At 59.0% G+C, this 214,361-nt stretch carries 183 protein-coding genes and 5 pseudogenes (1 of these 188 running past the window's edge); 82 read left to right on the plus strand and 106 right to left on the minus strand.

What is annotated here, in order from left to right; translation table 11 throughout:
- Both ACQKIK_RS19125 and ACQKIK_RS19130 read left to right on the plus strand, forming a co-directional pair.
- On the plus strand, positions 1–294 hold the final stretch of the coding sequence (locus ACQKIK_RS19125; protein WP_499137121.1) for a phosphotransferase family protein. The gene continues 774 nt to the left of window position 1, outside the view; the window shows 294 of its 1,068 coding nt (coding positions 775–1,068); the start codon falls outside the window, past its left edge; its stop codon occupies positions 292–294.
- A 27-nt stretch (positions 295–321) separates the two neighbouring features.
- Entirely contained in the window at positions 322–1,089 is a 768-nt protein-coding gene (locus ACQKIK_RS19130) for an SDR family oxidoreductase (RefSeq protein ID WP_045427593.1), read from the plus strand.
- Positions 1,090–1,149: 60 nt separating this feature from the next.
- Here ACQKIK_RS19130 and ACQKIK_RS19135 read toward each other — a convergent pair whose 3' ends face one another.
- Entirely contained in the window at positions 1,150–1,797 is a 648-nt protein-coding gene (locus ACQKIK_RS19135) for a hypothetical protein (RefSeq protein WP_499137122.1), read from the minus strand.
- Between the two features lie 221 nt (positions 1,798–2,018).
- On the opposite strand from ACQKIK_RS19135, the gene ACQKIK_RS19140 reads away from it, so the two are divergent.
- Positions 2,019–2,801: a TSUP family transporter gene (locus ACQKIK_RS19140; RefSeq protein WP_499137123.1), complete on the plus strand. Its 783-nt coding sequence runs from the start codon at positions 2,019–2,021 to the stop codon at positions 2,799–2,801.
- On the opposite strand, the gene nudC is transcribed toward ACQKIK_RS19140, so the two are convergent.
- The 7 genes from nudC to ACQKIK_RS19175 all read right to left on the minus strand — a co-directional run bounded on the left by nudC (position 2,769) and on the right by ACQKIK_RS19175 (position 10,698).
- Positions 2,769–3,602 carry an NAD(+) diphosphatase gene (gene nudC, locus ACQKIK_RS19145; protein ID WP_499137124.1) on the minus strand — a complete coding sequence of 278 codons (834 nt, stop codon included), beginning with the start codon at positions 3,600–3,602 and terminating at the stop codon, positions 2,769–2,771. The two genes, ACQKIK_RS19140 and nudC, sit on opposite strands and share 33 nt — an antisense overlap.
- A complete protein-coding gene (locus ACQKIK_RS19150) occupies positions 3,602–5,284 on the minus strand; it encodes a FimL-related protein (protein WP_499137125.1) in 1,683 nt (560 codons plus the stop codon). The genes nudC and ACQKIK_RS19150 overlap by 1 nt, the downstream gene beginning before the upstream one ends.
- A gap of 37 nt (positions 5,285–5,321) precedes the next feature.
- Positions 5,322–6,134, minus strand: coding sequence for a crotonase/enoyl-CoA hydratase family protein (locus ACQKIK_RS19155; protein ID WP_499137126.1), 813 nt, complete (start codon positions 6,132–6,134; stop codon positions 5,322–5,324).
- A gap of 198 nt (positions 6,135–6,332) precedes the next feature.
- Positions 6,333–8,585 (minus strand): Orn/Lys/Arg family decarboxylase, encoded by a 2,253-nt coding sequence (locus ACQKIK_RS19160; protein WP_499137127.1) that lies wholly within the window; start codon positions 8,583–8,585, stop codon positions 6,333–6,335.
- 113 nt (positions 8,586–8,698) lie between these two features.
- Positions 8,699–9,460: a DNA polymerase III subunit epsilon gene (gene dnaQ, locus ACQKIK_RS19165; protein WP_499137128.1), complete on the minus strand. Its 762-nt coding sequence runs from the start codon at positions 9,458–9,460 to the stop codon at positions 8,699–8,701.
- A 12-nt stretch (positions 9,461–9,472) separates the two neighbouring features.
- Positions 9,473–9,925, minus strand: coding sequence for a ribonuclease HI (rnhA, locus tag ACQKIK_RS19170; RefSeq protein WP_499137129.1), 453 nt, complete (start codon positions 9,923–9,925; stop codon positions 9,473–9,475).
- A 17-nt stretch (positions 9,926–9,942) separates the two neighbouring features.
- A complete protein-coding gene (locus tag ACQKIK_RS19175; RefSeq protein ID WP_499137130.1) occupies positions 9,943–10,698 on the minus strand; it encodes a class I SAM-dependent methyltransferase in 756 nt (251 codons plus the stop codon).
- A gap of 112 nt (positions 10,699–10,810) precedes the next feature.
- Here ACQKIK_RS19175 and gloB point away from each other — a divergent pair, with 112 nt between their 5' ends.
- Together gloB and ACQKIK_RS19185 are read left to right on the plus strand one after the other, a co-directional pair.
- Positions 10,811–11,590, plus strand: a complete 780-nt coding sequence (gloB, locus tag ACQKIK_RS19180) for a hydroxyacylglutathione hydrolase (RefSeq protein ID WP_499137238.1) — start codon at positions 10,811–10,813, stop codon at positions 11,588–11,590.
- A gap of 100 nt (positions 11,591–11,690) precedes the next feature.
- Positions 11,691–13,241 (plus strand): lytic transglycosylase domain-containing protein, encoded by a 1,551-nt coding sequence (locus ACQKIK_RS19185; protein WP_499137131.1) that lies wholly within the window; start codon positions 11,691–11,693, stop codon positions 13,239–13,241.
- Positions 13,242–13,273: 32 nt separating this feature from the next.
- Here ACQKIK_RS19185 and ACQKIK_RS19190 read toward each other — a convergent pair whose 3' ends face one another.
- The gene (locus tag ACQKIK_RS19190) at positions 13,274–14,716 is read right to left on the minus strand and encodes an HDOD domain-containing protein (RefSeq protein WP_241530999.1); all 1,443 of its coding nucleotides are present in this window, start codon (positions 14,714–14,716) and stop codon (positions 13,274–13,276) included.
- Between the two features lie 141 nt (positions 14,717–14,857).
- Between ACQKIK_RS19190 and ACQKIK_RS19195 the strand changes: the two genes are divergently transcribed.
- The 6 genes from ACQKIK_RS19195 to fabI are packed head-to-tail and all read left to right on the plus strand — an operon-like array spanning position 14,858 to position 23,087.
- Positions 14,858–16,690 (plus strand): extracellular solute-binding protein, encoded by a 1,833-nt coding sequence (locus tag ACQKIK_RS19195; RefSeq protein ID WP_499137239.1) that lies wholly within the window; start codon positions 14,858–14,860, stop codon positions 16,688–16,690.
- Positions 16,687–18,564: an extracellular solute-binding protein gene (locus ACQKIK_RS19200; protein ID WP_499137132.1), complete on the plus strand. Its 1,878-nt coding sequence runs from the start codon at positions 16,687–16,689 to the stop codon at positions 18,562–18,564. Before ACQKIK_RS19195 ends, ACQKIK_RS19200 begins: the two co-directional genes overlap by 4 nt.
- A 2-nt stretch (positions 18,565–18,566) precedes the next feature.
- The gene (locus ACQKIK_RS19205; protein WP_499137133.1) at positions 18,567–19,640 is read left to right on the plus strand and encodes a microcin C ABC transporter permease YejB; all 1,074 of its coding nucleotides are present in this window, start codon (positions 18,567–18,569) and stop codon (positions 19,638–19,640) included.
- 1 nt (position 19,641) lies between these two features.
- On the plus strand, positions 19,642–20,661 hold the full coding sequence (locus ACQKIK_RS19210) for an ABC transporter permease (RefSeq protein WP_045427634.1): 1,020 nt from the start codon (positions 19,642–19,644) through the stop codon (positions 20,659–20,661).
- 1 nt (position 20,662) lies between these two features.
- Complete coding sequence (locus ACQKIK_RS19215; protein WP_046161190.1) at positions 20,663–22,312, plus strand: ABC transporter ATP-binding protein; 1,650 nt, start codon at positions 20,663–20,665, stop codon at positions 22,310–22,312.
- Entirely contained in the window at positions 22,293–23,087 is a 795-nt protein-coding gene (gene fabI / locus ACQKIK_RS19220) for an enoyl-ACP reductase FabI (RefSeq protein ID WP_045427639.1), read from the plus strand. Before ACQKIK_RS19215 ends, fabI begins: the two co-directional genes overlap by 20 nt.
- 62 nt (positions 23,088–23,149) lie before the next feature.
- On the opposite strand, the gene ACQKIK_RS19225 is transcribed toward fabI, so the two are convergent.
- The 6 genes from ACQKIK_RS19225 to tig form a co-directional block, all read right to left on the minus strand.
- The gene (locus ACQKIK_RS19225) at positions 23,150–25,003 is read right to left on the minus strand and encodes a SurA N-terminal domain-containing protein (protein WP_499137134.1); all 1,854 of its coding nucleotides are present in this window, start codon (positions 25,001–25,003) and stop codon (positions 23,150–23,152) included.
- Positions 25,004–25,210: 207 nt separating this feature from the next.
- Positions 25,211–25,483 (minus strand): nucleoid-associated protein HU-beta, encoded by a 273-nt coding sequence (gene hupB, locus ACQKIK_RS19230; RefSeq protein ID WP_019339231.1) that lies wholly within the window; start codon positions 25,481–25,483, stop codon positions 25,211–25,213.
- A gap of 134 nt (positions 25,484–25,617) precedes the next feature.
- The gene (gene lon / locus ACQKIK_RS19235; protein WP_045427642.1) at positions 25,618–28,014 is read right to left on the minus strand and encodes an endopeptidase La; all 2,397 of its coding nucleotides are present in this window, start codon (positions 28,012–28,014) and stop codon (positions 25,618–25,620) included.
- A gap of 133 nt (positions 28,015–28,147) precedes the next feature.
- Positions 28,148–29,428, minus strand: a complete 1,281-nt coding sequence (clpX, locus tag ACQKIK_RS19240) for an ATP-dependent Clp protease ATP-binding subunit ClpX (RefSeq protein WP_045427644.1) — start codon at positions 29,426–29,428, stop codon at positions 28,148–28,150.
- Between the two features lie 118 nt (positions 29,429–29,546).
- A complete protein-coding gene (gene clpP, locus ACQKIK_RS19245; RefSeq protein WP_045427645.1) occupies positions 29,547–30,185 on the minus strand; it encodes an ATP-dependent Clp endopeptidase proteolytic subunit ClpP in 639 nt (212 codons plus the stop codon).
- 87 nt (positions 30,186–30,272) lie between these two features.
- Positions 30,273–31,583: a trigger factor gene (gene tig / locus ACQKIK_RS19250; RefSeq protein ID WP_128121342.1), complete on the minus strand. Its 1,311-nt coding sequence runs from the start codon at positions 31,581–31,583 to the stop codon at positions 30,273–30,275.
- Between the two features lie 408 nt (positions 31,584–31,991).
- Between tig and ACQKIK_RS19255 the strand changes: the two genes are divergently transcribed.
- The 5 genes from ACQKIK_RS19255 (at position 31,992) to ACQKIK_RS19275 (ending at position 36,045) form a co-directional block, all read left to right on the plus strand.
- On the plus strand, positions 31,992–32,381 hold the full coding sequence (locus tag ACQKIK_RS19255; RefSeq protein ID WP_499137135.1) for a DoxX family protein: 390 nt from the start codon (positions 31,992–31,994) through the stop codon (positions 32,379–32,381).
- Positions 32,382–32,547: 166 nt separating this feature from the next.
- Positions 32,548–32,952, plus strand: a complete 405-nt coding sequence (locus ACQKIK_RS19260; RefSeq protein ID WP_064482215.1) for a hypothetical protein — start codon at positions 32,548–32,550, stop codon at positions 32,950–32,952.
- Positions 32,953–33,239: 287 nt separating this feature from the next.
- Positions 33,240–34,235, plus strand: coding sequence for a DctP family TRAP transporter solute-binding subunit (locus ACQKIK_RS19265; protein WP_046161186.1), 996 nt, complete (start codon positions 33,240–33,242; stop codon positions 34,233–34,235).
- 48 nt (positions 34,236–34,283) lie between these two features.
- Positions 34,284–34,760, plus strand: a complete 477-nt coding sequence (locus ACQKIK_RS19270) for a TRAP transporter small permease (protein WP_241530992.1) — start codon at positions 34,284–34,286, stop codon at positions 34,758–34,760.
- Positions 34,750–36,045 carry a TRAP transporter large permease gene (locus tag ACQKIK_RS19275; RefSeq protein WP_499137136.1) on the plus strand — a complete coding sequence of 432 codons (1,296 nt, stop codon included), beginning with the start codon at positions 34,750–34,752 and terminating at the stop codon, positions 36,043–36,045. Before ACQKIK_RS19270 ends, ACQKIK_RS19275 begins: the two co-directional genes overlap by 11 nt.
- Before the next feature lie 174 nt (positions 36,046–36,219).
- On the opposite strand, the gene ACQKIK_RS19280 is transcribed toward ACQKIK_RS19275, so the two are convergent.
- The 6 genes from ACQKIK_RS19280 to ACQKIK_RS19305 form a co-directional block, all read right to left on the minus strand.
- Positions 36,220–37,395, minus strand: coding sequence for an NAD(P)-dependent oxidoreductase (locus tag ACQKIK_RS19280; protein ID WP_499137240.1), 1,176 nt, complete (start codon positions 37,393–37,395; stop codon positions 36,220–36,222).
- A gap of 302 nt (positions 37,396–37,697) precedes the next feature.
- The gene (tpx, locus tag ACQKIK_RS19285) at positions 37,698–38,198 is read right to left on the minus strand and encodes a thiol peroxidase (protein WP_499137137.1); all 501 of its coding nucleotides are present in this window, start codon (positions 38,196–38,198) and stop codon (positions 37,698–37,700) included.
- A gap of 48 nt (positions 38,199–38,246) precedes the next feature.
- Positions 38,247–39,599 carry an alanine/glycine:cation symporter family protein gene (locus ACQKIK_RS19290; RefSeq protein WP_499137138.1) on the minus strand — a complete coding sequence of 451 codons (1,353 nt, stop codon included), beginning with the start codon at positions 39,597–39,599 and terminating at the stop codon, positions 38,247–38,249.
- Between the two features lie 399 nt (positions 39,600–39,998).
- Positions 39,999–43,634 (minus strand): translocation/assembly module TamB domain-containing protein, encoded by a 3,636-nt coding sequence (locus ACQKIK_RS19295; protein ID WP_499137139.1) that lies wholly within the window; start codon positions 43,632–43,634, stop codon positions 39,999–40,001.
- A gap of 53 nt (positions 43,635–43,687) precedes the next feature.
- Positions 43,688–45,373, minus strand: coding sequence for an autotransporter assembly complex protein TamA (locus tag ACQKIK_RS19300; RefSeq protein ID WP_499137241.1), 1,686 nt, complete (start codon positions 45,371–45,373; stop codon positions 43,688–43,690).
- A 185-nt stretch (positions 45,374–45,558) separates the two neighbouring features.
- Positions 45,559–46,197, minus strand: coding sequence for a GNAT family N-acetyltransferase (locus tag ACQKIK_RS19305; protein WP_499137140.1), 639 nt, complete (start codon positions 46,195–46,197; stop codon positions 45,559–45,561).
- Positions 46,198–46,342: 145 nt separating this feature from the next.
- On the opposite strand from ACQKIK_RS19305, the gene xthA reads away from it, so the two are divergent.
- The 10 genes from xthA to xylB all read left to right on the plus strand — a co-directional run bounded on the left by xthA (position 46,343) and on the right by xylB (position 58,458).
- Positions 46,343–47,155, plus strand: a complete 813-nt coding sequence (xthA, locus tag ACQKIK_RS19310; protein WP_499137141.1) for an exodeoxyribonuclease III — start codon at positions 46,343–46,345, stop codon at positions 47,153–47,155.
- A gap of 148 nt (positions 47,156–47,303) precedes the next feature.
- Positions 47,304–48,674 (plus strand): substrate-binding domain-containing protein, encoded by a 1,371-nt coding sequence (locus tag ACQKIK_RS19315; RefSeq protein ID WP_499137142.1) that lies wholly within the window; start codon positions 47,304–47,306, stop codon positions 48,672–48,674.
- 107 nt (positions 48,675–48,781) lie between these two features.
- Entirely contained in the window at positions 48,782–49,717 is a 936-nt protein-coding gene (locus ACQKIK_RS19320; protein ID WP_499137143.1) for a carbohydrate kinase family protein, read from the plus strand.
- Positions 49,718–49,782: 65 nt separating this feature from the next.
- Positions 49,783–50,688, plus strand: coding sequence for an AraC family transcriptional regulator (locus ACQKIK_RS19325; RefSeq protein WP_128121355.1), 906 nt, complete (start codon positions 49,783–49,785; stop codon positions 50,686–50,688).
- A gap of 350 nt (positions 50,689–51,038) precedes the next feature.
- The gene (locus ACQKIK_RS19330; protein WP_241531153.1) at positions 51,039–52,307 is read left to right on the plus strand and encodes an ABC transporter substrate-binding protein; all 1,269 of its coding nucleotides are present in this window, start codon (positions 51,039–51,041) and stop codon (positions 52,305–52,307) included.
- Between the two features lie 231 nt (positions 52,308–52,538).
- Entirely contained in the window at positions 52,539–53,348 is an 810-nt protein-coding gene (locus tag ACQKIK_RS19335) for a carbohydrate ABC transporter permease (RefSeq protein WP_486035054.1), read from the plus strand.
- Between the two features lie 10 nt (positions 53,349–53,358).
- Positions 53,359–54,192: a carbohydrate ABC transporter permease gene (locus ACQKIK_RS19340; RefSeq protein ID WP_045427667.1), complete on the plus strand. Its 834-nt coding sequence runs from the start codon at positions 53,359–53,361 to the stop codon at positions 54,190–54,192.
- 49 nt (positions 54,193–54,241) lie between these two features.
- On the plus strand, positions 54,242–55,345 hold the full coding sequence (locus ACQKIK_RS19345) for an ABC transporter ATP-binding protein (RefSeq protein ID WP_499137144.1): 1,104 nt from the start codon (positions 54,242–54,244) through the stop codon (positions 55,343–55,345).
- Between the two features lie 100 nt (positions 55,346–55,445).
- Positions 55,446–56,924, plus strand: coding sequence for a mannitol dehydrogenase family protein (locus tag ACQKIK_RS19350; RefSeq protein ID WP_499137145.1), 1,479 nt, complete (start codon positions 55,446–55,448; stop codon positions 56,922–56,924).
- Positions 56,925–56,934: 10 nt separating this feature from the next.
- On the plus strand, positions 56,935–58,458 hold the full coding sequence (xylB, locus tag ACQKIK_RS19355; RefSeq protein ID WP_499137146.1) for a xylulokinase: 1,524 nt from the start codon (positions 56,935–56,937) through the stop codon (positions 58,456–58,458).
- A gap of 318 nt (positions 58,459–58,776) precedes the next feature.
- On the opposite strand, the gene ACQKIK_RS19360 is transcribed toward xylB, so the two are convergent.
- Positions 58,777–60,003 carry an acyl-CoA dehydrogenase gene (locus ACQKIK_RS19360; RefSeq protein ID WP_499137147.1) on the minus strand — a complete coding sequence of 409 codons (1,227 nt, stop codon included), beginning with the start codon at positions 60,001–60,003 and terminating at the stop codon, positions 58,777–58,779.
- 146 nt (positions 60,004–60,149) lie between these two features.
- On the opposite strand from ACQKIK_RS19360, the gene ACQKIK_RS19365 reads away from it, so the two are divergent.
- Entirely contained in the window at positions 60,150–61,064 is a 915-nt protein-coding gene (locus ACQKIK_RS19365) for a LysR family transcriptional regulator (protein ID WP_019339258.1), read from the plus strand.
- Positions 61,065–61,118: 54 nt separating this feature from the next.
- Here ACQKIK_RS19365 and gntR read toward each other — a convergent pair whose 3' ends face one another.
- The 4 genes from gntR to ACQKIK_RS19385 all read right to left on the minus strand — a co-directional run bounded on the left by gntR (position 61,119) and on the right by ACQKIK_RS19385 (position 65,798).
- Complete coding sequence (gntR, locus tag ACQKIK_RS19370; protein WP_499137148.1) at positions 61,119–62,138, minus strand: HTH-type transcriptional regulator GntR; 1,020 nt, start codon at positions 62,136–62,138, stop codon at positions 61,119–61,121.
- 114 nt (positions 62,139–62,252) lie between these two features.
- A complete protein-coding gene (locus ACQKIK_RS19375) occupies positions 62,253–63,269 on the minus strand; it encodes a TRAP transporter substrate-binding protein (RefSeq protein ID WP_045427681.1) in 1,017 nt (338 codons plus the stop codon).
- Positions 63,270–63,325: 56 nt separating this feature from the next.
- Complete coding sequence (locus ACQKIK_RS19380) at positions 63,326–64,603, minus strand: TRAP transporter large permease (protein WP_045427684.1); 1,278 nt, start codon at positions 64,601–64,603, stop codon at positions 63,326–63,328.
- Between the two features lie 43 nt (positions 64,604–64,646).
- Positions 64,647–65,798, minus strand: coding sequence for a gluconokinase, GntK/IdnK-type (locus ACQKIK_RS19385; protein ID WP_499137242.1), 1,152 nt, complete (start codon positions 65,796–65,798; stop codon positions 64,647–64,649).
- A 241-nt stretch (positions 65,799–66,039) separates the two neighbouring features.
- Between ACQKIK_RS19385 and ACQKIK_RS19390 the strand changes: the two genes are divergently transcribed.
- Positions 66,040–66,318 (plus strand): peptidylprolyl isomerase, encoded by a 279-nt coding sequence (locus ACQKIK_RS19390; protein WP_064482197.1) that lies wholly within the window; start codon positions 66,040–66,042, stop codon positions 66,316–66,318.
- 3 nt (positions 66,319–66,321) lie between these two features.
- Here ACQKIK_RS19390 and zapE read toward each other — a convergent pair whose 3' ends face one another.
- Positions 66,322–67,449 (minus strand): cell division protein ZapE, encoded by a 1,128-nt coding sequence (gene zapE / locus ACQKIK_RS19395; RefSeq protein WP_499137149.1) that lies wholly within the window; start codon positions 67,447–67,449, stop codon positions 66,322–66,324.
- A 145-nt stretch (positions 67,450–67,594) separates the two neighbouring features.
- Here zapE and ACQKIK_RS19400 point away from each other — a divergent pair, with 145 nt between their 5' ends.
- Entirely contained in the window at positions 67,595–69,583 is a 1,989-nt protein-coding gene (locus tag ACQKIK_RS19400) for a PhoX family protein (protein WP_499137150.1), read from the plus strand.
- 32 nt (positions 69,584–69,615) lie between these two features.
- On the opposite strand, the gene ACQKIK_RS19405 is transcribed toward ACQKIK_RS19400, so the two are convergent.
- Positions 69,616–70,674, minus strand: coding sequence for an AI-2E family transporter (locus ACQKIK_RS19405; RefSeq protein WP_241530978.1), 1,059 nt, complete (start codon positions 70,672–70,674; stop codon positions 69,616–69,618).
- Positions 70,675–70,787: 113 nt separating this feature from the next.
- Positions 70,788–72,104, minus strand: coding sequence for a Na+/H+ antiporter family protein (locus ACQKIK_RS19410; RefSeq protein ID WP_045427699.1), 1,317 nt, complete (start codon positions 72,102–72,104; stop codon positions 70,788–70,790).
- A 181-nt stretch (positions 72,105–72,285) separates the two neighbouring features.
- Between ACQKIK_RS19410 and queD the strand changes: the two genes are divergently transcribed.
- A complete protein-coding gene (gene queD, locus ACQKIK_RS19415; RefSeq protein ID WP_241530976.1) occupies positions 72,286–72,642 on the plus strand; it encodes a 6-carboxytetrahydropterin synthase QueD in 357 nt (118 codons plus the stop codon).
- 153 nt (positions 72,643–72,795) lie between these two features.
- Here the strand turns inward: queD and ligA are convergent, their stop codons facing one another.
- The 4 genes from ligA to moaA all read right to left on the minus strand — a co-directional run bounded on the left by ligA (position 72,796) and on the right by moaA (position 81,371).
- A complete protein-coding gene (gene ligA, locus ACQKIK_RS19420; RefSeq protein WP_499137151.1) occupies positions 72,796–75,162 on the minus strand; it encodes an NAD-dependent DNA ligase LigA in 2,367 nt (788 codons plus the stop codon).
- Between the two features lie 333 nt (positions 75,163–75,495).
- Positions 75,496–76,314, minus strand: a complete 819-nt coding sequence (zipA, locus tag ACQKIK_RS19425; RefSeq protein ID WP_046161172.1) for a cell division protein ZipA — start codon at positions 76,312–76,314, stop codon at positions 75,496–75,498.
- Positions 76,315–76,496: 182 nt separating this feature from the next.
- Positions 76,497–79,985, minus strand: a complete 3,489-nt coding sequence (gene smc / locus ACQKIK_RS19430) for a chromosome segregation protein SMC (RefSeq protein WP_499137152.1) — start codon at positions 79,983–79,985, stop codon at positions 76,497–76,499.
- A gap of 390 nt (positions 79,986–80,375) precedes the next feature.
- A complete protein-coding gene (moaA, locus tag ACQKIK_RS19435) occupies positions 80,376–81,371 on the minus strand; it encodes a GTP 3',8-cyclase MoaA (protein ID WP_127839141.1) in 996 nt (331 codons plus the stop codon).
- 254 nt (positions 81,372–81,625) lie between these two features.
- Here moaA and ACQKIK_RS19440 point away from each other — a divergent pair, with 254 nt between their 5' ends.
- Both ACQKIK_RS19440 and ACQKIK_RS19445 read left to right on the plus strand, forming a co-directional pair.
- On the plus strand, positions 81,626–82,507 hold the full coding sequence (locus tag ACQKIK_RS19440; protein WP_046161170.1) for an ion transporter: 882 nt from the start codon (positions 81,626–81,628) through the stop codon (positions 82,505–82,507).
- A 111-nt stretch (positions 82,508–82,618) separates the two neighbouring features.
- Positions 82,619–83,032, plus strand: coding sequence for a CopD family protein (locus ACQKIK_RS19445; protein WP_127839140.1), 414 nt, complete (start codon positions 82,619–82,621; stop codon positions 83,030–83,032).
- Between the two features lie 74 nt (positions 83,033–83,106).
- On the opposite strand, the gene ACQKIK_RS19450 is transcribed toward ACQKIK_RS19445, so the two are convergent.
- Entirely contained in the window at positions 83,107–83,571 is a 465-nt protein-coding gene (locus ACQKIK_RS19450; RefSeq protein WP_019339276.1) for a DUF2231 domain-containing protein, read from the minus strand.
- 144 nt (positions 83,572–83,715) lie between these two features.
- Between ACQKIK_RS19450 and coxB (ACQKIK_RS19455) the strand changes: the two genes are divergently transcribed.
- Genes coxB (ACQKIK_RS19455) through ACQKIK_RS19465 form a run of 3 tightly spaced genes read left to right on the plus strand, consistent with a single transcriptional unit; the run spans position 83,716 to position 87,496 of the window.
- A complete protein-coding gene (coxB, locus tag ACQKIK_RS19455) occupies positions 83,716–84,609 on the plus strand; it encodes a cytochrome c oxidase subunit II (protein WP_127839139.1) in 894 nt (297 codons plus the stop codon).
- Entirely contained in the window at positions 84,606–87,137 is a 2,532-nt protein-coding gene (gene ctaD / locus ACQKIK_RS19460; protein WP_127839138.1) for a cytochrome c oxidase subunit I, read from the plus strand. The genes coxB (ACQKIK_RS19455) and ctaD overlap by 4 nt, the downstream gene beginning before the upstream one ends.
- Positions 87,137–87,496, plus strand: a complete 360-nt coding sequence (locus ACQKIK_RS19465) for a hypothetical protein (protein WP_046161167.1) — start codon at positions 87,137–87,139, stop codon at positions 87,494–87,496. The genes ctaD and ACQKIK_RS19465 overlap by 1 nt, the downstream gene beginning before the upstream one ends.
- A 27-nt stretch (positions 87,497–87,523) precedes the next feature.
- On the opposite strand, the gene tusA is transcribed toward ACQKIK_RS19465, so the two are convergent.
- Positions 87,524–87,775 carry a sulfurtransferase TusA gene (gene tusA, locus ACQKIK_RS19470; protein ID WP_045427723.1) on the minus strand — a complete coding sequence of 84 codons (252 nt, stop codon included), beginning with the start codon at positions 87,773–87,775 and terminating at the stop codon, positions 87,524–87,526.
- 54 nt (positions 87,776–87,829) lie between these two features.
- On the minus strand, positions 87,830–88,879 hold the full coding sequence (rlmM, locus tag ACQKIK_RS19475; RefSeq protein WP_499137153.1) for a 23S rRNA (cytidine(2498)-2'-O)-methyltransferase RlmM: 1,050 nt from the start codon (positions 88,877–88,879) through the stop codon (positions 87,830–87,832).
- A gap of 309 nt (positions 88,880–89,188) precedes the next feature.
- On the opposite strand from rlmM, the gene acnA reads away from it, so the two are divergent.
- From acnA to ACQKIK_RS19490, 3 genes and pseudogenes are all read left to right on the plus strand, one after another.
- Positions 89,189–91,864: an aconitate hydratase AcnA gene (gene acnA / locus ACQKIK_RS19480; protein ID WP_499137154.1), complete on the plus strand. Its 2,676-nt coding sequence runs from the start codon at positions 89,189–89,191 to the stop codon at positions 91,862–91,864.
- A gap of 236 nt (positions 91,865–92,100) precedes the next feature.
- A pseudogene (locus tag ACQKIK_RS19485) lies at positions 92,101–92,433 on the plus strand (PAS domain-containing protein); the annotation flags it as partial.
- Positions 92,434–92,595: 162 nt separating this feature from the next.
- Entirely contained in the window at positions 92,596–93,669 is a 1,074-nt protein-coding gene (locus ACQKIK_RS19490) for a methyl-accepting chemotaxis protein (RefSeq protein ID WP_499137243.1), read from the plus strand.
- A 68-nt stretch (positions 93,670–93,737) separates the two neighbouring features.
- On the opposite strand, the gene ACQKIK_RS19495 is transcribed toward ACQKIK_RS19490, so the two are convergent.
- Positions 93,738–94,427 carry an alpha/beta family hydrolase gene (locus ACQKIK_RS19495; protein ID WP_499137155.1) on the minus strand — a complete coding sequence of 230 codons (690 nt, stop codon included), beginning with the start codon at positions 94,425–94,427 and terminating at the stop codon, positions 93,738–93,740.
- An 82-nt stretch (positions 94,428–94,509) separates the two neighbouring features.
- Here ACQKIK_RS19495 and ccoN (ACQKIK_RS19500) point away from each other — a divergent pair, with 82 nt between their 5' ends.
- From ccoN (ACQKIK_RS19500) to ACQKIK_RS19555, 12 genes are all read left to right on the plus strand, one after another.
- Positions 94,510–95,934: a cytochrome-c oxidase, cbb3-type subunit I gene (ccoN, locus tag ACQKIK_RS19500; protein ID WP_046161162.1), complete on the plus strand. Its 1,425-nt coding sequence runs from the start codon at positions 94,510–94,512 to the stop codon at positions 95,932–95,934.
- An 11-nt stretch (positions 95,935–95,945) separates the two neighbouring features.
- On the plus strand, positions 95,946–96,557 hold the full coding sequence (ccoO, locus tag ACQKIK_RS19505; protein WP_127839132.1) for a cytochrome-c oxidase, cbb3-type subunit II: 612 nt from the start codon (positions 95,946–95,948) through the stop codon (positions 96,555–96,557).
- Between the two features lie 99 nt (positions 96,558–96,656).
- Entirely contained in the window at positions 96,657–97,592 is a 936-nt protein-coding gene (gene ccoP, locus ACQKIK_RS19510; protein ID WP_499137156.1) for a cytochrome-c oxidase, cbb3-type subunit III, read from the plus strand.
- A 345-nt stretch (positions 97,593–97,937) separates the two neighbouring features.
- Positions 97,938–99,365 (plus strand): cytochrome-c oxidase, cbb3-type subunit I, encoded by a 1,428-nt coding sequence (gene ccoN / locus ACQKIK_RS19515; RefSeq protein WP_499137157.1) that lies wholly within the window; start codon positions 97,938–97,940, stop codon positions 99,363–99,365.
- Positions 99,366–99,377: 12 nt separating this feature from the next.
- Positions 99,378–99,989: a cytochrome-c oxidase, cbb3-type subunit II gene (gene ccoO / locus ACQKIK_RS19520; RefSeq protein WP_499137158.1), complete on the plus strand. Its 612-nt coding sequence runs from the start codon at positions 99,378–99,380 to the stop codon at positions 99,987–99,989.
- A gap of 6 nt (positions 99,990–99,995) precedes the next feature.
- Positions 99,996–100,178 (plus strand): CcoQ/FixQ family Cbb3-type cytochrome c oxidase assembly chaperone, encoded by a 183-nt coding sequence (locus ACQKIK_RS19525; protein ID WP_019339290.1) that lies wholly within the window; start codon positions 99,996–99,998, stop codon positions 100,176–100,178.
- Complete coding sequence (gene ccoP / locus ACQKIK_RS19530; RefSeq protein WP_073300111.1) at positions 100,179–101,096, plus strand: cytochrome-c oxidase, cbb3-type subunit III; 918 nt, start codon at positions 100,179–100,181, stop codon at positions 101,094–101,096.
- A gap of 135 nt (positions 101,097–101,231) precedes the next feature.
- Positions 101,232–102,644 carry a cytochrome c oxidase accessory protein CcoG gene (gene ccoG / locus ACQKIK_RS19535; protein ID WP_499137159.1) on the plus strand — a complete coding sequence of 471 codons (1,413 nt, stop codon included), beginning with the start codon at positions 101,232–101,234 and terminating at the stop codon, positions 102,642–102,644.
- 11 nt (positions 102,645–102,655) lie between these two features.
- Entirely contained in the window at positions 102,656–103,159 is a 504-nt protein-coding gene (locus ACQKIK_RS19540) for a FixH family protein (RefSeq protein ID WP_045427756.1), read from the plus strand.
- A 7-nt stretch (positions 103,160–103,166) separates the two neighbouring features.
- Positions 103,167–105,596 (plus strand): heavy metal translocating P-type ATPase, encoded by a 2,430-nt coding sequence (locus ACQKIK_RS19545; RefSeq protein ID WP_499137160.1) that lies wholly within the window; start codon positions 103,167–103,169, stop codon positions 105,594–105,596.
- A gap of 65 nt (positions 105,597–105,661) precedes the next feature.
- A complete protein-coding gene (gene ccoS, locus ACQKIK_RS19550; RefSeq protein ID WP_127839129.1) occupies positions 105,662–105,871 on the plus strand; it encodes a cbb3-type cytochrome oxidase assembly protein CcoS in 210 nt (69 codons plus the stop codon).
- Positions 105,864–106,598 (plus strand): sulfite exporter TauE/SafE family protein, encoded by a 735-nt coding sequence (locus ACQKIK_RS19555; RefSeq protein WP_499137161.1) that lies wholly within the window; start codon positions 105,864–105,866, stop codon positions 106,596–106,598. The genes ccoS and ACQKIK_RS19555 overlap by 8 nt, the downstream gene beginning before the upstream one ends.
- A gap of 61 nt (positions 106,599–106,659) precedes the next feature.
- Here ACQKIK_RS19555 and nadE read toward each other — a convergent pair whose 3' ends face one another.
- Positions 106,660–107,487 (minus strand): NAD(+) synthase, encoded by an 828-nt coding sequence (nadE, locus tag ACQKIK_RS19560; RefSeq protein WP_499137162.1) that lies wholly within the window; start codon positions 107,485–107,487, stop codon positions 106,660–106,662.
- A gap of 194 nt (positions 107,488–107,681) precedes the next feature.
- Here nadE and hemN point away from each other — a divergent pair, with 194 nt between their 5' ends.
- The 4 genes from hemN to ACQKIK_RS19580 all read left to right on the plus strand — a co-directional run bounded on the left by hemN (position 107,682) and on the right by ACQKIK_RS19580 (position 111,082).
- Positions 107,682–109,064: an oxygen-independent coproporphyrinogen III oxidase gene (gene hemN, locus ACQKIK_RS19565; RefSeq protein WP_499137244.1), complete on the plus strand. Its 1,383-nt coding sequence runs from the start codon at positions 107,682–107,684 to the stop codon at positions 109,062–109,064.
- Positions 109,065–109,168: 104 nt separating this feature from the next.
- Positions 109,169–109,903, plus strand: coding sequence for a fumarate/nitrate reduction transcriptional regulator Fnr (gene fnr / locus ACQKIK_RS19570; protein WP_045427770.1), 735 nt, complete (start codon positions 109,169–109,171; stop codon positions 109,901–109,903).
- A gap of 10 nt (positions 109,904–109,913) precedes the next feature.
- Complete coding sequence (locus ACQKIK_RS19575; protein ID WP_045427773.1) at positions 109,914–110,462, plus strand: adenine phosphoribosyltransferase; 549 nt, start codon at positions 109,914–109,916, stop codon at positions 110,460–110,462.
- A gap of 2 nt (positions 110,463–110,464) precedes the next feature.
- Entirely contained in the window at positions 110,465–111,082 is a 618-nt protein-coding gene (locus tag ACQKIK_RS19580; protein ID WP_499137163.1) for an SCO family protein, read from the plus strand.
- 21 nt (positions 111,083–111,103) lie between these two features.
- On the opposite strand, the gene ACQKIK_RS19585 is transcribed toward ACQKIK_RS19580, so the two are convergent.
- The 8 genes from ACQKIK_RS19585 to pdxB all read right to left on the minus strand — a co-directional run bounded on the left by ACQKIK_RS19585 (position 111,104) and on the right by pdxB (position 119,029).
- Positions 111,104–111,811 carry a type 2 periplasmic-binding domain-containing protein gene (locus tag ACQKIK_RS19585; protein WP_499137164.1) on the minus strand — a complete coding sequence of 236 codons (708 nt, stop codon included), beginning with the start codon at positions 111,809–111,811 and terminating at the stop codon, positions 111,104–111,106.
- A 9-nt stretch (positions 111,812–111,820) separates the two neighbouring features.
- On the minus strand, positions 111,821–112,594 hold the full coding sequence (locus tag ACQKIK_RS19590) for an ABC transporter permease (RefSeq protein ID WP_045427779.1): 774 nt from the start codon (positions 112,592–112,594) through the stop codon (positions 111,821–111,823).
- Positions 112,594–113,337, minus strand: a complete 744-nt coding sequence (locus ACQKIK_RS19595; protein WP_045427782.1) for an ABC transporter ATP-binding protein — start codon at positions 113,335–113,337, stop codon at positions 112,594–112,596. The genes ACQKIK_RS19590 and ACQKIK_RS19595 overlap by 1 nt, the downstream gene beginning before the upstream one ends.
- A 93-nt stretch (positions 113,338–113,430) precedes the next feature.
- The gene (locus ACQKIK_RS19600; protein ID WP_046161151.1) at positions 113,431–114,420 is read right to left on the minus strand and encodes an ABC transporter substrate-binding protein; all 990 of its coding nucleotides are present in this window, start codon (positions 114,418–114,420) and stop codon (positions 113,431–113,433) included.
- 205 nt (positions 114,421–114,625) lie between these two features.
- Positions 114,626–115,225, minus strand: coding sequence for a recombination mediator RecR (recR, locus tag ACQKIK_RS19605; protein ID WP_499137165.1), 600 nt, complete (start codon positions 115,223–115,225; stop codon positions 114,626–114,628).
- 134 nt (positions 115,226–115,359) lie between these two features.
- A complete protein-coding gene (locus tag ACQKIK_RS19610) occupies positions 115,360–115,686 on the minus strand; it encodes a YbaB/EbfC family nucleoid-associated protein (protein WP_019339308.1) in 327 nt (108 codons plus the stop codon).
- A 15-nt stretch (positions 115,687–115,701) separates the two neighbouring features.
- A complete protein-coding gene (gene dnaX, locus ACQKIK_RS19615) occupies positions 115,702–117,771 on the minus strand; it encodes a DNA polymerase III subunit gamma/tau (RefSeq protein WP_499137166.1) in 2,070 nt (689 codons plus the stop codon).
- Positions 117,772–117,883: 112 nt separating this feature from the next.
- The gene (gene pdxB / locus ACQKIK_RS19620; protein WP_499137167.1) at positions 117,884–119,029 is read right to left on the minus strand and encodes a 4-phosphoerythronate dehydrogenase PdxB; all 1,146 of its coding nucleotides are present in this window, start codon (positions 119,027–119,029) and stop codon (positions 117,884–117,886) included.
- A 120-nt stretch (positions 119,030–119,149) separates the two neighbouring features.
- On the opposite strand from pdxB, the gene ACQKIK_RS19625 reads away from it, so the two are divergent.
- Positions 119,150–120,535 (plus strand): MATE family efflux transporter, encoded by a 1,386-nt coding sequence (locus ACQKIK_RS19625; RefSeq protein ID WP_499137168.1) that lies wholly within the window; start codon positions 119,150–119,152, stop codon positions 120,533–120,535.
- A gap of 21 nt (positions 120,536–120,556) precedes the next feature.
- Here the strand turns inward: ACQKIK_RS19625 and ACQKIK_RS19630 are convergent, their stop codons facing one another.
- Complete coding sequence (locus ACQKIK_RS19630) at positions 120,557–121,312, minus strand: sulfite exporter TauE/SafE family protein (RefSeq protein ID WP_499137169.1); 756 nt, start codon at positions 121,310–121,312, stop codon at positions 120,557–120,559.
- Between the two features lie 101 nt (positions 121,313–121,413).
- On the opposite strand from ACQKIK_RS19630, the gene ACQKIK_RS19635 reads away from it, so the two are divergent.
- Positions 121,414–122,370 carry a LysR family transcriptional regulator gene (locus tag ACQKIK_RS19635; protein WP_499137170.1) on the plus strand — a complete coding sequence of 319 codons (957 nt, stop codon included), beginning with the start codon at positions 121,414–121,416 and terminating at the stop codon, positions 122,368–122,370.
- 12 nt (positions 122,371–122,382) lie between these two features.
- Here ACQKIK_RS19635 and ACQKIK_RS19640 read toward each other — a convergent pair whose 3' ends face one another.
- Positions 122,383–122,724 (minus strand): ribonuclease E inhibitor RraB, encoded by a 342-nt coding sequence (locus ACQKIK_RS19640; RefSeq protein WP_045427804.1) that lies wholly within the window; start codon positions 122,722–122,724, stop codon positions 122,383–122,385.
- A gap of 373 nt (positions 122,725–123,097) precedes the next feature.
- Positions 123,098–123,958 (minus strand): polyamine aminopropyltransferase, encoded by an 861-nt coding sequence (gene speE, locus ACQKIK_RS19645; protein ID WP_045427808.1) that lies wholly within the window; start codon positions 123,956–123,958, stop codon positions 123,098–123,100.
- Between the two features lie 156 nt (positions 123,959–124,114).
- On the opposite strand from speE, the gene ACQKIK_RS19650 reads away from it, so the two are divergent.
- Complete coding sequence (locus ACQKIK_RS19650; RefSeq protein WP_499137245.1) at positions 124,115–125,047, plus strand: DNA-3-methyladenine glycosylase family protein; 933 nt, start codon at positions 124,115–124,117, stop codon at positions 125,045–125,047.
- Here the strand turns inward: ACQKIK_RS19650 and ACQKIK_RS19655 are convergent.
- The 8 genes and pseudogenes from ACQKIK_RS19655 to aroC all read right to left on the minus strand — a co-directional run bounded on the left by ACQKIK_RS19655 (position 125,004) and on the right by aroC (position 130,293).
- Positions 125,004–125,480 (minus strand): annotated as a pseudogene (locus ACQKIK_RS19655) (histidine phosphatase family protein). The gene ACQKIK_RS19650 and the pseudogene ACQKIK_RS19655 sit on opposite strands and share 44 nt — an antisense overlap.
- 79 nt (positions 125,481–125,559) lie before the next feature.
- Positions 125,560–125,751, minus strand: coding sequence for a PLDc N-terminal domain-containing protein (locus tag ACQKIK_RS19660; RefSeq protein WP_499137171.1), 192 nt, complete (start codon positions 125,749–125,751; stop codon positions 125,560–125,562).
- 3 nt (positions 125,752–125,754) lie between these two features.
- Entirely contained in the window at positions 125,755–125,964 is a 210-nt protein-coding gene (locus ACQKIK_RS19665) for a PLD nuclease N-terminal domain-containing protein (RefSeq protein WP_045427813.1), read from the minus strand.
- A gap of 73 nt (positions 125,965–126,037) precedes the next feature.
- A complete protein-coding gene (mtnC, locus tag ACQKIK_RS19670; RefSeq protein ID WP_499137172.1) occupies positions 126,038–126,721 on the minus strand; it encodes an acireductone synthase in 684 nt (227 codons plus the stop codon).
- The gene (locus tag ACQKIK_RS19675; protein WP_499137173.1) at positions 126,721–127,269 is read right to left on the minus strand and encodes a 1,2-dihydroxy-3-keto-5-methylthiopentene dioxygenase; all 549 of its coding nucleotides are present in this window, start codon (positions 127,267–127,269) and stop codon (positions 126,721–126,723) included. Before ACQKIK_RS19675 ends, mtnC begins: the two co-directional genes overlap by 1 nt.
- A 76-nt stretch (positions 127,270–127,345) precedes the next feature.
- Positions 127,346–127,966: a methylthioribulose 1-phosphate dehydratase gene (locus tag ACQKIK_RS19680; protein WP_499137174.1), complete on the minus strand. Its 621-nt coding sequence runs from the start codon at positions 127,964–127,966 to the stop codon at positions 127,346–127,348.
- The gene (locus ACQKIK_RS19685; protein ID WP_499137175.1) at positions 127,963–129,111 is read right to left on the minus strand and encodes an MFS transporter; all 1,149 of its coding nucleotides are present in this window, start codon (positions 129,109–129,111) and stop codon (positions 127,963–127,965) included. Before ACQKIK_RS19685 ends, ACQKIK_RS19680 begins: the two co-directional genes overlap by 4 nt.
- Positions 129,112–129,201: 90 nt before the next feature.
- The gene (gene aroC / locus ACQKIK_RS19690; protein WP_499137176.1) at positions 129,202–130,293 is read right to left on the minus strand and encodes a chorismate synthase; all 1,092 of its coding nucleotides are present in this window, start codon (positions 130,291–130,293) and stop codon (positions 129,202–129,204) included.
- A gap of 155 nt (positions 130,294–130,448) precedes the next feature.
- On the opposite strand from aroC, the gene ACQKIK_RS19695 reads away from it, so the two are divergent.
- Together ACQKIK_RS19695 and ACQKIK_RS19700 are read left to right on the plus strand one after the other, a co-directional pair.
- The gene (locus ACQKIK_RS19695; RefSeq protein ID WP_499137177.1) at positions 130,449–131,414 is read left to right on the plus strand and encodes an alpha/beta hydrolase family protein; all 966 of its coding nucleotides are present in this window, start codon (positions 130,449–130,451) and stop codon (positions 131,412–131,414) included.
- A 64-nt stretch (positions 131,415–131,478) separates the two neighbouring features.
- Complete coding sequence (locus ACQKIK_RS19700) at positions 131,479–132,267, plus strand: hypothetical protein (RefSeq protein WP_499137178.1); 789 nt, start codon at positions 131,479–131,481, stop codon at positions 132,265–132,267.
- Between the two features lie 24 nt (positions 132,268–132,291).
- Here ACQKIK_RS19700 and prmB read toward each other — a convergent pair whose 3' ends face one another.
- Positions 132,292–133,212: a 50S ribosomal protein L3 N(5)-glutamine methyltransferase gene (prmB, locus tag ACQKIK_RS19705; protein ID WP_499137179.1), complete on the minus strand. Its 921-nt coding sequence runs from the start codon at positions 133,210–133,212 to the stop codon at positions 132,292–132,294.
- A 188-nt stretch (positions 133,213–133,400) separates the two neighbouring features.
- Between prmB and ACQKIK_RS19710 the strand changes: the two genes are divergently transcribed.
- The 4 genes from ACQKIK_RS19710 (at position 133,401) to folE (ending at position 135,699) form a co-directional block, all read left to right on the plus strand.
- A complete protein-coding gene (locus ACQKIK_RS19710) occupies positions 133,401–133,994 on the plus strand; it encodes a cysteine hydrolase family protein (protein WP_045427832.1) in 594 nt (197 codons plus the stop codon).
- Between the two features lie 84 nt (positions 133,995–134,078).
- Complete coding sequence (locus tag ACQKIK_RS19715) at positions 134,079–134,396, plus strand: hypothetical protein (protein ID WP_127839110.1); 318 nt, start codon at positions 134,079–134,081, stop codon at positions 134,394–134,396.
- Positions 134,397–134,488: 92 nt separating this feature from the next.
- On the plus strand, positions 134,489–135,046 hold the full coding sequence (locus ACQKIK_RS19720) for a Smr/MutS family protein (protein WP_499137180.1): 558 nt from the start codon (positions 134,489–134,491) through the stop codon (positions 135,044–135,046).
- A 107-nt stretch (positions 135,047–135,153) separates the two neighbouring features.
- Entirely contained in the window at positions 135,154–135,699 is a 546-nt protein-coding gene (gene folE / locus ACQKIK_RS19725) for a GTP cyclohydrolase I FolE (RefSeq protein ID WP_045427837.1), read from the plus strand.
- Positions 135,700–135,788: 89 nt separating this feature from the next.
- Here folE and ACQKIK_RS19730 read toward each other — a convergent pair whose 3' ends face one another.
- Positions 135,789–136,394: a glutathione S-transferase family protein gene (locus tag ACQKIK_RS19730; RefSeq protein WP_045427839.1), complete on the minus strand. Its 606-nt coding sequence runs from the start codon at positions 136,392–136,394 to the stop codon at positions 135,789–135,791.
- A gap of 34 nt (positions 136,395–136,428) precedes the next feature.
- Entirely contained in the window at positions 136,429–137,595 is a 1,167-nt protein-coding gene (locus tag ACQKIK_RS19735) for an aminotransferase-like domain-containing protein (protein WP_499137181.1), read from the minus strand.
- 79 nt (positions 137,596–137,674) lie between these two features.
- Between ACQKIK_RS19735 and ACQKIK_RS19740 the strand changes: the two genes are divergently transcribed.
- The gene (locus ACQKIK_RS19740) at positions 137,675–138,118 is read left to right on the plus strand and encodes a MarR family winged helix-turn-helix transcriptional regulator (RefSeq protein ID WP_045427844.1); all 444 of its coding nucleotides are present in this window, start codon (positions 137,675–137,677) and stop codon (positions 138,116–138,118) included.
- A 185-nt stretch (positions 138,119–138,303) separates the two neighbouring features.
- On the opposite strand, the gene rpsA is transcribed toward ACQKIK_RS19740, so the two are convergent.
- The 8 genes from rpsA to mtnA form a co-directional block, all read right to left on the minus strand.
- Entirely contained in the window at positions 138,304–139,989 is a 1,686-nt protein-coding gene (gene rpsA, locus ACQKIK_RS19745; RefSeq protein WP_128121106.1) for a 30S ribosomal protein S1, read from the minus strand.
- A 173-nt stretch (positions 139,990–140,162) separates the two neighbouring features.
- Positions 140,163–140,849, minus strand: a complete 687-nt coding sequence (gene cmk / locus ACQKIK_RS19750) for a (d)CMP kinase (protein ID WP_045427849.1) — start codon at positions 140,847–140,849, stop codon at positions 140,163–140,165.
- The gene (locus tag ACQKIK_RS19755) at positions 140,846–143,092 is read right to left on the minus strand and encodes a bifunctional prephenate dehydrogenase/3-phosphoshikimate 1-carboxyvinyltransferase (protein WP_499137182.1); all 2,247 of its coding nucleotides are present in this window, start codon (positions 143,090–143,092) and stop codon (positions 140,846–140,848) included. The genes cmk and ACQKIK_RS19755 overlap by 4 nt, the downstream gene beginning before the upstream one ends.
- Positions 143,089–144,198 (minus strand): histidinol-phosphate transaminase, encoded by a 1,110-nt coding sequence (gene hisC / locus ACQKIK_RS19760; protein WP_499137183.1) that lies wholly within the window; start codon positions 144,196–144,198, stop codon positions 143,089–143,091. Before hisC ends, ACQKIK_RS19755 begins: the two co-directional genes overlap by 4 nt.
- Positions 144,199–144,300: 102 nt before the next feature.
- Positions 144,301–145,398, minus strand: coding sequence for a prephenate dehydratase (gene pheA, locus ACQKIK_RS19765; protein ID WP_499137184.1), 1,098 nt, complete (start codon positions 145,396–145,398; stop codon positions 144,301–144,303).
- Positions 145,398–146,483, minus strand: coding sequence for a 3-phosphoserine/phosphohydroxythreonine transaminase (gene serC, locus ACQKIK_RS19770; protein WP_499137185.1), 1,086 nt, complete (start codon positions 146,481–146,483; stop codon positions 145,398–145,400). Before serC ends, pheA begins: the two co-directional genes overlap by 1 nt.
- Before the next feature lie 139 nt (positions 146,484–146,622).
- Positions 146,623–149,430 carry a DNA gyrase subunit A gene (gene gyrA, locus ACQKIK_RS19775; protein ID WP_499137186.1) on the minus strand — a complete coding sequence of 936 codons (2,808 nt, stop codon included), beginning with the start codon at positions 149,428–149,430 and terminating at the stop codon, positions 146,623–146,625.
- A 125-nt stretch (positions 149,431–149,555) separates the two neighbouring features.
- Complete coding sequence (gene mtnA, locus ACQKIK_RS19780) at positions 149,556–150,632, minus strand: S-methyl-5-thioribose-1-phosphate isomerase (RefSeq protein ID WP_127839103.1); 1,077 nt, start codon at positions 150,630–150,632, stop codon at positions 149,556–149,558.
- 327 nt (positions 150,633–150,959) lie between these two features.
- On the opposite strand from mtnA, the gene ACQKIK_RS19785 reads away from it, so the two are divergent.
- From ACQKIK_RS19785 to ACQKIK_RS19810, 6 genes are all read left to right on the plus strand, one after another.
- Positions 150,960–151,253 (plus strand): DUF3649 domain-containing protein, encoded by a 294-nt coding sequence (locus ACQKIK_RS19785; protein WP_127839102.1) that lies wholly within the window; start codon positions 150,960–150,962, stop codon positions 151,251–151,253.
- A complete protein-coding gene (locus tag ACQKIK_RS19790; protein WP_499137187.1) occupies positions 151,250–152,764 on the plus strand; it encodes a PepSY-associated TM helix domain-containing protein in 1,515 nt (504 codons plus the stop codon). Before ACQKIK_RS19785 ends, ACQKIK_RS19790 begins: the two co-directional genes overlap by 4 nt.
- Positions 152,761–153,084 carry a DUF3325 domain-containing protein gene (locus ACQKIK_RS19795; protein ID WP_499137188.1) on the plus strand — a complete coding sequence of 108 codons (324 nt, stop codon included), beginning with the start codon at positions 152,761–152,763 and terminating at the stop codon, positions 153,082–153,084. Before ACQKIK_RS19790 ends, ACQKIK_RS19795 begins: the two co-directional genes overlap by 4 nt.
- A gap of 111 nt (positions 153,085–153,195) precedes the next feature.
- On the plus strand, positions 153,196–153,813 hold the full coding sequence (imuA, locus tag ACQKIK_RS19800; RefSeq protein WP_499137189.1) for a translesion DNA synthesis-associated protein ImuA: 618 nt from the start codon (positions 153,196–153,198) through the stop codon (positions 153,811–153,813).
- 2 nt (positions 153,814–153,815) lie between these two features.
- Positions 153,816–155,228 carry a Y-family DNA polymerase gene (locus ACQKIK_RS19805; protein WP_499137190.1) on the plus strand — a complete coding sequence of 471 codons (1,413 nt, stop codon included), beginning with the start codon at positions 153,816–153,818 and terminating at the stop codon, positions 155,226–155,228.
- Positions 155,225–158,302, plus strand: coding sequence for an error-prone DNA polymerase (locus ACQKIK_RS19810; protein WP_499137191.1), 3,078 nt, complete (start codon positions 155,225–155,227; stop codon positions 158,300–158,302). Before ACQKIK_RS19805 ends, ACQKIK_RS19810 begins: the two co-directional genes overlap by 4 nt.
- Positions 158,303–158,329: 27 nt before the next feature.
- Here ACQKIK_RS19810 and ACQKIK_RS19815 read toward each other — a convergent pair whose 3' ends face one another.
- Genes ACQKIK_RS19815 through ACQKIK_RS19870 form a run of 12 tightly spaced genes read right to left on the minus strand, consistent with a single transcriptional unit; the run spans position 158,330 to position 170,130 of the window.
- A complete protein-coding gene (locus ACQKIK_RS19815; RefSeq protein WP_064482172.1) occupies positions 158,330–158,590 on the minus strand; it encodes a hypothetical protein in 261 nt (86 codons plus the stop codon).
- Positions 158,587–159,234 carry a cytochrome c oxidase subunit 3 gene (locus tag ACQKIK_RS19820; protein ID WP_499137192.1) on the minus strand — a complete coding sequence of 216 codons (648 nt, stop codon included), beginning with the start codon at positions 159,232–159,234 and terminating at the stop codon, positions 158,587–158,589. Before ACQKIK_RS19820 ends, ACQKIK_RS19815 begins: the two co-directional genes overlap by 4 nt.
- Positions 159,221–160,846, minus strand: coding sequence for a cytochrome c oxidase subunit I (locus ACQKIK_RS19825; protein WP_499137193.1), 1,626 nt, complete (start codon positions 160,844–160,846; stop codon positions 159,221–159,223). The genes ACQKIK_RS19820 and ACQKIK_RS19825 overlap by 14 nt, the downstream gene beginning before the upstream one ends.
- Positions 160,843–161,847: a cytochrome c oxidase subunit II gene (gene coxB, locus ACQKIK_RS19830; protein WP_499137194.1), complete on the minus strand. Its 1,005-nt coding sequence runs from the start codon at positions 161,845–161,847 to the stop codon at positions 160,843–160,845. Before coxB (ACQKIK_RS19830) ends, ACQKIK_RS19825 begins: the two co-directional genes overlap by 4 nt.
- The gene (locus ACQKIK_RS19835) at positions 161,837–162,649 is read right to left on the minus strand and encodes an SCO family protein (RefSeq protein WP_499137195.1); all 813 of its coding nucleotides are present in this window, start codon (positions 162,647–162,649) and stop codon (positions 161,837–161,839) included. Before ACQKIK_RS19835 ends, coxB (ACQKIK_RS19830) begins: the two co-directional genes overlap by 11 nt.
- Positions 162,646–163,080: a hypothetical protein gene (locus tag ACQKIK_RS19840; protein ID WP_499137196.1), complete on the minus strand. Its 435-nt coding sequence runs from the start codon at positions 163,078–163,080 to the stop codon at positions 162,646–162,648. The genes ACQKIK_RS19835 and ACQKIK_RS19840 overlap by 4 nt, the downstream gene beginning before the upstream one ends.
- Entirely contained in the window at positions 163,077–164,087 is a 1,011-nt protein-coding gene (locus ACQKIK_RS19845) for a hypothetical protein (protein WP_499137197.1), read from the minus strand. Before ACQKIK_RS19845 ends, ACQKIK_RS19840 begins: the two co-directional genes overlap by 4 nt.
- Positions 164,084–164,650 (minus strand): c-type cytochrome, encoded by a 567-nt coding sequence (locus tag ACQKIK_RS19850; protein WP_499137198.1) that lies wholly within the window; start codon positions 164,648–164,650, stop codon positions 164,084–164,086. The genes ACQKIK_RS19845 and ACQKIK_RS19850 overlap by 4 nt, the downstream gene beginning before the upstream one ends.
- Positions 164,605–165,132 carry a quinol:electron acceptor oxidoreductase subunit ActD gene (locus ACQKIK_RS19855; RefSeq protein WP_499137199.1) on the minus strand — a complete coding sequence of 176 codons (528 nt, stop codon included), beginning with the start codon at positions 165,130–165,132 and terminating at the stop codon, positions 164,605–164,607. The genes ACQKIK_RS19850 and ACQKIK_RS19855 overlap by 46 nt, the downstream gene beginning before the upstream one ends.
- Positions 165,125–166,513, minus strand: coding sequence for an NrfD/PsrC family molybdoenzyme membrane anchor subunit (gene nrfD, locus ACQKIK_RS19860; RefSeq protein ID WP_499137200.1), 1,389 nt, complete (start codon positions 166,511–166,513; stop codon positions 165,125–165,127). The genes ACQKIK_RS19855 and nrfD overlap by 8 nt, the downstream gene beginning before the upstream one ends.
- Positions 166,510–169,470 carry a TAT-variant-translocated molybdopterin oxidoreductase gene (locus tag ACQKIK_RS19865; RefSeq protein WP_499137201.1) on the minus strand — a complete coding sequence of 987 codons (2,961 nt, stop codon included), beginning with the start codon at positions 169,468–169,470 and terminating at the stop codon, positions 166,510–166,512. Before ACQKIK_RS19865 ends, nrfD begins: the two co-directional genes overlap by 4 nt.
- 3 nt (positions 169,471–169,473) lie before the next feature.
- Positions 169,474–170,130 carry an ammonia-forming cytochrome c nitrite reductase subunit c552 gene (locus ACQKIK_RS19870; protein WP_499137202.1) on the minus strand — a complete coding sequence of 219 codons (657 nt, stop codon included), beginning with the start codon at positions 170,128–170,130 and terminating at the stop codon, positions 169,474–169,476.
- Positions 170,131–170,415: 285 nt separating this feature from the next.
- Here ACQKIK_RS19870 and fdhF point away from each other — a divergent pair, with 285 nt between their 5' ends.
- Together fdhF and ACQKIK_RS19880 are read left to right on the plus strand one after the other, a co-directional pair.
- The gene (fdhF, locus tag ACQKIK_RS19875) at positions 170,416–173,379 is read left to right on the plus strand and encodes a formate dehydrogenase subunit alpha (protein WP_499137203.1); all 2,964 of its coding nucleotides are present in this window, start codon (positions 170,416–170,418) and stop codon (positions 173,377–173,379) included.
- Positions 173,379–173,861, plus strand: a complete 483-nt coding sequence (locus ACQKIK_RS19880) for a hypothetical protein (RefSeq protein WP_045427906.1) — start codon at positions 173,379–173,381, stop codon at positions 173,859–173,861. The genes fdhF and ACQKIK_RS19880 overlap by 1 nt, the downstream gene beginning before the upstream one ends.
- A 19-nt stretch (positions 173,862–173,880) precedes the next feature.
- Here ACQKIK_RS19880 and ACQKIK_RS19885 read toward each other — a convergent pair whose 3' ends face one another.
- The 7 genes from ACQKIK_RS19885 to ACQKIK_RS19915 form a co-directional block, all read right to left on the minus strand.
- Entirely contained in the window at positions 173,881–174,555 is a 675-nt protein-coding gene (locus ACQKIK_RS19885; RefSeq protein ID WP_499137204.1) for a haloacid dehalogenase type II, read from the minus strand.
- Between the two features lie 84 nt (positions 174,556–174,639).
- Positions 174,640–175,143, minus strand: a complete 504-nt coding sequence (locus tag ACQKIK_RS19890; RefSeq protein ID WP_499137205.1) for a DUF6692 family protein — start codon at positions 175,141–175,143, stop codon at positions 174,640–174,642.
- A gap of 41 nt (positions 175,144–175,184) precedes the next feature.
- Entirely contained in the window at positions 175,185–175,640 is a 456-nt protein-coding gene (locus ACQKIK_RS19895; RefSeq protein WP_046161115.1) for a DUF305 domain-containing protein, read from the minus strand.
- 13 nt (positions 175,641–175,653) lie between these two features.
- Positions 175,654–176,199, minus strand: a complete 546-nt coding sequence (locus ACQKIK_RS19900) for a c-type cytochrome (RefSeq protein ID WP_499137206.1) — start codon at positions 176,197–176,199, stop codon at positions 175,654–175,656.
- Between the two features lie 349 nt (positions 176,200–176,548).
- Positions 176,549–177,994 (minus strand): phospholipase D-like domain-containing protein, encoded by a 1,446-nt coding sequence (locus tag ACQKIK_RS19905; protein ID WP_499137207.1) that lies wholly within the window; start codon positions 177,992–177,994, stop codon positions 176,549–176,551.
- A 147-nt stretch (positions 177,995–178,141) separates the two neighbouring features.
- Positions 178,142–179,263 carry an aldo/keto reductase gene (locus tag ACQKIK_RS19910; RefSeq protein WP_499137208.1) on the minus strand — a complete coding sequence of 374 codons (1,122 nt, stop codon included), beginning with the start codon at positions 179,261–179,263 and terminating at the stop codon, positions 178,142–178,144.
- 291 nt (positions 179,264–179,554) lie between these two features.
- Complete coding sequence (locus tag ACQKIK_RS19915; RefSeq protein ID WP_499137209.1) at positions 179,555–180,634, minus strand: endonuclease/exonuclease/phosphatase family protein; 1,080 nt, start codon at positions 180,632–180,634, stop codon at positions 179,555–179,557.
- Positions 180,635–181,085: 451 nt separating this feature from the next.
- On the opposite strand from ACQKIK_RS19915, the gene ACQKIK_RS19920 reads away from it, so the two are divergent.
- From ACQKIK_RS19920 to ACQKIK_RS19945, 6 genes are all read left to right on the plus strand, one after another.
- Positions 181,086–182,561, plus strand: a complete 1,476-nt coding sequence (locus tag ACQKIK_RS19920; RefSeq protein WP_499137210.1) for an FAD-dependent oxidoreductase — start codon at positions 181,086–181,088, stop codon at positions 182,559–182,561.
- 382 nt (positions 182,562–182,943) lie between these two features.
- Positions 182,944–183,921, plus strand: a complete 978-nt coding sequence (arsS, locus tag ACQKIK_RS19925; RefSeq protein ID WP_499137211.1) for an arsenosugar biosynthesis radical SAM (seleno)protein ArsS — start codon at positions 182,944–182,946, stop codon at positions 183,919–183,921.
- A 16-nt stretch (positions 183,922–183,937) separates the two neighbouring features.
- Positions 183,938–185,311: a sodium:solute symporter gene (locus tag ACQKIK_RS19930; protein ID WP_499137246.1), complete on the plus strand. Its 1,374-nt coding sequence runs from the start codon at positions 183,938–183,940 to the stop codon at positions 185,309–185,311.
- A gap of 120 nt (positions 185,312–185,431) precedes the next feature.
- Positions 185,432–187,690, plus strand: a complete 2,259-nt coding sequence (locus tag ACQKIK_RS19935) for a dihydrolipoyl dehydrogenase family protein (protein ID WP_499137212.1) — start codon at positions 185,432–185,434, stop codon at positions 187,688–187,690.
- 148 nt (positions 187,691–187,838) lie between these two features.
- Positions 187,839–188,525 carry a TIGR04282 family arsenosugar biosynthesis glycosyltransferase gene (locus ACQKIK_RS19940; protein ID WP_127839076.1) on the plus strand — a complete coding sequence of 229 codons (687 nt, stop codon included), beginning with the start codon at positions 187,839–187,841 and terminating at the stop codon, positions 188,523–188,525.
- Positions 188,522–189,259, plus strand: coding sequence for a glycosyltransferase (locus ACQKIK_RS19945; RefSeq protein ID WP_499137213.1), 738 nt, complete (start codon positions 188,522–188,524; stop codon positions 189,257–189,259). Before ACQKIK_RS19940 ends, ACQKIK_RS19945 begins: the two co-directional genes overlap by 4 nt.
- Before the next feature lie 320 nt (positions 189,260–189,579).
- Here ACQKIK_RS19945 and ACQKIK_RS19950 read toward each other — a convergent pair whose 3' ends face one another.
- Positions 189,580–189,831, minus strand: a complete 252-nt coding sequence (locus ACQKIK_RS19950) for a YkgJ family cysteine cluster protein (protein WP_081262913.1) — start codon at positions 189,829–189,831, stop codon at positions 189,580–189,582.
- A gap of 143 nt (positions 189,832–189,974) precedes the next feature.
- On the opposite strand from ACQKIK_RS19950, the gene ACQKIK_RS19955 reads away from it, so the two are divergent.
- Together ACQKIK_RS19955 and ppnP are read left to right on the plus strand one after the other, a co-directional pair.
- Complete coding sequence (locus tag ACQKIK_RS19955; protein ID WP_499137214.1) at positions 189,975–190,316, plus strand: DMT family protein; 342 nt, start codon at positions 189,975–189,977, stop codon at positions 190,314–190,316.
- A gap of 115 nt (positions 190,317–190,431) precedes the next feature.
- Positions 190,432–190,713 carry a pyrimidine/purine nucleoside phosphorylase gene (gene ppnP, locus ACQKIK_RS19960; RefSeq protein ID WP_499137247.1) on the plus strand — a complete coding sequence of 94 codons (282 nt, stop codon included), beginning with the start codon at positions 190,432–190,434 and terminating at the stop codon, positions 190,711–190,713.
- A 434-nt stretch (positions 190,714–191,147) separates the two neighbouring features.
- Here the strand turns inward: ppnP and fliS are convergent, their stop codons facing one another.
- The 4 genes from fliS to ACQKIK_RS19980 form a co-directional block, all read right to left on the minus strand.
- Positions 191,148–191,534, minus strand: a complete 387-nt coding sequence (gene fliS, locus ACQKIK_RS19965; RefSeq protein WP_499137215.1) for a flagellar export chaperone FliS — start codon at positions 191,532–191,534, stop codon at positions 191,148–191,150.
- Positions 191,535–191,790: 256 nt separating this feature from the next.
- Positions 191,791–193,200 (minus strand): flagellar filament capping protein FliD, encoded by a 1,410-nt coding sequence (gene fliD / locus ACQKIK_RS19970; protein WP_499137216.1) that lies wholly within the window; start codon positions 193,198–193,200, stop codon positions 191,791–191,793.
- A 66-nt stretch (positions 193,201–193,266) separates the two neighbouring features.
- Positions 193,267–193,629 (minus strand): flagellar protein FlaG, encoded by a 363-nt coding sequence (locus ACQKIK_RS19975; protein WP_499137217.1) that lies wholly within the window; start codon positions 193,627–193,629, stop codon positions 193,267–193,269.
- 82 nt (positions 193,630–193,711) lie between these two features.
- Positions 193,712–194,914: a flagellin gene (locus ACQKIK_RS19980; protein ID WP_499137218.1), complete on the minus strand. Its 1,203-nt coding sequence runs from the start codon at positions 194,912–194,914 to the stop codon at positions 193,712–193,714.
- Between the two features lie 315 nt (positions 194,915–195,229).
- Here ACQKIK_RS19980 and ACQKIK_RS19985 point away from each other — a divergent pair.
- Positions 195,230–195,368 (plus strand): annotated as a pseudogene (locus tag ACQKIK_RS19985) (IS66 family transposase); the annotation flags it as partial.
- Between the two features lie 220 nt (positions 195,369–195,588).
- Here the strand turns inward: ACQKIK_RS19985 and ACQKIK_RS19990 are convergent.
- From ACQKIK_RS19990 to ACQKIK_RS20055, 14 genes and pseudogenes are all read right to left on the minus strand, one after another.
- On the minus strand, positions 195,589–199,071 hold the full coding sequence (locus tag ACQKIK_RS19990; RefSeq protein WP_499137248.1) for a glycosyltransferase: 3,483 nt from the start codon (positions 199,069–199,071) through the stop codon (positions 195,589–195,591).
- Between the two features lie 45 nt (positions 199,072–199,116).
- Entirely contained in the window at positions 199,117–200,397 is a 1,281-nt protein-coding gene (locus tag ACQKIK_RS19995; RefSeq protein WP_499137219.1) for a CDP-glycerol glycerophosphotransferase family protein, read from the minus strand.
- A complete protein-coding gene (locus ACQKIK_RS20000) occupies positions 200,394–201,665 on the minus strand; it encodes an ATP-grasp domain-containing protein (protein ID WP_499137220.1) in 1,272 nt (423 codons plus the stop codon). The genes ACQKIK_RS19995 and ACQKIK_RS20000 overlap by 4 nt, the downstream gene beginning before the upstream one ends.
- Positions 201,662–202,342, minus strand: a complete 681-nt coding sequence (locus ACQKIK_RS20005; RefSeq protein WP_499137221.1) for a WbqC family protein — start codon at positions 202,340–202,342, stop codon at positions 201,662–201,664. Before ACQKIK_RS20005 ends, ACQKIK_RS20000 begins: the two co-directional genes overlap by 4 nt.
- Positions 202,343–202,353: 11 nt before the next feature.
- The gene (locus ACQKIK_RS20010) at positions 202,354–203,466 is read right to left on the minus strand and encodes a DegT/DnrJ/EryC1/StrS family aminotransferase (protein ID WP_499137249.1); all 1,113 of its coding nucleotides are present in this window, start codon (positions 203,464–203,466) and stop codon (positions 202,354–202,356) included.
- 441 nt (positions 203,467–203,907) lie between these two features.
- Positions 203,908–204,600 carry an acylneuraminate cytidylyltransferase family protein gene (locus tag ACQKIK_RS20015; protein ID WP_499137222.1) on the minus strand — a complete coding sequence of 231 codons (693 nt, stop codon included), beginning with the start codon at positions 204,598–204,600 and terminating at the stop codon, positions 203,908–203,910.
- Entirely contained in the window at positions 204,597–206,216 is a 1,620-nt protein-coding gene (locus ACQKIK_RS20020) for an aldolase catalytic domain-containing protein (RefSeq protein ID WP_499137223.1), read from the minus strand. Before ACQKIK_RS20020 ends, ACQKIK_RS20015 begins: the two co-directional genes overlap by 4 nt.
- On the minus strand, positions 206,209–208,137 hold the full coding sequence (locus ACQKIK_RS20025) for a hypothetical protein (RefSeq protein ID WP_499137224.1): 1,929 nt from the start codon (positions 208,135–208,137) through the stop codon (positions 206,209–206,211). Before ACQKIK_RS20025 ends, ACQKIK_RS20020 begins: the two co-directional genes overlap by 8 nt.
- Before the next feature lie 75 nt (positions 208,138–208,212).
- On the minus strand, positions 208,213–209,535 hold the full coding sequence (locus ACQKIK_RS20030) for a glycosyltransferase family 2 protein (RefSeq protein WP_499137225.1): 1,323 nt from the start codon (positions 209,533–209,535) through the stop codon (positions 208,213–208,215).
- 87 nt (positions 209,536–209,622) lie between these two features.
- On the minus strand, positions 209,623–210,021 hold the full coding sequence (locus ACQKIK_RS20035; protein ID WP_499137226.1) for an adenylyltransferase/cytidyltransferase family protein: 399 nt from the start codon (positions 210,019–210,021) through the stop codon (positions 209,623–209,625).
- Positions 210,022–210,642: 621 nt separating this feature from the next.
- The gene (locus ACQKIK_RS20040; RefSeq protein ID WP_499137227.1) at positions 210,643–211,065 is read right to left on the minus strand and encodes a sugar 3,4-ketoisomerase; all 423 of its coding nucleotides are present in this window, start codon (positions 211,063–211,065) and stop codon (positions 210,643–210,645) included.
- 26 nt (positions 211,066–211,091) lie between these two features.
- A complete protein-coding gene (locus ACQKIK_RS20045; protein WP_499137228.1) occupies positions 211,092–212,201 on the minus strand; it encodes a DegT/DnrJ/EryC1/StrS family aminotransferase in 1,110 nt (369 codons plus the stop codon).
- Complete coding sequence (locus ACQKIK_RS20050) at positions 212,198–212,677, minus strand: acyltransferase (RefSeq protein WP_499137229.1); 480 nt, start codon at positions 212,675–212,677, stop codon at positions 212,198–212,200. Before ACQKIK_RS20050 ends, ACQKIK_RS20045 begins: the two co-directional genes overlap by 4 nt.
- An 807-nt stretch (positions 212,678–213,484) precedes the next feature.
- Positions 213,485–213,774 (minus strand): annotated as a pseudogene (locus ACQKIK_RS20055) (DDE-type integrase/transposase/recombinase); the annotation flags it as partial.
- 12 nt (positions 213,775–213,786) lie between these two features.
- On the opposite strand from ACQKIK_RS20055, the pseudogene ACQKIK_RS20060 reads away from it, so the two are divergent.
- A pseudogene (locus tag ACQKIK_RS20060) lies at positions 213,787–214,080 on the plus strand (IS66 family transposase); the annotation flags it as partial.
- Positions 214,081–214,361 lie beyond the last annotated feature (281 nt).

The following is a 214,361-nucleotide window of genomic DNA, read 5'->3' on the forward strand; positions in this document are numbered from 1 at the left end:
GAAGCGACGGACCCGGCGCCGATGCAGCTGATTCGCAAACAGCCCAGCAACGCGCCCGGCATGCTGACTCGTCAGCAATTTGTCGACTACTACGCCGAGCGCGCGGGTATCCGCATCGACAACTTTGACTATTACTACACCTATGGCCTGTTCCGCCTAGCGGCGATTGTTCAACAAATCTACTACCGCTACTTCCACGGTCAGACCCAGGACAAGCGGTTCGCCAAGTTCGTACAAATGAACGCCCTGCTCGAGCAAGTGAGCCTGCAGGTTATTAACAACTCGAAGCTGTAACACAGCTCACCAAGAGGAACCGACTCCATGAGTAAGACCAACCTATTTGACCTGGACGGCAAGATTGCCTTCGTATCCGGCGCCAGCCGTGGCATTGGCGAAGCCATCGCCAAACTGCTGGCTCAGCAAGGCGCCCACGTTATTGTTTCAAGCCGCAAAATTGATGGCTGCCAGGCGGTTGCTGATGCGATCAACGCCGACGGTGGCAAGGCCACAGCCGTCGCGTGCCATATCGGTGAGCTCGAACAGATCCAGGCCGTCTTCGCTCAAATTCGCGAACAGTTCGGTCGGCTGGACATCTTGGTCAACAACGCGGCTACCAATCCACAGTTCTGCCATATTTTGGATACCGACGTGTCAGCCTTTCAGAAAACGGTTGATGTGAATATCCGAGGCTATTTCTTCATGTCCGTTGAGGCCGGCAAATTGATGCGTGAGCATGGGGGCGGCAGCATTATCAACGTAGCCTCGATCAATGGCGTCACGCCGGGCAACTTCCAGGGTATTTACTCGGTCACCAAAGCAGCGGTGATCAACATGACCAAGGCTTTCGCCAAGGAGTGCGCCCCCCAAGGCATTCGCTGCAATGCGCTGCTTCCAGGCCTCACGGACACCAAGTTTGCCTCAGCCCTGGTCAAGAACGACTCGATCCGCGAAGAAGCGCTACGTCACATCCCACTACACCGTGTTGCGGATCCCAGCGAAATGGCGGGTGCTGTGCTCTATCTCGCCAGCGATGCATCGAGCTACACCACCGGTCTGTCGCTCAATGTAGACGGCGGCTACCTCGCCTGATCAAGCGACTTATACAAAAAAGGGAACCATTAGGTTCCCTTTTTTTGCGGAGCTTTCTGGCTACCAGCCCTTCATCGCCTGTTCTGCTGCGACGCTTGCCGGTTTCGCCAACAGCCCAGCAGGGGTCATCTCGACTGTATAAACGGCGTTGTCAGCGATCGGTAGATAGCTAACTCGGCGCAGTTGCGCATCGAGCATTAGCGGAGTGCACTCGCACCGATGCAACCACGCCCAGAAATCCACCCCCGCCCGGCTGTTTCCCAGCTGCACATAGGGACGACGCGCCTGATCCTGTTGCTCGACGGCCAGGTAGCGACCTGAAAGGCGCTCCAGCCGATAGCCAGGCTCCAACCCAATGAGCGCCGCCAGTCCCTTCCAATGAAGTGCTCGCAAGTCGAGCTGCCAGAGATCGCCTTCAAGCGTGACAAAGCGAGTGCTCTGCCCCTCTTGCACTTGCACCCGATAACGCTGATGACCATCGGCCTGAAAGGTCAGCGAAGCCAGCGGCGTGCCATCACTCAACGGCTGATAAGTCGTGACGTCCCAGGCGACTAGGCCAACTAGGCCAGCCAGCGAAAGTACCAGCATTCCGAGGGTGCCACGCAACCAGCCCAGCAACCAGTGCCCTCCCACAAGTAACCGCACCGCGACCAAGCCACTGAGCAGTGCAAGTAACGCGACAACCACCGCAAGCCCTATATATTGCATTGCCCACAAATCCACCGAAATCCGACGGGGCATTATCGATACGGTCCATCAGAGCAACCAGTACCAGAAAGGAACACTGGAGACGAGTCGACATTCTGTTGTTTGCCATTCGCTCAACCAACCCGTACCACGGCATTAGGAGGCGCTTGTCGTTGGCTTTACAGAAGCGCAACCGGCATGATGCGCCATCTCCGTTACCGATTTTGCTATGAGTGTTTCACATGCTGACCTTTGAGCTTGCGACCGACCCACTGGTATTGGTCGCCCTCATGGCCGTCGCCTTTCTTGCCGGCTTTATTGATGCCATAGCCGGCGGAGGTGGCCTATTGACGCTTCCCGCTCTCCTGACCGCCGGCTTACCGCCGCATCTGGTTCTAGGCACCAACAAACTGTGCGCAACCTTTGGCTCAGCTACGGCAAGCTTCACTTTTTATCGCAGAAAACTATTTCATCCACAGCAATGGCGATCAGCGCTCTTAGCGACTGCTATAGGGGCAGCGCTGGGCGCGGGTTTGGCACATATGATCCCGGCACGCTGGCTCAATCAGGCCCTGCCTCTGGTGGTATTTGCCTGCGGGCTGTATCTGCTTTTCGGGCGGGTGCCAACCACACCTCGAACGGGCGCTGAGCCAATAGCCCAACATAGACAATGGCCACAAGGCCTGACTCTGGGCTTTTATGACGGCCTAGCGGGGCCCGGCACGGGAGCATTCTGGACCGTCAGCAACATGTTGCTCTACCCGCTCGACTTGCTAAAAGCCAGCGGCGTGGCTCGCAGCATGAACTTCGTCAGCAACGGTGTTGCACTTGCCGTATTCATTGCTGGCGGGCAAGTCGCCTGGGGGCTAGGCATCGGCATGGGGCTCGCCTTGATGGTCGGCGCATACCTTGGGGCGCGCACTGCAATCCAGGGCGGATCGAAATTCATCCGACCGATCTTTATATCGGTGGTGCTGGTACTGAGTCTGCGGCTAGCCTGGCAGCACTGGTTCGGTGCGGCCTAAGCGCCGAGCCAGATACAGATCAATCAAGTAACGGGCGATGGATTTGTGAGCAGGCAGCGCAGGCAGATCGTGGATAGAAAACCAGTTTGCATCCTCAATCTCTTCAGGCTGCATCACGATCTCTCCCGATGCATACTCGGCGTGAAAGCCAAGCATCAAAGAGTGTGGAAACGGCCATCCCTGACTGCAGATGTACTGGGGCTCATGGATAGACACCCCAACCTCCTCGTGGACTTCCCGCCTGACGCACTGTTCGACTGACTCGCCGGGCTCAACGAACCCTGCAAGCGTGCTGTATACCCCGGGGGCAAAGCGCGGTGAACGAGCCAGTAGCAGCTCGTCGCCTCGCGTTACCAAAACAATCATGCTCGGCGAGATGCGAGGGTAGTGGTGAATGCCACAACTCTCGCACTGCATCGCACGCTCCGTAGCATGCTGGCGCATCGGGTTGCCGCAGCTGCCGCAGAAGCGATGATGGCTCGCCCAAGTGCCAATCTGCGCAGCGAAACCGAGCATACGAAACCTTTCGGTATCGTCATCATGCATCATGAATTGACGCAGCCCCTGCCAGCCAGCGCCGGGCACTTCGACCGGGTGCGCCAACTCCATTAGAAACACTTGGTCGCCATCGAAATAACCCAAGCCTTGCTCGCTGAGCAACGGTAGGTCGAGGCGTTTCAACCAATCTCTGGGAAACAGCACGCCATTTGCATCACAAAGAAACCCCTGCTGGCAATGCACGACGGCCCATCCACCGCCCATAGCCGGATCAAGCAATGCTGGCTGCCACCGTAAACTCATCAGGCAGCCACCGGCAGACCCAGTGCCCGCACACTTTCGGTCGCGAGATCCAACACGCTGACTCGTGATTCGTCGCGCCGTAGTATCGCTCCGCCGTCGAGGTAATATTCGAGGCTGGTCAACGCGTCGGCCAGAGTCTCAAGCATTTGCTCTGGTGGCATTTGCACACCCTCGAGCATCTGCTTCTGAATAAAGTCGGCACAGGCACCGATCAACTCAGCGGCGCGATCCTGTTCTAGAAAACGCAGCCCACCACGAACAGCCATCAAACTGAAAGGGACATTGGCCAAGTGTAACTTTTCCCCGTTTGATTCCAGATAGGCTGTGATGGCGCGCTTGGCCAAGGCCAAACCTGCGGTCGCCTCGCCGATCACCACGATGCAAGCTTCAGTGAGCTGATGGTTGGCGAATGCCTCAGCCTCTTGGCCCGGCTGTGCAATCTGTGGACGCGCATCAAAGCGCTCGCCGCGCTCCAGGCTGGCCACCATGCTCTCGACATAGAGCACCGCATCGGCCAATTTCAACAGCGCCTGGGGCTCGGGCAGTTGTTCGACGCTCCAGCCGGACACCACCGAGAGCTGGGCATGCAAGGTACTCGATGCCGAGGACAAGCCCACCATCCCCAACGTCTTCGCCAGTTTGCCTAGCAGACTATGCAGGTTTGGATACGACTCAGCCGGTGCGGTCTGGCGCTCGATGAGATCGAGTAAATCTTTGAGACTCGCCAGCTCTTCACGGATCGCCGACGACAGGGAGCGCATCACAGCCTGCCCGGGGCCCGCCAACCGCTGGGATTCATCCTCAAGAAGATGGTCGGTGAAGGGTAACGAACCAAGCGAAAATGTCTCCCGCACCTGACTTGCTAACGGCCCATTGCTTTCGGCTAATGCAACGAGATACAGCAGCTCCTTGAGCAGAACCCGAGGTGGTTCATAGGCATCATGACCGCTGAGCTGCCGAAGTTCTCGGTCAAGCCTGGAAAACAATTGCTTGCGTGATTGGCGCGGCAACAGTTGGCCATCCAGCTGGGCCTCCAAAGCTGCGCTCCCCAGCCAACACAGGCGACCACCCGCCGAGTTTGCGAACAGCAGATCCAACCGGCCCAGCGCACGCGCCATAAGCTTAAGGCTGGCGGAGGCATTGTCTTCACGAATGAAGCCGAGCAAGCCTACCTGGTACATTTGACGCAACCGGCGCGCCTCGGCCGCACGCGCAGCGGGCTCGCGCACCGCAGCCTCGATTGGCGGACGCGCATGATCGAGGCGGACGCTGAAGAAGAAACTTTCGGGTAACGGCGACTGGCCACTAACCAACCGCAAAGCATTGATCGGCGGCAGCAGTAGTTCGGGCATTTCCTGCCGGCTGGCGTCGACGCTTTCGAGATAACGTCCAAGCACATACAGCGCGTTACTCAGCGCTGCCAACTGACTGTCTCGATCTTCCCCCGCCCCTACGGGGATGTCTGTCGCCAGCTGGAGTATTTCCTGCGCGAGCAGTTCGGCGCCGGTCAACTCGATGAGCCGCAGCGTGCCGCGAACCTGCTTGAGATTCTCGACAGCCTGCTGCAACAGACCGCTATTGTTTCTGTCGATGATGAAATGCTCGAGGCTCTGCTCGGCTTCTTCCATGGTAGCGAACAACTCATCGCGAACCAGGCTGAGTGAAGTAGCTCCGGTAACCATGCCTAGCGCGCCTCCCGCGCAACGTTTGAATGATGCATCAGTCAGCGAAATCCGGTTTCTGCTTGCTCATATGGGCCGCCATGGCCACCTTCAGGTCAGCCGACTGAAGCATCGCTGCGTTCCAGGTGGCGATGTACTCGAGGCCATCATCGACACGGTGGTCGCGCATATAGCGAATCATCTCCTTGGTCCCGCGAATGGCGACTGGTGACTTCGCGGCGATATCGGCCGCCAGAGCGAAAACCCCAGCCATAAGGGATGGTTGGTCGGTGTAAGTTTGATTGACTAGGCCAATGGCCTTCGCTTCCTGCCCGTCAACGCTACGCCCGGTGTATGCGAGCTCGCGCATCATGCCGTCGCCGATGATTCGCGGTAGTCGCTGCAGCGTACCGACATCCGCCGCCATCCCCATATCGATTTCCTTGATCGAAAACTGCGCATCGAGCGTGCAGTAACGCATATCGCAGGCAGCGATGAGATCGATCGCACCGCCGATGCAGTACCCTTGGATCGCCGCCATGACCGGCTTGCGGCAATTATCCACCGCGTTGAACGAGCTCTGAAGCTTGAGAATCTGGCGACGCAGGTGTTCGGCGTTGCGGCCCACATCGCTGCCCATCTGGGTCGCGGCTTGCGCCAATAGTTGAAGATCAATTCCCGCTGAAAAATGCTTTCCCTCGCCCGACAGTACCACTACCCGAATGTCGTCCGTATCATCGATCCATTGGAAGATATCGACAATTTCGCTCCAGAATGCAGCATTCATGGCGTTGACCTTGTCAGGTCGGTTAATCGCTACATGGGCGATCTTGTTCTTCAACTCCACACGGAAGGCTTGGTAGTCGGTCACGTATCATCCTCGACAGCCGAGGCACTCAGTGCCTGAACGGGTTCGACAGCCCCACACAGGGAGGACTGCTCTCAGCCGAGCAACTATAACAACAGCCGAGTGAAAGTCGATGCGGGACGATGTGAAGCAGCCCACGCCCTCGCACATGATCTTCTTTGACAAGCTGCGATACCGGCTGGATGGGCCGAGTCATACGCTCTACCCCTCTAGGATGCAATCGACTGTATAACCTACCCCGTCCGGATGCTCCTCGTGCTGCAGCCCATGTACATCAGCATCAAATCCAGGAAATTGCGCGGCGAACCTCTGAGCGAAGGCTAGATAGTCGAGAATCGAGCGCGTTTCGGAGGTGAAGCGCTCGCCCGGCATGATCAGGGGAATCCCTGGCGGGTACGGCACCAGCATGACCGCGGCGATGCGACCTTCCAACGCCTCGATGGAGACCGCCTCAACCTCGCCGCGTACCAGCTTGTCGTAAGCCTCGGCCGGCTTCATTGCCAACGCAGGCAGCGCGGTATACATCCGTCTCATGGCTCTTGCGGTGGCGTTCTTGCGGTAACAATCATGGAGCGAGTCGCATAGATCCCTCAGCCCCATCCCCAAGTATTGGCTGCCGCCTGCCTGCACCACAGTCGGCAACGCATCGCATAACGGTACGTTGTCGTCGTAGTGTCTTTTGAACTCCAGTAACTCAGTCAGCAACGTGCTCCATTTACCCTTGGTGATACCCATGGAAAACAGCACCAGGATCGAATAGAGACCGGTTTTCTCGACGACCAGCCCCCGTTCCCAGAGAAACTTGCTGACCACTGCCGCTGGAATGCCCCGCTCGCTCAACTTGCCACCGGCAGTCAGTCCGGGCGTTACCAGGGTGACCTTGATCGGATCGAGCAGCACGTAATCATTGGCAACATCCCCGAAACCATGCCAATCCGCTTCCGGCTGCAGCAGCCAGTCGCTGGTGACCAGTTCGTCCGCCCCATCTGCCGAAGCAGGCTGCCAGATGCTGAACCACCAATCATCTGGCGCCAGATGCTGTCGCAGATTAGCCAATGCGCGGCGAAAGCTCAGCGCCTCGTCGAAGGTTTCCTGGATCAGTGAGCGACCGGCGGGACCCTCCATCATCGCCGAGGCGACATCGAGCGAGGCAAGGATGCCGTACTGCGGGGAAGTGGAGATATGCATCATGAAGGCTTCGTTGAAGCGATCACGATCTAGCTGTCGCTGCTCACTGTCGAGGACATGAATCATGGATGCCTGGCTGAAAGCCGCGAGCACCTTGTGCGTCGAATGGGTGGTGAATACCAGCGGCCCCTGCTCGCGAGTGTCCATCCCGTAGCGCCCGTCGTAGAACTCGTGAAACGCGGCGTAGGCGTACCAGGCCTCGTCAAAATGCAAGACATCTACGCTGTTTCCGAGGGTCCGCTTGATCAGGTTAGCGTTGTAGCAAAGGCCGTCGTAGGTGGAGTTGGTTACGACCGCCAACTTCACTCTTGGCGAGCGCCCACGGGTGAGTGGGTTGGCATCGATTTTGGCCTGAATCGATTCCGGCGAAAACTCCTCGAGCGGAATCGGACCAATGATTCCGAGTTCGTTGCGTGAGGGCGTTAGATAAAGAGGAATTGCGCCGGTCATGATGATCGAATGCAGTATCGACTTGTGGCAGTTACGATCCACCAGCACCAGGTCGTCCCGGGCCACCATTGAGTGCCAAACGATCTTGTTTGCTGTAGAGGTTCCGTTGATTATGAAAAACGTGTGGTCTGCACCGAAGTTTCGGGCCGCTCGGGCCTCGGCCGCTGCCAACGGACCAGTGTGGTCAAGCAGCGAGCCAAGCTCAGGCACCGACACCGACAGGTCGGAGCGCAGCGTGTTCTCGCCAAAGAATTGATGGAATGCCTGCCCGACCGGGCTCTTGCGAAAAGCGACACCACCGCCATGGCCAGGCGTGTGCCACGAGTAGTTCGAGTCCCCCGTATGCTGCACCAGCGCGCGGAAAAACGGCGGCAACAACCCATCCAAATAGCTCCGCGCGGCGCGAGCGACTTGCCGCGCGAGGAACGGGACGGTGTCCTCGAATAGATAGAGCAACCCGCGCAGCTCGTTCAAGTCCGCCATAGCCTCAGCTGGCGCATTCTCGATGGTAATCTGCTCACCAAGCGCAAAAATTGGTAGCTGAGGCGCACGCCGGCGTGCGACTCGTATCAGCCCCACGACATCCTGTAATAACCGTTGGTTTTCGCCAGCGCCTTCTGCAGCAACCAGGATGCAGGCCAGCCCGTGATGGGTTGACGCGACAATTCGACCCTCTGCAGCGCTTCCCGTCGGGAGAATATGAAAGCCGTCCCGCTCAAGCTCGGCTGCTATTTCTCGTACTCGCTCGCCGGCAACGGTATCGGCCTTGATGTCACGGTGAACAATGAGGATGGGGAATTTGAGGTCTTTGTACATGAGGGCGTCCTGGAGGGAGTCCTCTCCAGCGTAGAGGCTCTACCCGCAAGCACCAAGCTAGAATTTATTGCGTGGCGCGCCGAAGCGTCTGTGAGCGCGTCGACGCCAACGCCTCAGACCGGCAATGCTTCCGCCTCGTTGTGGACGGGTTGCTCCAACTGAACCCAGAGGGGCACGGCACCCGCTGCCTTCTCGATCGCCTGCATGCGTGCTGCATGCGCAGCGACTTCTTCGGCACTGGCGCGGATCACCAAGGTACTAGGGCGGTCAGCTGGCAACCGGCGGATAGGCGCAGGCTGCTGACGGCCGCCACTCTCGGAGCCGGCACCGTCACCCGCCAGGGACAGGTTGGTTTGTCCACCCGTCATTGTCAGGTAGACGTCGGCGAGGATCTCCGCATCGAGCAGCGCGCCGTGAAGATCGCGACCCGAGTTGTCGACCCCATAGCGTTTACACAACGCATCAAGGCTGTTGCGCTGGCCAGGATGCCGTTCACGGGCCATCAGCAGGGTATCGAGGATGCTGCAGTGATCGCTTAGCTCGGTACGATCCTGCTGACCAAGCAGGGCGAACTCGTTATTAATGAATCCAACGTCGAACGCTGCGTTATGGATGATTAGCTGGGCGCCCTTTATGAATTCGAAGAACTCATCGGCAACCTCCCTGAACCGAGGCTTATCGGTCAGAAACTCATTAGTTATCCCGTGAACAGCGATGGCGCCCTCGTCTACCTCACGATCCGGCTGCAGATAGACGTGATAATGCCGGCCGGTAAGGCGCCGGCCGATGACCTCAACACAGCCTATCTCGATGATCCGGTGACCATCGGTTACTGGCATACCAGTGGTTTCGGTATCGAGTACTACGCTTCGCATATTTCACATTACTCAGGCAGGTTGTCGTTTGGCTTGTACTACACCGCGATTGGCCAGCAGATCGGCGCGCTCATTTCCCGGGTGGCCGGTATGCCCGCGGACCCACTGCCAACTGACCTGATGACGGCTAACCTGCTCGTCGAGCAGCCGCCACAGATCGGCATTTTTGACTGGCTGCTTGGCGGCCGTCTTCCAACCACGCTTCTTCCAGTTGGGCATCCAGTCGTTGATGCCCTGCATGACATATTGCGAGTCTGTCACCAGCTTGACCTGGCAAGGCCGCTTCAGCTCTTCCAGTGCACGGATGGCAGCCATCAACTCCATGCGGTTGTTGGTGGTTTCCGCCTCGCCACCCCAGAGTTCTCGCTCCACGCCCTTGTAGAGCAGCAGCGCACCCCAGCCGCCCGGGCCAGGATTGCCCTTGCAGGCGCCGTCCGTATAGATCTCGACCGTTTCGTCACTCATGAGAAATTCTTCGCCTTTTACTGTTCGGCATCCCGGCGACTGACTTTCGCTACGGGCATCGGTAGCAGCTGCCCCATGCGCTCACGACGGCTTTGCCGCACTGGTCGCAGGCCTACCATAAGCTTTCGTGCCACTAGCAGGTAGAAACCGCCCATAGGCAATTGCGACCTTTGCCCTGCGGTCTCCAGGCCGGATAACCGCGCCCGCCACTGGCTCGACGAAAGCGGCGGACAATAGCACCCGAACTGACGTTTCTCCAGTGAGAATCCCAGCAGATTCAACCAGTCACCCACTCGCGTCGGACGGATGCAACGTGCATGGCGAAAGGCCTTGCGTGACAGCAGGCGCGTCGCTCCCCAGGCGCTCCACGGGTTGATCCCGACGATCAACAAGTGCCCTCCTGGCCGAACGCTACGGGCGGCTTCGCGCAACAGCGCGTGCGGCGACAAACTGAAATCCAGACCATGCTGAAGCACCACGACGTCAGCAGCGTGCTCGCCTATCGGCCAGGATTGCTCTTCGCAAACGATTTCAACGCCCGCCAGCGGCGGGCCCAGGCGAACGCTGCGCTTGATCTTCTGCGGCTCGATCGGCGTATTGGCGAACGGCCCGTAGTGCACCAAGTAGCTACCGAAACATCGCGACAGCTCCCGGCTGATCACGCGCTGTTCCTGCTCGAGCAATTGCCGCCCTGAGGGGCCATCGAACCAGGCGCTGGCCTCGCTCATCAGCGACAGCCAGCGTTCGTCCGACTTGGTACAAGACTCACTCATGGTTAGCCTCCATTCGTCGGTTTGGCGGACCCGATCAATACGCCCTATCGGTTCAACTCTCCAGTTCGGCTGTTAGGATGCGCTTTTGCTAATGACTTGGCGACCCGTGCATATGTTGAAGATAGACGCTCTGCCCGCCTTCACCGACAACTACATCTGGTTGCTTCAGGATCCTCAAAGGCGTCGCTGCGCAGCGGTAGACCCGGGTGAGGCTAGCCCTGTTCAGCAATGGCTGGACGCTCGCCCCGGCTGGCAATTGACTGACATTCTGATCACTCATCACCACCACGACCATGTAGGCGGCGTCGAGCAGCTCAAGGCCCAATATGGCGCGACGGTCTATGGCCCAGCGAACGAAAATATACCGGCCAGAGATCATGCGCTGGTCGACGGGCAGCGCGTCCGCATTCTCGGCCAGGATTTAGAAGTTTTTGAGGTTCCGGGGCATACCAGCGGTCACATTGCCTATTTTCATGATGACGCCCAAGCGCCCTGGTTATTGAGCGGCGATACGCTGTTTGCCGCAGGTTGTGGCCGCCTGTTCGAGGGCACCGCCACCCAAATGTTCACATCACTGCAACGGCTTGCCGCACTGCCTGCAGCTACCAAGATCTATTGCACCCATGAATACACGCTGAGTAATCTGCGGTTTGCTCAGGCAGTCGAACCGGAAAACCCTGATATCGCTGAACGTCTCGAACAGGTCGTCCGCCTGCGTGAGGCAGAACGCATCACGCTGCCCTCCGACTTGGGTATCGAACAAACCACCAACCCCTTCCTGCGCTGCTGGGAGCCCGGAGTGGTAGCCGCAGCAAGTCGGCATGCCGATCGGCCACTGGAGACAGCGGAAGCCGTGTTCTCGGTACTTCGAGGGTGGAAAGACAGCTTTTAATGAAGATCGACCAGTCGCCAAAAACCGAGGCGTCGGGTTGACCCACCGGAGCGGCATTCCTACACTCCCTCGAATTTGCGCCTAGGGAGCCCATCAGCCAATGCCGTCTGACTCTACGAACAGCCCACAGCCGGACGCCTTGGCAGCCTCCGGCCGGGCCCTGGCGCTAGCAATCTGTCTCGCTATAACCGGCTGCCAGAGCACCTCCCCCCGAGCCCCGACGGACAGCGATGCCCGTACCAGGGCAGTGCCGATGGTGCAGAACACCCTGTGGCTCACGGAGAAAGCGCCGGCAGAGCCGACCCATGCGGACATATGGGATCGCATCAGGCATGGATTCAAGCTACAGGACCATCTGGAAAGCAATCCGCGCATCGAGCAACAGCGCCTCCTTTTTTCCAGCCGACCGAATTCCATCGAGATGGCAAGCGAGCGAGGCAGCCCTTACATCCATTACATCGTGGAACAGCTCGAAGAACGCGACATGCCCCTCGAGCTGGCACTGCTGCCCATTATCGAGAGCGCGTACAACCCGTTTGCTTATTCTCCAGCTCAGGCAGTCGGCCTTTGGCAGTTCATTCCTTCGACAGGCCGCCACTTTAATCTGCAACAGACCAGCTGGTATGACGGCAGACGCGACATCACCGCGTCCACCACCGCAGCGCTGCGCTATCTGACCTATCTACATGGCCTGTTCAGCGACGACTGGTTGCTTGCGCTGGCTGCCTATAATGCTGGCGAGGGAACCGTCAGCCGCGCCATCGAGCGAAACCAGAAGCTCGGCCTGCCGACAGACTACTGGAATCTTCCCCTTCCTCGAGAAACTCGCGATTACGTACCAAAACTGCTGGCGCTTTCGCAGATGGTGCAAAGCCCTGATGCATATGGACTGAATCTGAACCCCATCGCTAACGAGCCTTATTTTGAAGTAGTCGCATTGAAACAGCGCATGGAGCTCGCCAGGGTCGCCGACATGGTGGATCTGGACGAAGACGAGATCTACCAGCTGAACCCCGCGTTTACCCGGCGTATTACGCTGGACGGCCCGCAGCACCTGCTGGTCCCAAGCGACAAGGCAGAGATGTTTGCGGCAAACCTTGCGCTGATGAAACCGCAGGATATGGTTGACTGGCAGCAATACAAGGTACGTCCTGGTGACACGCTGGGCGCAATCGCCAACCGGCATCGCCTATCAGTCAACATCATTCGTGATATCAATCGCCTGCGCAGCGATCACCTGCAGATCGGGCAAGTGCTGAGCATTCCGCAATCAGCCGGCGCGGCGCAGTCTCAGGAATTGCTCCACGCGGTTGCGAGAAGCCAGCCGGCACCGCGCAGCTACCGCGTGCGCCAAGGTGACAATCTCTGGGATATCGCCAAAGCACAGAAGGTTTCGGTCCGTGATCTGCAGCGCTGGAACAACCTGTCAGGCAGCAATCTCAAGGTCGGCCAGGCACTCTTTCTCCAGGCTGCCGGCAATAACCAGCAGACCAAACCCGCGCCGACCTATTACAAGGTTAAGAAAGGTGACTCGCTTTATGTGATCGCCAAACGCTTCAATGTTCAAATCAACAATTTGAAGACCTGGAACCCCAGAGACAGCGCGATGCTCAAACCGGGCCAGACGCTTACGCTGTACATTCCACGCTGAGCTGCGGCGCGCAAAGGTTTACGCGGCCCTGCTCAATTGCGCTTGCTCAGTGCATCGAGACAGCGCCCGGCCAGCTGGGTAAATCGCTGAAAGGCGACAAACTGCTCGTGTTTCAGCGCTCTACCGGATACGCGATTGTCGGCATAGAGCACGCCGATCTCACGCGTGCCTGCCATTAATGGCGCAATAAAAAACATGCCTTTTCCCAACTGCTGGCGAAGCGGCAAGCTCACCAGCTCGTCGAGGTTATAGCTTGCCGGAATGCCCATCCACAGTGGCTGACGCTGGCGCAGTACATAGCTGAAGATGTGCGACTGGCCTGACGGATCAACGGGCAACACGAATTGTTCAAGCCAGGACTGAGTTTGATCACCCACTGCACACTTAGCACGGAACGACCGCTGCTGATCGGCAAGAACGGTGAGCATAACGCGCTCCAGCCCTGCGCCTTGGTGCAGCCCCTTGAGCAGCGTATCGAGTATCAAACCGACGTCACCCCGATTGGTGGCCATCATGCCGAGGTCCTGCATGGCCTGCTGCATCAGTAGCAGGTCAGGCTGCAAGAGGCTCGCGGCGCGCTGTGCCTGCTGCAATTGAACCTGCTCCGGGTCAGTGGACGGTATCAGCTTGCCCAGTCGACTGGCACCAAAAGTAGTCGCAACGTTCACCGCCTCGTCCGCGCTAGCAAGGACTTGCTGCATCGCATCCGCTTCAGAGATGCCGCTGAAATCGGCCAACTCCTTGACCAGCCCTTCCATTTCCGGGCAGCCCCACCCATTCAAGGCCGCTGCGCCAATGCGAACCCCCAGGCTTACGGAGTGCACTGCTGGGTCCCGCAGATTCCCCGCCCCATGAGCGAAGCTGGCCAACTCTCCGATATTCCAGCTCTTAATCAGACCCAGGTTAAGCTGGCGAAAACTGGTACCAAGCACCTGCTCGACAGCTTGATCGTGATCCGTGCCGGCCGCCAAGGCATCACCCAGCTCATCGGCCTGCTGGCCACCGCAGCCCCAGAACGCGAGCTCGCCCACCTCGTGCAGCAACGCGGCGATGAAAACCTCTTCCTCATGCTTGGTCAGAACGTAGCCGGCAATGTTGCGTGCCTGCACCGCCGCATGAAAGGACCGGGCGAGCAATTCCTGCAGCTGTTGTCGCGGCGTACGATCCAGTAAACCGTCGATCAGGCTGACCGAAAGACTGATCAACCGAACGTTATCGAAGCCGATCATGACGATGGCTCGAGAGATGGTCTTGATCGTTTCCTGGGACGGGTTGTAGTAACTGCTATTGCCAACCCGAAGCACCTTCGACGTCAGGGCTGCATCGCGCAGGAGCACGTCCGCCAGCTGCTGAACAGACGCATGCTCTTGCTCGGTAATCCGCTGAAGATCCTGCACGACCGCCGCCAACGCAGGCAGTTCGGATTGGTTCAGGCGGTCTATCCACGCCTGCAGACCGTAACTGGTTTCACTCAAAATTTGAGACCTCACCCAAGGATCGGGCGGCTGAAGGGAAAGGCAGTTTGCCCAGATGGCCGGCCTTTTTCCAGCGGATACAAGCTGTTACTGTAGCCGGCCGAAAAGACCGAAAGCGCCATGGATCGGATTCACCGTTTGATGCGACCCATCCTATTACTGTTGAGCTGTCTGGGACTGAGCTTTCCGTCGTTCGCCACCATCAGCGAAAGCCACGGTTATGCGCAGTTCGGCACCCTTAAATATGCGGAAGACTTTACTCATTTCGATTGGGTGAACCCCGATGCGCCTAAGGGTGGCAACGTGCGGCTGATGGCTTCCGGCACGTTTGACACGCTGAATCCTTACACATTCAAGGGAACCAGCCCAACCGCAACACCTGGCTTTTTCCAGTATGGCGTCTCTGAACTGAACGAGCCGCTGATGGTTGGGACAGGCGTCTATGATCCATCAGGCGACGAACCCGCTTCAGCGTACGGCCTGATCGCCGAGACCATCGAGTACAGCGACAACCATAGTTGGGTGGTTTTCAACCTGCGTGACTCGGCGCGCTTTCACGACGGTCGCCCGATCACGGCTTACGACGTTGCATTTTCTTATCGGCTGTTGATCAAAGATGGTCACCCGCGCTACCGCACCGATCTGCAGGGCGTTGATCGCGTCGACATACTCAATCGCCATCGCATTCGTTTCGTGTTCGACAAACCGGGCCAGCCATTGCTGATTATGCGCCTCGGTGAATTGCCGGTGCTGCCGCAACACTATTGGAAGGACCGGGATTTCCGCGCAACCACATTCGAGCCACCATTGGGCAGTGGCCCTTACAGAATCAGCGATGTTCAGCCAGGACGACGCGTCACCTTCGAGAAAGTGAAGAACTGGTGGGGTAGCGATCTCCCCGCCAATCGCGGTAAGTACAACTTCAACCGGGTCGACGTGGAGTTCTATCGCGACACGACTGTCGCCTTCGAAGCCTTCAAGGTCGGCGAGTTCGACTACTACATCGAGCACCAAGCAAAAAACTGGGCCAATGGCTATCAATTCCCGGCGGTTCTGCGCGGTGACGTGATTCGTGCAGAGATTCCGCACGAAATCCCTACCCAGACCCAGGCAATGTTCATGAACGCGCGTCGTTCGACCTTTGCCGACATCAGGGTGCGGCAGGCTTTGGGCATGATGTTCGACTTCGAGTGGACTAACCGCGCCCTGTTCTATGGGGCCTACCAGCGCAGCGAAAGCTACTATCCGAACAGCGTGTTCTCCGCGACCGGGACACCAGAAGGTGGGGAATGGCTCCTGCTCTCGCCATTCAGGGAGCAACTCCCGGCGCAGCTCTTCACCGAGCCATTCAAATTACCGAAAACGGACGGGCGCGGAATTCCACGCGACACTTTGCGCAAGGCGCTGGCTTTGCTCGGGGATGCCGGCTGGAAGCTGACGCCCGACGGCCTTCGAGACAAGGCGGGGCGCCCATTCAGCTTCGAGATTCTGCTGGTCAATCCGGGGCTCGAGCGGATACTTCAGCCCTATGTGGAAAACCTGTCGCGGATCGGCATATCAGCCCGCCTGCGAACTGTCGATGGCGCGCAGTACAAGCAGCGGCTTGATCAGTATGACTACGACATGATCTTGACCACACTCGGGCAGAGTCTCAGCCCTGGGCTGGAACAGTGGCTGTATTTCCATTCAAGCCAGGTGAACGTAAAGGGCGGTCGCAACTACGCCGGCGTCGCCAACCCCATCGTCGACTCAATGATCGAGAAGCTGCTTGCGGCGAAGACCCGTGACGAGCAGATAGCCGCCACACGCGCTATCGACCGCGTTCTGCTCTGGAATCACTACACCATCCCCAATTGGTACATCAGTTACCACCGTCTGGCATACCGTAATCGGTTTGCCCACGTCACCACACCGCCCTACACGCTGGGATTGCGCGCGTGGTGGTTGAAGGACCTGGAGGAGAAGGCTCAATGACAAGCAAGATACGTCGGGTGTTTCTACAAGCGGGCACCTTCGCCCTACTCTCCCTCACGGGCCTGGCCGAAGCGGCACCGCAGCATGCGCTGACCTTGTATGGTGAGCTGCCCAAATATCCGTCTGACTTTTCTCATTTTGAGTATGTCAATCCGGACGCCCCCAAAGGCGGAACGCTGCGCCAGGCAGGTTTCGGCAGTTTTGATTCGCTCAACCCGTTCATCAACAAAGGCGTAGCTGCGGATGACATAGGCCTTGTCTATGACACGCTGACGACTAACAGCCTTGACGAGCCCTTCACGGTTTATGGCCTGCTCGCAGAAAAGATCGAGAAAGGGCCAAACAATGAGTGGGTGCGTTTCTACCTGCGGCCCGAGGCGAAGTTTCATGACGGCGAGCCGGTTGAAGCTGAGGACGTTGTGTTCACTTTCGAAACGCTGATCAGCAAGGGCGCGCCGCATTACCGTGGCTACTACGCTGACGTCGAAAAAGCCGTGATCGAAGGCCCGCGTCGCGTCCGGTTCGATTTCAAGCACGCTGGGAATCGAGAGCTACCGCTGATCCTCGGCCAGCTGCCCGTCCTGCCGAAGCATTGGTGGACAGACAAAGATTTCGCCACTGGCAGCATGGAAGCCCCGTTGGGCAGCGGGCCCTATCGCATCGAGCGAGCAGAAGCGGGTCGCTCAGTCCGTTATGCCCGCGTCGAAGATTACTGGGGCAAAAACCTCGCGGTGAACCGAGGTTTCTATAACTTTGCTCACGTCAACATCGATTACTACCGCGATAACACCGTAGCGCTCCAGGCTTTCAAGGCAGGACACTTCGATTACTGGCTGGAGACGAGCGCGAAGAACTGGGCCACTGCCTATGATATCGAGGCCGTCAAAGACGGGCGGATCCTCAAGGAGGAGATCGCCAATCACAATCCCCAAGGCATGCAGGGATTCATATTCAACACCCGCAGAGACCGATTGCAGGATCCGAGGGTTCGAGAAGCCCTGGCGCTGCTCTTCGATTTCGAATGGACAAATCGCCAATTATTCAATGGTGCCTACACACGCACCACCAGCTATTTCGATAACTCCGAGCTGGCGTCCTCGGGCCTGCCCAGTGAGCAGGAGTTGAGCATCCTCGAACCACTACGCGGCAAAATTCCGGATCAGGTATTCGAAAAACCTTTCGAACTGCCACAAACCAACGCCGATGGCATCATCCGAGCACAGCAGCGCCGGGCCTACGAGCTGCTTACGGCAGCCGGCTGGAAGATTGAAAACGACCAGATGGTGGACGCCAAGGACAAGCCGGTCAAACTCGAGTTTCTGTTAGTGCAAGCAGACTTCGAGCGCGTGCTGCTGCCCTACAAGCGTAACCTCGCCAGTCTGGGCATCGACCTTGAACTCCGCCGCGTCGACGTATCGCAATACATCAACCGGCTGCGTTCTCGTGACTACGACATGATTGTCAGCGGCTTCGGCCAGTCGAGCTCGCCAGGCAATGAGCAACGTGAATACTGGCATTCGGCGAGTGCCGATAATCCAGGAAGCCGCAATTACATCGGGCTGAAAGACCCCGCCATCGATGTGCTAGTCGAAAAGCTGATTGCCGCTGACTCGCGGGACGAGTTGATTACACGTACTCGTGCGCTGGACCGTGTATTGCTCGCAGGTCACTACGTAATTCCGAACTGGCACATCAAAACCTGGCGTGTCGCGTACTGGAACCATCTCGCACACCCAGAAATAACGCCACGTTACGATGTCGCCCTGATGACCTGGTGGAACAAGCCAGACGTAGACAAGCCCGAGCCGGAACCGCTTGAAGACAAGCCAGCGACCGAAACGGATACCAGCGTCACCCGTGCGACGGAACAATAGGCATGCTCGCGTACATTTTCCGGCGCCTACTACTGATCATCCCAACTCTGTTCGGCATCTTGCTGATCAATTTCATCATCATTCAGGCCGCACCTGGCGGCCCCGTCGAACAGGCGATTGCCAAGCTGGAGGGCTTCGAAGGCGCAACCAGCCGGATCGCCGGCGGAGGATCCGAAGTCGCGACTGGGAGCAACAGCTATCGAGGCGGGCAAGGCCTGGACCCTGACCTGATTGCCGAAATCGAACGCCTGTACGGCTTCGACAAGCCGGCACCAGAACGTTTCTGGATCATGCTCAGCAACTACCTGCGGTTGGACTTCGGTGAAAGCTTTTTCCGCGATGCCAGCGTGACCGATCTGATTATCGAAAAAATGCCGGTGTCGATCTCGCTGGGGCTATGGAGCACGCTCATCATGTACTTGGCATCGATCCCACTGGGGATCGCCAAGGCAACTCGACATGGCAGTGCATTCGACGTCTGGACCAGTTCGGCCATCATCATTGGCTATGCAATACCTGCGTTCCTGTTCGCCATCCTGCTGATCGTGCTGTTCGCCGGCGGCAGTTATTGGAACTGGTTCCCACTGAGGGGGCTGACCTCCGGAAACTTCCAAGAGCTTTCGCTCACCGGCAAGATCATCGATTACTTCTGGCATCTTGCGCTTCCCGTTACGGCATTGGTGATCGGAAATTTCGCGACGCTCACCTTGCTGACGAAAAACAGCTTCCTCGATGAAATAAACAAGCAGTACGTCATCACAGCACGCGCCAAAGGCTTGAGCAAAAATCGCGTGCTGTATGGCCACGTGTTCCGTAACGCAATGCTGATCATCATTGCTGGCTTCCCCTCGGCATTTATCGGCATGTTTTTCACCGGCTCACTGCTGATCGAGGTCATTTTCTCGCTAGACGGACTTGGCCTGCTTAGTTTCGAGGCAGCCATCAATCGTGATTATCCCGTCGTGTTCGGCACGCTTTTTCTCTTCACCTTGCTCGGCCTGGTAGTCAAGCTCATCGGCGACCTAACCTACACGCTCGTCGATCCCCGAATCGACTTCGAAAGCAGGGAGGCTTGAGATGAAGCTGTCGCCGCTGAACCAGCGCCGGTTCGCCCTGTTCAAGGCCCACAAGCGCGGCTGGTGGTCACTGTGGATCTTTCTGACCCTGTTCGTACTCAGCCTAGGCGCCGAGCTGATTGCCAACGACAAGCCGATCGTGGTTCGTTTCGATGGCGACTGGTATGTGCCCGTGTTCAAGCGCTATCCCGAGACCGTCTTCGGGGGCGAGTTTCCACTGCAGGCCAACTACAAAGGACCTTACATTCAGGAACTGATCGAGAAGAAAGGTGGCTGGATGGTCTGGCCGCCGATTCCCTTTCATCATTCCAGTATCAACTACGATCTGCAGGTACCCGCTCCCGCCCCGCCATCCTGGGAGAACTGGCTAGGCACCGATGACCAGGGGCGCGATGTGCTCGCAAGAGTCATCTACGGCTTTCGGATCTCGGTTTTGTTTGCGCTGACCCTGACACTTATCAGCTCGGTGATCGGAGTAATTGCCGGCGCGCTGCAGGGTTTCTACGGCGGCTGGGTCGACCTCGTTGGTCAGCGAGTCCTAGAAATATGGTCCGGCCTGCCGGTGCTCTATCTGCTGATCATCCTTGCAAGCTTTGTGCAGCCGAACTTCTGGTGGCTGCTCGGCATCATGCTGTTGTTCTCCTGGATGAGCCTGGTCGATGTAGTTCGGGCTGAGTTCCTACGCGGCCGTAATCTCGAATACGTACGGGCAGCACGCGCCCTGGGCATGCGCAACGGCGCGATCATGTTCCGCCACATTCTGCCGAACGCGATGGTGTCGACCATGACCTTCATGCCATTCATCCTTACAGGAGCGATCGGCACCCTGACCGCCTTGGATTTCCTCGGCTTCGGCTTGCCGCCTGGCGCCCCTTCGCTGGGTGAGCTAGTCGCACAAGGCAAGGCGAATCTGCAGGCGCCGTGGCTGGGCATCAGCGCATTCATGGTGCTAGCCGTCATGCTGACCCTCCTGGTGTTTATCGGAGAGGCTGCTCGCGATGCTTTCGACCCAAGGAAATAGCATGACCGAGAACCTTATCGAGGTCCGCGATCTGGCCGTCGAGTTCGTCACGAATGGTCAGGCCCAGCGCGTGGTGACGGGCGTGAGCTTCGATATCCGCAAAGGCGAGACGCTGGCGCTGGTTGGCGAAAGCGGATCCGGCAAATCCGTCACGGCGCACTCGATCCTGCGGCTGCTGCCCTACCCCCTGGCACAGCATCCGGTAGGTGAAATTCGCTATGGCGGTGAGGATTTGCTCAAAGCGAGCGAAAAACGCATGCGCGGCATACGCGGCGACCGCATCGCCATGGTGTTCCAGGAACCGATGACCTCGCTGAACCCGCTGCACACCATCGGCAAACAAATCAACGAGGTGCTGCAGATTCACAAGGGGCTCAACGGCAAGGCAGCTACAGCACGTACCCTTGAGCTGCTTGAGCTGGTTGGAATACCCGAACCCACCAAGCGAATCCGAGCCTATCCTCACGAACTTTCGGGCGGCCAGCGCCAGCGCGTCGTAATCGCCATGGCTCTGGCAAACGAACCCGAGTTACTGATCGCCGACGAACCCACCACTGCACTGGACGTCACAGTGCAACTGAAAATACTCGAGCTGCTCAAAGAGCTGCAGGCCCGACTAGGCATGGCTCTGCTGCTGATCAGTCACGACCTGAACCTGGTTCGCCGAATCGCTCACCATGTATGTGTCATGAAGAGCGGTTGTGTCGTCGAACAGGCACCTTGCGAGGAATTGTTCCGATCACCGCAGCATCCCTATACACGAGAACTGCTCGGGGCAGAACCTAGCGGCGGACCGGTGCCGGTTGAGCCCTCGTCGCCAACACTGCTGGAAGTGAATGATCTGCGGGTCTGGTTCCCAATCAAAAAGGGGCTTTTCAGGCACACCGTGGACCATATCAAGGCTGTCGATGGCGTCACGTTCAACCTGCCGAAAGGTCAGACGCTCGGCATTGTCGGCGAAAGCGGCTCGGGGAAATCCACGCTGGGTTTGGCTATTCTGCGTCTGCTTTCGAGCAGTGGCGAAATCCGCTTCCAGGGCCATGCGCTTGAGGCGATGTCACAACGGGCGGTACGTCCATTGCGCCGGCAAATGCAGGTCGTGTTTCAGGATCCTTTCGGCAGTCTGAGCCCTCGCATGTCGGTGGGGCAGATCGTTGGAGAGGGGCTCAGTATCCATGGCTTGGGTTCGGCCGAGGAGCAAGCGCAAGCAATCATTGATGCACTGGTCGAGGTTGGACTCGACCCAGAAAGTCGGCACCGTTACCCCCATGAGTTTTCGGGAGGCCAACGGCAGCGAATCGCCATTGCCAGGGCCTTGGTCCTCAAGCCTGATCTGATCCTGCTTGATGAACCAACCTCGGCATTGGATCGAACCGTACAGCGGCAAGTAGTCGAGCTACTGCGCTCACTTCAGGCCAAGTACAACCTGACCTACCTGTTCATCAGCCACGACTTGGCAGTGGTTCGGGCGCTGAGCCATCAGATGATGGTGGTCAAGCAAGGTAAGGTCGTTGAGCAGGGAATGGCAGAAGCAATCTTCGCCGCTCCCCAACATCCATATACACAACAGTTACTGGAATCAGCGTTCATGGTCCCAGCTACTGATGAACAACCAGAAGAGGGACAAGCACATGGGTTTTCTAACCGGTAAGCGCGTATTGATCGTCGGCGTCGCCAGCAAGCTGTCGATTGCCTCCGGAATCGCCGCGGCCATGCATCGTGAGGGCGCCGAGCTGGCTTTCACCTATCAAAATGAAAAGCTCAAGGGCCGCGTCGAGGAGTTCGCTGCTGGCTGGGGCTCGGGGCCGGAGTTGTGCTTTCCTTGTGATGTCGCCAGCGACGACGAGATCGTCAAGGTATTCGAAGAGCTCGGCAAAAAGTGGGACGGTCTGGACGGTATCGTTCACTCAGTCGGCTTTGCTCCGGGCGATCAGCTCGACGGCGACTTTACCGAGGTCACTACACGTGACGGCTTCCGCATCGCCCATGACATCAGCGCCTACAGCCTCGTCGCGCTGGCCAAGGCTGGACGTCCGATGATGAAGGGGCGCAATGGCAGCATCCTCACGCTCTCCTACCTCGGTGCTGAACGCACCATGCCCAACTACAACGTAATGGGCATGGCCAAGGCCAGTCTCGAGGCAGGTGTTCGCTACCTCGCCGGCAGCCTGGGCCCAGAGGGCACTCGCGTCAACGCTGTGTCCGCTGGCCCAATCCGTACGCTGGCAGCCTCTGGGATCAAGAGCTTCCGCAAGATGCTGGCGGCCAACGAAAAGCAGACGCCGCTACGCCGCAATGTCACCATTGACGAGGTCGGCAATGCGGGTGCCTTCCTCTGTTCAGATCTGGCTTCCGGTATTAGTGGCGAAATTCTCTATGTCGACGGTGGTTTCAACACTACTGCGATGGGCGCAATGGAAGACTGATCCACCCGGCGCTATAAAAAAACCCGCATATGGATGCGGGTTTTTTTTGCGCTAGGACTTGCTCAGAAGGTCTCGATCTCAGCGTCCGCATGGAGCATCTGACGGTAGGCAGCGAAATCTTGCTGGCCACTCCGCGACGCCAGGAAACGACGATAGTTCTGCTTGTCTTCCTGCGAGAGCTCCGCTTTGGGCTCGCTTACACCGCTCAGACGAACCACGACGAGATCTCCGTCGGGCATGCGAACACTGCTGTAGCTCGGCTTGTCGCTTTCATCCGGTTTCGGCATCCGAAACACTTGTTGAAGTACTGCCGGCTCAACCCCTTCCTGGTTGCGCGAGGCGGCTTCGACAGGCTGCCACTGCTGCTGAACCTGCCCGCCATCACGCAACGTAGCGATAAGCTGCTCACCGGCTTCAATCGCTTGTTCTGCCGCCTTACTGCGCTTGAGTTGAGTGATGATGTCGTCCTTCACTGTATCGAAAGGCAGCACTTCGGGTTTCAGGTGTTCCTTCACTCGCACAGCAACGACGGTGTCCGGATCCAGCTCGATCACACCGCTATTAGCACCGTCGATCAGAACCTCATCACTGAACGCAGCCTGGATGACCTGCCGATTCGATGCGACATCAGCTCCACCTTCACGGCCGAACGGCTCGGTCGTTTGTACCGAAAGACCCAATTCCTGTGCCGGCTGGACAAGATCGGCAGATTCGAATGCGGTGTCCTCGAGCTGCTTGCTGGCCTCGACGAAGCGCTGCTCAACCTGTTGAGCTTTGAGTTCCCGCACCAGTTCAGGTTTCAGGCTTTCCAGTGTTGGGATCTCTGGCGACTGAACATCCAGAAGCTTGATCAAGTGCCAGCCGAAATCGGAGCGAACCGGCGCAGAGACCTGGCCCTCCTCCAAAGCGTAGAGCGCCTCCTCGAAAGCAGGGTCGTAAACGCCTGGACCAGCAAAGCCGAGGTCGCCCCCTTCACTCGCGGATCCCGGATCTTCGGAAACCTCCTTAGCCAACGCTGAGAAGTCCTCGCCTGAGGCCAAACGCTTAGCGACCTCGTCGATCTTCTCCCTGGCGCTTGCATCGCCAGCCTCATCGGTCTCGATCAAGATATGCGCCGCACGGCGTTGTTCTGCCAGGTTAGCGATACGCTGCTGATACAGATCCTGCACCTCCTCCTCCGACACTTCGACCTGGTCAAAGAAGGACTCCTTGTTCAGCTCGACATACTCGACGATGACCTGCTCAGGCGAGCGAAAGCGGTCGGTATTTTGTTCGTAATACTCGCGCGCCTCGTCACTGCTCACTTCAACGGCGTCGGTATCAGCCGGCACGGTGATGGTTGCGAAATCACGTGTCTGCTGCTCAAGCCGAGCGAAGGCTTCGATCTGGTCATCTGTGACGAAACCGGAACCGGAAATGCCGGCGCGAAGTTGGCCAATCAACATTTCCTGTTTCAACAGCTCGCGGAACTGCAGCCGGGTATAACCCATTTGCTGAATTACCTGATCGAAACGCGCTGCATTAAATGCGCCGTCCACGGCAAACTCAGGAGTTTGCAGGATCAGCTGATCAAGCGCCGTTTCGGAGAAGGCGAAATCCGCATCGCGGGCACCTTGCAGCAAAAGCGCACGGTCGATGAGCGCGCGTAGTGATGACTCGCGTACCAGCTTGTCGTCCAGCATCGACGGGTCGAAGTTGCCTCCTAGCTGCTGAGCCAGTTGGCGACGCTGCATGTTCATGGCCTGGTTGAGCTCGTCCAGTGAGATCTCCTCACCGTTGACCTCAGCGGCATTTCGGCTATTGCTGGCGGCATTGAAAATGGCGTCAAAGCCGGTCAAAGCCAGCAGCATCACGATGATGCCTATGATGGTTTTGGCAATCCAGCCTTGTGAATTGTCCCTGATATTCTGAAGCATGCGTCCCCCAGGAGTCAGCTGCGCAGTCGTCGCTGCAGCGCGGGAATCCGGATAAAAAGAAAGGCGCATCCAGGGATGCGCCTTCTCGGAGCTTTTGGAGCAGCTGGGCCTAATCCCCCAAGCCCGAACGCAACAAGCAGTGCCTGTTCGAATAACCGCCCCAAGCCAGGGCCAGCGCTAACTGGCAACTGGCCGGATCGAAAACGCTTAGTTGACAGCGTCTTTCAGAGCCTTACCTGCCTTGAATCCCGGGATCTTAGCCGCGGCGATGTCGATCGGCTTGCCAGTCTGGGGATTGCGGCCAGTGCGAGCAGCGCGCTCCTTGACAGCGAAAGTACCGAAACCAACCAGCACCACGGAATCACCAGCCTTCAGAGCGCCTGTAACGGATTCAATTACTGCATCCAGCGCGCGGCCAGCAACAGCTTTCGGGATATCAGCAGATGCGGCGATAGCATCGATCAGTTCCGACTTGTTCACTCTAAGTCCCCTTATTTCTGTTGAGTCGTATCTATAATTTTTTAGGTGTAAGCAAAGCGGTGCCGAAATAGCAACTACACAAAAGGCCGGCTTATATCAAGGCCACCGAAAATGTGTCAACCAAGCCTCTCGGACTAATGCGTGCTGATTCGCTCCTTGGAATCAGACTCGCGCTTGTCATCCTTTGCAACGATATCTGGAGCCGCATCGGGCAAGGGCTCCGGCGCGTATTGCAGCGCAATTTGGAGGACTTCGTCAATCCACTTGACCGGTTTAATCTGCAGGTCCTGCTTAATATTCTCAGGAATCTCTTTCAGATCACGCTGGTTTTCTTCAGGAATGATCACTGTCTTGATACCGCCGCGGTGTGCCGCGAGCAGTTTCTCTTTCAAACCGCCAATCGCCAGCACCTGCCCGCGCAGGGTAATCTCGCCGGTCATGGCAACTTCGGCCCTAACAGGAATCTGGGTCATTGCCGAAACCAGCGCCGTGCACATGCCGATGCCTGCGCTAGGACCATCCTTCGGCGTAGCGCCTTCCGGGACATGGATATGAATATCCTGTTTTTCGTGGAAATCGACAGGGATACCGAGACTCTTCGCGCGGCTACGCACCACGGTTAACGCTGCTGTGATGGACTCACCCATCACATCGCCCAGCGACCCAGTTTTGGTCAGCCGCCCCTTCCCTGGAACGACGGCTGCTTCGATGGTGAGCAACTCGCCACCAACCTGAGTCCATGCCAAGCCGGTGACCTGACCGACCTGATCTTGCAGCTCGGCAAGCCCGTAGCGGAATTTGCGAACCCCCAGGAAGTGCTCCAGCGATTCGGCTGTAACACTGACTTCAAAGCGCTTCTCTGCGGCATGCTCCTTCACCACCTTGCGGCATACCTTGGCTATCTGACGCTCCAGTCCGCGAACGCCGGCCTCGCGAGTGTAGTAACGAATGATGTCGCGAATAGCTTCATCATCGAACAGCAACTCAGTCTTTTTAAGGCCATTGGCCTGAACCTGCTTCGGGACCAGATAGCGGGTGGCAATATTGATCTTCTCGTCTTCCGTATAGCCGGGCAGACGAATGATCTCCATACGATCAAGCAGTGGCGCCGGGATGTTCATGGAGTTGGCTGTGCAAAGGAACATCACGTCTGACAGGTCGTAGTCGACCTCGAGATAGTGATCGTTGAAGTTGTGGTTCTGCTCAGGGTCTAGCACCTCAAGCAGAGCAGACGCAGGGTCTCCGCGCATGTCGTTACCCATCTTGTCGATCTCGTCGAGCAGGAACAGCGGATTGCGCACACCGACCTTGCTCATCTTCTGGATCAACCGACCCGGCATGGAGCCGATGTAGGTACGACGATGTCCACGGATCTCGGCTTCGTCCCGCACCCCACCCAGCGCCATGCGCACGAACTTGCGATTCGTCGAGCGCGCAATGGACTCGGCCAGCGAGGTCTTACCCACGCCTGGTGGACCGACCAGGCACAAAACCGGACCTTTTAGTTTTTTCACACGTTTCTGCACCGCGAGGTATTCAAGAATCCGATCCTTGACTTCTTCGAGGCCGTAGTGATCGGCATCAAGCACTTCCTCAGCCTTGGCGAGATCAAGGCGAACCTTGCTGGCAGCTTTCCACGGTACGTTGACCAGCCAATCGATGTAGGTCCTGACCACGGTAGCCTCAGCCGACATCGGTGACATCTGCTTGAGTTTGTTCAGCTCGGTGGTCGCCTTGGCATAGGCGTCCTTGCTCAGGCCGGCATTCTCGATGCGCTTCTTGAGATCATCGATTTCATTGTGGCCTTCGTCGATATCGCCCAGCTCTTTTTGAATGGCCTTCATCTGCTCATTCAAATAGTACTCACGCTGGCTGCGCTCCATCTGCTTCTTGACTCGGCCACGAATGCGTTTTTCCACCTGTAGCAGATCGATTTCAGCATCAAGTAAGGCCAACACATGTTCGACTCGCGCCGGCAAATCGGTGATTTCGAGAATTGCCTGCTTTTGTTCGATTTTTAGCGCCATGTGCGCAGCCATGGTATCGACCAGACGCGCCGGCTCGTCGATGCTGGCAAGCGAGGACAGTACCTCGGAGGGCACTTTTTTGCCCAACTGAACATATTGCTCGAACTGGCTCAAAAGGCTGCGGGTGAAGACTTCGGCTTCACGCTCTTCGATCTCCGATTCGTCGATCAGTGAGACCTCGGCCCGGCAATGGTCTTCAACGTCGAAAAACCGGTCTATGACGCCACGCTGTTCGCCTTCGACAAGCACTTTTACTGTGCCATCCGGCAGCTTCAGCAGCTGCAGCACAGTTGCGACCGTACCCACACGATAGAGCCCCTCTTCGCTCGGGTCGTCATCGGCTGGGTTCTTCTGGGCCAAGAGCAATATCTGCTTATCGCCAGCCATTGCTGCTTCAAGGGCCTCAATGGATTTTTCCCGCCCAACGAACAGCGGAATCACCATATGCGGGTAGACCACTACGTCGCGCAGCGGCAAAAGGGGCAATTCGATGGTTGTCTTCATAAATTCAGCTCTACGACGGCCATACGGCGGTAAACGGGAAATTCATACCCTTGGCAATCAAGATGAGGGCGCGCAACGCAAAAAACAAGGAGACTGTAGAAAAGCAAAGGGGCCCGGAGGCCCCCTTGTTCTATCACGCGTCCGGCGCGGCCTTGGCAGGCGGCTCGCTGTTCTCGTATATGAGCAGCGGCTGAGAAGTCCCTTCGATGACGCTCTCGTCGATGACTACCTTGCTGACATCCTTCTGAGAAGGAATCTCATACATGGTATCCAGCAATACGCCTTCGAGGATTGAACGTAGTCCTCGTGCACCTGTTTTGCGCTCCAGCGCACGAGCCGCTACTGCTTTCAGTGCGTCGGCGCGGAACTCCAGATCGACACCTTCAAGCTCGAAAAGCTTGCCGTATTGCTTGGTGAGCGCGTTCTTCGGCTCGGTGAGGATCTGAATCAGCGCCGCCTCGTCAAGTTCGTCGAGCGTAGCGATTACCGGCAGACGACCGACGAACTCGGGAATCAAACCAAACTTCACTAGATCGTCCGGCTCAACCGAACGCAGCGACTCGCCGATTTTTTTGCCCGGCTCCGTACTACGGACCTCTGCATTGAAGCCGATGCCGCCTTTGGTTGCACGACCCTGAATAACCTTCTCGAGTCCGGCAAACGCACCGCCGCAAATAAACAGAATGTTACGCGTGTCCACCTGCAGGAATTCCTGCTGCGGATGCTTACGTCCACCTTGCGGTGGTACGGAGGCAACCGTGCCTTCGATCAGCTTCAGCAACGCCTGCTGCACACCTTCGCCAGAGACGTCACGGGTGATCGAGGGATTGTCAGACTTACGCGAAATCTTATCGATCTCGTCGATATAGACAATGCCCATCTGGGCCTTCTCCACATCGTAATCACACTTTTGCAGCAGTTTCTGAATGATGTTTTCAACGTCTTCGCCCACGTAACCGGCTTCAGTCAGCGTGGTAGCGTCAGCGATAGTGAAGGGAACATTCAACAAACGGGCCAGCGTTTCCGCAAGCAACGTCTTACCAGAACCGGTCGGTCCGATGAGCAGTATGTTGCTCTTGCCCAACTCGACTTCTTCCTTCTTATCGCGCTGGTTGAGTCGCTTGTAATGGTTGTACACAGCCACAGCCAGGATCTTCTTGGCTCGCTCCTGACCAATTACGTACTGGTCAAGGATGCCGCTGATTTCCTTGGGTGCGGGCAGCTTTTGCGATGTACTCTCAGCCTGTGCCTCTTGCACCTCCTCACGGATGATGTCATTGCACAGGTCGACGCACTCGTCGCAGATAAAAACCGAGGGCCCGGCAATCAATTTGCGTACTTCATGCTGGCTTTTGCCGCAGAAAGAGCAATAGAGCAGCTTGCCGGAATCCTCGCCGTTGCGGGTGTCAGTCATTCGATCGATCCAATCGGGGAAGGCTTGTAATACAAGATGAAGGCAAATGCAGGCATTTTCAAGGGCGCGCAAAGCGCACATGACGGATGCCCGCTAACTACGCCCTCCTAGACCAACGTTAGACCGGCAGCTGCCGCTTCTCATGAACTGCATCGACAACGCCATATTCCAGCGCTCGTGTAGCACTCATGAAGTAGTCACGATTGGTATCGCGCTCGATCGTTTCCAAATCCTGGCCGGTATGGTGGGCCAGCAACTGGTTCAACCTCTCGCGAATGTAGAGGATTTCGCGGGCATGAATATCGATATCCGACGCCTGCCCCTGAAAACCACCCAATGGCTGGTGGATCATCACTCGGGCGTTTGGCAGGCAGAAACGCTTGCCTTTGGCCCCGCCAGCGAGAAGAAACGCACCCATGCTGCACGCCTGACCGATACAGGTAGTAGAAACGTCAGCCTTGATAAACTGCATGGTGTCGTAGATAGCCATACCAGCAGTCACCGACCCACCAGGGGAGTTGATGTACAGGTGAATGTCCTTCTCAGGGTTTTCCGCCTCAAGGAATAGCATCTGCGCGACAATCAGGTTGGCCATATAGTCTTCAACCTGGCCAACCATGAAAATCACCCGCTCCTTAAGGAGACGGGAATAAATGTCATACGCCCGCTCGCCACGAGCGGACTGCTCGACGACCATCGGCACGAGGCCGCCAGCGGCCTGAATGTCTGGTGCTTGCATAAACGGATTGCCGGACATGTCCAACGATACTCCCTATGTTACGCCGCAAAGACATAAGCCAGCTCGAGGCTGGCTTATGAATGTGCATTAAACGATTAAAGAAACTCAGGCAGCTTGCGGGGCTTCCGCAGGCTTCACTGCTTCTTCGTAGGAGACCGATTTGTCGGTCACTTTAGCCTGCTGCAGGACAGTATCTACAACTTGCTCTTCGAGCACAACAGACCGGACTTCGTTCAACTGCTCGTCGTTCTTGTAGTACCAGGACACGACCTGTTCCGGCTCTTGATAGGCGGAGGCCATTTCCTCGATCAGCTCGCGAACGCGCGCATCATCAGGCTTGAGCTCGTACTGCTTGACCACTTCGGCAACGATCAGACCCAGCACAACACGACGCTTGGCCTGCTCCTCGAACAACTCGGCAGGCAGCTGATCAGGCTTGATATTACCGCCGAACTGTTGAACAGCCTGAACGCGCAGACGGTTCACTTCGTTATCGATCAGGGCCTTTGGCACTTCGATCGGGTTGGCGCTAACCAGACCGTCCATAACCTGGTTCTTGACCTTGGTCTTGATGGCCTGGCGCAGCTCGCGCTCCATGTTCTTTTTAACTTCGGCACGGAAGCCTTCCAGACCACCTTCCTGAACGCCGAACTGGGCGAAGAACTCATCATTCAGCTCTGGCAGTTGCGGAGCTTCTACGCCGTTCACGGTAACAGTGAACTCAGCTGTTTTGCCTGCCAGGTCGAGGTTCTGATAGTCCTCAGGGAATGTCGGGTTGATAACCCGCTCTTCACCAGCCTTGGCGCCAACGAGAGCGGACTCAAAGCCGGGAATCATGCGACCGGAACCCAAGACCAGCTGCGTGCCCTGAGCGGACCCGCCAGCGAAGGCCTCGCCATCGATTTTGCCAACGAAATCGATGTTCAGCTGATCGCCGTCTTCGGCAGCACGGTCAACTTTTTCGAAACGTGTGTTCTGCTTGCGCAGAATCTCAAGCATGTTGTCGACATCGGAATCCGCCACTTCGGCCTGCAGACGCTCGACTTCGATGGCGTCCAGACCAGCCACCTTGAACTCTGGGAACACTTCGAATGTGGCTACGTACTCGAGATCCTTACCCTTTTCGAACACCTTAGGCTCGACCGCTGGCGCGCCGGCAGGGTTCAGCTTTTCCGCAACGACAGCTTCATAGAAGGTCGCTTGAATCAGGTCGCCTAATGCTTCCTGGCGGGCAGCCGCTTCGTAACGCTGGCGAATGACGCTCATCGGCACCTTGCCGGGGCGGAAGCCTGGAATCTTTGCACGACTGGCGGTCTGTTGCAGACGCTTGTTGACTTCGGTCTCGATGCGCTCGACCGGCACGCCAATGGTCATGCGGCGCTCAAGAGCGGAGGTGCTTTCAACAGAAACTTGCATGGATTTTCCTCGTTGCACAGACATAAGCCGGCGTTCCGGCCCCAGAATGGGCAAGCATTCTAGTGGCTCGTACCAGAGAAGTCACCCTGCCTATCAGGCCGCAACCAAACACAGCAGCGAGTGGTTCAGTTGCAGCGGCCGGAACGCAACCTGAGCGCTGGCAGCTGTACACAAAATTGCTGTAGCTGATAGGAGATTGATCTGATCTCAAACGCACACGGGGCACTGCGGCCGATGACGATTCGCCATGCACGCAGCATTCACCGACGTACCTCGTAGCTGGAACGAGCAACGGGGCCTCCCTATGACGCCTAGCTCTTAGGAACTTGCCGGAGCATCCACCCTCTCAGTGGTCTATCTTTCGAGTAGCGTTACGACCGATCCTGAGCGCGAAGGATGAAACGAACCATGACCGATGATCTGGGCAAACTGGTATTAAGGGTTTCGGTGGGTGTACTGATTCTCTTGCATGGCATCTTCAAGTTGCAAAACGGAGTCGCCGGCATGCTCGGTAATCAAGGCCTACCCGCTTTTTTGGCTTATGGCGTTTATATAGGCGAAGTAGTCGGACCAGCCCTGGTCATTCTGGGTGTGTTTACCCGGATTGGCGCATTACTCATAGCGGGCAACATGCTCGTCGCGTTTCTACTCGCCCACATGCAGGAGCTTTTCTCGCTCGGCAAAATGGGTGGCTGGGCACTCGAGCTACAAGGCATGTTTTTGCTTGGCGCGATTGCGATAGCCCTGCTTGGCGCCGGCAGATTCAGCGTTGGGGGCATTGCGGGGCGCTACAACTAATGAACGTGTATCGATAGCCCGCTTCGGCAACAAGAATCGGACGTCGATCGCTATAGGGCATAAGCCTTCTTGCAAACACTGACGCGCTTCGCCCTTATCAACGCTCACATGGTCTCCGATCGCTTCGTCGGCGCAGCAAACACATGATCGTAGCTATTATCAGCCCATGACCGCCTCCGTGCCGATCCGTCAACCCTGCCCGCCTGCCGCCTGCATCTGCGGGCGCGAGCAGTTGCTGGAAGACCCAAGCAAAGCCGACCTGCGCATTCTGCGGCTGACCCGCCAAGAGGAGAATCGCCTGCTAGCGCGCCTGGAGAACATTGAAAATCTGGCTGACCTTGAGCGCATCCAGCAACGAATCTACGAACAACTGGGGATTCGCCTGCATATTGCGCCGGGCATCAACGAAGTGCGCAGCATGCGCGGCATTCGCATCGATATGTCCGAGCTGCCTGGCTTGTGTCGCAAAACCCGGCAATCTATTCCCGCTGCGATCCGTCGCGGTTTGGAAAAGCGTCCGGAAATCGCCTTCAGCCTGCTCAACGCGCACGACCTTTTGCGCGATGCCTGACTAGCGATCGCACTCCGACGAAAGATGAGCTATCCGCAATGGCACTCACTGTTGCCATCTGCGATAGTTGTCCGACCTGTCGAATCCGGCCGGTATGCCACCTGCCCATAAGGCCGGCGGCACCTGTGACGCCTTGCGAGTCTCGCTGCTTCCTATCCGCACGCAGCCTACCGCGTCCTTCGCGCAACCCGCGCGTTTCGATGGTTTACCAGCCATCGTCGAGCCGAGCACTATGCTCAGTGCCGGCCGTTCGCCAATAAAAATTCCGATCCGAACAAGGACGCCCCATGAAACTGACCCGCTGCTTGACCGCGCTGGCTGCCGCTGCTGCGCTTTCTGTCACTTTTGCCGCTTCGGCTCGTGAGTATTCCGTTTCCACTGTGCTTTCCGACGCCTTCCCCTGGGGACAAGCCGCCCAGAAGTGGGCTGACCTGGTCGAGGAGCGGTCGAATGGCGAGATAACCCTGCGCGTATACCCCAACGCGCAATTGGTTGCCGGCGACCAGACCAAGGAATTTTCCGCCATGCGCTCCGGCTTGATCGACATGGCTGTCGGTTCGACCATCAACTGGTCACCACAAGTACCAGAGCTGAATCTTTTTTCCCTGCCCTTTTTAATGGCCGACAGCGCCGATCTCGACGCCATCACTCAGGGTGAGGCTGGCAAGCAGACGTTCGCTGCTATCGAGAAACGAGGCATTGTCCCGCTTGCGTGGGGTGAGAACGGATTTCGTGAGATTTCCAACTCGGTCAAGCCTGTGAAGACGCCCGCCGACCTGAAGGGGTTGAAGATTCGCGTAGTCGGTTCGCCGCTTTTTCAGGACACCTTTACCGCCCTGGGCGCCAACCCGACGCAGATGAGCTGGGCCGATGCCAAACCAGCGCTGACCACCGGCGCAGTTGATGGACAGGAAAACCCGCTGTCGGTGTTTGACGTGGCACGGGTCGATCAGGTCGGGCAAAAGTACCTGACGCTCTGGCATTACATGGCCGACCCGCTGATCTTCGCGGTCAACCAGCGTGTCTGGAAGGAACTGCCGGAAGCCGACCGCGAGCTGCTGCGCCAGGCCGCCATCGACGCTGGCAAGTGGGAAATCGAGCTATCGCGCAACGCCGAAGCCAAGCGATTGGAAGACATCCGCGCTCGCGGCGTCGAAGTCACCGAACTGAGCGAGGCCGAGCATCAAGCGTTCGTCGAGGCGACTCGCAGCGTGCAAGAGAAGTGGACATCTAAAATCGGCGCCGATCTGGTCGAAGCAGCCCGCACGGCCGTAGCAAAGTAAAAACCGTTCTACCCGGCGGCGCGATGCCGTCGGGATTCGAGGAAACCCATGAACAATCGACAGGACGCGCGCCTTGAGCGCGTGCTGGCTACCCTAGCGCTGGTGATCATCAGCCTGATCAGCCTGGCCAACGTGGTGGTGCGCTATTTCACCGATGCCTCCTTCGCCTTTACCGAAGAAATTTCCGTTTTTCTCCTTGTAATTCTCACCTTCGCCGGCGCCTCGGTGGCCATGCGCAGTAACCGCCACATCCGCATAGGCTTTGCCGAGCGGATGTTTCCGCGCCTGCGTACGCCGCTGATCCTGTTGCAGTGGCTGGCCAGCGTTTTGGTGCTCGGCATGGTCCTCTGGTACGGCGGGCAGTTCGCGCTGGAGGAATACCAGTGGGAATCCGAGTCTCCCGGCCTGGGGCTGCCGAATTGGTGGTATGTGGTCTGGCTGCCACTGCTGGCGCTGATGATGCTTGTACGCCTGACCCAGATGACAATCGACAGGCTGCGCGGGAGGCTCACCGATGAGCCCTGATCTCTGGATGCTCGCTAGCTTTCTAGTGTTGTTGCTAATTGGCGTACCGGTTGCGTTTTCCCTGGCGCTCTCCGGCGCCATTGGCATCCTTGCTGGTCTATCACCGGACATGCTCGCCACGCTCGGCACCAACACCTACAACGGCGTAGCCAAATACCCCCTGATTGCCATTCCGCTGTTCATCCTCACCGGCCTGGTGTTCGAGAAATCCGGTGTGGCGCTACGTCTGGTGCGCTTCGCCCAGGCCCTGATCGGCCCGCGCCACGGCGGCCTGGCGATGGTCGCCATCCTGGTCTGCCTGATCATGGGTGGCATGAGCGGCTCCGGTCCCGCCGATGCTGCCGCGGTGGCCATGGTGATGTTGCCGAGCATGACCCGCGCCGGCTACCCCAAGCCATTCTCAGCCACGCTGATCGCCGCATCCGCCTCGACAGCGATCCTGATTCCGCCTTCCATTGCGCTGATCCTCTATTCCATCGTGGTTCCCGGCGTCGACCTGAGGGCCTTGTTTGCAGCCGGACTTTTCCCCGGAATACTTGCAGGCCTTGTGTTGCTGCTACCTGCCTGGCTGTTGGCGCGCCGCTACGGTTGGGAGAATCCAGAAGGTGCTGAACGTCCACCGCTGGGTGAGAGTTTCCGCCAGGCATTGCCAGCGCTCTTTGCCCCTTTACTGATTCTGGGCGGTCTTCGCAGCGGCCTGTTCACGCCGACCGAGGCAGCGGTTGCCGGCGTGACCTATGGCGTGGTCATCGGCTTGTTCGTTACGCGCGAATTGGACTGGCGCAACCTCTGGCGGCTCTGTGGCGAGGCAGCGGTGATCTCTGGCGTAGTGATGCTGATTATCGCGTTGGCGGGCATCTTCGCCTGGGCTGGCACGATGCTCGGCACCTTCCGCCACCTCGCCGAATGGCTGATTTCGCTGTCAGATAGCGGAGCGGTACTGCTCATCCTGGTGATGGTCGCAGTGTTGCTGGCCGGCATGCTGCTAGATGCAATTTCCATCTACCTGATTCTGATGCCGATCCTGATTCCCGTGATGCAGCACTTCGGCTGGAACCCGGTGTGGTTCGGTATTTTGCTGGCGATGAATATTGCCATCGGCCAATTCACCCCACCGGTCGCGATTAATCTTATGGTGACCGCGGAAGTTGCCAAGATCCGCCTGGAGCAAACGGTTGGTTGGGCCTTGCTGTTCGTTCTGGTGATGGGCAGTGCACTGATCCTAGTGGCGGTTTTTCCGGAAATCGCCCTGTGGCTGCCTAGGATGCTTGGCTATGCGGTCTAGTTGAGCTGGAGCTCCTACCCGAGCGCACGAGTCAGTCGTCGGAACGGCTGCAACAACAGCCGATCCCGGTCACCGAGATCGGCTGTTCTCGACGCGTGAAAGTAGGGTGGTGCTCCGAACGCTTGAACTAACAGAAAAACAGTCGGCTGGCTTTCGCTCAGTACTGGTCAGCTGTCAGCTGCCCATCACCGCCAAAGCGGCGCGCCCATGGTCGGCCGGCGGTTTCTGCAGAACGCTTGCCCCAGATGCAGCGCGCTGTTGCATGACGATTTCCAGAGCACGACTGGGCAGGATATCGACGTCATCGAAGGTGATGAGCTGACCCGGCTCGACCGCCCTCCTCAATGCAGTCTTGCGCAACAGGCCGATCGGGACATGATCGGGATGCTGATCGAGCTTCAGGGCCTCGCCGCGAAACTGGAATCCGCCGATGCCTCGCTCGATCAGCTCACCTGGGCGCATGGCTCGCTTGGCAATTGCGCCCACACCCAGAGTCGGTGCGACTGAGTTGTTCAGCAGCACATCACCACCACTGAGCACTCGCCGCACGGTTTTACCGACTTCCAGCGAACAGAGATGGAATGGGCGTACCAGCGTGTAATACGGGCCGGGGCCGAGCTTGAAATACTCGATGGCAGCCCGCTGATCGTCATCATGGCGACAGACCAGGAAAACACCGCCCGCGGGATAACCGGAAGGAATCAGATAATCCACAAAGGGTTGCCCCAGCCGCTCGGACATCATGCCTAGCAGGTTGCCCGATTCCGTCAAATTGGTCGAAGCCAGGCCTTCCAGCCCCTGCTTGGTGATCGTTGCGCCCAGGCCGTTGCCGACAATTGCCTGTTCGATCTGCACTTTGGTGCCGTCGGTGAACGAAGTGGTCTGGTCTACGCTTATGCCTTGGCGCTTTGCCCAGTACCGCATGTCTTCAACCGAGGGATCGTGGTTCAGGTAGCCTTTCATGTTGCCGTAGACCAACGGTTTGAAGCCCATCATCAAGGCTTCTTCATGAAGTGCCGCTAATGACCCCGGCTGGTCGCCCTCGGCCTCGGTAATGAAGCCCTTGCCAGCCAAGTACGAACCCGTGGTGACCTGAAGCTCAGCATTGATTGTCACAACCGGCAAGCCAGCCTCGAACGCACGCTCGATGACCTCGGTGCCATGAAAGACATCACCGCTGCACTCGACGATCAGATCAGCATCAGCGATCAGATGATCAATCGAATTGGTAAGGCGTTCAGACAGCGGGAAATCAGTGATGGAATTCAACGGACGGCGAGTCAGTACTCGCGAGATTTCCAGATCGTGATAGTGCTGCTTGATCAGCCGGATGAAGCAGTGCGCGATCATCCCTGTGCCGGATACACCGATCTTCTTCTTGATGTGCGAGCTAGACATAAGCGAATCCATTCAATAGGCAACGAATGCTCTGACCGCAGCGACAGAAAAAAATTTTACGGTGCTGCAAATCAGCGCCTGTCGCCGTTGCCTGGCACGGCTGCGTTTGGAAAACCACGTACTGAAGCTAAGCGTCAGCCGGGTTATTCAGCCAATTGATTAACGGCAGAGAAGAGGCGCGGCGAGGGTGTATTTTTGTCGTCAGATTTCAGAGGCAAAGGAAGCGGCGTTGCACCGCTTCCTATTGGCAGCGCTTATTTAAGCGCCGCAATCGCAGCGTCGTAGTCCGGCTCGGAACCGATCTCGGCAACCAGCTCGCTGTGAAGCACCTGGTCCTGTTCATCCAGCACGACGACAGCGCGAGCCGACACACCGGCAAGCGGACCGCTCGCGATCAGTACACCGTAGTTCTCGAGGAACTCGCGCCCACGCATGGTGGATAGGTTGATGACATTATCCAGGCCTTCAGCGCCGCAGAAGCGCTTCTGCGCGAAAGGCAAATCGGCAGAGATACACAGCACCACCGTATTAGCCAGTTCGTTGGCCTGTGCATTGAACTTGCGCACCGAGGTGGCGCAGGTCGGCGTATCGATGCTTGGGAAGATGTTCAAGATCTTTCGCTTACCCGCGAAGCTCGCAAGCGTCACGTCGGACAGATCTCCACCTACCAGGCTGAACGGCGGCGCCTTCTGGCCAGCCTGCGGAAAGTTGCCGGCAACCTGGATCGGATTGCCTTTATGGGTTACTTCAGTCATGTGAACTCCTCTCAGTCATGGGCCGCGGGCGTACCCGCGGCGCGGGTTTTAAGCGGCGTGTGTGCGGGCAAAGTATTCCTTGGTCAACTTGACCACCACCGGGCTCAGCAGCAGCAGCGCGACGAGGTTAGGAATTGCCATCAGGCCATTCAGGGTGTCCGCCAACAGCCAGGCGAAATCGAGCTGAGCGATCGCACCGAACGGAACAGCCAGGACCCAGATGACCCGGAACGGCCAGATCGCCTTGGTACCGACCAAGAACTCCCAGCACTTTTCGCCGAAATAGCTCCAGCCCAGGATCGTGGTGAACGCGAACACCACCAGTGCAATGGTTAACAGCGCCGCACCAACACCAGGCATTGCCGACTCGAAGGCTGCTGCAGACAGCGCCGCACCGCTTTCGCCGCCGGTCCAGACACCGGAGCAGATGATCGCCAGGCCGGTGATCGAGCAGATGATGATGGTGTCGATAAAGGTACCCATCATGCCGATAAGACCCGAGCGTACCGAGCTTTTAGTGGTGCCGGCGGCCTGCGCGATACCTGCAGTGCCCAGCCCCGCTTCGTTGGAGAAAATGCCACGCGCCACGCCGAAGCGAATCGCAGCCATCACAGCCGCACCGGCAAAGCCGCCGGTCGCAGCGATTGGCGAGAAGGCGTGCGCGAAGATCAAGGCGAACGCAGCCGGCAGCTCAGCAGCATGCACCACCAGCACCACGATGCCGGCGATGACATAGGCCACGCACATGAACGGCACCAACGCGGCGGCTACCGCACCGATGCGCTTGATGCCGCCAAGAATGACCAGCCCAACGAACAGCATGGTGACCAGACCGGTGACCCACAGCGGTACTGAGAACGTGGCTTCCAGCGCCAGCGCCATGCTGTTGACCTGCACCATATTGCCGATACCGAACCCAGCCAAGCCGCCAAATATGGCAAAGGCGCCGCCCAGCCATAACCAGCGCTTGTGCAAGCCGTTCTTGATGGCGTACATCGGTCCGCCGACATGCTCGCCGCGGTCATCCTTTTCCCGGTAATGCACCGCCAGCACGACTTCGCAGTACTTGGTCGCCATTCCCACCAGCGCCGTGCACCACATCCAGAACAGCGCGCCAGGCCCGCCGAGAAAAATTGCAGTGGCGACACCGGCAATGTTGCCGGTGCCCACGGTTGCGGCCAGACACGTCATCAGCGCTTGAAACGGGCTGATTTCCCCTGTGTCGTCGTCGCCTTTTGTACGTCCGCGCCAGATCAGTGCGAAACCAGTACCTATGCGCACCAGCGGCATGAACTTGAGCATGACCATAAGGAAAAGACCGGTACCGAGAATCAGCACCAGCATGGGCGGTCCCCAGACGAGACCGTTGACGCTATTAACCAGGTTTTGCAGGAATTCCATTCAAGGCACCCTTATTGATTATGTTAGACATCCTTGCCCGAGCGGGCCGAGTCGGTACGAACACTGAACGGCGCGTGGAGAATGCGACTTCAACTGCTGCCCGAACGACCCGGTAATACTCCGACTTCAATGTCCGGAGCGTTACCGACAACCTGCAAGACTCATGCTAGAGCCTCGCATCAGCCGCCATGCAAGGAGCGACCGAGCGATCCTACCACCACCTTTAGCCCTTGGCGCCACACCCTTTGTGTGGGATCTGCAGCGTATGAGCGGGACGAGCGAGCGACCGGTTAGTCAGCCTGCGAACCCGCGCCAGGTTGCCGCATACGGAAGCCTGTGACCGTAGCCTAGCGCAGCGCCAATGCCAGTCGAACCGCGGCATTATTTTGGGGGAAATGATCAGAAATCCCGCCTGTAAAAGACGTCCAATGAACTGGCGAGCCCGCTGGCCGCTTCGAGGAAAATCCGCTTGGTCAGCTGATAGCGCAACGCAACCGTATTGGCGGGCTCGAACACCCCAACGCCATAACGTAAGGTCAGCCGGTCCGTTAGCTTCCCGCTCGCGACTACGCTGGTGTCTGCACCGCTGCCTTCAGTGTCCAGCTGAAAATCCTCGATACCCAGGCGTTGCGCGACGTTGCCGGTGATCGAGGCGCTGCCGGCCAAGCCGAGTCCAAGGGTCGCTTGGGCCAACAGATTGCTGTCACCCGTCTCGGCGCCAAGGGGCCGGCCAAGCACCAAGTAGGACAATGCCTGCTCCTGACTCATGGCGGGCTCGGCAAATACATCGACGCGTGGCTGCTCTGCACTGCCGGTAATACGCAGGCCAGCAATGACATTCTCGTCTTCGATACGCCGAATGGCTTCGATATCCAGATAGGGTTGCGACAGCACACCCGTGAACAACAACCGGGCGCGACGGATCGTTAGACGCTGACCGTAAGCGCGGTAACGTCCCTTGTTGAGGCTGAGCTCACCACGTGCATCGAAGTCGTCGCCTATGTGCAGGTAGCCGGCAAGATCCGCCGTTAGACCGAAGCCGGAAAAGCGCAACCTGTCCTGCCCGACTTCAACGTCGACATCCATGCGAATGGCCAAGGGTGGCTTGTTCTCTTCCGCTTCGGCGCCGACGATGACCGCATCCTCAGACACCTTCACCGTCGAGGGCGGCAGCTCGCGGACGGTAATTTCGCCGCGTGGCACACGAAGCTTCCCGCTTACGGCCAGCTGCTCGTCAGCCAACTGAATGCGTAGATCGGGCGCGATTTCTAGCTCAGCATAGGGTTCGACTATCACAGGCAACTGACTGCCGCTGATTCGCAGATCGAGGTCGAGCGCCTGTGCCCAATCGATCGTTCCTCCAATCTGCCCCTGGCCCTGCTCGCCGCTGCGCCAGTCACCGTCGACACGAACCCGCTCGCCGTCGATGATGGCCGTGACCTGTAGCTGCTCGAAGCTGACCGGCAGCTCAGCGCCCGCAATTTCGCCTTCAGTAAGCCTCAGCTCTCCGTTGATCTGCGGCTGTTGCAGCGTGCCAGAGATCTGGCCATTGCCGTTCAGTTGTCCGTCGAGTCGCTCGACCTGCGCAACAAAAGGCTTGATAACAGACAGATCGAAATTGCTTAGCTGAAAATTGCCAGAGATTGGCTTGACCTCACCACTGGGGTCTACCTGCAGTCGGACATCCAGATCGCCAAGATCGCCTCCCTCGAATCGCAGCCTGCTATCGACCTGTTTCGGGGCTAGCTGGCTAGTCAATGACAAGGTCTGGTACGGGAAATCGAGCCACTGCTCACCGTCGCGCATGCGCAACATGCCAGGGCCGGCGTCGACACGGATAGACCCGCTTGGACCCGCGCTCGGCAGATCCAGCGCTAGATCCGCATTGACTTCGCCCTGCCAGATCAGATTGTCCGGCAGGTATTCAGCAAGCGACTCGAGCGGAAAGTCGCGCAGGCGGTAGCGCAACTGTGGGTCAGGTTGCAGCCGCTGATCGTCGGCGCACAGCGTGGCTTGCCCTGAGAGCCAGCAGTGCGCGCCGAACGTAATCCGGCCGTTCTCCAGGCGCTGCAGGGTCGCTGGGTCCCGCAAGGCCCACTGCTGCCCTTGAGCATCCAGTTCGGCTTCTACCAACCGGCCCCGCCAATCGCCACCTTTGAGCCCACCGGTCAACGCCAACGACAAGTCGAGCAATGGCCCTTGCAGCAGCAGGCTCGCCTGGTGGTCGGTTTGCGTGCCTTCGGCGCTCAGTTGCAACTGACCCACTTCGGTCGCTCCGGCCTGTAAGCCTGTTGCGTCCAGGCTGAGCTGGCCGCGCTCGCCCTCCGAGAGACTGGCGGCAAGTTGCAAGCGCCGAATTCGATTGTTCTGGAACGCAACATCAGCGCCGCTCAGCGCCAGCTTTCCCTGAGGTGCGTCTGGCGTGCCTGCCAGGTCGAGGTTACCCGTCAGTTTGCCGCTCAGGTCAGGCCAAAGCTGGCCCAGACGCGAGAGATCGAGCGCCAGGTTCGCCTCAAGCGTCTCAGCCCAGCGGCCACTGCCCTGGATGCGGTTGTCGCCAAGACGCAGATCGACCGTCGGCAGGTTCCAGGTGGCGTTTTCGCCGCTCGCCTGTAGCTGAAGCTTGAGCGGCTGTTTGCGCAACGTGCCATTCAAGTCAAGAGCGGCCTCAGCCTGCAGATTTTCATTTCGCAAGGCTCCGCTACTGCTCAACGTGCCGCCGATCTGCCCCGGCAGCTCCGCGACCCAATAAGACGGATCGAATTCGCTCAGCTTAAGCCGAGTCGTCCAATCGAGGCCGTCCGCGAACCCGACGCTGAGGTTTCCTTCGGCCCTGCCCTGTCCAGCGCGCAGTTCCAGCTGCGGCAGGTGCACCACTTCAAGGTTGCCGCTGACAGGGCTCCGCAGCGTGAAGTCACCGGAAGGGCCTGTCAGCGCAGCATTGAAATTCCCGAGGTAGTTACCGTCGTCATACTGGATCTGCGCATCAAGGGTTCGCAGCGCAACAGGTGGTTCCTCAATATCGGGATAGAGGCGGCGCCATGGGAAATTACGCCAAGCCAACTGGGCTTCTGCATCCAGACCGTCCTGCCAGCTAACGGCACCGCTTAAGTCGACGCCCTGCTGCTCGCCCGCATCCAGACTAAAGGTCTCGATCTCTGCATGCACCTTGTCCACCAGGCCGTTCAGCGCAACAGCCACCGCACCGCCCTCGCCTTGCAGGCTCCCGTTACCGTCCAGGCGATAGCCCTGTTCCATATCGCCTTTGACGGTCAGCTCCAGCGCCTCCAGACGCAAGGCATCTGGCAGCTCCGGTGCGGCCTTGAAATCCTCCAACGCCAACAGCAGATTTGCTGGCACGTCCGGTTCAAGCGGGCGCACCCAGCCGCTGAGTTTGGCGTCCAGGTAGCCCTGGCTTTGCACGTCGACCATCAAATGTTCGCGCAGCTCGCCATCAACCTCGAACTTCAACGCCCAGGGCTGCGCGTTTGGCGAGCGGATCGCCGCGGTCCCCTCCAGCGCCAGCGGCCAGTCGGCTTTGGTCAGCAGGCGGCCCGCAAGTTCGAGCACAACGTCATCACGGCGAACCGTCAAAGACCTGATGGCGAGCCCCTGCTCGTCCCAGTCTGCCTGCAGTTCGGCCCCCTGCAACTGTTGAACGCCGTTGAGATTGACCGCACCGATGTCGACGCGCTCGATGCGAAGCTCGAGCGGCAGATCAAGCTCAGGCAATTGGAAGGGCTCGCTTGCTGTCTCTTCTTCGTCAGCAGGAGGAAACTGCAGATCGATATCGCCAGTGGCCAGCTCTTCAATGCAAAGGGTCTTACGCAGCAAGCAACTGGGCGACCAGCTCATCTGCGGCGACGCCACCTCGACCCGGCGACTATCTTGTTCCCAGACCAGACCGTCCGCCTGCCAACGGCCGCCTAGACGCCCGCTGAATGCTTCGACCTGCAGCCCAGGGACTTTGCCCAACACCCAACGACTGCCGGCTTCGGTACCGACCAGCAGGCCAACCGCCAGAACGATGGCCATGAGCAAGGCCAACGGAAAAAGCAGTACCCAGCAGACTATCTTCGCACTACGCCTCAAAGCTCCGGCCCCATGGAAAAATGCAACCGAACACCACCTTCCCCATCCAACGGATGAGCCAAGTCCACGCGAATCGGCCCAACCGGCGAGACCCAGCGCACGCCGACACCTACGCTGCTTTTGAGACTGGGCAGCTCTAACGAGTTGAACGAATTACCCTGATCGACAAAGGTCGCCAGGCGCCATTTCTCGGTCAGTGAATACTGGTACTCGGCGCTGACCGCGAGCTGGTAACGCCCGCCGATTCGGTCGCCATCGGAGTTGGTCGGTGACAGGCTCTGGTAGTCGTAGCCCCGCACGCTTTGGTCACCACCGGCGAAATAGCGCAGCGATGGCGGCACGTTGGTGTATTCGTCCGTCCAGTTGCCGCCCACTTCCACCCGCCCGAGAAAGCGATGCCGAGCGCCCAGCGTGGTCAGGCCCTTGACCGTCGCGTTGGCATGCACCAGATCAGCGTCCGAGAACACGCCTTCCTTCGCCGCGCCCAGCTCGAACCTCAAGCGATAGCCATGACTGGGATCGAGGCGGTTGTCGCTGCGCAAAAAGCTGTAGGCCACACCAGGCATCAGCAAGGTGCTGACCCCCGAATCATCGCCCAGCTCGTACTGCTCATGGCGCCACTTCAATGCCCAAACGCGCTGCCAGCCGCTGGGCAACCTGCGGTGCCACTCGGGGCCAACCGTCAGCAGTCGACTCAGGCTGTCTTTGTCGCTCAGCTCTTCGTACTGATAGCCAGCCGCATAGCGCAGTTTGTCGGTCAAAGGTGGGTCCAGCGGCACGTCATAGAAAAAGCCGACGTTCTGCCGCGGCGCGGACAGTTCGGACTCGATGCCGTAGCTGTGGCCCTGCGGGTTGACCCAATGACGGGTGAAATCGAAGCGTATACGCGGACCGACGTCGGTCGAATAGCCCAAGCCAAGTCCGAGCGTGCGCGGCTCTCGCGTGGTCAACTGCACCGCGACGGGAATGCGCTGTTGGTTGGCGTTGGCCGGATTGGCATCGACCCGCACACCTTCAAAATAGCCGCTGGACTGCATTGCCTGGTTGAGCTCGGCAATCAGCTCCGAGTCATACGGCGTGCCGGGTTCGAAAGGCACCATGCGTGCCAGCAGATCCGGGTCAAACGGCGAGTCACCCTCGAACCCAACATCGCCGAGCACATAGCGCGGCCCGCTGTTGAAGACCAACTCGACGTCAGCGGCATTCGTGTCGGGGTTGATCTCCAGACGTTGGCGCTCGAAACGTCCGTCGAAAAACCCATAACGCGAGGCCTGGTTGAGAATCCGTTGTTTGACCGCTTCGTACTGCCCGTGATTGAGCACAGCGCCTGGTTTCAAGGTGTTGCGCGGCACCCGAAACGTCTGCAGTTCGGCGGCCGGTCCGTTGACCTGCACCTTGATATCTCGCAGACGAACCGGCTCACCGGGCTTGATTCGCAGCGCCAAATGGGGATTTTCCCCATCGGTGACCCTGGTTTCGATTTCAGCATGGTAATAGCCCAACGCCTGGAGGGCTTTGTTCGCCTGCTCCTGGGCGATACGGCTGTAGCGCAGCAGTTCTTCTTCGTTGCGATCGCCTAGCTCGCCGATGTAGTTCTCGACATTTTCCCGCAGCGCATCGTTTGATGGCGTGAGCTTGACGTCGAGTTCAGCTGCGTACACCGCTGATGCACAGCACAACATGAGGCCTGTCGGAACGACACGGCGAAGGAGACAAATAGGCATGGCCAAGGATGCTAGCACGCTGCGCACTGGGCTTTGGCGAAGTGTCGATGCGTGTAGCTCGGCATTTACAGCGTCAGACGAGAGCATGGGAGCACTTCTTGGGACAACATCAGTACGACTGTCGCCCCGGCGCAAAATTCGCTCTATGCAGTAGATGATTCGACCTGTCGCGGCGCCGGATGGAAGAACACATGCTCGACCACCGGACCGATGGCTACCTGGCCAATGTCTTCGTACCCCTGACGTGCGTAGAAGTTGAGGTAGCGTGAGTTGCCGGTGTCGATCACCAGGCCCTCCGATGCAGCGTCCGCGGCACACCAGTTGTGCAACGCTTCAAGCAGCTGTTCGCCATAGTGCTGCCCCTGGCACTTGGGATGGACCGCCATCAGCGGCAACACATGATAGGAGCCCGGCGGCAGACAACCCAGCACCGCGGCGTGGTAATCAAGGTAACGCCGCGTGCAGCGGAAGCCCGCTGTGAGCAGCATGCGCATTCGCCAGGCCCAGCTTTCAGTAATGTCCAGCCGACGCTGCGGTGGCGCAATCAGCGCGGCAGCGATCAGCCGATCATCGAGCAACAGCCCAAGCGCGGGCTGATCCTGCAGCAGGTGCTGATTGACCAGCTCGCGGACGGTTGCGCGGACACGCTGCTCGTAGCCGGGGCGATCAGCTTCGAATAGATAGCCGAAGGTCGGTTCGTGTCGGTAAGCGTTGTACAGAAGCGAGCGTATTTCCCTGGCGTAACCACTGTCGAGCATTCGTACTTCTGCAGTCATCGGCATGGCGGTTCTCTTGTTATGTCCTCGGAGCTTGTTTCACGTTAGCACCCGTATCGGAGTCCTGCCGGACGAGAACCGGATTGATGATTACGGCTCGCCGTAGCGCCGCCATACCAGTAGAATCGCGGTTTTGCCGGAGCCGCTGCCGATGAAGCTTGTTTCTTTCAATATCAATGGCTTAAGAGCTAGACCTCATCAGCTTTCTGCCGTTATTGAGAAGCATCAGCCCGACGTGATCGGTCTGCAGGAAACCAAAGTAGCGGACGAGCAGTTTCCTCAAGCCGAAATCGAAGCCCTTGGCTATCACGTTCATTTTCATGGCCAAAAAGGGCACTACGGTGTCGCGCTGTTATCCCGACAGGCTCCACTTGAGATCCACAAAGGCTTTCCCGGCGACGGCGAAGAATCGCAGAAGCGTTTCATCTGGGGCCGCTTTGCCGATGCCAACGGCGAGCCGGTTACCGTCATGAACGGTTATTTCCCACAAGGCGAAAGCCGCATTCATCCCACCAAGTTTCCCGCCAAAACCAAGTTCTACGCAGATCTTCAGGCGCTGCTCGAAGAGCGCTTTACTCCGGAGCAATCCGTAGCCGTGATGGGCGACTTCAACATCTCGCCCGAAGACTGTGACATCGGCATTGGGGAGGTGAACGCCAAGCGCTGGCTGCGCACCGGCAAATGCAGCTTTCTGCCGGAAGAACGCGAATGGTTGGCTCGCCTGAAGAACTGGGGATTGCAAGACAGCTTCCGTACGCTCAACCCTGAAGTCGTCGATCGTTTCAGCTGGTTCGATTACCGCAGCCGCGGATTCGAAGATGACCCACGCCGAGGGCTGCGCATCGACCTGATCCTGACCACTGCGGGCCTGCATGAGCGCGTCACGGATTGCGGTGTCGACTATGACATCCGCAGCATGGAAAAACCCTCGGACCACTGCCCCGTGTGGATCGCGCTGCGCTGATCATCATGCTGCTGATGCCGCAGGTTGGGCGAGCCTGCACTTAGTTTTGCGATCTGATCGACAACCTCGATCCGCCGCGGTCGACTGTCACATAACGGTAAGCAAAGCGTCTTAATCTCCCCGCTTCTTTGAAAGGGAGAGTCATCGCATGACAGCTTCAGCGTCCGTAAGCGGCAAGGGAAAACGGGCGCTGCGCCTGTGGGCCTTCGGCCTACTTTGCGCCAGCCCGCTCGCGCTAGGCGCGCCATTGGCTACCCCCGTCAACAACAGTCCGGTCCTGCGAATTCAGGGATCAAACACGGTCGGAGCGAAGCTCGCACCGATGCTGCTGGCCGGCCTCTTCGAAGCGCAGGGCCTGAGTTCGGTGCGAATCAGCCCGGCCGGCAAGGAGAACGAACAGCGCATCAGTGCCATCGACAGCTCCGGCCGAGCGGTTCATGCCCTCGTTGCAGCACACGGCACCGGCACCGGTTTCGCCGGGCTTAAAGACGGCTCCTCCGATCTCGCGGCTGCTTCGCGCCCCATCAAGGACAGCGAGTATGCAAGTCTCTCCGCCCTCGGCGATTTGCGCAGCGCAGCAGCCGAGCAGGTGATTGCGATCGACGGACTGGCAATCATCGTCAACCCCGACAACCCAGTCTCCTCACTCAGCGTTGAGCAGGTCGCCAACCTGTTTGCCGGTGAAATCCGCAACTGGAAAGCGCTCGGCGGCAAAGACATACCTGTGGAGCTGCACGCGCGGGATGACCAGTCCGGCACCTTCGACACCTTCAAGGAGCTGGTGCTCGGAGCACAGGGGAAGACATTGGCCGCCGATGCCTCCCGCTATGAATCCAATGACCAACTCTCACAGATCGTCAGTGGTCGACCCGGCGCGATCGGTTTCGTCGGCCTCGCATCGGTGGGTAAAGCCCGCGCACTGGCAATAGCAGATGGTGATTCACAGCCCATGCTACCCAGCACAGCGCTGGTGGCGACCGAGGACTATCCATTGTCGCGGCGGTTGTTTTTCTATGCGAACCCGACTCAGCAGTCGGAGTGGACCCGAACCTTTCTAGGCTTCGTGCACAGTGCTGCTGGCCAAGCCATCGTCGCCAAGTCGGGCTACATCGGGCAAGCCATCAACGCGATCACCCTCTCTCCATCGCCTGGCATGCCGCAGCCGTACCAAAACCTCGCCAGCCAGGCGCAGCGTCTGACGGTTAACTTCCGCTTCGACGAAGGTAGCGCGCGCTTGGACAACAAGGCGCAACGTGACGTCGAGCGGCTGATCGATTACCTGCAGAGCACCAACAAAACGATGAGCGCGGCGGTCCTGGTTGGATTCGGGGACGCTCGGGGCGACCCGGCGCGTACCGCTTTGCTCTCCAAACTTCGCGCCATGGCGGTACGTAGAGAACTCGCCCGTGGCGGCATACTCGTAAGAGAAATCAACGGCTTAGGCGACGAACTTCCGGTAGCCTCGAACACGCATAGCGGTCGCGTAAAGAACCGCCGTGTCGAGGTATGGGTGTATTGAGCGGCGTCGGACCTGTGCAAAATCGTATCGATCGATAGCCTGCGGCGTACTGTTACGTCGCGACGGGCACGATTAAGCTCAGACGATTTCCAGCAGCGGAAATAATCATGTATCTGGTTTGTGGCGAAGCCCTGTTCGACGTTTTTGTAGCGCCCGGGGGCACCCTGCGCAATCGCTTAAGTCTCGACGCGGTGGCTGGCGGCTCGCCCTTTAACGTAGCGGTCGGCCTCTCCCGCCTCGGGACGCCGTCGGCTCTGCTCACGGGCATGTCCCGAGACCACTTGGGCCAGCAATTGCGGCAAGTGCTTGAGGACGAAGGAGTCGATACGCGCTATCTGATCGACTTCGATGCACCCACCACACTGGCGATGGTCGCCCTGGGAGCCAACGGTTCACCCGTCTACAGCTTTCGCGGCGAAGGCTGTGCCGATCGACTCCCACGCGACGAGCATCTCGCCTCGCTCAGCGATGAGATCCGCGGCATTCACGTCGGTTCCTACTCCATCGTCACCGCCCCGATCGCCGACACCCTGCTGTCGCTGGTCCGCCGCGAAAGCGAGCGCCGGCTCATTTCCTTCGATCCCAACATCCGCCTAAACGTCGAACCGGACCTGGCCCGCTGGCGCGAGCGTGTCGAGGCGATCGCTGCGCTTGCGCATCTCATCAAGGCCAGCGATGAGGATCTGGCGCTGCTTTATCCTGGCGAAACCCCCGAATCCATCGCCCGGCGCTGGTTGCAAGGAGGCTGCGAACTGGTGGTGTTGACCCGAGGCAGAGAAGGCGCACAGTTGTTCAGCCGCCGCCAGGGCGAGTTTTATGTGGAGGCAAAACCTGTGAACGTGCGCGATACGGTGGGTGCTGGCGATACCTTCCAGGCCGCGCTGCTCAGCTACCTGCACGAACACAAGCTGGATACAGCCGCAGCCCTGGCTCAGATTCAGCGCGACCAGTTGCAGGCCATGCTGGCGTTTGCCGTTCAGGCAGCGGCAATCACCTGTTCCCGTCGCGGCCCGGACCTGCCCTACCGATACGAAATTGTCTGACGGTTGGCCACAACAGCGCGAACGTCTATAACCCCAAGGGGACAACAATAAGGACGGAACCGGGCATGAAAGCGTTAAAGATCTCCGACCCATCCTACGAACTGATGGACGATCACCACGGCAACTCGCTGATCTACCGTGAGCATGGTTTTCCGTGCCCGCTGGTGCGCTGGCACAACCACAAGGAATACGAACTGCATTTGATCGTCGCCAGTTCGGGCAAGGTCTTCGTTGGGGATTATGTCGGCAATTTCGGTCCCAACAGCCTGTTCCTGACCGGCCCGAATCTGCCACACAACTGGATCAGCCAGGTCGATGAGGGTGAAGTGGTCGCCAAGCGCGACATGCTCGTCAATTTCACCGACGAACTGTTCGAAGCGGGCCACAACGTGTTTTCCGAACTACGCAGTTTGACGCCGATGCTCGAGCGTTCACGCTATGGGATCGAGTACCGCTGTCCGCAGACCATTGCCGAGGCCAGCAGGCTGATGCATCGGGTCGCCGGCAGCGGCGGGGCCACCCGCCTCGGCTATTTCCTGATCATGCTAGAGCTGCTGGCCAGCTGCGACGACTACCAGCTGCTCTCCGGCGCCACCTCGTCGCAGCTGGGAGATGAGCACCACGCCGACCGCACCAACATGGCGGTCAACTACATCTTCGACCATTACATGCGCGAACTGCCGCTCGAAGAAGTCGCGAGTCACCTGGGCATGAAGCCCACCTATTTTTCACGCTTTTTCAAACGCGCCACTGGCCGCTGTTATGTCGAGTTCGTCAACAGCCTGCGCATCAGCAAGTCCTGCGAGCTGCTGCTGGACAACGACAAGCCGGTCACCGACGTCTGTTTTGAGTCAGGCTTCAATAACCTGTCCAATTTCAATCGTCGCTTTCAGCAGCTCAAGGGCATGACCCCCTCCTGCTACCGCCGTCTGGTTGAGCAGCGGTTGACTGAGCAGAACCTCGCCAGCTGATACGCTTCGTCGCTGCGTGTCACATCAGAATCTCCCGCCGTCATGACCGGTCAAAGGCCGGTCGCACCGCTTTTCCCCGAGGTTTCAGAGCGCTAGCCCCCACTAAGCGAGCGTTTGCACAGGTACCGAATCAACCTCATCGATCAACCGTAACGGTGCAAAAAAGTACCAGATGATGTGCAGTCAGGGCTTTGTGAGCCTGACACTCCCGGCGTTGTAATGCTCGCGAGCCGCTCGTACGGCAGTAAGCGAGCCACAACAAAAACAATAAGTGCTTCCGCCCTCCGGCCGCGGAAGAGGAGCCCTCGATGAAATATGCGAAGTTGCTGATCGGAACCACCTATTTTGCCATGATCGGCGCGACTCAGGCTGTCGCCGAGACGCTAACCGTTGCGACCGTCAACAACGCTGACATGATCCGCATGCAGCGTCTTTCCAAGACCTTCGAAGAGCAACACCCCGACATCGACCTCAACTGGGTCGTGCTCGAAGAAAATGTCCTGCGCCAGCGCCTGACCACCGACATCGCCACCCAAGGCGGTCAATTCGACGTACTTACCATCGGTATGTACGAGGCTTCACTCTGGGGCGATAAAGGCTGGTTGGCGCCCATGACCAACCTGCCTGATGACTACAACCTCGATGACGTCTTCCCCTCGGTGCGTGAGGGCCTGTCGGTCGATGGCACTCTGTATGCGCTGCCGTTCTATGCCGAAAGCTCGATGACCTACTACCGCAAGGACCTGTTCGAGCAGGCCGGGCTGGAGATGCCGGAGCATCCGACCTGGACGCAGATGGCCGAATTCGCTGAGAAGCTGCACAAGCCCAGCGAAGAGCAATACGGCATCTGCCTGCGCGGAAAGGCCGGCTGGGGCGAGAACATGGCGCTGGTCACCACCGTTGCCAATTCCTTCGGCGCGCGCTGGTTCGATGAGAAATGGCAGCCGGAATTCAACGGACCCGAATGGACCAAAGCAGCCAACTTTTACGTGGACCTGCTGAGCAAGTACGGCCCGCCAGGTGCTTCCAGCAACGGCTTCAACGAAAACCTGGCGCTGTTCAACAGTGGCAAATGCGCCATGTGGGTCGATGCTACCGTAGCCGGTTCATTCGTCACCGATGCCTCACAGAGCAAGGTGGCGGACAAAGTCGGCTTCACCTTCGCGCCTCAACAAACGACCGATAAAGGCTCCGCCTGGCTTTACTCCTGGGCGCTGGCCATTCCTGCTAGCTCGAACAAGCAGGAAGCCGCCAAGACCTTCGCAGCCTGGGCCACCTCGCAGGACTATGCCGAACTGGTTGCCGAGACCGACGGCGTCGCTAACGTACCGCCGGGTACTCGCGAGTCCACCTACAGCGATGAATACATGGCCGCCGCGCCGTTCGCGAAGATCACGCTGGAGTCGCTGAAACAGGCTGATCCCGCCTCGCCGTCCGCCAAGCCTGTGCCCTATGTCGGCATCCAGCTGGTGACCATTCCCGAATTCCAGGCCATTGGCACTCAGGTTGGCAAAATGTTCGCAGCCGCCCTCACCGGCCAGATGCCAGTCGAGCAAATGCTCACGGCCGTGCAGCAGTCGACCACGCGGGAAATGAAGCGCGCCGGCTACCCCAAATAGGCACCGCAAGCAGGCAACGTCCCTTCCTCACCGAAGGTGAACACCAGGCAGGGCTCGACCGAGCCCTCATGGCCTTCTTTCAGCCGGAGCACAGCCATGGCTACCACCTCAACAGCCTTGCCCAAGGCGCCCCTTACCGATACGGCAAGCGAGCCGAGCGAGCGCAAGCCGCGCCGGTTCGGCCCCAGCTGGTTTCTCGTCAGCCCGTCCGTTGCACTGTTGCTGCTGTGGATGCTGGTTCCACTGTCGATGACCGTTTACTTCTCGGTGATTCGCTACAACCTGCTTTACCCCGGCGAGAATGATTTCGTCGGGCTGGAGAATTTTCACTACTTTCTAACCGACGCTGGCTTCATGCCCGGCATGACCAACACCTTGTTGTTGGTTGGCAGCGTGCTGCTGATCAGCGTCGTGCTCGGTGTGCTGATCTCGGCACTATTGGAAGCTGCGGATTTCACCGGCCGCGGCATCGTCCGCGTCATGTTGATCTCGCCGTTCTTCATCATGCCGACCGTCAGTGCGCTGGTCTGGAAGAACCTGATCTACCACCCCGTCTCGGGAATCCTAGCGGCCGTCTGGAAGTTCTTTGGTGCACAACCGGTGGACTGGCTGGCTCAACATCCGCTGCTCTCGATCATCATCATCGTGTCCTGGCAATGGCTGCCCTTCGCGATCCTGATCCTGATGACCGCCATGCAGTCGCTCGACCAAGAGCAAAAGGAAGCCGCCCGCCTCGATGGCGCCGGCCCAATCGCCATTTTCTGGCACCTGACCCTTCCCCACCTGGCGCGGCCCATCGCCGTAGTGGTGATGATCGAAACCATCTTTCTGCTTTCCGTCTTCGCCGAGATCTTCACCACCACCAGCGGTGGTCCCGGATACGCCTCGACCAACCTTGCCTATCTGATCTACACCCAGGCGCTGCTGCAATTCGACGTCGGCATGGCATCGGCCGGTGGCCTGATCGCGGTGGTGATCGCCAACATCGCGGCGATCATCCTGGTGCGGATGCTCGGCAAGAATCTCACCGAAAAGTACTGAGGACAGACGGATGCTGACGCTCAAACAAAGTCGCCGCCTCAATACGCTAGTGGTCGGGCTGTTCGCCTGGGCAATCGCGCTACTGTTGTTCTTCCCGATCTTCTGGATGCTGCTGACCAGCCTGAAGACGGAGATCGACGCCTTCGCCACGCCGCCGCAGTTCATCTTCACGCCGACACTGGAAAACTACCTGCAGATCCAGGACCGCAGCGGCTACTTCAAGTACGCCTGGAACTCGGTGACCATCTCCTTCGGCGCCACAGCACTGGGCATGCTGATCGCAATCCCGGCGGCCTATTCGATGGCTTTCTACGAGACCAAGCGGACCAAGGGCACGCTGCTGTGGATGCTTTCCACCAAGATGCTGCCGCCCGTGGGCGTGCTGGTGCCGATCTATCTGTTGGCCAAGCAATTCGGCCTGCTCGACAGCCGCACGGTGCTGATCATCATCTACACGCTGATCAACCTGCCGATCCTCGTCTGGATGATCTACACCTACTTCAAGGACATCCCCCGCGACATCCTCGAAGCGGCCCGCATGGACGGCGCCACCCTGATGCAGGAAATGGTTCGCGTACTGCTGCCGATCAGCAAGGGCGGCCTCGCCTCCACCATGCTGCTGTCGCTGATCCTGTGTTGGAACGAGGCCTTCTGGTCGCTGAACCTCACATCGTCCAGCGCGGCTCCGCTGACCGCGCTGATCGCCTCCTACTCCAGTCCCGAAGGGCTGTTCTGGGCCAAGCTCTCGGCCGTCTCCACCCTCGCCTGCGCGCCCATCCTGATATTCGGCTGGATCAGCCAGAAGCAGCTGGTCCGCGGCCTGTCGTTCGGCGCCGTGAAATAGCCCGCCGCCGCGGTATTAACAAGATCGATAAGAATAAAAGGATTCGAACATGGCAGACCTTAAAGTCCACAACCTGAAGAAAAGTTTCGATGGCAACGACATCATCAAGGGCATCGACCTAGACATTCGCGACCGTGAGTTCGTCGTCTTCGTAGGCCCTTCCGGCTGCGGCAAGTCAACCCTGCTGCGACTGATCGCGGGGTTGGAAGAAGTCAGCAGCGGCAAGATCGAACTCGACGGCCGGGACATCACCGATCTCAGCCCGGCCAAGCGTGACCTGGCCATGGTGTTCCAGACCTATGCGTTGTATCCGCACATGACGGTGCGCAAGAACATGTCCTTTGCCCTCGATCTTGCTGGCGCAGATAAGAAAGAGGTCGCCAGTAAGATCGAAGCGGCAGCACGCACGCTTGAATTGGAGCCATTGCTGGAGCGCAAACCACGTCAGCTCTCCGGTGGACAGCGCCAGCGCGTCGCGATCGGCCGCGCCATCGTGCGTAACCCCAAGGTATTTCTCTTCGACGAACCCCTGTCGAACCTCGACGCGGCGCTGCGCGTGCAGATGCGCCTTGAGCTGTCACGCCTGCATCAGGAGTTGCAGGCGACCATGATCTACGTGACCCACGACCAGGTCGAAGCCATGACCCTGGCCGACAAAGTGGTGGTGCTCAACGGTGGTCGCATCGAGCAGGTGGGTTCACCCATGGAGCTCTACCACCATCCAGCCAATCTGTTCGTGGCCGGCTTTCTCGGCACGCCGAAGATGGGCTTTCTCAAAGGGCGAATCAACCGCGTCGACACCGTAGGCTGCGAAGTCGACCTGGAAGCCGGCTGCCAGTTATATCTCCCACTGGGAGGAAGCGCGCTCGCGGTGGGCGACCCGGTGACTCTGGGTATTCGTCCGGAGCACCTCAACCGCGGCAGCGAAGGCAGCTGCCAACTAAACGTCAAGGCAGACGTCAGCGAGCGGCTGGGCAGCGACACCTATTGCCATGTGAATACCCAGACCGGCGAGCCGCTGACCATGCGGATCCGCGGCGACTTCACGCCGCGTTATGGCGAGGCACTGTATCTCACGCTCGACGCTTCCCACTGCCACCTGTTCGACAGCGGTGGCCTGGCGGTCGGCCAGCCGCTGCAACAGGTCGCCTGATACCCCGACCTGCAGGAATCAATTCTTTTGTAAATCGCTGCCTATCCAGGCAGCGATCGCGCCGCCGGCTTATCCATTCTCATGCCCAGCGAGGCCTGACATGAAGTTGAAAGAACAGAATCTGCCGCAACTTCCAGCACACATTGCCCAGCCGACCTATGCGCTGAAAGAGGTTACGGCCGGCATCGCCCACATTGGCGTGGGTGGTTTTCACCGTGCTCACCAGGCGGCCTACACCAATGCGCTGATGAACACTGGTGAAGGGCTCGAGTGGGGCATCTGCGGGATCGGCACGCGTATCGATGAGCTGTCCATGCGCGATGCCCTCGCCTCGCAGGACTATCTCTACACGTTGGTCGAGCTCGACGATCGACCCGATACCGAAGTCCGCGTGATTGGCAGCATTCGCGACATGCTGCTGGTCGGGGCGGATGGTTCAGAAGCCGTCGTTGCCCGGCTGGCCGACCCGGCGATTCGCATCGTCTCGCTGACCATCACCGAAGGCGGCTATTGTCTGGACGATAGCACCGGCCAGTTCAACGCCACGCTGCCGCACATCAAGCACGACCTGGAAAATCCGCGCACCCCGATCAGCGTATTCGGCCTGCTTTGCGCAGCACTTGCCAGGCGCCGCGGCGAAGGTCACGGCCCTTTCACGATCATGTCCTGCGATAACCTTCCGCACAACGGCGACGTCACCCGCAAGGCCACACTGGCCTTCGCCAATCTGGTTGATGCGGACTTGGCTAGCTGGATCTCCCATAACGTCAGCTTCCCCAATGCCATGGTCGACCGCATTACGCCGATGACCAGCGCCGCGCACCGCAAGGATCTGCGGCAAAAACACGGTATCGATGACGCCTGGCCCGTGGTCTGCGAGCCCTTCGTCCAATGGGTGCTAGAAGACACGTTCGTCGCCGGGCGGCCTGCCTGGGAAAAGGTCGGCGTGCAGTTCACCGATGACGTCTCGCCTTATGAAGAGATGAAGATCAAACTGCTCAACGGCAGCCACCTTGCCCTGACCTACCTGGGCTTTCTGCGCGGCTACCGCTTCGTTCACGAAACCATGGCCGATCCGCTGTTCGTCGAGTACATCCGCCAATATATGGACGAAGATGTGACGCCGCAGTTGGCGCCTGTGCCGGGCATTGATCTGACGCAGTACAAGCAGACGCTGATCGACCGCTTCTCCAATTGCGCCATCGCCGATCAGCTGGAGCGCGTCTGCTCCGACGGCTCGTCGAAGTTTCCCAAGTTCAGCGTACCAACGATCAACCGCCTGATCGCAGACAGTGCCCAGCTTGAACGGGCTGCACTGGTTGTGGCGGCGTGGGCGCTGTATTTGCGCGGCGTCGATGAAAACGGCGACACCTACCGGATTCCAGACCCGCGCGCGGAGTTCTGCCAGTCGCTGGTTGAGGAAGACGAAGGTCTCACCGAACGGTTACTTGGCCGGGAGGAGATCTTTGGTGCTCAAATCCCTCGCTCGCCGGCGTTTCGCGACGCCTTCGAGAGCAACCTGCTCCGGTTGAAGACACTCGGTGTCAGCGGCACGCTCGAACTGCTGTTAACCCGCTGACGGAGGCCCCATGTTCTTAGGTATCGATTGCGGCACCCAGGGTACCAAGGCACTGCTGCTCGACGCCGCCAGCGGTCGAGTACTGGGCCAGGGCTCGGCCAGTCATGTGCTCATCAGTGGCCCAAACGGTCGTCGCGAACAGGATACCGAACAGTGGACCTCTGCCTTCGCGACCGCCACTGCAGCAGCGCTGACCGAGGCGGGGGTGGACGGCAGCGCCGTGCTGGGCATCGGTGTTTCGGGGCAGCAGCATGGCCTTGTGACGCTCGATGCAGACGGTCAGGTGTTGCGCCCGGCCAAGCTCTGGTGCGACACGGAGTCTGCCAAGGAGAACCAGCGGCTACTCGATTGGCTGGGCGGCGAACAAGGCTCGCTGCAACGCCTCGGGGTCGTCATTGCCCCTGGCTACACCGTGTCCAAACTCTTGTGGATGAAGGAGCAGCATGCCGAACTGTTCGAACGCGTCGCCCATATCCTGCTGCCCCACGACTACCTCAACTACTGGCTGACCGGACGCTGTACCAGCGAATACGGCGACGCGTCAGGGACGGGTTATTTCAATGTCCGCTCCCGGCAATGGGATTACCCCATTCTGCGCCAGATCGATCCCACGGGCCGGCTCGAAGCCGCACTGCCCGAGCTGATCGAGCCCTTCCAGCCGGCCGGGCGAATACGCCCTGAACTGGCCGCCCAGCTGGGACTGAATCCTCAGGCGCTCGTGGCCAGCGGCGGCGGCGACAACATGATGGGCGCTATCGGCACCGGCAATATCAGCCCAGGCGCGATCACCATGAGCCTCGGCACCTCCGGCACCTTGTACGCATTCGCAGAAGAACCCCGGATCAGCCCGCAGCCCTCAGTCGCCACCTTCTGCTCGTCCAGCGGCGGCTGGTTGCCACTGATCTGCACCATGAACCTGACCAACGCGAACGGCGCCATTCGCGATCTGCTCCAGCTCGACCTCGATCAATTCAATGTCCTGGTGGCGCAGGCGCCGATTGGAGCCGAAGGCGTCACCCTGCTGCCATTCCTGAATGGCGAGCGCGTGCCTGCCTTGCCCCAGGCCACAGCCAGCCTGCACGGCCTGACTGCAGACAACCTGACTCGGGCCAATCTCTGTCGTGCCGTGGTCGAGGGCGTAACCTTTGGCCTGCGCTATGGGTTGGATCTGTTGCGGGAAAGCGGGATTCGCAGCGAACGTATCCAACTTATCGGCGGCGGCGCTAAGAGTCCGCAGTGGCGGCAGATGGTTGCCGACATGATGGCGACACCGGTGGTCTGTACCACCCATAGCGAGGCCGCCGCGCTCGGCGGTGCAATTCAGGCTGCATGGTGCCATGCGAGACAGAACGATTCGCATGCCAGCCTCGCAGCCCTTTGCGAGCGCTGCGTCAGTATTGACGAGGCATCCGCGGTCGAGCCTGAACCCAGCGCAGTTCAGAGCTATGAACGGGCCTACCGGCGGTATCGAGGACTGGTTAGCAGCACCTACGGTCAGAACACACCGCCGGATCTGACGACGGTTGCGTCGTGATGAATTAAGGGTGGTCTTTACCGTGAGAAGCGAAGCTCGTAGGTCCGGGGCTGACGTCTGCGATTTTTCGCCCCCTGATCGCGAGCAAGCTCGCTCCTACAAAAGCGACTCAGTTGTTCACCTGTAGGAGCCAGCTTGCTGGCGATCCGAGCCGTCTGCTGCTGGGCCGAATGTGCTCGCGAACCAACGCCACCGCACCGCAGGTGCCGGCAGACGCAAGCTAATACTCTCCATATCCCGCTTGCAGCGCAAAAAAAAACACAAAAAAGGCAGAGCCATGTTCTACGGCCCTGCCTTCTTGGTAACGCCAGCTAACCGTCAGCGGCTACGCAACATTTCCCGCGGGAAGTACTTACCCAGTTCATGCTTGGCGATCGAAGCGCGGTGTACCTCGTCCGGGCCGTCCGCCAGACGCAGGGTGCGCTGCATGGCCCACCAGTGGGCCAGCGGGAAGTCTTCGGACACACCGGCACCACCATGAATCTGAATAGCGCGGTCGATCACCTTCAGCGCAACGTTTGGCGCCACAACCTTGATCTGCGCAATCTCGCTCGCCGCGATCTTGTTGCCCACCGTGTCCATCATGTACGCGGCATTGAGCGTCAGCAGGCGCGCCATGTTGATCTCGATGCGGCACTCAGCGATGTGGTCAAGGTTGGCCCCCAGTCGCGCCAGCGGCTTGCCGAACGCCGTGCGGTTCACCGAGCGCTCGCACATCAGCTTCAATGCGCGCTCGGCTACACCGACGGAGCGCATGCAGTGGTGAATACGGCCCGGGCCGAGGCGGCCCTGAGCAATCTCGAATCCACGGCCCTCCCCCAGCAGCACGTTCTCGTATGGCACGCGAACGTTTTCCAGCAGCACTTCAGCGTGGCCGTGCGGGGCATCGTCGTAGCCGAACACCGGCAGCGGACGCAGCACTTTCAGACCCGGCGCATCCATCGGTACTAGGATCATCGAATGCTGCTGGTGGCGCGGCGCGTCCGGGTTGGTCAGTCCCATGAAGATCATGACCTTGCAGCGCGGATCGCAAGCACCGGAGGTCCACCATTTGCGGCCGTTGATGACCCACTCGTCCCCTTCACGTACCGCGCGCGCTTCCATGTTGGTGGCGTCCGATGAGGCCACGCCCGGCTCGGTCATGCCGAAGGCCGAACGGATCTCGCCGCGCAGCAACGGCTCCAGCCACTGCTTCTTGTGCGCTTCGCTGCCGTAGCGAACCAGCACCTCCATGTTGCCGGTGTCCGGCGCCGAGCAGTTGAATGCCTCCGGTCCAAGGCCCGAGCTGCCCATGATTTCTGCCAGCGGCGCGTATTCGGTGTTGGTCAGGCCGGCGCCCAGCTCGGAATCTGGCAGAAACAGGTTCCATAGACCCTGGGCTTTTGCCTTGGCCTTAAGCTCCTCGACGATGGCGGTCGGCTGCCAGCGGTCACCCTCTGCAACCTGCTGATAGAAGACCTTTTCGGCGGGATAGACGTGAGCATCCATGAACGCTTGCACGCGCTCTCTCAGCTCTTGAACCTTCGGGGAGTAGGCGAAATCCATGGGCGACAACCTTCTGGCAGGTAATGTTTTGTAGTTTTGAATGCTAGAGGAGGCCTGGTGATTTATCTAAGCTATTTTCCTCGTGTATAAACATTCATCACCGATATATGATCGGCGAATTCCGATACACGCCGGAGAGCACAACAATGAACCTGAACAAGGTCGATCTGAATCTTTTCATCGTCTTCGATGCCATTTACACCGAAGCGAACCTGACCCGCGCCGGGCAGATCGTCGGCATCACCCAGCCAGCCGTTTCCAACGCCCTGGCCCGCCTGCGGGAAACCTTCAACGACCCGCTATTTGTGCGCACCGCGCAAGGCATGGTGCCAACGCCGATGGCGCAGAACATCATCGGCCCTGTGCGCAACGCGCTGCAGTTGCTGCGCGTCTCGGTGCAGGAAAGCCGCACCTTCAATCCGCTGCAGGCAAACAAGACCTTTCGAATCAGCATGACCGACCTAACCGAGGCCGTGGTCCTGCCGCCGCTGTTCCAGCGCCTGCGTCGACTGGCGCCAAACGTGAAAATCGAAAGCATGCTCGCCAAGCGCCGCGAAACCACGAAGGAATTGGCGGCCGGACGCCTGGATTTCGCCATGGACGCACCGCTGAACACCGATCCGCAGGTGCGCCACGTCAAGCTGCTGGAGGACCGCTACGTCTGTGCCATGCGCCGCGGCCACCCCCTGGCTAAGGACAAGCTCAGCGTCGAGGAATACCTGTCGTTGTCGCATATCCATATTTCCAGCCGTCGCAGCGGGCTGGGCATGGTTGATCTGGCACTCGGCAAGATGGGCCAACAGCGCAAAATCGCCTTGCGCTCGCAGCACTACATGATGGCCACCCAGGTGATTCAACAGACCGATATGGCGGTGACCGTTCCCGAGCGTTTCGCCCGGCGTCATGACCTGTATCAGGTGCCACTGCCGGTGGATATCCCGCCGCTGGAAACACACATCTACTGGCACGAGAGCACCGATCAGGACCCGGCCAACCGCTGGATGCGCGAACAGATGATCGAGATCGCTCAGCAGGTTACGGCGGCGCAGCAGGCCGACTGATTTGCCCGCTTAAATGCCAGATCGGCCGGCACGTGCAATGCGTGCCGGTTTGACTCATGCGCTTTCGCGCATCACCACTTCAAAACCTACATCGATACGCCGCTGCGGTGGCGACTCGCCGCGCATCAGGCTCAGCAACATTTGCCCAGCCAGCTTGCCAATCTCGCCGCGAATGGTGCGGACCGTGGTCAGCGCCGGATGCATCCACGCGGCGGCCGGCAAGTCGTTGAACCCGGCAACCGCTAGCCGCTCCGGCACGGCCAAGTTCAGCTGGCGAGCACGAAACAGTGCGCCCAACGCCAAGTCATCGTTGTTGAAGAAAATCGCATCGATTTCTGGATGCTGCGCCAGTAACCGATCGAGCAACTCGGCGCCCAGCCCGATGGATGAAACCTGCGGTGTGAGCACCTCAAGTGCAGCATCGTAACGCGAGGCCCCGCGCATGACCTGCCGATAACCTTCAGCACGTTGCAGGGTTCGGGGGTCAAGTTGCGCGGCCGCAAACGCGATGTTGCGATAGCCGCGTTCGAGCAGCTTGCGGGTCATGGCCGCACCGGCTTCCAACTGGGAGAAACCGACGCAATACTCTTCCTCGCCATCGCTCAGTTCCATCAAAGTCACGATCGGGCTGGTGTAGCTGCCGAGCACTTCGCGCGCGGCATCGCTGCGCTCGAAGCCGGTGACCAGCAGCCCCGCCGGTTGATGCGCGAGGTAGGCACGCAACAGGCGTTCGTCTTCTTCGGGATGGTAATGGCTGACGCCGATCATCAGCTCGTAACCCGCCGGCATTAGCACACGCTGAATGGCTTCGACGGTGTCAACAAACACTGCGTTCGACAATGAAGGAATGATCACCGCGACAAGATTCGAACGTGCGCTCGCCAGGTTTCGCGCCGCCGTATGCGGGACGTAACCCAAGGTTTTGACCGCAGCCATCACCCGCTCGCGCAAGGCGTCCGACACCCGTTCGGGTTGCGATAGCGCACGCGAGGCGGACATCAGCGAACAACCGGCAGTGCGAGCCACATCGGATAATGTGGCGCGCTCCAGCGAACGGCGACGGCGAGAGCTCATAGCGGGATCCAGCAGCGAGGGGGCGGAGATTCTATACGGGAAGGCGCCCCGAAGCAGGCCATGCGAACGCTATTGCTCGCTGGGTTTTACATGGCCTGCATGGGACGCGTCCGATTACTTCGGGGCTTTCTCGACCGCAGCCTGTACTTCGTTGAACAGAGGCTCGCCAACCGTATCGATGACGGTCTGGATTGCCGGTTTAGCCTGTTCCCGCATGCGCTGGATCTCTTCCGGGCTGACCTTGTTCACCTCCATACCCTGCTCCTTGATCTTGGCCAGGGCCTCGCGGGCTTCGGCGCGAGTGTCCTCACGTTCGAAATCACGAGCCGTCTGCGCCGCCTTCATGATGATGTCCTGCTCAGTTTTCGACAGGCCATCCCACCAGCGCTTGGATGCCGTGACGATCCATGGGCTGTACACGTGATTGGTCACGCTCAGGTACTTCTGTACCTCGTAGAACTTGGACGAGAGGATGGTGTTATAGGGATTCTCCTGACCGTCGACTGCCTTGGTTTCCAGTGCCGTGAACAGCTCGGAGAACGGCAGCGGGACAGCGTTGGCGCCCATCAGCTTGAAGGTATCGATGAACACGGGGTTTGGCATCACGCGCAACTTGATGCCGTCGAAGTCTTCCAGCTTCTCGACAGGACGCACGTTGTTGGTCAGGTTACGGAAGCCGTTTTCCCAATACGCCAAGCCAACGAGGCCCTTTTCTTCCAGCGCATCCATGACCTTCTGACCGACCGGGCCATCCAGCACGTGGTCGGCCTGCTTCTCGCTCTCGAACAGGAACGGCGTGTCCCAGACCGCCATTTCTTCGGCAACACCGACCAGGGTAGCCGTCGAACCAACCATCATTTCCTGAGCGCCGCCCATCAATGCGTTCTGCATCTGATCATCAGAACCCAGGCTGGCAGAACCGAAGGTACGAACCTTGAGCTTGCCATCGGAGGCCTTGGCGATCTCCTCGGCCAGCAGCTTCGCGGCGCGCCCCTGATTGCTGTCTTCGTTGAGCCCGTAGCCAAAGCGAATCATCCGTGGCCGGATATCGTCGGCTGCCTGAGCGGTCACTGCGGTGATAGCACTGCTAAGCGTAGTGGCGGCCAGGGCCGCGATGAGAAATCGTTTCATATTCACTTACCTTTTGTTGTTGTGGATGAAGGGTTGATGCTCAAGCCTCGTGTCCGTCACCGCAGCCATTCCAACGGCACGGTGATGATCGACGGCACTGCTATCAGCAGAACAACGATGGCCAGATAGATGAGGAAGAACGGGATGACACCGCGCACCAGCGTTTCCATGCGCAGCCGCCCTATTCCGCCGACAACGTTGAGTACCGTGCCAACGGGCGGCGTGATCAGACCAATCGAGCCGATCAGCACGAACATCACGCCGAAGTACACCGGGTTGATCCCGGCCTTCACTGCAATCGGCGCCAACACCGGCCCGAGAATCAGGATGGTCGGGGTCAGGTCGAGCACCATGCCAATCGCGATCATCAACACCATGATGGCGACCATCAGCAGCTTGGGATCTTCTGCCAACGGGCCGAGCATCGAAGCGATCTCGTCCGGCAACTGGGCCAGCGTAATCATGTAGGCGGAGACGATTGCCGCTGCGCAAAGGAACATGACCGACGCCGTGGTGCGGCTGGCGCGGGTCAACACCTCAATCACACCGTTCCAGCTCAGTTCGCGGTACAGCAGCGTCGACACCAGCAATGCATAGACAGCAGCCACCACAGCCGCCTCGGTCGGCGTGAACAGACCGAAACGCAAGCCGCCCACGATGATCACCGGCAGCATCAGCGCAGCCGCGCCATCGACCAGTGCCTTACGGCGTTCAGCTCCGCTGGCTTTTTCCTGTGGGGGTTCATCGATCCGGCGGGCGATCATCGTCCAGGCCACCACCAGTCCTACGCCCATGATCAGGCCCGGAACCATACCGGCAAGGAACAGCTGGCTGATGGAGGTGTTGGTGACAACGCCGTAGATGACGAACGGCATCGACGGCGGAATGATCGGCGCGATGATGCCGCCGGCGGCCACCAAGCCCGAAGACGAGCTCAGCGGGTAACCGCGCTCACGCATCATTGGGAGCAACAGTGTCGCCAGCGCGGCGGTATCGGCCAGGGCCGAGCCGGACATGCTTGCCAGCAGGACCGACGCCGCAATGGCCACATAGCCAAGGCCACCGCGCTTATGGCCGAAGTAGGCCTGCGCCATGTTGATGATCCGGCGCGAGATGCCGCCCGCATTCATCAGCTCGCCAGCCAGGATGAAGAACGGCACAGCCAACAGCGGAAAGCTGTCGGCACCGGCCTGAAGGTTCTGCGCCAGCAGCTGCACATCCCAGAAATCCAGGTACCACATCAGCACCGCGCCGGTAAGAATCAGCGCGAAGGCAATCGGCATACCGAAGGCCATGAAGCCAAACAATGACGATAAGAAGACGACGACAGTCATGTACGGACCTCGGGTGGGCGCATGCCCTTGTTGTTATCGGGGATCAATCGGCCGTTACGTTGGCTTCGGCGATGGGTAACGGCGGCTGTCGGCGCCAGACATTCACCAGCTGGATCAGCGCCAGGATGGCGAGAGCGACCATGCTGGCCGCAACCGGAACCATGGCCACGGCCAGCGGATACCCCACCACCGGGCTGTTGATGGTCCAGCCGAACTGCATCTGATTCCATCCGCCCATCGCGGCCAACGCACTGGCCACTGCGACCATGATCCAGCTGACCGAGTCCACCAAGCGGCGGAGCAGATGCGGAAACCGGTCACGAATCATGCTGAAGGCCATCAGCTCGCCTCGGCGCATGCTCGAAGCCACACCGACGAACACCAGCCAAACGAAGGCCAGCCTCGAGAGCTCTTCTGCGCCCGTCCAACCAGTACCGAAGGCATAGCGCAAGACCACACTGCTGAACACCACGATGACCATGAAGGCCAATAACGCCGCCATCAGCCAGTCCGTAATCCGGTCGAAGCCCTGAGCAAACTTGCCGCCGTAGATCGGCTGAGTAGTCAGCTCGGCGCCCTTGGGCTCGACGTCCTGACTATCCACCATGTTGGCAGGCTCGCTACTGCGCTGACCGCCGTGCTCGCCGCCGCGCTTGTTAGCGCTATCAAGCGGAGCCGCGGAAAGGTCTTCCTTGGCATTAATAGCCAAGCCGCCGTCCTGATTCATCCAGCGGGTGATCTCGTTCAGGACCTGCTCTCGCGGCTGGCTGGCATCGACCACAAGCACGTGGGGCTCGCCTGCCGGTGACTCGAGCGTCGCGAACTGGCTGTCCACCAGCGAAATCGGCATGAAATGACCGGCCCGCCCACCAACGCGCTGGATAGCCGTGTCGTAATCGATGGAAAGGTGCGCAAAGCACAGGCCAGGCACGGCGTCGCGCAACAGGTCGCGGTAACGGCGCTTCAGGGCTGAACAGGCGAGAACGAAGCCAACGTCGTCGTCGATGGCACGCTGCATTTCGATGACGAGCTTTTGCAGCCACTCGACCCGGTCGGCATCCGACAAAGGCGTGCCGGCACGCATGCGCGCAACGTTTTCTTCGGGATGGAAATGATCGGCTTCGATGTGTCGAAAGCCCAAGGCATCGGCTACGGCATGGCTGGTTTCGGTCTTGCCCGAACCACTGACGCCCATGACCACCAATGCGCGGCGATTTGCGGGAAATTCGCTGTGGGAGTGGTAATCCACTGTCGGTCTCCGGCGGCATCGTTGTGCCACATTATGTTTGTGGACCGAATGGTAGCGCTAACATATAGCAACCATAAACACCGTTCGTCGGGTTTATTTGAAGACCAAAGGTCGATCCCATTCGATTCCCGCTTCGGTTTCCCGGGCTGTATGACTACAATCGCCGCCGCATCCGAGGAGATTCACAATGCCGAAAGCCATGGCCCGCCACATCCTGGTCAAGACCGAAGCTGAAGCCGCGCAGCTGAAAAAGCGCATCGCCAACGGCGAAGCCTTCGATGTGTTAGCAAGGAAGTTTTCGACCTGCCCGTCGGGCAAGAAAGGCGGTGATCTAGGCGAAGTTCGACCGGGGCAAATGGTGCGCAGCATCGATCAGGTGATTTTCAAAAAGCCGCTGCGTGAAGTGCATGGTCCAATCAAAAGCCAGTTCGGCTATCACCTTGTGCAGGTGTTCTACCGCGACTGAGGCTCAATCGGCCCTACCGAAACGCTGCAACTGCATCTCGCGCAATCGGCTCAGCGTGCGGCGAAAGGCAAACGACAGATAGCCCTCGGTATAAAGCTCGTCCATGGCAACCCGGGCTTCGAGATACAGCGGCACCCCCCGGTCATAGCATTCATCCACTAGAGCGATGAATCGCCTGACACTATCATCGTGAGCAGCCAACTTAGGTAGCTCACGATCCCCCGCCTCCACCCGCGCCGCACCATCCTCGGTTCCACGAGCGATGCGCCCTTCACGCTGTTCGCTGCCCAACCGCGGCACGTCGCCAATCAGGATCGCCTGGTAGCGATCGCATAGCTCGATGAAATCCCGCGCCGAGAATGGCTGTGCGCACAGGTCTGCAAAGCGACACCAAAGGACGGAGTCGCTGCTGCACACAACTTGAAGCGGCCGGCGTCCGATGAGGACCGCCTCGGTCGTAGCGGTCGTCCCGCCGTCCAACCTGTCGAAGACCGAACGTAGCACCCCGTCTTCGTGGGGATCACGCACCCAGTAACGCTGCTCGCCCACACCTGGACGCAAGCGATGATCAGCACCGCCGTCCACGTTTACTACATGCATGTGGCGCTCGATCGCATCGATAGCAGGCAGGAAGCGCTCGCGGTTGAAACCGTCAGCATAGAGCTGATGAGGTGGCTGGTTGGACGTCGCAACGATGACCACGCCCTGCTCGAACATCACCTGAAACAGGCGGCCCAGGATGATCGCATCGCCGATATCCGCCACGAACAGCTCGTCGAAACACAGCACCCGCACGTCTTCGCTCAGCTCCGTCGCTAACGCCTGTAGCGGATCTGACGTGCCGTTGAGCTGAAACAGACGAATGTGTACCCAGCGCATGAAGTGGTGAAAATGCTGACGCCTCGCCGGCACTTTGAGGCTGCGATGGAACATGTCCATCAGCCAGGTCTTGCCGCGCCCGACCGGTCCCCACAGATAGACACCGCAGCGCAATTCACGGGCCACGTTGCCATGCAGCGTCTCGTAGCAGTGCTGCAGCCGTTCCACCGTGCGCAGCTGAGCTGCATCACTGACGTAGCCCTCACGGGCGATGGCTTGCCGATACATGGCAAGCGGAGCGCTGGTGTTCATTTAAGCGGCCGTTCCGAAACAGGGCTGTGATGGTACCGCAGAGATAAAACACGTACCGCTCGTCGACCGCGAAAACCTGTGTCATAAAGCTGTCGCACGCCGCACATAACGTCACAGTCCCGTCGATTACCTATGGAGCTGCACCGTGACTGACGATAGTCAAAACATACTGTTCGGCAACGGCGATGAACTGCCAAGTAACCATTCCGCCAACCCTCACATCCAGGATGTCATCAACCAAGGCCGTCGCAAGGTCGTGGCGAGCGGAGCAGCGTTCGGTGCGCTTGCCTTTCTGGGCGGCCTGCCTTCGATAGCAGGAGCAGCCGAGCCGGCCAAGATCGGCAGTGGTCAGCCCTTCCAGCTGCGTAATCGCCTCCCCTTTGGTGCAGTGCCGGTAACCCGCGCCGACACCATCACCGTGCCCGCCGGTTTTTCCGCCAAGACGTTCATTCCGTGGGGCACGCCAATCTGCGGTAGCTACCCCGCTTTTCTGGAAGACGCCAGCAACAGTGCAGAAGACCAGGCTCAGCAGACCGGCATGCATCACGACGGCATGCATTTCTTCCCGATGGACGCGCGCTTCAAGGGCCGTAAAAGTGATCACGGTCTGCTCGTACTGAATCATGAGTACATTGATGCGCCGCTGCTTCATCCCAACGGCCCAACGGTGGTCAATGGCAAACGCGCGGATGCCGATGAAGTGCGCAAGGAGATCAACGCGCACGGTGTTTCGGTCGTCGAGGTACGCCGTGGCCCTCAGGGAGACTGGTCGGTACTGCCATCCGCACGCAACCGCCGCATAACCGGCGCGACGCCGATGCATATCGAAGGTCCGGCTCGTGGCCATGAGCTGATGCAAACCCGCTACAGCCCGAGCGGTACGTCGACCCGCGGTACGCTGAACAACTGCTCGAATGGCTACACGCCATGGGGCACCTACCTGACGTGCGAAGAAAACTGGGCGGGCTATTTCGCAGTGCGCGACGCTGAATTGCCTCGCCACCTGGAGCGCTACGGCCTTCGTTCGAGCGGGCGTTACGGCTGGGAGACGGTTCGCGGCGACGAATTCGAGCGTTTCGATGCGACCACGACAGCCGCAGACGCGCGAGCCGACTATCGTAACGAGCCGAATACGTTTGGCTGGATTGTCGAAATCGATCCCTTCGACCCGGATTCAACTCCGGTCAAGCACACTGCGCTGGGCCGCTTTGGCCACGAGGGCTTGGTGTTTGCACCTACCAAACCGGGCTGGCCGCTCGTCTGCTACTCCGGCGACGATTCGCAGAACGAATACATCTACAAGTACATCAGTCGCGACAAGTACCGCCCGCAGCGCAGCGACGGCCGGCTACTCGACGATGGCACTCTATACGTCGCGCGCTTCAACCCGGACGGCAGCGGCGACTGGCTAGCGTTGGATATCGAAGACGCGGCCTTCCAGCAGGCATGCGCTGCAGCAAACGTCAGCTTTGCCGATCAGGGCGAAGTACTGATCAATACTCGTCTGGCAGCGGACGTCGTTGGCGCGACTAAAATGGACCGCCCTGAGTGGGGCGCCGTTCATCCGGACACCGGTGAGGTGTATTTCACGCTCACCAACAACAGCTCGCGGGAGGAAGCCGACGCAGCCAACCCTCGCGCGCCGAACCCCACCGGACACATCATCCGTTGGCGTGAGCTGGGCAAGAATCAGATTGGCACGCAGTTCCAGTGGGATCTGTATTTGCTCGCCGGGCCACAGAGTGACAGCCGAGATCCGCGCGGTCGGCCACTGACTGACGAAAACATCATGGCGAGCCCGGACGGGCTTTGGTTCGACGAGGAAGGACGACTCTGGATCCAGACCGACATGAGCGGAAGTCAGCTCAGAAGCGGCCCCTTCGGCAACAACCAGATGCTGATATCGGACCCGAAGAGCGGCGAGACCAAACGCTTCCTGGTCGGCCCCCTGGGAGCCGAAGTGACCGGTATCACCGCTACTCCTGACTTCCGCACGCTGTTTGTGAACATCCAGCACCCAGGGGAAGGATCAACGCCAACGGAATACACCAGCACCTGGCCCGACGGCCCTGGTCGCAGGCCGCGTTCGGCGACGGTGATCATCACGCGTGACGATGGCGGGCGTATTCTCTAGCCCAAGAGCGGCGTCCGGCTCCGCCCGGACGCCTACTCGGGTGTAGGTTTTGCGTCAGGGGTGATGAACAAGGCCCACGACGACATGAACAAGGCAGCAATCAGCGGACCGATGACGAAGCCATTCAGGCCAAACAGGGCGAGACCGCCCAACGTCGAGATCAGCACCAGATAGTCAGGCATCTTGGTGTCCTTACCCACCAGGACCGGCCTGAGGAAATTGTCTACCAGGCCAATCACCAGAATCCCGTAGAGCGTCAGGATCACGCTCTGGATGACCATGCCTTGCACCAGAAAGTAGATCGCAACCGGCGTCCAGATCAGGCCGGCGCCAATTGCTGGCAGCAAGGATAGAAACGCCATCAGCACGCCCCAGAGCAACGATGCCGGTATCCCAAGAATCGCAAAGATCACCCCGCCGAGAAATCCCTGAGTAGCTGCCACCACGATGTTGCCTTTGACAGTGGCGCGAACCACCCGGGTGAACTTGCTGAACAGCCTGCGTTTCTGGTTATCGCTTAGCGGCAGCGCGCGGCGGATTTTCAGAACCAGCTCGCGCCCGTCCCGGATGAAGAAGAACAGCAAATACAGCATCACAAAAAAGCTGACGAGGAACTGGAAGGTGCCCTGTCCGAAACTGAACGCCTTGGTCGCGAGGTACTGGCTGCCCTGCAACGCGCCACTGGCAAGGCGTTCACGCATCTGATCCAGATTGCCAAAACCGAAGCGTTGCAGCTGCTGCTGCAGCGAGTCCGGCAGCAGCTCCTTCATCCCACCCACGAACTGGCCGACGTCAAGCTCACCACTTTCCATCTGTTGGTAGAGTGACGAACCTTCCTGGACCAGAAGACCGGTAATTAGAATCACCGGCAGCACCGCAACGATCAGGCAAACCAATAAGGTAATGATCGCTGTCAGGTTTCGCCGGTACCCCATATGGCGTTGCAAGCGGCGTTGCAGCGGCGAAAAGATGATTGCCAGAATGACGGCCCAAAATACCGCCCCGTAGAACGGATAGAGTATCCAGCCGAAGGCAATGCTTACGACGAGCAACAGAGCAAGAAAGACTTTCTGCTCAAGGGTTGATTTCACGGATGCATCCTATCGCTGCGGTTGTATCCGTTAGTCAGCGATTGTTGTCAGGAGTGCTGATAGAGATGGAGTGAACGCGCCGTTGCAACGACGCGTATGGCACCTGGGAAGCGTTAGAGCGTCATTGCGGCAATCCAGCCGAATGCGAGTAGCGGCAGGTTGTAGTGCAGGAAGGTCGGCACCACGGTGTCCCAGATATGGTTGTGCTGGCCATCAGCATTCAAGCCGGCGGTTGGGCCAAGTGTCGAGTCCGATGCTGGCGAACCGGCGTCTCCGAGCGCACCAGCCGTACCCACCAGGCTGACGATTGCCAGCGGACTGAAGCCGAGTTCCAACCCGAGCGGAACGAAGATCGCTGCGATGATTGGCACAGTCGAGAAAGAGGAACCGATGCCGATGGTGACCAGCAACCCCACCAGTAGCATCAGCAGCGCGCCGACGGCTTTGCTGTTGCCAATCCAGGCTGCAGACGCATCGACAAGGGTTTTTACCTCGCCGGTCTCGCGCATCACTTCAGCAAATCCCGCTGCAGCAATCATGATGAAGCCAATCATGGCCATCATCTTCATGCCCTCGGTAAACAGGTCATCGGCCTCCTTCCAGCGCACCACGCCGGATACGGAAAACGTCACGAAACCGACCAGCGCACCGATGATCATCGAGTCCAACCACAGCTGAACAACAAAAGCGGCTGCGACCGCTAGCCCTGCAACCAACAAGGTCAGCGGGCTGTAGCTGACACTGATTGCCTTTGACTGGTCGACTTTGGTCAGGTCGTACGTTCGCGACTTGCGATAGCTGAACATGGCGATCAGCAGTCCGGTCAGCATGCCGATAGCTGGAATCAACATGGCCTGGCTTACGTTGATCCCGGCGATGTCAGCACCGCTCTTGGCTACGTTCGCCAGCAGAATCTCGTGCAGAAAGATGCTGCCGAAGCCCACCGGCAGGAACATGTAGGGTGTGACCAGACCGAACGCCAGCACGCAAGCAATCAGACGTCTGTCGATCTGCAGTTTGCTCAGCACGTAAAGCAACGGCGGCACCAGCAGCGGGATGAAGGCGATATGGATCGGCAGGATATTCTGCGACGACACGGCAACCGCCAGCAGCAGCCCGATCATCAACCACTTCACGGCTCCTGCCGACTCCGATTCGCGTTTGCCTACCATGGCCAGTGCACGATCAGCCAACGCGTGGGCCAACCCGCTCTTGCCGATCGCAACAGCGAACGCACCCAGCAAAGCGTAGGAAAGCGCTACCGTCGCGCCGCCACCCAGCCCCTTGTTGAACGCGGCGAGGGTCCCTTCCAGCCCCAACCCACCCAAAACGCCGCCAGCTAGAGCGCCCGCAATCAGCGCCACCACCACATGGACCCTGCACAGGCTAAGAATCAGCATGATGCCGACTGCCGCTACCACTGCATTCATTTCAACTCCCCGAAAGCGGCGAACGCCGATAAAAAGCCGGGCACTTTGCCCCAAGCTCGAGGGAGTGTCAAAAGCACCGCGCAAGCAGTGGTGAAGTTGCACCTTGCAGGCTGCTGTCCAGCAACGACAGCTGAGTACAAACCAGTAGAATGCCGCCTTTCGCCCTTATCCGGATGCATCAGTGGAAATATTCAAAGAGTTCACCTTCGAGTCCGCCCACCGCTTGCCCCACGTACCCGATGGGCACAAGTGTGGCCGTTTGCACGGGCACTCGTTCCGAGTCGCGATTTATCTTGAGGGCGAGGTGAACGCCCAGACAGGCTGGATCCGCGATTTCAGCGAAATCAAGCAGATCTTCAAGCCCATCTACGAACGGCTCGACCACCACTATCTGAACGATCTGCCGGGCCTCGACAACCCGACCAGCGAAAATCTCGCGATATGGATCTGGAACGAGCTGAAGCCGTTATTACCGGAGCTCTCGCGGATACGCATCCATGAAACCTGCACCAGTGGCTGCGAATACCGCGGCCAGTAATAGCGCAAGGCCAAGTCAGCGCTGTTTTACCCGCTTCATCGGGCGCGTAAATCAGTCAACAAATGGCGCCCCGTTAGCAGCCTGAGCGACCTAGCTTCCATGGCCACGTAGCGGGACCTGCCATGCAGGCCCCAGCCGCGCACCGATTGACGACTAGCTTTCGAGGCTGGCAAGGCGCTTTAGAAAGGACGCTTCGTCATCCACTTCCAGCCCCAGTTCGTTGGCTTTAGCTAACTTGGACCCGGCGCCCGGCCCAGCCACCACGACACTTGTCTTCGCCGAAACAGAGCCAGAAACTTTTGCGCCCAAGGCTTCCAGCCTTGCCTTGGCGTCGTCCCGGCTCATGCTTTCCAGCGTGCCCGTCAGCACCCAAGTCTGACCGGCAAGCGGCAAGCCTTCCGCGGCCTTTCTTTCGCTCTCCCAATGCATGCCGAATTCCTTCAGCTGGGCTTCGATGGCACGAGCGCGCGCAGCATTTGCCGGGTCGTCGAAATAGTCGCGCAGTGCGCGGGCCGCTTTTTCGTTGAGCCGTTCAACCTGACGCAGATCCAGCCAGTCGGCTTCGATAATGTTCTGCAGACTGCCGAAACGATCAGCGAGACGTTGGGCGCCGGTGGTGGCTATAAAGGGGATATTCAGCTTGTCGAGCAATCCGGCGAGCGTCGCACATGCTGCGAACTCAGGATGCACGTCACCTTCCTCCTGCAGCTGCACACCGCGCGTGCGTAACTGCGCGATGACGGATTGGTTATGGTCATCGTCGAAGAAGCTGTGAATTTCGTGTGCGACCTCCAGGCCGATGTCCGGCAGATAAACCAGCACATCGGGCAATGCTCGACTGATGCGATCCAGCGACCCCAAGGCACGCGCCAGCAATTTTGCAGTGCCTTCGCCAACATCCGGGATACCCAGGGCAAAGACGAAGCGCGCCAAGGACGGCTTGCGGCTGGCGTCGATCGACTTGAGCAGATTGCGGCTCGAAACCTCGGCGAAGCCCTCCAATGCCAAAACTTGCTCGAAGCTCAGGGAATAGAGATCCGCGGGCGAACTGACCAGCCCTGCATCGACCAACTGCTCGACAATCTTGTCACCCAGGCCATCAATGTCCATGGCACGGCGGGAGACGAAATGGATGATTGCCTGCTTGAGCTGAGCCTGACAGGCCAGCCGGCCAACGCAACGATAGATCGAACCTTCACTTACCGATTCCCGCCCCTTGCTGCGCTTGATCAGCTGGGTGCGTTCGACGGCTGAGCCGCAAACAGGACAGTGCTCCGGCACATGCACGGCACGCGCGCCGTCGGGCCGGCGCTCCGGAATGACCCCGAGGATCTGCGGAATGACATCACCGGCGCGACGCACGATCACCGTATCGCCGATCATGACACCCAGCCGGGCGACCTCATCCATGTTGTGCAGTGTGGCATTGGATACCGTCACACCGGCGACCTGTACCGGCTGCAGCCGCGCAACCGGCGTGATGGCGCCCGTGCGGCCGACCTGGAACTCCACATCGAGCAGTTCGGTCACTTCTTCTCGTGCTGGGAATTTGTGCGCGATCGCCCAACGTGGCTCGCGAGCACGAAAGCCCAGCTCGCGTTGCTGAGCCGTCGAGTTGACCTTGAACACCACGCCGTCGATTTCATAAGGCAGCGCGTCGCGCTTCGCCCCAATGGCCTGGTAGTAGTCGCGACATTGCTGCACGCCTTTGGCCAACTTGAGCTCACGGCTGATCGGCAAGCCCCAGCCCTTGAGCGCCTCGAGGATGCCGATATGGGTATCAGGCAAATCACCGTCGCTGCGGCCGATGCCATAGGCACAGAGCTCCAGAGGGCGGTTGGCAGTAATCTTTGAATCAAGCTGGCGCAGGCTGCCCGCGGCGGCGTTTCGCGGGTTGGCAAACGGCTTGTTACCCGCCTCCAGCTGACGTGCATTCAACGCCTCGAAGCCTGCCTTGGGCATGTAGATCTCGCCACGGACTTCCAACACCGCAGGCCAGCCGTCGCCGTGGAGCTTCAGCGGAATATTGCGCACTGTGCGTACGTTCGCGCTGATGTCCTCTCCGGTACTGCCGTCACCGCGAGTCGCACCTCGCACCAGCTTGCCGTTTTCGTAGAGCAGGCTTACGGCCAGACCGTCGAGCTTGGGCTCGCAGCTGTATTCCAGCTCGACGCCACCACCGAACAGGTCGCCTGAAGGTAGATCCAGGCCTTCCCGGGCGCGACGATCGAAGTCGATCAGGTCCTGTTCTTCGAATGCATTGCCCAGGCTGAGCATTGGCATTTCATGGCGGACCTGGCCGAAAGCCGCCAACGCCGCGCCGCCGACGCGCTGGGTAGGCGAGTCCGGGCTGACCAGCTCAGGATGCTCGGCTTCGAGTGCTTTGAGTTCATTGAACAGGCGGTCATATTCAGCGTCAGGAACGCTGGGCTCGTCGAGCACGTAATACCGGTAGTTGTGGGCGTCGATTTCGCTGCGCAGTTCGGCAATGCGTTCTGCGGCGGTCTGGGCGGACGTCATGGTATTGGGGCCATAGCTGCAGGCCGGACCGAGCACAGAAGCAGCGCGCCGGTCGACCTTAAGTGGATGTTCTACGCAGGATTTTAGCCTGTTTGCGTGATGGCATGGAGCGTCGGGCGGGAGGGGGTCGGAGGCTTGACCGCTATCTGCAGATCAGTTTGTCTTCGAAGACACTTAGAGGCGAAATCAGAGTCATCGTTGGCCGGGATGGCTTCGGCCACCATCAGAGCTAAGCGAAAAGGCTTCGGTGGGCTGAAGCCCACCCTACGAGGCTCGATGAGGCCAGACGGATCAATACCCTAAAAAAACCGCTCCTGGGAGCGGTTTTCTGGATCAACGCTTGGCCGTCATTTGCCTGCGTTCGTAATCGACGATGCGCTGGCGATAGTGCTCGATGGTCTGAGCTGTCAGCACGCTGCGCTGATCATCCTTGAGTTCGCCGTTCAGCTCCTGCGACAACTTCCGAGCGGCGGCGACCATGACATCGAAAGCCTGTTTCGGATGGCGCGGACCGGGCAGACCTAGGAAGAAGCTCACGGCTGGCGTAGTGAAATGGTCAATGTCGTCCAGATCGAAGGTTCCAGGCTTGACCGCATTGGCCATGGAGAAGAGCACTTCACCGTTACCCGCCATGCTCTCGTGGCGATGGAAGATGTCCATCTCGCCAAAGCGCAAACCGCTTTCGAGAATGTTCTGCAGCAGAGCGGGACCACGGAAGCCATGCGAGTCGCGGGAGATCACATTGATAACCAGCACTTCCTCTACCGGAGGCAGGTCCTCATTGGACTCGCTGAGTTTGTTTTCATCATCCGCTACCGGGTCAAGCAGCGTAGGGACTGGAGCATCATCGCTGGAAAAATGCAGGTCGCCTTGGCGTGGTTCTGCGGTGCGACGCTTACCGGTCTCACGTGCGCTCATCGAGGGAAGATCGGTTTCGTCCAGTGAGGGCTCGTTGTTACGACTGACGACACGCGGCGGGCCCAACAGCTCGTTCGGCTCGTCTTCATCAGGAAGATTGCTCGCGATATTGCTGTCCAGCTTGAATTTCAACTTGCCCTTGCTACCACGCATCCGCCGCCAGCCGTCAAAAAGAATGCCGGCGATGACAATGATGCCGATGACGATCAGCCACTCGCGCAGACCGATATCCATTAATGCTTGAACCCCTGAAATCGATGATAAAGACGCAGATTCACAGCCGCTGAACAGGCTCATCTGCGCATCGTAAAAATTGCGCTCTAAACTATCACGACGAACGGTAGATTTGCACCGCCCGGCGCGGCTCTTTTATTGGTCGATGAACACCTTCCACTGCGCTTTAAACCGAGCGCCCCTCAAGCTTCCACGAGCGCCACCGCCTGCTCTACGTCAACCGCGACCAGCCGTGAACAACCCGGCTCGTGCATGGTGACTCCCATCAGCTGGTCGGCCATTTCCATCGCAATCTTGTTGTGCGTGATGTAAATGAACTGCACCTTTTCCGACATCTCCTTGACCAGACGCGCATAGCGCCCGACGTTAGCGTCGTCCAAAGGCGCGTCCACTTCGTCCAGCATGCAAAACGGTGCCGGGTTGAGCTGAAAGATCGCAAACACCAATGCCAGCGCGGTCAGTGCCTTCTCACCGCCAGACAGCAGGTGGATGGTGCTGTTCTTCTTCCCGGGTGGTCGCGCCATGATCGCCACCCCGGTATCGAGTAAATCTTCCCCGGTAAGTTCCAGATAAGCGTTGCCGCCGCCGAAAACCTTTGGGAAAAGCGCCTGCAGACCACTGTTGATCTGATCAAACGTCTCCTTGAAGCGATTTCGCGTTTCCTTGTCGATCTTACGGATAACGTTTTCCAGCGTATCGAGCGCTTCGGCAAGGTCGTCGTTCTGTGCGTCGAGGTAGCGTTTACGTTCCGATTGCTGCTGATATTCATCGATCGCCGCGAGGTTGATCGGCCCGAGACGCTGGATGCGGGCACCCAGACGCTCGAGTTCGACTTCCCACTCGGCCTCGCCGGCCTCGGCGGGCAGCGTCGCCAGTACGCCATGCAGATCGAAGCCCTCCTCATGCAACTGGTCCTGCACCGTCTTACGCCGAACGCTAAGGGCCTGCCAGTCCATGCGCTGCTGCTCCAGCTGGCCACGCAGCAACTGCGCCTGCTGCTCGGCCTGGGTTCGGCGCTTCTCGGCATCTCGCAATTCGCGATCAGCATCTTCGAGGGCCAAGCGTGCCAGCTTGAGCTCGTCTTCAACGCCCATGCGCCGCTCCAGCAGCTCCTCGAGTTTCATGCGCAGCTCTTCGAGTGGCGCCTCGCCCTCCTCCAGATTCAAGTTCAGTTGTTCGCGGCGTTCGACCGCACGCTCGAATTGCTGCTCAAGACGCTCAAGCGCTTGGCGGATCGAATCATGCTGGGCTCTTAGCGAACCGATTCGGACGGCCAGTTGATGCGCGTGATCCTTGTGCTGTCGCGCTTCCTGGCGAACCCGGTCCAACTGCTCGCGAATGCCGTCACGGCTAGCCAACAGTGACTCGCGCTGCTCGGTATCGGCGGCCATCGCGTCGAGCGCATCTTGCAGATGCAGGCGCGACTCGCCCAGTTGATCGGTTTCCAACGCGCGCTGCTCGGAAAGCTCGACGAGCTCTTCGTCCAGCCGGCGGCAACGCAAGCTCAACTGTTCCAGCCTGGCCTGGCTGGCCGACAGGCGAGCGTTCAATTCGCCATGCTGACGAGACAGATCCTGATGCTGACGGCGCTGCTGTTCCCGGCACTCCTCCTGTTCGCGTTGTGCCTCGCGCAGCTGGCCGAGTTGCTCCGTCAACTGCTCAAGACTCGCCTCGCACTCATCACGTTCGGCTTGCAACCGCGTCAGTTCCTGGCCGCGCGCCAGCACTCCGGACTCGGCCTCTCCAGCCCGTCTGATTCTTAGAAAATGTCGACCGACCCAGTAGCCATCACGACTGATCAGACTGTCGCCATCACCAAGCGAGCCTCGCGCAGCCAACGCCTGATCGAGGTCGTCCACAGTGCGCACCCGGCCGAGCCAAGGCGAGAGGTCCATGGCGGACTCGACTTTATCCAACAGGCTTCCGCTGATCACGCCGGCACGCTGCGTGGCGCTGACCAGACGCAGATCGCCCTGCTCGAAGCCGTTCAGGTCCAATTCGTCGAAGCTGTCCAGCAGCACGGCTTGCAGATCTGCGCCCAGCACGGTCTCGACCGCAAGCTCCCATCCCGGCTCTACGCGAAGCCCTTCGGCCAGACGCGGTCGCTGGTCGAGCCCTCGCACATGCAGCCAATCGGAAACGCCTTTGCCCGGGTCCATGGCAGCCTGCTGCAAAGCCTCAAGCGAAGCGATACGGCCACCCATACGCTGCAACTGGCCTAGCGCTTCCTGCTCGGTGCGACTTGCCTGCTGCAGTTGCTCGCGGAGCAGCTCAAGCTGTTGCTCGGTTTGTTCTTGCGCCGCGGATAGCTCTTCCAGACTCAGCTCGCCAATGGCCAGCTGCTCACTTATCTCGGCCACCGCGGCGTCCTCTGGATCGCCGGCGAGCGAGGCGCGCTCGTCCTCAAGGCGTCGCTGACGTTCTGCCAAGCGCTCTAGGCTTTGTTCCAGTTGCTGGATGCGCGACTGCTGGACTTCCGCCGCCCGGCGCGGCTCGGCGCTCTGCTGGTTGAACCGCTCCCACTGTTCTTGCCAGAGCTGCATTGCCGCCTCGGCTTCTTCGAGCTGGGCGGCAGATTCTTCGGCCGTCGCGCCTGCAATTTCCTGCTCCGGCTCGAGCATGGCCAACTCTTCGCCAAGCGTGGCGAGCACGGTGCGGTCATGCCCCAGGTGGGATTCAGTTTCCAGCCGGGCTCGCTCGGCTTCGCGCAGATCATCTTGCAGCTGGCGCAAGCGCTGTTGACCATGCTGAATGCTCTGCTCGACCCGGGCGATATCGCCGCCGACAGAATAGAAGCGGCCCTGGACCAGATTGAAGCGCTCCGACAGGTCATGGTGGCCGTCGCGCAAGCGCTCAATGCTGGCGTCGGCGTTGCGCTGTTCGGCTATCAACGCCTCGAAACTGACCTCCTGATCGCCGATCACTTGCTCGCGTTGGCCGACCTGTTCGTTCAAAGCCTGCCAGCGCAACGCCGAAAGCTGGGCCTTCAGCTGGCGCTCCTCGGCTTTGTACTCCTGATATTTCTCCGCCGACTGCGCCTGACGATGCAAGCGCTCCAGCTGACGTTCCAGCTCTTCCCGCAGATCGGTCAGGCGAGCCAGGTTTTCATGTGTGCGGCGGATACGAGTTTCGGTTTCGCGGCGGCGCTCCTTGTATTTGGAGATGCCGGCCGCCTCTTCGATGAAGTTACGCAGGTCTTCCGGCTTGGCCTCGATCAGCTTGGAGATCATGCCTTGCTCGATGATCGAATAGCTGCGTGGCCCCAGACCGGTACCCAGGAAGATGTCGGTGATGTCGCGCCGACGACACTTCACACCGTTGAGAAAATAAGTGTTCTGAGCGTCACGCGTGACCCGCCGGCGGATAGAGATTTCTGTGAACGCCGCGTATTCGCCCAGCAACGTACCGTCCGAGTTATCGAAGATCAGTTCGATGCTGGCCTGGGTCACTGGCTTGCGGGTGTTCGAGCCGTTGAAGATGACATCGGTCATCGACTCGCCGCGCAGGTTCTTCGCCGAGCTTTCGCCCATCACCCAGCGCACGGCATCGATGATGTTGGACTTTCCGCAACCATTGGGGCCGACCACCGCCGCCATGTTGCTGGGAAAGCTGACCGTGGTGGGATCGACGAAAGATTTGAAGCCGGCAAGCTTGATGCTTTTCAGACGCATTGAGGCCTATCCGTGGCAGTCGGCGTAGGGATGAACAAGCAGAGTCGCCGTGAACATCGGAAGAAGCCCTGAAGTCGAGTGGATGCTGGCATAAAGCCGCGGAGTCTATCACGCCGCTTTTACCGCATCCTGCGCAGCAGTGCAGCAATCTCAACCTTGCAGGCTGGACGTAGGGTGGGCTTCAGCCCACCAGTGATCACATATCAGGCGGCCTGAAGCGGAGCGTTGCTCCACCCGCCATACAGCCAATTCAATGCGGGTCGGCAGGAATGAGTGATGGACCACGGTGGATGAAAAAAGCGTCATCCACCCTACGAGCAGTCCGGGCATCAAGCGCGGCGTGGGGTGGGCTGAAGCCCACCCTACTGTCGGTCTGCGATGCCGGCTGCCTCAACCGCCCGTCATGCTCATGAAGCGCACCACCTGGACCTGCTCGTCCGTGCGGAATTCATGTTTCTCAGGCTTGAGCTGCAGCGCATCGACCAACGCCTGGCGCAGCCGCTCACTGTCGCCGGGGTAGCGACGCATCAAGGTCTTGAGATCCAGCGCGCCTTCGTGACCGAGGCAGAGCACCAGCTTGCCTTCGGCGGTGACGCGTACCCGGTTGCAACTGCCACAGAAGTTATTGCTATGAGGCGAAATGAAGCCCACCTGGGTATCGCTTCCGGCGACTTGCCAATAGCGTGACGGGCCTCCGGTGGTGTGGCTGCTTCGTACCAGCTGGTGGCCGGCTTCGATACGCTCGCGCACTTCCTCGCTGGAGCAGAAAGTAATCTCGCGCTCATGGCTGGATACGTTGCCCAGCGGCATTTCCTCGATAAAGCTGATATCCAGCCCGCGCTCGATGGCGAAATTCACCAGATCCAGGACTTCGTCGTCGTTACGGCCTTTCTGGATCACGCTGTTGAGCTTGATTCGGTCGAATCCGGCACTGCGAGCAGCATCGATGCCAGCGATCACCTGCGCAAGCATGTCGCGGCGCGTGAGTTCAGCGAAACGTTCACGCTTGAGCGAATCCAGACTGATATTCAGACGCTTGACGCCAGCATCACGAAGCACGAGCGCGAGGGTCGACAGTTGCGAGCCGTTAGTCGTGATCGACAGATCTTCCAGCTCTTCACGGGCACCCAGACGACTCAGCAGGCTCGGCAATCCCTTGCGCACCAGCGGCTCGCCACCGGTCACACGGATACGCTTGACGCCCAGACTGATAAACGCATCAGCCACCGCATAGAGCTCTTCTAGCGTGAGGATCTGAGCGCGCGGTGCGAAGACCATGTCCTCGCTCATGCAATAGGTGCAACGAAAATCGCACCGGTCGGTCACCGACAATCTCAGGTAGGTGATGCGTCGGCCGAACGGATCGACCAACTTCGAATCTGGCATTTCGCACTCCAGCGGATTGATGCGCTTGGCGCAAGACTATGCCTGAAAGTGATCCGAGGCAAAGCCAGCTGACCAGACGGTGGGCTTTGGCCAGTGCAAAGCAGAGCCGATCATCACTGAGGAAGCGTACTCTGCAATAGCGCCTGCAAACCGTTTCGATGGCGCCCCTGGCGATACGTTCGCAACGATGCTTTGAATGCGCGAGTCTTAGTCGACAATAATCCAAGTCTTTGCCGAACCGGGAGCCTGAGCAGATGGATAACGAAGCCCTCCGATCGATGGGCTGGCGCGAGCGCCTCTACGTCATCATTTTTTTTACCAACACGTCGGCCGGCAAGCGATTCGACACCTGGCTGCTGATATTCATCATGGCCAGCCTTCTGGTTGTAATGTTCGACAGCATTGCGGCCTACCGAGAAGCGCACGGGACGCTGCTGGCGGGTCTCGAGTGGTTCTTCACGGCCGTATTCGCCATCGAATATCTGCTGCGCATCTATACCCACCCAGAGCCACGCAAGTACATCTTCAGTTTCTACGGTGCGATCGACCTGCTCTCCGTACTGCCAGCATTCATCGCTTTGCTGCTTCCTGATGCCCAATACCTGCTTGTGATTCGCGCGATCCGGATGCTTCGGGTGTTCCGCGTGCTCAAGCTGACGCAATACCTGAGCCAAGCCAATTTCCTGCTGGTAGCGCTTAGGGGCAGCAAGCAGAAAATTATCGTGTTCCTGCTTAGCGTCACCACCATGGTGTTGATCTACGGCACGCTGATGTACGTGATAGAAGGGCCTGCCAACGGCTTTACCAGCATCCCGATGAGTATCTACTGGGCGGTAGTGACCCTCACGACCGTCGGCTTCGGCGACATCGTGCCCCTCACCCCTCTGGGAAAGGCGCTGGCTACATTGGTGATGATCACCGGTTACTCGATCATCGCCGTCCCAACGGGCATTTTCACTGCGGAACTGGCGACCGCTATGCGTGAGGACAGTCTTCACTATCGCTGCCCGAGCTGCGAAAAGCTTAGCCATGAACCCAACGCGTCGTTCTGTAGCCGCTGCGGTACACAACTATTCAGTCGTAAGTCACTGCAGGACGAGAACGTCCAGACCGCGCATGACCCCGAAGCCGACTGAAGCGGGTAGTTCCGACTAAACCTCAAACCAGACGCTACGCATTGGCCCCGAACCGCTCCGGCACGAGGTTGTCACAACCTCTGACTTGCCGCGGGCTGGACGGAGACATGCATGCCCTTGCTCAAACTGGTGCACTTCGCGGGCTTGCTCTGCTGGTGCGGCACCCTGCTCTACCTGCCGGCGCTAATTGCCGCGGGCACTCGACGCAGCGACCCACTCTTCTACCGTGACCATGCCCACCTGACGCGCATGGTGTTCAACCTGATCGGAACGCCGGCCGCCCTGGTCGCCATCGGCTCGGGTACGGCGCTGTTTCTGAGCCAGGGCCTGGTCGCCGGCTGGCTGATCGTCAAGCTCAGCACCGTGGCTGGAATGGTGCTCTGCCACGCCCTGTGCGGCGTTTTGGTGCTGCATGTTGAGCGGGCGCCTGAGCAGAGCGTCAGCATTCGTTGTCGTTTTCTCGGTGTAGTCGCCGCAACGTTTGTCACCGCGACGCTTTGGCTAGTGCTGGCGAAGCCTTTTTAGCCCATGCCCCGAACCGCTCGATCAACTCGAAGATGCCCATGACCGAACGATCCCAAGCCCCGTCTTATTCTGGATCAGACCTTATCCAGATCGACCCCGACAGCATGCTCGTAGACCAGCCGGCCGCCGAGATACGCCGCGAGGGAAATCAGTACGGCAGTGATCGCCGACAGGTACAGCGCCCAGAGCTGCATGCTTTGGGCATCGTTCTGGTAGCGCAGCAGCCAGTTCAGCGAAGCCAGCGACAACATCATCACGGCGAGGATCGCATGACACCACGCCGTGATCTTCTGACGGATCTCACGCACGGTCACCAGATCGATCAAACCGAAAATGCTGGCGACCCAGCCACCCAGTGCACCCACACCGGACAGCCACAAGCCGGCACGCCACCAGAAATCGTCAAGGGTCCAGAGGTGAGCGAGATCGACCGGCAGCAAGCCGGTCAGAGCGGCAACTGGAAAGTGGATCAGCATCGGGTGCAGCGGGTGGCCGGCTATCGCAGCGCGGCTGTGGATGGAGTCTCTGTATCGGGCCATTCGACGCTCCGGCAGCATTTTTCGGGAGTAGGCAGCCGAGCCAGACGAGCCGGCAACCTCTTGAAATGGACCACGCTGGCGCTATCAGTTCCTTTTTTGACCGCCTGCGGCGGTCCGCTGTCATCGCTCAACCCAGCCAGTCATATGGCACGCCAGATCGCTCATGTCTGGTGGGGCATGTTTGCCTTCGCCACGCTGGTATTGGTAGCAGTCAGCGCCATCTGGATCTATGCACTGGCACGCAAGCCGCGGGAGACCAGCAAAGAACAGGCAGTGAGAATCAACCGACGCTGGGTCATTGGTGGTGGCATCGTGCTGCCCAGCCTGAGCATCGTCGTCCTGCTGGTTTTCGGCATCCCCACCGGGCGCAGCATGATGCCATTGCCGGTCGAGGGTCAGCAGCCGTTGAAGGTTGAGGTCACCGGGCACCAGTGGTGGTGGGAAGTGCACTACCCGGACAGCGGCGTCACGACCGCGAACCAGCTGATCATCCCGGCTGGACGGCTGATAGACGTAAACGTCACCAGCGCCGACGTCATCCATTCGTTCTGGATTCCGCGACTCGGCGGCAAAATGGACATGATCCCAGGACGCACCAACGTCATTCGCCTGCAGGCGGGCCATACCGGCGTCTTCCACGGTCAGTGTTCGGAATTCTGCGGTTTACAACACGCGCACATGAAGCTTCATGTCGAAGCGCTGGACGATGCCGGTTTCGACAACTGGATCGCAGCGCGGGAGAACCTCAGTTTCACCCAGCGCGCACCGGGCGAAGCCGGCAAGGTATTCGATGAGCGCTGCGGTCAATGCCATCGTGTCGCGGGGATCACCAACGGCAGTCGCGCACCGGACCTCTCGGACCTTGCCACACGACCGAGCCTCGGCGCTGGCGTGATCGACAACGACCATGACGGATTGCGTCAGTGGCTCCGTGAACACAAGACGCTCAAATTCGGCAACGGTATGCCCGCGCATGACGACGTTCCGCCGCAAACCCTCGATCAGATTGCCGACTGGCTGGAGACGCTCGCTCCATGACTCAACTCGACCAAAGCAGCAAACCCAGCACGGATCCGGATCAACTGCACGACCAGTTCAACGAAGTCTGGGGCAATCCGCGCGGCTGGCGCGCGCTGACCATTGTCAACCACACCACGATTGGCCTGCGTTTTCTGGTCACCGGCGCCGTGTTCTTTTTGATTGGCGGGCTGATGGCCATGCTCATCCGCACACAACTGGCCCTGCCCGGGTATGTGCTGATGGAGCCGGAGGTTTACAACCAGGTCTTCACCATGCACGGCTCGGTGATGATGTTCCTCTTCGCCGTGCCAATGATGGAAGGCCTGGCGGTCTACCTGATTCCGAAGATGATCGGCGCACGGGACTTGATCTTCCCGCGTCTTTCGTCACTCGGCTACTTCTGCTACCTGTTCGGCGGCATCATCCTGTTGTCCAGCGTGTTTCTCGGCGTCGCGCCAAAAGCGGGCTGGTTCATGTATACGCCGCTGTCGAGCTCGGCACACATGCCGGGCGTCAACTCGGACTTCTGGCTCCTCGGCATCACCTTCGTGGAGATCTCTGCGGTCAGTGCCGGCGTCGAGCTGGTGGTCTCGATCCTGCGCACGCGCACCAACGGCATGGCGCTGCACAAGATGCCGCTGTACGCCTGGTACATCCTGGTCATGGCATTGATGATCGTGTTCGGTTTCCCGCCACTGATCCTGGGCAGCATTCTGCTGGAGCTGGAGCGCGCTGCCGGAATGCCGTTTTTCGATCCAGCCAAGGGCGGCGATCCGGTGCTTTGGCAGCACCTGTTCTGGCTGTTCGGCCACCCAGAGGTGTACATCATCTTCCTGCCCGGGGCCGGCATCGTCTCGACCTTGCTACCCGTGTTCTGTCAGCGACCACTGGTGGGGTATCGCTGGGTGGTGCTTGGCGTGCTGACCACCGGGTTCCTGAGTTTTGGGTTGTGGGTGCATCACATGTTCACCGTCGGCATTCCGGCATTGGCGCTGGGGTTCTTCTCCGCGGCGAGCATGCTCGTGGCAATACCCACTGGCGTGCAGATCTTTGCCTGGATCGCGACGTTATGGCTGGGTAAACCGGTCTATCACGTACCGATGCTCTGGCTGGTCGGATTCCTGATCGTATTCGTCTGTGGCGGCCTCACCGGGGTGATGGTGGCGCTAGTGCCCTTCGACTGGCAGGTGCATGACACCCACTTCATCGTCGCGCACATGCATTACGTGCTGGTGGGCGGGATGTTCTTTCCGTTGATGGCCGGGCTCTACTATTGGCTGCCGCACTTCTCTGGCCGTATGCCGTCTGTGCGTCTGGGCCGTTGGGGCTTCTGGCTGGTGTTCATCGGCTTCAACACCACGTTCCTGATCATGCACTGGACTGGCCTGCTCGGCATGCCGCGACGGGTCTACACCTACGACACCGGTCTGGGCTGGGACCTGCCCAACCTGGTTTCCTCGATCGGCAGCTTCATCATGGCCATCGGCATCGGCACAATTTTGCTGGATATCGTGCTGCACTTCCGCTTCGGTCAACCGGCAAAAACCAACCCCTGGAATGCCGACACCCTGGAGTGGGCCACGTGCCTGCCGCCGAGCCCGTACAACTTCGTCAGCTTGCCAGACATCACCGACCGTCATCCGCTATGGAAAGACCCCGACCTGCCCCACAGCATCGCCCGCGGCGAGCATTCCTTGAAGGCTATCGACCATGGCCGTCGTGAAACCTGGGGCTCGGACCCGCTGAGCGGCAAAGTCCGCGAAATCATTCATTTGCCCGGCAACAGTTGGTGGCCATTCGTGGCTTCGGTGTTCCTGGCGGTGCTCTGTCTGAGCCTGCTGAACAAGTTCTATTGGGTCGCGTTGATCGCTACGGTCGCCACGTTGATCGTGCTGTTCCGCTGGTCCTGGGAGAACGGTGCCCACCCCGCCGCCGCGCCCGATGCGCAAACACAACCTGGCGAGCCACCGCTGCACTCGCGGACCTTTGACGGACCCGGCCTCTGGGGAATGGGCGTCACCCTACTGGCCAATGGCACCCTTTACTTGTCGTTGCTGTTCGGCTGGTTCTACCTATGGACAGTCTCACCCGAATGGATGGTGCCGGAGCATTCCGACCTGAACGGCTGGCTGATGCTTGCAAGTGCCGTGCTGCTGACGATTGGGACAATGTGGATGCGACTCGTGCCCGGCCGGTTGCGTCGGGGAAGCGGCGGACAGTTGATGCTCAACCTTGGCGCCATCACGGCGATAGGCGCCGTGCAGTGGGCCATGTTGCTGTGGCTGCTGCTGACGGCGAACCTGAAGGTGACTGAGACGGCGCACGACGCGGTGGTCTTCGTGATTCTGGCGTACGGCCTGATTCATTGCGGGCTGGCGACGATTCTCACGCTGCTGCAGACCCTGCGGGTGATGTACGGTTACGTCGGCGACAAAGCGCCCTATGAAGTAGTGGTCGTTGAGCAGCTCTGGTACTACAACCTCGGCGTGATATGGAGCGCGTACGCCGCGATTGTCCTGTTCCCGAATGCGTGGGGAGGTGCCTGATGAAGTACAACCGCACGTCCGTCTTTCATCCCATTCAGATTCCGTTTGGGCTAACCATCTGGAGCCTCTGGTTCGCCGCCATGTACGGATCGCACGCGGTGGTCTGCGGCATCGCGCCACCGGACCCCAGCCAGGGAGTATTCAACTGGCTGAACGCAAGCTTCGGCCTGTTCACGGTGCTGGTGATTGTGCTGCTGCTGTGGCTAGGGCGCCGGACCTGGAAGCTGGCACACGAACCCAACGATCTAAATGATCGGCAGGTTTTTGTGCTCAAGGTGTCGTCCGGGATTCACTTCATCGCGGCGTTGGCGACGGTCTTCGTCGGCATGCAGCTGGTGTTTCTGCCTCCCTGCGTCTGAACGAGGCGCCCGTATGTTGCGAGGCGTTCAGTCGAGCTTCTTGCGGATCCAGTACAGATAAGTGCCGTCGTCAGCCTGCTGGTCGACCAGCTCGTGGCCCAGAAACACGCAAAACTTGGGTATATCGCGCTGGGTCGATGGATCGGTCGCAATGACTTTCAAGACGTCGCCCGCAGGCAGATCGCGCACCTTGTTGTGCAGCATCATGACCGGCTCAGGGCAGTTGAGGCCGCTGGCATCGAGCAGCGCATCAGCGGACAGTTCGGTAGTTCGAGACATCAGGGGCTCCAGAAAACAGGACGGTATTGTCGCGCCAGCAGCAGGCGGCAGTGGTTACAACCGACGCAGATGGCAAGTCACTTCCTCGCGATCATGGTATAGCTGCTTGCAGCCGATGCTCGCCTTCACTCCTCGTTCGGCAAGCCCGTCGGCGATGCGTTCCAAGAGCCGCTTCACCTCGGCGTAGCGCTGTTTCATTGGAAGCTTCAGGTTGACCACAGCCTCACGGCACAAACCCTCGCCGATCCAGGTTTCGAGCAGCGCGGCATTCTTTGCGGGCTTCTCGACGATGTCGCAAACCATCCAATTCACAGGGCGCTTGGGGCGGAAGGCAAAGCCATCCGCACGGTAATGGCCGACCAGACCGGACTCGAGGAGTTCTTCGTTCATTGGCCCGTTGTCCACCGCCATTACCTCGATTTCCCGGTTGACCAGCTGCCACGTCCAGCCGCCCGGGGAGGCGCCGAGGTCAACGGCTGTCATGCCTGGGGCCAAGCGCTCATCCCACTGATCGCGAGGAATAAAATGGTGCCACGCCTCCTCGAGTTTCAAAGTCGAACGACTCGGCGCCTGGCGGGGGAATTTCAGCCGAGGGATACCCATCGGCCACATAGCGCTGTTGTCCGCCTCGGCCAGGCCAACAAAGACCTCACGACCACTCTTGAACGTAAGCAACAGGCGCAGCCCCTGACCGCCCTCCTTCAATCTGCCGGCCTTTTCCAACGCCTTACGCAACGGACCCTCGAATTTCCGACAGAAGTTGGAAAGTTCCTTGCCATCGTTGGTGTCCACCACTTCCAGCCACAGGCTGCTGCACACCGGCATTGATTTGAGGCGTTCGAGCAACACACCGATCCGGTCGGTTTCCGGCAACGCCAGCCATTCGCCGCGCGCCCACTGCCGGGGAAATATGAGCCGAGCGAACCGCGCACCACGCATCATGCGCTCTGCTCCTGCTGCGTCGTTGCAGATGAACTCGGCACAGGCACTGTCGGCTTTGGCCTTGGCGTAGCCGGCCACATCGAGGCGAGCGGCCTGGTCGCTGATTTCGGCGCACACCTCGTTCTCGAAACCGGGGCGGCAATGCAGCAGCAATGTATTCATGATACGAACCCTATAAGCGGCGCAAAGCGCATCGGCGCCAGCACCCCCTACGACAAAAGGCGCACATGATAGCCGAGTGGGGAACCACGGGCTTACTGGTTCGGTCCAGTGAACAGTTGCAGGAGTCGTTTGCACCCCGGCAAGCAGCGCCTTTAGGCGGCTGCAAACACGCTGTCGCGGCCCGACTCCCGCACTCTTCGCCATTTCGATTGGCGGCCAGTTTCGTGGCGAACCCTTTCGCCAGGCGCTAGGTTCTAAAGAACGCTCCCGACTCAATCAGCCCGGCCGTGCGGGCACAAGGAGAGACCAATGCCATCCCTGGACAGCCTGAATTGCCGTGGCAGCCTCGACGTTAACGGCAAAACCTACCACTACTACAGCCTCCCCGAAGCGGCGAAGCAGCTCGGCGACATCAGCCGTTTGCCGACCTCGCTCAAGGTGCTGCTGGAAAACCTGCTGCGCTGGGAAGATGACGTGACGGTTCGCGCCGATGACTTCAACTCGCTGGCGGTGTGGCTTCAGACGCATACCTCCGAACGAGAGATCCAGTACCGCCCGGCACGTGTATTGATGCAGGACTTTACCGGCGTGCCCGCCGTGGTCGATCTGACTGCCATGCGAGATGCGGTTTCCCGTGCCGGTGCCGACCCACAGCGGATCAACCCGTTGTCGCCGGTGGATCTGGTAATCGACCACTCGGTGATGGTCGACCGCTTCGGTACCGACAAGGCGTTCGAGCAGAACGTCGATATCGAGATGCAGCGCAACGGTGAACGTTACGAGTTCCTACGCTGGGGCCAGCAGGCCTTCGACAATTTTCGCGTGGTACCGCCGGGCACCGGCATCTGTCATCAGGTGAATTTGGAATATCTAGGCCAGGTCGTCTGGACCAAGGAAGAGAACGGCGAAACCATCGCCTACCCTGACACGCTGGTGGGCACTGACTCACACACCACCATGATTAACGGCCTTGGCGTCCTGGGCTGGGGCGTGGGCGGCATCGAGGCGGAAGCGGCGATGCTCGGCCAGCCGGTCTCGATGCTGATCCCGGAAGTGATCGGCATGCGCCTGACCGGCAAGCTCAACGAAGGCGTGACGGCCACCGATCTGGTGCTGACCGTGACGCAGATCCTGCGCAAGCACGGTGTCGTGGGCAAGTTCGTCGAGTTCTTCGGTCCAGGCCTGGATCACCTCCCCCTCGCCGACCGCGCGACGATCGGCAACATGGCGCCGGAATATGGTGCGACCTGCGGCTTCTTCCCCGTCGACCAGATCACCATCGATTACCTGCGTCTGACCGGTCGTGACGAAGACCGCATTGCGCTGGTCGAGGCTTATAGCAAGGCTCAGGGCATGTGGCGCGACACCAATTCGCCGGATCCGGTGTTTACCGCCACGCTGGAACTGGATCTGGCCGAAGTCAAACCATCGCTCGCCGGCCCGAAGCGTCCGCAGGACAGGGTAACGCTAGGCGATATCGGTGCAAATTTCGATCTGCTGCTGGAAACCAGCGGCAAGACGCAGCAGATCGACGCATCGTTCCCGGTTACCGGCGAAGAATACGGCCTCAAGCATGGCGCTGTGGTCATTGCAGCCATCACCTCTTGCACCAACACCTCCAACCCGAACGTGCTGATGGCCGCAGGCCTGGTGGCGAAGAAAGCGCTGGAGCGTGGCTTGCAGCGAGCGCCATGGGTGAAGTCCTCGCTCGCCCCCGGCTCCAAGGTAGTCACCGATTACCTTGAACGCGCTGGGTTGACCACCTACCTCGACCAGCTGGGCTTCAATTTGGTCGGCTATGGTTGCACCACTTGCATTGGCAACTCCGGCCCACTGCCTGACGCCATTGGCCAGGCCATCACCGACAACGATCTGGTGGTGTCTTCGGTGTTGTCCGGCAACCGCAACTTCGAAGGCCGCGTGCATCCGCTGGTCAAAGCCAATTGGCTGGCTTCGCCGCCACTGGTAGTGGCTTTCGCCCTGGCCGGCACCACGCGGATCAATATGGACAAGGATCCGATCGGCTACGACAAACAGAACCAGCCGGTCTATCTCAAGGACATCTGGCCGACCAGCGCGGAGGTGGACGAAGCGGTCAGCAAGATCGACGGACAGATGTTCCGCACGCGCTACGCCGATGTGTTCAGCGGCGACGAGCACTGGCAGTCCATCGAGTTCACCGAAGGCGACACCTACACCTGGAACAACAACTCCAGCTACGTGCAGAACCCGCCGTTCTTCGAGGACATCGGGCAACCCCTGACGCCGCCCGCGGACGTCGAGAATGCGCGGATTTTAGCCCTGTTCGGCGATTCCATCACCACTGACCACATTTCCCCGGCAGGCAATATCAAGGCCAGCTCTCCGGCCGGTGTTTATCTCCAGGAGCTGGGCGTGCAACCGGAGGACTTCAACTCCTATGGTTCCCGCCGCGGTAACCATGAAGTGATGATGCGTGGCACCTTCGCCAACATCCGCATCAAGAACGAGATGCTCGGCGGCGAGGAAGGCGGAAACACGCTGTACCAGCCAAACGGGGATCGCATGTCAATTTATGACGCCGCCATGCGCTACCAGGCTGAAGGCGTGCCGCTGGTGGTCATTGCCGGCAAGGAGTACGGCACCGGCTCCAGCCGCGACTGGGCCGCCAAAGGCACTAACCTGCTAGGCGTGAAAGCGGTGATCGCCGAAAGCTTCGAGCGCATCCACCGCTCGAACCTGATCGGCATGGGTGTATTGGCGTTGCAGTTCATAGGTGACCAGACTCGGCAAACGCTGGGTCTGACCGGTAACGAGAAGCTGTCGATCCGCGGTTTGAGCGCGGACATCAAGCCTCGCGAATTGCTAACCGTCGACATCGAGCGCGCCGACGGCACGCGCGACAGCTTCCAGGTCCTGTGCCGTATCGACACGCTCAACGAAGTGGAGTACTTCAAGGCCGGCGGCATTCTGCACTTTGTGCTTCGCCAATTGATCGAAGGTTGATCGGCGAGCCGCTACTGCGCCACACGAAACCCGCTGCAGAGCCTGCAGCGGGTTTTTTTATTTCAGCCGATTGTCGGGTTGACGCTTAAGTCCTTGGTAAATCAGCCGTTACGATGCTCAGCACACTGGTCACAGATTTGACGTCAAATTGACATCACTCTGAAGACGCCGATCAAACGGCCGGACCAGGACGATACATGTGGCTACGGCCACCTCGACTGCCAGGCGTACCCCTCATGCGAAACAACCAGCCCGTCACCCAGCGCGAGTATGCATTTCCCGATCAGCAACGGCTGATCTCAACCACCGATCTCACCGGCACCATCACCTACTGCAACGATATCTTTGCGGAAGTTAGCGGTTTTGAACGTGGCGATCTGATCGGCGCGCCGCACAACCTGATTCGCCATCCTGACGTCCCTTCGGCCGTATTCGCGCACATGTGGGCCACGCTCAAGGATGGCAAGCCGTGGATGGGGATCGTCAAGAATCGACGCAATAACGGTGACCACTACTGGGTCAACGCTTATGTCACGCCGGTGCTGGATGTTCAGCGCAAGGTCATAGGGTATGAGTCGGTCCGCACCAAGCCAACCCGTGAGCAAGTCGGGCGCGCCGAAGCGCTCTATGCACGACTCAACGCAGGGAAAAGTGGCGTTCCGCAGCGCGACAAGTGGCTGCCCATCGTAGTTAATTGGCTGCCTTTTATCGTCGTTAGCCAGATCGGTTTCATGATCGGCGCCTGGCACGATCATGGCTGGGGTTTCGCGCTTGCTGCTTTGCTATCGATACCACTCGGTCTCGCCGGCCGTCATTGGCAGATGCGCGGAATAAGGCGGCTGTTGCGTCTGGCCGAACAGTCGAACAGCGATCCGCTGATTGCGCAGATGTACACCGACAGCCAGGGTGACGAAGCACGGCTGGAGATGGCTCTGCTCAGCGAGCATGCACGCCTGAAGACCTGTCTGACCCGCCTGCAAGACAGCGCCGTACAACTGCAACAGCAAGCCAAGCGCGCAGAACAACTTGCCCACAGCTGTTCCGAAGGGCTGTCGCGCCAGCATCACGAGACCGAACAGGTCGCTGCGGCGATTACCCAGATGGCGGCTACAACACAAGAAGTCGCCAGCAACGTAGCACTGGCCGCAGAGGCAACCGAGCAAGCCAACCAGCTCACCGCGCATGGCCAGAAAATTGGCTCGGATACCCGCAAAGCCATCGAGCTGTTGGCCGCGGCCGTCACCGAAACCGGTGATGCCGTCTCCGCACTGGCACAGAACAGCAACGAGATCGGCACCGTCGTCGACGTGATCAAGAGCATCGCCGACCAGACCAACCTGCTCGCACTGAACGCAGCCATCGAAGCGGCACGGGCAGGTGAAAGCGGCCGTGGCTTTGCGGTGGTGGCGGATGAAGTACGTCAACTGGCCCAACGTACCGCAGCGGCCACCGGACAGATCCATCAGTTGATCGAAAAACTGCAACAGCAGGCACGTCAGGCGGTTGAGACGACAGAGCAAGGGCGCAGCCAGGCTAACCAAGGGGTCAAGCGGGTAGTCGACGCCGACAAAGCGCTGGTCGGCATCAGCGAGGCGGTGGGTCGCATCATCGACATGACCTCACAGATCGCCTCCGCTACCGAACAGCAAAGCGCGGTGGCCGACGAGATCAGCCAGAACGTCGGCAACATCGCCCGGCTCGCCGATCAGACCTCAGGCGACGCCCAGAGCTCAGCGCTGCTGTCAGAAGACCTCGCGGCCACTGCGCAGTCACAATACAGCCTGGTGGAACGGTTCAACCGGTAACTGAAGCGAGCGCCGGTGCGACATCATCATTGCCCGCCTACAGCATCGCTGTAGCGGGCATTCGGTGTTTACCGAGAAGGACAACCAAGGAATGCCGCAACGGCATCGGCGGCACTGTCCAGGTGTTGTCCGTGCGTGATTCCGGACCGCTTAAGCGGCTTGAGATCGTGGTCGGCCTCAGCCAGCCAATCAAGACGAATCGCCGCCGATAGGGCGTAGCCGGCCACGGTACTGCGGCAGCCCAGGGCGTCGCGTTCGCCCTGAATGATCAAGGTGGGCGTTTTCAGCTCCGCCAGGTGCGCCACGCGCGGCTTTTCCGGCTTGCCCACGGCATAGAACGGATAGCCCAGGCATACCAGCGCTTCAGCCGCGAGCTCATCGGCCAGCAAGCTCGCCATCCGACCACCCATCGACTTGCCGCCAACGGCCAATCGCCCTGCGGCCTGCTGTCGCACCGTTCGATAAACCGCACGCCATTGCTGCAGCAGTTGCGCCTGAGGATTGGGCGGCCGCTTGCGCCCGCTCTGACGTCGCTCAGCCATATAAGCGAACTCGAAGCGATAGACCGCGACGCCCCGCGCGACCAGCCGTTCAGTCATCTGGTCCATGAAAGGACTGTCCATCGGAGCGCCCGCTCCATGCGCCAGAATCAAGCTGGCACAAACCTCCCCTTCCGGTTGATCACGCCGGACGAATGGAATTTCGTCGCTCTGTGAGTATTGACCGGCGTCAATACCGGCCATTTGCCCAGTGCCCATCCTTGCCCCCGCTTTCTATTGAAAGAAATCTCTGCTCAGCGCAACAAAAAACATGCTCATTACCGTGGATGGAAGCCCATACATGAACACAGCAACCAGTACCGCCTATGACTACAAGGTGGTCCGCCAATTCGCCATCATGACGGTGGTGTGGGGAATCGTCGGGATGGGGCTCGGCGTTTTCATCGCAGCACAATTGGCCTGGCCGTTTCTCAACTTCGACCTCCCATGGACCAGTTTCGGTCGTCTACGCCCATTGCACACCAACGCGGTGATCTTCGCCTTCGGCGGCTGTGCATTGTTCGCGACCTCCTACTACTCGGTCCAGCGCACCTGTCAGACCACACTGTTCGCGCCGAAACTGGCCGCGTTCACGTTCTGGGGTTGGCAGCTGGTCATCCTGCTCGCCGCGATCTCCCTACCGCTGGGTTTCACCAGCTCCAAGGAATACGCGGAGCTGGAGTGGCCGATCGACATTCTGATCACCATCGTCTGGGTGTCCTACGCGGTCGTGTTCTTCGGCACCCTGGCCACGCGTAAGGTCAAGCACATCTACGTCGGCAATTGGTTCTTCGGCGCATTCATCCTGACTGTGGCGATTCTGCATCTCGTCAACAACCTGGAAATCCCGGTCACGGCGATGAAGTCCTACTCGGTGTATGCCGGTGCGACCGATGCGATGGTGCAGTGGTGGTACGGCCATAACGCCGTTGGCTTCTTTCTCACCGCTGGCTTCCTCGGAATCATGTATTACTTCGTGCCGAAGCAGGCCGAACGTCCGGTGTATTCCTATCGCTTGTCGATCGTCCACTTCTGGGCACTGATCACCGTCTACATCTGGGCCGGCCCACACCACCTGCACTACACCGCGCTGCCTGATTGGGCGCAGTCGCTGGGCATGGTGATGTCGCTGATTCTGTTGGCACCGAGCTGGGGCGGCATGATCAACGGCATGATGACCCTGTCCGGCGCCTGGCATAAGCTGCGCAGCGACCCGATCCTGCGGTTCCTGGTGGTGTCGCTGGCGTTCTACGGCATGTCGACCTTCGAAGGTCCGATGATGGCAATCAAGACCGTCAACGCTCTGTCCCACTACACCGACTGGACCATCGGCCACGTTCATGCCGGTGCGCTCGGCTGGGTTGCCATGGTGTCCATCGGTGCGCTCTATCACCTGATCCCGAAAGTGTTCGGCCGCACCCAGATGCACAGCATTGGCCTGATCAACGCGCACTTCTGGCTCGCCACCATCGGCACCGTGCTCTACATCGCCTCGATGTGGGTGAACGGTATCGCTCAGGGTCTGATGTGGCGTGCAATCAACGAAGACGGCACGCTCACCTACTCCTTCGTCGAAGCGCTTGAAGCCAGCCATCCGGGCTTTGTGGTGCGCATGATCGGTGGTGCGATCTTCTTCACCGGCATGTTGCTGATGGCCTACAACACCTGGCGCACCGTGCAGGCCTCCAAGCCGGCCGAATACGAAGCCGCCGCGCAGATCGCCTGAGGAGCTGACTGATGAAGAAGCACGAAATACTCGAAAAGAACGTCGGCCTGTTGACTCTGTTCATGATTCTGGCAGTGAGCATCGGCGGTCTGACGCAGATCGTTCCGCTGTTCTTTCAGGACGTGGTCAACGAGCCGGTAGAAGGCATGAAGCCCTACACCGCGCTGCAGCTGGAAGGCCGTGACATTTACATTCGCGAAGGCTGCGTCGGCTGTCACTCGCAGATGATCCGTCCGTTCCGCGCCGAAACCGAGCGCTACGGTCATTATTCGGTCGCCGGTGAAAGCGTTTACGACCACCCGTTCCTGTGGGGCTCCAAGCGTACCGGTCCGGACCTGGCCCGCGTCGGCGGCCGCTACTCCGATGACTGGCACCGTGCGCACCTCTACAACCCGCGCAACGTCGTGCCTGAGTCGAAGATGCCGTCCTATCCGTGGCTGGTAGAGGACACCCTTAGCGGACAGGACACCGCGGCGAAGATGAAAGCGCTGCGCACCGTTGGCGTGCCTTATAGCGAAGAGGACATCGCCGCTGCAGGAGACGCCGTCAAGGGCAAGACTGAGATGGACGCTCTGGTGGCCTACCTGCAGGTGCTCGGTACCGCGCTGCAGAACAAGCGCTGAGATCGACTGCCAGCTTTCGAGAACGACGCGCTGCAGGGCAGCCGTCAGGGAATCAACATCGCGGGCAGTTCGAGCGTTCGGGCTGCCCAGGAGTAACAGATGAACGCATTCTGGAGTGGATACATCGCCCTGCTGACGCTGGGCACTATTGTCGCTCTGTTCTGGCTGATCTTCGCCACCCGTAAGGGCGAATCCGAAGGCACGACCGACAAGACCATGGGACATTCCTTCGACGGAATCGAGGAATATGACAACCCGCTACCCCGGTGGTGGTTCATGCTGTTCATCGGCACTCTGGTGTTCGGCATTTTCTATCTGGTGCTCTACCCGGGCCTGGGTAACTGGAAAGGGGTCATGCCGGGCTATGAAGACGGCTGGACGCAGGACAAGCAGTGGCAGCGTGAAGTTGATCAGGCTGACGCGAAATTCGGTCCGATCTTTGCCAAATATTCCGCGATGTCTGTGGCGCAGGTCGCTCAGGACGAGCGGGCGCTGAAGATCGGTGGCCGGCTCTTCGCCAACTATTGCTCGGTTTGCCACGGATCGGACGCCAAAGGCGCGGTCGGTTTCCCGAACCTGGCGGATAGCGACTGGCGCTGGGGCGGCGACGCCGAGACCATCAAGGCGACTATCCTCCACGGTCGGGTTGCAGCGATGCCGGCCTGGGGCCAGGTCATCGGTGAAGAAGGCGTGAAGAACGTCGCAGCCTATGTACGCACTGGTCTGGCCGGTCTTCCCCTGCCAGAAGGCAGCGACGCAGACGCCGTAGCGGGTGGTCAGGTCTATGCTCAGACCTGCTCGGTCTGCCACGGTGCAAATGGGGAAGGCATGGCCGCCCTGGGCGCACCGAAACTGACCAACCCTGCCGGCTGGATCTACGGTTCCAGTCTGCCGCAGCTGCAGCAGACCATTCGTCACGGCCGCAACGGACAGATGCCTGCGCAGGAACAATACCTGGGCAACGACAAAGTGCACCTCCTGGCCGCCTACGTTTACAGCCTTTCGCAACAGCCGGAACGCGTAGCCAAGCAGTAACGCTTTACAGGGCGATACCCGGTATCGCCCTGTTCCCGATCAACTTTCTGGTATATGCGACGCTCTGTCGCAGACCGTCCACTCCCTCCTCCGTTTGCCCTTCCCTCCCGCTGCTCTAATATCCTTTCCTACTCGCCGAAGTTGCGCAGAACTATAAGGCGAAGCCCTCGATTCAACACATCGGCATGATGTGCTAAACGACCCTGCAAAAAGCATGGAAACCGCTTGAAGCCAGGGTCCGAACGGCATGAGACGGCCTGGGCCTTGATTGCATTGCCCCCCTCCTTTCTCCATACTTGCCGCCGTTTTTGCCCCCTTGAAATGCCATTAGCGTGGAAGCCTTGCATGAGCACAGCAATAAGTGAGACTGCATATAACTATAAGGTGGTTCGCCAATTCGCCATCATGACGGTGGTGTGGGGAATTATCGGAATGGGCCTGGGTGTGTTTATCGCCGCACAGCTGGTATGGCCTCAACTCAACTTCGACCTGCCTTGGACCAGTTTTGGTCGTTTGCGCCCTCTTCACACCAACGCGGTGATTTTCGCCTTCGGTGGTTGTGCCCTGATGGCCACGTCCTTTTACGTGGTACAGCGCACCTCTCAGGCCCGCCTGTTCTCGGATGGCCTCGCGTCATTCGTCTTCTGGGGCTGGCAGGCGGTGATCGTTCTCGCTGTCATCACGTTGCCGCAAGGCTTCACCAGCTCGAAGGAATATGCCGAGCTCGAGTGGCCAATCGACATCCTGATCACCCTCGTATGGGTCAGCTATGCCGTGGTGTTCTTCGGCACGATCATGAAGCGCAAGGCTGCTCATATCTATGTAGGTAACTGGTTCTACGGTGCCTTCATCCTGGTCACGGCGATGTTGCATATCGTCAACAACCTGGAAGTACCGGTGAGCTGGTTCAAGTCCTACTCGATCTATTCGGGTGCAACCGATGCGATGGTTCAGTGGTGGTATGGCCACAACGCCGTGGGCTTCTTCCTGACCACCGGCTTCCTGGGGATGATGTATTACTTCGTACCCAAGCAGGCTGGCCGTCCGGTTTATTCCTACCGCCTCTCTATCGTGCATTTCTGGGCATTGATCACCCTCTACATCTGGGCGGGTCCGCACCACTTGCACTACACCGCGCTGCCGGAATGGGCGCAGAGCCTGGGTATGGTGATGTCGATCATCCTGCTGGCACCGAGCTGGGGCGGCATGATCAACGGCATGATGACCCTGTCCGGCGCCTGGCATAAGCTGCGCACCGATCCGATCTTGCGCTTCCTGGTGGTTTCCCTGGCGTTCTACGGCATGTCGACCTTTGAAGGTCCGATGATGGCCATCAAGACCGTCAATGCGCTGTCTCACTACACCGACTGGACCATCGGCCACGTTCACGCTGGTGCACTTGGCTGGGTCGCGATGATCTCCATCGGCTCCCTGTACCACCTGATTCCGAAGGTCTTCGCTCGCGAACAGATGTACAGCATCGGCCTGATCAACGCTCACTTCTGGCTGGCCACTATCGGCACCGTTCTCTACATCGCTTCGATGTGGGTCAACGGCATCACTCAGGGCCTGATGTGGCGCGCAATCAACGAAGACGGCACGCTGACCTATTCCTTCGTCGAGGCACTGGAAGCCAGTCATCCGGGGTTCATCGTGCGGGCATTGGGCGGCGCTTTCTTCCTCGCCGGCATGCTGCTGATGGCTTACAACACCTGGCGCACTGTGCGTGTCGCCAAGTCGGCTGAAATCGAAGCCGCTGCGCAGATCGCCTGAGGGAACCGATAAATGAAGAATCACGAAATACTCGAAAAGAACATCGGTCTGCTGACCCTGTTCATGGTCCTGGCAGTAAGCATCGGTGGTCTGACCCAGATCGTTCCGCTGTTCTTTCAGGACGTGGTCAACGAGCCCGTGGAAGGAATGAAACCCTACACAGCGTTGCAGCTCGAGGGTCGCGACATCTATATCCGCGAAGGCTGTGTTGGCTGTCATTCGCAGATGATCCGTCCGTTCCGCGCTGAAACCGAGCGCTACGGCCACTACTCCGTTGCAGGTGAAAGCGTCTACGACCATCCGTTCCTATGGGGCTCCAAGCGTACCGGTCCAGACCTGGCCCGCGTCGGCGGCCGTTATTCGGATGACTGGCACCGTGCGCACCTCTACAACCCGCGCAACGTAGTCCCGGAATCGAAAATGCCGTCCTACCCTTGGCTGGTCGAGCATAGCCTCGACGGCAAGGACACCGCCGACAAGATGGTTGCACTGCGCAGCGTTGGCGTGCCTTACACCGAAGAAGACATCGCCGGTGCCAAGGATGCGGTCAAGGGCAAATCCGAAATGGATGCCCTCGTCGCCTATTTGCAAGTACTTGGCACCGCACTCACCAACAAACGGTAACGCACCATGGATATCGGGACTCTTCGCGGCCTGGGCACCATTCTTGTTTTCGTCGCATTTATTGGCGTCGTGCTCTGGGCTTATAGCAGCAAGCGCAAGAAAAGCTTCGACGAAGCAGCGAATCTGCCTTTCGCAGACGAGCCCGACGCCAAGAAGCGTGATGAAGAAGCTTCCAGGAGTAAGAAATAAATGACCTCGTTTTGGAGTTGGTACATCACCCTGCTGAGCCTGGGGACCATTGCCGCCCTGGTCTGGCTGCTGCTCGCAACTCGCAAGGGACAACGCCACGACAGCACCGAAGAAACCGTCGGCCATTCGTATGACGGTATCGAGGAATACGACAACCCGCTTCCGCGCTGGTGGTTCATGCTGTTCGTTGCCACAGTGATCTTTGCCCTTGGCTATCTCGTGCTGTACCCCGGCCTGGGCAACTGGAAAGGCGTGATGCCAGGTTACGAAGGCGGCTGGACGCAGGTGAAGGAATGGCAGCGCGAAATGGACAAGGCTAGTGAGCAGTATGGTCCGCTCTATGCCAAGTTCGCGGCGTTGCCCGTTGAGCAGGTTGCCCAGGATCCGCAAGCGCTGAAAATGGGCGGCCGCCTGTTCGCCTCCAACTGCTCGGTTTGCCATGGTTCGGATGCCAAGGGTGCCTACGGCTTCCCTAACCTGACTGACGACGACTGGCTATGGGGCGGCGCGCCTGAAACCATCAAAACCACCATCATGGGAGGCCGGCAGGCAGCCATGCCCGCATGGCGTGACGTGATTGGCGAAGACGGCATTCGCAATGTAGCCGGCTACGTTCGCAGCCTGTCCGGCCGCGATACCCCAGAGGGTATCAACGTCGACATTGAGCAGGGTCAAAAAATCTTCGCAGCCAACTGTGTAGCTTGTCATGGGCCTGCAGGCAAAGGCACTCAGGCGATGGGCGCCCCTGATCTGACCGACAACGTCTGGCTGTACGGCTCGAGTTTTGGACAGATTCAGCAGACCCTGCGCTACGGTCGGAATGGCCGGATGCCTGCCCAGGAACACATTCTTGGCAACGATAAGGTGCACCTGCTGGCAGCGTATGTGTATAGCCTCTCGCAAAAGTCGGAGGACTGATTCATCAGGCCTGGCGCGACCCAAGGTCGCACCTTTGTCCGACTGACGGGGCGTACCATTCGCAGCAGGTAAGCAAAAGATCCCGGCCGACATGTATCGGCCGGGACACTCACCCTCCGCCGTGGTACGCACTAGATGACTGAGCAGATCCCCGTTCGCAACGTAACACCTCCCTCCAAGTCCGAAGCATCGGGCGACCTCTACGCAGCGCGCGAAAAGATCTACACCCGATCCTTCAGCGGCCTGTTTCGCAACTTGCGACTCGTCGGTGGGGCACTGCTGTTCGTACTCTACTTTGGCACCGTGTGGCTGACCTGGAACGGTCGGCAAGCGGTTTGGTGGGACTTGCCAGAGCGCAAGTTCTACATCTTCGGCGCGACCTTCTGGCCGCAGGATTTCATCCTGCTATCGGCACTGCTGATCATCTGCGCATTCGGCCTGTTCTTTATCACTGTTTTCGCCGGGCGCGTCTGGTGTGGCTATACCTGCCCCCAAAGCGTGTTTACCTGGGTCTTCATGTGGGCGGAGAAGGTTACCGAGGGCGACCGGAACCAGCGCATGAAGCTCGACAAAGCTCCCATGAGCGCCGACAAATTTTTGCGTAAAGCGGCCAAGCATTCGATCTGGTTGGCGGTTTCCCTGGCGATCGGCATTACCTTTGTCGGTTATTTCACCCCGATCAGGGATTTGGTGCCTGATCTCGTGACGCTACAGGTGGGCGGCTGGGCGTTGTTCTGGGTGGGCTTCTTTACCCTCGCCACCTACGGTAATGCCGGCTATCTGCGCGAGCAGGTCTGCATCTACATGTGCCCGTACGCTCGTTTCCAGAGTGTGATGTTCGACAAGGACACCCTAATCGTCTCTTACGACCCGCGTCGCGGCGAGCGTCGTGGCCCGCGGAAAAAGGACGCCGACTACAAAGCGATGGGCCTGGGAGATTGCATCGATTGCACCATGTGTGTGCAGGTCTGCCCCACCGGCATCGACATCCGCGACGGCCTGCAGATTGAATGCATTGGGTGCGCCGCGTGTATCGATGCTTGCGACACCATCATGGACAAGATGAACTACCCGCGTGGCCTGATCAGCTATACCACCGAGCACAATCTGTCCGGACAGAAGACCCATCTGGTGCGGCCGCGGCTGATCGGTTATGCCGTTGCGCTGACAGCAATGATGGGCGTGTTCGCCTATGCCGTCTCGGATCGCGCGCTGGTCAAGCTCGACGTCCTAAAGGATCGCGTGCTCTACCGAGAGAATGAGCAAGGACGGATCGAGAACGTTTATACGCTCAAGGTAATGAACAAGGCTCAAACCGAGCAGACCTTCATCATTGAAGCCGTTGGCCTGGAAGGCTTGAAATACGAGGGGCGCAACGAGATTCGTGCTGAGGCAGGCGAGCTGGTTACCGTTCCAGTGGAGCTGTCAATGGCACCGGAGCAGCTACCATCGAGCACTAACGAAGTCGTCTTCCACATCAGGTCGGTGGATGATTCCTCTATTGAAGATGAAGCGGAAAGCCGCTTCATTGGCCCAAGCATCCGCTAAACAGGTAGTTCATGAGCAATTCCGAGCACGAAAGCACACGTTGGTATAAGCAGTTCTGGGCCTGGTTCGTGATCGGCATTCTGTTGATGTCGGTCATCCTCGGCACCTCAATGCTGACCATTGCGATCCGCAATGCCGATACGTTGGTCTCCGACAACTATTACGATGCTGGCAAGGGTATAAACCAGTCACTGGAACGCGAGAAGCTCGCTGAGCGCCTGCAAATGCAGGCGCAACTCAACCTCAACGACGAACGTGGACTCGCCGAGCTCCAACTGAGCGGTGCGAGCCGCCCGCAACAGGTAATACTCAACCTGCTCTCCCCTACGCAGCCAGAACGCGACCGTCGTATCGTTCTCCAGCCCCAGGGCGATGGCTTCTATCAGGGACAGATGCAGGAGCCAGTCACCGGCAGGCGTTTCGTTGAGCTGCTCGGCAGAGAGGGCGACCAGGATTGGCGCCTGTTCGAGGAAGAGGAAATCGCAAGCGGTCAGACGATTGATCTGAGCTACTGACCGAACGATGGCAAGCCCCATTCCCTGCTACCACTGCGGGCTGCCAGTACCTGCTGGCAGTGCATATCACGCCCGCGTGCTGAACGAGCAGCGGGCGCTATGCTGTCCTGGCTGCCAGGCGGTCGCAGAGGCGATCGTCAAGGGCGGCCTGGAAAGCTACTACTCGCATCGCAGCGATGCATCTATCAATCCAGATACCCTGCCGCAAGCGCTTAGCGAAGAGCTGGAGCTGTACGATCGCAAGGACGTGCAAGCGCCATTCGTTCGCCATGAAGGTGAGCTGGCCGACGCCTCACTGATGATCGAAGGCATCAGCTGCGCCGCTTGCGGTTGGTTGATCGAAAAACACCTGCGCCGGCTCGACGGGATTTCCGAAGCCAGCTTGAATCTCTCCAACCATCGCCTGCGTGTGCGCTGGGATGACGCCGCCTTGCCGCTCAGCGAATTGCTCGCCGAGCTTCGCCGTATCGGGTATGCCGCTCATCCCTATCAAGCGGACCAGGCGGCGGAGCGGCTTGCCCAGGACAACCGTCGCAGCATGCGCCAACTGGGCGTAGCCGGTTTGCTTTGGATGCAGGTGATGATGGCGACCATGGCGACTTGGCCCGAATTCAACATCGACCTCTCGCCAGGCATGGACAGCATTCTTCGCTGGACCGCTTTGCTGCTGACCACGCCGATCGTCTTCTATTGCTGCACCGATTTCTTCAAAGGTGCACTGCGTGATCTACGCACCCGCCATCTGACCATGGACGTTTCTGTTTCGCTGGCGATTGGTGGCGCCTATGTCGCCGGTATCTGGTCGACGGTCACCGGTCAGGGCGAGCTGTATTTCGATGCGGTGGGTATGTTCGCCCTGTTTCTTCTGGCCGGACGCTTTCTCGAGCGACGCGCGCGGGAACGCACCGCCGCGGCGACCGCACAGCTGGTAAATCTGCTGCCGGCTTCTTGTCTGAAATTGGCTGCCAATGGCCAGACTGCACGGATTCTGCTTCGAGAGTTGCAACTCGGCGATCGAGTGCTGGTTCAACCCGGCGCGCTAATCCCGGCTGATGGTCGTATCCTCAGTGGACAATCGAGCGTCGATGAATCGGTCCTTACCGGCGAATATCTGCCGCAGGCTCGAGTCGTTGGCGATGCCGTCACTGCGGGAACCCTTAACGTCGAAGGCGCCCTGACCGTCGAGGTGCAGGCGCTGGGCGACAATACTCGGCTTTCCGCGATTGTCGGCCTGCTGGAACGCGCCCAGTCGGACAAACCGCGCCTGGCCGAGCTGGCCGACCGGGTTTCGCAGTGGTTCCTGGTGATCGTCCTGCTGACCGCCGCTGTGGTTGGCATTGTATGGTGGCAGATCGACCCGCAACGCGCGTTCTGGATCGTTCTTGCCTTGCTGGTAGCCACCTGCCCCTGTGCCTTGTCGCTGGCGACACCGACCGCCTTGACCACCGCCACTGGCACGCTGCACAAGCTTGGCTTGTTGCTCACCCGGGGGCATGTGCTGGAAGGCCTCACTCACATCGACACGGTGATTTTCGACAAGACCGGAACCTTGACCGAAGGTCGCCTGACCCTGAGTGAGGTGCGGCCACTGGCTGAGCTGGATGCCAACGTTTGTCTGGAGTTGGCCGCTGCCCTGGAAAACCGCTCCGAGCACCCAATTGCCCGGGCGTTCGGCCGAGCGCCCCAGGCAGCCGAAGCCGTAAACAGCGTTCCCGGCCTGGGTCTACAAGGTTCGGTCGGGGAACGTACGCTACGTATCGGTCAGCCCGATTTCGTAGCGGCTGGTTATGCCGGCGCAGCGCCCGAGATTCCCAGCAAAGAGGGCCAATGGTTGCTGTTGGGCGACACTCTGGGGCCTCTGGCGTGGCTGGTGCTCAACGACCGCTTGCGTGATGACGCCCCGGCTCTGCTCCAAGCGTGCAAGTCCCGTGGCTGGAAAACGGTTCTGTTGTCCGGCGACAGTTCACCGATGGTAGGCGAAATCGCTCAGCGGCTCGGCATCGAAGATGCACACGGCGGAATGACGCCAACCGACAAGCTAACTCACCTGCAGCGACTGCAAGCCAAAGGTCATCGCGTGCTGATGCTCGGCGATGGCGTTAATGATGCACCGGTCCTCGCGGCAGCCGACATCAGCGTGGCCATGGGTTCAGCGACCGATCTTGCCAAGACAAGCGCTGACGCTGTCCTGCTTAGCAACCGTCTCGACAGCCTGGTGCAGGCATTTAGCGTGGCGCGCCGCAGCCGCCACATCATCATCGAAAATCTGACCTGGGCGAGCCTGTACAACGGTTTGATCTTGCCATTCGCGGCTATCGGCTGGGTAACACCGCTGTGGGCGGCACTGGGCATGTCTGCCAGTTCGCTGCTGGTGGTGCTGAACGCGTTGCGGCTGAGCCGACTGCCGAGTCAGAGACGCCCCGACAGTCTGCCCTGACTGGCGTACGATAGGTAACGCGCCTACTTGGGCTTGCCTTGACCCACCGTTACTGGAGGCATTTTTTGGCCGCACTTTACATTTTGATTCCCGTCGCCGTGGTACTGGTCGCATTGGCTATTTGGGTCTTTTTCTGGGCCGTCGACAGCGGCCAGTACGATGACCTGGACGGCCCGGCCCATAGCATCCTTTTCGACGAGGAGGACCCCAAGCACCGGGCAGGCATTGAGCAGGCAGACAAGGGTCGCGATGAAGGGAATCCTGATCATGAATGACTTGTTGCCACTGCTGATATCGGCTCTGGTGCTCGGCCTGCTCGGTGGAGGCCACTGTTTAGGTATGTGTGGTGGTTTGATGGGTGCTCTGACCATGGCTATCCCTGCTGAGCAGCGCGGCAAACGACTGCGCCTGCTCGTGGCTTATAACCTGGGGAGAGTACTGAGCTACGCTTTTGCCGGTCTGCTGATTGGACTGGCTGGTTGGGCCGTGGCCAACAGCCCTGCCGCGATGGCATTGCGGATTCTAGCCGCACTGCTGCTGATCAGTATGGGCTTGTATCTAGCCGGCTGGTGGGCGGGCCTGACCCGTGTCGAAGCGATTGGACGAGGCCTTTGGCGCCATATCCAACCATTTGCCAGCCGGCTGATGCCAGTTAAGAGTGTTCCACGAGCGTTGCTGCTCGGCGCTCTTTGGGGTTGGCTGCCGTGCGGACTTGTCTACAGCACCTTGCTATGGGCGGCGAGCCAGGGCGATGCGATGGACAGCGCCTTGTTGATGCTGGCATTCGGCATCGGTACCTGGCCCGTGCTTCTGGCAACCGGCCTGGCTGCCGAGCGACTTACCGCAGTGCTTCGTAAACGCGGCGTGCGAATGCTCGGCGGTGTCACCGTGATTCTTTTTGGCCTTTGGGCGCTTCCAGGCCCTCATCAGCAATGGCTGATGGGCCATGGCCATGTAGGTGGTGCGTCCCTGCAGCAAGCGCCATCGCACGTTCATCAGTGAAACGCCACTGACCCAAGAGAGCCCACCGAAATGCCGGCTTCCGTTCACGCCTGCATTTCGCTCAGGGCTCTTTCGGTAGCTGGCGCTTGTGCGCCGACTTATCGTAGGTATCGATGATGATGCGAGCCGCCTCGTCGGGTACTGCTCGGCCTTGCAGAAAGGCATCGATATTTTGATAGCTCACCCCATGAGCATCTTCGTCCGGCTTGCCGGGTGAAAGCTCTTCGAGATCGGCAGTAGGGACTTTTTTTACCAGCTGTTCAGGTGCACCCAATGCAGCCGCCAGCTCACGGACCTGATGCTTGACCAAACCGGCCAGCGGCGTCAGGTCGCAAGCCCCATCGCCAAACTTGGTGAAGAATCCCATCACTGCTTCTGCCGCATGATCGGTCCCGATAACCAGTCCTTGTCGCGCGTTGGCAATGGTGTACTGAGCCACCATGCGCATCCGCGCCTTAGTATTGCCAATCACGAAGTCGCGCTTTTCCGGAGTCAAGTCATCAAGCGCCTCGGTAGCTCGCGTCAAGCCTTGCACGGCGGCTCCGATGTTGACCGTATGGCACTCATCCGGCTTGATCGAATCGACAGCAAGCTGCGCTTCGTCTTCGTCATGCTGAACTTGATAAGGCAGCCGGACAGCAATGAATCGGTAGTCATCACCCTCGCCCGCTTCACGCATTCCTTCGACTGCACGCTGCGCGAGCAACCCGGCGGTGGTCGAGTCGACACCCCCACTGATTCCCAGCACCAGGGTCTTGAGACCGGAATCGCGCAGACATTGCTGGATGAAGGCGACTCGCCGATCAATCTCGGCCTGTATTGCTGCTGCCCCATCGAAAGGGGCGCAAACGTTAAGCGCAGCAGCGATTTCTTGCTGACGACGATGCATGGGTTTCTCCTTGCAGTTGATAAGGTTGGGAACGACCGTAGCTAATCCGACCATAATTCAGCGAATAAATCTCCTTCTGCGTACCGTCGGTCTCGAGCGCCGCAGCAGGGTCTGGACTCGCTTGATACAGGTCAAGTCTAAGCAGCGACACCCGCCCTAGAATCCGGCCACCGCAGTCAACCCGAGACCGTATGATGCTCGACGCCATTCGCTGGGATGCCGACCTGATTCATCGTTACGATCAGGATGGGCCGCGCTATACCGCTTATCCAACGCCCCTTCAGTTCAACTGCAAACTGGGCTCATTCGACCTATTGCATGCACTGCGTAGCAGTCGCCAAGCGGTCAGGCCGCTGTCGCTGTACGTCCACCTGCCATTCTGTGCGGACATCTGCTATCACTGCCAGCGCAACAAGGTCATCGCCAAAGATCGTGCGCGGGCATTGCCGTACCTTACGCGGCTGGAAAAAGAAATCGAGCTGATCGGCTGCCACCTCAGCCCGGAACAGGTTGTGGAGCAACTGCATTTCGGCGGTGGCACGCCGACCTTTCTCGGCCATGCCGAGCTGCGCAGATTGATGAGTCATTTGCGTAAGCACTTCAATCTGCAAAACGACGATCATGGCGATTTCAGCATCGATATCGATCCACGCGCAGCGGACTGGCCAACGATGGGGCTATTGCGGGAGCTTGGATTCAATCGCATCAATATCGGCCTGCAGGATCTTGACCCTGATGTGCAACGAGCCATCAACCGCATGCAGACGTTGAAACAGACACAGACGGTTATCGAGGCTGCCCGAACCCTGCAGTTCCGTTCAATACAGATCGATTTAATCTACGGTTTACCACTGCAAACGCCCGAGCGGTTTGCTCACACAATGGCCGCCGTGATTGCCCTGCAGCCGGAGCGTGTGTCAGTTGCCAGCTATGTGCATCTACCCGAACGGTACATGGCGCAGAGAAAGATCAACCCCGCAGAGCTACCAACCCAGCCGAACAAGCTGACGATGCTGCAACACAGCGTGGAGCAGCTGACTCGCGCCGGCTATCGCTATATCGGTATGGATCTTTTCGCCCTGCCTGACGATGAGCTGGCAATGGCCCAGGAGGATGGGGCACTTCAACGCAGCTTCCATGGCTATACAACTCATGGGCATTGCGATCTGGTTGGCCTGGGCGTTTCAGCGATCAGCCAGGTCGGCGATTTGTACTGCCAGAACAACAGCGACATTACTCTCTACCAGCAGTCGCTGGGACAAGGTCAGCTCGCCACTACCCGTGGCCTGCGATGCAATGAGGACGATCAGATCCGGCGCTACACGATCCAGGCGTTATTCTGTGATTTCGAGCTGCGTTTCGACGAGATTGAAAGCATCTTCGGCGTCAGCTTCAAGAGCTATTTCGCGCAAACCTGGCCAGCCTTGGAGCAGATGGCTGCCGACGGGCTGATCCAACTGAATGCGGAGGCGATGACCATTCTGCCGGCCGGACGGCTGCTTGCGCATGCAGTGTGCATGCAGTTCGACCACTGCTTGCCGCCCCGCCCTGCCTCGCGGTTTTCCCACGCTATGTGAGTAACGACCCGAGCCGCCGACCGCACTGCGACCCTTGTACCGATTGGCCTAAGGTGCCTGCGTGAGTTAGTCTTGCGCACCGTAAGGTTTATCAGGATCCCGCAATGTCCGAGCCCATCAAGGTCCGCAAGCAGCCGCAGGCTAATTGCAAGGATTGCAGCCTCTCTGGCCTCTGCCTGCCGCTTTCGTTGAATATGCAGGACATGGAATCGCTGGACGAAATCGTCAAGCGCGGACGTCCCCTGAAGAAAGGCGAAACACTGTTTCGTCAGGGTGACGCGTTCAGTTCCGTGTTCGCCATCCGCGCCGGTGCCCTACGCACCTTCAGTGTCACGGATGCCGGCGAGGAGCAGATCACCGGTTTCCACCTGCCGAGCGAGCTGGTTGGACTGTCCGGCATGGACACCGAAACTTACCCGGTATCCGCACAAGCCCTTGAAACCACTTCGGTGTGCGAAATCCCCTTCGAACGCCTCGATGAGCTTAGCGTGCTGTTACCGCAGCTGCGCCGCCAGCTGATGCGCATCATGAGCCGCGAGATTCGCGATGATCAGCAGATGATGATGCTGCTATCGAAGAAGACCGCTGACGAACGCATCGCGACCTTTCTGATCAATCTGTCGGCCCGGTTCAGTGCGCGCGGCTTTTCCGCCAATCAGTTCCGCCTGCCCATGTCACGCAATGAAATAGGCAACTACCTCGGTCTCGCGGTAGAGACGGTTTCACGCGTATTTACCCGCTGCCAGGCGAGTGGCCTGTTGGAAGCGGAAGGCAAGGAAGTCCGAATTCTTGATTCCATCCGGTTGTGCGCCCTGGCGGGCGGAAACATGGACGCCTAACGGAGCTCGTATGATCTTTGATGAATTCGCCATCAAAACCCTGATTAGACCGGTCCCGGACTTCCCCAAGCCTGGCGTAGTGTTCCGTGACATCACGCCGCTGTTGCAATCGCCGAAAGCGCTACGCATGGTGGCGGACAGCCTGATCCAGCGCTACGTCGAAAGTGATTTTAGCCATGTCGGTGCGCTGGATGCCCGCGGCTTTATCATCGGCTCGATCATTGCCTACGAGCTGAACCGGCCACTGATTCTGTTCCGCAAAAAGGGCAAGCTCCCTGCCGACGTACTGGCGGCGTCCTATCGCACCGAGTACGGAGACGCCTACCTTGAAGTGCACGCCGACAGCCTCTGCGAAGGGGATTCGGTTTTGCTGTTGGATGACCTGATCGCCACGGGCGGCACATTGGTCGCCGCTGCTCAACTGGTCCGCCGCATGGGCGCTCAGATTCACGAAGCCGCAGCGATCATCGACCTGCCGGAGCTCGGGGGTTCTCGCAAATTGCAGGACATGGGCATTCCTACGTTTACCCTGACTGCATTCGAGCTGAACGAGCGCTAGTCTTGACCCGCAGAAGGACCTCGGCGATACGCTGCGCAGCACTGCTCGGCTTGCTGGCGTTCTGCTCATCTTCGCTTGCGGTCGACCGCGAAACCATGCTGGAAGAGGCCAACCTGCTGATCCTTCCGCGCGAGCGGCAATTACCTAACGTCGAACTCATAGACGAGCAGGGACAGACTGTTACAACCGACGCACTACGCGACCACTGGTATCTGTTGTTTTTCGGTTTCACGGCCTGCCCAGACGTCTGCCCTACAACCTTGAGCGACATGCGCCGCCTGCTCGGCCAGCTACCGCCTGACGTACGTGAACAGGTGCAGGTGGTTTTGATCAGCGCTGATCCTGCGCGCGATACGCCCGAAGCACTGCGTACCTACCTCGGTTACTACCGGGCAAATTTCAAAGGACTGACAGGCGAAATCCCAGAGCTGCAGAAAATGTCCAAAGCACTAGGGCTTCCTTTCGTTGCAGCAACGAGCATGGAGGGCGACTACAACGTCAGCCATAGTAGCAACCTGGCCATTGTCGGCCCGAATGGGACCCTGCGGGGGCATATCCGAGCGCCTTTGAAACTGGACGGGCTGCTTCAGTTCTTGCCACAGCTAATCGAGGCCAAGTGACTCCTAAGCCTGATGCAGGCCTCAGTGGCAATCAAGCGTGTCGGCTAGCACGTAGGCTTGAAAGGCAACCTCGTCGATCCAGTGTTGCGTAACCTCGGCCAACACCCCCTCCCCTTGCTTGCTGGCGGTGAACTGTTCGATTCGCTTCTGCAGCGCTGTATCAGCTGCTTCGATTCGCAATGTCAGAGGTTTGGTCTCTAACTTTGGCAGCAATCGATCAAAGCGACGCCATTCGGGTAGTTCCGCAATCTGCTGGAGCAACACCCTGTCTCCCACTACCGCCTGACATTCTCCGAGTTTCAGTCCGATTAACGCTTGGGCCGCGCTGGGATAGGTTCGTGCGACACCCCCAAAGCGGGACACCACCAGGTCGGTGTGGGGGCTTTCTTCTGTTACGCAAAAAGGCTCGCCGGCAAGATCAGGCCAATCGGCAGGCCCTGCTTCGTTTGCCGCCAGCGCCGCGATTTCACTGGAATAGTAGGCCGCACCGGAATCCAGCTTACCGAAGCGAAGGTAGCCTTTTGTGGAGGCATCGATCAGGGCAACCTCGCTGCCCAAGGCTTCGCCCAAACGCACAAGCCAAGCGGCCTCGAATCCTTCCCCGACCGACTCGGCCTCCGCCGCCTTGAGCGGGCGGTAAGCATCAACCGGGGCAGCTTCGATGACTCCAGCCTGGGTGCCAACCGGCACCACCAGCATGAGCATGAGCCATAACAGGCGTATCTTCACGGTGCCCTCTCAGACGTACTGGTAGCGCAGCATCCGTTGCTTGAATTTCTCCAGGACAACCTGATCGATCAAGGTCGCGAGAATAGCGATGACCAGAATATTCATCATCACCCCGGCCATGTCGGCAATTTCCCCGGAGTACGCAAGCGAGCGTCCCAGCCCCTGGCCGAAGCCGATCAGCATTTCCGCCGAGATCAGTGCCCGCCAGGCATTGCCGAAGGCCAGCTGCGCGCCGGTGATCAGCTCGGGCATCACGGCCGGTAGATAAACACGTCGCACCAGTTGCCAACGCGATGCGCCCATTACCCGAGCCGCGGCAACCTGGACCGGCTGCACGCTTTCGGTGGCATTCATGACGGACAACGCCATCGGGAAGAACGCCGCAAGTGCGACCACGACGATGATCGGCAGGTTGCCGAAGCCCATCACGATCAAGAACAGCGGTACCCAGGCGATCGATGGTATTGACTGCAGTATGACGATGGCCGAACGCAGGATCTCGCGAAAGAAGAACAGTACGCCCCCCAGCAACCCAAAGCCGATACCAAAAAGCATTGCGAAGCTATAACCACTCCCCAACCGACTCATGCTGCCGTAAAGCCCTTCGCGAAAATCTGGCTCGTAAACCGTGGTCAGCAGCCTTTCGAACACAACGGGAATGCCGGGCATCAAGAACGCAGGAAGGCTCCATGCAGCGATTTGCCAGATCAGCAGAATGAACAGAATCGCCAACACCACGGCGAGGTACTTCTTCGGACCGGTCAGACGACGTCCCTGACTCATCAGTGTCCTACCTCCGTCTTAATGCCTAACAACCGAAGGATCTCGCGCCGCTCAGCGGCGAACTCGGAAAGATCGTGGCTCTTCTCGCAATGGATGAAGTTGAATGTTTTCAGCACTTTGGCTGGGCGGGCGCTGAACACCAGCACGTGATCCGCCAGATACAACGCCTCATCAACGTCATGGGTGACCAGCAATACAGTAGGCTGATGCTCGTCGATCAGCTCTCGCAGAACGTCCTGCAACGCCATGCGTGTAAGCGCATCAAGCGCACCGAAAGGCTCATCGAGTAGCAACACTTCCGGCTTGGCAATAAACGCGCGAGCCAGTGCCGTGCGCTGACGCATGCCGCCGGACACCTGATGCGGGTAGTAGTGTTCGAAGCCATCCAGGCTGACCCGAGCGAGCCAGACCTTTGCCTGATCGAACGCATCAGCCTTGGCGACTCCTTGAAGCTCAAGCGCCATGGCCACATTGGCCTGTAACGAAAGCCAGGGATACAGCGCATGCTCTTGGAAAACCAGCGTACGGCGAGGGCTTGGGCCAGGAATCTTCTCGCCATCGGCGAGCACGCGCCCTGCGGTTGGCTCTTCAAGTCCGGCAACCAGGTGCAGTAAGGTTGATTTCCCACAACCAGAAGGCCCAACGAGGGCGACCAGCTCACCCTGGGCGAACTCGCCGCTGAAGCCCTTGATGACTTCTAGCTGGCCAAAACGCTTATCTACTTCTTCAAACCTGAGTTGCATATCGCTTTGAAGACCTCAAGAACTGCCCGATCAGCGGGCGGAATGACACTGCCCGGCACGGTGGCCGGGCAGTGTGGAACAATCTGCAGCGGTTTACAGCTCGCGTGCTTCTTGCCAGGACAAGTCGAGAATGGCGCTGGTATCGAATGGCTTGCCATCGCGAGTCTTGAGCGAGCCGAGCTCCTGAAGAATATCGGCCAGTTCCTGAATACGCGCCAAATCATCAGTGCCAAGCTTGGCGCCGAAGGTCTGGGTTGCGATGGCCTCTTCGATCACGACCTCACGGGGCAGCTCACCGCGATTGAGCGTCTTCAACGTCGGCTCGGCGATAAAGTAATCAGCAATCAATTTGGCCGCTTCTGCCGGCTGATTCTCTAACAATTCAATCGCGTCACGTTGGGCGTCCAACGACTGCCAGACCGCCTCCTTGCGCTTTTCCAGGGTTTCCCCAGCGGTAATCACCACCATGCAGGGAAATGGCCAAACCTCGCCGATCTCGTAGATCTGTTTGACGGGCGCCACTAGCTGGGCGATCCGATCATAGGGCTCGAAGAGAAATGCCGCATCGGTACGACCTGAGACGAGGGACTGGACCGCAACGGCCGGGCTGGTACCCATGATGTTCACATCACTGGGTGCCAACCCCGCCGCCTTCAAGGTGACACCGCGCAATACCGCATCGGCAGTACTGCCTTCTTTCTGCGACGCCAGAATCTTCCCTTTCAGGTCAGCGATCGTCTCGATGCCAGTTCCTTCGCGGGCCACGATAGAGTGATAGCCCTGCTGGGCACCGCCGACCACCTTCAGATCAGCGCCCTTCGACGCCCACGCCACCGCGTTGGTGAACCCAAGAACACCGGTGTCCAACTGGCCGCCGATAATGGCCTTGATCAGATCGGTACCGGAACTGAACTCAACCAGCTCGACGTCCAGGCCGTGCTTTTTGTAGAAACCGCCCTCGTAGGCAACCATCGCCTGGGCATCATCCATCACCCGGATATATCCGACTTTGAATTTTTCCTGGGCCTGCGCAAAAGCGCTCAGCAACAGCAGTGCGGGAACCAACCAGTGTTTTGCCTTCATTATCGACCTCAAGTAGATAGGCAGCGCCATGCATATAACCAAACGAGCAAATCTCTATTCATTTTGGTTATTAGCGAATCATGGCTTAGAACTTTACATGAAGTTCGGCTTGCTAGGCACTACCTAGGGGCGATAACCGGTAAACCAGAAGTTATAAAGCAGAAGGTTGCCGCCAGAATTGCTTTCGGTCCAGATTGCCAACAAGTCAGAGGTTGATCGTCTTCCGGCCGGCCAGCGCATGTGCAAGCGTGCCCCCATCGACGAGATCAAGCTCACCGCCAAGCGGCACACCGTGCGCGATGCGGCTGAGGGTCAACCCTTTTGGTATCAAAAGCTGAGCAATGTAATGCGCAGTAGCCTCGCCTTCAACGGTGGGGTTGGTGGCTAATATCGCCTCGCTGAAATTGCCCTCCGCCACTCGTCCGAGCAGTTCGGGGATGCCTATTGCCTCTGGGCCTAGACCATCGAGCGGGGAAAGATGCCCCTTGAGTACGAAATAGCGGCCACGAAAGCCGGTCTGCTCCACTGCGAACACATCGACAGGACTTTGCACGATGCACAGCAAGGCATCGTCCCGTCGCGGATCAGCGCACTGCGGGCAGAGCTCTTCCTCACTCAATGTGCGGCATTGGCGGCAGTAGCCCACCTCCTCCATCGCACGTGCAAGCGCCTGAGCCAACCTCAGCCCGCCGCTGCGGTCGCGCTCAAGCATCTGCAACGCCATGCGCTGAGCCGTTTTTTGCCCTACGCCAGGGAGAATGCGCAATGCGTCAATGAGTTGGCGAATAAGCGGGCTGAAAGACATGGGTCACCAGGTTGGGGAGCAGTGGGCTGTAAATTGAAGCGGTACTAGAGACCGTGCCGTGAATAACGCGATAGGTCATTCACGGCGCCGATCGGCCGCGCTGGCTGAGTGCCTAGAACGGCACTCGGAAGCCATCAGAAGGGCATCTTGAAGCCGGGCGGCAACTGCATTCCGTCGGTCATGCCGGACATCTTTTCTTTGCTGTTCTGCTCGATCTTGCGCACGGCATCGTTCACTGCCGCGGCGATCAGGTCTTCTAGAATTTCCTTGTCCTCCTGCATGAGGCTGTCGTCCAGGCTGACGCGTTTGACGTCGTGTCGACCGTTCATCACAACGCTCACCAGGCCGGCGCCGGACTGGCCGGTCACCTCGGCGTTGGCCAACTCTTCCTGCATTTTCTGCATCTTTTCTTGCATCTGCTGCGCCTGCTTCATCAGGCCGGCCATGCCACCTTTCATCATGGGGTCTACCTCGGATCAGGGTTCGGAATGTTCTACGGGTTCGATGGTACCGTCGCGAATGACGGCGGCGAACTGTTGCATCAGCTGTTGCACCACGGGATCGGTTTGAATCGACTGCTCAGCGGCCCGTTGACGCTCGCCCCGTCGGCGGGCCGCGGCCTGGGCCGGAGTTTCCTGCTGCGGGGTCTGCAACTCGATGTCCAGCTGCAAGGTGCGCCCATGGTACTGATTCAGCGCATCGTTCAGACGTCGATGTTGAGTCGTATTGAACAGTGCACTCTGCGCCGGGTCCAGGTGCATCAACCAGCGATCACCTTCAACGGAAATCAAAGTGCAATTGGCCGCGATACTGCCGGTCAGTCCTGCCAACCCGAGTTTCAGATAAATATCCTGCCACTCGGCGGCCAGTCCGGTCGCCGGTTCGACCGCAGGAGCCGGTTCTACAGACTGCTGCTCCGACGCTGGATCATCCAGCCCGTCCAGGTAGGCTTCAGCCTGCGTTTCGACCTCGAAGTAATCCTCGTCAGTCAACGGGGGTTCTTCATCGTCAGGCTCGCTCACCTCGACGACCGCAGCGAAATGTTCAGCGGTTTCAATCGAAGCGGTCCGTTGCTCTACCGCGTCACTTTCCACCGCAACCGGTGACGATGCCGGCGGCTCATTCCACGGCACGTCGACCACCGAAGGTACCGGCTCCGACGCCACAGGTTGAGGCGTCGGAGCCGGCGTGACCTCCACAGCAGCGGCCGGCGGCTCGGGAACTTGGACATGAGCCGGGGCTGTTAGCGAGGGTGCGGGTGCGGGTGCAGGTAACGGGTCCGGCTGCGGCGGCACCGGAGAGCTGACCGCAGCGACCGGCGCTGGCACTACGGGCTTTGCAGCCAGATCATGAACCGGTGCAGCCGATGCCGCAGTACCGGCCACCTCGGTTGATCTGGAATCAGTCGTGGCCGGACTGACTCCCAATGTCTTTAACGGTGTTCGTGGTGCGTTATCGCTGTCAGCAGGTCGAAACGCGAGCATGCGCAGCATGACCATTTCGAATCCGCTTCGCGGATCGGGTGCCAACGGCAGATCGCGCCGGCCAATCAGACCCATCTGGTAATAGAACTGTACGTCCTCGGCCGGCAATGCCTGCGCCAGTGCAAGCACTCGGTCTCGGTCGCCCTGACCATTATCTACCGCGTCCGGCAACGCCTGGGCGACAGCCACACGGTGCAAGACGTTGAGCATTTCCGCGAGTACGCCGGCCCAATCAGGGCCTTGCTCGGCAAGGTGACGAACCGCTTCCAGCAGCGCCCTGGCATCGCCTTCAAGCAGCGCCTGCAGCACGCCATAGACCTGCCCGTGATCAAGGGTGCCCAGCATGCTGCGGACGTCGGCCGCGAGCACCTTGCCCTCTCCAAACGCGATCGCCTGGTCGGTCAGGCTCATCGCATCGCGCATCGATCCATCCGCGGCACGGCCGAGCAACCAGAGCGCATCTTCCTCGAACGGGACCTGCTCGACGCCAAGCACGTGCGTCAGATGCTCCACTACGCGTTCGGGCGGCATGTTTTTCAGAGAGAACTGCAGGCAGCGCGACAGGATAGTCACCGGCAGCTTTTGCGGGTCCGTCGTGGCTAGCAGAAACTTGACGTGGGGCGGTGGCTCTTCAAGCGTTTTAAGCAATGCGTTGAACGAGTGCGACGAGAGCATGTGCACCTCGTCGATTAGATAAACCTTGTAGCGCCCACGACTAGGCGCGTACTGCACGTTATCCAGCAACTCTCGAGTGTCTTCAACCTTGGTGCGGCTCGCGGCGTCCACCTCAATCAGGTCGACGAAACGCCCTTCGTCGATTTCGCGGCAGACGGAGCACTCCCCGCAAGGCGTGGAGCTGATACCCGTCTCGCAATTGAGGCATTTCGCGATAATCCGCGCGATGGTGGTCTTGCCAACCCCACGCGTACCTGTGAACAGATAGGCATGGTGCAGGCGCTGGCTGTCCAGTGCGTTGATCAGAGCCTTGAGCACGTGCGTTTGGCCGACCATTTCGCGGAACGAGCGCGGACGCCATTTACGGGCTAGTACCTGATAACTCATAACACCATCGCGGGATAAAGCAGAGGACGGGTAATGCTAGCGGAGCAGGCTGCAAATTGCATCCAGCCTGACGCCTGCATGGTGGATGCAGCTTATTATTGCAAACGCCCAGTCAACGCTTAACAGTTGCGCCCAGAGCTCGCACGATCTGTTCCAGCTGCGGCTGGCCGCCGGTGATTTCGATCTGCAAGCTGTCTATTTCCCGACGGGGTGGGTATTGCTTTCGCAACTGGTCGAAGGCGACCCGGCGCTGGGCCTCGTCATTGCCCAGGTTGCGACGAAATGCAGCGTCGTCACGTCGCGGGTCATACACGGCCCGACACGTTATCTCCAATAAGTCTCTAGGCTTAGTCGAAGCATCGAAGGCAAGCACTCGCAGCGGCGCTGGCGGCATCAGCTCCGCCAGCTCAACCGTTGGCTCCAAACCTCTGCTCGCACAAAACGCCAGATAGATTTGCTCCGTTCCGCGCAACTTTCCATCCAGGCTATAACCGGCGATATGGGGGGTTGCGATCCAACACAGCTCGGCCAATTCGACATCGACCTGAGGTTCTCCCTCCCAGACATCGAGCACCGCCTGGATGTCTGTCCGCCTGGCCAGCTGTTCGCGCAAGGCGGCATTGTCGACAACCGCCCCACGGGAGGCATTGATCAGCCAGGCGCCTGGGCGCAGCTGCTCCAGGCGAGACTGATCCAACAAGTGAAACGTCGAATGTTCACCGTCCAGCGTTAACGGCGTGTGCACGCTGATGACATCGCACTCAGTGAGTATTTCATCCAGGGTGACGAACTCGCCCACTTCACGTGCCTGGCACGGCGGATCGCAGACACGCACGTCCCAACCCAGCCCGCGCAGAACCTCTACCAGCCTGCCGCCCACTTCCCCGGCGCCGATCACGCCATAACGGCGGCCTTCCAGCTCGGCGCCCTCACCTTCGGCCAAGGCCAGAAGACTGCCGAGCACGTAATCAACGACGCCGCGAGCATTGCAGCCCGGTGCACTAGCCCAACTGATCCCCGCCTCCTCGAAGTAATCAATGTCGAGGTGGTCGGTTCCGATCGTACAAGTGCCCACGAAACGCACAGCGCTCCCCTCGAGCAACTCGCGATCGACCCGGGTGACAGATCGAACCAAAAGCACGTCGGCCTGCTCGAGCGCAGCCCGGTTGATACTTCTCCCAGGCATACGGCGTATCTCGCCGAACTCAGCGAAGAAAGCGTCAACCAGAGGAATGTTTTCATCGGCAAGGATGCGCATTGTGGGGCTCCGTCATTGATTTCCCATTCTAGACCGCGCCGGGGCGATCTGCCGCCTTCCCGTGCGTGCGACTCGCGGCGTAGACTAGGCGGCTTCTGTATACAATCCGGATAATCTGTAATGCCCACTGAGCTGAGACTCAGACGGGTTCGCGTTGAACTGCGCACCCTCTTCGCCCTAGCCCTGCCTATGATGATTGCTCAACTGGCGAACACCGCCATGGGCTTTGTCGACACCTTGATGGCCGGCCGCGTCAGCCCGGCAGACCTCGCAGCGGTGGCGCTAGGGAATTCCATCTGGGTGCCGGTTTTCCTTCTCGTGACGGGAGTTATCCTGGCGACCACGCCCAATGTTGCTCAATACTTTGGCCGTGACCAACACGAACGAATTGGACCGCTGGTGCGCCAGGCCTTGTGGATGGGTCTCGGTGTGGGCTCGCTGTTCGCCGTGCTGATGTGGAACGCCGAACCGGTGCTGCATCTGATGGAAGTCGAACCGGCACTGATCGGCCCGACAATGGCCTATTTACGAGCGGTTGCCTGCGGCTTTCCCGCGGTGGCGCTGTATCAAGTGCTGCGTTGTTACAGCGATGGGCTCGGCCACACGCGGCCCAGCATGGTGGTGGGCATTCTCGCGCTGATGCTGAACATTCCGCTGAATTACATTTTCATCTACGGCAAGTTGGGTCTGCCAGCCATGGGCGGGGTCGGCTGTGGTTGGGCTACCGCGCTGGTCATGGCTTTCATGCTACTGGCAATGCTGTTCTGGGTACGCCGCGCTGATTACTACCAACCAAGCCAGCTGTTTACCCATTTCGATTGGCCGAAATGGTCGGTGCTAAGCCGCCTGCTTTCGGTCGGCGTGCCGATCGGGGTTGCGGTGTTTGCCGAAGCCAGCATCTTTTCGGTCATCGCCCTTCTGATCGGCGGCCTCGGGGCGACCGTGGTCGCCGGACACCAGATCGCGCTCAATTTTACGTCGCTGATTTTCATGATTCCGCTTTCGCTGGGCATGGCCATCACCATCCGCATCGGTCAGGCGCTGGGACGAGGCGCTCCACGGGATGCACGCTTCGTTGCCGGCTTGGGCGTCATATCGAGTCTGGTCTATGCCTGCTTTTCGGCGGGTAGCATGCTGTTGTTCAGCGAGCAGATCGCACGTATCTACACGCCGGATCCGGCTGTGATTGCAGTGGCCGCCAGCCTGTTCTTCTACGCTGCACTGTTTCAGTTTTCGGACGTGGTGCAAGTAACGGCGGCAGGCGCGCTGCGCGGCTACCAGGACACGCGCATGACGATGATCTTCACGCTTTTCGCCTACTGGGGCATCGGCCTGCCGGTGGGCTATGTGCTCGGCCTGACCGACAGATTCGGTGAACCCAGCGGGCCGGCAGGGCTCTGGCAGGGCTTGATTGCGGGCCTGAGCTGCGCCGCGATCCTGCTGACTATACGACTGGTGCGCAGTGCACGACGTGAAATACGCCGAGCGAGACCAGTGGCAGCCTAGGGCTGGCTCGGTGCGGGCTGTTCAGACTTCGAAGGCCAGCAGGACGGCACTCAACAGCAGAAACCCGCTGAACATAAGGCGCAATAGCCGCTCCGGTAGCGCGTGCGCCAACTTCACGCCGAGGCTGATGCTCAATAGCCCTCCTATGGCAAGCGGTAAACCAAGCATCCAGTTCACCTGGTCATGTGTGGCATAAGTGACCAGCGTAACAGCGGTGCTTGGTGCCGCCAGTGACAACGATAGGCCCTGCGCCACGACCTGCGATGTACCGAACACTGCGGTGAGCACCGGCGTGGCAAGCACTGCGCCACCTACGCCAAACAAACCGCCCAGCGCACCCGCGCCAGCACCCAGCACGCCTAACCACGGCCAAGGATGGCGCAACTCGGTCCCACCGGACGGTGGCCGGAAGAACACACGCGACAAGGTGTAGACAGCCAAAGCGACGAGAAAACCGACAAAAGCGATACGCATGCGCCCAGCGTCGAGCGATACGGCAACTGCTGCACCGACGATGGCGAAGCAGAAGCTGGCGATGCCCAATGCTGCCGCGTGGCGCAGATCGATGCGGTTGCGTTGGTGGTAACGCCAGATCGCAAGCAGCACATTGGGCACTACCATGACCAGGGCAGTGCCCTGAGCGACTTGCTGGTCCAGACCGAACATCACACCCAGTACCGGAATCGCGATCAACCCGCCGCCGATACCAAACAGGCCACCCAGCGTTCCCAGCGCCAAACCCAGAACCACATTCAACACGAATCCGACCAGGTCCATAACGCCTCCAGCGAAAGCTGCAATGCTACTCAGCGGTCTCTGGTAGGGATATGCACAAGCATGCACAATGGTTTTGCGTAATCTGCAAAGCAAAGCGAACCATGGACACCAACGCGCTTACCGATCAGTTCAAGCTTTTTATCGATGTCATCGATACCGGCAGCTTCTCAGCGGCGGGTCGCCTGCGCGCACTCGCGCCCTCATCCGTTGCACGACGCATAGACGCTTTGGAGCGTTCGCTGGGTTGCCAGCTGGTCAGCCGCAGCAGCCATGCAGTCAAGCCCACAGCTGCCGGTCAGGCATTTGCCGAACGTGCCAGACGCATCGTTCAGGAATTAAACCTCGCACGGGCCGAGATGACTTCGCTGCAAAGCGCACCGGAAGGCCGTATCCGTATCGATGCGCCCGCACCCTTCGGACGCAGACATTTAGCGCCCGCATTGGCTGATTTTCTTTTGGCCTACCCGGGGGTCGATATCCAGCTGCGCCTGATAGACAGCTTTATCGATATGCAAGGCGAGCATCTCGGTGATGTCGATCTGGTGCTACGTATCGGGCCGCTGGCCGATACGCGCCTCGTTGCAACGCCGCTAGCCCCGATGATGCGCATCGCATGCGCCAGCCCTGCCTACCTGAAACGCCGAGGCGTACCGCAAACAGTCGCAGAACTGCCGGAGCACGATGGGGTGGACTGGGACGCCCTGGCTCCACCCCATGCATGGCGATTTGAACATGAGGGCAAACGAAAGCTGTTGAAGCCGAAGCGGCTGCGGATGGTCGCGAATAATGCGGAAGCCTTGCTTACCGCCACTCTGGCGGGACTGGGCATCGCCCACCTACCGACCTGGCTGATCAGCGACCAGCTACTGCGAGGCGATCTGCTGCCCTTGTTCTGTGAGCGCGGACTGCCGGAACCAGAACCTAGCGGGATCTATGCATTGCGCCTGACACGGGAAGCGGATTCTAGGAGCCGTTTGCTGCTGGAGTTTTTAAAGAGCCGCTTTGGCCCGATCCCACCCTGGGACCAGGCACTGCAAAGCGGACTCGTCTTTGCTTGAAAGCAATGGCAATCAGACAGCGCAGCCAGAAAGTTCCTGGGTCACGCCCCAACCATCGAGCACACCACCCAGCGGCTCGACCAGGTCTTCCAGATCCTGCTCGAAGTCACCGATACCATCGAAGGTGGCATACATCACTTTGCTGACCTGCAGGTCCCAGGCCCCATCGTCGCGGGGCGCTATCTGGGTATTGACGCATTCGCCGCGGAAATTGCTGGCGGCCGCGCAGGCACGTTCACGATCGGGAAACACAGCGTAGAACTCGATCGGATGAACGCGGGCAAAGTCGAAGCCGCCCTCCTTCATCCTAAGAAGTACGTTGCTGCTTACATCCTCATGGAAGGTGGCACTCATAAAACAACCTCCTCTCACTCATGGATGACGATTTCAGGAATGGAAAAGCCTTTCTCTACCTCGTTGCGGATGCGACCGGACAATGCCGGCGGTAAGTTGCCTGGTTGTCGGATAAGAGAAACCGTGCGGTGTTTCCAATAGGCCTCAGCGACGCCTCGGAGTTCGACCGATCATCGATCGGACGCCTGTGACCGTAACATCAGCCAGACACACGGCAGCAGCCGATGCTCTGAACACTTCAGTGCATGCAGCTGCCCTTGGAACATACGACGTATAAACCGCGTCCGCAACGGGGACGGTGAAACGAAGCGATCACGACGGGATTGACTAGACCGATCCGCACGCTGCAACGCGTCGCAGCGCGCGGATAGAACTAGCCGTTGCTGGGCTTGCTGATCGCCTGCAACACGTACTGAGGCAGCGCGAACGCGCCGATATGAATGTGCGGGTTGTAATAGCGAGTCACGATTCCGCTGCCAGCGAAACGTTGACACAAGGTCTCCAGCGTCAGCTTGCGGCTGTCGGAATCACAGGCACCCCAGGCGAATGTCATGGCCCCACCGATATAGGTCGGGACAGCCGCCTGGTAGAAATGCCAGTCAGGAAACAGTCCGGTCATCCGCTTGGCAGTGGTCTGGACTTCGGCCAGTTGCATGAAGGGTGTGCCATTCTGTGCGACCAGAATGCCGCCATCGTTGAGGCAGCGACGGCACGCCTGATAGAAGTTTTCCGAGAACAGAGCCTCGCCCGGCCCAATGGGATCGGTCGAGTCGGAGATGATCACGTCAAACTTCTCGTCAGTGGTTGCCACGAAACGCATGCCGTCGTCGATCACCAGATTCAGCCGCGGATCGGCGAACGCCCCCTTCGAATGCTCCGGTAGAAATTCCTTGCATGTCTCCACCACGGTGCGGTCGATTTCGACCATGGTGATGCTCTCGACATCGCGGTGCTTGCTCACTTCACGCAGCATGCCACCGTCACCGCCCCCGATGATCAGGACTCGCCGCGCCAGGCCATGAGCCAGAATCGGGACATGCGTGAGCATTTCGTGGTAGATGAATTCGTCTGCCTCGGTGGTCTGAATAACCCCGTCAAGTGCCATCACGCGCCCCATACGGGCATTCTCGAATATGACCAGGTGCTGATGCTCGGTGTGCACCTCATGCAGCATCTCGTCGATCCTGAAGCGCTGGCCGTAGCCCTCGTAGAGAGTTTCCTGATAGTCACTCATGGGTGTCTCCCTGATGGATGGCGTAACAGACAGGCCCGAAGGCTGTCCAGCTGACAAAGAGCAGCATTCTACTTTGGTCTTATGACAGGAGGAACCATCCGCTCCCAAAGCCCGTTTGGTGAAGACAACGCCATCAGCGCTGGCTATCGTCTACCGATGATCGCAATCGACCTTCCTTACGTTGCCCCATGGAGCTGGCCCCAGTTCCACCAGCATTTTGCGCTGCGCTTGCTACCTGGCCTCGAGGCGCTGGAGCCCGAGCGCTACTCCCGTACCGTACGTGTCGGTGACGATGTCGGATGGATCAGTGTGCAGCCGCTCGCCACACATCCCGCTCTTGAATTGACCCTCAGCGATTCACTAGCCGAACACACCGTGGCGTTGGTGATGCGTGTTAGGAAGATGTTCGACCTCGACACCGATCCGACAGTCATAGCTCGGCATTTTGCTGCAGACCCTCACATCGGACCTCTGGTCGCTGCCACTCCAGGGCTGCGCTTGCCGAGCGCCTTCGATCCGTTCGAGCAAGCCGTGCGGGCGATCGTAGGCCAGCAGGTCAGCGTGAAGGCGGCGGTAACCATTACGCGGCGGCTGGTCGAACGGCTTGGGGAACAATGGCTTTGCCTGTCCGCAAGCAGAACGGATAGCTTAACCAAGCTGTTTCCCCGCCCAGAAACTCTAGCCAGCGCGGCACTGGACAGCATTGGTATGCCCGGCAAGCGGGTGGCAGCACTGCAACGATTGTCCGCCTCTGTAGCTAACGGCGCGCTTGAGTTGCATACCGATGATGGTTCGGACGCACTGGTCCGGCGTCTTTGCGAGCTTCCTGGCATTGGCCCATGGACTGCCGAGTACATAGCGTTACGAGGCTTCGGCGAGGCAGATGCCTTTCCAGCCGCCGACCTAGGGCTGCTGAAGGCTCCGTTATGGGGCCGCAACGGCCTCACTACGCGGGAGTTACTTGCCCGATCACAAACGTGGCGCCCCTGGCGAGCCTACGCTGCCGTGTACATCTGGGATAACTACGGGATTTCCTCATTGCAGGCTAAGGCGGGGAAATCCTCGCCAGCACCTGCGGTCGGTCCTTGAGGGGCAACGCCAAGATCAAAGCCTCTCCGGACCGTGGAAATATCCCAGTTAATGCGGTGATGTTGACTTGATGACTGATGAGCACGACGGGGGGTGTCGCTGGCAATGTGCCGAGGAATTCTCGCAAAGCTTCGGTCTGCTGGCTTTTCCTGTCGGCCTGGACAAAGAACGAGTCCAGCATTGGCAAAGGTTCTACCGGAGCAAGCCCCAGCAGCTCCGCCGTTTCCAAGGCCCGGCATCAGCGACTGCTGAGCAGTCTCGGCTCATCAATACCCTTCTTGCGGAGCAACGCGCCCCATCGCTGTGCCTGCAATCGTCCGGCTTCGTCAAGATTACGTTGAGTCGTGCAGTCCTCCAGCACGAAGCCCGGCGGATCGCCTGTTCCGGGAGCAGAAGCGTGACGCATGAGCAATACAGCGCGCCCCTCACGCATTGCCGCCCAAGCCTCCTCTTCACCAGCCCAGGCGCTGACGGTTGAAAGCAGCAACGCTACCAGAATCGCTATGCGCAATTCACAACCTGACCTTGGCGAAATGTCCAGCGGCAACAAACCACATGATTAGCCCGACCACCGGCAACAGCACGACGACAAGGCTCCAGATGGTCTTGCGACCAACCTCGATCCGACTTCGCCAGATTTGCACGATGGCCACAATATCGGCCACCAGCACGATCAAGGCCAGCAGTGCGCTCCAGGCTTCCACGCGTTAGGGCCTCAGGTTGCGCTCATCTGGCCGATTGCCACGCGGCCCCATGATGCCCCAGATGATCAGGCCCAACACCGGCAGGATGACGATCAGCAATACCCAGAGAGCCTTTTTGCCAGTGCTGCTGTCGCTACGCACCACACTGATGATTGCCCAGATATCCAGTGCCAGGATAAGCAGGCCAAAAATACCGCCGAAGGCATCGGTCATGACAAGACTCCAAATTACGGTGAGTTCGTAATTAGGATGCCTGGCTGGTTTGAGGGTTCAGTATGCGATCAGCTCAGTAACGGCGCGGATCAATCGCGTCGAAGCTGGCGACGGCCGGATGACCAGCCAGCTCGCCACCCTCGCGCACCAGGCCGCAGGTGTGCATGCCCGCCTGTTGCGCGGCGTCCAGCTCTTCCACGACATCGGAAAGAAAGAGAATCTCGTCGGGTGGCAAGCCGATCGACCCGGCAATTCGCACGTAGGAATCTAGCTCGCGCTTATGCCCGCTACCGGTATCGAAATAGCCGGAAAACAACGGTGTCAGGTCGCCCACCTCAGCGCACCCGAAAATCAGCTTCTGTGCCTGTACCGACCCGGAGGAATAGACGTAGAGCGCGTAGCCCTGATCATGCCAACGACGCAGGCTGTTCACCGCATCCGCATAGACGTGTCCCTTGAGCTGTCCAGCGCGGTAGCCATCGGCCCAGACCATGCCCTGAAGTGTCTTTAGGGGCGTAGCCTTTCGATCATCGGCCATCCAACCCAGCAGAATCTCGACAATGCGCTCGATATTCGCATCCAGCTCACCGCTCTCACCGCGTACCGCCTCGATCTGTTCCGCCACCGCCGGCTCTGTCGCACGGTTGCGCACGAAATCGGGCAAGTGTTCGCGGGCATAAGGAAACAGTACGTCGAAGACAAAACTCACTGCGCTGGTGGTGCCTTCGATATCGGTAAGGATGGCTTTGACCGGCATCAGAAATCTTCCAGGCGAGGGAAACGGCCGGCGATATCTGCCCCGGTGAATTGCGCGACCCAGCCTTCTGGATTGTTGAACAGGCGAATGGCAACGAAGTGAGGGTCCTCACCCATATCGAACCAATGCCGGGTTCCGGCAGGCACCGAGATCAGGTCGTTCTTTTCGCACAGCACGGCATACACCCTGTCCTCGATATGTAGCGTGAACAACCCGCGGCCGACAACGAAAAAACGCACCTCGTCCTCGGCGTGCTGGTGTTCTTCAAGAAACTTGGCGCGAAGCTCTGCCTTCTGTGGATGGTCGCGGGTCAAGCTGATGACGTCGACCGTGACGTAACCGCGTTCGCTCATCAGTCGATCGATCTGCGGACGGTAGGCGGCAATCGCCTCCTCTGAACTTGCGCCAGCGCGAATGGGCGCGCTCGCTTCCCAGCGTTCCAGGCGCACACCGACGTCGGCCAGCGTGGCGGCAATGTCTTCTATATGAGTGAGCACTTTGAGTGGCTGCTCGGGCGCAGTGTCCTGATAAACGCTGAGAATGCTCATACTGTATGTCTCCGACCGGGATAGCTGCCCCGGGGTTGTAATAATGCCGGCAAGGTGGCGCGGCAAAGTGTTCCCGCTACAGGCTTTGCAGCATCCGCAGCTTCAGCTCGCACTCGAAAAGGAACTCGAACGCCTCGATCTGGCGCAGTGCATCCTTCATGTGGCCGCCCCAGGTGTAGAGTCCATGCCCACGTATCAGGTAGCCGACGCAATCAGGGTGTTCGTTCAGCCAAGGCTGAACCCGCGCGGCGAGTCGCCGGATATCCTGGTCGTTTTCAAACACGGGTACCAGCACTTGCGATTCATGCGATGAAACCCCACTGAACGCCTTCTGCAGCTCGTAATCGACCAACACCAGCGAATCACTGTGGCATATGCGCGAGAGGACCGTCGCATTGACCGAGTGGGTGTGCAGCACCGCGCCGATCTCGGACTTCCAGCGGTACAACTGAGTGTGCAGCAGGGTCTCGGCGGAAGGATTCTTGCCCACCTCCAGGCTAAGACCATTGATATCCACAGCCAGCAGATCATCCGCCGTCAGTTGTCCCTTGTGCTTGCCGGAGGCCGTCAGTAGCACTTCAGCACTCGTCAGGCGAGCCGAATAGTTGCTGCTGGTGGCCGGCGACCAACCTTTGCTATAGAGAAACTGGCCAGCTTCGATAATGGCCTGCGCCAGGTCGTCACGGATAGCAGTCATGCCGAGTTCCTGCTTGGGATAGCGATGATAACGGCTGCGACCAGCGAGGCCAGGCTGGCGATGGCGAACGTCCATAAAGGGCCGAGACTGGCCCAGCTGTAGCCGGAGTAAAGCGCACCCAACGCTCCGCCAACCCCTGCAAGGGTCGCATAGAGCGCCTGCCCCTGCCCTTGCTGGCGGTGGCCGAAGCTGCGCTGGACGAAATGAATCGCCGCTGCGTGAAAGCTGCCGAACGTGGCCGCGTGCATCAGTTGCGCAATCAACAGCACGCCCAAATGATCGGCCAGCGTACCCAGTAGCAACCAGCGTAGCGCGGCTAGTAGAAAGCTAGCGGCAAGAACCTGGCGCAACGAAAAGCGCGCCAGCAGCGAAGCCATCACCAGGAAGATCAGGATTTCCGCTACTACCCCGAGCGCCCAAAGCAGGCCGATGGTGCCACGGCCATAGCCGAGCGTTTCGAGATGAATGGTGAAAAAGGTGTAGTACGGGCCATGACTGACTTGCATCAGACCGACACACACGAAGAATGCCAATACACCCGGACGGCATAGCTGACGAAAAAAACCACCCTGCCCCTCCGGCTCAGGACGCTCCGCCGGCGCCGCGTTGGGCACCCATACACTGCTGATCACGATCCCGACCATGACTGTCAGCACCGCCACCGGATAAATGTCGAGACTCAGATGCTCGAACAGCGCCCCAAGTCCCACCACCGCCGCGATGAAACCGATGCTGCCCCATAGGCGAACCTGACTATAGCGAGACGCTTGTTCGTGCAGGTGCGCCAGGGTGATGACCTCGAACTGCGGTAACACCGCATGCCAGAAGAACGCATGCAGCGCCATCACCAATGCCAGCCAGGCGTAACTTTTACTGTAGAAGATCAAACTGAACGAAATCAGCGTACAGACTGCACCAATACGAACAATCGTCAGACGCCGGCCTGTAACATCGCCCAGCCAACCCCACAGGTTCGGTGCCAGGCAGCGCATCAGCATGGAAATGGCCACCAGCTCGCCAATGCGCTCGGCAGTATAGCCAAGATGGTCGAAATAGAGGCCGAGAAACGGCGCCGCCGAACCGAGCAGCGCAAAGTAGAAAAAGTAGAAACCGGACAGGCGCCAGTAGGGAATCAAAGCTGCCATAAGCGAAAAGCCAGTAGCTGGAAGCAAAGCGACTAGAGGCAGGAACGAGCGGTTTGCTCGATTTCCGGCTTCAGGCTCCCAGCCGCAGGCTTAGAGCTGCCCCAACACCGGCGTACCCACCAGCACATCGGCATTCTGCCCCCGATGGCGCAGTAGATGATCCAGCAAAACGATGGCCATCATCGCTTCAGCGATGGGCGTCGCACGGATACCCACGCAGGGGTCGTGACGACCTTTGGTGATGACATCCACGGGATTGCCGTCGACGTCGATCGAGCGGCCCGGCGTGGTGATACTGGAGGTCGGCTTGAGCGCCAGATGCGCGATGATCGGTTGGCCGGACGATACGCCGCCCAGAACACCACCTGCATTGTTGAAAAGGAACCCGTCCGGCGTCATCTCGTCACGGTGCTCGGTGCCACGCTGGGCGACGCTGGCGAAGCCGGCACCGATTTCAACGCCCTTCACCGCATTGATGCTCATCAGGGCATGGGCCAGTTCAGCATCGAGACGGTCAAAAATCGGCTCGCCAAGCCCTGGAGGTACGCCTTCGGCGACGACACTGATTTTGGCACCAACCGAATCCTGATCACGACGCAACTGATCCATATACGCTTCCAGCTCCGGCACCTTGTCCGGGTCCGGACTGAAAAATGCGTTCTGCTCAACGCTTTCCCAGGTCTTGAATGGAATTTCGATCGGCCCCAGCTGGCTCATGTAGCCGCGCACCTGGATGCCCAACGTTGCCAGGTATTTCTTGGCGATGGCGCCGGCAGCGACGCGCATGGCGGTTTCGCGGGCTGAGCTGCGACCACCGCCGCGGTAGTCACGCAGACCGTACTTGTGGTGATAGCTGTAGTCGGCATGAGCGGGACGGAACTGGTCCTTGATTGCCGAATAGTCCTTGGATTTCTGGTCCGTGTTACGGATCAGCAAACCAATGGGGCAGCCGGTCGTACGGCCTTCGAATACGCCGGAAAGGATTTCAACCTCATCCGCTTCCTGGCGCTGGGTGGTGTGCCGGCTGGTGCCAGGCTTGCGTCGATCGAGGTCGCGCTGCAGGTCAGCGGCGCTCAGCTCCAGGCCCGGCGGACAGCCGTCGACGATCGCGACCAATGCCGGACCATGGCTTTCGCCAGCCGTGGTAACGGTGAACAGCTTGCCGTAAGTATTGCCGGACATGCAGGGCGCTCCGCGATCGACCTAAAGAGGGGGGCGGAAGTATACCCGAGCCGCCACCGGTTTCGCTGCCTACAGCGGTGGCGCATACTGCCAACCCGCCCAACCGTCAGCTCGCTCTGTATCCGCCCCGCTTCGCCAATGGTTTATTGCTGCCCATGCGTTTCCTTTTAGTGTTCACGTTGCTCACCATGCTCGCTCCCTTAGTCCAAGCCCAGACGTTGCTGAATCAGAGGATGACCGTGCAGGTGCCGGTCGGGCATCTTCATGGCAGCCTGCTGCTTCCGAAGTCGGATACCACCCTGCCAGTCGCGTTGTTGATAGCCGGCTCAGGCCCGACCGACCGCGACGGCAACAATCCATTGGGCCACAACGATAGTCTCAAGCGGCTGGCACAGGCATTGGCCAAGCGCGGCATCGCCAGCGTGCGTTATGACAAGCGCGGCGTCGGCCAGAGCCGCGCGCTGGCACCTGACGAAAGCCAACTGGATGTGAAGGATTACGTGGCCGATGCAGTAGCCTGGACGCGCCTGTTGCAAGCCGATCCGCGATTTTCGGCGGTCGTGCTGGTCGGCCACAGCGAAGGTGCATTGATTGCCAGCCTGGCTGAGCCTACCGTTAAACCCGCTGCACTGATCAGCCTTGCAGGCAGCGGTCGCCCCATCGACACGCTGCTGCGCGAGCAACTCCAGGGCCGCTTGTCGCCGCCGCTGCTGGCAACCGCGTACTACCTGATCGATGAGCTCAAGGCAGGAAGAATCCATGATCAGGTGCCCGACCCATTGCGGATTCTGTTCCGCCCGAGCGTACAGCCTTATCTCGTCTCGCTGTTCCGCCAGGACCCAACCAATGCATTTGCGGGCACCAAAGCACCGGCGTTAATAATCCAGGGCACTCATGACATTCAGGTCGGGCGCGAAGATGCCCAGGCCCTGAAGCGAGCCAGAGCCGACGCGGAGTTGGCCCTGATATCAGGGATGGGGCACGTATTGCGCATTACGCCGCCGGAGCGCGCCGGACAAATGGCATCCTATAACAGCCCCGAATTGCCTATCGCTCATGAACTGACGGAACAGATCAGCCGATTCTTGTCCGAGCACGGCATATTGCCAGCCTCCAGTTAGCCCGCTATCGGCCGATACGCTCCTTGCCTGCCGCAACGACCCGCACAGGCCCATGGACGCCGAGATGACAGACAGCACAACAGCACCTAACGACAACGAGGCCCTGACGCCCGCTGTGCCCCAGCCGCACCCCTGGGTCGAACTCGTCCCGGATCGCTTCCGACTGCTTCGCCTGTCGCCATTGCCCACTGACCGAGACACCGGGGCGCGCCCGCTACGGTTCGTGGAGTTGGCCCAGGTCGAGCGACATACGCCTCAGCAGAGCCTTTTGAAGCTCTTCATACGGATACCAGGACAAGTGCTGTCTAAACAGCACAATCTGTTGGAAATCTGGGCCGACCACCGAGCCAAAGAAGTGCGCTTCGGCCCAGACTCTGGTCTGCATATAGAACCGGCAAACCGTGGCCTTGGACGCTTCCTGCTTGCGCAGGGGGCAGCCTGGGCTCAGAAGCGCTGGGCACATTATCTGGTCGAAGGCGGCGCGTTGCCGGTCAAAGATATAACCGGCGAGGACACACGCTTGCGGCGCGATCATTGCCTGCTCAGCCAGGGTTTCGATGTGCTGTATGCCGAGCCCCAGCAGCTCAAGGCGACCTACAGTGCAAGTCGTGTCAGTGCGTTGCGGCCTGATTGGAATATCGAAAAGGTGCAAATAATCGAACTGCAAGAGGCCGCGGCGATGCTCGAGCAGGCGGATCGCAATCTGCTCGAGCAGGAAAATCAAATTCGCGATATCCACGAACGCTTGAGCAAGCTTCGCCGGGAGGATGGCACCCTCCGATTCACCATTGCCTGCCTGATCGTCTTCGCCCTGTTTCAGGCCGGGCTACTGATCTGGATCGCAACCCGCTGACGCTCCCGGGCCGTTCGACCTCGCCTACCGCACAAGCCGTTCACGAAACAGCGCCTGATGATCCCGGCACTGACTGGCCGCGAGCAGAAAAACACCATGCCCGCCGTCCGTGAACTCGAGCCAGGTAAAGTCGACTTCCGGATAAAGCGCTTCGACATGCACCTGACTGTTGCCGACTTCGACGACCAGGGTGCCGGTCTCGGTCAGGTGATCGGCCGCCTCCGCCAGTATTCTTCGCACCAGATTCAACCCGTCGTCACCACAGGCTAAACCCAGTGCGGGCTCATGCTGAAACTCGGCAGGCATATCGGCGAAATCTTCAGCGTCCACATAGGGTGGATTGGAGACAATGAGGTCGAAGCGCTGCTTGGGCAACCCATCGAACCCATCGCCCTGTACGGTGTAAACCCGATCGTCCAGGCCATGCTGTTCAATGTTGCGGTTGGCGACTTCCAGCGCTTCGAAAGACAAGTCGGCCAGCAGCACCTCTGCATCGAGGAATTCATAGGCGCAGGCAATGCCGATGCAACCGGAACCGGTACACAGGTCGAGAATCCGAGCGGGCTCCTTCGCCAGCCATGGCTCGAAGCGACGCTCGATCAATTGGCCAATCGGCGAGCGCGGAATCAGTACGTGGTCGTTAACGATGAACGGAAGCCCGCAAAACCAGGCCTGCCCGAGCAGATAGGCGGTTGGCACGCGTTGCTCGATTCGGCGGCGCAGCAAACCCTGTAGGTGCTCACGCTCATCGTCTTCCAGCCGACAATCGAGGTAGCTGTCGGCCATCTCCCACGGCAAGTGCAAGGCACCAAGCACCAACTGGCGAGCTTCATCCCAAGCGTTGTCCGTGCCGTGGCCGAAGAACAACTGTTCGGCGTGGAAGCGGCTGACAGCCCAGCGAATATGGTCACGCAAGGTGCGCAAACGGGAAGACGAAGCAGTCACAGGGCATCTCCTTTAAAAAGGGCGAAAGTCTAGCTGATGGCCCAGCTCGTTTCGCGAACTTTGAGGCTCCGCGTGATGGCATAACGCCCATAACGCCGATATATATGACCAAATCATCGCCTATTGGCTGTTCACATCTCGCGCTACTGGCGCCACAATCATGCCCCTCTCAGAACAAGGAGTCAGTCATGTCCAAGCCACAGACCATGCTTCAGCTCAGTGGCCGCAGTTATGCACCGGCGACTTTGGCCAACGCGACCCTTGTCATCATTGACGTTCAGGAAGAATACCGGACGGGAACGCTGGCATTACCAAATCTGGATTCGTCGCTGGAGCAGATCAGCAAGCTGCTGGCCGCCGCCCGCGCGGCTGGCGCACCCATCGTGCATGTTCATCACCTGGGCATCCCAGGCGGGCTGTTCGACCCTCAAGGATTACGTGGCCAGATCATGCCGGAAGCGGCACCGCTTCCAGGCGAAACCGTGATCGGCAAGACACTGCCTAATGCGTTCGCCGGCACAAAACTACACGAGCTGCTGCAGCAGCATGGCCGCCTCGACCTCATTGTTTGCGGATTCATGACTCACTCGAGCGTGAGCACCACGGTCCGCGCGGCAAAGGACTATGGCTACCGCTGTACACTGGTTGACAAGGCCTGCGCCACACGTGACCTGCCGATGGGAGACGGCGCGATCGCCGCGGCAGAGGTGCATCGCATGGAAATGACCATTCTCGCCGATAACTTCGCTGTTTGCGTGACTGATGCCGAAGCACTGGCATAAGGCGCAACCGCACCGAAAAGCGTCTAGCCTGCCTCGTCTACGCTTTCCAACGGCCTGATAGCCGCTCCCGAGGAGCTAACCGGAATGAAACGAACCGATGGATTCGATGCTCGCCGTCTCCGCCCTCGCCAACATCGCAGCTGGGGCTCACGCCTTGGCGCAGCACTTGGTCTGCTGCTGATCGTCGCGGGCGCGCTCTTCATTGGCACCGGTGTTGCGTCACTGTTTAGCGGTATCGGAGCCCTGGCCAGCATGCCTCTGGACAAGGAAGCCGCGGTGACGCTATTGACCTTGGGTCTGATCCTATTGCTGCTTGGCGCATTCGTGCGGCGTCGTGTGCGCCGCCGCATGCATACACCGAGCGGGTTGAGTCTTTCGCCACGCCTGAAAAAACGCCGTTAGTCTGTCCGCGCTTGCCCAGCATGGCATTCGAGGGGGAAGTCAGCCCTGGACAAAAGCTTTGAGATAAAATGGCCGACTTAAGCGGAGGCCTCATGCAAGAAGATGATTTTTCCCTGTTCAGATCAGCTGTGCGTGGCGTCAAGCCTATCGAACACGAACGGGCTGAAATTGGTAAACCACGCAGCAACAAAGCACAGATAGCCACTCTACGTGCCAATGCCTCGATCAGCGACGGCGATACCAGGATCGATGGGCTTTCCGATCAGTTCGTAATTGATGTTGCGGCTGAAGATGAACTGTACTGGGTGCGCGACGGTGTCCAGGACAGCCAGATGCGCAAACTGAAAGCCGGTCAAATTCCATTCGAGGGCAGCCTGGACCTGCATGGGCTGAGCGTTGAGAAAGCCCGCGTGCTGCTCTGGGACTTTCTCGCCGAAGCGTGCAAATTCGAGATTCGCTGCGTGCGTGTGACGCATGGCAAGGCCGCAAGAAAAGACGGTAAGCGCCCCTTGATCAAAAGCCATGTCAATACCTGGTTACGCCAGCACGCCCAGGTATTGGGCTTCACCTCTTGCCTACCAAGACATGGCGGCACCGGCGGGGTATATGTAATCCTCAAACGGACCATGCTCGAAGGCCGCGACGAATAATCCAAGCGCCGCAATCAAGCCGGTCAGCGCGACGCATGCTTGCAGCCCAGCCGTCGACCCCCTAACCTTCGCACTCGCGCTTTTTTGCAAGCCTGACAGGTAGTCACATGTCCCTGGAAACACATTACACAGCGATCCTTGGCCAACTCGGCGAGGACGTCAACCGCGAGGGCCTGCTCGATACGCCCAAGCGCGCCGCTAAAGCCATGCAGTACCTGTGCAAGGGTTACCAGCAGACGCTCGAGGACGTCACGAACGGCGCGCTGTTCAGCTCCGATAACAGCGAAATGGTACTGGTCAAGAACATCGAGCTCTATTCGTTGTGCGAACACCACATGCTGCCCTTCATCGGCAAGGCGCATGTCGCTTATTTGCCCAACGGCAAGGTGCTCGGCCTGTCGAAAGTCGCTCGCATTGTTGATATGTATGCCCGCCGACTGCAGATCCAGGAAAACCTCACCCGCGAGATTGCAGAAGCGATTCAGCAGGTTACGGGGGCATGGGGTGTCGCAGTCGTGATCGAAGCGCAGCACATGTGCATGATGATGCGCGGCGTCGAGAAACAGAACTCATCGATGGTCACCTCGGTCATGCTCGGCCAATTCCGCGAAAATGCCGCCACCCGTAGTGAATTTCTCGGCCTGGTCAAATAAGGTTCAGCTATTAGCCGCTAAGCCTTTGCAGACCAAGCCTGTCAGTTTATGGCTGACCATTCAAAAAGCTAGCGGCTACGCGCTTCCTTTCAATCGAACATGCCGACATGGCGCGGATGACTGGCCACACGCTGCAGCCAGGCACTGATGGCCGGGTACCGCGCCAGGCTGAAACCGCCCTCCCCAGCCACGTGGGTATAGGCGTAGAGCGCAACATCAGCGATCGAGTAGTGCTCGCCAACCAGATAGGGCGTGCGTAGCAGCTGCTGCTCCATGACATCAAGCGCGTGATAACCGTCCAGTTGCTTGGCTGCATATTCATCAAGGCGATCGTCCGGCAAGCCCAGATAAACCTTGATGAACCGCGCCACAGCGATGAAGGGTTCATGGCTGTATTGCTCGAAGAACTGCCACTGCAGAACCTGGGTCCGCAACCGGGCATCGGCCGGCAGGAATTCACTTCCTTCAGCGAGGAAGTTGAGGATTGCGTTCGATTCCCACAGGCAGCTACCGTCTTCCAGCTCGAGCACCGGTATCTTGCCGTTGGGATTCTTTTTCAGAAATGCTGCCTCACGGCTTTCACCGCGCAGGATATCCACCGGAACCCACTCATACGATCGCCCCAGCAAGTGCAGCATCAGCTTCACCTTGTAGCAATTACCGGACCGATAGTCGCCGTACACCTTGTATGTCATTTTGCCCTCCAGCGGTGCATCCACCGCATCTGAATTATGCCGCTTCGACCACCAGCGCCTCGCGAATCACACTCGCTAGGCGGCGAATACCCTCATCAAGACGCTCTGGCGCGACATGACTGAAGTTGAGCCGCAGATAACCGAGATTTTGCTCGGGGTCGACAAAGAACGGCTCGCCAGGCATGAACACCACATCCTGCGCCAACGCGGAATCAAGCAGCGTTCGGGTGTCAATCGGTTGTTTCAGCTGCAGCCAGAAGAACAGCCCCCCCTGCGGCACCTGCCAATCGGCGAGGTCGGCGAAATGATCATCCAACGCAGCCTGCATCGCATCACGGCGCAGGCGGTAGAAACTGCGCAGCTCACCCAGATGCAACCGATACTGCTCGCTTCCGAGCCACTGAAGCGCCTGCCACTGACCAACGCGATTGGTATGTAGGTCGGCTGACTGTTTCAGACGTAACAGATAAGGGAACAGGTCCGGTGTTGCGATCAGATACCCGACACGTAGCCCTGGAAGCAGGGTCTTGGAAACTGTCCCGGTGTAGATCCAGCTTGCGTTGCGCAAGCGGCTAACGATTGGGTGAGCACGCCCTTCGTCGAATACCAGTTCGCGGTAGGGTTCATCTTCGATCAGGGTCACGCCGAACTCGTCAAGCAGCGCGGCTACCGCATCACGCTTTTCCTCGCTATAACGGACCGCCGAGGGATTCTGGAACGTTGGGATAAGGTAAGCAAAGGCCGGCTTGTGCTGTTCCAGCCGCCGACGCAGCGCGACCAGCGATGGCCCATCGGACTCCTGCGGCACCGCCAGACAGTCGGCGCCGAACAATTGAAAAGCCTGCAGGGCGGCTAGATAAGTCGGCGCCTCGAGCAGCACCTCGGTGCCCCGATCGATGAACAGCTTGGATGCGAGGTCCAGGGTCTGCTGGGAACCGCTGACGATCAGCACTTGACTGGCCGAGCAAGAAACACCGATTGCTCGGGCTTCCTCCGCGATGGCCTCGCGCAGTGCGGGCTCCCCTTCGCTCATCCCGTACTGACCCAGGCTCGCCGGCATGGGCGCCCAGTCGACCTTCGGCAGCATGGATTCAGCAGGCAGTCCACCAGCGAAAGACATCACCTCAGGACGCTGTGCAGCGGCAAGAATTTCACGGATCAGCGAGCTTTTCAGGCGGTCAATGCGTTCGGAGAAGACCATGGGGCACCAGATGCAGGAATAAGAAAAATGAGTCAAACTACTTGACTCAAATTACGCCCTCAACTGTGAATACGTCAATATGCCTGACCTAAAAAAAAGCACTGTTCAGCGCCAGATCATGGAGAGCTTCTTCCTAGGCTATCAGGCGTTTACAGCCAAGCCGGACGAGATGCTTGCCCGACGCGGACTGTCCCGAGTGCATCATAGAATCCTGTTTTTTATCGCAAGCTACCCCGACCTCAGCGTTAAAGAGCTACTCAGCTACCTGGGGGTCAGTAAGCAGGCCTTGAATACGCCATTGCGTCAGCTGATTGAGATGCATCTGGTGGAGAGCAGGACGGCCGATGAAGACAAGCGCAAGCGCATGCTGCGCTTCACTGCCGAGGGTGCAAAGCTAGAGCAGGCATTGCGACGAGAACAGGTGCGTCTTCTCGAACGGGCCTTCCAGCATGCTGGCGAAGAAGCGGTGAATGGCTGGCTGGCGGTTAACCAGGCATTGGCAACCGGCACGGTACGAACTTGAAAAATTGAAAAGCTCGACCTCGACTGGTGGCCGCTTTGCTACTGGAGATCCATAATAGATCGAAGCCCTACACCTTCCTCAGGACGGGTTAACTAAGGTCAAGGCGAATATGTAACTCTTGATCAGGACGGGACAGACACAAAAAAGGGCGACCGAAGTCGCCCTTTTTTAATGGATCGCAGAACTTAGTTCTGGTTTTCCATCTGCGCGCGGATCAGATCACCAATGGTGGTCGGACCGGCAGTTGGCTCTACGTCCTGCTTGGTACGCAGTTCCTTCATCGCGTCCTTCTCGTCCTCAACGTCTTTCGACTTGATGGACAGGCTGATGACGCGGCTCTTACGGTCGATGCTGATGATCTTGGCTTCGACTTCTTCGCCTTCTTTCAGGACGTTACGCGCATCTTCAACGCGGTCACGGCTGATTTCAGAGGCTTTCAGTGTGGCTTCGATATCGTTGCCCAGATCGATGATGGCGCCTTTGGCGTCAACTTCTTTCACGATGCCGCGAACGATGCTGCCCTTGTCATTGACGGCGGCGTAGTTGGAGAACGGATCGTCTTCCAGCTGCTTGATGCCCAGGGAGATGCGCTCGCGCTCCGGATCAACCGACAGGATGACGGTGTCCAGCTCGTCGCCCTTCTTGAAGCGACGCACGGCTTCTTCGCCAGCTTCGTTCCAGGAAATGTCGGAGAGGTGAACCAGACCGTCGATGCCGCCGTCCAGACCAATGAAGATACCGAAATCGGTGATCGACTTGATGGTGCCGGAGATGCGGTCGCCCTTGTTGAACTGGCCAGAGAAGTCTTCCCATGGGTTGGACTTGCACTGCTTGATGCCCAGGGAGATACGACGACGCTCTTCGTCGATGTCCAGCACCATGACTTCCACTTCGTCGCCGACCTGTACGACCTTCGACGGGTGGATGTTCTTGTTGGTCCAATCCATTTCGGAAACGTGTACCAGACCTTCAACGCCTTCTTCCAGCTCAGCGAAGCAGCCGTAGTCAGTCAGGTTGGTAACACGGGCCACAACGCGGGTGTTCTCTGGGTAACGAGCCTTGATAGCAACCCATGGGTCTTCACCCAGCTGCTTCAGACCCAGGGAAACACGGTTACGCTCGCGGTCGAACTTCAGCACCTTGACGTCGATCTCATCGCCAACATTGACGATTTCCGACGGATGCTTGATGCGCTTCCAGGCCATGTCGGTAATGTGCAGCAGACCGTCCACGCCGCCCAGATCGACGAACGCGCCGTAATCTGTGAGGTTCTTGACGATACCTTTGACCTGCTGGCCTTCCTGCAGCGATTCCAGCAGAGCTTCACGCTCGGCGCTGTTTTCGGCTTCCAGGACGCTACGACGGGAAACGACAACGTTGTTGCGCTTCTGGTCGAGCTTGATGACCTTGAATTCGAGTTCCTTGCCTTCCAGGTGAGTGGTATCACGCACTGGACGGACATCAACCAGGGAACCTGGCAGGAACGCACGGATGCCGTTAACGTCGACAGTGAAGCCGCCCTTAACCTTACCGTTGATAACGCCCTTGACCACTTCCTCAGCTGCGAAAGCCGCTTCCAGAACAATCCAGCACTCAGCACGCTTGGCTTTTTCGCGGGACAGCTTGGTTTCACCGAAGCCATCTTCAACCGCGTCCAGCGCAACGTGAACTTCGTCACCCACGCTGATGGTCAGCTCGCCCTGCTCGTTGTAGAACTGCTCGACCGGGATGACGCCCTCAGACTTCAGACCGGCATGAACAGTGACCCAGTCACCGTCGATGTCGACCACGATGCCGGTGATGATCGCACCCGGCTGCATGTCGAGGGTTTTTAGGCTTTCTTCAAAAAGTTCTGCAAAGCTTTCGCTCATGTTTATTCCTGCTGTTTTCGGACGAGGATCCGCCCAATCTCCACATCCCAGATAGAAGTGGGTTCATTCATATAAAAAAAGGCGTGCGGGACTAGATCTGGTCTCCCACATGCCTCCTTGTTAACAGCTCTCGTTATCGAGAAACCGTCAGGCCACCTCTCGGCGGTCGCTCTTCAGGCGAAATCGCGATTGGCGACTTCACTCAGAATCTGTCCTAACACCTGCTCGATGGAAAGATCTGTGGAATCCAGCTGCACCGCATCATCTGCTGGCCTGAGCGGCGCCACGTCACGTTGGGTATCGCGCTCGTCACGCGCCCGTATCTCATCGAGAAGACTCGCGAGATTAACATCATCACCTTTGCTATTCAACTGAAGGTAACGACGCCTGGCCCGTTCTTCTGCACTGGCCGTGAGGTAAATCTTCAACGGCGCGTCCGGAAACACCACCGTGCCCATGTCTCGACCATCTGCAACAAGCCCAGGTGGTTCACGAAACGCTTTCTGACGCTGCAGCAGTGCCTCACGTACGACCGGTAGTGCAGCGACCTGTGACGCGCCGGCGCCAACTTGTTCGTTACGAATCGCCTGAGTAACGTCTTCGCCTTCGAGGATGATCTGCATCCCCTCGCCACCTTTGGCAGCACCGAACTGGACATCCAGATGGGCCGCCAATAGCTTCAGCGCCTCTTCATTGGTCAGATCAACCCCATGATTGCGCGCTGCGAAGGCAAGCAGACGGTACAGCGCACCGGAATCGAGAAAATTCCACCCCAGCTTGGCCGCCAGCAACGCCGCAACCGTGCCTTTTCCAGAACCGCTCGGACCGTCGATGGTGATGACCGGGACCTGCCTGATCATGAGTTACCCTCCACACCTACCCGCATCCCAGCCCGCTCGGCCAGTGCAAGGAAGTTCGGGAACGAAGTGGCCACGTTGGCACAGTCGTGAATTCGGATCGGCGCGCTGGCGCGAAGCGCGGCCACGCTGAAGGACATGGCGATACGATGATCGCCGTGCGCCCAGACTTCGCCTCCGCCTAGGCCCCCACTGCCTTCGATGATAATCCCATCCGTTGTAGGCGTGGCACTCACGCCCAGCGCTTGCAGACCATCGGCCATCACCTGAATGCGATCAGACTCCTTGACTCGCAACTCCTCAGCTCCGCGCAGCGTGGTTCGCCCTTCGGCGCAAGATGCCGCAACGAACAGCACCGGGAATTCATCGATCGCCAACGGCACGAGGTTTTCCGGAATATCGATCCCCTTGAGCTGTGCAGCACGCACTCGGATATCCGCAACCGGCTCACCACCCACTTCGCGAAGGTTGCTCAACTCGATGTTGGCGCCCATCAGCCGGAGAATGTCGATGACGCCAGTACGGGTCGGATTGACCCCTACGTGCTCAAGGGTGATATCGGAGCCAGGCGCGATGCTGGCTGCAACCATGAAGAAAGCCGAGGACGAAATATCGGCAGGCACTTCGATCTGAGTCGAACGCAGCGTATGACCAGATTCGACCGTAGCGGTGTTGCCCTCGACCTGCACCGGATAACCGAAGCCTTGCAGCATCCGCTCGGTGTGGTCTCGTGTCGGCGCAGGCTCCGTGACCGATGTTTTGTCGGCCGCATATAGGCCCGCGAGCAGCAGACAGGATTTGACCTGAGCACTGGCCATCGGCATGTCGTAGTGCATACCAGAGAGCTTCTGACCACCGCGAATAGTCATTGGCGGGCGGCCGTCGGCGGCCGTTTCGATCACCGCACCCATTTCGAGTAAGGGTTTGGCGACACGGTTCATTGGGCGCTTGGACAGCGAAGCGTCACCGGTGAGCGTCGTGTCGAATGGCTGCGCCGCCAGCAGACCAGACAGCAGGCGCATCGAGGTGCCGGAATTACCGAGGTAGATCGGTCCTGGCGGCGGCTTCAAGCCGTGCAAGCCAACACCGTGAACCGTCACGCGCCCCTGATTCGGACCCTCGATGACCACGCCCATGTCGCGGAATGCCTGGATGGTTGCAAGCGCATCCTCGCCCTCGAGAAAGCCTTCAACCTCAGTGGTGCCTTCGGCAAGCGAGCCAAGCATGATCGAACGATGGGAAATGGATTTGTCGCCTGGCACACGAAGTTGGCCGCTGAGGCTGCCGCCAGGATTGGCAAGGAAGATCAGATCTTTGGAATGCATAACGTCCACATAGGCTCTGCGAGCCAGTATTTTGCTGAAATGTTCTCGGGCAGCCTTGGCGCGCGTGAACACGCCCAACAATGTATGCCCGTCTCCTTCATCGACCGCGGCGCGCAGGGCGTCGAGGTCGGTACGAAAATCGTCCAGGGTATGGAGCACCGCCTCGCGATTGGCGAGAAATATGTCGTGCCACATCACCGGATCGCTGCCCGCAATACGCGTGAAATCTCGAAATCCACCCGCGGCGTAGCGAAATATTTCCAGGTTCTCGTTGCGCTTTGCCAGCGAATCCACCAGACCAAACGCCAGAAGATGTGGCAGATGACTGGTAGCAGCCAGCACTTCGTCATGATGCCGAACGTCCATATGCTCGACATCGGCGCCCAGCGCACGCCACAGCCCGTCTACAAGCGCCAGTGCAGCCGGATCTGTATCTTCCAAAGGCGTCAGGATCACTTTGTGTCGGCGGAAAAGCGGGCTTTGGGCAGCAGTGACGCCACTCTGTTCCGAGCCGGCTATCGGATGCCCAGGCACGAAACGCGGCGGCATCCGACCGAAGTGCTCCCTGGCACAGCGCACCACGTTGCCCTTGGCACTACCGACGTCGGTCAGCACGGCATTCCCAAGGTCGAGTGTTGCGAGTTCTGCCAACAGGCGCTCCATGGCCAGGATCGGGACGGCCAGCTGAATGACGTCCGCATCCCGGCAGGCTTCCTCAAGGCTGTCAGCGCAGCGATCCACCACGCCAAGATCGACGGCAAGCTCACGAGATCTTGGATCCAGATCGAATCCGATGACCTCGGTGCAGCACCCGCCTTCACGCAGCCCTTTGGCGAACGAACCACCAATCAGGCCCAGGCCGACAACGACCAGGCGACCAATCTTCGGCGTGCCCGCCGCCAACGTATGCGTTCGGCTCAATGCCCGAGCGCCTTTTGCAACGCTTCGAGGAAGCGAGCATTCTCCGCTTCGGTGCCAATGGACACCCGAAGAAAGGTTGGCATCCCATAGCTAGCGACCGGCCGCACGATGACACCGTCACGCAGCAGGGATTGATTGATGGGGGCAGCATCGCGACCAAAATCAACGGCAATGAAATTTGCGCGCGAAGGGATCCAATCGAGCCCCATCGCCTTGAACTCGGCTTCGAGCTGACGCATGCCAGCGGAGTTACATGCCCGGCTCTCAATGAGATAAGCCTGATCATCAAGCGCGGCACAAGCCGCCGCTAGCGCGAGGCTGTTGACATTGAAGGGCTGGCGCACTCGATTCAGCACATCGGCAATGACCGAAGAACTGATCGCATAACCCACACGCAACGCAGCCAAACCGTACGCCTTGGAAAATGTCCGAGACACCAGCAGATTCGGATGAGTGCTCAGGAACGCCAGGCCATCCGGCAATTCACCGTCAGCCGCGTACTCGATATAGGCTTCATCGAGGACCACCAGAACGTGCTCGGGCACAGCAACCAGGAACCGCTCCAGCGCTTCAGCGCCGAACCAGGTACCAGTAGGATTATTGGGGTTGGCGATGAACACGACCCGAGTGTTCGTATCGATAGCGACCAGCATGGCATCCAGGTCATGTCCCCATTGTTTGGCCGGAACAGCCTTAGCCTGCGCGCCGACCGCCTGTGTAGCGATGGGATAGACCGCGAACGCATGCTCGCTAAAGACTGCATTGAGACCCGGTGCAAGATAGGCCCGAGCGACCAGCTCGAGGATATCGTTGGAGCCATTGCCGAGGGTGACCTGCTCGATGCCAACGCCGTAGCGCTGCGCCAGCTTCTGCTTAAGCAAGAAACCGTTACCGTCGGGATAGCGGGTCAGCTCGCCGAGCTGCGCCCGGATCGCTTCGATGACTCTCGGGCTGGGGCCCAGCGGGTTTTCGTTGCTGGCCAGTTTGACGATGGTCTGTGGGTCGAGATCGAGTTCTCTGGCCAGCTCGTCGACCGGCTTACCGGGCACATAGGGCGAAAGCTTCTGCACGCCTGGCTGAGCCAGCGCAAGGAAATCACACGACATATTCAGCTCCGCTGGAGCTGCAAGCTAGGACCTGAAGCCTGAAGCCTGTAGCAACGGCGTTGCTCTCGACTTCCGGCTCTGCTCCGGCTTTCAGCTACATTTTTAGAGTACCGCTTTCGGATAGGACCCCAGCACCTTCAGCGCCACGGCTTCGCGGCCGATTTTCTCCAGGACATCCTTGATCAACGGATCCTGATGATGGCCGATGCAGTCGATGAAAAACACATAAGTCCATTTGCCGCTGCGTGAAGGTCGGGTCTCGATTCGCGTTAGATCGATGCCGTTGGAGTGGAATGGCAACAACAGCTCATGCAGCGCGCCCGGCTTGTTACGCATGGAGACGATAATCGAGGTCTTGTCGTCACCGGTAGGCGGTACTTCCTGACTGCCGATGATAAGGAAACGCGTGGAGTTGTCCGGGCGGTCCTCGATCTTCTCGGCAATCTTGCTCAGGCCGTACAACTGAGCCGCCATGTCACCTGCTATGGCTGCGGAATTCCACTCGCTTTTGACCCGCTTGGCGGCGTCGGCATTGCTGGAAACCGCCACGCGCTCGACGTTCGGGTAGTGCGCATCGAGCCATTTGCGACACTGCGCCAGCGACTGTGCGTGGGAATAGATACGGGTGATGCGATCCGTCTTAGTCGTTTCGCCAACCAGCAAATGATGATGGATGCGCAGCTCGACTTCGCCGCAGATGACGATGTCGTGTTCGAGAAAACTGTCGAGGGTGTGGTTGACCGCGCCCTCGGTGGAGTTCTCCACCGGCACTACGCCAAAGTTGACCGCGCCGGCAACCACTTCCCGAAATACTTCGTCGATCGCGGCCATGGGTTTGCTGATCACAGCCTGACCAAAATGCTTGAGCGCCGCGGCTTGAGAAAAGGTGCCCTCCGGCCCGAGGTAGGCGACCCGCAGCGGTTGCTCGAGCGCCAGACAGGACGACATGATTTCGCGGAACAAACGCGCCATTTCCTCGTTGTCCAGCGGCCCCTTGTTCAACTCCATGATGTGCTTGAGCACCCAGGCTTCACGCTCGGGGCGATAGAACACCGCCTCCTCACCTTCTGCCAGCGCAGCGGTCTTAACCCGAGCCACATCCTGAGCGCAGCGAGCCCGCTCGCTGATCAGCTCGAGAATCTTCTCGTCGAGACTGTCGATGCGTACACGCAGCGCCTTCAGCCGGTCGACATCGCTCATCAGCCGTGCTCCTTCTCGAACTCGCGCATGTAGGCGACCAGTGCCTCGACCGCATCCAGGCCGACTGCGTTATAGATGGAGGCACGCATGCCGCCCACCGAACGGTGACCTTTGAGGTTGAGCAGGCCGCGCGCATCGGCACCGGCGAGGAACGTCTTGTCCAGCTGCTCGTCGGCGAGCCTGAACGGTACGTTCATCCAAGAGCGAGCGTTGGTGGCGATCGGATTCGAATAGAAATCGCTGGAATCGATAACGCCGTAGAGCAGATCCTTCTTGGCGCGGTTGCGCTGCTCCATGGCCTCGACGCCGCCCTGCTCCTTCAGCCACTCAAACACCAGGCCCGAGAGATACCAGGAAAAAGTTGCAGGCGTGTTGTACATGGATCCGTTATCGGCAGCGACTTTGTAGTTGAGCATCGTCGGACAGCTTGAGCGCGCACGACCTAGCAAGTCCTCCCGAACGATAACCACCACAAGTCCCGACGGGCCGATGTTCTTTTGCGCGCCGGCATAGATCAGGCCGAAGCGGGATACGTCCAGTTTGCGAGAAAGAATGTCCGATGACATATCGACAACAAGCGGGGAATCGCCGACCTCAGGCACCCAGTCGAATTGCAAACCGCCAATGGTTTCGTTACTGGCGTAATGCAGGTATGCCGCATCAGCGCTGAGCTTCCACTCATTCTGGCCGGGGATCGCGAAATAGTCGTATGGCTTGGCGCTCGCGGCTACGTTGACGTGGCCGTAACGCTTGGCTTCTTCGATGCTCTTGCGCGACCAAATGCCGGTATCGATGTAATCGGCGACGCCGTCTTCTGGCAGCAAATTCAACGGAATCTCAGCAAACTGCTGGCTGGCGCCACCCTGCAGGAACAGCACCTTGTAGTTCGAGGGAATGCTCAGTAGGTCGCGTAGATCCTGCTCAGCCTTCTCGGCGATCGCCGTGTACTCGTCACTGCGATGGCTCATCTCCATCACCGACAGGCCTCGACCTTGCCAGTCAAGGAGTTCGGCCTGGGCGCGTTGCAATACGGCCTCAGGGAGCGCGGCCGGGCCAGCGCAGAAATTGAACGCGCGTTTGCTCATCTTCGTTCTCTCAAAAACGGTCGATACCTTGCTCGCTCCATGCGGACCCGAGGGCCCGCATGGGTGCTCGCTATTCCTTAACTGCAGAGAGGCATACAACGAAACGACGGCGAGCCTAAGAGGCTACGCCGTCGTTTGATTAGCCCTCGTCGTCGGTGGGCACTACATCTGGCGGAACGTCACCTCCGCCACCTAGCAAATCATCTTCACCTGGCTCAGTGCTGATTACCGGCATTTCCTTGTCCAGCGCATCCTCATCGATTACTGCCTCGATGTCGTCCAGGACGTCTTCCTCGGAGGGCTCTTGTACTCGTTCAAGACCGACCAGGTGTTCATTCTTGCCCAACTTGATCAAGGTGACACCCTGCGTATTACGCCCCAGTGACGACACCTCGTCGACACGGGTACGCACCAGAGTGCCCTGATCGGAAATCAACATGATTTCCTCGCCTGGCTGCACCTGAACGGCACCGACCAGCGGCCCGTTACGCTCGTTCGATACCATGGCGATAACGCCCTGGCCACCACGACCACGCCGCGGGAACTCAGCAAGGGTGGTGCGCTTGCCGTAGCCGTTGAGGCTGGCAGTCAGTATCTGCGCGTCCGGCTCGGGGATCAGCATGGAGATCAAGCGCTGCCCTTCTGGCAGGCGCATGCCACGTACACCACGAGCGGTACGACCCATCATGCGGACGTTCTTTTCCTTGAAACGGATGACCTTGCCGCCATCGGAGAACAACATCACTTCACGCGCACCATCGGTTACAGCGGCTGCGATAAGAGTGTCACCCTCCTCCAGGCCCAGTGCGATGAGACCCACACTGCGCGGACGGCTGAACTGGGACAGAGGCGTTTTCTTCACAGTGCCCTTGGCGGTCGCCATGAAGATATAGGTGCCCGTCGGCTCATCGACCGACTCGTCGTTCTCGTCGCCCTCGATTGCCTCTTCGACATCATCGCTTTCGCTGATGATTTCGGCGTCCTCGATATCCTCGTCACCGTTCAGCTGTTGCTGACGTACCGCCTCGATATCGACCTGCAGCATCGCGGTTATATGCTCGCCCTCGGTCAGCGGCAGCAAGTTCACCAGCGGACGACCGCGCGATGTGCGTGACGCCTCAGGAATCTCATAGGTCTTGAGCCAGTACACCTTGCCCTTGCTGGAGAACAGCAGCAGCGTGGTGTGGCTGTTGGCGACCAGCAGATGCTCGACGTAGTCCTCTTCCTTGACCCCGGTCGCGGCCTTGCCACGACCACCGCGACGCTGCGCCTGGTAGGCAGCCAGCGGCTGTGATTTGGCATAGCCACCATGGGAGATAGTGACGACACGCTCTTCTTCGGTGATCAGGTCGGCCAGCGTCAGGTCCAGGCGCACATCGAGGATCTCGGTGCGGCGCTTGTCGCCAAAGTCCCGCTTGACGCCTTCGAGCTCCTCGCGGATGACCTCCATCAGACGTACCGGGTTGGTCAGGATGCGGATCAGCTCGCCAATCTGAGTCAGAATCTCCTGGTACTCGCTGAGCAGCTTTTCATGCTCAAGGCCAGTCAGGCGATGCAAGCGCAGATCAAGAATGGCCTGCGCCTGTTCTGGTGACAGGTAGTACTTGCCGTCGCGTAGACCGTACTGCGGATCGAGGCCTTCCGGGCGGCAGGAGTCGGCACCGGCGCGCTCGACCATCGATTCGACAGCACTGGACTCCCAGGCTTCGGCAATCAGCGCTTCCTTGGCTTCGGCTGGCGTCGGTGAGGCCTTGATCAGCGCAATCACGGGATCGATGTTGGACAGCGCTACAGCCTGCCCCTCGAGAATATGCCCACGCTCACGCGCTTTACGCAGCTCGTAAACGGTCCGACGGGTGACGACTTCGCGGCGATGGCGAACGAAGGCTTCAAGCAGCTCCTTGAGGTTCAAGGTACGTGGCTGGCCGTCGATGAGGGCCACCACGTTGATGCCGAACACGCTCTGCAGCTGGGTCTGGGCGTAGAGGTTGTTAAGAACGACCTCAGGCACCTCACCACGGCGCAGTTCGATGACCACGCGCATGCCGTCCTTGTCGGACTCGTCGCGTAGCTCGGTGATGCCTTCGAGCTTCTTTTCCTTGACCAGCTCGGCGATCTTCTCGATCAGTCGTGCCTTGTTCAGCTGATAAGGCAACTCGGTGATGACGATCTGCTGACGGCCGCCAACCTTGTCGATGTCTTCGATGATTGAGCGGGCACGCATATAGATGCGCCCGCGACCCGTGCGGTAGGCCTCGACGATGCCGGCACGACCGTTGATGATACCTGCGGTTGGGAAGTCCGGCCCCGGGATGAACTGCATGAGTTCATCGATGGTGATGTCGGCGTTTTCGATCAGTGCCAGGCAACCATCGATGACTTCACTGAGGTTGTGCGGCGGGATATTGGTCGCCATACCGACGGCAATACCGCTGGAACCGTTGACCAGCAGGTTCGGAATCTTGGTCGGCATGACTGCCGGGATCTGCTCGGTGCCGTCGTAGTTGGGCACCCAGTCGACGGTTTCCTTGTCCAGGTCCGCCAGCAGTTCATGTGCCAGCTTGGCCATCCGCACTTCGGTGTAACGCATGGCGGCAGCATTATCGCCGTCCACCGAACCGAAGTTGCCCTGGCCATCGACCAGCATGTAACGCAGCGAGAAAGGCTGCGCCATCCGCACGATGGTGTCGTAAACCGCCGAGTCACCGTGGGGGTGGTATTTACCGATCACGTCACCGACCACACGGGCGGATTTCTTGTACGGCTTGTTCCAGTCGTTGCCCAGCTCGCTCATGGCAAAAAGCACACGGCGATGCACAGGCTTCAATCCGTCGCGCGCATCCGGCAGCGCACGACCGACGATCACGCTCATGGCGTAGTCGAGGTAGGACTGCTTGAGTTCGTCTTCGATATTGACCGGGAGGATTTCTTTGGCCAGTTCGCCCATGGAAGCCTGGTTCCTTGTAGTCAGCAGGGTCCTGCGATTAAGCGCGGAATGGTATCACAGCTGGGGAGCCACAGGCTCCAGGATGCACATCCTGGAAGATATGTCCGGGATATGCATTGCCAAATTCAGTGGAGCCGCTTTCGGCTCATCAGCGCGGCGAGCTTGGCTGCATTGGGCCGTTCGACGATGCCTTTCTCCGTGACGATGGCATCGATCAGGTCGGCAGGGGTGACATCGAACACTGGATTAAAGACGTCGACATCCGCCGCAAACCGCTGACCGTTGACTTCCAGCAGCTCATGGCCGGCGCGCTCCTCGATGGGAATGTCATCACCTGACTCCAACTCCATATCGATAGTCGAACTGGACGCCACCACCATGAACCGTACGCCATGGTGCATGGCCAGCACGGCAAGCTGATAGGTCCCGATCTTGTTGGCGACGTCACCATTGGCGGTGATCCGATCGGCACCGACAATGACCCAGGTGATGCCGCGCGTCTTCATCAGGTGCGCCGCCGCCGAGTCAGCGTTCAGCATGACCGGCACGCCCTCGCCGGCCAGCTCCCAGGCCGTCAGCCGAGAGCCTTGCAGCCAGGGACGGGTTTCATCGGCGTAGACGCACTCGACAAGCCCTTCCAGATGCGCGCCACGAATCACGCCAAGTGCAGTACCGAAGCCACCGGTCGCGAGCGCACCGGTATTGCAATGAGTCAGCAGGTTCTGCGGATTGCCCTGATGCTTGCGGATCAGGTCGACGCCGAACTGCGCCATGGTCAGATTGGCTTCACGATCACTGGCATGAATGGACGCCGCCTGAGCCTCGGCAGCGGTCAATGGATCCTCGCCAGGCTTCAAGCGGTCGAGGCGCTCACGCATTTGATTCAGCGCCCAGAACAAATTGACGGCGGTCGGACGCGAGGCAGCCAGTATTTCGAAATCGGATTCGAGTGCCGCGCGCCAGTCCCCACCTTCGGCGAGTCGGGCTCTGAGCCCCATGGCCAGCCCGTATGCAGCACTGATGCCGATGGCGGGCGCGCCACGCACGACCATCTCGCGGATCGCCGTAGCGACTGCCGCAGCAGAATCATAGGTATGCCACAGCTCTTCCAGTGGCAGCTTGCGCTGGTCAAGCAAACGCAGCTGTCCGCCCTGCCATTCGATGGCCTTTACCTTTTCCGCGGCCAACAAACGTTCGCGCATGGCATACCTCTTTTGATTAGCAGCGACCTGGACGAGCGATCTAGCGCTGGATCAAGGTCGAAAAACAAAGAAGCCCGGTCGCTTTCAGGCCGGGCTTCTTCGCTTCAATAGATTGGGACGGCGAACCGAGTACTCGCCTTGCACCGTTTACCCGGCGCGAATCCTAATCGACTGATTTTGCTAGCACAAGCAAAGACGGATAGCGGCCATTGACCGGACACGATGCTCCAACCAGATCGCAGCATCAGGCTGCTTTCCCCATAGTTATTACAAATCAAACGGATTCGCATTAACATGCACGTCTACCATCCGCGGATAGACCATGTCATGAAGCGTTACCCCCCCCTCCCATTGGATCTGGCCGGACGCATCACGGCCGCTTTGTTCGGCGGCTATGCGCTGGCATTCGGCTTTACCGCCTTCCTGTCCGTCTACCTGCCCTTGGCGCGAGCGGATCGAGTGGTTACGGCCAGTCTGCTGTGTTTTGCCGTCTGGGTAGCTGCCGTCATCTATACCTTTGCGGCCCGCAGCGCCTTGCGGGCCTGGCTGTGGCTGGGGGGGCTGACAGTCCTGCTCTGCCTGGCTGCCTATCTGCCTGTTGAATGGAGGAGCCGACCGTGACCTTACGTCAATCGATGGCGGGGCTGCATACTTGGGGCGGACTGCTGCCCAGCTGGTTATTGTTCGTGATTCTGTTCGCGGGCACGCTGGCCTGTTTCGACAAGGAGCTCGAACGCTGGATGCGCCCGGCCCTGCACGTGCCCGCAACCAGCAGCATCGAGGCGGATAACGTCAGGCAGTGGCTGAATGCCAATGTCGAAGGTCCCCTGCATGCTTACTGGCTCCATGGTCCTACCGAGCGCGAGCCTTATTGGAAGCTGGGCTGGGAGAAAGATGGCACGGGCGAACGTGGGCGTGCCGTCTTCGATCCCGCCACTGGCAAACCCATGCCGGACACCCTGGGTGGTGAGTTCTTCTTCACCCTGCATTACAACCTGCAGGCGGGCACGATCGGCATGTATATCGTCGGCCTGGCCGGCATGTTCATGCTGGTCGCGCTGGTGTCCGGGATCATTGTCCACAGGCGGATATTCAAGGATTTCTTTACCCTCAGGCCGCAAGCCAACGGTCAACGAGCCTGGCTCGACGCGCACAATCTGTTTGGAGTGATCGGCCTGCCCTTCCATTTGGTGCTGGCCTACACGGGCGTCGCCATTTTTGTCGCGACCTACATGCCGGCCGGAGCAATGGTGGCCTATGACAGTGATCCGCTGGTCTTCTTCGAGGAGGTCCAGGGCGGCTATCACCGTAATGAGATGGACAAGCCTGCAGGTGAACTCACCTCCCTGGACGGTTTGATCAACGATGCCCGTCAGCGCTGGAATGGCGGCGAGCCGGGCTGGTTGATCGTCGAGCACCCTTTCGACGCCTCAGCAGTGGTCAGCATTCGTCGGCTTGACCCTTCACGCATCGGCTCGCCACAGGACACTTTGAATTACGACGCGACCACTGGCGAGATGCTCCACCAGCAACAGGCACCTACCACTTACGAAGCCTATATGTGGCTGGTCGGTTTGCACATGGCTCAATTTGGCGGGCAGATCGTTCGGCTGTTCTATGGCCTGATGGGGCTGGCCGGCTGCGCAATGCTGGTCGCAGGTTCAGCAGTCTGGCTACGCAAGCGTGAAGCTCGGCAGTCGAAGGGGATACAGGTGGTACGCGCGCTCAACGGCGCGGTCTTTTTCGGACTGCCCATCGCATCGCTGACACTGCTCTGGGCCAATCGTCTGTTGCCAGACACCCTGCCCGACCGAGCGGCAATCGAAGGCTGGTGCTTCGCTTTGAGCTGGTTGGCGGTGGCAGTTTTCGCCTGCATCGGACACGGCCAGCCGGCACGATTGAGCCGTCAGTTGTTCGCCGCGCTAGCGATTCTCGCCCTCGGTCTGCCCGCGCTGAATGCCATCGTGGCTCCGCAAGGACACCTTGTTGCGAGCCTGACGCGGGGCGATATGACGCTCTTCGGCATCGACCTGGTATTGCTTGCCGTCGGGTTGGTGTGCGCCTGGCGGGCCCTCGCCCAGCCAGAGACGCGACCGGCACGTGAGCGGCGCATGCAGGAGGTTTCGCCATGACGCTACTTGCTTTTGCCTTGGCTTACATCGGCATGCTTGCGCTGTGCCTGGCGATGCCTCGCCACCATCGTCAACTGTTCAATCGCGCGCCGAGCCTCCCTCAGCAACGTGGGCTGCGCCTGTTGGCAGGCGGATTGCTAATTGCCATCGTCCTGCTGGATGTGGCAGCGCTGGGATGGGCCATCGGCCTGGTGGTCTGCCTGGGGCAACTGATGTGCGCCGGGGTGTTGGTAGGCCTGATGCTCGCCTGGCGTGAGCGCATGGCAGTGCCCATGGGCGCTGCACTGGGTTTGATAGGGGCGTTGAACGCTCTGATGTGAGCTGGGCCGTATAGACCCTGAGGCGATGACGCTCATCACATCGACTTGACCCGCGCTCGGGCAAAGCAGAATACTGTATCCATATACAGTATTCTGGATTTGCTGTTCATCATGTCCTCCGTTGTCTCCCTTGATCGATTGCTCGATGCGCGCCAGCTATGGCGCGGCCAGCCAAGCATCGTCTCGACCAGTAACCAGCCGACCGGCCATCCCACCCTGGACGCCGCCTTGCCCGGAAGAGGTTGGCCGAACTCGGCACTGAGCGAGCTGCTGATCGCCACCACTGGCATCGGCGAACTGCGTCTGCTCTGGCCCACCCTGGCACGGTTGACCAGTGCCGGCGAACGGATAGTACTGGTCGCCCCGCCTCACCTGCCCTTCCCTCATGCCTGGCTCGCTGCCGGGGTCGACCTGCGCCAACTCAGTCTCGTTCAGGCGCACGGACGCGACGCCTTATGGGCGGCGGAACAGTGTTTGCGTTCAGGCAGTTGCGGTGCGGTGCTGTGCTGGCCACAGCAGGCCGATGACCGCGCCTTGCGTCGCCTGCAGGTGGCCGCCGAAACCGGGCAGACACTGGCCTTCGCCTATCGCTCTTTACGCGAAGCGGTAAATCCCTCGCCAGCGGCATTGCGGTTGGCAGTCGAAGCTCGCCCGGCTCAAGTGCGTATTCTCAAGTGCCGCGGCGGACTGGCGCCCGTCCAGCCAATTTCTGCCGTGGGATGGCAGTGAGTATGCTCTGGGCTTGCATCCTGCTGCCGCAACTGGCCATGGACGGTGTGCTGCGTAGCCGCCCCGATGCCGAAGCGCCACTGGCACTATTGAGCGGTACGCCACAGCGTCGCGTGCTACAGGCGGTCAATCCGGCGGCGCGGGCACTCGGGTTAAAGGCAGGGCAATCATTGGTTGCCGCCCAGGCGCTGACCCGAGGATTCGAGACGGCCGAATACGACCTGGCCTCGATCGAACGCTGGCAGCAGTTCCTCGCCGCCTGGGCTTACGGCTTCAGTTCGCAGGTCAGTCTGCACTACCCGCGCTGCCTGCTTATGGAAGTGCAGTCCAGCCTCGGCCTGTTCGGCCCCTGGCCTCTTCTCGAGGCGCGCCTGCGCACGGAGCTGAGCGCACTGGGCTTCGGACATCGCATCACGCTGGCACCCAATCCGGCCGCCGCGCGGGTACTGGCCAACGTGCATGACGGCTTGGCCGTGACGGACACCCAGACGCTGCATCAGGTACTGGCTGACCTGCCGGTAGATCGCCTCGGCTTGCCACGTGATGTGTCCAACGCTCTGGCGCGCATGGGCTTGCGCACCTTCAGACAACTGCTGGCGCTGCCTCGGAACGGTCTGGCAAAGCGCTTTCCGGCAGAAGCCCTGAGACACCTCGACACCCTGCTGGAGCATCGCCCGCTGGCTCTGAGTTTCTACCGCCCGCCCGACCGCTTCGATGCGCGTATCGAGCTGAACTTCGAAGTCGAGTCGCACCAGGCCCTGCTTTTCCCGCTGCGCCGTCTGACGGCCGACCTCGCCGCTTACCTGGCAGGCCGCGACAGCGGGGTCCAACGATTCACGTTGCATCTGGAGCACCGCAGCCTCCCCGAGAGCCAGCTACCGATCGGCCTGCTCAGTGCCGAGCGCGACCCGGCCATGTTGTTCGAGCTGACCCGCGGCCGCCTGGAGCACCTGCAGCTTCCAGCACCGGTGCTGGCCATACGACTGCTCGCAGACCAGCTGCCAGCCTTCGTCCCCGAGCATCGCGAGCTTTTCGATGAGCGACCGCAACAATCATTGCCCTGGGAGCAATTGCGCGAGCGGTTGCGAGCCCGACTGGGCGACGACGCCGTACAGGGGCTTGCTGCTCGCGCCGACCATCGCCCTGAATGCGCCTGGCGACCAGAGCCTGCGGCCCACCTGGAAACACCTTCGACCGGAGCACCCCGCCCCGGCTGGCTGCTGAGCGAAACTAAACCGCTGCATGAAGCTTCACTGCGCATCCTCTCTGGCCCCGAGCGTATCGAATCGGGCTGGTGGGACGGTGGCGATGTGCGCCGCGACTATTACCTGGTGGAAACCCGCACGGGCCAACGCGGCTGGGCCTTTCGCTCAGTCACCGGAGGACCGTTGATGTTGCACGGCTGGTTCGCATGACGCCCGAATACGCCGAACTGCACTGCCTCTCCAACTTCAGTTTCCAACGGGGCGCCTCCAGCGCCAAAGAGTTGTTCGAGCGCGCCGCACTGCAGGGCTATCGGGCCCTGGCAATTACTGATGAATGCACCCTGGCCGGCATCGTCCGCGCCTGGCAGGCATCCAAGGAAACAGGCCTGCCGCTGATTGTTGGCAGCGAAATGCAGATCGAGAACGGCCCGAAGCTGCTCATGTTGGTCGAAAACCTGCTTGGGTATCAGCGTTTGTGCCGGCTGATTACCTGCGCAAGACGTCGCGCCGAGAAAGGCCAGTACCAGCTGCTGGCCGATGACCTGAGCGAGCCCTTGGATGGGCTGTTAGCCATCTGGATCACTCCCCACTTCGATGCTGACGCGGAAGGTCTCTGGCTGCGCGAACGCTTTCCAGCACGCCTCTGGCTGGGCATCGGACTGCATCGCGGGCCGGATGATGAAACGCACCGGTGTCAGTTGCAGGCACTGGCCAAGCGCGTGGGCATACCCGCGGTGGCCTGTGGTGATGTGCATATGCACGCCCGTGGCCGGCGCGCCCTGCAGGATTGCATGACCGCGATCCGCCATCACCTGCCTGTAGCTGAGGCCGGGCGCCACCTGTTCCCCAACGGTGAACGCCACCTGCGCCGGCGCGAGGAACTGGCCCAGCTGTATCCACCCGAGCTGCTTGCCGAGACATTACGTATCGCCGAGCGCTGCCAGTTCAGCCTCAAAGAGCTGAAGTATCAGTACCCACACGAGCTGGTACCCGCTGACCACAATGCCAGTTCATGGCTGCGCAAACTGGTCGAAGACGGCATGAGATGGCGCTGGCCAGCAGGCGTGACGGACAAATCGCGTGCGCTGGTTGAGCACGAACTGCAGCTGATCACCGAACTGCATTACGAAAGCTACTTTCTCACCGTTCACGACATCGTCCGTTTCGCCCGCGAACGCCACATTCTGTGTCAGGGTCGCGGTTCGGCAGCCAACTCGACGGTGTGTTTCGTACTGGGCATCACCGAACTCGACCCCTCGCACAGCCGGCTTTTGTTCGAGCGTTTCCTCTCGCGCGAGCGCAACGAGCCGCCGGATATCGATGTCGACTTCGAGCACGAACGCCGCGAAGAAGTGATCCAGTATGTATTTCGTCGCTACGGCCGTAATCGCGCCGCACTGACGGCAGTGGCGAGTTCCTACCGCGCCACCGGCGCAGTGCGAGACGTAGCCAAAGCGCTTGGCCTGCCGCCGGATCAGATCAATGCCCTGGCCGAATGCTGCGGGCGCTGGAGTGAGCACGTACCTGATGACGCCCGACTTCAGGAAGCCGGCTTCGACCCCAGCAGCCCGGTGTTGCGTCGGGTAATGGTGCTGACCAATGAGTTGATCGGCTTTCCTCGCCACCTTTCACAGCATCCGGGCGGGTTCGTCATTTCCGAATATCCGTTGGATACCCTGGTGCCGGTCGAGAACGCCAGCATGGCCGACCGTACCGTGATCCAGTGGGACAAGGACGATCTCGACGTGGTCGGCCTGCTCAAGGTCGATGTACTGGCGCTCGGCATGCTCAGCGCGCTGCGCCGTTGTTTCGATCTGATCGCCCGCTATCGCGGCACGCAGTGGACCATTGCCACACTGCCCAAGGAAGACCGGCCGACCTACGAGATGATCAGCCGCGCCGACACCGTGGGCGTTTTCCAGATCGAATCGCGAGCGCAAATGGCCATGCTGCCGCGGCTGCGTCCTCAGACGTTCTACGATCTGGTGATTCAGGTCGCCATCGTGCGACCCGGTCCGATTCAGGGCGACATGGTTCACCCCTACCTGCGCCGGCGCAATAAAGAAGAGCCGGTGGAGTATCCCTCTGATGAACTGAAACCCGTATTCGAGCGCACCCTTGGTGTGCCCCTGTTTCAGGAGCAGGTGATGGAGCTGGCAATCGTCGCCGCTGAATATACCGCCGACGAAGCCGACAAGTTGCGCCGCGCCATGGCCGCCTGGAAACGACACGGCAGCCTCGAGCCGCACCGTGTGAGGTTGAGCGAACGCATGCTCGCCCGTGGCTACAGCGCAGAATTCGTTGCACGGATCTTTGAGCAGATCAAAGGCTTCAGCAGCTACGGCTTCCCCGAATCCCATGCGGCCAGCTTCGCCCTGCTCACCTATGCCAGTTGCTGGCTCAAATGTCATGAACCAGCCGCCTTCGCCTGTGCCCTGATCAACAGCTGGCCGATGGGCTTCTACAATCCCGATCAGATTCTCCAGGACGCCCGTCGCCATCAACTCGAGATCCGCCCACTGGACGTTCGTCACAGCGGCTGGGATTGCAGCCTTGAGCCGACCGACACCCATCAGCCAGCAATCCGTCTGGGGCTGCGCCTGGTACGAGGCTTTCGCCAGGAGGATGCCCGTCGAATCGAGGCGGCACGTCAGCAACAAGCCTTTGTCGGTATCGATGACCTGTGCCTGCGAGCCCGACTGGATGCCCGTGCGCGGGAACAGCTGGCCGACGCCGGGGCGCTGAAAGGGCTTGTCGGGCATCGTCATCAGGCTCGCTGGGCGGTGGCCGGCTTCGAGCCGCAGCTGCCGCTGTTCGCTGATCAGGTCCAGACCCCGGAGGCAGCGGTGCCTCTGCCCTTGCCCTCGGTCGGTGAAGAGTTGATGACCGATTACGCCACCCTGGGTACCACGCTTGGCCCACACCCGTTGGCCTTGCTGCGTGACCAGCTGCGAAGCCGACGCTGCCGCAGCTCGCGCGAGCTGGTCGAAGTCGAACATGGTCGGCTGGTCAGCGTGGCCGGTCTGGTTATTGGTCGCCAACGCCCGCAGACCGCCAGCGGCGTCATCTTCGTCACTCTTGAAGACGAGTTCGGCATGATCAACGTGGTGGTCTGGCACGACCTGGCCGAGCGGCAGCGACGGGTATTGATACAGTCCCAAATGCTTCGAATCGATGGGCATCTTGAATCGGCAAACGGCGTGCGTCACGTCATCGCCGGACGCCTAAGCGACCTCACCCCGATGCTGACCGGCCTCGACGTGCGCAGCCGGGATTTTCAATGACCCCGAGTATCACCATCGATCAGCAGACTAGCCCCCGCGCGTCAGTAGATCGGCCAGCGAAAGGGTGAACATGAACACCAGCCAGAAGCCTGCTCCCAAGGCGAAGAAGCGAACCAGTGGGGAATGCGCACCCAGCTGGGCCAGGCCGAACAGCACCAACAGCGCCTGCCCCGCCGCACAGATCAACGCGACCATCGCCCATTGTGGGAACTGAATGGCTATCGTGGCGCTGATCGCCAGTAGCGCCAGCAGCCCGGCATAGATCAACACCAGCTTGCCTGCCTTCATGCTGCCCTCCCGACCAGATAAAGCGAGGGATACAGAAAGATCCAGATCACATCGACCAGGTGCCAGTACAGGCCGACCATTTCCAGTGTGATTGCCCGCTCCGGCAGTTTCATATGGGCGAAGTGAATGCGCCCGACCATGCCCAGCACGATCACCACTGCAATGGTCACGTGCACCGCATGCAGGGCGGTAGCGAAGAAATAGATGTTCATGAACAGCCGCGCGGCGGGGTCCTTGAGCGGAGACTCGCGGCCTATGCCGGGCAGCAACCCTTCATGGTATTCCCAGCCGTATTCGAAGAACTTCACCGCCAGAAACGCCAGACCGAAGAATGCGCTGAGCAACAGAAACTGCTGCACCCGACGGTAGTTACCCAAGCGCGAAGCCTGCACCATCAGGCTCATGCACAGGCTGCCGCTGAGCAGCAGCGCGCTGTTGAAACCCGCCAGAATCGAGTGCAGATGATGCACCGCTTCACTGACTGCAGCCGGGTGCTGCAGACGGTAGTAGTAGATGACCAGGAACAGTGCGCCGAACATCATGATTTCGGTGGCGAGAAACAGCCACATGCCCAGAAAGCTCGCTTCGCGCTGCTGGGCGGCAGTCTGGTATGGCTCGGCCAAGTACCCGTCACGATCGGCCATGGGTTGCCTCAGGTGGGTAGTCGTACGCTTCGAAGTCGACGATCGGGGTCTCGAGAAAATTGTGCTTGGGCGGCGGCGACGAGGTGCGCCATTCAAGCCCGGCTGCGTCCCAGGGGTCGTCATCCGCCAGCGGCCCGTAGCGCAGCGACCAGAGCAGGTAACAGAACGGCATGACGTAACCCACCGCCAGCACCCCAGCCCCAGCGGACGACAGCACATGGAGGAACTGAAAATCCTCCGGATAACTGTGGTAACGCCGCGGCATCCCGAGATAGCCGAGCAGGAACTGCGGGAAAAACGTCAGGTTGAAGCCGCAGAAGATCATCACTGCCGCAATCTTTCCCCACAGCTGCGAGTACATCCGCCCGGTCATCTTCGGCCACCAGAAGTGCAGCGCGCCGAAGAACCCGGCCACCGCTGCGCCGACCATGATGTAGTGGAAGTGCGCGACCACGAAGTAGGTGTCGTGCACATGGACGTCCGCGGCCAGCAGCGCGAGGAAAAGCCCGGTAACACCGCCGATGACAAACAGACCGATAAACGTCAGCGCATAAAGGAAGTGCGCGTCGATGGTCAGATTGCTTTTGTAGAGTGTGGCGGTCCAGTTGTAGACCTTGATCGCCGAGGGGATCGCCACCAGGAAGCTGAGCAGTGAAAAAACCATGCTGGCGTACATCGACTGCCCGGCGACGAACATGTGGTGGCCCCATACCATGAAGCCGATCACCGCGATGGCCAGGCTGGAATAAGCGACGAACGAATAGCCGAAAATGCGCTTATGCGCCGCGGCCGTGATCAGCTCGCTCATCACACCCATCGCCGGCAGAATCATGATGTACACCGCCGGGTGGCTGTAAAACCAGAACAGGTGCTGAAACAGCAGCGGGTCGCCGCCCAGGCTGGGGTCGAACACACCAATGCCGAACAGGTACTCCGCCGCCACCAGCAGCAGCGTGATGGCCAGCACCGGCGTAGCCAGCACCAGAATGACCGAGGTGGCATAGAGCGACCAGCAGAACAGCGGCATGCGGAACCAGGTCATGCCCGGCGCGCGCAGCGTATGAATGGTGACGATGATGTTCAGCCCCGTCAGGATCGACGAGAAGCCGACGATGAAGACCCCAAGAATCACCGCCACCACATGCCCATTGCTGAACATCGTCGACAGCGGCGTGTAAAAGGTCCAGCCGGTATCTACCCCCCCGATCAGCAGTGCATACAGCGTGAAGAGGCCACCCCCCACCAGCAGGTACCAGCTGAACAGGTTGAGCTTGGGGAAGGCCATGTCCTTGGCGCCGATCATGATCGGAATGAGGAAATTGCCGAAGACCGCCGGGATCGACGGAATCAGGAAGAACCACACCATGACCACGCCGTGCAGGGTGAAGGTGCGGTTGTAGCCGTCGGGACTCAACAGGTCGCCATCGGGTGTCACCAGCTCGATGCGCACCAGAGCGGCAGCCAGGCTACCGAGAAAGAAGAACGCCGTGACACCGATCAGGTAGAGGATCGCGATGCGCTTGTGGTCCGTGGTCAGCAGCCAGGTGCGTAAGCCATGCTCATCGGCCAGGTAACTGGGCGTATGGTCGGCGGCCGGGTTTTTCTGGCTCAAGGTATCGTCTCCTCTGGCGTCGGGCTGCGCGGGCTGTCGGCATGCGGTTCGCCCTGCCCGCCTTCGCCAACCTTACCCAGTGACTTGATGTAGGCAGTCAGGCGCAGCACGCCTTCCTCATCGATCACATTGGCGAAGCTCGGCATGATCGATTCGTAGCCGGCTACGATCTGCTTGTGCGGCAGCAGGATGCTGTCGCGGATATAGGCCTGATCGGCCACGACAAAACCGCCGTCTTCCAATGCCACCCGGCGGCCATAGAGTCCCTCGAGTTTCGGCGCTTTGGCCACGGCGGCCGGGCCATGACATCCGCTGCATCCGAACTGACGAAACAGCGCCTCGCCCTGTTCGGCCAGGGACTCGCTAGCACCAGCCTGTGACAGCCAGCGCTCGTATTCCTGTGGCGGCTGTACGATCAGCGTGGCGAGCATCTTCGAATGGTCGGTGCCGCAGTATTCGGCACAGAACACCTCGTAGCGACCGGCTTCAGTGGCGTTGAACCAGAGTTCGGTATAGCGCCCTGGCAACAGATCCTGCTTGATGCGCAGGGCCGGGAAATAGAGGCTGTGAATGACGTCTTGAGAGATCATGTTCAGCCGTACCGGGCGCCCTACCGGCACGTGCAAGGTATTGATCTCGCGCTGGCCGCCGGGATGCTGGAATTTCCACATCCATTGCTTGGCAACGACCTGAATTTCCATCGCATCTACCGGCGGCGTGCGCACTTCGTAGTAGAGCTTCGCCGAGACCAGGTAGATGATCATCGAGCCGATGAAAGGCAGCACGATCCAGGTCATTTCGACCTTCATGCTGCCGCGCGGGCGGTGATCGCGAGGCACTTTAGTGCCCTTTCGATAACGTATCGCGAACAGAATCGTGAGCACGAACACCGGGACGACGAAGATCGTCATCATTCCGGTGAACGACCAGATCAGCCAGTCGATGCTGCTCGCGTGCTCGGAGGCGGTTTGCGGCCACAGGCGCAAAAAGTCATCGTTCATCGCCGCCCTCCCGCTTGCGTCGCTCGCGCCACAGCGACAGCCCGATGAAACCCAGCAGTGCCAACGCCGTGCCGGTGCCGCCCACCTGCAGCGCACCGATGACCCAATTGTCGTAACCGCCGGTCCGCGGGTTGTAGTGGTAACAGAGCAGCAGTAACTGATCGCTGAAATCGCCGACCCGCCCTTCGCCGGCATCGGTCAATGCCAGACGCAGATCGTTGGGTTGATAACCGAGCCCGTACAGCCACTGCACCAGCTTGCCAGACGAACTCAGCGTGGCGATGGCCGAGGCATGCGCGTATTCCTGAATCTCGGCATCCCAGCGGTAACGAAAACCCAGCGCATCGCTGACCCGGCGACTCGCCGATTCAGGCCCCGTGAGCAGATGCACGGCCTGCGAACCGGCCAGCGCTGGCCAGCGTCGGACCAGCTTGTCGCGCTCGGCTCGGGCATCGGCTGGTGTCTCGTGCGGATTGAAGCTATAGGCGATCACCACATAATCCTTACCGAGTTCGAAGGGCACCGAGCCGAGCAGGTTGAACAGGCTCGCCAACTGCGACCCGCACACATTTGGGCAGCGGAAGTACACCGGCACCAGCACTGCTGGCCGGCCATCAAGCAGTTCAGCAAGGGTGACCGTCTCGCCACTATCGTCAGTGAAACGCGCATCCAGCGGCACCTGCGCACCGGGCCGCGAATCGATGCCGGCGGCGACGAAAGGATCGAACGGCTCGGCGGCGCGCACCGCGGCTGCCAGCACGAACGACAAGGTCGCGGCGAGGATCAGCAGCAGGCGACTCATCGGGGTTCCGTCCTTTGTTTGGCCTGTTGCAGGCGCACCGCCTGTTCACCACTGGCCTCAACCGGCGCCGGCCAACCGCGTTCGAGCAACAGGACACGAGCCCGCTGGAGCGGAATCCGCGCGACGCCAGCCTCACGGTCGACCCATGCATAGCGGCTCAGGCGCTGCTGGGCCTCAAGGATCACCTCTGGGCCATTGCCTAGTGCTTGGGTTTCCAGCTGTGGCTCCGGAGGAATGATCCTGTCGCGTTCTAGCCCCGACACCGGCGGTTCGGGTGTCGTGTGGTAATAGCTGAGCAACAACCCAACAGCAGCCAGCGATACCGCCAGGGCGATAACCAGGCCGAAGCCAGTCATCAGCAATACCCTGACCTTGGCGTCGTGGTGCTCGAAGCCGTCTTCCTTCGAGCGCGGATCGACCGGCACGCTCATGCGGACCTCCTGGGCAAGATCAGCAGCGTCATCATCCCGGCGCCCGCAGCCGCCGCGGCGAACAGCGCCATCGTGCTCGCCAGCCCACTCAAGCCTGACAAGCTGGCCATGCTCAGCCAGGCGCCTTCAGCCAGGCCCAGCAGCAGTGTGCTACCAGCCAGTATCGCCAGCGGTACCCGACGCCCTGAGAGCGGCCACCAGGTCGCGATGAAGACCAGGCTCTGCAGCGCCACAAGCCAGGTCAGCAACGGCCAATCGCGGGCACGAATCTCATACCAGCGAACCTCCTCGGGCAGGTTGCCGTACCAAACGATCAGGTACTGCATGAAGTGCAGATAGATCCAGGCCAGCGCTGCAGCCGACAGCAAACCGCGCAGCACACCCGGGCGGGAGGCGCCGGCAAACAAGCTGAACAGAATGCAGGCAGCGATCCCGGACAGCATCAGCCGGCCGAGCCACAGCAGCCCGAAGATGCTGGACGCGAAGTGCGGCTCCATTGATTGCGCCCAGTCAAAGGCCGCCAGCGACACACTCAACACCACGGCGATCAGCCCCAACCCGGCCCCGGCCGGGTTGCGCAGCGTCGTCGGCAACAGCCAGCGCGCCAGCGCCCACCACAGCCCGACATAGAGCAGCCCACGTATGACGAAACTAGGCCACCAGAGCCAAAACCCACGAAAGCCGTCGCTGTACTGGTGCATCCACTCATAAATCAGCCCGGCGCCAAGCAGCCCCGGCAACACCAGCACCAGCAGCGCAGGCATTGCCCGGCTGGCGACCAGCGTCCAGGGCCAAAGCTGATCGCGAACGCTGCCGCTGACTGATGCCAAAGCGAGGCCCAGTGTCAGCGCCCCGAGCGGAATCCCCGCCAACCCCAACAGGCTCGCCACACAAGCGGCCAGGGTGTCGCGCGGCGCCAGCAGCAGCCCGATGCCAAGGCCGACGCCGCCGATGACCAACGCCGCCCAGGCGATGGTGCGTGCGCTCACAGATTTAACGGCGCTCATGGCAAAGCCTCCAGCGCGCGACGATCAGGCTCGGGGAGCTGGTTGACCTCGGCCGTGCGCGCCAACTGCAAGGCGCGTATGTGCGCAACGATTGCCCAGCGATCTGCCGGCCGTACCCGCGCGGCGTAGCTGTACATCACGCCGTAGCCATCGGCGATGACCTGGAGGAAATGGCGATCAGGTGCCTGCATCAGGCGCGGCTTGGCAAAGTCCGGGGGTTGTGGAAAGCCGCGCTTGACCACCGTTCCCAGACCATCACCGGCCAAGCCGTGACAAGGCACGCAGTTGATGCGGTAGCGCTCTTCCCCGCGCGCCAGCAGTTCTTCGGTCAACCGTGGACGCTCAGCCAGAACCGCCTCCCATGACAGCTCGCCACGGGCTACCGTCCCTAACGGTGGCGCCTGGTTGACCTTGCCGTCCGGAAAAAACAGGCTGGACTCCTGGGCGTCGGCACGCGGCTGTTGTGCCATCTGATCGCAGCCGCTGAGCAGCACGATGAAAACGATCAGCCAACGCATCAGGCAGGCACCTTGCTGACCGACACGGCCCGTTCCGCCAGCCATAGCGCGGTCTCCGTCTCACTGAACAGCGGATCGTCCGCGCGAATACAAAGTAGAAAGCGGTCGTCCGTGGCCCGTTGGAACGCCTCGGTTTCGAACAGCGGATGATGCAGCAGCGGCAGCCGGCACAGAAACAGCAGGCCGAACAGCGCACCCAGCGCGCCACCGGTGATGGTCAGCAGAAAGGTGATGACGGCGAAGCCCTGCAAGGCAATCAGAGGCCGGCCGCCAATATCCAGCGGGTAACTCAGATTGGCGTATATCTGCATGCCTAACCCCAAACCGCCACCGATCAGCGCACCGAGGATGCCGGCCCAGTAGGCACGGTTGCTGCGCTGGCCGAGCACCGGTTCCAACTCCGGCAGCATGAACGGGCTGTAGGCCTCCATCCGTGTGTAGCCTGCCTCTCGCGCCGCGCGGGCTGCCTCGATCAGCGGCTCAGGATGGGCGAAATCGGCCAGAAATCCGTAACAGCGCTCAGTCATCGGCTCCTCCCCGATAGCGGTGCAAGGACTCTTTGACTTCGAAGGTGGACACCATCGGCAGCAGGCGCATGAACAGGCTGAACGGCACGAGGAACAGCCCGAAGGTACCGATGAACAACGACCAGTCCCAGAACGTCGGGCTGTAGCCTTGCCAAGTGGCTGTCAGGTAATCACGGGTGGCCGGCACGATGATCAGCATCCAGCGCTCGCACCACATGCCGATCAGGACGCCGACCGCAATCGCCAACAATGCCTTGCCGTTGCGTCGCACCTGCGGCCACCAGAGCGCTTGCAGGCAGATCAGGTTGAAGAAGATCGCCGTCCACCAGCTCCAGGCCATTGGCCCGGCCAGGCGCGCCATGGTCACGGTGATCTCGTGCTCCTTGCCCGAATAGAAGGCAATGAAGATGTCCGCAAAATAGCCATAGGCGGTCATCCAGCCGCTGGCGAGCAGCAGGATGCCGAGCACATCCAGATGCTTGACGGTAATCAGCAACTGCCAGCCGAAGAATCGGCGCAGCCCCAACGCGATGACGATCACCAGCGCAAAACCGGAAAAGATCGCGCCGGCGACGAAGTACGGCGGGAACACTGTCGAGTGCCAGCCGGTTTCCGGCGACAGATCGAGCAGAAACGAATAGCCGCTGGAGACTGCAAACACCAGCGGAATCGCCAGCAGCGCAATGAATCGGTAGGCCCGCCGCCAATGTGCCCAGTGCGAAGAAGCGCCCCGCCAGCCAAGCGCCAGCAGCCCGTAGAAGATCTTGTAGCGCCGCTTGCGGGCGTGATCGCGGGCCGAGGCGAAGTCCGGAATTGCGCCGATGTAGATGAATATCAGCGAGACGAACAGGTAGCCAAGCACGGCAAAGAAGTCCCACGACGTCGGGCTCTTGAACTGCGGCCACAGCTCCATGGTGTTGGGGTACGGAGCGCTCCAATAGAACAGCCAGGGCCGACCCAGATGCAGGATCGGGTAGATACCGGCGCACACCACCGCCAGCAGCGTCATCAGCTCGGCCATGCGGTTGAGCGAGTTGCGCCACGGCCGGTTGAGCAGCAACAGCATGGCCGAGATGAAGGTTCCGGCATGACCAATGCCCAGCCACCACATGTAATTGAGGATGGGCAAGCCCCAATTGACCAGGTTGTTGTTGCCATAGACGCCGACGCCCTTCCAGACCACCACGACCGCCGAGGCGACGAACAGCCCCAGCAGCGAACATCCGAAGACGAACAGCGCCCACCAAGCACGGCGATACGGGGCAAAGTCGACCGGAACGGTAAGTACCCGGTCCGAGACCTCGCCGAGCGGCATCTGCCTCGGCAAGAAGTGCGGTGTATCGGCGCCCTGGTAGCGCGGCTCGGCGTCGGCGGGGCTCATGGCTCGCCCTCGACGATCTTCGGCAATTCAACCACGCCCAGGTAGGTGGTCTTGGGTCGCGTGCCCAGCTCCTCCAGCAGCGCATAGTGGCGCTTGGTATCGCGCCCTTCACGGACTCGAGCGCCCGGATCGGACAGATCGCCGAAGACGATCGCCTGGGTCGGGCAACTCTGCTGGCAAGCGGTCTGTACCTCTCCGTCGGCGACCGGACGATCCTCGATCCGTGCAGCGATGCGCGCCTCGCTGATGCGCTGGACGCAGTAGGTGCACTTCTCCATGACGCCGCGCGAGCGCACCGTGACGTTGGGGTTGCGCTGATGCTGGATCGAGGGCTCATCGTCGGCAGTCCAGTCGAACCAGTTGAAACGGCGCACCTTGTAGGGGCAATACGACGCACAAGTGCGGGTGCCGATGCAGCGGTTGTAGATCTGTTCGTTGAGCCCATCCGGCCCGTGCACCGTGGCGTTGACCGGGCAACCGACCTCGCAGGGTGCCTGCTCGCAGTGCATGCAGGGCACCGGCTGGAATGCCGATGACTCGGGTTCGGCTGGATCGCCCTTGTAATAGTGATCGACCCGCAGCCAATGCATGTTGCGGCCCATCGCGACCTGTTCCTTTCCGACCACCGGAATGTTGTTCTCGGCTTGGCAGGCGACGATGCAGGCGTTGCAGCCAATGCACTGATCGAGGTCGATGGTCATGCCCCACACCGGCTCGCTAGCCGGGGTCGGCGGGTAGAGGGTTTTCGCTCGCTCAAAGCGGTAAAGCGGCTCCGTCGGCACCTTGCGGTAAGCCTCATCACGCGGCTCGCTCTTGATGGCTTCCTTCCCATGCGGGATGTGATGCGACTGGGTGGTGGCCAGCGGCAGAAATTCGCCGGTTTTCTCCAACCTTGCGCCGCGACGCAGCCAGGGATCGCCGGCCGTGCGCAACGGGGCGATGTCATAGCCCAGACGGTCGGCGACACGCCCGGCGCGGGTGCGGCCATAACCGGCGTAAAGACTGAGCGTGCGTTCGGCATGACCGGGCATGATCCAGGCCGGGCCAATCACCACGCCGCGACCGAGCGTGACCCGGACCAGATCACCATTCGACAGCCCCTGCTCTTCGGCCAGCTTTGGCGCCACGCCGATGACGTTGTCCCAGGTGAGCTTGGTGATCGGCTTGGGCAGTTCCTGTAACCAGCCGAGGTTCGCCAGTCGCCCGTCCCACACACTGGGGTCCGGCAGAAAGCGCAGGGTCAGCCCCTCCTCTGCGGCAGGCTCGGCGTCCCAGGTGGCGGGCGCTGCCTCGATGGTCAGCGGAGGTAGCGCAGTGTTTTCGATAAAGCCACGCTCCAGAGCCTGTCGCCAGGCGCGCTCGTCGAGCGACTGCCAGGTCTTGCGCAGTTCAGCGCGGCCATCGGGGTTGAGATCGCCCTGCATCAGCGCCAGCACCTCGGACAAGGTGCGGCTGCTATAGAACGTGCGCACCAGTGGCTGACCGAGGCAGACGCTGCCATCGGCGGCGCGCGCGTCTTGCCAGCCATCGAGGTCGTGGTTCAGCGGCAGATGCCAGTGGCAGTAGGCCGCCGTTTCGTCGTAGTAGAGCCCGGCATGAATGCGCAGCGGAACCTCATCCAGCACCTTCTCCAGCTCGAGATCTGCCGGAGCGGTGTCGACGGGGTTGCATTCGAGCATCAGCAAGGCCTCGACTTGATCGTCGCGAATCGCCTCGACCAATCCCGGCAGGTCGCCCAGACGTTGATTACCCGCCTCGAGCCAGACCACCGGCTCGCTGTACGTCAGGGTCTTGCCGACGTTGCCCAGCCGCTGGTTGAGCCGGTGAACAGCTGCCTGCACCGCCACTGGCGCGCGTTCGCCAGCGGTAATCAGACAGCGTCCGGCGCGGGCTTTGAGCTCGTTCGCCACGGCCTCGATCCAGCGCTGACGTTCGACCGGCAGCGGCTGGGCCGGCCCGTCGCCCTCGCCCAGCGCGGCCGACAACGCCTGCACGTACGCTTGCAGCGTCTCCGGCTCGATGCGTTTGCGCTCGCTGGCCTTGGCACCGGTAAGCGTCGGCACCGATTCGACGACGAGCAGACGTGCTTCGCCGTCGCCCCTCGCCGCCAGCCGCTTGCGCTCGCCCCAGCGGACCGCGTGCGGCAGCTCGCGAGGTCCGAGGCCGAGCCAGTCGTGTTCGAAACTCAACACCCATTCGGCCGCGTCGAAACGATAGTGCGTCTCGAGGGCACGGCCGAAGGTGCGCTCTGCCGTTCGATAGTGATCGCCCTCGAAGGGTTCGTGTCGATAAAGCCTCGCCTCGGGCCAGCGCTGCAGTATTTCGCTGAACTGGCGCTGCAATGTCGGTGAGCTGGTGGCACCGATAAGCACGTGCAGGCCGCGACCAGCCTTCCCGTCGAGCCGTTCGGCCAGGCGGCTGGCTTCGAGCTGGAAGCTGTCCCAGGTCGCAACGCCCCCCTTGAAGCGCGGCGCTTGTGAGCGATCAGGGTCATACAGTTGCAGGATGGCCGCCTGGATAGTGGCCGTGCTGGCACCCCGGCTGACCGGATGATCGGGATTGCCTTCGAGTTTGGTCGGCCGGCCTACATGCGTGCGGCCAAGCACTGGCTGGGCGTAGCCGGCGAAGGTCACCGTAGTGGCATACCACTGCGCTTCGCCGGGAATGATTTTTTCCGGTTGAAGCACATAAGGCACGCCCTTCTCTGGCTCGCTGCAGCCGGCCAGCCCGGCCATTGCCATAGACGCACCCATCACCTGCAGAAAGCGCCGACGGTCCATCTGCGGGGCAATCGATGGAAACTCGGCCTCAACGAATGCGGCAAATGCCGGTTCGTCGGCCAGTTGTTCAAGACTGCGCCAGTACCCGGCCCCGCGCTCGCCTTCCAGACGCTCGCGAATCGCTGTCCAGTCGAGGGGCGCAGGGTGTTGTGGGTCGGTTTCGTCTCGAATATGCATGGCCTACCTATGGCATGTGTAGCAATGGGTCAGGTTGCCTTCGCCGATGTGATACTTGCGCATCAGCGCCTCGCCCAGCTCCCGGCGGTCGCCCTTGTATTGCCAGCTCATGTCAGTCACCGCTTCCCGTGGGCGCAGGCGCGGCGCAGGGTCCTGATGACAATCGAGACACCAGCTCATGGTGAATGGCTCCGCCTTGTGCATGAGCGGCATGCGGTCGACCGGTCCGTGGCATTCGGCACACCCCACGCCTGCGTTGACGTGTACCCCGTGGTGGAAGAACACGTAATCAGGCAGCTCGGTCACGCGATTCCAGCGCAACGGCTCGCCCTGCACCAGGCTCTGACGAACCGGTGCGAGCATTTCCGCGCCGGTCCATATCTGTGAATGGCAGCTCATGCAGGTGTGGGTTGGCGGCAGACCCGCCACCGCGCTGGTCTCGACATTGTCGTGGCAGTAGCGACAGTCGATCTGCAGCGCACCCGCGTGATGCTCATGGCTGAAAGGCACTGGCTGATGAACCGTCCACCCCTGATCGGTGACGTAGGACGAGCGCGAGAGGATGACGAACGCGGCGAACACCCCGACAAGCCCTAATGGCAAAAGGAGCAATGCCAGACGTAACCACATGTCGGCGGTGCGGGGGAAAAGCTGGGCCATGCGGTAAGACGCGTCCTGACTGAGCCGTTTGTGACTGTATGTTTCTGGCCGCTCATAGCCGGATGAGTTCAATCGAAACGGTAAAGCCATCGGTGCGGGCAGGAGTCCACACAAATCGGAAGGGAACGTTTGCGCAAGCCGATCAGTCAGCTATGGACAATCATTTCCGGACCCACCCTTGCACCTATGCGCTCGAGGGCAGGCGTTCGGCAGGAGTCGCCGGGCCGTGCCGGCGCCAGGCCAGGATGCCATCCGCACCGATCCGACAACAAAAACGGAGGCCTGATGAGCAACTGCACGATTCACTTCGACGGCAAGCCACTGAACGGTGATGCCGACACCCCGTTGATTGATTTCCTGGCGAACCATGACATCGATCTACCCCACGTCTGCTATCACCGTGCTCTCGGCTCGCCGCAGACCTGTGATGTCTGCTGGGTGCAGGTCGATGGGGAACTGGTGCGCGGCTGCACGCTAAAGGCGCACGACGGGCTGGAGATCACCAGTCAGGTCGCCGAAGCCAAGGCGGCGCGCGAAGAAGGCATGGATCGGCTGGTCGCCAAGCACGAGCTGTATTGCACGCTGTGCGAGCACAACACCGGCGACTGCACGCTGCACAACACCTATGCGCAAATGGATATCCCAATCCAGCGCTACGAATTCAAGCGCAAGCCTTATGAGAAGGACCACTCCAACCCCTTCTACACCTACGATCCGGATCAGTGCATCCTCTGCGGCCGCTGTGTCGAGGCCTGCCAGAATGTCGAGGTCAACGAGACGCTGTCCATCGACTTCAACATGGAGCACCCGCGCGTGCTCTGGGACGGCGGCAAACCGATCGACGATTCGAGCTGCGTAAGCTGCGGCCATTGCGTGACGGTCTGCCCATGTAACGCCCTGCTGGAAAAGACCATGCAGCCCGACGCTGGCCCGTTCACCGCCCTGCCGCAGGACGTCAAGCGGCCCATGATCGACATGGTCAAAAAGCTCGAAGAAACCATCGGCGCACGGCCGATCACTGGCGTGTCGATGCTCGACATGCACTGGCGTCAGCCGGAGATCAAGCGCACCAAGACCGTGTGCACCTATTGCGGGGTCGGCTGCTCCTTCGAGATGTGGACTCGCGATCGGCATATTCTCAAGGTGCAGCCGGTGGTCGATGCGCCGGCCAACGGCATCTCCACCTGCATCAAGGGCAAGTTCGCCTGGGATTTCGTCAACGACCCGAAGCGTCTGACCACTCCGCTGATCCGCGACAACGGCAAGTTTCGCGAGGCCAGCTGGGACGAGGCGCTTGATCTAGTCGCCCAGCGCCTGCTGCAGATCCGCGATACCCATGGCCCGGACAGCATCGGCTTCATTGGCTCGAGCAAGGCCAGCAATGAAGAGGCCTACCTAACGCAGAAAATCGCCCGCGCGATCATCGGCACCAACAGCGTCGACAACTCCTCGCGCTACTGCCAGAACCCGGCGACCAAGGGGCTGTTCCGCACCGTCGGCTATGGCGGCGATGCCGGCACCATCGCGGATATGGAAAAGGCCGAGCTGATCGTGATGGTTGGCAGCAATCTGTCCGAAAACCACCCGGTGATCGCCTCCAAACTGAAGGCGCAGAAGAAGCACCGCGGCCAGAAGTGGGTGGTGTTCGATCCACGCAAACACGAGATGGCCGAGCGCGCCGATATCCACCTGCGACCCAACGCCAGCACCGACATGGTCTGGGCCTCGGCGTTGTCGCGCTACATGTTCGAGCACGGCTATGCCGACACCGAATTCCTCAACGCGCGAGTCAATCAGATCGAGGAATACAAGCAGTCGCTCGAGCCCTTCACGATGGACTTTGCCGCCCAGGTCACCGGTATCGCGAAAGAGAAACTGATCGAGGCCGCCGAGCTGATCGGCCAGGCGAAGAGCGTCTGCCTGCTCTGGGCCATGGGCATCACCCAGCACAGCCACGGCTCGGACACCAGTACGGCGCTGTCGAACCTGTTGCTGGTCACCGGCAACTATGGCCGTCCCGGCACCGGCGGCTACCCGATGCGTGGCCATAACAACGTCCAGGGCGCCAGCGACTTCGGCTGCCTGAAGAACATGTACCCCGGCTACGAGAAGGTCACCGAGGAAAAGAACCGCGACAAGTGGGCCGAGGCCTGGGGCGTGCCGAAGGAGAAACTGTCGCTGGAAAAAGGCAACGACAACTTCACCATGGTCAAAGGTGCGGACGAAGGCTCGGTCAAGGCGATGTTCATCATCGGCGAGGAAACCGCCTTCTCCGACGCCGACAGCCGCAACGTGCACAGCGGCTTCGAGAGCCTCGACTTCATGGTGGTTCAGGACATCTTCATGAGCCGCACCGCCGAGTTCGCCGACGTGGTGCTGCCGGCCTCCCCCTCGGTGGAAAAGGACGGCACCTTCACCAATACCGAACGGCGTATCCAGCGCTTCTATCAGGTGCTACCGCCGCTCGGTGATAGCCGTCCGGACTGGCAGATTCTTACCGATCTGGCCAAGCGTATGGGCTACGACTGGGGCTACACCCACCCGAGCCAGATCATGGATGAGGTCGCCGGCATTGCCACCATGTTCCAAGGCATCAGCTATGAGCGCCTGGAAGGCTGGCAGTCGTTGTTCTGGCCCATGCAGACTGACGGCAGCACCACGCCGCTGCTCTATACCGAACGCTTCCACACCGACGACGGCAAGGCCGTGCTCTTCCCGCTGGAATGGAAGCAGCCAGCCGAGGCGGCCGACAGCGAGTACGACATCATGCTCGACAACGGCCGCATGCTTGAGCAATTCCAGGGCACCAACCAGACCGGCCGCGGGCCACGCATCTGGTCCCAGGCGCCGAACTGGTTCGTCGAAGTCAGCCCCGAGCTGGCCGCCGAACGCGGCATCGAAGACGGCACATGGGTGCGCGTGACCTCGCGTCGCGGCTCGGTGGAAGTTCGCGCCACTGTGACCGACCGGGTCCCCGGCAAGACGCTGTTCATGCCCATCCACCAGGGCAAGCCAGGCCTCAACCTGCTCACCGGCGAGCATCACGACCCTGACGTGAACACGCCGGCCTACAAGGAAACTGCGGTGAAGCTTGAGGTATTGCCGAAAAAAGGTGAGCCGCCGCTGCCGTCGAATAACTTCCGCAACGCCACCCGCACGCCGAACGATGGCGTGCCCGTAGAGGTGAAGTGGTACCGCGACGACTACGTCGCGCCGCCCGCCCGAGCCACGCACCCGGAGAGATTCTGATGGCCGAACGATTAGACTACGACGTTAAACCTACCCCGATTGGTCCCGATGCCAGGGAAGAGCTCGATACCCTCCTAGAAACCTTGCACCAGCGCGGCGTGCTGCGCTTTGCCAACGACCTGGCCGGTTCGCACGACCGCCTGCTGAAAGTCCTGGTAGACGGCATGAGCAAGGAAGGTTCGCTCAACGCGATACAGAACCTGTCTATTCTCGGCATGGCGCTGTCCCGCATCGAGCCGGCGCAGTTCTACAAGATTGTGTTTGCCTTCCAGTCCGCTTTCGGTGCCGTTAGCCGTTACAAGCCGGACGACAAGCACGACGAAGCGCCGGGTGTAACCGGCGCCTACAAGATGCTGCATGACGACGAGCTATGGGCGGCGTTGATGCCCATCATCGAAGGTTTGAAGACCTTCGCCAGCGGTCTCGACAAGGAGGCGGAAAAGCCGATCACCGCCTTCAGCGGCAAGCAGACGGAGCAATGAGGCGAAGCGGTCTCGACCGTTACCGCTCACGCCAGGCAAGCAGTTGCCTGGCGAAGTCCTGCAGATCGTTACCCTGAATATCCGGCTGGCTACCGGCCGGATTGAGCACTTTGCCCGGTCGCGCAATGAATGCGGTGCGGCAGCCTACCGCCGCCGCGCCAGTGATATCCCAGGCATGAGCGGCGACCATCATCATCTGTTCCTGCTCTATGCCGTTGCGCTCGGCGACCATGCGGTATGGCTCCGGAGCCGGCTTGTAGCGCTGCGTCTCCTCGACCGACAGGATCGCGTCGAAGCTATCGCCCAGCCCCGCCGACTCCAGCTGTTGGCGCAGCGCCTGTAGGCTTCCGTTACTCAAGGCGGCAAGATGAAACCCCGCGCCGCGTAGCTGTTCCAACGCTGGCCGTACGTCCAGGTGCGATGGCAGCCGCTTCATCCCTTCAACCAGCTCCTCGCACTGGGCTTCGCTGACGTCGATTCCCCGCCGTTGCCCGACCATGACCAGTGCCGCCTGGGCCAGGTTGGCGAAGGGTTGGAAGCGTTCAACAATGGTCGCGGTCATCCAGCCCTCCTCCAAGGTCAGAAACCACTCGACACGGGCACTGGCATCGCCGAACAGGCGCTCGAAGAGCGGGTCAAGCGCGGCGACGTCCAGCAACGTCTCGTTTACATCGAATACCAGGTGGCGAAGCATGCGCTTGTCTCCTGCACGGATCGGTCAAAGGACACGCGGGCTCATGGGATGGCTATGGTGCGGATCGATGCATTCACGTGAGAATCACGGTGTGGTGCAGCGATACCAGCCGCGGTAGCCAACCCGTAGCCCCTGTTCCAGTTCGAATAGCATATCGGCTTCCGTGAGTTTGGCTGGCATGGCGTCGCCGGCTATCTCAGCGGGTTTGATACTGACCGACATGCCATCAGTGCTCAGCGCGAAACCACCGGCCTCGGCACGCTGCGCCGCGAGCTTCACCAGCCGTCCATGAACCTTCATCACGCCTTGGCCTGCTTTATCACCCTTTAACTCAAGAGCAACAACAGGCGAGCTTTCGGCGGTGTAGGCAAAAATGCAGCGCGGCCCCGCGCCCAGCACCTTGTCAATTTCGGCAGGGTCGAGCGTCTGCGGATCTATCGTCGGAATGTCAGGCGTGCCCACCGCTTCGCGCGCACTGACAACCTCTGGTGTCGGTCCGCTCATCAGCGGCTTTTTAACACCTTCCCCAGGCGCAGGGTCGCCACAGGCGGTCAGCAGCAGTGCGGCGAGCGGCGTGAGCCATTTCAAGGCGAGCGACCTCGGGCCGCTCCGGTGCATATGAAGACGCATCAGTCGACCCTCTCGAGTTCATTGATCAGGTATTTCATTTCCGCTATTTCGCGACGCTGCGCCGCGATGATCTCATCGGCCAGTTTGCGAACTCGCGGGTCGGTGATCTGCGCGCGCTCGCTCGTCATGATTGCAATCGAATGATGGGGAATCATGGCCTTCATATATTCCGCATCACCAACCGTGGCCTGACTTCGAATTATCCAGAGGGTCAATGCAAATACGACGAGGCTGCCAATATATATAGCGATATTGACCCGCTTTTTCTTATACATATTGAGCATAAAACTCAGCATGATCACGGCCATAACTGCGCCCATCAAAAGCGCCATCCACGCCCGGGTCTCGCTCCATAAAATATGTTCGAAAGCGTAAGTATTGAGGTACATCAGGCCGAACATCACGACCGTGGAAGTTGCGATCATCGCGGCGAAACGCCAATAAGACATCTGCATCATGTTTTTCCTTCTAGTGCTTATGCGTGCCGGTTTGCTGACCCAGCGCGGCGTACTCGCTGGCGGTCATGCCGGGTAGCTGCTTCACGAACGCGGCAATGTCCCAGAGCTCGGCATCCTTGTGCGTTTCGCCGAAAGCCGGCATGGCCGACATGCGAACGCCATGCTTGACGAGCCAGAACACCTCGTTCGGCTGCCAATGCGCGGCCTCCTCGACCAGGTGCGGCGGTTGCGGTAGCAGCCCCTGTGCCCACTCGGCTCTTTCCACGCCTGGACCAGCGTGGCAGTGCTGACACATCGCCTTATAGTGCTCTGCACCGGCGGCAATTTGCGCCTCGGAGAACTCAGTGGGCGCGTCCAATTCATCTGCTCTGGCTGCCACCGAGTTTTGCATGGTGGTCGAGAACAACCAGCGAACGAAGGGCGAATGATCCTGAGAAGCGGCTATGTTGTAAGCGCCGGTATAAGCAACGAACAATGCCAGCAGCAAACCTAACAACGCGGCTAATACAGCGCCGCCTAATACGCCTTTTAGAAAAATACCTCTATCTTTTTGCATGTGATGGCCTCCACTAAACGATTGCCGTCCGTAGTGGCGTAGACACGACAACACGGGCCATAGTTGCCCGCCACTCACCAACTTACTGAAATGTAATGTTGGGGATTAAGCGAAGCACGTGACAACTTCGCTGGCGTGCGCCATATCGGACAGTCAAGGAGCTAATCCGGTCGAAACGAGGTGAACAGCACTAAGCCGCAGTGAACGCCAATACTGAACTGCGGCGGTCTTTGACGCTCTCGACAGCTCGGAAAGCATGTCCTCCGGCATCGTCCAGATAGTGCCCACAGGAATCCCCTGCCTGTGTCCCGTCTGTTGCGCCTGTGCCTGGGTCAGCCTGCGTTAGGGACTAGAGAAATGGCTCAACTCTCAACAGGCGCGCCAACCAGGCGTTGAAACGTCGCCATGGATTGGCCGGTTCACGTTTGAGTTTGAGCGCGCGACCCTGGTCATCTTCATAGTTCCAGACAAGCCCGGCGCTTCGGGCACTACCGTCGACTTCGACTTCGTAGCTCACGGCTCCTGATTGCCCCTCGGCCAGCAGCTGGCGCACAGCATTGGCCAACGTCGGGCTGTCAACCAGAACGCCCACCTCGGAATTCCACAGTACCGAGCGTGGGTCCAGGTTCAGTGGGCCGATGAAAATCTGCCGATTGTCGAACACCGCCGCCTTGCTATGCAGACTCACCGGCGTATCGGCGAGCCTGTAGCGCGAGTGCGTCGCCGGTTTTTTTCGCATTTCAAACAGCCGCACGCCCGCATTCAACAGAGCTGTGCGATAGGGCTGATAGCCGCCGTGTACCAGCGGGACGTCCGTCGCCTCGAGCGAATTGGTCAGTACCCGAACCGACACGCCCCTACCCGCGCAGTCGCTTAAATAAGCCAGCCCTGCCCAGGTAGGCACGAAGTAAGCGGACACCATCATCAGCTCTCGGCGTACGCCCTGTGCCACGGGAAGTAGCGGCGCGATCATCATCTGACCTTCGTCGGGCACCGAGGCTGTCGCAAGCTTACCGGGCGGATCCCACAGTGCTGTGCCCGTCGCCCATACCAACTGGTCCAGCCATGTGCCGAGCTGTGGCGCTCGACGGTAAGCGGTCAGCAGCGCGCATTGGTCTGGATCCTTGTTACACGCATCGTCGATTTCCTGCGCCAAGGGCCGGGGCTGGTGCTTTCGTCCGAACCGCTTGATGGATTTACGTAGACTTTGATCGATGGGCACGGCCAGTGAATGCTGCCAATAAGCCTCGAAACTGGCGGAAAAATCACTGGCCACAGGGCCGATACACAGCAGGTCGATGTCGACGAAATTGCGCTCCGGGTCGGCGTCGTAATATTCATCCCCGAGGTTGCGCCCGCCCATGACGACCAGATTGCGATCAGCCAACAGCAGCTTGTTGTGCATCCGTCGATGCTGATGGGGGAGCTCAAACAGGCGACCCAATGGCCGTGTAGTGGCTCGTTTGCGTCCTTTCTTCGGCGGATTGAAGACTTTCATCTCGATGTTGGGATGGGCAGCGCTGAGCAGAATGCGGTGATCTCGCGCATCGCTTGCGAAGTCATCGAGCAACAGCCGGATACGCACACCGCGGTTGGCCGCCTGTAGCAGTTCACCCAGTAGTAGGCGGGTGCTGATGCCGTCGTGGGTAATGTAGTACTGCAGGTCGAGCGACTCGGTGGCCTGAGCGATGGCTTCGGCGCGAGCATTGAACGCATCCTGGCCGGACAGCAACAGACGAAATCCCGACTGACCAGGCGTGGCGGCCTGGACCAGCGAGTCGATGCGCGATTTCAAGCCCGAGACAGGTGCCTCGGCACGCCCCGGCGATCGGTGCGCCGAGGCGGACCGATCGCCTGTGGTTCGTTCGACTCCGCCCAGCCGAGTCACGCGGCCGGTTCCGCCATCAGCGAAAGTCAAAGTAGCACCCGGAGCGCAGGTCGATTAGCGCGGCGTTGGCGCGTCTGCATGCAGCAACCCCTGATTCTTGGCCGCCGCCCAGAAGGCAGCCGGCACATGCGCATCGACTATTGACGCCACGTTCTCGCGGACCTGTTCTGGGCTGCTTGCTCCGGGGATCACCGCCGCAACCACATCCGGCGCGTTGCAAAATTGCAGGGCCGCCGTGCGCAAATCGACGCCATGCTCGCGAGCCAGTGCCCGATAGCGCTCGCGCTTTTCGGCTATATCGGCCGGCGCGCCGCGGTCATAGTTGTAATACTCGCCACCGGCCAGATAACCGGAATTGAGCGGCGCACCGAGCACCAGCGAGACGTTGCGTTTTTCACAAGCCGGGAACGCACGCGTAAGCGCATCTTCATGTTTGAGCAGCGAGTACTGAGTGGCCAACAGGCTGATGTCCGGATCGGAGACCTCCAGCGTGTCGAGCAGCGGCTCGAGCGTATTGACGCCCAGCCCCCAACCTTTGATAAGCCCCTCCTCGCGCATCTTCACCAGTTCTGGCATGGCGCCTTTGCGCGCGACCTCGAAATGTTCGCGCCATTGCGCGCCCATATGGTCAGGCGACAGGTCGTGTATGAACACCATGTCCAGGCGCGGGACACCCAGGCGCTGCAGGCTGTCCTCGATAGAACGGCGGGTTGCGGTGGCGGAGAAATCCCAGTTTGGCCGGAAGTTGTCGACGCCTTCCCAGCCAGGATGGTCGTAGCCGGGGTCGGGTTCAAGCAGCCGTCCAGTCTTGGATGACAAGACGTAGCCATCGCGGTCACGCGGATAGAGCAACTGCCCGACCCGCCGTTCGCTCAGTCCCAACCCGTACCAGGGCGACGTGTCGTAATAGCGAATGCCTTGCTCCCACGCGGCCTTGAGAATGGCGCGGGCCTGTTCTTCAGTGATCTGCCGGCGCATATCGCCCAGGGCAATGGCGCCACCGAGCCCGAAACGCTGTGGCGGTCGATAGTGTGGGTGCTCGCCCTCGTTGCGCGGCAGCGCCTCGGGAGAGCGGCTTGTGGACGGAGCGGTGCTCGTTTGCGCCAATAGGTGCGGCGTGGTCAGCGCCAGCGCACTGCCAGCGGCCAGGGTCGAGAGAAAAATACGACGCTGCATGCAGCCTCCTGTAGGTGTGCGGTCCCGAGCTCAACGCGTCGCGCTCTGCGGCGCCCCGGGGTGGGCCGATACAAAGAGGACTGCCGGCCGATCGAGGCATTCCCTCTGTAGGATGGGCGGTCACAAGGGCGTCTGCTCCGCGCCGGGGTGGCATGGGTCTCGCTGCCACCCGTTGCGGCAACCGCTCAGCAACGCCCTCCTGGCGCAGAGTTTCCAACGCGGACCTAACGCCAGGCATTACGAGCCGTCCCTTTTGGCATCGAATCGCAACTGACGGTCCGAGTTGTAAGCTCAAGGACGCGGCACATCGTCTTTGCTGGCTGGCTCCTGCCCGACCTTCTGCTGCATCCGGGCGCGATCAGCGGCATCGGCTTCCAAACTGTGCTGTTCGCTCGCGTGGCGACGGTCGTATTGCAGTTCGATGAACATGGGAAAGTGGTCTGAGCCGATATCCGCGAGGCGCTCGATGCGTGCCACGCGAAAGTGGGCACTGTGAAAGAAGTGATCCAGCGGCCAGCGTAGGAAGCGGTACTGCGCGTGAAAGGTGTTGAACATGCCGCGACCGATGCGTGGATCGAGCAGGCCGCTGATCTTGCGGAACAATCGAGTGGTTGGCGACCAGGCGACGTCATTCAAGTCACCGCTGACGATTACCGGTTCATCGGTCTGCTTGACGCTGCGCCCGACGATCAGCAGCTCGACGTCACGCTCGGTGGACTCGTCGTTTTCCGTCGGGCTCGGCGGCGCCGGGTGCAGGAAGTGCATGCGCACGCCCAGCTCGTCATTGACCCGCAGCCGGGCATGCATCGACGGAATATTGTCCTGCACCAGGAAGCTCAGCCGCTGATGCTCCAACGGCAACCGCGAAAACACGTGCATGCCGTAGAGGTTGTCCAACGGACAGCGGATGCAATAGGGGTAGTCGTCGCTGAGTACTTGCAGCTGTTCGTCCCACCACTGGTCGGTTTCGAGGGCTACCAGTACATCCGGCTGGTAACGCCTGACCAGCGCAATCAAGCGATCAGCGTGGCGATTAGGCGTGAGGACATTGGAGGACAGGATACGAATCCGCGGGCCGTCGTCATTCGGGTCGGCCCAGTCGACCTCGCAGCGTACCAGCGGTGTGTAGGGCCGTATCCACCACCACTGGTAGGCCAGGCAACCCAGCGTCACGGGCGGCAGCAGCAGGTTCCAGCGGATGGAAAAATCCAGCAATAGCAACTGAACCAGCAGCAGTACCAGCAACAGCGCGCCCACCTGCAACTTGGGGAAATCCCAGCCGCGCACCCACCAGCTTGGCTGGCTCCAGTATTGAATGAGAGTGATCGCCACGAAAACCACAGTCACCCCAACCAGGATGCCCTCGGTCATGGCTGGCCCTCCCCAGCTTTCATTTTGCTCGTAGCTAGTTCGGATCGGCCACCAGGCTGATTGTTCCGCCTTCATCGGTACCTTCTGTTGCGATGCAACAGAGGCAGCGAACTGCTGATTCAGAGCAGCGTCGACATCGGAGTTTCTTGACGCCTCTGTCATACCTCCGATGCGGTGAGCGGGTGCGGCAGGTCGACACAAGGCGGTCAGCATGCGCGAGGAAGTGACGGGTACGGCGGGCTCCGTTTGTTGTTTCGCGCACAACCGACGCGAGTAAGGCCGGATGGGCGTCGATTGGCGCGTCCTGCCCGGTGGTCAGGAACCTGCCCGAACCGGACCGCTCTACTCCCTAGTGCCCGACGTTTCGTGAACCTCCGGCCATGCCGTTAACGCTGTGGCGGGTGATGAGATGTCGACAGACCATGCGACTCAGCCGATGAGGACCCTACCCATGCCCGCGCTATCCGCCCTACCCGACTGCTGCTGGAATGCCAGTGCCCCCCGTAGCGACTTCCCGCCGGCGACCGGCCACAGCGAATGCGACGTTGTAGTGGTCGGCGCCGGCATCGTCGGACTGAGCGCCGCCATGACGCTCTGCGAAGCCGGCAAGAAGGTCGTGGTACTCGAAGCGCGCGATATCGGCCGACAGGTCACCGGACGCTCGACCGCCAAGGTCACCACTCAGCATGCCCTCATCTACCGACACCTGATTGATACCTTCGGCCAGGACCTGGCGCAGTGCTACGCCGACGTCAACCGTGAAGCGGTGAACCGCATTCGCCATTGGGTCGAAGACCTGCAAATCGACTGCGATTACCAGCGCCAGTCCGCCTTCGCTTATGCCTGTTCCGCGCAAGGCCGCGAGGCCATCGAGCGTGAAGCTGAGGCGGCTCGCTGCCTGGGCTTTGCCGCGCGGGTGCTCGACCGCGCGCCGCTGCCCTTCGAGACCACGGGTGCGCTCGAGTTTCCCGACCAGGCGCAATTCAACCCAGCCAGCTACCTGGTCGGCCTGGCGGCGGCGGTACAGGCTTGCGGGGGGCAGATCCATCAGCAAACCCGCGCGCAGAAATTCGAGCGCAACGACCGCTGGCAGGTGAGTTTCGATGGCGGCACGGTCAGCGCCGACCAGGTGACTCTCGCCACGCACATGCCGGTAGAGACGCCAATCGACCTGGTCAGCCCGACCCAGCCACGCTGCCATGTGGCAATCGCCTTCCGCCCCCAGGACGAAGCCCACCTTGAGGGCATGTTCATCGCCGCCGAAGACCCGACCCATTCGATTCGCATGGGTCGCGACGATCAAGGCCCGCTGATGCTCGTACTCGGCCCGCGCTTCAACACCGGGCAGGACGGAGACGTGGCGCAGCGCTTCGTCGATCTCGAACAGTGGGCGCGCAGCAACCTGCCGGTTGGCGAGGCGGTGTGGCAATGGTGCAACGAGGACTACGACACCGCCGATCGCATGGCCTATGTTGGCGAGGCCGATCCCGAGGAGGCGCCCGGGCTGTTCGTCGCCACCGGTTTCAATGCGTGGGGCATCAGTAACGGCACCGCCGCCGGCCTTGGTATCGCTCGCCAGATCATCACCGGGCGGCGCCCTTGGAAGACACTTTACGACCCCAGGCGGCCTTCACCGGACGACTTCAACCAGAGCGGCGAGAGCCAGTCACAGGTCGATGAGCTGGACGCTATCGGCCCCGGCGAAGGTGGCGTGATTACCCGCGGCGACGAGCAGATCGCGGTCTGGCGAGACGATTCCGGCGTGCTGCACGGCGTCTCTGCGGCCTGCACGCACATGGGTTGCAGCGTGACCTGGAACAATGCCGATCGCACCTGGGACTGCCCCTGCCACGGCTCGATCTTCCAGGCTGATGGTGAGGTGATTCACGGCCCGGCCATCCAGCCGCTCGCAGCCAGGTCACTTTGAGTGTCAGCGACTCGCGCCTGAGCGGGTCGCTTGATATGCCAACCGTTCCTCGGATGCCGGTAGGCAAATTGGGGTCGTTCCAGTAGGGCTCGGCATCAAGCTGTTGGTCGATGCGCTACTTGGCGTCGACGGCTCTGCGGCCGGTGGCTGAGCGTACCGGGAACACCCCTGATACATATCAGCCGAACACAGCGGCCTGGTTTCCGGGCATCCTTTCGTTCAATGGTGCGATCCGAAACGTGGCTTTCGAGCTACAGGCCATAAAGGCTGTCACCCTTGGCGATCTTGAACGAACCGATCCACTGTGTGCGTTTGAAAAACCTGTAACGCTGGGCCACGTAATGACGCCAATGGACATCTCTCCACACGAGCAGCCATCACCATGCATGCCACGCTTCCCCTCCTGAACGCTCTGGCGTTCCCGCCGCTGCGTCGCGGGTCGCTGGAGGCCTTGCAGGTCAATCTCACCTACCAGTGCAATCAGCGCTGTCTGCACTGCCATGTGAACGCCGGGCCGACTCGCACGGAGGCGATGACCGATGAGAGCCTCGGCCTGCTGCATGAGGTGATCGATGCGCATCCTGTGCATACGCTCGACCTCACCGGCGGCGCACCGGAAATGCACCCGCGCTTTCGTGAGATCGTCGCCCACGCACGCAGGGAGGGTCTGCGGGTCAACGACCGCTGCAATCTGACGATCCTGAGCGAGCCTGGCTACGAGGACCTGGCGAATTTTCTGGCCGAGCAAGGTGTCGAGGTGACGGCATCCCTGCCCTGCTACTCACGCGAGAACGTCGACCGGCAGCGCGGCGATGGCGTGTTCGAGGCCAGCATCGCCGGGCTGCGCAAGCTCAACCGACTTGGCTACGGCGAACCCGGTAGCGACCTGACGCTCAACTTGGTCTACAACCCACAAGGGCCGAGCCTGCCACCGCCACAAGCGGCGCTCGAAGCGGATTACAAAGCGCACCTTGCACAATACTTCGGTATCCACTTTGACCATCTGCTGACCATCACCAACCAACCGATCGCCCGCTTCGGCAGCACGCTAATCAGCAAAGGGCAATTCGCTGATTACATGCAGTTACTGCGCGACAGTTATCGGCCAGCCAATCTGGAAGCAGTGATGTGCCGCAGCCTGATCAGCGTGGATTGGCAAGGTTATCTGTATGACTGCGACTTCAATCAGATGCTCGACCTGCCGGCCGCCATGCCCGGCCTGATTGGCCGAGACCGGCCGCACCTGCGCAACCTGCTCCAGACGACGAGCCTCGAAGGCAACGCCATCGCGACGCGCGATCACTGCTATGCCTGTACTGCGGGGCAAGGCTCAAGCTGCGGTGGCAGCCTGATCGAATAAGGACGCTGTAATGGATATGAGCAGCTGGACGGGGCTGTTTTTCTGGGGCTTTCTGATCTTTTATGGCGCTGCGATGCTGGCCTTGTCCCCGCGCTCGGTGACGTTGGGTGGCTTCTTCGAAGGCCAGGACAAACACGGCCGCAGCGTCGCGCCCTGGTTGCTGACTTCGAGCATCTTCATCAGCTGGATCTTCGCCAAGTCAGTGACCAATGCGGCGAACCTGGGTGCCAGCTATGGACTGGTCGGCGGACTGGCTTACGCCATGTACTGGCTCTCGATCCCCCTGACAGGCTTCGTCATCTATCGCTTGCGCCGGCGCTTTGCGGCTACCGGCCTGGTGAGTTTTCTCTCCAGCCATTACGGTCACGCGGCGGCCCTGGCGTTCACTGCGGCGATCCTCATCCGTTTGTTCAACGAGGTGTGGAGCAATACCGCGGTGGTCGGCGGCTACTACGGAGCGTCTGGCAGCCCCGAGTTCATTGCGGCTGCCTTGCTGTTCACCGCTGTCACGCTGGGCTACAGCCTGCGCGGTGGGCTTCGCAGCTCGATACTGACCGACGCGGCGCAGATGGCGATCTTCATCGTTGCGCTGATTTGGGTCCTGGGCCTGGTACTGCCGCAACACACGGTAGAGGAGCTGAGCAGTACCAGTCACTGGTCACTCAATGCGGGCGTCGATCTGCTGCTGGTTGCGGGGCTGCAGGCACTCAGTTATGGCTTTCACGATCCGGTGCTTACCGACCGCGGTTTCATCAGCGAAGAACGCACCATGCGCCGTGCTTTTTTGCTGGCGGGCATCCTGGGTTTCGTCGCGATCCTCGCCTTCTGTCTGATTGGGGTACATGCACAATTGACCGGCTTGCCGGCGTCCGACAACGTCCCGGCGGCCCTGGCCAAGACTATGGGCATCGGCGCGCTATTGGTGATGACGGTGGTGATGGTATCGGCCGCGGGCTCGACGCTGGACTCGACATTTTCCAGTCTCGCCAAGCTGGTTGGGCGAGAACTGCCATTGCTGGCCGGGCGTGATCTGGGAGCACGGGCCATCGGTCTGGGCATGGCAGCGATGGTGTTGTTCGCCCTGCTGGGCAACCTGCCGATGATCGCGGGGACCGATATCCTCAAGGCCACGACAATCAGCGGGACCATGGTCATTGGGCTCGCCCCGGTGTTTATCCTGCACGGTCTGACGAACCCGACTCGCCTGGGGTTCCACCTGAGTTTCTGGACTGGCCTTTGCCTGGGCATCGCTCTGACGCTTGATTGGATTCCGCCAAACTGGGCCATTGGCGATGGCAAATATGCCTTGCTGCTCGGCACCAACCTCTATGGTTTGTTGCTGTGCACCCTGGGATACCTGCTGCCGGGCTGGCTGCGAGGACGCCAATGATGCGTCCGGGCGACGCTGTTCGCCACGTGATCGTTTCGCGTCCCGCTCGCGCAGCCATAGTTGCCAGCATCAGGCGCGACCCAGCCCATGCGGTCGAGCATCAATGACGGAGAGGCAGGGATGAATAGCCGAAAAATCGCGGTACTGGCGCTGATTCTGGTGCTGCTGGCCGGCTTCTTCGTGTTCGATATGGGCCAATACCTCAGTCTCGACGCGATCAAGGCGCAGCAAGCGGCGCTCGACGCACAGGTGGAGGTTCACCCATGGCTCGCGGGTGGCGTTTTCTTCCTTGGCTATGTATTGGTCACGGCGTTGTCACTGCCTGGTGCCGCATTGATGACGCTTGTCGGCGGAGCGCTTTTCGGTTTGTTTGGCGGCACGCTGCTGGTGTCCTTCGCATCGACGCTCGGCGCGACCCTCGCGATGTTGCTCAGCCGCTACTTGCTTCGCAGCTGGGTGCAGGCACGCTTTCGGCAACGACTGGCCAAGATCGACCAGGGCGTGAACCGCGAAGGCGCCAGTTACCTGTTTGCCTTGCGTCTGGTCCCGGTATTTCCCTTCTTCCTGATCAATCTGGCGATGGGTCTTACGCAATTACCCGTCCGTACATTTTGGTGGGTCAGTCAACTGGGCATGCTGCCCGGAACGCTGGTGTACGTGAATGCCGGGCGCGAGCTAGGTCAGCTGGAGTCTTTGGGCGGCATTCTCTCACCGGGGCTGATTGGCGCCTTCGTGCTGCTGGGGCTGTTGCCGGTGTTGTCGCGTAAGGCGCTGGACGTGTTCAAGGCACGCAAGGTTTACGCGGGCTGGGAAAAACCACGTCGGTTCGACCGTAACCTGGTGGTCATTGGCGCCGGTTCCGGTGGGCTGGTCAGCGCCTATATCGCAGCGGCGGTAAAGGCCAAGGTCACTCTGATCGAAAAACACCGGATGGGCGGCGATTGCCTGAACACAGGCTGTGTCCCGTCGAAGGCGCTGATCCGCTCGGCCAGACTGGCCAATGAGCTCAAGAAGGCCGAGCAGCTGGGCTTCAAGCCAATCGAGGGCGAGGTGGACTTCGCCGCCGTCATGCAACGCATCCAGCGCGTGATCGCCACGATCGCGCCACATGACTCGGTTCAGCGGTACACCGAACTCGGCGTCGAGGTAATCGAAGGCACAGCACGGATCACCTCGCCGTGGACCGTCGAGGTCAACGGCCAGCGCCTCAACACCCGCGCCATCGTCATCGCCACTGGCGCAGGTCCGAAGGTGCCCGATATTCCCGGTATCGACCAGGTCGCACCGCTTACCTCGGACACGGTCTGGGCCTTGCGTGAGCAACCCAAACGGCTGCTGGTATTAGGCGGTGGGCCGATCGGTTGCGAGTTGGCGCAGGCCTTTCAACGGCTCGGATGCCAGGTCATCCTGGTTCAGCGCAACGAGCGCCTGCTGCCCCGTGAGGACTCCGACGCCAGCGCGGCCGTACTGGCGGGGTTGCGCAAAGACGGTGTGGATGTACGTCTGCAGCACCGCGCCGAGCGTTTCGACGCGATCGATGGCGAGCGGCAGGTCGTCTGCCGTGATCTCTCACTCGACGGTGAAGTGGTCATCGAGTTCGACCAGCTACTGGTCGCGCTGGGCCGAGCCGCCAATATTCAGGGTTTCGGTGTCGAGGAACTGCAACTACAAGTGCGGGAAAACGGCACTCTCGCCACTAACGAGTACTTGGCTACCCGCTTTCCAAACATCTATGCGGTCGGTGACGTAACCGGCCCCTTCCAGTTCACCCATGTCTCCTCGCATCAAGCGTGGTACGGCGCGGTGAACGGGCTGTTCGGCGGATTCAAGCGCTTCAAAGTGGACTACCGCGTGATCCCCTGGGCCACCTTTACCGACCCGGAGGTCGCCCATGTCGGGCTCAACGAACAGCAGGCCAAGGCTCAAGGCATCGCCTATGAAGTCACCCGCTTCGGCATGGATGACCTTGACCGCGCCATCGCCGATGAAGCCGCCTATGGCTACATCAAGGTGCTGACAGTGCCGGGCAAGGACCGCATTCTCGGCGCTACCATCGTCGGCAAGCATGCCGGTGATCTGATCACCGAGTACGTCTCGGCAATGAAGCATGGGCTGGGGCTGAACAAGATTTCTCGGCACCATCCACATTTACCCGACCCTGGCCGAAGCCAACAAATCTGTGGCCGGCGAATGGAAACGCACCCATGCCCCGGCCACGGTATTGCGCTGGCTGGCGCGCTTCCACCGCTGGCGACTTGGCGGCAGCGCGGATTCGCAATAACCAGGGCACAGCCCTCAGCAGGTCGGCGCAAACGGAAACGGAACCGTCACTTTGATCAACCTGTAAAGGTGAAGCAACGGGTGAAACTCAACTGTTAGCAGCTGGACCTTGCATCGAATGCCCGACAGGACAGATCCAAAGACACCTTCAACGCCTCGCTGCAAACAATAAGCAGAGCGGCTTATCCGACGGAACATAACCGCAGCGCCGAGATGTGCCACCCGCCATCCCCAACGAGCCAGCTTGATGACTACGAAGCAAACCCCTCCTGACGACGCAGCGCTGGTCCTCATCTGCAAGCGACCTGCCCTTGGCCACGGCAAACAGCGCCTGGCCGTGCACATCGGTGTCGAGCGAGCCTTGAATATCGCCGAGCATCTGCTTGATTGCGCACTGGAAGACCTGCGCAGCTGGCACGGGCCGGTCGTCATTGCCCCCGATCAGAGGGATGCGTGTGACTGGGCCGCACAGCTGATGCCGCAGGCTCTGTGTCTGGCGCAAACTGCCGGCAACCTGGGCGAACGAATCAACAACCTGGACCACAGCTTGCGCGGCCTCGGCCATCGGCAGCTTCTGTACATCGGAAGCGACGCCCCAGCGCTCACACCGGATGACTATCAGCGGGTACACGCTGCGTTGGGGACACACGATACGGTGCTCGTGGCTGCGCGAGACGGTGGGGTGGTGCTGATGGCGTCGAAACTTCCCTGGCCGGATCTAGCTGCCTTGCCGTGGAGCACCCCTGAACTGGGTCACGCACTGGCGGACGCATGCCGTCGGGTGGGTCATTCGGTTGCGCTCAGCGGGGAATCGTTCGATATCGACGAACAAGCGGACCTGCCTCTTGCAGCCCAAGCGCTCGCCGACGACCCCAGAGCAGCGAGGCGAAGACTGCTACAAACGCTGAACAATCTTGAGGGACTGCGACGGTGAGCTCATCAGGGATCAGCGTGATCATCCCGTGCCTGCACGACGAAGAGCACCTTGATCGGCTGCTTCTGCAATTGCGTCTGGCTGAGTCAGAAACCGGGACACCGCTGCAAATCGTCGTAGTGGATGCGGCTGTCAGTGAGCGATGCCAAGCGCTGTGCCGGAACCACGATGCGCTGTGGTCATCGGCAACGCCATCGAGGGGCGAGCAGTTACGCCAGGGAGCCGCGCTCTCGGCGCATGAGACGCTCTGGTTTCTGCATGCCGACGCCGATCTGGACCGGCAGGCATTGATGGCCGTGAGCGAGGCCATAGAGAAAGGCGCTACGGGAGGCTACTTCGCGTTTCGCTTCAGCGACACGAACAGCTGGCAAGGCCGCTTGATCGAACGCCTGGTGGCTTGGCGAAACCGGGTCGGCGTGCCCTATGGCGATCAAGGCATCTTCGCTCGCCGGACAACCTATTTCGCCGTACGGCAACATGCGCCCTGGCCGCTTTTCGAGGAAGTTCCGCTGGTCAAGGGATTGCGCAGCCAAGGGTATTTTCGCCGCCTGGAGCATGGGCTCGGGGTCAGCTCACGCCGTTGGCAACGCGATGGCTGGTGGCGCCGCGCCGGCCGCAATCGCCTGCTGGCCCTGGGTTTCATGCTAGGGCTGTCGCCCTTTACGCTTGCACGGCTCTACGCTGGAAGAAACGTAACGGGCTCAAAGCCACGCGATACTTCCCGCCTGGGATAGTGGTTACCTGTCAGGCATAAAAAGCTGTTTAAAGACCTGACGTGGCAGCGATTGGACTAACAGCGCCAGCGCTCGCCCCGTCTGCTTGGGCTGGGGCGGCGACGGCTCGAGCACTGAGCCTAGTGATTCGACTTCGAGCGAGCCTGCGCAGCCTTCAACCCGTGCGGCTGTAACCCAGGATTAGCCAGCTGCCGGCAAGCGATGCTTACGGTCCCGATCCTCAACGCCTTCACCGTAAGCCGACGCATACCAAGTTGGGTCTGATGAAAACATCGGGTTAGCTGTTCAGCGCGCCCTAATCGGGGGCGGTATCTCGATCATCATGCGGTCGCTTGCTCCAACCAGCCGAGCAGTCGGATGGCCTCCTGTCGGCTATCACCACAGACCATATGATCCGCTTGAAACTGGCTGCAAACCGCAGGCCTGGAAGGCAAGCCGAACAATCTGCAGAGGTTTTGCTCGGAAAGATGCAGGCAACGCTCGCCAGCCGGTTTTCCTGAAGGCAGACCGGGCATCGGCGAGCTGATCGAAGGGGCAACGCAACAGGCACCGCAACCGGGACGGCAGTTCATTCCAACGATCCGAAATGAAAATAACGGGGCGGCGATAATAGTCGCAGGCTTAGCAAAAGACACTAGCGCGACGCGACACTCATTCGATACTTGCGAGGCCGTGCCGACAGCCAATAGGATTCGCCACCGCCCCGGAGTGACCTATGCCTATCTGGATTCAGACTGCCGCCCTGCTCTGCGTTTCCAACCTGTTCATGACCTTTGCCTGGTACGGTCATCTCAAGACACTCAACGGGAAGCCGTGGCTCATAGCCGCGTTGATCAGCTGGGGCATCGCGCTGTTCGAGTATCTGATGATGGTGCCGGCGAATCGAATCGGCTACACCGAACTATCGATCGGTCAGCTGAAGATCATGCAGGAAGTGATCACCCTCGCCATCTTCGTGCCGTTCAGTGTGCTGTACATGCAGCAACCGTTGAAGCTCGATTACCTCTGGGCCGGGTTGTGCTTGTTGGGCGCTGTGTACTTCATCTTTCGCTCATAGCAGTCGGTTCGACGGGCTTTTTAGGCAGCGTAGCTTGCCGCAATGCGACCTGATGACGGCGTCCAGCGGCTTCGGCATACTGGCCGCCCTTTCCCCACCCTTAGAGATTTTTCGAATGTTCAAAGTCAACGAGTACTTCGACGGCACCGTCAAATCCATCGCCTTCGACATGGCAGCGGGCCCCGCCACCATCGGCGTCATGGCGCCTGGCGAATATGAGTTCGGCACGAATCAGTTGGAAGTTATGCAAGTTGTCGCTGGCAGCCTCGACGTGAAACTGCCGGGTAGCGAAAACTACGAAACTTTCGGCGCTGGCACCCAGTTCACTGTGCCGGCGAACAGCAAGTTTCAGCTGAAGGTGGCGGAGGCGACTGCCTACTTGTGTGAGTACCGCTAAGCGGACACTTTTGCTTTGGGGCAGTCCGGAACGTCGTTGCGGTGGATGGATAAGACCATCTACCCTGCGACATTTGTTGGGTGGACTTCGGCCCACCAAAGCGCACCAAGGATGACCGCTTTGCTTAGGCGGGAGTCACCCGGCGGCGCTTTCGTCACTTACTACGCATCGGCCACGTTTCTCGGCGCAACATAACCACCGGTCCAGTCCATCCGACAGTCGAAGTATGCCTTCTGGTAAACCAACCTACGTCAAGTTCAGGCTAGCTCCGTAGGGTGGAAACCGCGAAGAGTTTTCCACCAATACGCCGTGGGGCCCAGGGCAAAAAATGCATCTAGCTATTGCTCTGAAGAACTACAGCACAACGTAAATCAGAGACGACAACTGTTTGCAGAATGGTCACCAGCGCGAGCGAAAAACCTTCACCGAGGCGGCTAAGACTCTTGCGGGATTTCATCCCAACCAGACTTAACTTCCCGCAGCAACCCAGCGACCTCATCAAGGATCACCAGATCGCTCTTAAGGTTTGCTTCTATCAGTCGCGTGGCCATGTATACATAGAGGTTGTTGAGATTAGCTGCGACTTCTCCCCCTGCCTCAAGATTCAAGCCCTGACGCAATCCGCCAACGATGTCTATGGCCTTACCGATCAAGGTGCCTTTCAAGGCGACATCGTTACGCTCCATTGCACCCTTCGCTTGCGCAAGGCGGGAGAGACCGCCTTCCATCAACATCTGGATCAAACGATGCGGCGTTGCATCGATGAGCTGAGCGTTGGTATTGACCGATTGGTACTGTTTCATCGCGGACATGGCGTACATGAGGTTAGCTGCTCCAGTGATGCGGGACTAACCTATTTATCGGCAACCGCTCGTACAGCTTTAATCAGTTAAGGACAAAGCGACGGCTTGATTTTCATTTATTCGTGGCGTGAAGCTAGGTATTTTCTTCAGGGCGTTTAGAGCGGTCGGCGCTCTCGTCTGATCGTGCTCTGCAAAATATGACAGCCGGGATGATAACGACGAGAACCGCGGCTAGACCCATCATCCCATCTACCGGACCAAGCGAACGATGTGCTTATTTATTGCTCTTGACGACACCGGGTAAGCTGGAAAGCGTGTTCTCCAACCAACTGCTCGTGTTGGAAAGCTGTGCGACCATTGTGTCCATAGCATTGAATTGGGCATAAAGACGGCTAGTCATCGACTCAATTCGCAGCGCGAGCTTCTCACGCTGCGCCTTTACATCAGCGCTAGTGCCTTCAAGGCCGGAAACCCGTTGCGCTAAAACCCCCCCGGTCTGATTGAACCCATCGACTCGGTTGTTGAGCCTACTCATCAGCCCTGCATCACCGGTAAAGAAACTTCCGACAGCATCGAACTTACTCTCGAGCGCCGTCTTCAGCTTCTTGTCATCAATACCCAGAGTGCCATCCTTCTGAGTTGTGATACCCAAATCTGACAACAGTCGTACGCCCTCACCGCCGCCGATTTTAGTAAGTTCATTCTGGATGCCAGAAAGAATGTTGCGAACACTGGAGTCACCCACAAGGCCACCGGTCAATGGTTCTCCATTCTCACCAACCTTAGTCACCTTGGTCAGCGTGTTCGTCGTGCCGATCAGGTTGTTATAAGCAGCAATGAATTTTTTGACGTTGGAGGTAACGCCTTCAAAATCCTGCGCAACCGTAACCGTAACCGTTTTGTCCTTTTCCGCCGCGGTCAGATTGAGCGTGACCTCGGCAATAGCGCCCTCTACCCTATTGGACGCGCTTTGTAATGCAAGACCATCAATACTGAACTTGGCGTTTTGCGCCCGCTCCAACACACCATTCATGCCTTCGACGGCGTCACCTTCGGCAGAAATAGTATTTGTGGTATCGATCGCAAGCGCTTCCAGTCCTGCAGTAGCAGTGATCGAAACGTCCTTCCCTGCCCCCGTATTGCTTGAAGACATCACCAGCCGCGTCTTGCCAGTACTCGGGTCGGTAAGCAGATTCGCAGTGACGCCTGAATCCTTGAGCGCCGCATTCAGCGAGTTCCGCACCTGCTCGAGCGACGCACCTTCGCTTATATCCACGCTGATGCCTTGGCCGTCTCCTAGATCGACGGCCAAGGTACCGGCGGCGCCTGTCTTGAAACTACTCTCCAGCGCAGCAGTAGCCGTCTTGCTGCCTGTAGCCAGCTGCTCGATTTTGATACTGTAAATGCCCGCCTGAGCGGTCTTGCTTGCGGTAGCGGTCAGCAGACCGGTACTACTGGATTTAGCGGAGCGGTTCTCATACAGCTTGGGGTCGTTCAAATCTTTGAGCGCGGTCTGGAAGCCGCTCAAGGCCGTGCGTAATGAACCCAGGGCGGAAATCTTGGTGGTGGTCGCACTTTCCAGGCGGTTCAGTTGCGCCTCTTTCGGTGCCTTTTCTGCCGAAACCATGGCGCTAACCATAGAATCGATATCCATGCCTGAACCAATACCTGTGATACCTGCCATGTCCATCACCTCGCCAAGGGGTTGACGCTTATAAAGCAAAATTCGATATCAGCAAGAACCCCGCCGCTAGGCCTGGGCCTTGAATAATAGACTGCGTGCCTCTTCCAGGTTTTCGGCCAGGCGCAACGCTTCTTCAGTCGGGATCTGCCGAACCACCTCTCCCGTCGCACGGTCCGTCACTTTAACAATCATCTTGCCACTCGCATCGTCCAGATCGAAATCCAAATCCCGGCGAATGCTTTGCACAAAATCCTTGATGCTGGAAACCGCCTCCCCGAGCGACTCGGCGATAACAGTCTGCTGCTGCTCGGCTGGAGCCGAACCGGCAACGACCGCTGAATCAGCCTGTTTGCCGGCAACGCTACGCGCTCCCTCTTGCTGCGCCTGCGCCGTATTAGCAAGCAGCCGGGTTGAAATCGCAATATCCATTTTTCATCACCTCGCAACGGCGAAACGGGGGGAAGCGCTCAAGCACTTCCCCCCGCAGTTATCGCAGACCTGCCTGTTCAGCTTACTGCAAAAGGCTAAGAACCGCCTGCGGCAACTGGTTGGCCTGGGCTAGGATCGCGGTACCTGCCTGCTGCAGGATCTGATTCTTGCTCAGTGCAGCAGTTTCAGCGGCGTAGTCGGTATCTTGGATACGGCCTCGCGCTGCCGAGACGTTCTCGCCAATGTTCTGCAAGTTGGCAATCGTATTCTCGAAGCGGTTCTGCACCGCACCAAGTTCGGCTCGCTGAGAGTCGATCGACTTGATCGCCTCGTCAATTGCCTGGACGGCAACCTGCGCACCCTTGGCGGTAGTCAAGTCAATCTTAGCGATGGTTGTGGAAGTAGCCGTACCCGCGGTAGCCGCAACCGTTGCAGCACCAGCTGTGAAACCGGTACCGCTAGTCTGAGCCATGCTAGTAAGGGCGAATGCTGACTGCCCAGTGGTGGTAGCGTCCTCTTTGGCGACAACAGTTATTGCACCAGAGGTTTCGTCTACGAAGGCACCCACGCCCGAGTTGGTATCGTTAATGGCGGCAGCCAGTTTCTGGTTGATTTGTACGTTGGTATCGCCTTTGGCGAACTTAGCATCAACCGAATACGACTTGGAACCGACCGAGAAACCTACCGTAACGCCACCACTGGCCGCAGCGCCGGTCGCCGGAGAAGCGGCCGCGGTTGCGCTCGAAGCAGCGATAGTGGACTCGTAGTGCGTAGCATCAAGCGACTTGGAGCTCATCTCGCCAATGGAAACACTGATGATCTCGTTAGCCGCTGCACCCACCTGGAAGCTGGCAGTGCCGAAGTCGCCGTTGAGCAACTGACGACCACCGAAGGTAGTGGTATTGCTGATACGGTCCAGTTCTTTCTTCAGCTGGGTGACTTCGTCGTTTAGTGCACCACGCTCAGAATCACTGTTGGAACCGTTTGCAGCCTGCAGGGACAGGTCACGCATACGCTGCAGGATATTCGTGGACTGCTGCAGGGCGCCTTCAGCAGTCTGCGCCATGGAGATGCCGTCGTTCGAGTTTTTAACCGCAACATTCAGACCACTGATCTGGCTTCCCAGACGGTTGGAAATCTGCAGGCCGGCGGCATCGTCCTTGGCGCTGTTGATGCGGCTACCTGTTGACAGGCGCTGCATTGTGGTCTGCAGGGAGTTGGCGGAGTTGCTGAGGTTGCGCTGAGTGTTCAGGGAAGCAACGTTAGTGTTGACGGTCAAAGCCATGATGTGTGTCCTCCATCGGACCTAGCTTGTTTGCCTGAGTGTGCGACCTTAGGGAGGGACATTACCCAGGCACCCATAAAGTTCGCATTCATGATCTATTTCGGCGGTACTCTCAAAAGCTTTAGGGGAGAAAGAGAAAATCCTTTGTCACCCTTGACTTCTTCGATCGCTCTAACCGCCGCATGGTCACTACATCGGCAAGTCGGCGGAGAATCTTAGGAACTAACTCATCATGGCGGTGTAACAGCCGCACAAACGCCCAAGCGAGATCGAAGCCGTGCGTAAGCGTTCACGAACCCATAAAGAGAGGATGGAGATGGCATTGAACGCCTGGCCTGCTGGACACATGCGCGGCGTACATTTATCGAAGCACAGAAGGCGCAGCCCAAAGGGCAAGGCCGAACGCTCCGACATGGGGCCGCCCCTGGTCAGCAAGCTGTACGGCGTCGAGCGTATTGAAAGAGGTCGGCGACACCCCACGTTTCGATGCGAAGCTGAACAATGAGCCGGCGCTGACGGTGAAGCCCACCTCACCCAGTGGCAACGCTACCCGAATAGGGGAGTCGATCCTTGCCAAGGCCAAACGACCTTATAGCGAGGCACCCCGGGCAGGGGCACCGTCGATCTCACAGCCGAGTCGGGCCGCATCGTCTCATTGGTGCAAATCAGCCAGCCTAGGGAAGCCAAGCCTTGCGCCAGGATTCCAGATTCGCACCCTCAAGCATCCATTTGCTCAATACGACGTTCCGTAAGTCATCACCTGCTCTGGAGGCGGCATCAAGATCGTTGATGTGAGCCCTGATCGCATCAACCCAGTCTCGGAAGCGGTTCTTAACCAGCATAACTGGAAGGTCACCTCGATAGCACCTGACATCACTGGCTATGACAGGGAAGCCGCAGGCGCCGTACTCAAGCAGGCGCAAATTGCTCTTGCATTCATTGAAAAGGTTTTGCTCGAGCGGAGCCAGAGCAAGATCCAGGTTCATGCTGGCTAGAACCGACGGATACTGATGAATCGACACGCCCCCATGAAATTCATGAACGTAAGGCCTCAGCTTATCGGGGCACATCCCGAAGAACACCCATTCGACCTCATCGGCGAGCGCTTTGACCACGTCGACAATCAGCTCCAAATCGCCCGTATGACCAACCCCTCCAGCCCAGCCAACCCTTGGCTTTCGGCCAACCCGTCGTTCACTTTGCTTTCCCTTCCACCAGGCAGGCAAGCGGTTCTCGATGACCCTGATATCGTCGTGCAGCCCTGCATAGGCTTCTGCCAACGGCTGGGTGGAAACTACAAAACGATCAACGTATCCCAGTGCGCGCCGCAACGTGCGAACGATGTCCTTAGGCATATGCAGTCGGTGAATACTCTTGATCGGCAGGTTCGGCAGATAGTCGTCCAGCTCGTATATCTTGAATGCGCTAGAAAATTCCCGCATCCGCCGCATCTGCTCCAACTGCTCTTCACCCACCTGACGTTGCAGCAACACGACATCCGGCGCGTAACGGGCCAGCTCAACCGGGGAAAGCAGGCCGACAGTTAACGCCCCCTCGATGAGACCGGCATCGCGCATCGCGTTGAACGGTTGGATCACACGATAGTGGCCGCAACCCTCGCGATCCGCGTAATGCCCTAGTACAACCGGCAATGGTCGCCAGGATTGCAAGGGACGCCAGGACAACTGAGGGTCGGCCAGCTTGAAACCTTGCTCAACCTGCAAGCTGAACCCGCCATTATAGGCAGGGTCATGAGCCAAGACCGGCAACCAACGCCGGTAAAACTCATCCTCCTCCGCAGCATTGGTGGCAGCCTCAGGAGGAGGATCCATCAACAACTGTACCCGAGGAGTCCAGACGTTTAGATATCCCGCCTGCTGCAAACGAAGGCAAAGATCCACATCAGCCCAGCGCGCGAGCAGAGGGGATTCATCAAAACCGCCGAGCTGCTGAAACAGCTCTCGATGGACCATCAGACACTCACCACTGAGGGCAGAATAGTTCTGGTCGATCTGCAGGCGCTGCATATAGCCTGCATCATCAAACGAGGCCCCTTCAAAGGCGCGCCCGACGGGACCGCAGAGACCGAGCAACAAGCCAGCGTGGCGGATAATGCCATCTGCCGACAACAATTTCCCGCCCACTGCCCCGACTTCCGATCGCTGGCCATGGTTGAGTAGTTGCTGCAACCAGCCCTCTGCCATGACACCGGCGCCATCGCCCAACCATAGCAAGAAGTCACCTCTCGCTTGCTCGACCGCTTGGTTGCACAAAGCCTCGCGCGACAATGCAGAATCGAAGCGCAACACCCTTAATTGATCCACACCCATTGCCTCGACGCCGGCGAGCCACTCACGCATCGGTGTTGACTGATTACCATGGTCGAGCAACAGCACTTCGTAATTTGCGTAGTCGGTATGCTCCAGCAGCGTTTCAATGCATCGCTGAATTTGTGGCAAGCGATCCTTGACCACTATCAGAATACTTACAGAGCCCAGCTGCGCGTGGCCATAATCGAGTTCATAGCGCCCTGGCAGCCGGCTATCCACTTTAGCCTGCACGTATCCTCTGGCATGCAAATGCCGCTCGATCACAGCGTGCTCCTGAGCACTGTCTCGGAGTGCAAATGCAACGCTCGTAAGGAGCGGCTCACTTATATGGCCTATACAGGCTAGGCCGTAGCGCTCGACCAGGCGCAGCTGGTAGTCCAACTCGAACGCCTCTTCATATTCAGCAGCAAAACCGCCCAGCTCCACCAACGTTTCACGTCTTAACAGCCAATGTTTGCAAAGCCCAGCGGGAAAGCTAAGCAGTAAATCCAGGTTGAAGTCCGGACGCAACGCTACCCCACTTCCGCCATCCTCCAGGCGCATCAGTTCATCGGCATACACGGCCAGACAGCCCTCGGGCGCGCCCAGCAGATCTAACGCCGCGATTAGCAAGCCGCTGGAGGTAAATTCAACGCCGGCCTCTGCCACCAACATCCACTCGGCTTGGCTGGAGGTAGCGATGACATTGAGTACGGCCATTGGGGAGCTGCCAGCCAGCGGAAACAGCTTCGCCCGACCGTCGAGGCCTGAGAAGGCCATAGACGAAACCACTTGGATATCAATGTTTCGGTAGCAGTTAGTGCTTTCCAGACTCCGTAGCGTCCTTTCTACAGCCTCTCGGTCCGCCTTTGCATCAAGGACTGCCACAGCTATACGCGGTCCGTCATTGCTGCAAGCCAAGCGTTCCTCTATGAGTCGTCGCTGAACATCCTTCGGCCAGCGCTCCCCGTGCCAAGCCTGCAACGGGACAGTTCCCAAACCGATAGCCCGCATTAATGCTGCAAGCACGTTTACCGGCTTGAATACCCTTGCTTTGAGCTGGGTGATAGGTGCCACGCGCACAAACCGACTGTCCTCGTTAGTGCGGTACCAGCCCAGATCGCGAATCATCTGCCGGAAATTCTCGTGTCCTTTTTCGCCTATACCTGGCTGGTCGCGACCTAATTGACTGAATTGCTCCTCTGAGACCCTAAAATCAGACAGCGCCTCGCAACGCATCGCCAAGCTTCCCGAACGCAATAACTTGGCATAGATGGCAAGATCCCCAACCCAATGGATCCTCACACCATTTAATGTGCTCAGCTGATTGCCCATTGCCAATACATCGGCGCGCCGACACATAACGGAACTGGGCTCACCTATGAAATTAATTGTATGGTCGGCTAAAAATGAAACAAGCTGTTCGCCATCAATTAACGCATCAGTTTCGAAAGGAAACGCCGTGGCATATATATCAGGCAGTCGATCGCCTGAAGGTCCTATACGACGCCGCCGTGAACTGGCTAGTGAAACACTGGCGTCGCCCTGCATGAGTTCCAACAACGATGCTACGCATTCGGGGTGAAGCACATCATCATCATAAAGGAATTTAACATACTCCCCGCTCGCCAACTCGATACAACGCGCCAGATTATTTATTTCATTTAAACGCTTCGGGTTATGCTGGTATATGACCTTGAAGTCGGCACGCTCAATGAACCGTTCCACGATCTCGCGTACCTCACCTCCCCGACAGTCGTCACAAATTACTAGCTCCAAAGGCCGGTAAGTTTGCCGAAGCACGCTGTCAAGAGCAGTTTCCAAATAAGCAGATTTGTAAGCCGGCATGGCCACGCTAACCAAGGGCTTGGCATCATTCGCATCAGTCACCGGTCACTCCTCAATACTTAGTGCGCGCAGCCTTTCGACGACTCGCCGGGAATTCTGATCATCTTGATAATTAAAAAAGAATTTCTTGCAGGTCCGGTAGGCTTCGGAAGGTCGTTGGTTAGCCTCGACCAACTCATCCTGTAATTTCAACAACAAGGCGTCAAAATCGGTCACTACCGGTCCGGGAAAAACTATATCCATGTCATACAACAAGCCATTCTGGCTGCTTTTATAGTGTTCTAAATCATAGGCAAAGCTAATCACTGGCTTATCCAGATAAAGCGCATCAATATACAGCGATGAATAATCTGTCACTACCAAGTCAGACTCACGCAATATCGGCGCTATTTCACTAACAACCGCATGCCCTAAGTCGACGATCAACTCTCCGTCGGCATAATGCTCGAGATTAAATAATTGATCACCCTTGCGGAAGTAGTGCATCCGAAAACCTAAAACGGCGTCGTTCTGCCGTAACAAATTCTTGAGCCGCAGCACCTGCTCTTCGTCAAACTGGTAACATCCAGCACCATTAAAATCAGCCTCACGAAAAGTCGGCGCATAAACCACCAAACGCCTTTTCTTCTTAAGGTTACGAATATATTCGACTTCACAACGAAGAAAACGCGGAAGCGCCTGCTCAGGCATAAGGAGAAAGTCATTACGCGGCAACCCAGTGACCCAGACCCGCTCATAATCAATAGGATGAAATATGGCCGCCATCGCATAACTATCAATATCGGAGGACGCGATAAGGCCTCTATAGAAGCGCCGTTCTTTACGGCGAAAGGCGACCCTATCCGCACGCCGACGCTGTTCGCGATTAGCCAGAGCGAAAAGCCGTTTTAATGGTATGCCATGCCAAAGATTGACCAGCACGCGCCGCGTCAAGCTCGGCCGCACCACGCTAAAGGAACCATCTGCCCAGCGCCATGACATATCTAGGGCTACCGCGTTGGACAGCAGGTAGACTCCACACCGCGCCAGCTCAGCCAGGCCTCGCAGGCTCTGCACATCGATCACCTCGGTGTTGCAGGCGTCGTCAAGATGCAGATCTGCTGCTAGGTCGCGAGTGAACACTCGCTTGTGAATGCTTGGGTCGCCCTTCACCGCCTCAAACATGGCCCGCGAGTTTTCAACCAACTGGCTGGGCTTGAGCGGGTGGACGAAGAATGCCCAGTGATTGGCTCGTTTTATTGTCAGCCGGTCATAAAGCCACCACAGTGGCAGGATCAGCAAGGCAGCCAGCCACCTGCGCCGGATCGGCGCTTCCCAACGATTCATGGAAACAACAGCTCCAGCGCGTCCACATCGAACACCGGGATCCCACGGTTAAGCGCCACATCCAGACGCTCAGGGAAATGGTTATCAATGAAGATAGCCGCGCCCTCGACCACGGAGGACTTCGGCTCACCCCATCGCAGATGGATGATCTCATCGAATAAAGATTCGGCGATTCGCGCCTCAGCCAGAGCAGCCTTAAGGCTGCCTTCATGGCGGGTGAGCAGAACCAGACGCCTGCCCATCTCCAGCACCCGGTAGGCAAAGCGCATGGCCTGAGGGTTAGCACGCCCGCCGCAGACAAGCGTGTCGTCGAAGTCCATGTAAACCGTGTCGAAGGCATATGCCAGCTCGGCATGGCTAGCGAGGCAGCGCTCGACCAGTACAACTCGGGGCTCGTCCAGCACTTTCAGATCACGTGCCATGAAATCTTGCACAGCCATCAACGGCAGGTTTACGCCAGCCACTCGATGAACCACAGAACTGCTGGACAGGCGGCAACTGACCTCGAGAAGTTTATAACCGCCCTGCTCGTCACGCTTGAGCTGAAAGAACCAAGGACCACGAAATTTCAGGCGACCATGAATCGCTTTGGCGATCCGTCCCACCTCTTGAGTCACAGGAATCCGCCGCGAACGCATGGCAATACCGCCTACCACCCGCTCTCGGCTACGCGGGCCGATATACAGCAGCTGCCCGCGCCAGTCACTGAAGCAGTCCACCGTCAGCTCCTCGCCCGGCAGGTACTCGCAGATCAGCGGCTGATCCAGACTAGGTAGCGCCACCTCGGCGGCCACACGATCCGTAACCAGCGTCACGCCCTGCCCTCCCTGGCGCTGGTCTGGCTTGAGTAGAACAGGCCAATACTCCACCTCATCCAGTCCCGCAAACAGCCGGGGAAGCCAGTCTTCCCCGGCGAATAGTGCGTAGGTAGCCGCCTTGCTACGAGCAATCTGTGTGCTTTGCGGGTCGCCGTTAACTAGATGGACACGCCATGCCGCCATTCGCGGCGCCAGATAGGCCAAAACGCTGTCGTGAGTGGCGAACACAAGCTGAATATCCCAGCCCGCCAGCAGCTCCGCGAAGCGTTCATCAAAATTCGGATCGACAATATTTGGCAGCTCGATGTATCGTTCGAACGCCAGGCGACCATGATCGTCGCGGCTGGAAGCGCCGTACAGATCGACGTGAATGGAACGAGCGAGCGCCCGCTGAATCTCCAATCCCACTTCATTACCGCAAGGAAATACCAGCACGTTGATGCGCTTCATGCTGCCTCCACCAGGTCGAAGTCCAGCAGCATCTCGCATACCTGCTCACGGGGGTTGTGCATTAAGACGTCAATAATCGACAGCCCAGGCACAAATGTTCCCACGCCCTGGTTGTACGCAGCAAAACGGTTGCTCACGAAGCGCAAGCGCACACCTTGCTCGGCAAAGTGCCGGCTTTCATACAGCCCCTGCCCGCCTATCGCGTTGTGATACGTATCCGCGCCGAAGTAGCGGCACAGGTCGAGTATCCGTTGCTCGCCACTCGCCGCAGTGCGCGGCATTGTTGAGGCGAACTGAGTGGAAAACGGCAGCTGAAGATAATCGAATACCGCACATACCGACGCAGCACTCTTGCGTGCAACATTGCGTTCCGGTGCTAGGCAAACGGCCTCGACCAGGGCAAACACCTCGGCAAAAAAAGGCGCTCGGCTGTAAGCGTGGCGCAACTGCTCCAGAAAAGTATCGAACACACCGGTGAAATAGTGCTCGTCGATCCGGCGATTCTGGCTGACCCGCTCCACTGCGATACTAAAGGTAAACGGATAGCCGCTGAGCAGAATGCGATTGCGGTTGATGTTGCCCTTTTTGATAAAAGCCACATCGTCGAGGAACACAAAATGATCGACACTCCCGGCCAACTGAAAATAGCCGAGGTAAGGAAACAAATAAGGTTGCATTACCGCGATAATCACCGGCGCCCCGCAGAAATAATGAGCTGGCAGATGATGTCCACTTCCTCGTCCGCCAGATCCGGATAGATCGGCAGGCAGATGACCTTACCGGCGATGGCGCGAGCCACCGGCAGGTTGGCGGGCTCCGCCGAGGGCAGGCCGCGATACATCGGAAAATCACTGATGAGCGGGTAAAAATAGCGTCGCGCCAAGATGTCGCGCTCGCGCAGACGCTCATAGAGCTCGTCTCGCGCCAAGGGAAACTGCGCCTCAACCAAGATGGGGAAATAAGCGTGGTTGCTGTTGTCAATCAGGCCCTCGAAGCAGCTTATTCCAGCTACCCCGACCAATCGCTCGCGGTAATAGTGGTCAATCTGCTTACGGCGCGCCAATGCCTGGTCGATGTAGCGCAATTGCAGCAACCCGAAGGCAGCGTTGACTTCACTCATCTTACCGTTGATGCCTGGCGCAATTACGGTTGTCTCGTTGACGAACCCGAAATTTTTCAGGTGCCCGATGCGCCGGTAAGTCTTCGCATCCGGGCAAATAATCGCCCCGCCCTCGAAAGTATTGAACACCTTAGTGGCATGAAAGCTAAGCACGCTTAGATCGCCATGGCGAAGAATACTACCACCCTCGTCGCGCACGCCGAAAGCATGAGCTGCGTCGTAGATAACCCGCAGGTTATAGGTGTCCGCAATACGCTCGATTGCCGCCACGTCGCATGGCCTTCCGTAGCAGTGTACCGGCATGATCGCCGTGGTCGAGGGGGTAATAGCCGCTTCTATTTTCTCCGGGTCAAGGTTGAGAGAAACCGGATCGATGTCCACGAACACCGGCTTGACGCCATTCCATAACAGTGAATGAGCTGTAGCGACGAAGGAATACGGCGTGGTTATGACCTCACCAGTTACACGCAGCGCCTGCAAAGCGGTTACCAGTGCAAGGGTGCCGTTAGCGAACAACGCCAATTGCTCAACCCCTAGGTACTCGCACAGCGCCTGCTCTAGTTGCTGATGCATAGCCCCACCATTAGTGAGCATGCGACTTTCCCAGATACGCTCGAGGTAGGGAATGAACTCATCCAAGGGGGGCAGTAGGGGGCTGGTGACGGTGATTGGCTTTTTGATTTTCTACTCCCTGACGAAGCAAATGATCCAGCAACTTCAAAAATCTTTCATTGGATAAATGCTGCAACTATAACCATACATAGTTCAAGAACAGTTGAGGTTATTTTCTTTACAATCCAGTAGCTTACGGATCAAAATGCAATCCTAACTATCGGAGCTAGCGGGGATACCATCATCAAAGCACCAGTGGCGCGCTACGGATGAGTTGACATGGTGTCTCAAGGCAAGGAACTATCGCCACAATATGCGCGAAATTCCTATAGCGTGGCTCGGCATCACTGGCAACTCGGCAGTTGGCCATAGCTCCCGCAGATCATCGTGTAAGGGCGCGCTGCCTGGTAAAAAGCGATGATCTTTATGTTGTAGGAGGACTCGCACTCACTCCATCGAAGTGGAACACCAGAGTCCATATACTCCACCAGCGAAATTGAGATCGAGATCTCATACTGCGGCCAGCCCGTTACCGACCATGCATTGTGCAATCAAGAAGTCTTCAGGCCAGTCAATATCATAACTGACTAACTTATCCAACTCATAGAGAGAGGGACGCCGCCCGATACGATCATCAAGCTCACGATAGATTTCAGTAGATGCTAAAAAAGCCCCGCTATTGACCTCATATATCGGCCGCAAAGTCTGGGTTCGCGGCCACTTCTCGATACTACGATCATAGTTTAGCGGCTGTTCATCCTGCCAGAGAAAGCCATAGATAGCGGTAGTCGTCATAAGAGAATCATAGCCACCTACCAATTGTTCGAAATAATTTTGGATGATTTGATCATAGTGCTTTTCGGTAATAAACGGGGAAGTGACGTGCGTCCAGAGAATATGACCATCAGGTATCAACTCCAGCGCATGCGCAACCAACTGGTCTGTGCTGGTTTCATTGGATGCCAACCACTCAGCACGCTGATGCAACCGCAGGCGCGGCTCCTTAAGCGATTCAGCAAATGCCAAGATGGCCGAATCATTGGTACTCAATACCACATTATCTATCTGCTTGGCAGCGAGCAGCTGGCGGAGCTTAACCTGGATCAGCCCATGCTCGAACCCGGCAAACGGTTTAATATTCTTGCGCGCAATTCGCTGGCTCCCCGCCCGACAAGGGAGAAAGCAAGTCACTTTCTCCGTCATGATATCATCCCATATATACTGATTTTCTCGACATCGTAGCGCGATGGCGTGATCGCGATAACTGGCAGGTTGGCGCTGGACGCTTGAAACTGCTTCACAACTTGGTTCATTTCCGTATTGCGAGGATCTTCTCCAACGTAGCCGTCGAACCCGGCCAGGTAGAGGCAACTGCATTCGCCGCTGGCAGCAATGGCAAACGCATAAGCCATCACCAGTGACGAAGGCGCAGTGCAGTGGGTTTCGCCGAAGGCGAAGGTGTCTGCTTGAACATTTAAACCGAAGTCCAGCACCTCCTTCTCTGCCAGTAAGGCCTGAACATCTACCGGCAACATGGAGAAAGGAGTAATCAGCGGCTGAGGCAGTCTCGTATGCGCATCACAGTCAGCCAGCAGGCGCACAGGGTGACAGGCCACGCGCAGGTCAATGAGCTCAGCTGCGATGGCCGCCTGAGTGTTGAGTGCCAGAACTACTGGCCGGTTAGTGCGAATATAACGCTCTAACGCTTGGCTGTGGCGGGCTACACCAGGCCCGGTACCCAGTAATAAAACGTGCCGCTTCGACAATCGCTCCCTCGGAGACCACCGTCCCATAGACTCGCCGCGATAGAAATGCCTCGCGGAATCCAGGGTATTCAGACTAAATTTCTGACCGCCTTCAACGCGCAGGTGGTCAATCACCGCCAGCACGTCTTCTTCGTCGTAACGAGAGTCGCTGAGCATCGCCTGGATATAGGACGGGTGAATACCGTATTTGCCAGCCAAGTAATAGTAAGGGTTGCCCCCCCAACCATAATGGGCCTGCATGGGCTTAAAGTGCTTACGCATTAGCGTCATCAGTGGAACCAGATTAAACGACTTGCTGCGACGTTCAGCGATCTCGATGGCTAGCTCCTCGGTGCGGGCGTTACCTGGGCCACGGCCCATACCGGCGACAGTGGAATCGACCCACGTCACACCTTCGTCCAGTGCGAGCAGGGTATTGGCGAGCGCTAGGCCGCAATTGTCGTGAGTATGGATCCCCATGGCACCATCCCACTCGCTACGAAACCACTGGATGATTTGCGCCACTTGCGTTGGCCTCATGCTCCCCATGCTGTCGGCAAAGTACAACACATCCACCGGGAAAGCCTTGGCCTGACGTGCCATCGCCTTAATACTATGTTCGGTTTGACCCGCCACCTGCATCAGATTGAGACCAACCTTATAACCCCTTGCCTTCAACCAGCCCACCGCCGCCAGGGCATGTTCAAACTCATGGGAGTGACAAGCGATGCGCACCAGATCCACCGGCGATTCAGTTGCAGGCACAGGGAATAAGTGTTGCAACACCTGCTGTTGCGGCGCTGGCCCTATCAGTTCTTTACCATTGACCATCACACCAATGGTCAAACCCAGCGGAACTGTCAAGCTGCGGATAAAGTCATCCGTGGTAAAGGCGCAAGGGCCTTGGAAACCATGATTTTCAAGTGTACGGAAACCCAGCTCTACCACATCGACGCCGACAATCTGCATTGCATCAAGATATTCGTGGATCAGCTCAGGGGAGAAATCCCAAGCGTTGTAATAGCCGCCGTCTCGCAGAGTGCAATCGATAAAAACTTCTTGAATATTAGCCATTATCAACGCCCCAAATAGACGCCTTCAAATCTTCAATAATACTTATAGAAGGCGTGACATTCACATAGAAAGGCCTAAGCTCACTTTCCATAAAATCTCGATGCCCCTCCTTTAACTGCGCACTACCATTGATCACCTCAAGTACAAAGCGTTCAACATCATCCAAGGCATCAATCACCTGATAATAACTCAACAGCCTTTTTCCATAGTCATTGATAGGATCCAGCTGATGAGGGCCGTTTAAGCAAAGATAAGCGCACGGCTTTTCAACCAACAAATACTCAAAAATAAAGCTACCACAATCATGAATTATCGCATCAGAATCCTGAAATAACTCAATGTAATCACCATCATTTATCCGAGATGACTCGAAATCTCTCCAAAAAGAATAATAGCTATCTGTCCTTTCTCTCCCCCAATCCGCGTGCTCATAGAGCTTTGATTTGAGGATCGTATGCGGTCTAAACGCCCACTCTAAATCGTCCTTGTACTTAATGGCTAGCTCCCTCATCAAATCAGCCACGAGTAAGAACGTCGAAAGATGAAGATTATTTTGGTGTGTTATAGCTTGATGAGGAGCATAAATAATTCTTTTTTTACCCGATACTCGCTTGCCCCAAGGACTCAAGCACATATCACCTTCAGCAAAAAAGCCTTCCAGAAAAGGACTTCCCGATAAAAAAACATTAACCCCTTTGTTTGACGAATACCGTCTAGCTCTAGACGCTGAGTTTTCGTCAGCATGAAATATTCTCCAAACAACATTATGAAACACCTTATTATAGGCGTCATTGACATCGTAACCAGAGGCAATGTCGGTATAATAAGGAACGTAGCAGCTCAAATAATTTTTATATGCATCTTCGTAATATTCCTTGCGGGTAATATTATGTGCATTAGTGAAAAACACAATATCCGGGTTGAATTCGGAAAGGCTTCTCCAGCGCTGCTCATTTTTATTATATGACGACAAGACTGGATAGCCTTTCGCTGCAAAGAACTCACCAACCTCATCCATATCTTGCCACATACGATCCTCACCATATGCCGTATAAGGGCACACAAGGATCAGCGGTTCAAAGAACGGATCCACCAGCATACTTTTGACTATTTTATCTAACTTCCACACACTCTTATGAATAGCTAGAAATACCACTCTGGCCTTTTCTTTGCTGCTTGCAGCTTTGAGCAGGGCTTGGTGTTTTTTACTATATTTTTTTGCCAGCTCTATTTTATAGCGCCCAACCAAACGCCCCAACAGGGTTATTCCATAAAAATAAACCTTGGCATGATAAAAAACATCAATATTATTCAGATCAGAAATATTTAAAATTACAATAATATCATTATTATCAAGCAGTTCACTGGGATACTCTTCCTTACTGCTCGCAACAACCAAATCGACCCCTAAGTATTCTGGCGCACTAAATTTTATCGCAGCGTCAACAACCATGGTCACATTCAGCCTTATCCCTCTACCGGCAAATAATTTTACCTTCTTATCCGCCTTGCTACAAAGCAAGCTCAGGTCCTCGCCACTTGAAATAACGGGGTAGATGCAAGCCTTTTTATCGCTTTCTATGCCATCGATAACTGACCGACCATTCCAACCCAGCTTTGGACAGATGATATTTTCTTTAGCGCACCCCTGCAGAATCAAATTATCATTAAAAAGCTTTGCCAACCGATCGGACGCAATAAGAAACTGACTATCATTTAGTTGCTGCTCAGTCAGAGCAGATCTATTAATTACCGGGACCCCCAGATAACTCTCCATAGCTGGTTGATCCACAATAAAACCTTTTAGCAGATCTTGCATTCCAAAATGCTCAATCTGCCTTTTATAAGACACCCCCATCATCCCTGCCCCGTAAATATACAAAGGCATAGCAAAATCAATTTCAGGAAGAGGAAAAATCATAAAGTCATCTCTCAGGTTATGCAGAACAACATCGCACTCTCTTCACCCAGTGTAGACCATGCTTGTCGAGCGCCCCTAATCACCCACTATTACAGATGCGGGGACTCTGACTATTTTTCTATCATCAATATTCGCCTCCTCCATTAATAATTTCTTTATTTTAAAAAAGTAACCGCTAGCCACAAGGACACAATCAACCTCATTTATGATTAATTGAAGCTGCTTTAAATCAATTACCTTCAAACCAAAAAACATCTTTCCGCTTAGATTTGGATCAGTATTACATGCGTACAAGATATTAAAGCCATCTCCAAGCCCATCCAAGGTGTTCTTAGCTCCCAATGCAGTTCCAAATATCACCGCATTTAAAGGGGAAGCATAATCCATTCGATCATCCCAGCGCTCCTTATTCCTTACCAAAAACCTATGTCTGCGCAACATGTTCTTTCGCATCAAAGCGACAAGCTCGAAGTCAACCTTAACTTTCTCAGCCCGCACAGCAAGCAAATAATCATGCCATTGCTGCGTCACTATCTGATGCGTGACAAAACAGTTATAATACTCTTCTGCCAGGTTTCCATTTTTATCCAGAAAAAAAGACAGAAAAGGTGACGTCCTATTCATTGGATGAAGAGGTTTTATTAACCTCGAAGTCCAGCCGCTCTCATGCTTACGATACCCCACAAGTATTTCAGGAAAATAGTGAACTCCGTCAGACAGCAATGCGCGGAAGTACATGAGGTGATCTTCACAATCAGGGTATGTGGTCGGGGTACCAAATGTTTTGTAAGTATCTATTCGGTACGCAACCGCAGCGCCTAAAAAATGTATAGCAAAATGATATTTATGGTATTCAATCATGCTATACATTTTATTAGCATGAATTTCATAATCTTGATTTTTATACTGAAAGGTTGCCAAACCATTAACAACAGCTCCGTTGCCATCTAACTCCTCTAGACCATGCGCCACCAGCGACGGTTTGCCAGCCTCCAACCACTCCTGCACAATTCTAGAAACTCTGTTCGGCTTTGATACATCATCACCAGCGCACATAACGACAAGTTCGCCGTCTACAAGATTTTCCATCAGGAACGCGAAATGGCGGCCAATACCTAAATTGACCGAGTTTTGATTCACAACTACATCACAACTTCCCGTATAGCTATCCAGCAAACCCCTAGCAACACTAACTGTATTATCACTGGACGCGTCGTCGGACACGACAATCTTTAAGTTAGGATAATCCTGAGCCAAACAGGAATTAAACGCCTGCTCTATATATTTTTCTTGGTTGTAACATATTAGAGCAACCGTAACCTTCGGAAGGTTAACCATATCAGCAGTCCCACAATGCATTTTATGCCCCTGCAATGCACATATAAAAAATGTCTTCACGATTATTGATCCCAAACAAACAAAGCGTCTGCGCCAATTTGCTACGGAATAATAAACCTGGCTAACTTAGAGAGTTTGTATGATTTTCTACTCGACCGCCTGCAGAATCAGTGCCTGCTTAATGGCTGAAGAAGATATGCCTTGGGTTCGATCAAGATAAACGACCTGGCAGACGTTTGAGAGATAATCAAACTTCCCCGCCCAGTCACATCCCATCACGAATATATCGACTGCATGTTCTTCTATATCCCTTTCTTTTTGCTCCCAAGAACACTCTGGTATCACCAACTCAACATGCTTTATTGCGCTTATTATTTCTCGGCGTTCTTCATAAGGTGTCAAAGCTCGCTTGCCTTTCAAAGCGTTGAACTCATCAGTCGATACAGCCACAATTACCCGCTGACCCAATTCACGCATTCGCTTGAGCAAGCGTAAATGGCCAACATGGAACATATCAAACGTCCCATAAGTGATCACTGTTTTCACCTTCGTCCTCTTTTCGCCTGCCGAGCTCGAGCCAGCATAATTACCGACTCATTGGGATGATCCATCTCATCTATGAGTTAACAGATATTTTCTCTACTGACGTAAGTACAAATGGATACATGGCTGGATATTTTTTAAAATATATTTAACACAGTGCAACAAGCTTTCTAGGACAGTCAGCATTATTCTCTACGAAATGATGAGTAGTGTAGACGACCTACCCGCAGTCTAAAAGACTCAATCCGTTCCCGGCCCTATTCGGCCCGTGCATCAATAACCTGCTGAAGGGTCTCACACTAACCCCTTTCGCTCTTGTCATTGCCATGACCTACAAGCCGGGTTAAAGTGCACGCAGGTTTACGCACATAGCCTAGAATAGCTTGCGAAGTCGCACCCGATATATTTTAATTTTTTTATAACTAAGCATCGTTTTTCAAATTCCACAAACGGGATTCGCTTACAAAATCGGCACTCATGCGAACGTAGCCATTTTAGCTGCAGTTATAATTGATCTCGATATCTACGCTGAACTTAAAAGCTCGTTATTTATAATAAGACCATTCCAAACTGTACCTCAGGCTTAGCGCATCCTGCGCTAGCGTGATGCGATGGTCCCTAGCATCAGCCATGCACCGAACCATTAGCGACTGCCTGAGTGAACTCCTCATAATTACGATAATAATCCGCTTCTGTATAATGAGAAGACGCTAGCACCATGCAGACCGAGCCGCTAGAAAAATTATCCATTTCCCGCCAGATCATAGGCGGTATATAAAGCCCATAGTAAGATCGATTCAGATGGTATTTAAACTTTGTTCGCCCATCATCCAGTGTGATATCGAAGCTACCGGACATGGCGATCAGCAACTGGTGCAGTTCTTTATGTGCATGACCACCGCGATACGATCCGCCTGGTACATCGTAGAGGTAGTAGACCCGTTTGATGTCGAAAGGTATATGTTCTCCGCCTTCGACAAAGGTCAGATTGCCTCGCGGGTCTTCTATCTTAGGCAGATCGACAATCTTGCAATGCTGTAGTGACACGACAATACTCCTATATCCAATTTTTGTTACTTTGCCCTGAAACTATTGCAGGCGTTAATTACTTTATCAATCTGCGGCACTGACAACCCAGGATAGATTGGGAGGCTAAGGATCTGTGCGCTAATCATTTCGCTAATTGGCAGGGATAACTCTCTCAGCTCACTGTATGCCGCCTGCCGGTGAATCGGAGTTGGATAGTGAATTAAAGTCTGTACTCCGGCCTTAAGCAGATGGTGCTGCAGGGCATTCCTGTACTCGCTGCGAACAACGTAGAGATGCCAAGAATGAGCTTCATCGCTACCGGGAACCTCGGGTAGATACACGACCCGCCGATCTAGGCCCTGGTCATAGCGCACTGCGATCTCATGGCGCGCCTGATTATCTGCGTCCAGATACCTGAGCTTTATGCGCAGAAAAGCGGCTTGCAACTCGTCCAGCCGAGAGTTACACCCCTTGCGATCATGCTGATATTTGACTGCGGAACCATAGCTCTGTAATGAACGAATGATGGTCGCCAGTTCCGTGTCGTTCGTCGTTACCATGCCCCCATCGCCGAGTGCACCCAGCGGCTTACCTGGGAACATACTGAAACCCGCCGCCAGGCCCCAAGCACCCGCGCGGCGTACACCGAGCCGCGCGCCGTGCGCCTGCGCAGCATCCTCCAGTAACAACAAGTCGTGTCGTTTGGCAATATCGGCGAGTGTCGCCATGTCAGCCAAGCGACCATAAAGATGTACTGCAAGAATCACCCGGGTGCGCGCGCCGATTGCCGCTTCAACGGCTCGCGGATCGACGTTGAAACTCGAAAAATCCGGTTCGACCAATCTCACTTTCAGGCCACAGGCGCTGACCGCTAAAGCGCTGGCGATGAAGGTATTACCCGGCAAGAGAACTTCATCGCCTGGCTGTAAGCGACCTGCCTCTAGCAAGGCACGGAGAATCAGCACCAGAGCATCCAGCCCATTGCCGACCCCAACAGCATGGGCAACACCACAATAGCCAGCAAATTCAGCCTCGAATGCACGACACTCCTCGCCGTGGATATACCATCCGCTAGCCAGAACTCTTTGCAATGCGGCAGCGAACTCGTCCTCGAAGCGCCTGTTGAGCATCCCGAGGTCTAGAAACGGAATCATGACCAATCCTCTGATTCACCCAGCCTACGCACGACTCGTGCCGGATTGCCCACCACCAATGACCTGGGCGGAACGTCGCGAGTAACTACCGCGCCTGCTCCTACCAGAGCTCCATGACCGATAACTAATCCAGGCAGAATTACCGCACCCGCACCAATTGACGCGCCTTGTTCTATCACGGTGGTGGCAAAAGAATCGGGGTAATCACGCGATCGCGGGTATTGATCGTTGGTAAAAGAAACATTAGGACCAATAAATACGTCATCAGCAACACGCAATCCGTCCCACAACTGCACGCCGTTTTTTATGGTTACTCGATCACCGACAAGCACATCATTTTCGATAAAACAGTGCGAGCACACATTACAGGCAGCACCAACACGAGCACCCGCCAAGATCACGACAAATTGCCAAATGCGTGTATCCTCACCTATGGCGTTAGACTGGACGTCGGCTAACGGGTGGATCATGATCATAGGATTTTGCGCCGCTTTGAATTTATTAAGAACCCGCTACTGCACATAGCTGTGAGTATGATCGGATCAGTTGATCAAGGGCCGACAAAAAATTGCCGCTGTTGATATAACAGCAAAATTCTAGCCAGTTTTGAAACACTGTTCGGGGCGTATCCCCCTACCATAGACCATTTAGATCTTATGTGAGGCTTAACCACCTGGGCAATATTCGAGCCATCTCAAAATTCTTCACTATTGATTGTTGAGCCCGACACGGAGCCTCCGTCTTGGCAGCTAGCGCTTACAGTCGTGGCCAGTCGACATCACAGCTCATGGCTTTCTATGCGCGCCGCTCACTTTGGTTGAAGCCCACGGCTCGCCTGCTGCTTTCCTAATGCATGCCGAAATCCAGTACTAAGACTTCGCTAGTTGGGCCGCACTTGAGGTTATTCCGGATCGTCGAGTAACTCGCAGCGAGGCATAGACGAACCGCAGGAGCAGCGATCTGCCGCGGGAGGCGGCATGTTGGGCAGATAACGGTGGCTCCCACCGCGAAGCTTTTAGCTGAATTGCTCGCTTGCGCATCAGTCATAGGACAAGTCAGAGAATGACTTGCTTCAGCGAACAATCGGCTCTGCGAGCTTTTTGCCCAGACGGCAGGCGAGAAGGCCGACGCAACAGTATAGGTCGAGCCATCACCTCACTCCCTTCCCTTGCCGCCCTTGATCAGCCATGACCGCCTATGGATCACCTCGATTTTGCACAGGCCGCTGATGGTCTCGACAAGGAATTAATTGCCCACGTTGCCCACTGGCCAATCGGGCCGCGAGCATATATGGCCTGCTCCAGCATCAAGAATGAAGTCTGTTCGGGCCAATTTTGAGATCCGGTACTCAACTATCCGCCGGGAGCACATCCCCATGACGAATGCCACATAGATAAAGCCCTGCTAGATACTGACATAGGTAAGGTCTGACACCATATCGCGCTAGGCCGCTCAGCACGGAACTGTCGATTGCCCCTGTCCAGCTGGCATGTGCGGCCTTTTCGCTGACTGGGGTCCTGATCGATTTGCCGCGCACGACGCCTTTGAGCCCGAGCCGACGCATTAGCCGCTTGTAGTCGCGAGCAGCTTGTCCATCCTCGATCAGCTCAAGACCTGGCTGGAACAAACCCAGCCGCAAATCGCCGTGCAGGCTGCCTTGGGCAAAGCAGTGAATTACGTAGCAGCGACTGGAGCAGGCTCGTGCCTTACGTCGTAGGTGGAAGCCTGCCCAGGGACAACAACCGAGCCGAGAACGCCATCCGGCCGCTCTTCATCGGGCGCAAAAACTGGCTGTTCAGCGACACGCCCAAAGGTGCCAGCGCCAGCGCCAGCGCTCAGACCTACAGCCGAAACTGCCAAGGCCAACTGGCAAGAGCCTAATGCCAGCTGAAATCGTTTGGCGTTATCTGACAACACCGGTCAGCCCCCCTTGCGGACACGACGCGTATCACGTGCACGCCGTCCCGCAGCCTGGCGTTGAACGAAGCGATACCAAGCCGATGTTGAAGCTGTCGCCCGTCGACTGGCTGCTACCGCTGACTTGCAAGTTGATTTTTCTGTCGCGCAAAGACAAACCCCCGATCCTCTTACGAAGATCGGGGGTTTGGTGTAGAAGCTTGACGATGACCTACTCTCACATGGGGAAACCCCACACTACCA

This window comes from Pseudomonas sp. NPDC047961 (assembly GCF_050272435.1).
Lineage (GTDB): Bacteria > Pseudomonadota > Gammaproteobacteria > Pseudomonadales > Pseudomonadaceae > Stutzerimonas.

What these genes read in the sequence shown, in the direction of transcription:
- cmk (WP_045427849.1), bottom strand. Translation starts at nt 140,849, where the DNA reads ATGATCAGGCAGGTCCCGGTCATCACCATCGACGGTCCGAGCGGTTCT.
- ACQKIK_RS19995 (WP_499137219.1), bottom strand. Translation starts at nt 200,397, where the DNA reads ATGAATCGTTGGGAAGCGCCGATCCGGCGCAGGTGGCTGGCTGCCTTG.
- ACQKIK_RS19160 (WP_499137127.1), bottom strand. Translation starts at nt 8,585, where the DNA reads ATGTACAAAGACCTCAAATTCCCCATCCTCATTGTTCACCGTGACATC.
- ACQKIK_RS20025 (WP_499137224.1), bottom strand. Translation starts at nt 208,137, where the DNA reads ATGATTTTTCCTCTTCCTGAAATTGATTTTGCTATGCCTTTGTATATT.
- imuA (WP_499137189.1), top strand. Translation starts at nt 153,196, where the DNA reads ATGTCCTCCGTTGTCTCCCTTGATCGATTGCTCGATGCGCGCCAGCTA.
- ACQKIK_RS19885 (WP_499137204.1), bottom strand. Translation starts at nt 174,555, where the DNA reads ATGCTTCGCCACCTGGTATTCGATGTAAACGAGACGTTGCTGGACGTC.
- ACQKIK_RS19555 (WP_499137161.1), top strand. Translation starts at nt 105,864, where the DNA reads ATGAATGACTTGTTGCCACTGCTGATATCGGCTCTGGTGCTCGGCCTG.
- ccoP (WP_499137156.1), top strand. Translation starts at nt 96,657, where the DNA reads ATGAACGCATTCTGGAGTGGATACATCGCCCTGCTGACGCTGGGCACT.
- ctaD (WP_127839138.1), top strand. Translation starts at nt 84,606, where the DNA reads ATGACTCAACTCGACCAAAGCAGCAAACCCAGCACGGATCCGGATCAA.
- ACQKIK_RS19815 (WP_064482172.1), bottom strand. Translation starts at nt 158,590, where the DNA reads ATGAAGGCAGGCAAGCTGGTGTTGATCTATGCCGGGCTGCTGGCGCTA.
- zipA (WP_046161172.1), bottom strand. Translation starts at nt 76,314, where the DNA reads ATGGATATCGGTCTGCGCGAGTGGCTGATCGTCATCGGCATCATTGTC.
- ligA (WP_499137151.1), bottom strand. Translation starts at nt 75,162, where the DNA reads ATGACGTCCGCCCAGACCGCCGCAGAACGCATTGCCGAACTGCGCAGC.
- ccoN (WP_499137157.1), top strand. Translation starts at nt 97,938, where the DNA reads ATGAGCACAGCAATAAGTGAGACTGCATATAACTATAAGGTGGTTCGC.
- coxB (WP_127839139.1), top strand. Translation starts at nt 83,716, where the DNA reads ATGGCACGCCAGATCGCTCATGTCTGGTGGGGCATGTTTGCCTTCGCC.
- ACQKIK_RS19465 (WP_046161167.1), top strand. Translation starts at nt 87,137, where the DNA reads ATGAAGTACAACCGCACGTCCGTCTTTCATCCCATTCAGATTCCGTTT.
- gyrA (WP_499137186.1), bottom strand. Translation starts at nt 149,430, where the DNA reads ATGGGCGAACTGGCCAAAGAAATCCTCCCGGTCAATATCGAAGACGAA.
- ACQKIK_RS19260 (WP_064482215.1), top strand. Translation starts at nt 32,548, where the DNA reads ATGACCGCCTCCGTGCCGATCCGTCAACCCTGCCCGCCTGCCGCCTGC.
- ACQKIK_RS19735 (WP_499137181.1), bottom strand. Translation starts at nt 137,595, where the DNA reads ATGGTCTTCTCCGAACGCATTGACCGCCTGAAAAGCTCGCTGATCCGT.
- ACQKIK_RS19340 (WP_045427667.1), top strand. Translation starts at nt 53,359, where the DNA reads ATGCTGACGCTCAAACAAAGTCGCCGCCTCAATACGCTAGTGGTCGGG.
- ACQKIK_RS19915 (WP_499137209.1), bottom strand. Translation starts at nt 180,634, where the DNA reads ATGACCGAGGGCATCCTGGTTGGGGTGACTGTGGTTTTCGTGGCGATC.
- ACQKIK_RS19490 (WP_499137243.1), top strand. Translation starts at nt 92,596, where the DNA reads ATGATCGGCGCCTGGCACGATCATGGCTGGGGTTTCGCGCTTGCTGCT.
- ACQKIK_RS19675 (WP_499137173.1), bottom strand. Translation starts at nt 127,269, where the DNA reads ATGAGCATTCTCAGCGTTTATCAGGACACTGCGCCCGAGCAGCCACTC.
- ACQKIK_RS19295 (WP_499137139.1), bottom strand. Translation starts at nt 43,634, where the DNA reads ATGGCCATCGTTCTGGCGGTTGGCCTGCTGGTCGGTACCGAAGCCGGC.
- ACQKIK_RS19870 (WP_499137202.1), bottom strand. Translation starts at nt 170,130, where the DNA reads ATGGCCCAGCTTTTCCCCCGCACCGCCGACATGTGGTTACGTCTGGCA.
- ccoN (WP_046161162.1), top strand. Translation starts at nt 94,510, where the DNA reads ATGAACACAGCAACCAGTACCGCCTATGACTACAAGGTGGTCCGCCAA.
- mtnA (WP_127839103.1), bottom strand. Translation starts at nt 150,632, where the DNA reads ATGCGCGAACGTTTGTTGGCCGCGGAAAAGGTAAAGGCCATCGAATGG.
- coxB (WP_499137194.1), bottom strand. Translation starts at nt 161,847, where the DNA reads ATGAACGATGACTTTTTGCGCCTGTGGCCGCAAACCGCCTCCGAGCAC.
- ACQKIK_RS19275 (WP_499137136.1), top strand. Translation starts at nt 34,750, where the DNA reads ATGAGCCCTGATCTCTGGATGCTCGCTAGCTTTCTAGTGTTGTTGCTA.
- fliD (WP_499137216.1), bottom strand. Translation starts at nt 193,200, where the DNA reads ATGGCAGGTATCACAGGTATTGGTTCAGGCATGGATATCGATTCTATG.
- ACQKIK_RS19710 (WP_045427832.1), top strand. Translation starts at nt 133,401, where the DNA reads ATGTCCAAGCCACAGACCATGCTTCAGCTCAGTGGCCGCAGTTATGCA.
- ACQKIK_RS19980 (WP_499137218.1), bottom strand. Translation starts at nt 194,914, where the DNA reads ATGGCTTTGACCGTCAACACTAACGTTGCTTCCCTGAACACTCAGCGC.
- ACQKIK_RS19495 (WP_499137155.1), bottom strand. Translation starts at nt 94,427, where the DNA reads ATGGGCACTGGGCAAATGGCCGGTATTGACGCCGGTCAATACTCACAG.
- ACQKIK_RS19665 (WP_045427813.1), bottom strand. Translation starts at nt 125,964, where the DNA reads ATGACCGATGCCTTCGGCGGTATTTTTGGCCTGCTTATCCTGGCACTG.
- ACQKIK_RS19195 (WP_499137239.1), top strand. Translation starts at nt 14,858, where the DNA reads ATGCGACCCATCCTATTACTGTTGAGCTGTCTGGGACTGAGCTTTCCG.
- hemN (WP_499137244.1), top strand. Translation starts at nt 107,682, where the DNA reads ATGCTCGACGCCATTCGCTGGGATGCCGACCTGATTCATCGTTACGAT.
- ACQKIK_RS19325 (WP_128121355.1), top strand. Translation starts at nt 49,783, where the DNA reads ATGAAAGCGTTAAAGATCTCCGACCCATCCTACGAACTGATGGACGAT.
- ACQKIK_RS19345 (WP_499137144.1), top strand. Translation starts at nt 54,242, where the DNA reads ATGGCAGACCTTAAAGTCCACAACCTGAAGAAAAGTTTCGATGGCAAC.
- aroC (WP_499137176.1), bottom strand. Translation starts at nt 130,293, where the DNA reads ATGTCCGGCAATACTTACGGCAAGCTGTTCACCGTTACCACGGCTGGC.
- xthA (WP_499137141.1), top strand. Translation starts at nt 46,343, where the DNA reads ATGAAGCTTGTTTCTTTCAATATCAATGGCTTAAGAGCTAGACCTCAT.
- gloB (WP_499137238.1), top strand. Translation starts at nt 10,811, where the DNA reads ATGTTGAAGATAGACGCTCTGCCCGCCTTCACCGACAACTACATCTGG.
- ACQKIK_RS19785 (WP_127839102.1), top strand. Translation starts at nt 150,960, where the DNA reads ATGAAGCGTTACCCCCCCCTCCCATTGGATCTGGCCGGACGCATCACG.
- ACQKIK_RS19685 (WP_499137175.1), bottom strand. Translation starts at nt 129,111, where the DNA reads ATGGCAGCTTTGATTCCCTACTGGCGCCTGTCCGGTTTCTACTTTTTC.
- ACQKIK_RS19910 (WP_499137208.1), bottom strand. Translation starts at nt 179,263, where the DNA reads ATGCAGCGTCGTATTTTTCTCTCGACCCTGGCCGCTGGCAGTGCGCTG.
- rnhA (WP_499137129.1), bottom strand. Translation starts at nt 9,925, where the DNA reads ATGAGTGACGAAACGGTCGAGATCTATACGGACGGCGCCTGCAAGGGC.
- ACQKIK_RS19935 (WP_499137212.1), top strand. Translation starts at nt 185,432, where the DNA reads ATGAATAGCCGAAAAATCGCGGTACTGGCGCTGATTCTGGTGCTGCTG.
- ACQKIK_RS19930 (WP_499137246.1), top strand. Translation starts at nt 183,938, where the DNA reads ATGAGCAGCTGGACGGGGCTGTTTTTCTGGGGCTTTCTGATCTTTTAT.
- tig (WP_128121342.1), bottom strand. Translation starts at nt 31,583, where the DNA reads ATGCAAGTTTCTGTTGAAAGCACCTCCGCTCTTGAGCGCCGCATGACC.
- ccoP (WP_073300111.1), top strand. Translation starts at nt 100,179, where the DNA reads ATGACCTCGTTTTGGAGTTGGTACATCACCCTGCTGAGCCTGGGGACC.
- ACQKIK_RS19280 (WP_499137240.1), bottom strand. Translation starts at nt 37,395, where the DNA reads ATGATCGCGCACTGCTTCATCCGGCTGATCAAGCAGCACTATCACGAT.
- ACQKIK_RS19895 (WP_046161115.1), bottom strand. Translation starts at nt 175,640, where the DNA reads ATGCAGATGTCTTATTGGCGTTTCGCCGCGATGATCGCAACTTCCACG.
- ACQKIK_RS19135 (WP_499137122.1), bottom strand. Translation starts at nt 1,797, where the DNA reads ATGCAATATATAGGGCTTGCGGTGGTTGTCGCGTTACTTGCACTGCTC.
- ACQKIK_RS19625 (WP_499137168.1), top strand. Translation starts at nt 119,150, where the DNA reads ATGCCCACTGAGCTGAGACTCAGACGGGTTCGCGTTGAACTGCGCACC.
- ACQKIK_RS19635 (WP_499137170.1), top strand. Translation starts at nt 121,414, where the DNA reads ATGGACACCAACGCGCTTACCGATCAGTTCAAGCTTTTTATCGATGTC.
- ACQKIK_RS19850 (WP_499137198.1), bottom strand. Translation starts at nt 164,650, where the DNA reads ATGGCTGGCGGAACGGGCCGTGTCGGTCAGCAAGGTGCCTGCCTGATG.
- ACQKIK_RS19920 (WP_499137210.1), top strand. Translation starts at nt 181,086, where the DNA reads ATGCCCGCGCTATCCGCCCTACCCGACTGCTGCTGGAATGCCAGTGCC.
- ACQKIK_RS19540 (WP_045427756.1), top strand. Translation starts at nt 102,656, where the DNA reads ATGAGCAATTCCGAGCACGAAAGCACACGTTGGTATAAGCAGTTCTGG.
- ACQKIK_RS19630 (WP_499137169.1), bottom strand. Translation starts at nt 121,312, where the DNA reads ATGGACCTGGTCGGATTCGTGTTGAATGTGGTTCTGGGTTTGGCGCTG.
- ACQKIK_RS19740 (WP_045427844.1), top strand. Translation starts at nt 137,675, where the DNA reads ATGCCTGACCTAAAAAAAAGCACTGTTCAGCGCCAGATCATGGAGAGC.
- ACQKIK_RS19450 (WP_019339276.1), bottom strand. Translation starts at nt 83,571, where the DNA reads ATGGCCCGATACAGAGACTCCATCCACAGCCGCGCTGCGATAGCCGGC.
- ACQKIK_RS19845 (WP_499137197.1), bottom strand. Translation starts at nt 164,087, where the DNA reads ATGAGCGCCGTTAAATCTGTGAGCGCACGCACCATCGCCTGGGCGGCG.
- ACQKIK_RS19200 (WP_499137132.1), top strand. Translation starts at nt 16,687, where the DNA reads ATGACAAGCAAGATACGTCGGGTGTTTCTACAAGCGGGCACCTTCGCC.
- ACQKIK_RS19390 (WP_064482197.1), top strand. Translation starts at nt 66,040, where the DNA reads ATGCCGAAAGCCATGGCCCGCCACATCCTGGTCAAGACCGAAGCTGAA.
- ACQKIK_RS19320 (WP_499137143.1), top strand. Translation starts at nt 48,782, where the DNA reads ATGTATCTGGTTTGTGGCGAAGCCCTGTTCGACGTTTTTGTAGCGCCC.
- ACQKIK_RS19600 (WP_046161151.1), bottom strand. Translation starts at nt 114,420, where the DNA reads ATGAAGGCAAAACACTGGTTGGTTCCCGCACTGCTGTTGCTGAGCGCT.
- ACQKIK_RS19150 (WP_499137125.1), bottom strand. Translation starts at nt 5,284, where the DNA reads ATGGTTACCGGAGCTACTTCACTCAGCCTGGTTCGCGATGAGTTGTTC.
- ccoG (WP_499137159.1), top strand. Translation starts at nt 101,232, where the DNA reads ATGACTGAGCAGATCCCCGTTCGCAACGTAACACCTCCCTCCAAGTCC.
- ACQKIK_RS19880 (WP_045427906.1), top strand. Translation starts at nt 173,379, where the DNA reads ATGGCCGAACGATTAGACTACGACGTTAAACCTACCCCGATTGGTCCC.
- ACQKIK_RS19640 (WP_045427804.1), bottom strand. Translation starts at nt 122,724, where the DNA reads ATGAGTGCCACCTTCCATGAGGATGTAAGCAGCAACGTACTTCTTAGG.
- fliS (WP_499137215.1), bottom strand. Translation starts at nt 191,534, where the DNA reads ATGTACGCCATGTCCGCGATGAAACAGTACCAATCGGTCAATACCAAC.
- ACQKIK_RS19380 (WP_045427684.1), bottom strand. Translation starts at nt 64,603, where the DNA reads ATGACTGTCGTCGTCTTCTTATCGTCATTGTTTGGCTTCATGGCCTTC.
- ACQKIK_RS19365 (WP_019339258.1), top strand. Translation starts at nt 60,150, where the DNA reads ATGAACCTGAACAAGGTCGATCTGAATCTTTTCATCGTCTTCGATGCC.
- tusA (WP_045427723.1), bottom strand. Translation starts at nt 87,775, where the DNA reads ATGTCTCGAACTACCGAACTGTCCGCTGATGCGCTGCTCGATGCCAGC.
- gntR (WP_499137148.1), bottom strand. Translation starts at nt 62,138, where the DNA reads ATGAGCTCTCGCCGTCGCCGTTCGCTGGAGCGCGCCACATTATCCGAT.
- ACQKIK_RS19730 (WP_045427839.1), bottom strand. Translation starts at nt 136,394, where the DNA reads ATGACATACAAGGTGTACGGCGACTATCGGTCCGGTAATTGCTACAAG.
- ACQKIK_RS19650 (WP_499137245.1), top strand. Translation starts at nt 124,115, where the DNA reads ATGATCGCAATCGACCTTCCTTACGTTGCCCCATGGAGCTGGCCCCAG.
- ACQKIK_RS19265 (WP_046161186.1), top strand. Translation starts at nt 33,240, where the DNA reads ATGAAACTGACCCGCTGCTTGACCGCGCTGGCTGCCGCTGCTGCGCTT.
- ACQKIK_RS19410 (WP_045427699.1), bottom strand. Translation starts at nt 72,104, where the DNA reads ATGAATGCAGTGGTAGCGGCAGTCGGCATCATGCTGATTCTTAGCCTG.
- ACQKIK_RS19810 (WP_499137191.1), top strand. Translation starts at nt 155,225, where the DNA reads ATGACGCCCGAATACGCCGAACTGCACTGCCTCTCCAACTTCAGTTTC.
- ACQKIK_RS19545 (WP_499137160.1), top strand. Translation starts at nt 103,167, where the DNA reads ATGGCAAGCCCCATTCCCTGCTACCACTGCGGGCTGCCAGTACCTGCT.
- smc (WP_499137152.1), bottom strand. Translation starts at nt 79,985, where the DNA reads ATGCGTCTGAAAAGCATCAAGCTTGCCGGCTTCAAATCTTTCGTCGAT.
- pdxB (WP_499137167.1), bottom strand. Translation starts at nt 119,029, where the DNA reads ATGCGCATCCTTGCCGATGAAAACATTCCTCTGGTTGACGCTTTCTTC.
- nadE (WP_499137162.1), bottom strand. Translation starts at nt 107,487, where the DNA reads ATGCATCGTCGTCAGCAAGAAATCGCTGCTGCGCTTAACGTTTGCGCC.
- ACQKIK_RS19840 (WP_499137196.1), bottom strand. Translation starts at nt 163,080, where the DNA reads ATGAGCGTGCCGGTCGATCCGCGCTCGAAGGAAGACGGCTTCGAGCAC.
- fabI (WP_045427639.1), top strand. Translation starts at nt 22,293, where the DNA reads ATGGGTTTTCTAACCGGTAAGCGCGTATTGATCGTCGGCGTCGCCAGC.
- ACQKIK_RS19795 (WP_499137188.1), top strand. Translation starts at nt 152,761, where the DNA reads ATGACGCTACTTGCTTTTGCCTTGGCTTACATCGGCATGCTTGCGCTG.
- ACQKIK_RS19185 (WP_499137131.1), top strand. Translation starts at nt 11,691, where the DNA reads ATGCCGTCTGACTCTACGAACAGCCCACAGCCGGACGCCTTGGCAGCC.
- clpP (WP_045427645.1), bottom strand. Translation starts at nt 30,185, where the DNA reads ATGTCCGGCAATCCGTTTATGCAAGCACCAGACATTCAGGCCGCTGGC.
- ACQKIK_RS19315 (WP_499137142.1), top strand. Translation starts at nt 47,304, where the DNA reads ATGACAGCTTCAGCGTCCGTAAGCGGCAAGGGAAAACGGGCGCTGCGC.
- ACQKIK_RS20050 (WP_499137229.1), bottom strand. Translation starts at nt 212,677, where the DNA reads ATGATCATGATCCACCCGTTAGCCGACGTCCAGTCTAACGCCATAGGT.
- ACQKIK_RS19210 (WP_045427634.1), top strand. Translation starts at nt 19,642, where the DNA reads ATGAAGCTGTCGCCGCTGAACCAGCGCCGGTTCGCCCTGTTCAAGGCC.
- ACQKIK_RS20005 (WP_499137221.1), bottom strand. Translation starts at nt 202,342, where the DNA reads ATGCAACCTTATTTGTTTCCTTACCTCGGCTATTTTCAGTTGGCCGGG.
- fdhF (WP_499137203.1), top strand. Translation starts at nt 170,416, where the DNA reads ATGAGCAACTGCACGATTCACTTCGACGGCAAGCCACTGAACGGTGAT.
- rpsA (WP_128121106.1), bottom strand. Translation starts at nt 139,989, where the DNA reads ATGAGCGAAAGCTTTGCAGAACTTTTTGAAGAAAGCCTAAAAACCCTC.
- ACQKIK_RS19695 (WP_499137177.1), top strand. Translation starts at nt 130,449, where the DNA reads ATGCGTTTCCTTTTAGTGTTCACGTTGCTCACCATGCTCGCTCCCTTA.
- ACQKIK_RS19225 (WP_499137134.1), bottom strand. Translation starts at nt 25,003, where the DNA reads ATGCTTCAGAATATCAGGGACAATTCACAAGGCTGGATTGCCAAAACC.
- ACQKIK_RS19290 (WP_499137138.1), bottom strand. Translation starts at nt 39,599, where the DNA reads ATGGAATTCCTGCAAAACCTGGTTAATAGCGTCAACGGTCTCGTCTGG.
- nudC (WP_499137124.1), bottom strand. Translation starts at nt 3,602, where the DNA reads ATGAGTTTACGGTGGCAGCCAGCATTGCTTGATCCGGCTATGGGCGGT.
- mtnC (WP_499137172.1), bottom strand. Translation starts at nt 126,721, where the DNA reads ATGCCGGTCAAAGCCATCCTTACCGATATCGAAGGCACCACCAGCGCA.
- ACQKIK_RS19300 (WP_499137241.1), bottom strand. Translation starts at nt 45,373, where the DNA reads ATGTTGTGCTGTGCATCAGCGGTGTACGCAGCTGAACTCGACGTCAAG.
- ACQKIK_RS19525 (WP_019339290.1), top strand. Translation starts at nt 99,996, where the DNA reads ATGGATATCGGGACTCTTCGCGGCCTGGGCACCATTCTTGTTTTCGTC.
- ACQKIK_RS20000 (WP_499137220.1), bottom strand. Translation starts at nt 201,665, where the DNA reads ATGAAGCGCATCAACGTGCTGGTATTTCCTTGCGGTAATGAAGTGGGA.
- ACQKIK_RS20020 (WP_499137223.1), bottom strand. Translation starts at nt 206,216, where the DNA reads ATGGCTAATATTCAAGAAGTTTTTATCGATTGCACTCTGCGAGACGGC.
- ACQKIK_RS19375 (WP_045427681.1), bottom strand. Translation starts at nt 63,269, where the DNA reads ATGAAACGATTTCTCATCGCGGCCCTGGCCGCCACTACGCTTAGCAGT.
- serC (WP_499137185.1), bottom strand. Translation starts at nt 146,483, where the DNA reads ATGAGCAAACGCGCGTTCAATTTCTGCGCTGGCCCGGCCGCGCTCCCT.
- ACQKIK_RS19215 (WP_046161190.1), top strand. Translation starts at nt 20,663, where the DNA reads ATGACCGAGAACCTTATCGAGGTCCGCGATCTGGCCGTCGAGTTCGTC.
- moaA (WP_127839141.1), bottom strand. Translation starts at nt 81,371, where the DNA reads ATGCCAGATTCGAAGTTGGTCGATCCGTTCGGCCGACGCATCACCTAC.
- recR (WP_499137165.1), bottom strand. Translation starts at nt 115,225, where the DNA reads ATGTCTTTCAGCCCGCTTATTCGCCAACTCATTGACGCATTGCGCATT.
- ACQKIK_RS19990 (WP_499137248.1), bottom strand. Translation starts at nt 199,071, where the DNA reads ATGCCGGCTTACAAATCTGCTTATTTGGAAACTGCTCTTGACAGCGTG.
- acnA (WP_499137154.1), top strand. Translation starts at nt 89,189, where the DNA reads ATGCCATCCCTGGACAGCCTGAATTGCCGTGGCAGCCTCGACGTTAAC.
- ACQKIK_RS19330 (WP_241531153.1), top strand. Translation starts at nt 51,039, where the DNA reads ATGATCGGCGCGACTCAGGCTGTCGCCGAGACGCTAACCGTTGCGACC.
- pheA (WP_499137184.1), bottom strand. Translation starts at nt 145,398, where the DNA reads ATGAGCGATGTCGACCGGCTGAAGGCGCTGCGTGTACGCATCGACAGT.
- speE (WP_045427808.1), bottom strand. Translation starts at nt 123,958, where the DNA reads ATGAGTGACTATCAGGAAACTCTCTACGAGGGCTACGGCCAGCGCTTC.
- arsS (WP_499137211.1), top strand. Translation starts at nt 182,944, where the DNA reads ATGCATGCCACGCTTCCCCTCCTGAACGCTCTGGCGTTCCCGCCGCTG.
- ACQKIK_RS19855 (WP_499137199.1), bottom strand. Translation starts at nt 165,132, where the DNA reads ATGACTGAGCGCTGTTACGGATTTCTGGCCGATTTCGCCCATCCTGAG.
- ACQKIK_RS19590 (WP_045427779.1), bottom strand. Translation starts at nt 112,594, where the DNA reads ATGAGTCAGGGACGTCGTCTGACCGGTCCGAAGAAGTACCTCGCCGTG.
- ACQKIK_RS19305 (WP_499137140.1), bottom strand. Translation starts at nt 46,197, where the DNA reads ATGCCGATGACTGCAGAAGTACGAATGCTCGACAGTGGTTACGCCAGG.
- ACQKIK_RS19955 (WP_499137214.1), top strand. Translation starts at nt 189,975, where the DNA reads ATGCCTATCTGGATTCAGACTGCCGCCCTGCTCTGCGTTTCCAACCTG.
- ACQKIK_RS19680 (WP_499137174.1), bottom strand. Translation starts at nt 127,966, where the DNA reads ATGACTGCTATCCGTGACGACCTGGCGCAGGCCATTATCGAAGCTGGC.
- lon (WP_045427642.1), bottom strand. Translation starts at nt 28,014, where the DNA reads ATGAAGACAACCATCGAATTGCCCCTTTTGCCGCTGCGCGACGTAGTG.
- ACQKIK_RS19270 (WP_241530992.1), top strand. Translation starts at nt 34,284, where the DNA reads ATGAACAATCGACAGGACGCGCGCCTTGAGCGCGTGCTGGCTACCCTA.
- folE (WP_045427837.1), top strand. Translation starts at nt 135,154, where the DNA reads ATGTCCCTGGAAACACATTACACAGCGATCCTTGGCCAACTCGGCGAG.
- nrfD (WP_499137200.1), bottom strand. Translation starts at nt 166,513, where the DNA reads ATGAGCCCCGCCGACGCCGAGCCGCGCTACCAGGGCGCCGATACACCG.
- ACQKIK_RS19835 (WP_499137195.1), bottom strand. Translation starts at nt 162,649, where the DNA reads ATGAGTCGCCTGCTGCTGATCCTCGCCGCGACCTTGTCGTTCGTGCTG.
- ACQKIK_RS19360 (WP_499137147.1), bottom strand. Translation starts at nt 60,003, where the DNA reads ATGGATTTCGCCTACTCCCCGAAGGTTCAAGAGCTGAGAGAGCGCGTG.
- ACQKIK_RS19715 (WP_127839110.1), top strand. Translation starts at nt 134,079, where the DNA reads ATGAAACGAACCGATGGATTCGATGCTCGCCGTCTCCGCCCTCGCCAA.
- ACQKIK_RS19140 (WP_499137123.1), top strand. Translation starts at nt 2,019, where the DNA reads ATGCTGACCTTTGAGCTTGCGACCGACCCACTGGTATTGGTCGCCCTC.
- dnaQ (WP_499137128.1), bottom strand. Translation starts at nt 9,460, where the DNA reads ATGCGAAGCGTAGTACTCGATACCGAAACCACTGGTATGCCAGTAACC.
- ACQKIK_RS19610 (WP_019339308.1), bottom strand. Translation starts at nt 115,686, where the DNA reads ATGATGAAAGGTGGCATGGCCGGCCTGATGAAGCAGGCGCAGCAGATG.
- dnaX (WP_499137166.1), bottom strand. Translation starts at nt 117,771, where the DNA reads ATGAGTTATCAGGTACTAGCCCGTAAATGGCGTCCGCGCTCGTTCCGC.
- rlmM (WP_499137153.1), bottom strand. Translation starts at nt 88,879, where the DNA reads ATGAATACATTGCTGCTGCATTGCCGCCCCGGTTTCGAGAACGAGGTG.
- fnr (WP_045427770.1), top strand. Translation starts at nt 109,169, where the DNA reads ATGTCCGAGCCCATCAAGGTCCGCAAGCAGCCGCAGGCTAATTGCAAG.
- ACQKIK_RS19805 (WP_499137190.1), top strand. Translation starts at nt 153,816, where the DNA reads ATGCTCTGGGCTTGCATCCTGCTGCCGCAACTGGCCATGGACGGTGTG.
- ACQKIK_RS19595 (WP_045427782.1), bottom strand. Translation starts at nt 113,337, where the DNA reads ATGCAACTCAGGTTTGAAGAAGTAGATAAGCGTTTTGGCCAGCTAGAA.
- ACQKIK_RS19445 (WP_127839140.1), top strand. Translation starts at nt 82,619, where the DNA reads ATGCCCTTGCTCAAACTGGTGCACTTCGCGGGCTTGCTCTGCTGGTGC.
- ACQKIK_RS19900 (WP_499137206.1), bottom strand. Translation starts at nt 176,199, where the DNA reads ATGCAAAAAGATAGAGGTATTTTTCTAAAAGGCGTATTAGGCGGCGCT.
- zapE (WP_499137149.1), bottom strand. Translation starts at nt 67,449, where the DNA reads ATGAACACCAGCGCTCCGCTTGCCATGTATCGGCAAGCCATCGCCCGT.
- ACQKIK_RS19700 (WP_499137178.1), top strand. Translation starts at nt 131,479, where the DNA reads ATGACAGACAGCACAACAGCACCTAACGACAACGAGGCCCTGACGCCC.
- ppnP (WP_499137247.1), top strand. Translation starts at nt 190,432, where the DNA reads ATGTTCAAAGTCAACGAGTACTTCGACGGCACCGTCAAATCCATCGCC.
- ACQKIK_RS19130 (WP_045427593.1), top strand. Translation starts at nt 322, where the DNA reads ATGAGTAAGACCAACCTATTTGACCTGGACGGCAAGATTGCCTTCGTA.
- tpx (WP_499137137.1), bottom strand. Translation starts at nt 38,198, where the DNA reads ATGACTGAAGTAACCCATAAAGGCAATCCGATCCAGGTTGCCGGCAAC.
- ACQKIK_RS19385 (WP_499137242.1), bottom strand. Translation starts at nt 65,798, where the DNA reads ATGGGCGTCAGTGGTTCGGGCAAGACCGAAACCAGCCATGCCGTAGCC.
- clpX (WP_045427644.1), bottom strand. Translation starts at nt 29,428, where the DNA reads ATGACTGACACCCGCAACGGCGAGGATTCCGGCAAGCTGCTCTATTGC.
- hisC (WP_499137183.1), bottom strand. Translation starts at nt 144,198, where the DNA reads ATGTCGTGTGATTTCCTTGCGCTGGCTCAGCCAGGCGTGCAGAAGCTT.
- ACQKIK_RS19865 (WP_499137201.1), bottom strand. Translation starts at nt 169,470, where the DNA reads ATGCATATTCGAGACGAAACCGACCCACAACACCCTGCGCCCCTCGAC.
- ACQKIK_RS19350 (WP_499137145.1), top strand. Translation starts at nt 55,446, where the DNA reads ATGAAGTTGAAAGAACAGAATCTGCCGCAACTTCCAGCACACATTGCC.
- ACQKIK_RS19205 (WP_499137133.1), top strand. Translation starts at nt 18,567, where the DNA reads ATGCTCGCGTACATTTTCCGGCGCCTACTACTGATCATCCCAACTCTG.
- xylB (WP_499137146.1), top strand. Translation starts at nt 56,935, where the DNA reads ATGTTCTTAGGTATCGATTGCGGCACCCAGGGTACCAAGGCACTGCTG.
- ACQKIK_RS19575 (WP_045427773.1), top strand. Translation starts at nt 109,914, where the DNA reads ATGATCTTTGATGAATTCGCCATCAAAACCCTGATTAGACCGGTCCCG.
- ACQKIK_RS19255 (WP_499137135.1), top strand. Translation starts at nt 31,992, where the DNA reads ATGACCGATGATCTGGGCAAACTGGTATTAAGGGTTTCGGTGGGTGTA.
- ACQKIK_RS20015 (WP_499137222.1), bottom strand. Translation starts at nt 204,600, where the DNA reads ATGACGGAGAAAGTGACTTGCTTTCTCCCTTGTCGGGCGGGGAGCCAG.
- ACQKIK_RS19720 (WP_499137180.1), top strand. Translation starts at nt 134,489, where the DNA reads ATGCAAGAAGATGATTTTTCCCTGTTCAGATCAGCTGTGCGTGGCGTC.
- ACQKIK_RS19950 (WP_081262913.1), bottom strand. Translation starts at nt 189,831, where the DNA reads ATGAACTGCCGTCCCGGTTGCGGTGCCTGTTGCGTTGCCCCTTCGATC.
- ACQKIK_RS19440 (WP_046161170.1), top strand. Translation starts at nt 81,626, where the DNA reads ATGGATAACGAAGCCCTCCGATCGATGGGCTGGCGCGAGCGCCTCTAC.
- ACQKIK_RS20045 (WP_499137228.1), bottom strand. Translation starts at nt 212,201, where the DNA reads ATGATTCCGTTTCTAGACCTCGGGATGCTCAACAGGCGCTTCGAGGAC.
- ccoO (WP_499137158.1), top strand. Translation starts at nt 99,378, where the DNA reads ATGAAGAATCACGAAATACTCGAAAAGAACATCGGTCTGCTGACCCTG.
- ACQKIK_RS19175 (WP_499137130.1), bottom strand. Translation starts at nt 10,698, where the DNA reads ATGAGTGAGTCTTGTACCAAGTCGGACGAACGCTGGCTGTCGCTGATG.
- ccoO (WP_127839132.1), top strand. Translation starts at nt 95,946, where the DNA reads ATGAAGAAGCACGAAATACTCGAAAAGAACGTCGGCCTGTTGACTCTG.
- ACQKIK_RS19940 (WP_127839076.1), top strand. Translation starts at nt 187,839, where the DNA reads ATGACTACGAAGCAAACCCCTCCTGACGACGCAGCGCTGGTCCTCATC.
- ACQKIK_RS19820 (WP_499137192.1), bottom strand. Translation starts at nt 159,234, where the DNA reads ATGGCCGATCGTGACGGGTACTTGGCCGAGCCATACCAGACTGCCGCC.
- ACQKIK_RS19975 (WP_499137217.1), bottom strand. Translation starts at nt 193,629, where the DNA reads ATGGATATTGCGATTTCAACCCGGCTGCTTGCTAATACGGCGCAGGCG.
- ACQKIK_RS19335 (WP_486035054.1), top strand. Translation starts at nt 52,539, where the DNA reads ATGCTGGTTCCACTGTCGATGACCGTTTACTTCTCGGTGATTCGCTAC.